The 230,686-nt window shown below is 71.0% G+C and carries 177 protein-coding genes and 8 pseudogenes (1 of these 185 cut by a window edge); 106 read left to right on the plus strand and 79 right to left on the minus strand.

The window, feature by feature from the left end; all coding sequences use genetic code 11:
* Nucleotides 1-252 precede the first annotated feature (252 nt).
* Complete coding sequence (locus ACZ418_RS08525; RefSeq protein ID WP_468358980.1) at nt 253-927, plus strand: hypothetical protein; 675 nt, start codon at nt 253-255, stop codon at nt 925-927.
* Nucleotides 928-1,023: 96 nt separating this feature from the next.
* Here ACZ418_RS08525 and ACZ418_RS08530 read toward each other — a convergent pair.
* Together ACZ418_RS08530 and ACZ418_RS08535 are read right to left on the minus strand one after the other, a co-directional pair.
* Nucleotides 1,024-1,140 (minus strand): annotated as a pseudogene (locus ACZ418_RS08530) (IS630 family transposase); the annotation flags it as partial.
* Nucleotides 1,141-1,642: 502 nt separating this feature from the next.
* Complete coding sequence (locus tag ACZ418_RS08535; RefSeq protein WP_468358983.1) at nt 1,643-2,104, minus strand: MarR family winged helix-turn-helix transcriptional regulator; 462 nt, start codon at nt 2,102-2,104, stop codon at nt 1,643-1,645.
* Between the two features lie 52 nt (nt 2,105-2,156).
* On the opposite strand from ACZ418_RS08535, the gene ACZ418_RS08540 reads away from it, so the two are divergent.
* Complete coding sequence (locus ACZ418_RS08540) at nt 2,157-2,966, plus strand: SAM-dependent methyltransferase (RefSeq protein WP_468358986.1); 810 nt, start codon at nt 2,157-2,159, stop codon at nt 2,964-2,966.
* A 505-nt stretch (nt 2,967-3,471) separates the two neighbouring features.
* On the opposite strand, the gene ACZ418_RS08545 is transcribed toward ACZ418_RS08540, so the two are convergent.
* Nucleotides 3,472-4,005 carry a hypothetical protein gene (locus ACZ418_RS08545; RefSeq protein WP_468358989.1) on the minus strand — a complete coding sequence of 178 codons (534 nt, stop codon included), beginning with the start codon at nt 4,003-4,005 and terminating at the stop codon, nt 3,472-3,474.
* 881 nt (nt 4,006-4,886) lie between these two features.
* Here ACZ418_RS08545 and ACZ418_RS08550 point away from each other — a divergent pair.
* From ACZ418_RS08550 to ACZ418_RS08560, 3 genes are all read left to right on the plus strand, one after another.
* Entirely contained in the window at nt 4,887-5,333 is a 447-nt protein-coding gene (locus tag ACZ418_RS08550; protein WP_468358992.1) for a hypothetical protein, read from the plus strand.
* Between the two features lie 141 nt (nt 5,334-5,474).
* Nucleotides 5,475-6,110, plus strand: a complete 636-nt coding sequence (locus tag ACZ418_RS08555) for a nucleotide-binding protein (RefSeq protein WP_468358995.1) — start codon at nt 5,475-5,477, stop codon at nt 6,108-6,110.
* Nucleotides 6,107-6,331 carry a hypothetical protein gene (locus ACZ418_RS08560; RefSeq protein ID WP_468358998.1) on the plus strand — a complete coding sequence of 75 codons (225 nt, stop codon included), beginning with the start codon at nt 6,107-6,109 and terminating at the stop codon, nt 6,329-6,331. Before ACZ418_RS08555 ends, ACZ418_RS08560 begins: the two co-directional genes overlap by 4 nt.
* A gap of 361 nt (nt 6,332-6,692) precedes the next feature.
* Here ACZ418_RS08560 and ACZ418_RS08565 read toward each other — a convergent pair whose 3' ends face one another.
* Complete coding sequence (locus tag ACZ418_RS08565) at nt 6,693-6,914, minus strand: hypothetical protein (protein ID WP_468359000.1); 222 nt, start codon at nt 6,912-6,914, stop codon at nt 6,693-6,695.
* Nucleotides 6,915-7,109: 195 nt separating this feature from the next.
* Here ACZ418_RS08565 and ACZ418_RS08570 point away from each other — a divergent pair, with 195 nt between their 5' ends.
* The 3 genes from ACZ418_RS08570 to ACZ418_RS08580 all read left to right on the plus strand — a co-directional run bounded on the left by ACZ418_RS08570 (nt 7,110) and on the right by ACZ418_RS08580 (nt 8,638).
* A complete protein-coding gene (locus ACZ418_RS08570; protein ID WP_468359003.1) occupies nt 7,110-8,126 on the plus strand; it encodes a DNA-directed RNA polymerase subunit alpha in 1,017 nt (338 codons plus the stop codon).
* 47 nt (nt 8,127-8,173) lie between these two features.
* The gene (locus ACZ418_RS08575; RefSeq protein ID WP_468359006.1) at nt 8,174-8,365 is read left to right on the plus strand and encodes a hypothetical protein; all 192 of its coding nucleotides are present in this window, start codon (nt 8,174-8,176) and stop codon (nt 8,363-8,365) included.
* Between the two features lie 126 nt (nt 8,366-8,491).
* Nucleotides 8,492-8,638 (plus strand): hypothetical protein, encoded by a 147-nt coding sequence (locus ACZ418_RS08580; RefSeq protein ID WP_468359008.1) that lies wholly within the window; start codon nt 8,492-8,494, stop codon nt 8,636-8,638.
* A 35-nt stretch (nt 8,639-8,673) separates the two neighbouring features.
* Here the strand turns inward: ACZ418_RS08580 and ACZ418_RS08585 are convergent, their stop codons facing one another.
* Genes ACZ418_RS08585 through ACZ418_RS08595 form a run of 3 tightly spaced genes read right to left on the minus strand, consistent with a single transcriptional unit; the run spans nt 8,674 to nt 11,445 of the window.
* Complete coding sequence (locus ACZ418_RS08585) at nt 8,674-10,104, minus strand: DHA2 family efflux MFS transporter permease subunit (RefSeq protein WP_468359011.1); 1,431 nt, start codon at nt 10,102-10,104, stop codon at nt 8,674-8,676.
* Between the two features lie 14 nt (nt 10,105-10,118).
* Nucleotides 10,119-10,937 (minus strand): alpha/beta fold hydrolase, encoded by an 819-nt coding sequence (locus ACZ418_RS08590; RefSeq protein WP_468359014.1) that lies wholly within the window; start codon nt 10,935-10,937, stop codon nt 10,119-10,121.
* A gap of 49 nt (nt 10,938-10,986) precedes the next feature.
* Nucleotides 10,987-11,445: a cupin domain-containing protein gene (locus ACZ418_RS08595; RefSeq protein ID WP_468359017.1), complete on the minus strand. Its 459-nt coding sequence runs from the start codon at nt 11,443-11,445 to the stop codon at nt 10,987-10,989.
* 137 nt (nt 11,446-11,582) lie between these two features.
* Here ACZ418_RS08595 and ACZ418_RS08600 point away from each other — a divergent pair, with 137 nt between their 5' ends.
* Nucleotides 11,583-12,197 carry a TetR/AcrR family transcriptional regulator gene (locus ACZ418_RS08600; protein WP_468359021.1) on the plus strand — a complete coding sequence of 205 codons (615 nt, stop codon included), beginning with the start codon at nt 11,583-11,585 and terminating at the stop codon, nt 12,195-12,197.
* Between the two features lie 259 nt (nt 12,198-12,456).
* On the plus strand, nt 12,457-12,783 hold the full coding sequence (locus tag ACZ418_RS08605) for a putative quinol monooxygenase (protein WP_468359024.1): 327 nt from the start codon (nt 12,457-12,459) through the stop codon (nt 12,781-12,783).
* Between the two features lie 180 nt (nt 12,784-12,963).
* On the opposite strand, the gene ACZ418_RS08610 is transcribed toward ACZ418_RS08605, so the two are convergent.
* From ACZ418_RS08610 to ACZ418_RS08620, 3 genes are all read right to left on the minus strand, one after another.
* On the minus strand, nt 12,964-13,170 hold the full coding sequence (locus tag ACZ418_RS08610; RefSeq protein WP_468359027.1) for a hypothetical protein: 207 nt from the start codon (nt 13,168-13,170) through the stop codon (nt 12,964-12,966).
* Nucleotides 13,171-13,249: 79 nt separating this feature from the next.
* Nucleotides 13,250-14,152, minus strand: a complete 903-nt coding sequence (locus ACZ418_RS08615) for an RNA repair domain-containing protein (RefSeq protein ID WP_468359031.1) — start codon at nt 14,150-14,152, stop codon at nt 13,250-13,252.
* Between the two features lie 194 nt (nt 14,153-14,346).
* Complete coding sequence (locus ACZ418_RS08620; RefSeq protein WP_468359034.1) at nt 14,347-15,234, minus strand: squalene/phytoene synthase family protein; 888 nt, start codon at nt 15,232-15,234, stop codon at nt 14,347-14,349.
* 889 nt (nt 15,235-16,123) lie between these two features.
* On the opposite strand from ACZ418_RS08620, the gene ACZ418_RS08625 reads away from it, so the two are divergent.
* Nucleotides 16,124-16,993 (plus strand): pyridoxamine 5'-phosphate oxidase family protein, encoded by an 870-nt coding sequence (locus tag ACZ418_RS08625; RefSeq protein ID WP_468359037.1) that lies wholly within the window; start codon nt 16,124-16,126, stop codon nt 16,991-16,993.
* 187 nt (nt 16,994-17,180) lie between these two features.
* Here ACZ418_RS08625 and ACZ418_RS08630 read toward each other — a convergent pair whose 3' ends face one another.
* Complete coding sequence (locus ACZ418_RS08630) at nt 17,181-19,001, minus strand: phospholipase C (RefSeq protein ID WP_468359039.1); 1,821 nt, start codon at nt 18,999-19,001, stop codon at nt 17,181-17,183.
* A 197-nt stretch (nt 19,002-19,198) separates the two neighbouring features.
* Between ACZ418_RS08630 and ACZ418_RS08635 the strand changes: the two genes are divergently transcribed.
* From ACZ418_RS08635 to ACZ418_RS08665, 7 genes are all read left to right on the plus strand, one after another.
* A complete protein-coding gene (locus ACZ418_RS08635; protein WP_468359042.1) occupies nt 19,199-19,843 on the plus strand; it encodes a class I SAM-dependent methyltransferase in 645 nt (214 codons plus the stop codon).
* 510 nt (nt 19,844-20,353) lie between these two features.
* On the plus strand, nt 20,354-21,334 hold the full coding sequence (locus ACZ418_RS08640; protein WP_468359044.1) for an ABC transporter ATP-binding protein: 981 nt from the start codon (nt 20,354-20,356) through the stop codon (nt 21,332-21,334).
* Nucleotides 21,335-21,336: 2 nt separating this feature from the next.
* The gene (locus tag ACZ418_RS08645) at nt 21,337-22,104 is read left to right on the plus strand and encodes an ABC transporter permease (protein ID WP_468359047.1); all 768 of its coding nucleotides are present in this window, start codon (nt 21,337-21,339) and stop codon (nt 22,102-22,104) included.
* A gap of 23 nt (nt 22,105-22,127) precedes the next feature.
* Nucleotides 22,128-22,901 carry an ABC transporter permease gene (locus ACZ418_RS08650; protein ID WP_468359050.1) on the plus strand — a complete coding sequence of 258 codons (774 nt, stop codon included), beginning with the start codon at nt 22,128-22,130 and terminating at the stop codon, nt 22,899-22,901.
* 99 nt (nt 22,902-23,000) lie between these two features.
* Entirely contained in the window at nt 23,001-28,541 is a 5,541-nt protein-coding gene (locus ACZ418_RS08655) for an SDR family NAD(P)-dependent oxidoreductase (protein ID WP_468359053.1), read from the plus strand.
* Complete coding sequence (locus tag ACZ418_RS08660) at nt 28,538-29,362, plus strand: SDR family oxidoreductase (protein ID WP_468359056.1); 825 nt, start codon at nt 28,538-28,540, stop codon at nt 29,360-29,362. The genes ACZ418_RS08655 and ACZ418_RS08660 overlap by 4 nt, the downstream gene beginning before the upstream one ends.
* A complete protein-coding gene (locus ACZ418_RS08665) occupies nt 29,359-30,573 on the plus strand; it encodes a GNAT family N-acetyltransferase (RefSeq protein WP_468359059.1) in 1,215 nt (404 codons plus the stop codon). Before ACZ418_RS08660 ends, ACZ418_RS08665 begins: the two co-directional genes overlap by 4 nt.
* 97 nt (nt 30,574-30,670) lie before the next feature.
* Here ACZ418_RS08665 and ACZ418_RS08670 read toward each other — a convergent pair whose 3' ends face one another.
* On the minus strand, nt 30,671-31,315 hold the full coding sequence (locus ACZ418_RS08670) for a hypothetical protein (protein ID WP_468359062.1): 645 nt from the start codon (nt 31,313-31,315) through the stop codon (nt 30,671-30,673).
* A 201-nt stretch (nt 31,316-31,516) separates the two neighbouring features.
* Between ACZ418_RS08670 and ACZ418_RS08675 the strand changes: the two genes are divergently transcribed.
* The 9 genes from ACZ418_RS08675 to ACZ418_RS08715 all read left to right on the plus strand — a co-directional run bounded on the left by ACZ418_RS08675 (nt 31,517) and on the right by ACZ418_RS08715 (nt 43,035).
* Nucleotides 31,517-34,666, plus strand: coding sequence for a non-ribosomal peptide synthetase (locus ACZ418_RS08675; protein ID WP_468359065.1), 3,150 nt, complete (start codon nt 31,517-31,519; stop codon nt 34,664-34,666).
* Nucleotides 34,667-34,694: 28 nt separating this feature from the next.
* Nucleotides 34,695-36,068, plus strand: a complete 1,374-nt coding sequence (locus ACZ418_RS08680; RefSeq protein WP_468359070.1) for a glycosyltransferase family 4 protein — start codon at nt 34,695-34,697, stop codon at nt 36,066-36,068.
* Nucleotides 36,065-36,760, plus strand: coding sequence for a PIG-L deacetylase family protein (locus ACZ418_RS08685; protein WP_468359073.1), 696 nt, complete (start codon nt 36,065-36,067; stop codon nt 36,758-36,760). Before ACZ418_RS08680 ends, ACZ418_RS08685 begins: the two co-directional genes overlap by 4 nt.
* Nucleotides 36,757-37,737 carry a UDP-glucose 4-epimerase GalE gene (galE, locus tag ACZ418_RS08690; protein ID WP_468359076.1) on the plus strand — a complete coding sequence of 327 codons (981 nt, stop codon included), beginning with the start codon at nt 36,757-36,759 and terminating at the stop codon, nt 37,735-37,737. The genes ACZ418_RS08685 and galE overlap by 4 nt, the downstream gene beginning before the upstream one ends.
* Nucleotide 37,738: 1 nt before the next feature.
* Nucleotides 37,739-38,344 carry a histidine phosphatase family protein gene (locus tag ACZ418_RS08695; protein WP_468359079.1) on the plus strand — a complete coding sequence of 202 codons (606 nt, stop codon included), beginning with the start codon at nt 37,739-37,741 and terminating at the stop codon, nt 38,342-38,344.
* A complete protein-coding gene (locus tag ACZ418_RS08700; protein WP_468359082.1) occupies nt 38,335-39,891 on the plus strand; it encodes an alkaline phosphatase family protein in 1,557 nt (518 codons plus the stop codon). Before ACZ418_RS08695 ends, ACZ418_RS08700 begins: the two co-directional genes overlap by 10 nt.
* Before the next feature lie 127 nt (nt 39,892-40,018).
* Nucleotides 40,019-40,984 (plus strand): NAD-dependent epimerase/dehydratase family protein, encoded by a 966-nt coding sequence (locus ACZ418_RS08705; RefSeq protein ID WP_468359085.1) that lies wholly within the window; start codon nt 40,019-40,021, stop codon nt 40,982-40,984.
* On the plus strand, nt 40,981-42,003 hold the full coding sequence (locus tag ACZ418_RS08710) for a radical SAM protein (RefSeq protein WP_388624548.1): 1,023 nt from the start codon (nt 40,981-40,983) through the stop codon (nt 42,001-42,003). The genes ACZ418_RS08705 and ACZ418_RS08710 overlap by 4 nt, the downstream gene beginning before the upstream one ends.
* Nucleotides 42,004-42,036: 33 nt before the next feature.
* Nucleotides 42,037-43,035: a biotin synthase BioB gene (locus ACZ418_RS08715; RefSeq protein ID WP_468359089.1), complete on the plus strand. Its 999-nt coding sequence runs from the start codon at nt 42,037-42,039 to the stop codon at nt 43,033-43,035.
* A 104-nt stretch (nt 43,036-43,139) separates the two neighbouring features.
* On the opposite strand, the gene ACZ418_RS08720 is transcribed toward ACZ418_RS08715, so the two are convergent.
* The gene (locus ACZ418_RS08720; RefSeq protein WP_468359092.1) at nt 43,140-43,694 is read right to left on the minus strand and encodes a response regulator transcription factor; all 555 of its coding nucleotides are present in this window, start codon (nt 43,692-43,694) and stop codon (nt 43,140-43,142) included.
* Nucleotides 43,695-44,191: 497 nt separating this feature from the next.
* Between ACZ418_RS08720 and ACZ418_RS08725 the strand changes: the two genes are divergently transcribed.
* Nucleotides 44,192-44,461, plus strand: coding sequence for a phosphopantetheine-binding protein (locus ACZ418_RS08725; RefSeq protein WP_388624541.1), 270 nt, complete (start codon nt 44,192-44,194; stop codon nt 44,459-44,461).
* 326 nt (nt 44,462-44,787) lie between these two features.
* Nucleotides 44,788-46,491 carry a S9 family peptidase gene (locus ACZ418_RS08730; protein ID WP_468359095.1) on the plus strand — a complete coding sequence of 568 codons (1,704 nt, stop codon included), beginning with the start codon at nt 44,788-44,790 and terminating at the stop codon, nt 46,489-46,491.
* Between the two features lies 1 nt (nt 46,492).
* Here ACZ418_RS08730 and ACZ418_RS08735 read toward each other — a convergent pair.
* The 7 genes and pseudogenes from ACZ418_RS08735 to ACZ418_RS08765 all read right to left on the minus strand — a co-directional run.
* Nucleotides 46,493-46,693, minus strand: a pseudogene (locus ACZ418_RS08735) (GNAT family N-acetyltransferase); the annotation flags it as partial.
* A 185-nt stretch (nt 46,694-46,878) separates the two neighbouring features.
* Complete coding sequence (locus ACZ418_RS08740) at nt 46,879-47,778, minus strand: aminoglycoside phosphotransferase family protein (RefSeq protein ID WP_468359098.1); 900 nt, start codon at nt 47,776-47,778, stop codon at nt 46,879-46,881.
* Nucleotides 47,775-49,448, minus strand: a complete 1,674-nt coding sequence (locus ACZ418_RS08745; protein ID WP_468359101.1) for an AMP-binding protein — start codon at nt 49,446-49,448, stop codon at nt 47,775-47,777. The genes ACZ418_RS08740 and ACZ418_RS08745 overlap by 4 nt, the downstream gene beginning before the upstream one ends.
* Complete coding sequence (locus ACZ418_RS08750; RefSeq protein ID WP_468360726.1) at nt 49,445-50,620, minus strand: serine hydrolase domain-containing protein; 1,176 nt, start codon at nt 50,618-50,620, stop codon at nt 49,445-49,447. The genes ACZ418_RS08745 and ACZ418_RS08750 overlap by 4 nt, the downstream gene beginning before the upstream one ends.
* A 75-nt stretch (nt 50,621-50,695) precedes the next feature.
* Complete coding sequence (locus tag ACZ418_RS08755; RefSeq protein WP_468359104.1) at nt 50,696-51,184, minus strand: NUDIX hydrolase; 489 nt, start codon at nt 51,182-51,184, stop codon at nt 50,696-50,698.
* Entirely contained in the window at nt 51,181-53,697 is a 2,517-nt protein-coding gene (gene pepN / locus ACZ418_RS08760) for an aminopeptidase N (RefSeq protein ID WP_468359107.1), read from the minus strand. The genes ACZ418_RS08755 and pepN overlap by 4 nt, the downstream gene beginning before the upstream one ends.
* Nucleotides 53,694-54,068 carry a hypothetical protein gene (locus tag ACZ418_RS08765; protein ID WP_468359110.1) on the minus strand — a complete coding sequence of 125 codons (375 nt, stop codon included), beginning with the start codon at nt 54,066-54,068 and terminating at the stop codon, nt 53,694-53,696. Before ACZ418_RS08765 ends, pepN begins: the two co-directional genes overlap by 4 nt.
* A gap of 130 nt (nt 54,069-54,198) precedes the next feature.
* On the opposite strand from ACZ418_RS08765, the gene ACZ418_RS08770 reads away from it, so the two are divergent.
* The 9 genes from ACZ418_RS08770 (at nt 54,199) to ACZ418_RS08810 (ending at nt 81,302) form a co-directional block, all read left to right on the plus strand.
* Nucleotides 54,199-55,038: a metallophosphoesterase family protein gene (locus ACZ418_RS08770; protein WP_468359113.1), complete on the plus strand. Its 840-nt coding sequence runs from the start codon at nt 54,199-54,201 to the stop codon at nt 55,036-55,038.
* 206 nt (nt 55,039-55,244) lie between these two features.
* Nucleotides 55,245-57,617, plus strand: coding sequence for a lantibiotic dehydratase (locus ACZ418_RS08775; RefSeq protein WP_468359118.1), 2,373 nt, complete (start codon nt 55,245-55,247; stop codon nt 57,615-57,617).
* A complete protein-coding gene (locus ACZ418_RS08780) occupies nt 57,604-62,598 on the plus strand; it encodes an amino acid adenylation domain-containing protein (RefSeq protein WP_468359121.1) in 4,995 nt (1,664 codons plus the stop codon). Before ACZ418_RS08775 ends, ACZ418_RS08780 begins: the two co-directional genes overlap by 14 nt.
* The gene (locus tag ACZ418_RS08785; RefSeq protein WP_468359124.1) at nt 62,595-67,952 is read left to right on the plus strand and encodes an SDR family NAD(P)-dependent oxidoreductase; all 5,358 of its coding nucleotides are present in this window, start codon (nt 62,595-62,597) and stop codon (nt 67,950-67,952) included. Before ACZ418_RS08780 ends, ACZ418_RS08785 begins: the two co-directional genes overlap by 4 nt.
* A 1-nt stretch (nt 67,953) precedes the next feature.
* Nucleotides 67,954-71,040 (plus strand): non-ribosomal peptide synthetase, encoded by a 3,087-nt coding sequence (locus ACZ418_RS08790; RefSeq protein ID WP_468359127.1) that lies wholly within the window; start codon nt 67,954-67,956, stop codon nt 71,038-71,040.
* Entirely contained in the window at nt 71,037-71,807 is a 771-nt protein-coding gene (locus ACZ418_RS08795) for a thioesterase II family protein (protein WP_468359130.1), read from the plus strand. The genes ACZ418_RS08790 and ACZ418_RS08795 overlap by 4 nt, the downstream gene beginning before the upstream one ends.
* Nucleotides 71,804-75,103 carry a non-ribosomal peptide synthetase gene (locus ACZ418_RS08800; RefSeq protein ID WP_468359133.1) on the plus strand — a complete coding sequence of 1,100 codons (3,300 nt, stop codon included), beginning with the start codon at nt 71,804-71,806 and terminating at the stop codon, nt 75,101-75,103. Before ACZ418_RS08795 ends, ACZ418_RS08800 begins: the two co-directional genes overlap by 4 nt.
* A gap of 50 nt (nt 75,104-75,153) precedes the next feature.
* The gene (locus ACZ418_RS08805; RefSeq protein ID WP_468359136.1) at nt 75,154-80,535 is read left to right on the plus strand and encodes a type I polyketide synthase; all 5,382 of its coding nucleotides are present in this window, start codon (nt 75,154-75,156) and stop codon (nt 80,533-80,535) included.
* The gene (locus tag ACZ418_RS08810; protein ID WP_468359139.1) at nt 80,532-81,302 is read left to right on the plus strand and encodes a thioesterase II family protein; all 771 of its coding nucleotides are present in this window, start codon (nt 80,532-80,534) and stop codon (nt 81,300-81,302) included. The genes ACZ418_RS08805 and ACZ418_RS08810 overlap by 4 nt, the downstream gene beginning before the upstream one ends.
* Before the next feature lie 9 nt (nt 81,303-81,311).
* On the opposite strand, the gene ACZ418_RS08815 is transcribed toward ACZ418_RS08810, so the two are convergent.
* The 3 genes from ACZ418_RS08815 to ACZ418_RS08825 form a co-directional block, all read right to left on the minus strand.
* On the minus strand, nt 81,312-81,599 hold the full coding sequence (locus ACZ418_RS08815; protein WP_468359142.1) for an acyl carrier protein: 288 nt from the start codon (nt 81,597-81,599) through the stop codon (nt 81,312-81,314).
* On the minus strand, nt 81,578-82,324 hold the full coding sequence (locus tag ACZ418_RS08820) for a thioesterase II family protein (protein ID WP_468359145.1): 747 nt from the start codon (nt 82,322-82,324) through the stop codon (nt 81,578-81,580). The genes ACZ418_RS08815 and ACZ418_RS08820 overlap by 22 nt, the downstream gene beginning before the upstream one ends.
* Nucleotides 82,325-82,428: 104 nt before the next feature.
* Entirely contained in the window at nt 82,429-84,612 is a 2,184-nt protein-coding gene (locus ACZ418_RS08825; protein WP_468359148.1) for a lantibiotic dehydratase, read from the minus strand.
* 463 nt (nt 84,613-85,075) lie between these two features.
* Here ACZ418_RS08825 and ACZ418_RS08830 point away from each other — a divergent pair, with 463 nt between their 5' ends.
* Both ACZ418_RS08830 and ACZ418_RS08835 read left to right on the plus strand, forming a co-directional pair.
* Entirely contained in the window at nt 85,076-85,510 is a 435-nt protein-coding gene (locus tag ACZ418_RS08830; RefSeq protein WP_468359151.1) for a TIGR03618 family F420-dependent PPOX class oxidoreductase, read from the plus strand.
* A gap of 85 nt (nt 85,511-85,595) precedes the next feature.
* Nucleotides 85,596-86,390 (plus strand): phytanoyl-CoA dioxygenase family protein, encoded by a 795-nt coding sequence (locus ACZ418_RS08835; protein WP_468359155.1) that lies wholly within the window; start codon nt 85,596-85,598, stop codon nt 86,388-86,390.
* A gap of 118 nt (nt 86,391-86,508) precedes the next feature.
* Here the strand turns inward: ACZ418_RS08835 and ACZ418_RS08840 are convergent, their stop codons facing one another.
* Nucleotides 86,509-87,273 (minus strand): DeoR/GlpR family DNA-binding transcription regulator, encoded by a 765-nt coding sequence (locus ACZ418_RS08840; protein ID WP_468359158.1) that lies wholly within the window; start codon nt 87,271-87,273, stop codon nt 86,509-86,511.
* A 158-nt stretch (nt 87,274-87,431) separates the two neighbouring features.
* On the opposite strand from ACZ418_RS08840, the gene ACZ418_RS08845 reads away from it, so the two are divergent.
* The 21 genes and pseudogenes from ACZ418_RS08845 to ACZ418_RS08945 form a co-directional block, all read left to right on the plus strand.
* Nucleotides 87,432-88,664: an MFS transporter gene (locus ACZ418_RS08845; protein ID WP_468359161.1), complete on the plus strand. Its 1,233-nt coding sequence runs from the start codon at nt 87,432-87,434 to the stop codon at nt 88,662-88,664.
* A complete protein-coding gene (locus ACZ418_RS08850; RefSeq protein WP_468359164.1) occupies nt 88,661-89,266 on the plus strand; it encodes an HAD family hydrolase in 606 nt (201 codons plus the stop codon). The genes ACZ418_RS08845 and ACZ418_RS08850 overlap by 4 nt, the downstream gene beginning before the upstream one ends.
* On the plus strand, nt 89,263-89,874 hold the full coding sequence (locus tag ACZ418_RS08855) for a GPP34 family phosphoprotein (RefSeq protein WP_468359169.1): 612 nt from the start codon (nt 89,263-89,265) through the stop codon (nt 89,872-89,874). Before ACZ418_RS08850 ends, ACZ418_RS08855 begins: the two co-directional genes overlap by 4 nt.
* A gap of 165 nt (nt 89,875-90,039) precedes the next feature.
* Complete coding sequence (locus ACZ418_RS08860) at nt 90,040-91,395, plus strand: aspartate aminotransferase family protein (protein ID WP_468359172.1); 1,356 nt, start codon at nt 90,040-90,042, stop codon at nt 91,393-91,395.
* Nucleotides 91,392-92,345 carry an inositol monophosphatase family protein gene (locus ACZ418_RS08865; protein ID WP_468359177.1) on the plus strand — a complete coding sequence of 318 codons (954 nt, stop codon included), beginning with the start codon at nt 91,392-91,394 and terminating at the stop codon, nt 92,343-92,345. The genes ACZ418_RS08860 and ACZ418_RS08865 overlap by 4 nt, the downstream gene beginning before the upstream one ends.
* Nucleotides 92,342-93,379, plus strand: a complete 1,038-nt coding sequence (locus ACZ418_RS08870; RefSeq protein ID WP_468359180.1) for a zinc-dependent alcohol dehydrogenase — start codon at nt 92,342-92,344, stop codon at nt 93,377-93,379. Before ACZ418_RS08865 ends, ACZ418_RS08870 begins: the two co-directional genes overlap by 4 nt.
* Nucleotides 93,376-95,259 (plus strand): beta-galactosidase, encoded by a 1,884-nt coding sequence (locus tag ACZ418_RS08875; protein ID WP_468359183.1) that lies wholly within the window; start codon nt 93,376-93,378, stop codon nt 95,257-95,259. Before ACZ418_RS08870 ends, ACZ418_RS08875 begins: the two co-directional genes overlap by 4 nt.
* 99 nt (nt 95,260-95,358) lie before the next feature.
* On the plus strand, nt 95,359-97,542 hold the full coding sequence (locus ACZ418_RS08880) for an aminotransferase class III-fold pyridoxal phosphate-dependent enzyme (protein ID WP_468359186.1): 2,184 nt from the start codon (nt 95,359-95,361) through the stop codon (nt 97,540-97,542).
* A complete protein-coding gene (locus ACZ418_RS08885) occupies nt 97,539-97,943 on the plus strand; it encodes a nuclear transport factor 2 family protein (RefSeq protein WP_468359189.1) in 405 nt (134 codons plus the stop codon). Before ACZ418_RS08880 ends, ACZ418_RS08885 begins: the two co-directional genes overlap by 4 nt.
* Nucleotides 97,944-97,953: 10 nt before the next feature.
* Nucleotides 97,954-104,097, plus strand: a complete 6,144-nt coding sequence (locus ACZ418_RS08890) for a non-ribosomal peptide synthetase (protein ID WP_468359192.1) — start codon at nt 97,954-97,956, stop codon at nt 104,095-104,097.
* Nucleotides 104,094-105,290, plus strand: coding sequence for a cytochrome P450 (locus ACZ418_RS08895; RefSeq protein ID WP_468359195.1), 1,197 nt, complete (start codon nt 104,094-104,096; stop codon nt 105,288-105,290). Before ACZ418_RS08890 ends, ACZ418_RS08895 begins: the two co-directional genes overlap by 4 nt.
* 55 nt (nt 105,291-105,345) lie before the next feature.
* Nucleotides 105,346-105,555 (plus strand): ferredoxin, encoded by a 210-nt coding sequence (locus ACZ418_RS08900; protein WP_388624456.1) that lies wholly within the window; start codon nt 105,346-105,348, stop codon nt 105,553-105,555.
* Entirely contained in the window at nt 105,552-106,952 is a 1,401-nt protein-coding gene (locus tag ACZ418_RS08905) for an FAD-binding oxidoreductase (protein ID WP_468359199.1), read from the plus strand. Before ACZ418_RS08900 ends, ACZ418_RS08905 begins: the two co-directional genes overlap by 4 nt.
* Entirely contained in the window at nt 106,949-108,172 is a 1,224-nt protein-coding gene (locus ACZ418_RS08910) for an MFS transporter (RefSeq protein ID WP_468359202.1), read from the plus strand. The genes ACZ418_RS08905 and ACZ418_RS08910 overlap by 4 nt, the downstream gene beginning before the upstream one ends.
* Entirely contained in the window at nt 108,154-108,993 is an 840-nt protein-coding gene (locus tag ACZ418_RS08915; RefSeq protein WP_388624449.1) for a TauD/TfdA dioxygenase family protein, read from the plus strand. The genes ACZ418_RS08910 and ACZ418_RS08915 overlap by 19 nt, the downstream gene beginning before the upstream one ends.
* A 30-nt stretch (nt 108,994-109,023) precedes the next feature.
* Nucleotides 109,024-110,316, plus strand: a complete 1,293-nt coding sequence (locus ACZ418_RS08920; RefSeq protein WP_468359206.1) for an ATP-grasp domain-containing protein — start codon at nt 109,024-109,026, stop codon at nt 110,314-110,316.
* A gap of 47 nt (nt 110,317-110,363) precedes the next feature.
* The gene (hisC, locus tag ACZ418_RS08925; protein ID WP_468359209.1) at nt 110,364-111,452 is read left to right on the plus strand and encodes a histidinol-phosphate transaminase; all 1,089 of its coding nucleotides are present in this window, start codon (nt 110,364-110,366) and stop codon (nt 111,450-111,452) included.
* Between the two features lie 156 nt (nt 111,453-111,608).
* Nucleotides 111,609-112,595 (plus strand): hypothetical protein, encoded by a 987-nt coding sequence (locus tag ACZ418_RS08930; RefSeq protein WP_468359212.1) that lies wholly within the window; start codon nt 111,609-111,611, stop codon nt 112,593-112,595.
* Between the two features lie 50 nt (nt 112,596-112,645).
* Nucleotides 112,646-114,493, plus strand: coding sequence for an HSP90 family protein (locus ACZ418_RS08935; RefSeq protein WP_468359217.1), 1,848 nt, complete (start codon nt 112,646-112,648; stop codon nt 114,491-114,493).
* A gap of 2 nt (nt 114,494-114,495) precedes the next feature.
* Entirely contained in the window at nt 114,496-117,417 is a 2,922-nt protein-coding gene (locus tag ACZ418_RS08940; protein ID WP_468359220.1) for a hypothetical protein, read from the plus strand.
* A gap of 1 nt (nt 117,418) precedes the next feature.
* Nucleotides 117,419-117,637, plus strand: a pseudogene (locus ACZ418_RS08945) (NAD(P)/FAD-dependent oxidoreductase); the annotation flags it as partial.
* 93 nt (nt 117,638-117,730) lie between these two features.
* Here the strand turns inward: ACZ418_RS08945 and ACZ418_RS08950 are convergent.
* Entirely contained in the window at nt 117,731-118,807 is a 1,077-nt protein-coding gene (locus ACZ418_RS08950) for a LacI family DNA-binding transcriptional regulator (RefSeq protein ID WP_468359223.1), read from the minus strand.
* A 487-nt stretch (nt 118,808-119,294) separates the two neighbouring features.
* On the opposite strand from ACZ418_RS08950, the gene ACZ418_RS08955 reads away from it, so the two are divergent.
* From ACZ418_RS08955 to fusA, 5 genes are all read left to right on the plus strand, one after another.
* On the plus strand, nt 119,295-120,884 hold the full coding sequence (locus ACZ418_RS08955; protein ID WP_468359225.1) for a sugar ABC transporter ATP-binding protein: 1,590 nt from the start codon (nt 119,295-119,297) through the stop codon (nt 120,882-120,884).
* Entirely contained in the window at nt 120,881-121,972 is a 1,092-nt protein-coding gene (locus ACZ418_RS08960) for an ABC transporter permease (RefSeq protein ID WP_468359228.1), read from the plus strand. The genes ACZ418_RS08955 and ACZ418_RS08960 overlap by 4 nt, the downstream gene beginning before the upstream one ends.
* Before the next feature lie 57 nt (nt 121,973-122,029).
* Nucleotides 122,030-123,034, plus strand: a complete 1,005-nt coding sequence (locus tag ACZ418_RS08965) for a substrate-binding domain-containing protein (RefSeq protein WP_468359231.1) — start codon at nt 122,030-122,032, stop codon at nt 123,032-123,034.
* Nucleotides 123,035-123,134: 100 nt separating this feature from the next.
* Nucleotides 123,135-124,082 (plus strand): nucleotidyl transferase AbiEii/AbiGii toxin family protein, encoded by a 948-nt coding sequence (locus ACZ418_RS08970; RefSeq protein ID WP_468359234.1) that lies wholly within the window; start codon nt 123,135-123,137, stop codon nt 124,080-124,082.
* 318 nt (nt 124,083-124,400) lie between these two features.
* Nucleotides 124,401-126,458: an elongation factor G gene (gene fusA / locus ACZ418_RS08975; protein WP_468359237.1), complete on the plus strand. Its 2,058-nt coding sequence runs from the start codon at nt 124,401-124,403 to the stop codon at nt 126,456-126,458.
* A gap of 274 nt (nt 126,459-126,732) precedes the next feature.
* On the opposite strand, the pseudogene ACZ418_RS08980 reads toward fusA, so the two are convergent.
* A pseudogene (locus tag ACZ418_RS08980) lies at nt 126,733-127,079 on the minus strand (sugar kinase); the annotation flags it as partial.
* A 181-nt stretch (nt 127,080-127,260) separates the two neighbouring features.
* On the opposite strand from ACZ418_RS08980, the gene ACZ418_RS08985 reads away from it, so the two are divergent.
* The 4 genes from ACZ418_RS08985 to ACZ418_RS09000 are packed head-to-tail and all read left to right on the plus strand — an operon-like array spanning nt 127,261 to nt 131,852.
* On the plus strand, nt 127,261-128,577 hold the full coding sequence (locus ACZ418_RS08985; RefSeq protein WP_468359239.1) for an ABC transporter substrate-binding protein: 1,317 nt from the start codon (nt 127,261-127,263) through the stop codon (nt 128,575-128,577).
* An 8-nt stretch (nt 128,578-128,585) separates the two neighbouring features.
* Nucleotides 128,586-129,575 (plus strand): carbohydrate ABC transporter permease, encoded by a 990-nt coding sequence (locus ACZ418_RS08990; protein ID WP_468360729.1) that lies wholly within the window; start codon nt 128,586-128,588, stop codon nt 129,573-129,575.
* Nucleotides 129,576-129,609: 34 nt separating this feature from the next.
* A complete protein-coding gene (locus tag ACZ418_RS08995) occupies nt 129,610-130,449 on the plus strand; it encodes a carbohydrate ABC transporter permease (RefSeq protein WP_468360732.1) in 840 nt (279 codons plus the stop codon).
* A gap of 38 nt (nt 130,450-130,487) precedes the next feature.
* On the plus strand, nt 130,488-131,852 hold the full coding sequence (locus ACZ418_RS09000; RefSeq protein WP_468359242.1) for a GH1 family beta-glucosidase: 1,365 nt from the start codon (nt 130,488-130,490) through the stop codon (nt 131,850-131,852).
* Nucleotides 131,853-132,037: 185 nt separating this feature from the next.
* Here the strand turns inward: ACZ418_RS09000 and ACZ418_RS09005 are convergent, their stop codons facing one another.
* Both ACZ418_RS09005 and ACZ418_RS09010 read right to left on the minus strand, forming a co-directional pair.
* The gene (locus ACZ418_RS09005) at nt 132,038-133,582 is read right to left on the minus strand and encodes a serine/threonine-protein kinase (protein ID WP_468360734.1); all 1,545 of its coding nucleotides are present in this window, start codon (nt 133,580-133,582) and stop codon (nt 132,038-132,040) included.
* A gap of 159 nt (nt 133,583-133,741) precedes the next feature.
* A complete protein-coding gene (locus ACZ418_RS09010) occupies nt 133,742-134,218 on the minus strand; it encodes an ATP-binding protein (protein WP_468359245.1) in 477 nt (158 codons plus the stop codon).
* A 181-nt stretch (nt 134,219-134,399) separates the two neighbouring features.
* Here ACZ418_RS09010 and ACZ418_RS09015 point away from each other — a divergent pair, with 181 nt between their 5' ends.
* Nucleotides 134,400-135,191 carry a helix-turn-helix domain-containing protein gene (locus ACZ418_RS09015; RefSeq protein ID WP_468360737.1) on the plus strand — a complete coding sequence of 264 codons (792 nt, stop codon included), beginning with the start codon at nt 134,400-134,402 and terminating at the stop codon, nt 135,189-135,191.
* Nucleotides 135,188-135,370 carry a DUF397 domain-containing protein gene (locus ACZ418_RS09020; protein WP_468359248.1) on the plus strand — a complete coding sequence of 61 codons (183 nt, stop codon included), beginning with the start codon at nt 135,188-135,190 and terminating at the stop codon, nt 135,368-135,370. Before ACZ418_RS09015 ends, ACZ418_RS09020 begins: the two co-directional genes overlap by 4 nt.
* Nucleotides 135,371-135,425: 55 nt before the next feature.
* On the opposite strand, the gene ACZ418_RS09025 is transcribed toward ACZ418_RS09020, so the two are convergent.
* From ACZ418_RS09025 to ACZ418_RS09040, 4 genes are all read right to left on the minus strand, one after another.
* The gene (locus ACZ418_RS09025) at nt 135,426-138,608 is read right to left on the minus strand and encodes a type I restriction endonuclease subunit R (protein ID WP_468359251.1); all 3,183 of its coding nucleotides are present in this window, start codon (nt 138,606-138,608) and stop codon (nt 135,426-135,428) included.
* A complete protein-coding gene (locus ACZ418_RS09030; protein ID WP_468359254.1) occupies nt 138,605-139,579 on the minus strand; it encodes a restriction endonuclease subunit S in 975 nt (324 codons plus the stop codon). The genes ACZ418_RS09025 and ACZ418_RS09030 overlap by 4 nt, the downstream gene beginning before the upstream one ends.
* A gap of 245 nt (nt 139,580-139,824) precedes the next feature.
* Entirely contained in the window at nt 139,825-141,816 is a 1,992-nt protein-coding gene (locus ACZ418_RS09035; protein WP_468359257.1) for a type I restriction-modification system subunit M, read from the minus strand.
* Between the two features lie 106 nt (nt 141,817-141,922).
* Nucleotides 141,923-144,094, minus strand: coding sequence for an N-6 DNA methylase (locus tag ACZ418_RS09040; RefSeq protein ID WP_468359260.1), 2,172 nt, complete (start codon nt 144,092-144,094; stop codon nt 141,923-141,925).
* A 164-nt stretch (nt 144,095-144,258) separates the two neighbouring features.
* Here ACZ418_RS09040 and ACZ418_RS09045 point away from each other — a divergent pair, with 164 nt between their 5' ends.
* The 3 genes from ACZ418_RS09045 to ACZ418_RS09055 all read left to right on the plus strand — a co-directional run bounded on the left by ACZ418_RS09045 (nt 144,259) and on the right by ACZ418_RS09055 (nt 146,073).
* Complete coding sequence (locus tag ACZ418_RS09045; RefSeq protein WP_468359263.1) at nt 144,259-144,576, plus strand: hypothetical protein; 318 nt, start codon at nt 144,259-144,261, stop codon at nt 144,574-144,576.
* Nucleotides 144,577-144,692: 116 nt separating this feature from the next.
* Complete coding sequence (locus tag ACZ418_RS09050; RefSeq protein WP_468359266.1) at nt 144,693-145,310, plus strand: hypothetical protein; 618 nt, start codon at nt 144,693-144,695, stop codon at nt 145,308-145,310.
* 46 nt (nt 145,311-145,356) lie between these two features.
* Entirely contained in the window at nt 145,357-146,073 is a 717-nt protein-coding gene (locus ACZ418_RS09055; protein WP_468359269.1) for a YcnI family copper-binding membrane protein, read from the plus strand.
* Between the two features lie 71 nt (nt 146,074-146,144).
* Here ACZ418_RS09055 and ACZ418_RS09060 read toward each other — a convergent pair whose 3' ends face one another.
* Nucleotides 146,145-146,906 (minus strand): CDP-alcohol phosphatidyltransferase family protein, encoded by a 762-nt coding sequence (locus tag ACZ418_RS09060; protein ID WP_468359272.1) that lies wholly within the window; start codon nt 146,904-146,906, stop codon nt 146,145-146,147.
* Nucleotides 146,907-147,013: 107 nt separating this feature from the next.
* On the opposite strand from ACZ418_RS09060, the gene ACZ418_RS09065 reads away from it, so the two are divergent.
* The 5 genes and pseudogenes from ACZ418_RS09065 to ACZ418_RS09085 all read left to right on the plus strand — a co-directional run.
* Nucleotides 147,014-148,003, plus strand: a complete 990-nt coding sequence (locus ACZ418_RS09065; protein ID WP_468359275.1) for a zinc-dependent alcohol dehydrogenase — start codon at nt 147,014-147,016, stop codon at nt 148,001-148,003.
* 111 nt (nt 148,004-148,114) lie between these two features.
* Complete coding sequence (locus ACZ418_RS09070; RefSeq protein WP_388627085.1) at nt 148,115-148,513, plus strand: 6-pyruvoyl trahydropterin synthase family protein; 399 nt, start codon at nt 148,115-148,117, stop codon at nt 148,511-148,513.
* Entirely contained in the window at nt 148,510-149,697 is a 1,188-nt protein-coding gene (locus tag ACZ418_RS09075; protein ID WP_468359279.1) for a glycosyltransferase family 4 protein, read from the plus strand. The genes ACZ418_RS09070 and ACZ418_RS09075 overlap by 4 nt, the downstream gene beginning before the upstream one ends.
* Nucleotides 149,698-150,029: 332 nt before the next feature.
* Nucleotides 150,030-151,055, plus strand: a complete 1,026-nt coding sequence (locus tag ACZ418_RS09080) for a class I SAM-dependent methyltransferase (RefSeq protein ID WP_468360740.1) — start codon at nt 150,030-150,032, stop codon at nt 151,053-151,055.
* Nucleotides 151,052-152,182: pseudogene (locus ACZ418_RS09085) on the plus strand (lysylphosphatidylglycerol synthase transmembrane domain-containing protein); the annotation flags it as partial. The gene ACZ418_RS09080 and the pseudogene ACZ418_RS09085, both read left to right, overlap by 4 nt.
* Before the next feature lie 305 nt (nt 152,183-152,487).
* On the opposite strand, the gene ACZ418_RS09090 reads toward ACZ418_RS09085, so the two are convergent.
* Nucleotides 152,488-153,276, minus strand: coding sequence for a creatininase family protein (locus ACZ418_RS09090; protein ID WP_468360741.1), 789 nt, complete (start codon nt 153,274-153,276; stop codon nt 152,488-152,490).
* A gap of 38 nt (nt 153,277-153,314) precedes the next feature.
* On the opposite strand from ACZ418_RS09090, the gene ribA reads away from it, so the two are divergent.
* The gene (gene ribA / locus ACZ418_RS09095; RefSeq protein WP_468359282.1) at nt 153,315-153,986 is read left to right on the plus strand and encodes a GTP cyclohydrolase II; all 672 of its coding nucleotides are present in this window, start codon (nt 153,315-153,317) and stop codon (nt 153,984-153,986) included.
* Nucleotides 153,987-154,040: 54 nt separating this feature from the next.
* Here the strand turns inward: ribA and ACZ418_RS09100 are convergent, their stop codons facing one another.
* From ACZ418_RS09100 to ACZ418_RS09110, 3 genes are all read right to left on the minus strand, one after another.
* Complete coding sequence (locus ACZ418_RS09100; RefSeq protein ID WP_468359285.1) at nt 154,041-155,264, minus strand: serine hydrolase domain-containing protein; 1,224 nt, start codon at nt 155,262-155,264, stop codon at nt 154,041-154,043.
* Nucleotides 155,265-155,326: 62 nt separating this feature from the next.
* Nucleotides 155,327-156,703, minus strand: a complete 1,377-nt coding sequence (locus ACZ418_RS09105) for an MFS transporter (protein WP_468359288.1) — start codon at nt 156,701-156,703, stop codon at nt 155,327-155,329.
* Entirely contained in the window at nt 156,700-157,281 is a 582-nt protein-coding gene (locus ACZ418_RS09110) for a TetR/AcrR family transcriptional regulator (protein ID WP_468359291.1), read from the minus strand. Before ACZ418_RS09110 ends, ACZ418_RS09105 begins: the two co-directional genes overlap by 4 nt.
* 89 nt (nt 157,282-157,370) lie before the next feature.
* Between ACZ418_RS09110 and ACZ418_RS09115 the strand changes: the two genes are divergently transcribed.
* On the plus strand, nt 157,371-157,820 hold the full coding sequence (locus ACZ418_RS09115; protein ID WP_468359294.1) for a PPOX class F420-dependent oxidoreductase: 450 nt from the start codon (nt 157,371-157,373) through the stop codon (nt 157,818-157,820).
* 16 nt (nt 157,821-157,836) lie between these two features.
* Here the strand turns inward: ACZ418_RS09115 and ACZ418_RS09120 are convergent, their stop codons facing one another.
* Complete coding sequence (locus tag ACZ418_RS09120) at nt 157,837-158,925, minus strand: NAD(P)-dependent oxidoreductase (RefSeq protein ID WP_468359297.1); 1,089 nt, start codon at nt 158,923-158,925, stop codon at nt 157,837-157,839.
* Here ACZ418_RS09120 and ACZ418_RS09125 point away from each other — a divergent pair.
* From ACZ418_RS09125 to ACZ418_RS09135, 3 genes are all read left to right on the plus strand, one after another.
* On the plus strand, nt 158,818-159,414 hold the full coding sequence (locus ACZ418_RS09125) for a TetR/AcrR family transcriptional regulator (protein ID WP_468359299.1): 597 nt from the start codon (nt 158,818-158,820) through the stop codon (nt 159,412-159,414). The genes ACZ418_RS09120 and ACZ418_RS09125 overlap by 108 nt on opposite strands.
* A 287-nt stretch (nt 159,415-159,701) precedes the next feature.
* A complete protein-coding gene (locus ACZ418_RS09130; protein ID WP_468359302.1) occupies nt 159,702-160,238 on the plus strand; it encodes a hypothetical protein in 537 nt (178 codons plus the stop codon).
* Between the two features lie 172 nt (nt 160,239-160,410).
* A complete protein-coding gene (locus ACZ418_RS09135; protein ID WP_468359305.1) occupies nt 160,411-160,752 on the plus strand; it encodes a VOC family protein in 342 nt (113 codons plus the stop codon).
* A 33-nt stretch (nt 160,753-160,785) separates the two neighbouring features.
* On the opposite strand, the gene ACZ418_RS09140 is transcribed toward ACZ418_RS09135, so the two are convergent.
* Together ACZ418_RS09140 and ACZ418_RS09145 are read right to left on the minus strand one after the other, a co-directional pair.
* Entirely contained in the window at nt 160,786-162,147 is a 1,362-nt protein-coding gene (locus tag ACZ418_RS09140; protein ID WP_468359308.1) for an MFS transporter, read from the minus strand.
* A gap of 195 nt (nt 162,148-162,342) precedes the next feature.
* Nucleotides 162,343-163,008: a TetR/AcrR family transcriptional regulator gene (locus ACZ418_RS09145; protein WP_468359311.1), complete on the minus strand. Its 666-nt coding sequence runs from the start codon at nt 163,006-163,008 to the stop codon at nt 162,343-162,345.
* 164 nt (nt 163,009-163,172) lie between these two features.
* Between ACZ418_RS09145 and ACZ418_RS09150 the strand changes: the two genes are divergently transcribed.
* The 3 genes from ACZ418_RS09150 (at nt 163,173) to ACZ418_RS09160 (ending at nt 168,037) form a co-directional block, all read left to right on the plus strand.
* Entirely contained in the window at nt 163,173-164,066 is an 894-nt protein-coding gene (locus ACZ418_RS09150) for a shikimate dehydrogenase (RefSeq protein WP_468359314.1), read from the plus strand.
* A gap of 14 nt (nt 164,067-164,080) precedes the next feature.
* Nucleotides 164,081-165,862, plus strand: a complete 1,782-nt coding sequence (locus ACZ418_RS09155; RefSeq protein ID WP_468360744.1) for a bifunctional sugar phosphate isomerase/epimerase/4-hydroxyphenylpyruvate dioxygenase family protein — start codon at nt 164,081-164,083, stop codon at nt 165,860-165,862.
* Between the two features lie 222 nt (nt 165,863-166,084).
* Nucleotides 166,085-168,037 carry an ArnT family glycosyltransferase gene (locus tag ACZ418_RS09160; protein WP_468359319.1) on the plus strand — a complete coding sequence of 651 codons (1,953 nt, stop codon included), beginning with the start codon at nt 166,085-166,087 and terminating at the stop codon, nt 168,035-168,037.
* 39 nt (nt 168,038-168,076) lie between these two features.
* Here the strand turns inward: ACZ418_RS09160 and ACZ418_RS09165 are convergent, their stop codons facing one another.
* From ACZ418_RS09165 to tkt, 7 genes are read right to left on the minus strand one after another with little or no spacing between them, the layout of a single operon-like run.
* Nucleotides 168,077-168,664: a histidine phosphatase family protein gene (locus ACZ418_RS09165; RefSeq protein WP_468359323.1), complete on the minus strand. Its 588-nt coding sequence runs from the start codon at nt 168,662-168,664 to the stop codon at nt 168,077-168,079.
* A 5-nt stretch (nt 168,665-168,669) separates the two neighbouring features.
* Nucleotides 168,670-169,548 carry a phosphogluconate dehydrogenase (NAD(+)-dependent, decarboxylating) gene (gnd, locus tag ACZ418_RS09170; protein WP_468359326.1) on the minus strand — a complete coding sequence of 293 codons (879 nt, stop codon included), beginning with the start codon at nt 169,546-169,548 and terminating at the stop codon, nt 168,670-168,672.
* Nucleotide 169,549: 1 nt separating this feature from the next.
* Complete coding sequence (gene pgi / locus ACZ418_RS09175; protein WP_468359329.1) at nt 169,550-171,211, minus strand: glucose-6-phosphate isomerase; 1,662 nt, start codon at nt 171,209-171,211, stop codon at nt 169,550-169,552.
* Between the two features lies 1 nt (nt 171,212).
* Entirely contained in the window at nt 171,213-172,139 is a 927-nt protein-coding gene (gene opcA, locus ACZ418_RS09180; RefSeq protein WP_468359333.1) for a glucose-6-phosphate dehydrogenase assembly protein OpcA, read from the minus strand.
* Nucleotides 172,136-173,743, minus strand: coding sequence for a glucose-6-phosphate dehydrogenase (gene zwf, locus ACZ418_RS09185; protein WP_468359336.1), 1,608 nt, complete (start codon nt 173,741-173,743; stop codon nt 172,136-172,138). Before zwf ends, opcA begins: the two co-directional genes overlap by 4 nt.
* Nucleotides 173,740-174,885 (minus strand): transaldolase, encoded by a 1,146-nt coding sequence (gene tal, locus ACZ418_RS09190; protein WP_468359339.1) that lies wholly within the window; start codon nt 174,883-174,885, stop codon nt 173,740-173,742. Before tal ends, zwf begins: the two co-directional genes overlap by 4 nt.
* A 30-nt stretch (nt 174,886-174,915) precedes the next feature.
* The gene (gene tkt, locus ACZ418_RS09195) at nt 174,916-176,991 is read right to left on the minus strand and encodes a transketolase (protein ID WP_468359342.1); all 2,076 of its coding nucleotides are present in this window, start codon (nt 176,989-176,991) and stop codon (nt 174,916-174,918) included.
* A 146-nt stretch (nt 176,992-177,137) separates the two neighbouring features.
* Here tkt and ACZ418_RS09200 point away from each other — a divergent pair, with 146 nt between their 5' ends.
* Both ACZ418_RS09200 and ACZ418_RS09205 read left to right on the plus strand, forming a co-directional pair.
* Complete coding sequence (locus ACZ418_RS09200; protein WP_468359345.1) at nt 177,138-178,049, plus strand: helix-turn-helix domain-containing protein; 912 nt, start codon at nt 177,138-177,140, stop codon at nt 178,047-178,049.
* 174 nt (nt 178,050-178,223) lie between these two features.
* Nucleotides 178,224-178,790 (plus strand): hypothetical protein, encoded by a 567-nt coding sequence (locus ACZ418_RS09205; protein WP_468359348.1) that lies wholly within the window; start codon nt 178,224-178,226, stop codon nt 178,788-178,790.
* A gap of 54 nt (nt 178,791-178,844) precedes the next feature.
* Here the strand turns inward: ACZ418_RS09205 and ACZ418_RS09210 are convergent, their stop codons facing one another.
* The 6 genes and pseudogenes from ACZ418_RS09210 to ACZ418_RS09235 all read right to left on the minus strand — a co-directional run bounded on the left by ACZ418_RS09210 (nt 178,845) and on the right by ACZ418_RS09235 (nt 184,801).
* Nucleotides 178,845-180,245 carry a glycoside hydrolase family 16 protein gene (locus ACZ418_RS09210; RefSeq protein WP_468359351.1) on the minus strand — a complete coding sequence of 467 codons (1,401 nt, stop codon included), beginning with the start codon at nt 180,243-180,245 and terminating at the stop codon, nt 178,845-178,847.
* Nucleotides 180,246-180,428: 183 nt separating this feature from the next.
* A pseudogene (locus ACZ418_RS09215) lies at nt 180,429-180,659 on the minus strand (hypothetical protein); the annotation flags it as partial.
* Between the two features lie 167 nt (nt 180,660-180,826).
* A complete protein-coding gene (locus ACZ418_RS09220) occupies nt 180,827-181,585 on the minus strand; it encodes an IclR family transcriptional regulator (protein WP_468359354.1) in 759 nt (252 codons plus the stop codon).
* 264 nt (nt 181,586-181,849) lie between these two features.
* Nucleotides 181,850-182,596, minus strand: a pseudogene (locus tag ACZ418_RS09225) (DUF4981 domain-containing protein); the annotation flags it as partial.
* A 27-nt stretch (nt 182,597-182,623) separates the two neighbouring features.
* On the minus strand, nt 182,624-183,583 hold the full coding sequence (locus ACZ418_RS09230) for a sigma-70 family RNA polymerase sigma factor (protein ID WP_468359357.1): 960 nt from the start codon (nt 183,581-183,583) through the stop codon (nt 182,624-182,626).
* A gap of 18 nt (nt 183,584-183,601) precedes the next feature.
* Complete coding sequence (locus tag ACZ418_RS09235) at nt 183,602-184,801, minus strand: NAD(P)/FAD-dependent oxidoreductase (RefSeq protein WP_468359360.1); 1,200 nt, start codon at nt 184,799-184,801, stop codon at nt 183,602-183,604.
* A 261-nt stretch (nt 184,802-185,062) separates the two neighbouring features.
* Here ACZ418_RS09235 and ACZ418_RS09240 point away from each other — a divergent pair, with 261 nt between their 5' ends.
* Together ACZ418_RS09240 and ACZ418_RS09245 are read left to right on the plus strand one after the other, a co-directional pair.
* Entirely contained in the window at nt 185,063-186,400 is a 1,338-nt protein-coding gene (locus tag ACZ418_RS09240; RefSeq protein ID WP_468359363.1) for a 6-phospho-beta-glucosidase, read from the plus strand.
* A 55-nt stretch (nt 186,401-186,455) separates the two neighbouring features.
* Nucleotides 186,456-189,515 (plus strand): alpha-mannosidase, encoded by a 3,060-nt coding sequence (locus tag ACZ418_RS09245; RefSeq protein ID WP_468359366.1) that lies wholly within the window; start codon nt 186,456-186,458, stop codon nt 189,513-189,515.
* 273 nt (nt 189,516-189,788) lie between these two features.
* Here ACZ418_RS09245 and ACZ418_RS09250 read toward each other — a convergent pair whose 3' ends face one another.
* Complete coding sequence (locus ACZ418_RS09250) at nt 189,789-191,474, minus strand: carbohydrate binding domain-containing protein (RefSeq protein WP_468359369.1); 1,686 nt, start codon at nt 191,472-191,474, stop codon at nt 189,789-189,791.
* A gap of 122 nt (nt 191,475-191,596) precedes the next feature.
* Nucleotides 191,597-192,712, minus strand: coding sequence for an ATP-grasp domain-containing protein (locus ACZ418_RS09255; protein ID WP_468359372.1), 1,116 nt, complete (start codon nt 192,710-192,712; stop codon nt 191,597-191,599).
* A gap of 319 nt (nt 192,713-193,031) precedes the next feature.
* Between ACZ418_RS09255 and ACZ418_RS09260 the strand changes: the two genes are divergently transcribed.
* Entirely contained in the window at nt 193,032-193,937 is a 906-nt protein-coding gene (locus ACZ418_RS09260; protein ID WP_468359375.1) for a metallophosphoesterase family protein, read from the plus strand.
* Nucleotides 193,885-194,565 carry a 4'-phosphopantetheinyl transferase family protein gene (locus tag ACZ418_RS09265; RefSeq protein WP_468359378.1) on the plus strand — a complete coding sequence of 227 codons (681 nt, stop codon included), beginning with the start codon at nt 193,885-193,887 and terminating at the stop codon, nt 194,563-194,565. Before ACZ418_RS09260 ends, ACZ418_RS09265 begins: the two co-directional genes overlap by 53 nt.
* 33 nt (nt 194,566-194,598) lie before the next feature.
* Here the strand turns inward: ACZ418_RS09265 and ACZ418_RS09270 are convergent, their stop codons facing one another.
* From ACZ418_RS09270 to ACZ418_RS09280, 3 genes are all read right to left on the minus strand, one after another.
* Complete coding sequence (locus tag ACZ418_RS09270; protein ID WP_468359384.1) at nt 194,599-194,826, minus strand: hypothetical protein; 228 nt, start codon at nt 194,824-194,826, stop codon at nt 194,599-194,601.
* A 194-nt stretch (nt 194,827-195,020) separates the two neighbouring features.
* Nucleotides 195,021-195,578: a toxin-antitoxin system, toxin component gene (locus tag ACZ418_RS09275; protein ID WP_468359387.1), complete on the minus strand. Its 558-nt coding sequence runs from the start codon at nt 195,576-195,578 to the stop codon at nt 195,021-195,023.
* A 14-nt stretch (nt 195,579-195,592) separates the two neighbouring features.
* A complete protein-coding gene (locus ACZ418_RS09280; RefSeq protein ID WP_468359390.1) occupies nt 195,593-196,249 on the minus strand; it encodes a helix-turn-helix domain-containing protein in 657 nt (218 codons plus the stop codon).
* 254 nt (nt 196,250-196,503) lie between these two features.
* Between ACZ418_RS09280 and ACZ418_RS09285 the strand changes: the two genes are divergently transcribed.
* A complete protein-coding gene (locus ACZ418_RS09285) occupies nt 196,504-197,175 on the plus strand; it encodes an MmyB family transcriptional regulator (RefSeq protein WP_468359393.1) in 672 nt (223 codons plus the stop codon).
* Between the two features lie 82 nt (nt 197,176-197,257).
* Here ACZ418_RS09285 and ACZ418_RS09290 read toward each other — a convergent pair whose 3' ends face one another.
* From ACZ418_RS09290 to ACZ418_RS09300, 3 genes are read right to left on the minus strand one after another with little or no spacing between them, the layout of a single operon-like run.
* Nucleotides 197,258-198,187, minus strand: coding sequence for a PDR/VanB family oxidoreductase (locus ACZ418_RS09290; RefSeq protein ID WP_468359396.1), 930 nt, complete (start codon nt 198,185-198,187; stop codon nt 197,258-197,260).
* Entirely contained in the window at nt 198,184-198,354 is a 171-nt protein-coding gene (locus ACZ418_RS09295) for a hypothetical protein (protein WP_468359399.1), read from the minus strand. The genes ACZ418_RS09290 and ACZ418_RS09295 overlap by 4 nt, the downstream gene beginning before the upstream one ends.
* Nucleotides 198,351-199,415: a Rieske 2Fe-2S domain-containing protein gene (locus ACZ418_RS09300; protein WP_468359402.1), complete on the minus strand. Its 1,065-nt coding sequence runs from the start codon at nt 199,413-199,415 to the stop codon at nt 198,351-198,353. Before ACZ418_RS09300 ends, ACZ418_RS09295 begins: the two co-directional genes overlap by 4 nt.
* A 244-nt stretch (nt 199,416-199,659) precedes the next feature.
* Between ACZ418_RS09300 and ACZ418_RS09305 the strand changes: the two genes are divergently transcribed.
* Nucleotides 199,660-201,708 (plus strand): phosphocholine-specific phospholipase C, encoded by a 2,049-nt coding sequence (locus tag ACZ418_RS09305; RefSeq protein ID WP_468359406.1) that lies wholly within the window; start codon nt 199,660-199,662, stop codon nt 201,706-201,708.
* A gap of 66 nt (nt 201,709-201,774) precedes the next feature.
* Entirely contained in the window at nt 201,775-202,641 is an 867-nt protein-coding gene (locus tag ACZ418_RS09310) for an LURP-one-related family protein (RefSeq protein WP_468359411.1), read from the plus strand.
* A gap of 439 nt (nt 202,642-203,080) precedes the next feature.
* On the opposite strand, the gene ACZ418_RS09315 is transcribed toward ACZ418_RS09310, so the two are convergent.
* The gene (locus ACZ418_RS09315) at nt 203,081-204,043 is read right to left on the minus strand and encodes an SDR family NAD(P)-dependent oxidoreductase (protein ID WP_468359417.1); all 963 of its coding nucleotides are present in this window, start codon (nt 204,041-204,043) and stop codon (nt 203,081-203,083) included.
* A gap of 150 nt (nt 204,044-204,193) precedes the next feature.
* Here ACZ418_RS09315 and ACZ418_RS09320 point away from each other — a divergent pair, with 150 nt between their 5' ends.
* Nucleotides 204,194-204,529, plus strand: a complete 336-nt coding sequence (locus ACZ418_RS09320; protein ID WP_468359420.1) for a hypothetical protein — start codon at nt 204,194-204,196, stop codon at nt 204,527-204,529.
* A gap of 27 nt (nt 204,530-204,556) precedes the next feature.
* Here the strand turns inward: ACZ418_RS09320 and ACZ418_RS09325 are convergent, their stop codons facing one another.
* Nucleotides 204,557-205,504: a DMT family protein gene (locus tag ACZ418_RS09325; RefSeq protein WP_468359423.1), complete on the minus strand. Its 948-nt coding sequence runs from the start codon at nt 205,502-205,504 to the stop codon at nt 204,557-204,559.
* Nucleotides 205,501-206,304 (minus strand): phosphatase PAP2 family protein, encoded by an 804-nt coding sequence (locus ACZ418_RS09330; protein WP_468359425.1) that lies wholly within the window; start codon nt 206,302-206,304, stop codon nt 205,501-205,503. Before ACZ418_RS09330 ends, ACZ418_RS09325 begins: the two co-directional genes overlap by 4 nt.
* A 244-nt stretch (nt 206,305-206,548) precedes the next feature.
* On the opposite strand from ACZ418_RS09330, the gene ACZ418_RS09335 reads away from it, so the two are divergent.
* Nucleotides 206,549-207,175 (plus strand): TetR/AcrR family transcriptional regulator, encoded by a 627-nt coding sequence (locus ACZ418_RS09335; protein WP_468359428.1) that lies wholly within the window; start codon nt 206,549-206,551, stop codon nt 207,173-207,175.
* Nucleotides 207,176-207,326: 151 nt separating this feature from the next.
* Here the strand turns inward: ACZ418_RS09335 and ACZ418_RS09340 are convergent, their stop codons facing one another.
* On the minus strand, nt 207,327-208,376 hold the full coding sequence (locus ACZ418_RS09340) for a DUF2510 domain-containing protein (RefSeq protein ID WP_468359431.1): 1,050 nt from the start codon (nt 208,374-208,376) through the stop codon (nt 207,327-207,329).
* 638 nt (nt 208,377-209,014) lie between these two features.
* Here ACZ418_RS09340 and ACZ418_RS09345 point away from each other — a divergent pair.
* A complete protein-coding gene (locus ACZ418_RS09345) occupies nt 209,015-211,699 on the plus strand; it encodes an ATP-binding protein (RefSeq protein WP_468359434.1) in 2,685 nt (894 codons plus the stop codon).
* Between the two features lie 16 nt (nt 211,700-211,715).
* On the opposite strand, the gene ACZ418_RS09350 is transcribed toward ACZ418_RS09345, so the two are convergent.
* The 8 genes from ACZ418_RS09350 to ACZ418_RS09385 all read right to left on the minus strand — a co-directional run bounded on the left by ACZ418_RS09350 (nt 211,716) and on the right by ACZ418_RS09385 (nt 219,044).
* Entirely contained in the window at nt 211,716-212,507 is a 792-nt protein-coding gene (locus ACZ418_RS09350; protein ID WP_468359437.1) for an SDR family NAD(P)-dependent oxidoreductase, read from the minus strand.
* Nucleotides 212,508-212,576: 69 nt separating this feature from the next.
* Nucleotides 212,577-213,707, minus strand: coding sequence for a bifunctional 3-oxoadipate enol-lactonase/4-carboxymuconolactone decarboxylase PcaDC (pcaDC, locus tag ACZ418_RS09355; protein WP_468359440.1), 1,131 nt, complete (start codon nt 213,705-213,707; stop codon nt 212,577-212,579).
* Entirely contained in the window at nt 213,704-215,044 is a 1,341-nt protein-coding gene (pcaB, locus tag ACZ418_RS09360) for a 3-carboxy-cis,cis-muconate cycloisomerase (protein ID WP_468359443.1), read from the minus strand. Before pcaB ends, pcaDC begins: the two co-directional genes overlap by 4 nt.
* Nucleotides 215,041-215,643, minus strand: coding sequence for a protocatechuate 3,4-dioxygenase subunit alpha (gene pcaG / locus ACZ418_RS09365; RefSeq protein WP_468359447.1), 603 nt, complete (start codon nt 215,641-215,643; stop codon nt 215,041-215,043). Before pcaG ends, pcaB begins: the two co-directional genes overlap by 4 nt.
* A gap of 5 nt (nt 215,644-215,648) precedes the next feature.
* Complete coding sequence (pcaH, locus tag ACZ418_RS09370) at nt 215,649-216,422, minus strand: protocatechuate 3,4-dioxygenase subunit beta (RefSeq protein ID WP_468359450.1); 774 nt, start codon at nt 216,420-216,422, stop codon at nt 215,649-215,651.
* 14 nt (nt 216,423-216,436) lie between these two features.
* Nucleotides 216,437-217,648, minus strand: a complete 1,212-nt coding sequence (locus ACZ418_RS09375) for a thiolase family protein (RefSeq protein WP_468359453.1) — start codon at nt 217,646-217,648, stop codon at nt 216,437-216,439.
* Nucleotides 217,645-218,289 carry a CoA transferase subunit B gene (locus ACZ418_RS09380; RefSeq protein ID WP_468359456.1) on the minus strand — a complete coding sequence of 215 codons (645 nt, stop codon included), beginning with the start codon at nt 218,287-218,289 and terminating at the stop codon, nt 217,645-217,647. Before ACZ418_RS09380 ends, ACZ418_RS09375 begins: the two co-directional genes overlap by 4 nt.
* Nucleotides 218,289-219,044, minus strand: a complete 756-nt coding sequence (locus ACZ418_RS09385; protein WP_468359459.1) for a CoA transferase subunit A — start codon at nt 219,042-219,044, stop codon at nt 218,289-218,291. The genes ACZ418_RS09380 and ACZ418_RS09385 overlap by 1 nt, the downstream gene beginning before the upstream one ends.
* Nucleotides 219,045-219,225: 181 nt before the next feature.
* On the opposite strand from ACZ418_RS09385, the gene ACZ418_RS09390 reads away from it, so the two are divergent.
* Nucleotides 219,226-219,690 carry a MarR family winged helix-turn-helix transcriptional regulator gene (locus ACZ418_RS09390; protein WP_450984557.1) on the plus strand — a complete coding sequence of 155 codons (465 nt, stop codon included), beginning with the start codon at nt 219,226-219,228 and terminating at the stop codon, nt 219,688-219,690.
* Nucleotides 219,691-219,729: 39 nt separating this feature from the next.
* On the opposite strand, the gene ACZ418_RS09395 is transcribed toward ACZ418_RS09390, so the two are convergent.
* Nucleotides 219,730-220,719, minus strand: coding sequence for a DUF3048 domain-containing protein (locus ACZ418_RS09395; RefSeq protein WP_468359462.1), 990 nt, complete (start codon nt 220,717-220,719; stop codon nt 219,730-219,732).
* Nucleotides 220,720-220,909: 190 nt separating this feature from the next.
* On the opposite strand from ACZ418_RS09395, the gene ACZ418_RS09400 reads away from it, so the two are divergent.
* Nucleotides 220,910-222,100 carry a zinc-dependent alcohol dehydrogenase gene (locus ACZ418_RS09400; RefSeq protein WP_468359465.1) on the plus strand — a complete coding sequence of 397 codons (1,191 nt, stop codon included), beginning with the start codon at nt 220,910-220,912 and terminating at the stop codon, nt 222,098-222,100.
* Between the two features lie 45 nt (nt 222,101-222,145).
* Here the strand turns inward: ACZ418_RS09400 and ACZ418_RS09405 are convergent, their stop codons facing one another.
* Complete coding sequence (locus ACZ418_RS09405) at nt 222,146-223,222, minus strand: ATP-dependent DNA ligase (protein WP_468359470.1); 1,077 nt, start codon at nt 223,220-223,222, stop codon at nt 222,146-222,148.
* A gap of 74 nt (nt 223,223-223,296) precedes the next feature.
* Between ACZ418_RS09405 and ligD the strand changes: the two genes are divergently transcribed.
* The 3 genes and pseudogenes from ligD to ACZ418_RS09420 form a co-directional block, all read left to right on the plus strand.
* Entirely contained in the window at nt 223,297-224,316 is a 1,020-nt protein-coding gene (gene ligD / locus ACZ418_RS09410) for a non-homologous end-joining DNA ligase (protein WP_468359472.1), read from the plus strand.
* A gap of 52 nt (nt 224,317-224,368) precedes the next feature.
* Entirely contained in the window at nt 224,369-225,307 is a 939-nt protein-coding gene (locus tag ACZ418_RS09415) for an ornithine cyclodeaminase family protein (protein WP_468359475.1), read from the plus strand.
* Between the two features lie 134 nt (nt 225,308-225,441).
* Nucleotides 225,442-226,470, plus strand: a pseudogene (locus tag ACZ418_RS09420) (LacI family DNA-binding transcriptional regulator); the annotation flags it as partial.
* Nucleotides 226,471-226,945: 475 nt separating this feature from the next.
* Here ACZ418_RS09420 and ACZ418_RS09425 read toward each other — a convergent pair.
* Complete coding sequence (locus tag ACZ418_RS09425; protein WP_468359478.1) at nt 226,946-227,737, minus strand: VOC family protein; 792 nt, start codon at nt 227,735-227,737, stop codon at nt 226,946-226,948.
* Between the two features lie 271 nt (nt 227,738-228,008).
* Here ACZ418_RS09425 and ACZ418_RS09430 point away from each other — a divergent pair, with 271 nt between their 5' ends.
* Nucleotides 228,009-228,254, plus strand: a complete 246-nt coding sequence (locus tag ACZ418_RS09430) for a WhiB family transcriptional regulator (RefSeq protein WP_468359481.1) — start codon at nt 228,009-228,011, stop codon at nt 228,252-228,254.
* 76 nt (nt 228,255-228,330) lie between these two features.
* Here the strand turns inward: ACZ418_RS09430 and ACZ418_RS09435 are convergent, their stop codons facing one another.
* From ACZ418_RS09435 to ACZ418_RS09445, 3 genes are all read right to left on the minus strand, one after another.
* Nucleotides 228,331-229,305: an acyl-ACP desaturase gene (locus tag ACZ418_RS09435; RefSeq protein WP_468359484.1), complete on the minus strand. Its 975-nt coding sequence runs from the start codon at nt 229,303-229,305 to the stop codon at nt 228,331-228,333.
* 261 nt (nt 229,306-229,566) lie between these two features.
* Complete coding sequence (gene ddaH, locus ACZ418_RS09440) at nt 229,567-230,343, minus strand: dimethylargininase (RefSeq protein WP_468359487.1); 777 nt, start codon at nt 230,341-230,343, stop codon at nt 229,567-229,569.
* Between the two features lie 131 nt (nt 230,344-230,474).
* Nucleotides 230,475-230,686 carry the 3' end of an ABC-F family ATP-binding cassette domain-containing protein gene (locus tag ACZ418_RS09445; protein ID WP_468359490.1) on the minus strand. It continues 1,414 nt past the right edge of the window, so 212 of the gene's 1,626 nt are visible here — the last part of the coding sequence; the start codon falls outside the window, past its right edge; the stop codon is at nt 230,475-230,477.

The raw sequence follows: 230,686 nt of genomic DNA on the forward strand, positions 1-230,686 counted from the left end.
GCTACGAGCGCAAGGCCGAACACTTCCTCGCCTTCGCCGGCATCGCCGCAGCCCTCATCAGCTACCGCCGACTCACCAACTGAAACGACGTCTTACAGGCAGAAGGTCGCCCGCGGTTGGGATTTCTTCAACTAGTGGTGTAGATACGTCAGTTGTTGCATCTCCTAGATCGCAGCAGGCGGTGATCACGGGAACTTCAGTCGCTCTTCACGCGATCGCCGACCCCCCTCATGCACAGCGAAAGGCACATGTATGGCGAACAACCGCAGGATGCGCTACGGCGGACAGATGCTGGCCCTCGCAGCGGCTGCCCTGGGCATCGTCGCGGCGACAGCCGTTCCGGCCTCGGCCGATGACCAGCCCACCCGGGCACAACTCATAGCCGACTGCGACTCGGGTGAAGGTAAGTGCACCTTCAACGACCCGCAGTTGGGCCAGGCGTATCTCGGAGGCTTCCACCGGGTCTCCGACTCGCTCTACAACTGCAGCACGTCGCCTGCCACCCAGTCGATGACCTGGTCCGACACGGTCGGTTCCACGGACTCGGCGGGCGTATCCGTGACCGCCGGCGGCAAGATAGCGGGAATCATCGACCTGAGCGTGACGGCGACTTACAGCCACACCTGGTCGAGCACGCACTCGGAGACCAGCTCCGTCAACATGACGGTGAAACCCGGTGAAGTCGGCTGGATCTCCCGTGCGCAGGTGATGCAGACCGTCTCCGGCACATGGCAGACCCATTACGACGACCGGAAGTGGGGTCACTACTTCTGGTTCGTCCCCGACGTCATCACCGGGCCTGCCCCGAACGGGACGGACGGTCAGAGCAACGCGGTGGTCGTCAAGTCCAGGAAGATGACCGCCGAGGAGAAGCGGTCCTGCTCCAGCCGCTCCGGTAAGGCCAAGACGTTCGTCGTCCAAGGCTGATCCGCCGATCGCGCGCCTGGCTGCCTCGCAGTCCGTATAACCGCGAGGCAGTCCGGGGCAGCGCAGCAGGGCGGTCAGCGCGAGTAGCCGTGGCCCGTGCCCGAGATCACGGGTTCGTTCGAGGCGTTCGTCGTCGGTGGAGGCGGTGATGGCCAGTGGGTCGCGCCGTAACAGCGACCAGATGCCGTCGACCGGGTTCAAGTCAGGGGCGTGAGGGCAGCCCACGGTCCACCAGGCGATGCCGCCCTGGTACTTGTCGACGGCCCAGGCCACTTTGCGGTCGTCCGTGACCGGTCCGCCGGGTAGGCCGGCCAAGTCGGTGGTGGAGGCCGTGCCGGTGTGCACGTCGGTGAGGGGCAGCTTGCCCGCCGCCGTGTCGTGCTCGACGAAGAATCCGTCGCCCGGCTGGGCGAGACCGGCGGGCAGGGGACACCTTCCCGGTGGCCCGGTCCCACACGCCTGCGGGGCCCGAGTTCCCGCACGACTACTACACCCAGTCCCGGGCGGCCGCCTGCAACTCACCGGCCGTGCACGGCGCGCTGGTCGCGACGGTCCGGAGGGTGCGCCGGGTGGTGAGGTCGATCTGGGGCAGTGGCTCCGCGGTGGAGCCGGGGACACACACCGTGGAGCCCGACAGCGCGGCGGCGGAGACAGGGCCGGGTGCCGCCGGTGGTGCCGGGCGTGACCAGAACCTGGGTGTCGTGTTCCGGGCTGGTCAAGCGTCACCGTGCCCAGAGGGGCGGCTCCTCGGACTGCCGGTCGTCGGTGGCAGCAGCAGGGGCACGAGCTCGTCGAGCAGCGCGATGATCCGCTCGGCACGGCCGGGGTCGGCGATGGCCCTGGTGATCGCCTCGTCGGCGGGGTGCTCGGCGCGAGAGCGCACGGCTCTGCGTGCCCGGTCGGTCAGGCGCACGAGGGTCCGGCGGCCGTCGGCGGGATCGGGAACCGTCTTCAGCAGACCGCGCTCACGCAGGCGAGCGACCGATGCGGAGACGTGGCTCTGAGCGAAGCCGGTGCGCGCGACGATCTCCCGGACAGAGCAGTCGGGGTTCCGGAAGGCATCCGCGATCACGGCCACCTCGGCCGGCGTGAGCGAGGTCGGGCCGGCCTGATCAATGGCGTCACGGCCCAACTCGGTCAGACGTTTGCCGAGTCGGAGCAGCTGCATCCCGTCCATGGCTCAAATATATCGTCGCAGATGCATCGCTGCCGATGTAATGTCGGGCGTCATGACGCACTGGCAACCGTTGAGCGCCGTGTCGAAGACGGCGCTGGCCGTGGCCCGGGTCCGTGCTCACGAGAGCGCGGCCGGCAACGCCTTGTTCGATGATCCGTACGCTGCGGCCTTCCTGGCCGCCTCCGGAGAGCCGGTGCGACCGCGGCAACGTTTCGGTCCGCTGGCGGCCGCGCTGAGGTTCCAGACGGTGATCCGCACCCGCTTCTACGACGACCATCTCCTCCAGTCCGGCTGCGATCAGGTGGTCCTACTCGCAGCCGGACTGGACACCCGCGCCTACCGGCTCCCCTGGCCGCCTGGGACCCGCCTGTACGAGCTCGACCTGCCGCCGGTCCTCGACTTCAAGCACCGCGTGCTGGCAACGGAGTCCGCCGCCCCACGCTGCGACCGCACCGCCGTGCCCGCGGACCTGCTGAGCACCACCTGGGCCGACCGGCTGGTCGATGCCGGCTTCAACCCCGACCGACCGACCGCCTGGCTTGTGGAAGGCCTGCTGGTCTACCTCACCGCAGACGAGGCAGCCGCGCTGCTCCGCACCGTCGGCGAACTGTCGGCACCCGGCAGCCGACTCGCCCTGGAGCGAGGACGCAGCGGACAAACCGTTCTCGACGACCCGTCCGTCGCCCACATCACCTCGCTGTGGAAGGGCGGCCTGGGCGCCGGCACCGCCGAGTGGCTCGACGACCACTGCTGGAACACGGAGGCCCATCCACTCGACACCGTCGCGGCGCACTACGGCCGGCCAACAGCCAACCCGTCCGGCACCGGCTTCATCACAGCCGTGCGCACCACGCGCAGCTAGCCGGTGCTCGAACGTCAGCGAGCGCAGCCATCGCTCGTGTTCCTGGGTCCAGGCCGTGCCTGCCACCGCAGGTGCTGCCGCAACAGTCCCGGGGGGCCTCCTGGGCCGGGCTGGGCACCCGCACCTCTGGCAGTTCGCCGATGCGTAACAGCCGAGCCAGGGCGTCCCGGCGGTCGGTCTTGACCCGGTCGTCGGGCGGCCGTTCGATCTTCGAGGGGGCCACCACCACACACCGAATGCCCGCTGCCGCCGGCGCCCGGGCCGGCCCGAACCCGGCCGGTCCAGCCTTATAGACCACGGCCACCGACCGGGCATGCACATCCGGTCCGGCACACTACGCTCGAACATCACCGGCCCACCGCAACCGTATCGTCGGCCGTCATACCCAGGCCGCCCTCGCGCTCGCACGCCCCCCGCGTCAACGTCCTCTGGGCTCTACGCGACGACCGGTGCTACGAACTGTCGCCGCCCAGTGCCCTCGCCGCCTGACAGACCGCATGGGGAATCAGTGAGTGAAGGTGTGGCCATTCCAGTGCCAGGTCAGCGTGCGGTGGATTGAGGGGCCGCTCGCGTGGGAGTCGGTCGGGGCGTAGTACTTCATGCCGGTTACCAAGGCGCCGTCGCGGATCGAGAAGTGGCTCGGGTCGTACTGAGGCGGGAGCGGTTGTTTGGGCTCGGCCGGCACCTGCGGGAGTACGCTCACGGCCTTTCCGTCAGCGCCGAAGACTTGGACTTCTTCGACGTGGAAGTTGCTGGGCTGTGGTGTGCAGGACAGGAGCACAGCCGATTCGTCGGTGCCGTCCCCGGTCAGATCGCCGGTGGCGAGAGTCTCCACGGCTACCTGGAAGCTCTCGTAGTCGCTGATGCCGGTGCCCGGGGCCTCGCCCTTGCCGTTCTTGAGGTTCACGGTGAACGGGCTGCGGGACAGACCGGCGCAGGTGGTGGTGTACGGCCGGTTGCGCCAGTCGATCGTGTTGACCAGGGTGGCGACAGGCTTGGCGGTGCGGACCTGCAGCGCATAGGAACCGCCGGTTGTCACCCGCGCTTGCTTGGCCGGCGGCCACGGGACGGCTGGATTTCCGCCGGGCAAGGTCACCGTCCCGCCCGATCGACCGATGGTGGCGCTGCTGGCCGGAGCCAGGGGTTTGGCCCCCAGGGAGCCCTCGGTGTGTCCGGATCCGGCGGCCACCGGGCACAGCGCGACTGTGGCGACCAAGGCGGCGCCTAGCCGGAAGCAGCCGATGACGGCTGGTGCGCCTGCCGGTGTCTTCCCGCTCCTTCGGCCTCTCGCTTGCATGCTGGACCTCCTGGTCGAGCACCCACACCCCCGTCGGTGACAAGCAGTACCATCTCGGAAGGGCTTTGGACGGTTGTCGCGATGACGTACGACCATTGATGATGACGCTCTTGGACACGGTGACGGCGCGTACGACAGGGCTGACGATCAAGGCCGATCGCCATCCGGCCTAATCTTCAGTCCGGTACCAGTACGTGTAGGTGTCGTCGCCGTTGTCGATGCACCACCAATGCCGGTACACCAACCCATAGGCGTACCCGTAGGCGTAGCAGAGGGATTCCGATGAGAAAGTTGGCCCCTCAACCCAAGTCATAGGCAGACGAGGCGTAGTTGGACGCGTCTGGGTGGTGATGTGGTGGCTGACGGGGGGAGGCGGCCCCGACAGTTCGGTGGCCACGGCGGTGGGCGTGACCAGGGCTGAGGCCGCGACTGCCGCCGCAACTGCCGGGACGATGAGTCTGCGCATGATGTCACTCCCTCGGATTACGAGGCATTTCCGCCGCGTTCTGGGAATGTTTGCAGCGCGCCGATGTGCACAATGCTGGGGCGGGCTGCTGACCTCGGCTATGCGGCCGGATCGAAGGCGCCGTCGGGAGCTGCGCTCTGCGCGCATCGTGCCGCAGATGAGCGGCGGCACGTACTCGATCTCGTTTTTCGACCGTAGTTCTCGTCGGCGGAGGCCGCAAGCCAGCCTCGTGTTTCGGGCACGGCGCGTACCGCTTCATCCCAGTCGCACAGCCCTCACCTGGGACGATGCACCGCACGGCCGACCGTGGCTGGTTCTGCTGTCCGGAACCCCCGCGGTCAAGGAGGCCGAGATACTGATCTTGCGGCGCGAGGTTGCGGTCCTGTGGCGGCAAGTCGCCGCTCCCAAGCCCACCTGGCCCGACCGGGCGCTGCTCGAGGAGATGCGCGACCTGATCATCCGGCTCGGCACCGAGAACCCACGGAGACTTCCAGCGCGTCCACGGCGAACTCCGTCGGCTGGCCCTTGCACCGGCAAGGTCTACGCTCACGCCTCCAACTGGGGACCGCAGGAAGCCAAGATTGCGATCCGGTCGGGCGGCTGACGTCCCACTCCAGGCCTCCGCGGGCATTGCGACTTCCGTACTGGCCCATACGAATGATTCACCGGCGCCGCAGGGTGAACGACGGCACTGTGTGCCCCGAGTCGACGGCCGGCAGCCGCTCGCGACCATACGTTGACTCGTGTGTCGCTGAGCTACGCCTTTGTGAACCTGAAGCCCGGGGTGGGAAAGACGACCAGCGCGGTCTGGTTGGCCCACGCACTTCACGAGTCGGGTATCCCACCGCTACTGGTCGACGGTGACCCCGCTTCCTCCGCGCTGCGCTGGAGCGAATTGGCAGGTGGCTTCCCGTTTCCTGTGGTCGCTCTTCCAGTGGGCGATGTGCACCGGCGCGTGAACGACTTCTTGGGCGACCGGAAGGCCGTCGTGTTCGACGCTCCGCAGCTGGAGGACCACGCGCACATCGCCCGCAGCATCATGAGGTACGCAAGCGAATGGATCGTGCCGGTGACTCCAGCCCCCATCGAGCTGGATCGCATGGCGCCCATCGGTGGCGAGATGGGCGACGTACAGTCCCTGCGCGTCCAGCCGGCCCGTGCCGCCGTTCTGCTGAACCGAACGAATCGGGCGGACGCCACGCGTACGGGTCCCGACGCCGACGCCCGCGAAGCTCTCACCGAGCGGGGGTTCGACGTGTTGTCCACCCACATTCCGCGGCTCGACTTGTACGCCCAGTCATTCGGAAGTCCGGTGGAGGTCAAAGGCTCGGCGTACATGGACCTCGCAGACGAACTCATCAAGCGACAGGACAAGGCATGAATCAGCGCAAGGACACCTACCGAGCCGCATTGCAGCGCGGACCGGACGCCGTCGTACCGCGTCCCGTCAAAGTCACTCAGATGCACACCCGATACGTGCGGGTGACCATCGAGCTCGACACCGGCCTGCCGCGTGACCTCGTGCAGTGGGCAGGGGCATCGGTGTCCGCGATGGTGCGGGCCGGCGCCGCTGTCCTGCGACCCCTGAGAAGCGCCCCGTAAGCGAGCGCGTCAGCCCGTCGCGGATCTGGACCATGTCCGCTCCGATGGCGTTGACCTGATCCAGCTCCAGGCCCGCTAGCAGCGCGTCGTCCAGGAACCGGAGCCGACCCACGCGTGTTCCTCCGGAACGGTCGCCAGGTCTCCAGCCTGCAGGCGGCGTTCGCAGCCACCTGTCAACTCCCGCGCATCGGCTCCATCGCCGGGGCACCGACGTACCGACCCATGTGGGCGAGCTCGTCGGCGTCCTGTCCGGCGCAGTCGAGGGGAGCGGACCGGCCAGGACCACCGGATGCTCCATCGGGACATCGGCTTGCCGTCCCGACTCTCGAAGCCGCGCTTGCCGTGACCGGGCACAGCGGTGCTACAGCTTGGTCATCTTGGCGTACGGGCTCAAGATCCGCATTTGCTCCGAGCCGAAATCCACGAGTGCCGCGATTCCATCCTCGACGCCGATCACCCGGCCGAGGCCGTACACGTCGTGTGTGACCTGGTCGCCCACGGCGAAGTGCTTGGGAGTCGGCGTGATCGGGGCCTTGAAGGGGCTGGTGGGCAGATGACGCTTCGGTGCAGCAGGCTTAGTCATTGCCCCCAGTATGCGCCTAAGAACTGCGCTGGTGGCTACCTCGTCGATCGGTGAACTTCACTCCAGCAAGAGCTGAGCCTGCCGACGAGCCGGCCTGCAGACGGGCGGGTCTCCTTCGCAGGAGGCCGCACCGCCCGTACTCTTCGGGGACCACGGCGTCAGATAGCGGGCGCCAAACACTGGAGGCAATACCTCGTGCTGATCGCTCAGCGTCCGTCACTGACCGAAGAGGTCGTCGACGAGTTCCGCTCCCGGTTCCTGATCGAGCCGCTGGAGCCGGGCTTCGGCTACACCCTCGGCAACTCCCTCCGCCGTACCCTCCTGTCGTCGATCCCCGGTGCTGCTGTCACCAGCATCCGCATCGACGGCGTCCTGCACGAGTTCACCACCGTGCCGGGCGTCAAGGAGGACGTCACCGACCTGATCCTCAACATCAAGCAGCTGGTCGTCTCCTCGGAGCACGACGAGCCGGTCGTGATGTACCTGCGCAAGCAGGGCCCGGGTCTGGTCACCGCCGCCGACATCGCGCCCCCGGCCGGTGTCGAGGTGCACAACCCCGACCTCGTCCTCGCCACGCTCAACGGCAAGGGCAAGCTGGAGATGGAGCTGACGGTCGAGCGCGGCCGCGGCTATGTCTCCGCCGTGCAGAACAAGCAGGTGGGCCAGGAGATCGGCCGTGTCCCGGTCGACTCGATCTACTCGCCGGTGCTCAAGGTCACGTACAAGGTCGAGGCCACGCGTGTCGAGCAGCGCACCGACTTCGACAAGCTGATCGTCGACGTCGAGACCAAGCAGGCGATGCGTCCGCGTGACGCCATGGCGTCGGCCGGTAAGACCCTGGTCGAGCTGTTCGGTCTCGCCCGCGAGCTGAACATCGACGCCGAGGGCATCGACATGGGCCCGTCCCCCACGGACGCCGCCCTGGCCGCCGACCTCGCGCTGCCGATCGAGGAGCTGGAGCTCACGGTCCGCTCCTACAACTGCCTCAAGCGTGAGGGCGTCCACTCGGTGGGTGAGCTGGTCGCGCGCTCCGAGGCCGACCTCCTCGACATCCGCAATTTCGGTGCGAAGTCGATCGACGAGGTCAAGGCGAAGCTGGCCGGCCTGGGCCTGGCCCTGAAGGACAGTCCGCCCGGATTCGACCCGACCGCCGCTGCCTTCGACGCGGACGACAACGGGAACACGGGTTTCATGGAGACCGAGCAGTACTGAACGTCGCGCCGGGTCGTGGGGGAGCCAGGAAGACGGAGGAGCCGGCGATGAGCACCGGCCGACTGCATCCGGCTCCCCGAGGGCCCACCGGTGGAGACGCCGAACAGGCTCATGCCGGTCGCGGCCACGCCGTCGGCCCGCATGAGCTGCTCATCGGCGGTCCCCGGTGCGACCGCGGCGACGACACCGAAGGCCCGCTTCCGGTGCAGGAGACGCACGGCGTCCACCGTGAGCAGTGATCGCCCTGCCGCGAGTTCCCTCGACCACCCCATGCCCACCTTGGGGTGGCCAGGTCCGCTGCACATCCGCACGGCGCCGGTCACACACCGCCCTTCCGAGCATCGTCTCGGCTGGCGTCGGCGAAGGTGGCTGTCGCGCTGGTGATGCCCCTGGCCGGCGCCGCCCCGGCCCACGCGGTCACCCGTGAGGTCTGCGCCAGCTGCACCAGCAAGGACGGGTGGGGGAACTTCACGTACGACGTTCGCCTCAACGGCACGGCCGTTGTGACGTGAACCTCGACAGCCGGCGGATCAGGATCCGCCGGCGGTCACCCCGCCGTGTCCGCGGTGTCCGCCGTGGCGTGCGGCGGGCTGGGCTTGAGCGGGGCGGCGACGCGTTCGGCGGTGGCGGTGGCCCAGCGGCCGGTGGTGATGGTGCCCAGTGCCAGGATGGCCGTCCCGCAGCCGGTGATGATCCACCAGGCCCTAGGCCGCGCGCCGGAGGCGACTGCGGCGCCGATCACCGCGATGCCGAGCGAGGAACCGACCTGACGGCTCGTCGCCGCGACCGCGGCGGCGACCCCGGCCTGGGCGCGCGGCATGCCGGACACCGCCGTGTGGGTGATCGGGGCGTTGACGAAGCCGAAGCCGAGACCGAACAGTGCGTACGTGACGTACAGCAGGAAGTCCGAGGGGTGGGCGGAGCGGGTGGCGGCGACGGCCAGTACACCGCTGGCGGCGATGCCGGCCCCCGCGAGCAACAGCGGAATCCGCGGACCGCGGCTGCCGACGATCCGCCCGGACAGCGGCGGGCACACCAGGGACAGCACTGCCATCGGCAGCAGGTGCAGCCCGGTGCCCAGGGCGCTCAGTCCCACCACCCGTTGCAGATAGAGGGTGTTGGCGAACAGGAAGCCGCCGAGCGCGCCGAAGGCGAGGACCGCTGTCGCGGTGGCCCCGCTGAAAGGTGCGCTGCGGAAGAGCCTCGGCTCGATCAGCGGTTCGGCGCGCCGGTTCTCGTACGGTACGAAGGCGGCCAGCGTGCCCGCCGCCACGATCAGGCAGGCCGCGATCGGCGGTGCGGTCCAGCCCTCGCCGGGCGCCTCGATGATGGCGTACGTCAGCGTGCCGAGCAGAACGATCACCAGCAACTGGCCCACGGGGTCGGTGCGTCGGGCCGTTGGCGCGCGGGACTCCGGAACGAACAGTGCGGCGAGCGCCAGCGCGGCCAGCCCGATCGGCACGTTCAGCCAGAACACCGACCGCCATCCGGCCGACTCCACCAGAACCCCGCCGAGAACCGGCCCGGCCGCCATGCTCAGGCCGACCACCGCGCCCCAGACACCGATGGCCCGTGCCCGCTCCCGTGGTGCGGTGAAAGTGTTGGCGAGGATGGCCATGGCGACGGGGGTGAGCATGCTGCCGCCCACCGCCTGCACCATCCGGAAGACCACCAGCCAGCCCGTCGTGGGCGCCAGACTGCACAGGGCCGACCCACCGGTGAACAGCACGAGACCGAGCTGGAAGACCCGCCGCCGTCCGACGCGGTCGGCGGTGGCACCGGCCAGGGTCAGCAGTGAGGCCAGGACGATGGTGTACGCGTCGAGCGTCCACTGCAGACCGGATACGGACGACTCCAGGGACCGCTGCATCGAGGGGAGTGCGACGTTGAGGATGGTGACGTCGAGACTGACCAGCAGCACGCTCAGGCAGCAGACGGCCAGGACGGGGGCGCGCCGCCGCTGTACGGGATCGGGCACGTGGGCTCCCGTGTTCAGTCGGTGGGCCGATGGGTGGCGTGAGCGGCGGCGAAGTCCCAGACCACGGGAAGGAGTTGCTCGGGGGACTCGATCTGCGGCATGTGACCGGTGCGGGGCAGGAGTTCGAACCCGGCGCCGGGAATGGCGGCGGCGTACGCACGTCCGTACTCGGTGTCGACCACCTGGTCGCTCTTGCCCCACGCGACGAGGACCGGGGCCGTGACCTTGGCCAGGCGCTCGCGCAGGGTGGGGTCGGCCATGGCGTGCGGGCCCGAATAGACCTGCAGCGCGGCCCGGTTGGCGGCGGCGACGGCGCGCTGCTCGTCGGAGAACGTGCTGGGGTCGATGCGGAACTTCTCGACGTCATGGAAGGAGAGAGCGGACAGTTCGGCGGGCGTCAGGGTGAAGGGGTCGGCTACCGGGTGGCCGGGGACCTGGATGCCGGCGGCGTTGACGAGGACGACGCTGCCGATCCGGTCACTGCCGAGCAGGGCGATTTCGGCGGCGATCCAGCCACCTATGGAGTTGCCGACGACGGTGACGTCCTCCAGGCCCAGTTCGTCCAGCAGTCGTACGTAGATCTGGGCGAGGGTGGGCACATCGGTCAGCCAGTCGGGCCGGGCGGTGCCGCCGAAGCCGGGGTGGACGGGGGTGATGACCCGCGCCGGCCGCTGCTCGGCGAGGAGAGCGGCGAACGCCGTGACGGTCTGCGGACCGCCGCCGCCGTGCAGGAGCAGGAAGGGGTGACCCTTGCCCCGCTCGTCGACGGTGAAGCTCAGGTGGACGTCGCCGGAGTCGAGGGCGAGGGTGATCGTGCGGGCGGTGCTGGTCATGGAAGTCTCCAAGTCACTTTCCGGTAAGGGGGGTTACTGACGTGGGCCGTCACGCGTAGTCGGTCGCCGGCACGGTGGCGTACTGGCTCATCACCTGCACGGTCGCCTGCGGGGTCAGCTCCCGGCCGCCGGCGATCATGTCCCTCAGGTCGCGGAAGTACTGCACGTACAGGTCGGGGGTGAAGGTGTTGAGCATCACCGCCGGCTCGTCCCCGAGGTTGGCGAAGGTGTGCGGGGCGCCGGGCGGGATCATCGCGAGGGTGCCGGCCGGTGCGACATGGGTCGTCTCCCCGACGGTGAAATGCACGGTGCCGGAGACCACGTAGAAGCCTTCGTCGTGCCGGGCGTGGCGGTGCTGCGGGGGCCCTTCGGTGTGCGGGGCGAGGGTGATCTCGCCGATGCCGAGACGGTGCCCGGTGGTGCTGCCGTCCTCAAGGATGCGGATCTGTGCCGGCCCCAGACGGATCGTCTCGCCGTCGTCCGGGCCGACCACGGAAACCTCGGTCATCGCCATCTCCTTCGTGAGAGTCAGCTCTCACGAAGGAGATTAGAGGGTGGTATCTCGTTATGCAAGTGGACTCTCACGACGAGAGTAGCCAGTGATAAGGTGACGGCGGATGGACGGACGGGAAAGGGGACGTACCGGTGGCGACGACGCAGACGGACACCGGCCGCAGCAACCAGAAGAAGCGCACACGTACGGCGATCGTCGAAGCCGCCCGCGAACTCATCGACAAGGGCGGCGAGGTGACCATGCCCGCGATCGCGCGCGCGGCCCTGGTCTCCGAGGCCACCGCCTACCGTTACTTCCCCGACCTCCCCTCGCTGATCAGCGAGGCCCTGGTCGGCGCCTGGCCGCCCCCCGCCGAGGCGCTCGCGCCGGTCGCGGACTCCACCGACCCCGTGGAACGGGTCGCCTTCGCCTGCGAGTTCCTGTTGCGCGGCGTACTCCTCCGGCAGGGAGCGGTGCGCGCCATGATCGCGGCCACCATCACCCGCCCCGAGGCGGCGACCGCCAGGCCAGGTGTCCGATTCGGTCTGATCGACCTCGCGCTCCTGCCCCTGGAGGAGACGCTGGGGGTGACGGATCCGGAAGCCCTCGCCCAGCTCAAGCGGGACCTCGCCGTGGTCGTCAGCGCAGAAGCCCTCTTCTCCCTCACCGACCTGTGCGGCCTCGGTCCCGACGACGCCGTCGCCAGCGCGGTGCACACGGCGACCACGCTGACCGAAGCCGCTCAGCGGACGATTGCGCGAGGGTGAGCCGAGCGTAGGTCTCGGCCCGCGTTTCGACGGCCGTCATCGAGACGCCGAGCGACGGCGGCGGGGCTGCGGCGTGTTCCCACGGCACCCCTTTTCCGAAGGGAACGGCCGCGACCGCTGCGACCGCCGCAACGGCTGCGACGGCGCGGCGGGCTGCGCAGGAGGGGGCGCGGAGGACCTCAGACGCCTCACGCCGGCGCGCGGTGGCCGCCCGTCGTCCTACGATGGGTCAAGATCAAATGCGATCAGGGAGCCTGAAATGATCTTTATTACGGCCAAGTTCCGGATCAAGCCCGAGTACGCGGAAAGCTGGCCCGAGATCTCGCGCGAGTTCACGGAGGCCACTCGCAGTGAGCCCGGCTGTCTGTGGTTCGATTGGTCGCGCAGCCTCGACGATCCGACCGAGTATGTGCTCGTCGAGGCGTTCCGCGACGGTGACGCCGGTGCCGCGCATGTCCAGTCCGACCACTTCAGGTCGGCGCAGCAGACCCTGCCACCCCACCTGGTCGAGACGCCGCGCATCGTCAACGCGGTCCTGGAGCAGGATGACTGGTCCCTGCTCGGGGAAATGGCCGTCCAGGGCTGACGGAGCCACGGCGGAGCGGGGAAACGCGACTGCCCTATTCTCCTGGGCCGGAACATGCCACTCACCGCCACCATGTGCGTGCGGTGTACGGACCGACCGGACCACGATGGAGGCGTTCGCCGACATCGTCCACCCCGGCAAGGCGCACTACATCGGTGTTTCCGAGTGGCCCGCGCGGGGCTACTCCGCCCAGTGTTCGGTGACTGCTCGTGCCTCCGCCGAAGCCCGTACGCCCGCGATCCCGGCCGCCATGGCGCCGATGAGGACCACACCGCCGAACACCGCGCTCTGGTCCGCCCGGTCCAGGTGGCCATCGAGGACCAGCGCGGTGGCCACCGCACCGGCCACGGCGACCACGCCCGGCGGCAGCAGGGACGACAGAACCACGGTGATGCGCGCGGTGCACGGTACACCGGCTGGGACGACCCGAATCCCCGGCGGCGCATTGCCCCACCTGGCTATGGCCTCACCTGTCGCTGATCGCGGAGAGCCATGCCGTGTCCTCCGGGTCAGGCGCTTCGAGGCCGGGTGCGGTCAGCCGGCGGACCTCGCCCGTGCGCAGGGCGACCGTCGCCCGTGGCTGCATCGGCCCGTGACCCCTGCGCGAGAGCAGGACGAGTTCCCAGACTGTCGCCGTCATGGGGTCGAGCCGGGTGGCGCAGTCGGCGCTGACTCGCCGCGGATCCCGGGTCCGCCCCAGGGGCAGATGCGGGGTGAAGTTCTCGGCGAGGCCATGGCAGCGCGGGAAGCGTTGCCGCAGTACGCGGTGCAGGTCCGCCCACGGAGCAGCGCCGGCGGCCGTCGGGTCGAGCCACACGGTGAAGTGGGTCCCCTGCTGGAAGGTCCGTACCCCGTCCAGCCGGGCGGTGAAGACCGGCGTCTCGGCCGTCGCCGCGGTGAGCAGCGGGGCGGCCCGCTCGAAGTCGGACTCCGGCACGAAGCCGAAGAGGACATTGACGTGCGGCGGCCAGCGGTGGATCTGCGGATCGTAATCCCGGCGGATGTCCTGGATCGGCGGCCACAGCTCCGCCGGCGGGATCCAGGCCACCGCCGTGCGAGCCGTCGGGGACAAGCCGAGGACGCCGGCGGGTTCTGCCCTGCCGAAGCTCGGGTCCGCTTGCGGGTTCCGCACCCGGCCGGCCCCCGACGCGTCGATGCGGTCCACCCCCGTGGCCCGGTCCCAGATCACCTCGCCGTCCGCCTCGATGAACATCACCCGGTGCCACGGGATGTCGCCCCCGGGCACGAAGGAAGGCAGCGCGATGCGTTTGAGGGCACCCCCACGCTGGCTGATCCCCAGCACGAACCGGGCCGGGTCGAACCGCGGGTCCCAGCGGACCCGGTGATAGATCTCGTCGCTGGTTCGCATCGCGCCTCCTCTCCCGCCGTCACACCTCCTCCTCCAGGGTGCCGCCCACCCTGTCCTCGCCGTCACTCCTCGCTCACCGCGACCTGTCAGGTGCGTTCCGTGAGGGAGCCGGCGTGCGCCGAGGCTGGTCGTCCGGACGGCGACGAGCGTCGGGTTCACCACGCGAGCGGCACGTCACCGGCGCCCGACACCGGTCAGTATGGGCGCGCGAGAACGCGTAGCGTCCTGCCCAGCGGCGGGTTCGCGGAACCGCGCAGTACCCCGGCGCCCCGTGCGAGCACGGCTTGCGCCGTGAGCAGTTCGATCTCCACCAGCGCACCTGCGAGCCTTCGGCCGTCGGCCGGGGTCACCGCCGGGAGCTCCCTTGCGGCCAGCAAGGCGGCGCGTGCGGTGGTGACCTGATCGGCTATCAGCTCTTCCAGGGCCGCGCCGCCGGCACCGGCGGCCATGCCGTCCACGGTGACCCCGAACCGTTCCATCGTGTCGACCGGGATGCCCACGCGTCCCTCCCGCGCGTCCTCGGCGAGGTCGTTGACGAAGTCGAGCCGCTGACTGCCCTCGATGAAAGTCCGGCATGCGGCCCGGTACCGCAGATCGTCGCCTCCCGGCGTGAGCAGTCCCGCGACGAGCATGAAGGCGGGGTACGAGTAGGCGTCCACATATGCCTGGTAGTCGGCCTCGGTGGCGAAGCCCGCGAAATGCAGTTCGGCCGTGGCGGTGTCCAGGTACGTCTCCACGATCCCGCGCAGCTGCGGATGGGCGGCCACGGTGTGCACGAGTGCACGGAGCAGCGGGTTGTCACTCGTCCCCGTCCGCAACGCCTCACGCACCTGCCGCTCCCAGGTCGCCCACGCCGTCTCGCGCTGCGGAAGGGGTCCGGTGTCCAGGAGGTTGTCCCCGTGGTGCATCACGGCGGTTGCCGCCACCACGTGCGGCAGCAACGGCCGGGGCAGCAGCAGCCTGGCGGCCAGGTAGGCGGTGCGCCGGAAGCGTCGCACCAGCTGCCGCTGACGGTTGTAGTCCTCACGCAACCCCGGCTCTCGGACACCAGCCGCGTCCAGGCTCTTCGTCCACCCTCGCATGGGCCGATCGTAGGGCGCGGACGCGGCACCTCGGCAGCGGCCTCGGCCGTTGCGGCTTTCGGCCGCGCGTCCCCTTGCTCCCAAAGGCGTTACGGGTTCTGTACGACGGGTTCCTGCTGCGCAGCGAGCCACGACCCGCGTCACGTTCACCGCGTTGGCGCGGGCGCGGTCGAGTGCACGGTGTTGTGGTCGAGTGCACGGTGTTGTGGGGGACGGGCCCGGCAGCACCCGGGCAGTCCTCCCCGACCTCCGGTACGGCGATTACGGCGATTCGTGACCGACCGCAGGGAACCGGGATGTTCCCGGCTGCGGACAGTGCCGCATGAACCGGGGGTTTGCGGGTGCGCCGGGGAGCGGCCCCTTGTGCATCCATCCTCGCCGGGTATGGTCTGAGACCGGCTCGGCCAGGCGGTCGTGCGCCGTCGAACCGTGAGGATGTGTCAGCCCGGGGCGGAATCTCGGCCCGTGTGACTCGGACTTTCCGGCTGTCTGCCCGCGGAGGGGGCATGGAGCGACTGGCGGTCTTTGACGGCTTGGCGAGGGGGCGGACGGTGAACTGCCCGGTGCCGTGGGACGGTTCGGCCCGTGGCATCGCCGTGACTCTGTCCGTCCGGACCCTGGGCCCTGATCCACAGCGGGGCCGGCACCCTTGCGCGGGTCGGTATCCCTCGCGGAGGTCACAGCCCGACTCCGTCGTAGGACTGGTCGCGGCCACGCCCGGCCACGGCACCGGCGCCTGAAGGAGACACAGAGGAACGTGGACGGTCAACTGAACCTGGACGGGCACTCCGGCCGGGGCCGGAACGAGGACCTGGGCCGAGAGCCTGTCCCGGGACCTGCCCCGGGGCGGCGTGGTGGGACGGAGTCAGGTCCACAGGGGAGGGCCGCGGTGCGTCCGGGAGTGGGCACCGGGCCGCCGCAGGCCGGGCAGGACGGCGAAGGGGCGGCCCCGTCCGGGGCCGACGGCGCCGGCCTGGTCCGTGACGGCGACGGCGCTCCGATCCAGCACCAGCGGGTCCACGTACCGGACGCCCGCCGTATCCGGCCCTCCTCCCACCCCGACCGCCCGGGCAGTGACGGCGAGCACGGGCTTCAGGAGCGCATGGGTACCACGGACCGTGCCGCCAAGTTCTACGACGAGCAGGTGCTCGACCGGCTCAATCCGCGGATGCGGGAGTTCGCAACGCGGCAGGAGATGTTCTTCCTTGCCACCTCCGACCGCCACGGGGAGTGCGACAGCACCTTCCGGGCCGGCCCTCCCGGCTTCGTCCAGGTCTTCGACGACAGGACGCTGGCCTACCCCGAGTACCGCGGCAATGGCGTCCTCGCCAGCCTCGGCAACATCCAGGAGAATCCGCACGTCGGCATTCTCATGATCGATTTCCTTCGGGACCGGATCGGCCTCCACGTCAACGGCAGGGCCCGTGTCCTCTCCGACGAAGAGATGCGCCGCGAACGCCCGGACCTGCCGGTCGACCCCGCTCCCGGCCGCCGGGCCCGGCTGTGGGTGGAGGTCACGGTGGAGGAGGCGTACATCCACTGCGCCAAGCACATCCCGCATCTTCGGAAGGTGCCGGCGCGTGGGGACCGCGCGTGGGGCACGGACGACTCCAAGCGCAAGGGCGGTGACTTCTTCGGCGCGGCGGCCGAGGCAGCCGACCGCGCTTTGGACGAGCGCCCGCGCCGCGAGGCCGGCGACCCCCCGTCAAGGGCATCGGCCCCGCCGCACGCCGCCCGGCCGGCCGGAAGGGCCTGGTGACCGCAGTCGCCTGTGCGCGATCACGCACATGTCGTCGGATACCCTCGGAGACGGAGTTGCCCCACGGCGCCCCGTTTCACAGGCGTTGGGGGTGCGGCGGGGACTGACGACTTCAGGTCTGCGGGGCGAGGGGGCTCGGCTCGGTGCTGTCCGGATGGACCGCACCGAGCCGATGACGCCGGTGACCTCAAATGGTGCGGCGCTGCCTGCGGCGCAAGGTGAGGTAGGTGCCTGTGGCGCCAGCGGCGAGCAGGGCGCCCGCAGCCAGGCCCACCGGAAGGGTGGGAGACGACGAGGCGTCGGAGGTTGCGGCGGCGTTCGGCATCGCCGGGCCCGGGATGATGTGCGTGGACACGGGTGCCACGTGGTGGATGGGGCCAACGGATTTGACGGAGCCATCGGCGTTCAACAGCACCTGCCTGTTGTTGGGGTGCCGGAAGTCGAACATGCCCGCGAGGGAGCCGGCCGTGGCGTCGAAGGAGTGGTCGCCGATGCGGCCCGTCTTCCAGTTGTCCTCGATGAACCGGGTGATGGACGCCTGGTCGGTCAGCGTGTGGTCGACCTTGTCGACCTTGCTGTACGGCGAGATGGCGAGCAGCGGCTGGCGGGTGCCCGGGCCGCAGCGGTCGGCGTAACCGCCGGACGCCTTCGGGCCCTTCTGGCAGGCCGGGCTGTCGGTGGCCTTGCCGTTGGAGCCGAGCGAGGTGTCCGTCGAGCCGTTCCGCGGGGCGACGTAGGTGTGGTCGTACCAGCCGTCGGAGTCGTCGTAGGCGACCACGACGGCCGTCGACCTCCACTGCGGCGAGCTCTGGATCGCGTTGATCTGGTTCACCAGGAAGTGCTGCTCGTCGATCGGGTCGGAGTAGCCGGCGTGGCCGTCCTGGTACGCGGGGGCTTTGACGAAGCTGACGGCCGGCAGTTTGCCCGCCTTCAGGGCGGCGGAGAAGTCGGTCAGGTCGTAGTTGTGGTTGGCCTGACCGTCGTGGCCGATCTCCGAGACGCTCTTCGGCGCGAGGTGGTGCGGGTTCGACGTCGACTTGTAGTACGCGAACGGGTTGTGGTGCGGGCTGTAGTCGACCACCGAGGCGCCGCCCAGGTTGGTGTGGGCGGTGTCGCACTTGGCGTACGAGCCGGAGCTGCCGTCCCAGGCGGCCGAGGGACGGAAGCCGCCCTGGAACCAGCCCCAGGTGACATGCCCGGCGTCAAGGACGTCACCGATGTTCTTGCCCCGCATCGCCGCCAGGGCGTTGCCGCTGGTGTGGTCCTTACCGGAGCAGTCGTCGTAGGCCGGATCCGGGTCGTTGACGAGTGTGCCCACGCCGTTCGCGTCGGGCGACTTCACCGCGTAGGCGTCAGGGGTCGAGGTCTGCTTCGGGTTCTCGGTGCCGCTGGACGGGTCCACGGAGATCACGCCGTGTGTCTGGCCGGAGACCAGGTTGATGGCACCAGGTGTGGAGGGGCCGTAGGTCAGGCTGTAGGAGCGGTCACTCATCGCGTACCGCTGGGCGTAGTTCCACAGGGCGGTGACGGTGTTGCCGTCGTAGTAGTCCATCACCAGGCCCGGCTCGCCGAACAGGCCGCCGGAGCACTTGCCGACCTCGGTGTTCTGCACGTACTGGTCGGCCTTGCCGCCGTTCGCCGCGTACTGCTCCGGGCCGTAGTTGTGGTTCTGGTCGCATGTCGTCGCCTGGGCGGGAGCGAGCCGCTTCGGCGGGTACTGGTTGGGGTTCTTCGTCAGAAGCCCGGCGTGCGCGAGGGTGTCGATGTCCTTCGGGGTGTTCTTCGACGCGGTGAACTTCGTGCCGTCGGTGTTGGCGGCCTTCGGGTAGGTCGCGAAGTAGTGGTCGAAGGAGACGTTCTCGTCGAAAAGGACGACCAGGTGCTTGATCGGTGTGGCCGTCGCGGAGTGACCGCGGTCGCCGGCAGGCACGGTGGCCCATGACGGCGCGCTGCCGGCCATGACCGTGAGGACGGCCGCGCCCGCGAGTGCCCCCAGACTCCGGATCATTGCTCGCCTGCTGCTGTCGGCCATGCGGCCTCGCCCTCCGAACACAGTTGCTTGCGCGTACAGTTCGGGATCGTAACTCCTGCTCGCCGAGCGAGAGCCGGCCCCCGACCGCCACAGCACGACTCAACCACCGCCGCATGCGCGCAGATCGCGGCGGTTACGCCTGACGTTTCGTTGCACTGTGGCAGGGTGAGGTCATGCCCTTCAACCACAACGACTTCTACCACCGCGTGCTCTTGCGCCGTGTGCCACGCGGTTGCCGTACCGCCCTGGACGTCGGATGCGGAACCGGTCGGTTCGCCCGTCGGCTCGCACACTTGGGGATCGAGGTCGATGCCGTAGACCCCTCGGCGGAGGTCATCGAGGCGGCCCTCATGGCGTCACGGGTGAATCCGGCGCGGCGAGAGCCCCGCTTCCGGCAAGCGGACGTCACTCGGCTCGAACTGCCCAAGGGCAGGTACGACTTCATCTCCTGTCTGGCGAGCATTCACCATATGCCGTTCAGCACCGTCGCTGCCTTGCGGGACGCCCTGGCCCCGGGCGGTGTGCTGGTCGTTCTGGGCTGCTATCCGGAGCGGTCGCGCATGGACTGGGCCTGGAGCCTCGCCGCCGTTCCGGTCAATGCCGGAGCCCGGATCGCCGTCGCGGTCCGGGACCGTGCACGCTCGGTCTCCGGGGGCCGGGCCGACGCGTCAGCTACCGTTCAGGCACCTGTCATGCGTCCCGAGATGCCGTTGTCGGAGATCCGAAGAGAGGCGGCGAACCTGCTCCCGGGGTGCACCATCCGTAGGCTGCTGTTCTGGCGGTACCTGCTCGTCTTCCGCAAGAGCCAAAGCACCTGATCCCGCGACGGGAGGCCGCTCGGCCCCCGATGACATGGGCCGGCTCCCGGACCCGAAAGCCGTCGGGCAGCGCTGTGACCCTTCGCAGAAGCCGGCCCCGCCCCATGCCGGGCCGGGCGCACTCGAGGAGAACCCCGGCAACCGCACGGACACGACTCAACCGGTTTCGCCGGGCGCTTGAGGACGAAGCGCCGGAAGACCGTCCGGCCGGATCGACCATCGGAGGCGGTGGCTGTCGCCGCCAGGCGCAGCCGGACGCGGTCGGCAACACGTTCGCCGGCGGCAGCACCCGCCCGAACATCTTCACAGCTCGTACGGCACCGGATGCCCGCCGGCCCGGGCGGCGGAATCGCTTCCATCGAGGACTCGGCGATCGGTTGCCCCCGGGAACGTCCCGTGAAGCGGGGACATGCTCCAAAAGTCGTCCGTCCGGTAAGAAGTAGCGTGTAAACAGCCGACTCGCCTCCACGAGAGCTCTCGGCTTCGACTGCGACACAAAAGGGGTTGCCGGTGGACTCTCGAAACAGCCGACCCCTCGCTGTCGACGTCCGCAGGCTTCACCGCGTCTATCAGGACAGCGGTCGAAAGTTCCGGAAGGTTCCGGCGAAGGTCGCCCTGGAATCAGTCGATCTCGGTGTCGAGCAGGGAGAGGTCCACGGCCTTCTCGGGCCCAATGGCGCCGGCAAGACGACCCTGGTGAGGATCCTTTGCACGGTCCTGCTCCCCACCTCGGGCGAAGCTCGTGTCATGGGTCACGACGTGGTGCGGGAGACTGCACGGGTGCGCTCGCTGCTGGGGGTGACATTCGGCGGCGACCGCGGGCTGCACACGATGCTGACGGCTCGGCAGACAATGGAATTCTGGGGCGCATTGCACGGCCTGGACAAGAAGGTCACCGCTGCGCGGACCGAGGAGCTGCTCGGTCGATTCGGTATCCTCGACCGCGCCGACTCGCGGGTGGAGACCTATTCCCGCGGCATGCGACAACGCCTTCACCTGGCCCGCGCATTGCTGCCCGACCCGCAAATCCTGTTCCTCGACGAGCCGACCATCGGCATGGACCCGGTGGGCGCACAGGACTTCCGCAAGGTGGTCCTCTCCCTCAAGGCCGACGGCAAGACGATCATCCTGACCACGCACGACATGGCTGAGGCGGAGGCCGTCTGCGACCGGGTGAGCCTCATCGACAAGGGCCGGGTGCTTGCGACCGAGCAGCCCACACAACTCTCGCGCTGGCTTTCGGAATACGAGAACGTCGAAGTCGAGGACGCGGACGCGGAAGTGCTCGCCCGGGTGGCCGAGCTGCCGGGTGTCCTGGCGGTCGGTCAACTGCCCACCGGGGCTTTCCGCATTCAGCTGGGGGAGGACGGTGTGTGCAGCCGAGTGCTCAGAGAACTCGTTGACGCCGGCTGTACTCAGGTCCGCACGACACGACCCGATCTGAGCGAGGTCTATGTCGCTCTGCTGGAAGACCGGAAGATCGGGGGCTGACCGTGCACGCAGTCAGGGCGGGTGCGTGGTTCCAATGGATGCTCTTCCGCAGACGGATGGGAAGCGTCACCATTTTGCTGGCGATCCCGTTCCATGTGCTCAACTTCCTCTCGGTCGTGCACCTTTCCGGCCGCACCGACCTGTACGGCGCCGTCGTCCTGGCGCCCGCGCTTTCCGGCATCTGGTCGGTGGCCCTCGCTCTGGGGTCCACGACCATCACGGCTGAGCGCTCACAGGGCACATTGGAATTGCTCATCAGTTCGCCGGTCTCGGTTGCGGCATACCTGTGGGGAAGAATGCTGGCCTCCACCGCGGTCGGTCTCATCGCGTTCCTTGAGTCCTGGGTCTTCGCGTTGGCCGTCGTGGATCTCCGGCCGGTGATCTGGCACCCGGGCTGGTTCGCCGCCGTGCTGGTGGCCACCGCCCTTGCGACGGTCGCCTCTTCCGCCGTGCTCGCCGCGGTGGCCGCACTCTCCAGGACGCCGGAGGCCCACCAGAACTTCCTCAACTACCCCATGTTCGTGTTGGCCGGCATCTTTACTCCGGTGGCGTTCCTCCCGATCTGGTTGAAGCCGGTTTCCCGGTTGATCTTTCTGTCCTGGGGCGCCGACCTCTTCCGCGGAACGATGAGCCCGGAGCAGTTGCCCCATCCCTGGCTCCAGATCGGCGCCGTGGTCTTCCTCGGTGGCGCGGCCTTCGTGGGGGGCGGCTATCTCATCTCAAAGATCATGTCCCGGCTTCGGAGCACCGGAAGACTGGCGGTCGGCTGATGGCACGAGTCAGGAACTGGCCAGTGATCCGCGAGGCCGCGGTGGCCGGCTACCACGAGTTCCGGGTGTTCTTCACGCTCCGGATGTGGCTCGGTGGCTGGGTGGTCCGGCTTTTCTTCCAGGTACTCTTCTTCGCGCTGGTCGGCGTGTACGTCGCCCAGGCGCAGCGGACCTCGTTCATCCTTGTGGGAAATGCGCTGGCTGTCATCGCTCTCGAGGGCGCCGTTGTGGCACATGCGGCAGCGTTCGAGCGTAATCAGGGCACACTCGCCGGGCTGATCGTCAGCCCGGGGAACCACGTGGTGAGCCTTTTCTCCCGCAATCTGATCCGGATTCCTCTGGGTGTGGCGAGTTCGACGATCGTCATGGTGTCCGTGCTCGGCGTGATGCGGATCCAGTTTCCTTGGTCGCGCATTCCGTGGATCGCTCTGATTCTCGTCGTCGTGTCCTATTCGTGCTATGGCTATGGCTGGTTCTTCGGTGCACTGGTATACAAGTTCCGAAAGTTTCAGCAGGCCTCCACCAATATCGCGTACCTGGGCGTCACGGTGATCTGTGGCGTCAACGTGCCGACGAGCTACTGGCCGGTGCCGGTCCAGAAGCTCGCGCAAATACTGCCACTCACCCATGGCCTGCTCGCGGTGCGCGGCATCGTCGGACAGGTGCCTTCCGTGAATATCCCGCTCGAAATCCTGACGGAAGGCGTGATCGGCAGCTGCTGGCTGGTCGTGGCGGGCTGCCTCCTTCATGCATTCGTCGAAGCGGACCGGGCGAACGGGCGGCTGGAGCTCGCATGAGCCGGACAGGCACGGTTCAAGTCGTCTCGGAAAAGCACTCGTAAACCGCCGTCATGCCCAGGGTCGGGGCCCACCTTGAACGAATCTAGGAGTCGAAGCATGCAAGCGCTGGAGCCGATCGCCATCATCGGCATGGCAGGAAGATTTCCTGGGGCCAGCGATCTCGATGAGTTCTGGGAAAACCTCGTAGCGGGCCGGGACTGCATATCCGAGCTCACCGACGAGGCCATACTCGAGTCCGGAGAGAGTCCCGAGCGGCTCGCTCACCCCGGTTACGTCAGGAGGCGTCCGGTCATCTCCGACGTCGAGTCGTTCGACACGACCGCCTTCGGGATGACGCCGCGCGAGGCGGAGATCAGGGATCCCCAGCACAGACTTCTCCTCGAGTACTCCCACGCCGTGCTGGAGCACGGTGGGTACGACCCGGCCACGTACTCCGGACGCATCGGTGTCTACGCGGGGACGAACACCAACCGCTACCGGATCGACCACGTCGAGGACTCGGACGTCACCCAGAACGTGGGCTGGACGACGATGGAGATCGCCAACGCGTCGGACTACCTCACGACCTTCATCTCCTACAAGCTGGGCCTTCGCGGGCCCAGCATGACGATCCAGACGGCCTGCTCCACGTCTCTGGTCGCCGTTCACATGGCCTGCTCGGCGCTGCGCCTGGGTGAGTGCGACATGGCGATCGCGGGCAGCGCCAGCCTGGAGATGCCGCTCAACCGCGGCTATCAGTACCTGGAGGGGGATTTCATCGCCCCCGACGGCTTCCCGAAGCCCTTCGACGCGAGCGCCAACGGCACCAACTTCGGCAACGGAGTCGGAACGGTCCTGCTGAAGCGACTTTCGGACGCCCTGGCCGACCGGGACACCGTCTATGCCGTCATCCGTGGCTCGGCCATCAACAACGACGGCGATCGCAAGGCCGGCTTCACCGCTCCGAGCCCGATGGGCCAGACGGCCTGCATCGTCGAGGCACTGACCAAGTCCGGCACGGCACCGGAGACCATCTCCTACGTCGAGGCGCACGGGACCGGCACCGCGCTGGGCGACCCCATCGAGCTGGCTGCACTGACCGAGGCCTTCCACCAGGTGGCCGGAAAGAAGCTGCCGGCGCACTCCTGTGGCGTCGGCTCGGTGAAGTCGAACGTCGGCCACCTCAGCCAGGCTGCCGGAGTCTCGAGCCTCATCAAGGCCGTTCTCTCACTGGTCAACGAGCAGATCCCGCCGAGCATCCACTTCTCGGAGCCCAACCCGAAGCTGGAGCTCGGCCGTACGCCGTTCTATGTCAATTCCGAGCTCAGGCCGTGGCCCAGGGTGGCCGGCAGGCCGCGACGCGCCGGTGTGAGTTCGTTCGGCATCGGCGGCACCAACGCCCACCTGATCCTGGAGGAAGCCCCTGAGCGGCCCGCCCGGGGCGGCCCGAGCAAGCCGGAACTGATCGTATGGTCCGCAGCGGAGGACGCCGCCGAATCGGCTCTCAGGGATCGGCTGGCAGCTCACTTCGCGACGGCTGACGAGCGGTCGTTCGCCGACGCCGCACACACCCTGCGGGTGGGGCGTTCTGCCCGGCGCGTCCGCGGTGCCGTCGTGGCGCACAACGCGGCCGAGGCAGCCGAACTCCTGCGGGACGGAAGCCGGGTGATCCGGCCGGACGGTGTCAAACGTGGTCTCACCTTCCTCTTTCCCGGTCAGGGTGCTCAGCACCCGGGAATGGCACGGTGGTTGTACGAGACCGAGCCGCTCTTCAGGCAGGGCTGCGACCGTGCGTTCGCCGAGCTCGAGCCGCTGCTCGACCGGGACCTGAAATCGCTCTGGCTGTCCGACGCGCAGGCGGACGAGCTCGCCGAGACGGCTCTGGCGCAGCCGCTGCTCTACGTGCTCAGCTACACCTGGGCGCACTGCCTGATGCGCTGGGGTGTCCGCCCCGACCGGCTGCTCGGACACAGCGTGGGCGAACTGGCGGCGGCGGCGGTCTCCGGGGTCTTCGGCTTCACCGAGGGTCTCCAGGCGGTGGCGGCCCGGGCCACTCTCATGCAGGGGATGCCGCGGGGCTCCATGCTGGCGGTGGCGGCGCCGCACGAGGCGGTCCTGCCATATGTGGGCGGCGAGGTGTCACTCGCCGCGCTGAACGGGCCGCGGCAGTGTGTCCTTGCGGGTCCGGAAGCGGCCGTCGCGGAGGTGGCGGAGCGGCTGAGGGACACCCGGATCGCCAGCCGCCTGCTGCACACCTCGCACGCCTTCCACTCTGCGATGATGGCGACGGCCGCCGAGGACTTCGAGAAGGTCCTGGGCACGCTGACCCTCAACGAGCCGAAAATACCCGTGGTCTCCTGCGCCACAGGCGCCGAGATCACCTCGGAGCAGGCCACCTCGCCGGCGTTCTGGGCCCGCCAGTTGGTCGATCCGGTCGACTTCGCGCACGCGGCTGCCACGGTGCTGGGCCACGGACCCTCCTTCCTGGTCGAGACGGGGCCGGGCCACACCCTTTCCGCGCTGCTCACATCCCATCCGGAGGTCCGCTCCGGCGCCTCCGCGGTGCTGCCCACCATGCCGTCGCCCGACGCCGACGAGGGCGCCGAGCACCGGGACCTGGAGGAGGCGCTCGGCCGGCTCTGGGTGGCCGGCGTCCCCGTGGACTTCACCCGTCGGGAAAAGGACACCGACCTCTCTCGAGTGGCCGTACCGGGCTATCCGTACCAGCGCAAGCGCCACTGGATCGAGCGGCCGGACCTCCCGGCCGCGCAGCACACCGACACGGCATCGCCCCCCGCGCCGTCGGCCGTGGCCGAGGCGGCACTCGGCTCCTCGGCCGAGCCCGCCGCTGCCGCCGGGGACGAAGAGGCCGCCGTGCAGGTGCCGGCACACGATGAGACCAGATGGAGCCTGGGCGCGGTCGACTGGGTCCGCCGTACGTCGGGCCGCGGTCCCGTCCCGCTGCCCGAGGTGGGCGGTGAGACGGCGGTCGCGCTGCTGCCCGCGAGCCGGCCCGATGCCGTCCTGCTCCGCACCGCCCTGCAGCGGGCCGGATACCGGACCGTCCGGGCGCACGCCGCGGTCCCCGGGACGACGGCCGCCACCGACGGCTTCGATCCCCTGTCCGAGGACGAGTGGGAGCAGCTGCTCCGGTCCGCGGAGGAGTCGCGGGCACCGGCTGTCGTCGCCTACGGAGCGATGCTGGACGCTCCCGACACCGTCACCCTTGCCAGCCTCGACCAGCAGCTGGATCAGGGCTTCTTCGGTGTCCTGGCGTGTGCCAGGGCGGTGGCACGTGCCCAGCGGAGGGCCCGTCAGCCGATCACCCTCGTGGTACTCGTGCGGCATGCCGTGGACGTGAGCGGTGCCGACCGGCTGAATCCAGCGAGCGCGATGATCGCCGGCCTCACCCGCACCATCGAGCAGGAGTACCCGGACGTCCGCTGCGTGATGCTGGACGTCTCCGGCGAAACCGGCGTCGAGGCGCTCGGCGAGCAACTCGCCCGGCTGGACGAGCCGCTGGTCGCCCTGCGCGGCAACAGCAGCTGGACCCCGGTGCTGAAGCCGTTGTCCCGCACCGCGGCCCCCGGCCGTCTGCGGCTGCGCCAGCGGGGCGTCTACCTCGTCACCGGAGGACTCGGAGGCATCGGTCTGGTCGTGGCGAACGCCCTCGCCGACACCGGGTTCCAGCCGCGGATCGCGCTGCTCGGCCGGTCCGGAATGCCGGCCGCCGACACACCCCGCGGTCGGCGGATCGCCGCGGCCGTGCACGAGATGGAGGACGCGGGCGCGGAGGTCATCGTCGTGCGGGGCGACGCGAGTGCCCCCCAGTCGCTGCTGGCTGCGGTCGAGGAGGTCGAGCGGACCTTCGGCACGGTGCACGGTGTGGTGCACTCGGCAGGACTGCCTGGCGGCGGGCTGATCGAGCGCCGGTCGCGCGAGGACGCCGACGCCGTCATCGGCGTCAAGGCCCGCGGGGCTCTGGCGATCGAGGAAGTGTTCCGCAGCCGGCCCGAACTCGACTTCCTGGCCCTCTTCTCCAGCCAGGCCGGGGTGGCAGGTCTTTACGGCAGTGCGGACTACGCCGCGGCCAACGCCTTCCTGGACGCGCACGCCCAGCAGCACGGCCGCGGCAGCCGGTGGACCGTCGCCGTCGACTGGCCGGGCTGGGCGGAGGTGGGGATGGCGGCCGACTCCGATGTCTCGCTCACCCTGCTGACCGGTGGCGAAGACGCGCGCAAGGCTGCCTCGGAGGAATCCGTTGACAGCCTCGAGTTCCGCCGGACCCTGGTTCCGGGACGGGACTGGGAACTCGACGAGCACCAGTTCGACGATCAGCCGGTCGCACCGGGCACCGCGCTGCTCGAGCTCGTCGTCACCGCCGCGCTCGCCCTGGAACTCCACCCCGCAGGGACGGTGCTCGAGCTTCGGGAGAGCGTCTTCCTTGCGCCGGCCGCCGCCTTCGGTCCGACCGAGTTCGCAGTGGTGTTCTCGCCCATGGCCGGTATGCACCGGTTCCGGGTGCAGACCCGGCCGGCGGGCAGCGAAGGCCCGTGGACGCTGAACGCCAATGGCGTCCTGGCCGTCCCCGAGACCGCCACGGCGACGGTCCGTCCAGACCTCGGCGAGCTCAGGGAGGGTCTCGAGCCGGCCGAGCACCTCGGCTTCGGCTCGTGGATCACCTTCGGACCGCGGTGGGACAGCGTCGGCCCGGTCCAAGGCACCGCCACCGAACGCGTCGCCGAGCTGCGCCTCCCGGAGGAGTTCCACGGCGACCTCGAGCACCACCCGATGCACGCGGCGATTCTGGACGTCGCAACCTCGCTCCTGCCCTTCTTCAGCCAGGACGTCCGGTATCTGCCGTTCCTGTACCGCCGACTCACCTTCTTCGGCCCTCTGCCCGCCCATGTCCTGGTACACGCCCGGCTCGGTGACGGGGAGAAGGGCGTGCGCGTCATGGATCTGGACCTGTACGACCTCGAAAGCGGTGAACTCCGGCTGAGCGTCGGATCCTTCACCCTTCGCGAGGTGAAGGGCGACCAGTTCGTCGGCCGCCTGGCGGCCGCGTCCCGTACGGTGGCGGCGGGACAGGCGCCTGGGAAGGCCGCCCCTTCCGCTCCGGCTGCCCGGACCGCGGATGCGGCCCCCGACCGACCCGGGCTGCTCACGCCGGTCCAAGGCGCCGAGGTCTTCCTGGAGCTCGTCAACGGCTCCTACCCGCAGGCGGTCATCGTCGATGCGCCGGGCGCGCGGATGCGGGCGCGCGGGCTGGACTGGGCCGATTCCGTGCCGTCGGTGCCCAGGCCGGCACCGGCGCCCGCGCCGCAGGTCGCGCCCCGGCACAGCGCCCTCCCGCCGGTTGCCGCCGCAGCCCCGAAGGCCGCCGCCGTGCCCATGACCCCGCCGACGAGGACCGCCGTCTCCGGTGGATCGGATGACGTCATGGCGAGTCTGATGGAGCTGTGGTCCGAGGCTCTGGGGCACACGCGGATCGACTATGACGAGGACTTCTTCGACGTCGGCGGCAACTCCCTGGCGGCGGTGCAGCTCACCGCCCGGATCAAGGAGCGGTTCGGCATCGAACTGAGCGCGGGCAGCATGTTCGAGTTCAACACGATTCGGCTGCTGGCGGCAGAGATCGTCCGGGTGGGTGCGTGAATATCCGGCGCATCTTCGCACCCGATCTCCTCGCGGGGGAGGTGGCGGTGGTCACCGGTGGCGGATCCGGACTGGGTCTGGCCATCGCCCGCGATCTTGTGGCCTGCGGCGCCGATGTGGTCATCACCTCGCGATCCGCGGCTCGGCTCGAAGCGGCCGAGCTGCGGATCGCCGAGGAGACCGGCCGGCTCTGTGCCAGTTTCCCGTGCGATGTCCGCCACGACGAAGAGGTGGAGCAGCTGCGGGATTACGTGCTGAGCAGGTTCGGCACGGCCACCATCGTGGTGAACAATGCCGCGGCCAACTTCCATGTGCCTGCCGAGCGGATGACCCGGCGTGCCATGGAGACGGTGGTGGACATCGACCTGCTCGGCACGTTCGCCATCACACGGGCCTTCGTGCCCGGCATGATCGAAATGCGCCGGGGCACCATTCTCAGCATCACGGTGCCCGGTGTCGACCGTGGCTTCCCCGGCTTCTCGCACGCCGGGGCCGCCAAGGCGGGGATCGTCTCGCTCACCGCGTCGTGGGCCCGGGAATGGGGCCGCTACGGCATTCGCGTCAACTCGCTTGCGCCCGGCCCGGTTCAGACGGAGGGCGTCACGACGAACATGCTCGGCATGCACGCGGGCGAGACCAACCAGGCATTCCTGCCCCAGGTCGAAGGGGTCGCGCTGCAGCGGCTCGGCACTCCCGAGGACATCTCCAGCGCCGCGGTCTTCCTCTGTTCACCCGCTGCGAGTTGGGTCACCGGCGTCGACCTGGCCGTTGACGGCGGTGTCATGCTCTGCCATCCCGTGTTCGGGGCGGTGACCCCATGACCACACAGCCGCGCGTCCACCTGACCGGCATCGCGCACCTGGCCGACCAGATGCCCTCGATCCGCTCGCTCATCGACGACGACAGCGTCGGCTTCTACGCCTCGCAGCCCTGGTTGGCGGCCACGGAGGCGCTGGACGAGGGCACGGATCACGGCTACCTGCTGGCGGAGGACGGCGAAGGCCACCCGGTCGGGCTCATGCCGGTGGCGCTGCCGGACGGAGAGGTCAGCCCCGGGTACCGGCCGGATCGGCTCTTCCCCTACCGGGAGGAGGAGCCCTATCTGCTGTGCGGGCCCCGGCGCGGTTACCGGACCGAGCTGGCCGTCCGGGGCCCCGACGTGACGGCGAGTGTGGCGGGCCTTCTCGACGGTGCGGTCGAATTCGCCGACGACCATGGCCGGGAGTGGGTGTACGCGCTCCATCTGACCACCGCTGCGGCTCGTGCGCTCGCGGAGACCGAACGCGTCGTGCCGATCCTGTCGCCGCTGGCCGACTGCTGGCTCCCGGCACCCGGCACCTCGATGGACGACTACCTCGCCTCGCTCGGCGGCCACCGCCGGCACAGCATCCGCACCGACCGGCGCCGCGCGGCCCGGAGCGACGCGAGGATCGAGCGCGCGTCATTGGCCGACTGCCTCGACGAAATCATCCCGCTGGTGCGACAGTCCCGGGCGCGCAAGGGCGTGATGTGGACCCTCGACAGCCTACGGCGGGAGTACGAGGGGATGGCACGGTCGGCGGCTCGACAGGAGATCCTGCTCACCGTTCGCCACGACGGCGAACTCAAGGGCTACGCCCTGTGGTTCGCCTGGGGAGACCTGCTCTGGGGGCGCAGCCTCGCGTTGACCGACGACCTGCGCACCAACGCGGCACCTGTGCTCTTCGAGCTGCTCTTCTATCGGCCGCTGGAGATCTGCTACGAGCTGGGACTGCGGGGGCTGCACCTGGGCGCCACGAACTACTCGGCCAAGCTGATGCGCGGAGCGCGGCTGGAACCCATGTGGCAGGTCGGTCTTCACCGAGGGCGTGAGGTCTTCCCCCGGGAAGCCGTGCTGCCCTGGACCGAGCACGTGCTCGGCCTGCTGCGCGAAGAGTGTGGCCGGCGGCTGCCGGAGTCGCGGCTGGAGGAGTTCCGGGCGGAGGCCCTCGGCTTCGCCGACGGGCGGTCGGTGGGACGGCGCGAGCAGGGGGTGCACCGAGGTGTCCGATAAAGCTCAGGCGGCACCGAGTTGCCCGCACGGCGGACGGGATCAGGGAGGCCCCGCGGCCGCTGCGGGACGCCGGGCCTCCCGGTGGCGTGAGGGCCGATCAGAGCCGCGACGGCATGCAGTCGGCGATGGCACGCCGCACCTGGGGCTGGTCGAGCAGCGCCGCCCGGCTGCAGTCGACCCTCACCACCCGGGTGCTCCGGGCTCCCGGCCAGGGACCTTCGAAGGGCTGGTCCCTGGAGGACACCAGGACAACGTCTCCGTCCCACTGGGGGAACGAGGCGTTGTGCGCGGCGACCAGATGCGTCAGCCAGTCAACCGTGTGGTGGACCAGATCCTCGACCATGTCCTGGATCAGGTCCTCCTCGAGCTCCTCTTCCCTCAGGCTGCGGGCCGCGAGGTCCGTCAGTTCCCGTTCCATGGCGGCCAGGACATCCTTGGGCCGCTCGATCAGGTCGTTCTCCGTGGGTTGCAGCAAGTGCACGGCGTCGTCCTCGGCGAACCGCACGGCTGCCTCGCGGTAGGCGCTCAGCACGGACTCGGCCGGACACGGCGAACCGTCCAGTGCCACGAGCACCGGCGCAGAGCCCTGCCGGGAGGTCACTTGCCGGGCGACCTCGTAGCCGATGGAAGAGGCCAGGCAGTAGGACACCACGAGGCCGACCGGGCGGGTGCACCCGGAGGCCGCAAGGAGTCGTGCCGCGTATTCCTCGGCGTAGAACTCCTGAGGAAGCGGAGACTTCATCAGCGGAAGCATTTCGAATGCAAGGCTCCCGTCGGCCAGATCGCCGATCCGCCGCCTTTCCTGATGTCCAGGGTAATCGAGCGTCATTGCTATGGGATCCACGGAATTCCTATCTCGAAGTGAGGAGTGCGCCGGAAGCCTAGCCCACATCATTGAGCCGACTCAATGACAGTTCTCCATCGTCACCGAGGAAAGAGGGAAATGCACATCCGCACTGCCGCCGAATCGGCGTCCGAACAGTGGCCGATAGGCCCCAGGGAGCGGGCGCTCTGGCTGCTGCAGCAGATGGTCCCCGATCTCGGGATCTCGAACGTGGTATTCGGCGTGGAATGCGCTCACCCGGTCGACACTGTCGTGCTGGGCGAAGCGGTGAACTGGGCGGTCCGACGTCATCCTGCGCTGCGGTCCTTCTTCTCGGACGTGGACGGCGTACCGATGCGGGGCTTCCGGCCGCCCGAGGTGACCTCGCTGGAACTGGGCGTGGCGCCCGCAGACCCCGAGGGGCTGGCTGAGCAGATCAAGGCGTTCGGCGCGCCGGCCTTCGACCTGACCTCCGACCTGCTGATCAGGGGCTGCCAGTTCGTGCTTCCCACCGGCGGCAGCGTCATCGCGTTCGCGGCACACCACCTTGTCTTCGACGGTGGCTCCGTGCGGTTGTTCCTCCAGGATGTCGATGCCGCTTTCGAGAGCCTGATGACCAGCGGAGGCTTTCCCGATCTCCCGCCGGTGGCGCCGCCGCCTGCGGACGAGGAGCCTTCCGCGGAAAGCCTTGCCTACTGGCGCGAGCGACTCGGCGGGATCGGGCCGACCACCATGGAGCTCGCCTGCGCCCGGCCGATGCCGCAGGCGCCCACCTTCGCGGGCGCGCGGCTGGTCATGCCGGCTTCGCCCTCCGCTCTTCGCGCCCTGACCAGCCTGCGCAAGGTCCTCCGGGTCACCGACAACGCAATCCTGCTGAGTCTGTACTACCTGCTGCTCGCCAAGCACGGTGCCACCGGACCGGACCTGGTCGTCGGCGTACCGCTCACCCTGCGGTCCCCGCAGTCCGGCGCGGTCGGCTACTTCGTCACCACGGTCGCTCTGCCCGTGCGCTTGGACGAGGGGCTGTCGTTCGCGGAGTTCGCGCACCGCGTCCAGGACTCGTTCATGGCCGGGGTCCAGTACCTCGATGCCCCCTTCGAGGTGCTGGACCTCAACGGTGCCACCGACGCGGCGTGGCATCGGCTCGTGTTCCGGCACATGTTCAACTTCATCGATCAGGCCGAAACCGACATGTGGTTCGCAGGTGGCCCCGCACGCCGGTTGCGGCCGGCGGAACCTGACACAGGGCTCAGCCGGCTGGACATGGAGGTGGTGGCCGAACGGTCCGAGCAGGGGCTGGTCCTCCAGGCCGTATACAGCACCGAGGTCCACGACGAGGACCAGATCCGTGCCCTGCTGGAGAGGTTCGAGAACCTGCTCGCCCAGGTGGCCGCCGATCCGGAGTGCGGCGTCGACGCGCTGTCGTACTGGACGCCCGCGGACCGCCGGCTCGTGGATCGCGCCAACGACACCTCCAGGCAGTGGTCCGGGCCGACCACTGTGCTCGACGTCGTGCGCGCGCAGGTGCTGCGAACGCCTGAGGCGGTCGCTCTCATCGAGGGGGAACAGCGGTTCACTTACCGGGCGTTGGCCGCCGCCGCGACCCGGATGCGGGACGACCTGGCCGCTGCGGGGGTGCGCCCGGGGGACGCGGTGGCCCTGGCCTGTCCGCGGGGCGCCCGAGCGGCCGCCGCCGTGCTCGGGATCTGGGCGGCCGGGGCGCACTACCTGCCGCTCGACGCGTCGCACCCGGCTGACCGTCTCGCCGGCCAGCTGGCCGACGCGAACGTCGCCTGCGTGGTCCACGACGGGGATCTTGCGCCTTCCTGCCTGGTCGGCCGGACGGCCGTGCCGACACGCGCGCTCGGCGAGACCGACGCACTGCCCGCCGACATGCTGCGGGGGCCGGTGCCTTCGCGGGCGGACGATCCGGCCTACGTGATTTTCACCTCGGGTTCCACCGGCCGCCCCAAAGGGGTGAAGGTCTCCCACGGAAACCTGCGGAATGTCACCGCATGCTTCGCCGACCTGCTGGAGGCAGGGCCGGGCGAAACCATGATGTGGCTGACGACCTTCGCGTTCGACGTGTCCGCGCTGGAACTGTTCCTGCCGCTGACGGTGGGTGGATCGGTGCTGGTGGCGCCGGACGAGGCGCGCTCGGACGCCGAGGTGTTCGGCGAACTCGTGCGACGCCATCGCCCGGAGATCCTCCAGGCCACGCCGACGACCTGGCGCCTCGCCGTCACCGAGTTGCCCGAGAAGTCGCTGGCCGATACCCGGGTGCTCTGCGGTGGCGAGCCGCTCTCTGCCGCACTGGCCCAGAGGCTTTCCGCAACCGGCTGCCGACTCTTCAACGTCTACGGCCCCACGGAGACGACCATCTGGTCGGCCGCAGGTGAGGTGGACGGCAGCGGCGTGATCACCGTCGGCCGGCCGATCGCCAATACCCGGGTCCACATTCTCGACGGCACCGGCGCCGACATGCCGCCGGGCATGCCGGGGGAGCTCTGCATCGCCGGGGCGGGGGTCGCCCTGGGCTATCTGGACCGGCCCGAACTCACCGCCGAAAGGTTCGTCCATCACCCCACGCTCGGTTCTCTCTACCGGACGGGGGACATAGCCCACTGGACGCACTCGGGTGAACTCCGCCTGGTCGGCCGTGCGGACCGGCAGGTGAAGATCCGCGGGAACCGTCTGGAGCTGGGCGAGGTCGAGGCCGTCCTGGAGCGCCATGCGTCGGTCGAGGAGGCGGCGGCCGTGGTGGTGGGCGCCGACGACGACGTCCGCCTGCTCGCCTTCGTACGAGGCAGCGCCGAGGGGGAGTCCGCAGGTACCGACCTGTGGCAGCACATCCAGGATGCGCTGCCGCCCTATGCGCGTCCGTCCGGCCTCGTGCCCGTCGAGACCATGCCCCGAACCGCCAACGACAAGGTCGACTACCGAGCGCTCGCCGCGCTCGGGGAGGTTCGGGCCGCGCAGGGTGATTTCACCGTACAAACGGCGACTTCAAATCCGGAGGACGTCAGCGAAGAGCTTCTCGAGCAGCTGGTCGACCTCTGGCGGACATTGCTCAAGAATCCCGATCTGGGGCCGTCAAGCCACTTCTTCCGCAATGGCGGGCATTCCCTCCTGGCCACTCGGCTCGCGGCCAGACTGCACCGGTTGGTCGCGCTGCGACTGGCCATTCGGGAGATATACGACGCACCGACCCCCCTGGAACTGGCCAGGTACATCGAAACCATTCAGTCCGACGTGGATCACGACAAGTAGAAAGGCTGCCAATCGGATGCGAATCCTGGTGACGATTTCCGACCAGGTCTGGGGCGGAAAGCACCGGTACATGTTCGACACCGTGCTCGGCCTGCACCGAGCCGGACACACGGTGATCACGATGGCCGAGCGGAACAGCCCGATGCTCGCGGCCGTCCGGGCCGCCGGACTACCGACCGTTACGGCCCCCGTGTTCGCGGACTCCCGTGAGGAGGCCGCCGCGGTACTCGAAAGCACCCTCCGCGCCGAGGGAGTGGACATCGTCTGCGTCAGCGGACGCCATGACTCGGCCGCCTGGCTCCAAGTGGATGCCGACCTCGCCGACGGCCCTGCGCTGGTGCTCTACCGTCATTCGGCCTTCCCCCTGCCGGACGCGCCCGACACCGACAGACTCCTGGAGCGCACGGACCTGGTCATCGCCACATCCCGTGAGCAGGCCGACGCCCAGTTCGGTGGCAGAGCGGCCCGAGTTGCCGGCCTGACGGAGCGGGTCGAGGTCATCACCAGCGGCGTCGGAACCGAGTTCCTGGAGCGCACGGCCGCTGCCGACCGCTCCGCGATGCGAAGGAGCCTGGGGCTGGATGCCGAGGACTTCGTCTTCGCCGTGGTTGCCCGGCTCTCCTGGGAGAAGAACATCGAGCAGGCCATCGAGGCGTTCGCCAAGGCGGCCCTCACCGAGGGCGAGGCATCCGCCAGCTTGCTGGTGGTGGGCGACGGACCGATGCTCGACGAGCTACGCCGGCTGTCGCGCGAACGGGGTGTCGCCGACCAGATCCATTTCCTCGGCCACCGGGAGGACGTCCCCGAGATACTCGCGGCGGTCGACGCCGTCATGCTCACCAGCAGCGTCCCGGAGACGGGACCGCTCGCGCTCAAGGAGGCCATGGCGGCAGGCCGCCCGGTGATCGCGGCGGCGGTCGGCGGCATTCCGGAATTCGTCGAGGACGAAGTCAGCGGACTGCTCGTCAAGGACACCGATCAGCTGATCCGCGCGATGCAGCGCCTGATCCTTGACGAGGCGTTCGCGGCGGAGCTGGGGCGGCAGGGCCGCGAGGCCATCCTGACCGGCCACCTCCTGGAGCGCCGGATCGAGTTCCTGGTGTGGCGGCTCGACCTGATGGCGATCACGGCGGGCCCGTTGCGAACCGTTCTCGACGAGATCGAGTGGGACGACATCAAACTGCGGGCCGAGGCGGAGGGCGGCTTCGTGTTCGTCCCTCGTACGTCGCAGATCCTCCCGGTCGACGGCCCTGCGTACGAGTCGGTCCAGCGCGCTGTGGCAGCGGGTGACCCGCGGCTGCTGATCACGGACGACGAAGCGGAATCGAGGAAGTTCATCGGGACGCTCTTCCGGATGGGGGCGCTCGTTCGGCGCGGACGGTTCTCGGAGCGGGACCGATGAGGGCGCTGGTGATCGCCGCGCACCCGGACGACGAGGTGCTGGGGGCCGGCGGCACGATCGCGGCCATGTCGGCGGCCGGTGTCGACACCACGGTGTTGATCGTGGCCGAAGGAGTCTCGCTGCGGCACACCGAGGTGTCCCTCGACCGGGCGCGCGCGACCTGCCGCGCCGCGGGGCGGGTGCTCGGTGTGGACGACATCAGGTTCGGCGGTCTCGCCACGGACGGGACCCTGATCGGCGACGGCCCGCAGAGTGCGGTCGTGTCGCTGGTGCGTGAGGTCGTTGACGACGTCCAGCCTGCGCTCGTCCTCACCCACCACGCCGGTGACATCCATGTGGATCACCGGGTCGTGGCCCGGTCGGTGGAGTACGTCACGCGCGTCATGGGCGGCGGGCCGGTGCGCAAGGTCCTCCACTTCGAGGTGCTCTCCTCGTCCGAGCAGCAAACCGGTCAGACCACACCGTTCGTGCCGAACGTCTTCCATGACATCGCGGCCTTCGTCGAGCGCAAGTGCGAGGCGCTGGCGGTCTACGACTACGAGATCTTCGACGGGCCGCATCCCCGCTCTGCGCACGGCGTCCGTGCCCTCGCCGGCTATCGCGGAGTCACGCTCGGAGTGACTGCGGCCGAGGCGTTCGTGCTCGGGCGGGAGTTCCGGGACGCCGCGGCGTGGACGGGAGGTGCGCTGTGAAAGTACTGCTCACCGGCGGGGCCGGGTACATCGGGTCATTTGTGGCGCGCGAGCTGACCGCACGTGGTCACGCCGTGCTCGTACTCGACAACCTCTCGACCGGTCGTCGCGAGGCGATTGCGGACACCGCGCTCGACGTCGCCGACATCCGGGACGGGGATGCCGTGATGCGCTCCTTCGCGAGGTTCCGTCCCGACAGTCTCATCCACTTCGCCGCGCTCAAGTCGCCCGAGGAGTCGATGAGTGATCCAGCGCGCTACTTCGAGGTCAACGTCTCCGGCACCGTCAACCTGCTCGCGGCCGCGGCTCGGTACGGCGTGGAGCGGTTCGTCTTCTCGTCGTCGGCAGCCGTCTACGGCACCCCGCAGGTCTGTCCGGTCGACGAGACGGCTCCGGCCGGCCCGCAGAGTCCGTACGGTGAGTCCAAGTACCTGGGTGAGCGGATGATCGAGAGCCAGTCCGCCACGACCGGGATGAGGTTCGCCTGCCTGCGCTACTTCAACGCCGCCGGCGCCGCGACGGACGGCTCGCTGGGCGAGTTCGCTCATCAGGGTTCCCGCCAGTTGGTGCCTCAGGCCGTCGCGGTCGCCCGTGGCCTGCTGCCACGGCTGCAGATATTCGGCGCCGACTACCCCACTTCGGACGGGACGGCCGTCCGGGACTACATCCATGTGGAAGACCTCGCCGAGGCCCATGTCCGCGTCACCGAGGGACTTGACCGCCCCGAGCGTTCCGGGACCTACAACCTCGGTCAGGGCCGGGGCACCAGTGTCCTGGAAGTGATCGAGGAATTGCGGAGGATCAGCGGCGCCGAGATACCGATGGAGTTCGCAGCCCGCCGCGCCGGAGACCCCGCGGTCTCCTGGGCGGACGTCGGACTGGTGCAGCGCACCTTCGGCTGGGCGGCGCGTCGTGACCTCCAGGACATTCTCAGCTCGGCCTGGGCCTGGCACACCGGCGTGACCGCGGAGGCCTGACGTGCACATCTTTCTGGTCCGGCACGGCCGTGACAGCCGTGTTCCCGGTTCCCGGTCGCTATCGCCCGAGGGACTGCGGCAGGCGTGCTCGGTCGGGGCCCGGCTCTCCGGCGAGGGCGTGACGGAGCTGTGGACCTCGTCCCTGGAGCGCGCTCGGGCCACCGCGCAGGCGATCTCCTGGGCGGTCGGCCTGGATCCCGTCGTCGACCGGCGTCTGGACGAGATCCGAGCGGGAGCGGCGGGCATCCCGGACCTGCCACCGCCCCGGGAACGCCGCCGCGGACCGGCGCCGGACGGCGTCGAGAGCTGGGGGGAGTTCCTCGAACGGGTCGGCTGCTTCCTCTCGAGCCTCTGCGGCGTCCCCGACCCGAGGCGTCGGATTGTCCTGGTGACGCACAGCGGGGTGTTCGACGCCGTCTTCGAGATCCTGTGCGGCACCGGAGCCCGGGTGGAACTCGCCGTCGAGAACTGCGCGGTGACGCGATGGGAGTACCGCCCGGGCTCCCCGGCCGGCGCCTGGCTGCTGCACGGCCACAACGACACCGCCCACCTCGCGAACACATCTGGGCGTTCCGAGAGACCGAGGGAGACCGCGTCATGCCAGTGACCAAGGCCGGCACCCGGCGCAAGCTGCTCATCTTCTGCGTCGACGGCGGCGTGCCGGGACTCGTGGCCGAGCACGACTTCTTCGCCCTCGACCGTAGGCTGCCCGCGTTCCGGAGCAGCGCGGTCTCGGCGCTCCCCTCCGTCTACCCGTCCTCGACCGCTCCCGCGCACGCCTCCTTCCTCACCGGCCGGCACCCGGTTGGCCACGGCATCGTCGGCAACCGGTTCTTCGGGACGGAGACGGTGGCGGAGATCAGGGAGCGGGCGAGCAACCCGTTCGCTTCGGTGCACCCGTACGAGACCACCTCGCTGACCTGTCGCTCCCTCATCGACCGACTCGCCGAGCGCGGTCTGTCGACCGCCGCGGTCCACTTCCCGCAGACCTTCTCCCGGACAGCCGGGGACGCGGGCATACCCAGCGTCTACTGCCTCTACGCCCCCGCGGCGGACGGGGCGGCTGTTCCCGGCATCCCGGGCGAACAGCCGGGCTCGGCCGTCGAACTCACCTACTTCCAAAGAAAGGTGGCACTCACCTTCTCCTTGACCGAACAGGGCGGCATCACGGTCACCGGCGCTCCGGGCGCACCGCCGGTGCCGCTGGAGCGGGGCCGGACGCGGCGACTGGAACTGAAGCTCGACGGTGTCGGGAGGCTGTCCGTGCCCCTGACCGTGCACCGGGCCGACCGGAAGCAGGTGGTCTTCTCCGCGGGAACCGCTGTGCTGACAATGGCGTTCGGCGCAATGGCCGACGTCGTGGAAGCGGCGGACACGGGAGGCGGCCCGTCCTCTCTCACGGTCGACTACACCGCCAACCCCGAGCACCGGTTCCACGAATCACCGCGGGCCCCCTGGGTGAAGAGCGTGGCGCTCGGCGCTTTGGAGCGGCTCGACCCGGACGTACTCCTGATCCGTTTCAACCAGGCGGACCACGCACAGGAGTTCCTGTACTGGCATGCGGTGCGGGGGGATCCGGCCGAGCGCGCGCAGGCCGGCGAGCAGATCCTGGACGCCTACCGGCTGATCGACCGCCAGATCGGCGACATCGTGGCGACCGTCGGAGACGCGGCCGACTACCTGTTCTTCTCGGACCACGGCATCGACTACGTCGACACGCACATCGCCCTGAACACGGTGCTGGCGGAGCTGGGTTGGGACGACCGAATGGTATTCCAGGGGGACAGCAACATCGCCTACCTCTACGCGGACACCGGGCTCTCCGAGGGCGAGCGGCTCGAACTCACGGAGACGCTGGCGGCGCTGGACTCCACGACGGAGGTTCTCACGAGGGAGACGGCGGACGTCTGGAAGCTTCCCTGGGGCGATCCGCGGCTCGGAAAGCTGGCGGTGACCTGCGGGCCGCACCGGGAGTTCCAGTACGGCGGGGGAGCGCCTCGCCAGACCGTCCGCTCGGCGTCGCACGGATACTTCCCGACCGCACCCAGCATGAACGGCTTCTTCCGGATGTACGCCCGCGACTCCGCAGCGATCTCCCGCCCGCACCATCTGGTGGACGTGGCGGCTGCGATCGAAAAGCTGTTGGTCGGGTGAATTCAGCTCTCCATGTATTTCTCTTGCCATGATGTTTTCGCCTGTGCCAGGGTATCCGCCCGATCAGGTGAATTCTTTTCCGACGCCGTCGTAAACCGTCGGCGAACCCAGTTGGGAATCAACTCAGATGCCGTTCGAGTCACCGGTGGTCAGCCGGGTTCTCACGACAGGTGGTGCCGGATTCATAGGCAGTCATCTGGCCGATTGGTGGGAGGCCCAGAATGTCCAGGTGGTTACTGTCGACGATCTCCGGGCAAAGCCCCTCGTATCCGTCCGGGGATCGTTCAAGGAAAAGTCCGTCCTGGACATGGAGCCAGAGGACCTGGACGGCGTCGACGTCGTCTACCACCTGGCATCGCACAAGAGCGTGCCTGAATCCTTCAGCCAGCCGATCGAGTATCTGGAAAACGTCGAATCGGTGAGCCATCTGCTTCGCCTGGTCGCTGAGGCGGGGACACCTCGTGTGATCATCGCGAGTACGTGCGAGGTCTACGGCCAGGCCACCGCGCTGCCCTCCGAGGAGGGGGCGCCGCTTGCGCCGCGCTCCCCGTACGCGGCGACGAAGGTCGCGCTGGAGATGATTGCACGGGCTTATCAGCAGGCAGCGGACGTCGGGGTCGACATCACTCTCGTCCGCTTCTTCAACGTCTACGGTCCCAGGGAACGCCCGGACGCACTCGTCCCGTCCTTCTGCAAGAGCGCTCTGGAGGACGGCCGGCTGCTCCTGGAGGGAAGCGGAGACCAGCGCAGGGACTTCACTTACATCTCCGATCTCATCCCGCGGCTGGCCCGACTCGCCTCGGTGCGCTCGGTTCCGACACTCAATCTGGGCAGCGGTGAGTCGCATTCGGTCCGGGATGTGGCGCAAATTCTGCTGGAACTGCATCAGGGTGCGGTTGTCCAGCAGATGCCGGAGAGACAGAACGAAATCCAGGAATTCCGCGCCGACGTCACGCTCGCGCGCAGGCTGCTCGGTGCCGAGCGCACCCGTGTCGGCCTGCGCGAAGGAATCGGCCTGACGTACAAGTGGTGGCAGGACCGGCTCCGCGATGAGGTTTCGCTGCGGCATTCAGAGAGGGAATTTGTGTCATGAGCGGTTACTATGCTCCGGTGCGGGCCAGCCTGGATGTCACCTATGCCTGTGACCTTCGCTGCATTCACTGCCGCACCAACACCGGCGAGATCCCGGTGCACATTCGGCGTCGCATGCTGTCCATCGAGCAGCTTCAGGAGGTCATTCTCGATCTCGACCGGATGAAGACCTTCGAGATCACGCTGACCGGCGGCGAGCCGACCATCCGGAAGGGGTTCTGGGATCTCCTGGACGTCGTCCCCCGGCTCGAGCACTCGACCGTCACGCTGATCACCAACGCGGCCAATCTGACCCGCGACCAGATGGACCGCATCATCGACAGCGGCATCTCGTCCATCAGGGTCAGCATGGACGGAACCAGGGAGACCTTTGCCGCGGTGCGGCTGACAGACCGTTTCGACCAGGTGATCGAGAACTCGATCTACCTGCGCGACCGGGTCGAGAGCTTCAAGGTGCTGACCACGGTGATGAAGACCAATCAGCACAACGTCTTCGCGCTGGCCGACTACCTCCGGCGCCACGGTTTCCGCCGCCAGGATCTCATCCTCGTCCGTTCCCATGGACGCGGAGGGCGCAACGGGCTGCTGCTGACCGAAGCGGAGACCATGGCCATCCACGAGAGGGTCGAGGAGTTTCGCCGGCGAGTCCCGTCGATCGACTTCGACCTCAATCTCAACGCTCCTTACCTCGTGCCCGGCGTCGAACCGACCGAGCATCAGGACGTCGTGATGTTCCCCTACTTGGTGAAGGACACCAGCGTCGCGATCTCGGCCACGGGGGACGTCACGATGAGCCGTCTGTACAGTGCGCATCCGCTCGGAAACACCAAGGACGCGTCCGTTTCCCGGATCTGGGCCGCGGGACAGGAGCAATTGGCGCGTGAACAGGAGGAGTTCAGCGACGAGAAGCTGCGCCAGATCTTCTGGGACTTCGCGGCGGCCGAGAACCCGAACGCCGCTCCGCCGGTGCTGACCTCACTGCTCGACCGGCAGCTCTTCGAGGGCTACGAGGTTCGTTGAGACCCGGTGAAACGAACGGAAGGACGGAAAGCCATGCTTGATCAGCGTGACCTCATAGAGATGCTGAAGCTTCGGGGGAAAGAGCAGGAGCAGCTGTTCGAACAGGCTCGGAAGGCCCGGGAGAGCGTGTTCGGGAACAGGGTCGTCGTGCGGGGCGTGACTGAGATCGGCAACGCCTGCCGGGTGAACTGCGAGTTCTGCCCCATGCGCCGCGAGAACACGCGTATGAACGACCGGTTCCTGGCCGAGAGCGACGATCTGGTCGAAGCTGCGCAATCCATCAAGGAGAGCGGCATCAATGTCGTCTTCTTTCAGGCGGGAGAGGTCCCTCAGACGACGAAGATGGTGGGCGAGGCGATCCCCAGGATCCGGGCTCTCTACAGCGACGACGTGGAGATCCTGCTCAATCTGGGGAACAAGACGAGGAGTGAGCTGGAATACCTTCGGGAACAGGGTGCCGACAGCTACATCCTCAAGCACGAGACGAGCGATCCGGAGCTCAATGCGCGTATGCGGCACGAGTCCCTGGTAAGTCGCCTGAAGTGCATGTCGGACCTTGTCGAGCTCGGCTTCAAGGTAGGAACTGGCGGAATCGTCGGCCTGCCGGGTGACAGCCTTGAGTCAATCGCCAACGACATCATTCTGGCCTATGAGATGGGTGCACACATGTGCAGCTTCTCTCCGTTCGTTCCTGCGCCGAACACCCCGATGTCACATGTCCCGCCAGGAGATGTGGACACCACGCTCAATGCGATAGCGGCAACGCGGCTGTTCAATCCCGAGTGGCTCGTGCCCTCGGTCAGTGCGCTGGCGAAGAACAAAGAGGGGGGTCAGCGCCGCGGGTTCGAGGCAGGGGCCAATGTCCTGACGATCAACTTCACGGGCGAGCGTAATAGTGAGCGTTATCTCATCTACGGAAAGAACCGTTTCGTGGTACGCAGGGACTACGGCACCCGGCTGCTCGATGACCTGGGTCTGACGGCCGGCCCGTCCGTCTTCGTCGGATCCCAGGCGCTCCCGGTGTTCCGGTGATCGAAGGTGGTCCGGATCATCGAGGGCGACCGGAAAAATGGGCGGTCCCGTAGGACCGCCCATGGGACGACTGCCGCGAGGGGTGCCCGGTCAGAGGGCCGTCGTCATACGCTGCTCGCTTGGTGGGAAATCGACAAGGCCGCCCGTGTCAGTTCGGCCTTGTTTCCCAGATCGAGCTTCTGACGAATGCGCTTCACGTACGTGTCCACGGTATGTGAACTGATGCCGAGTTCCCGGGCGATCTGGGAGTGCGTCAGCCCGCGGGAGATGTACAACAGCACCTGCCTTTCCCGCGGGGAGATCGGAGCGCGTTCGTTGGCGGGGGCCTGGGGTGGCCCCGGTGTCTCACCGGCCTCGCCCCAGAACTGCCCGCCGGAAGCCACGGTACAGATCGCCTTTACCAGGGTATTGGGCGGGATTTGACGGTGAACGACACCCTGCACTCCGTATCGGGAGTATTGTTCGAACGACGTGTCCTTGAGGTTCTGGAGGAGCATGACCACCGGCGCAATCCGTGCGGCCTCTGTGATGAACTCGGGCAGCGGCACCTCTTGGACCGCTTCCGGATCGACGACGAACACATCGGCTCGCCAATCCATGTCTTCCGCCGATGACTCCTTGACCGTCGGCTTCAGACCGTTACTGGTGAGCACGGTCATGAGGCCGGTGGTGAATATGGGTGATCGGTCGAAAATCCCTACTCTGAGCAACGAATCCCCCGTTGTGTGATGATTTTGGTGAAGTGAAGTCGCACGGTCGATGTGTGGATTGTGCCAGGACCGGTCTGGTCCTCGGCATCGGCCGGCGACTGATCGTCCTCGAGCATAGCGACGAAGACCTTCAGCGAAGGTAAAATATTGTTTACCTGGGACCGTGCAACGGTGCCGAGGGGGATGACCTCCTCCCTGTAAGGGGTGTCTCGTTGGAGCTTTGACCATGTGTGTCCGATCTGGCGGTTATGGCGTCTTGTGAAATATGAGCTTGCTGTTGGTGAATTATTGTGCTTGTCTGTGTCATCCGCTGCCTCTCGCCCTATTCATGGTGCTGATATTTCCGGCACGGTCTCTCTTGTTCCGTCGCCAGGCATGCGGGCTATTTTTAGTGGGAGCGACTGCCGCCATCGGGCGTGCAGGCCGGTATTCAGTTGGGTGTGCCCGTGAACAACGACAGTAGGAGCGGATCGTCCTCGGCTGCGGTGACGGAGCTGGTGGCGATCTGGCGTGAGGTGCTGCAAGATGATTCGCTCGACGCGTCGAGCCACTTCGAGCCGAACGGCGGGACTTCACTGAAGGCGGTGCGCATCCGGGCCAGGATCCGCAAGAGGCTCAACAAGGACGTCAGCCTCCTCGAGATCTTTTCGCAGTCGACTCCGAAGGCGCTCGCCGCTGCCTTGAACTCGGCGCCCGACTGGTCGGACGAGGAGTGACGAGACCCATGTCATGGGATGTGACCGGCTATCGGCTGCTCGGCGACGTCGAGTTGAGCCCGGATGGTGCTCGGGTCGCCTTCACCCTCAAGGAGCCGGCTCCGGCAAGGGACCGCTGGGTCTCGTCCATCCGTGTCACAGGCACTTCGGCGCCCGGTGCGGCGTCCGAACAGGTGGGCCCGGTCGGCGCCGCATCGCCGCGCTGGTCGCCCTGCGGGCGGGCACTCGCGTATCTTGCGAAACCCGAGGATCCAAGTGACGGGCCCCTGTGGGTTCAGGCGGAAGGCGGTGCGCAGGCCCGCGCGTTGCTGCCCGGGTTCCGTGGCGTGAGCCAGATCTCCTGGTCACCCGACGGGCGGCGGATCGCCTTCGTCGCCCCCGTCACGGCCCCGCGCCAGCCGGTCCCAGGAAGTGCCGCCCCGCCGGCCGTCATTCGCCGCCTCACCTTCAAGGCCGACGGCATCGGCCTGCTCGGCGACAGCCGTCTCCATCTGCATGTCGTGGACGTCGAGACAGGTGAAGTTCGCCAGCTCACCCGCGGCGACTTCGACGTGAGGGTCCCGTCCTGGTCACACGACGGCCGGCGGATCTGCTTCAGCTCTGCCATGCACGACGGCCGGGAGATCGACCGGGTCACGCATCCGTTCATCCTGGATCTCGCCGACGACAGCGTCCGCCAGGCCGCCGATTGGGCAGGGACCGTCAGTTGGACCGGCTGGGACCGTGACGGTCGGTCACTCATCCTGGCCGGTCAGCACCGGCCCGGGCCCAACCGGCTGACCACGCTGTTCCGGGTGGGGCTGGATGATGCGAGCGTGACCGATCTGCTGCCGGGCTTCGACCGCCGCGTCCTCGTGCCGTCCTCGGGCGGCCCTGGGGCCGTCATCCAGACGGACCGGGGAGACCTCGTCTTCTGCGCCCGCGAGCGCGGGTGCACCTGGCTGTACCGGCTGCCGGCTGGGGAGACCGTGCCACAGCCCCTGGTCGCCGGGCCCTCCACAGTGGTCACAGCCGTCAGCCCGGCGCGGAACGGGAAGTTGTTCGCGCTGGCCGTCTCCGACCGGACGAACGCGGGCGACGTGCACCTCCTGGACCCGGCCGACATGTCGCCCCGTCGGCTGACCGACCTCAATCCCGGACAGGACCCCGACAAGATCCATGCAGCGGAGGACTTCGCCTTCCGCTCGCCCTCGGGGACCGTGCTCCACGGCTATCTCATCCGCGGCGTGCCGGCTGCCGACGGAGCACCGCCGCCGTTGCTGGTGGACATCCACGGCGGGCCGGACAACGCGTGGCGGCCCAACTTCTCCCCCTACTACCTGTACCGGCAGGAACTCGCGGACCGCGGATGGACCATCCTCCTGCTGAATCCCCGTGGCAGCGACGGTTACGGCGAGGGCTTCATGCGCAGCGCCATGACGCGTCTCGGGTTCAGCGAGGAGGAGGACTTCCTGGCCGCCATCGATCATCTGGTCGAGCAGGGGTCCGCCGATCCGGAGCGGATCGCGGTCATGGGTTCGAGCCACGGCGGCTTCATGACCAACTGGCTCACCGCGCGCACCGATCGCTTTGCCGCAGCCGTATCCACGGCGTGCGTCTCGAACTGGCTCAGCCTGTACGGCACATCCTCGACCGGGTCGGGCTTCGTGATCGAGCAGATGGGCGGCAGTCCGTACGACGTCCCGGCCCGTTACACCGCGTCTTCGCCGCTCACCTACGCCGACCGGGTGCGGACGCCGACGTTGATCGTCCACGGGGAGCAGGACATGCTCAACCCGATCGGCCAGTCCGAGGAGTGGTACACGGCACTCGTCCGGCAAGGCTGCGAGGTGGAGTTCGTCCGCTACCCCCAGGCCGATCACCTCTTCATGTACAACGGACGCCTCTCGCACCAGGTCGACTACGCGCGCCGCGTGGTCGACTGGCTGCAGGAGCACACGCGGAACGACAAGGGGTGGGCGAGGAACCCGCCAGGGGAGTGCCCACACCCCATCGGCAGTCCGGCGGCCCCTGTCCCAACCCGCCCCTGACACGCGTCCGGACGTGCGAGTGGCCGACGGGAGGGAACGCGGGCGGCGCCGCGGGCAGGAGCGTGGTCGCCCGGTCCGTCAGCGCCCGCAGTCCCCGGGGCGCCCCTCCCCGGCCCCGTGCACGCGCCGCGGTCCAGTAGCCGACCTCGGCGGACGACGCCCGCGGGGTGATGCTCTTGAGGACCACGTGACCTGCCAAGCGAGATCACGGGCGACGGCGACCATGTCCGGGCGCGGTCGGGCGCCCGGCTGCGGCTGCTTGTAGTCGCGGATGACCGTGACGCCGGGCCGCGACCGCGCCGCAGCCGGCCCTCCCCCCAAGGCCGCGGCCGGCACCGTCATGCTGCTGCCCCGCTACCGCCACCCGTGCCGCGAGCTTCTGAGGAGTCAGGTCAGTGCCACGGCTATCTGGTCGCAGATGTCGATGACGGCTGTCGGCTCCGCGTGCCGCCGAGTCCAGAACGCCTCGACCACCGCGCGGGTCTGGGTCCACCGGCGGACGCTCTCCGGATCGAGCCCGGCACCCTCGGCGAAGGCTTGGAGCCGGGTCATCAACGCACGACGGATGCTGGACTCCGAAGCAGCCTCCGCCCACCGGGTGCGGATCAGCGCGATGCCGTCATAGGCGGGGTCGCCGACGAAGCCCTTGGGATCGATGGCGAGCCACCGCTGACGCCGTGCGCGCAGCACATTGCCGAAGTGCAGGTCGCCGTGGACCATCGTCTCCGGTTGGCGCGTGCTCAACTCCCGGGCGGTCGCGACCGCATGGTCGATGACCCGACGGGGCAGCGGTTGCCCGAGGGAGCGGGCTTCCGCAGCGAGCTCCGCGCTCCACCCCGCCAGGACCGCCTCCAGTCTCGGCAGTCCCGACGGTGGTGCAACGGCCATCTGCCGTGCCAGCAGCCCGGCCTCAGTGAATGCTTCGATCGGGTCTTCGACTTCGTGCAGCGAGTCCTCTTCCAACGCCTCGATCAGCATGGCGAAGTTGTCGTCGTCGCGTTCCAACAGGAGGACGGCACCTCGTCCTCGCCAGGCGGCCAGCGCGCTGGGCTCGGAGCGGTTGCCGGGGTGCGGCCAGGAGACCTTGAGGATGGCGTCCGTGCCGTCGGCCCGGCGCACGGGCAGCGCGATCGCCACCATTCCGTGGCGCATGGGCCCGGCCGGGACACAGCCCCAGGTTTCCAGCAACCGGTCCAGGAGCGCCGGTAGTTGCTGGGCCCACAGAGAGCCGTCCCGGCCCTCCCTGGCGACGGTGTTCCGGACAAAAGCCTCAGGGAGACTGATCACGCGATGACCCTCCGACTCGGCTGCTCGTTTGCGGCAGTCGTCAGCGGTTTCAGTCCCCTGGCCCGTTCCCGCAGCACGAACTTCTGCACCTTGCCGGCCGCGTTCCGCGGCAGCTCCGTGATGAACTGCAGCTGTTCGGGCCAGTAGTGCTTGGCGACCCCCGCTTCGTTCAGATGGCGCTGCATCTCCGGGAAGTCCAGCTGCCGGCCCCGCTTCTCGACGACGAACGCGCAGGCTCGTTCACCGAGTCTGTCATCCGGCATCGCCACCACCGCGACATCCTCGACCGCGGGGTGCCGATAGAGGACCTGCTCGATCTCGCTGACCGGGACCTTCTCACCCCCGCGGTTGATCACGTCCTTCACACGTCCGGTGATCCGGAGGTAACCCGACGGCTCGAGCACCGCCAGGTCTCCGGTGCGGTACCAGCCGTCCGTGGTGAAGATCTCCGTGTCCCACTCGGGGCGCTGGAAGTAACCGGTGAACGCGAAGGCACTGCGGACGATGAGGTTCCCCTCGATGCCCCGGGGAAGTTGCCGGTCGAGGCCGTCGACAATCCGAAGCTCGACACCATCCAGCGGCCGCCCGTCGGTCCCCCACACGAGAGCCGGGTCGTCGTCGGGGGCGGACAGGGTGCCCATGCAGGTCTCCGTGCTGCCCCAGGCTGTGCACACACTGGCGCCAAGGACCCGCGAGGCCCGTTCCGCCAGTGCACGTGGGACCGCTGCCCCGGTCACCACGAACATCCGCAACCCGCTCGCCGGCTCGGCACCGCGCTCCACGGCGGTGACCAGATCCATCAGGAACGGTGTCGCGGCCTGGATGAAGGTCCCGCCCCATTCGCGCAGAGCCCGCAGGGCCGTCCGGGCCTCCCATACGGGCTGCAGCACCTGGGTGGTGCCGAGCAGCAAGGAGAGCCACATTCCGTAGAGGAACCCGCTGTGGTGGGCCATCGGCGCGGCCACGTGGACACGGTCGCGCTCGGTCAAACGGAGCCGGGCGGCCGTTGCGGCGGCGGCCCGGCTGAGAGTGTCCGCCCGATGGAGCACGCCCTTGGGTTCTCCCGACGTCCCGGATGTGAACATCAGCTGGGCGAAGCAGTCGTCCGCGGGCCGTCGGTCGTCGAGTATCGAGGCGTCGGCCGGCGGCTCCGCCAGCAGCGTGGTCAGTGAGTGCCAAGCCGGGCCCTGATCCGGCGCGGGGAGCGCGCGGTGCCCGGAGCCTTCAGCAGCTACGACCACGACGTGTTCGAGGGACCCGCCCCGGCCCTGCTCCCCACGACCCGGTTTCCGGACCAGCTCCTCGGTCTCGTCCATGTGGTCACGGCCGCGGAACTCGTCCGGAACGACCAGCACCCGGGGGCGGGCACGCCGCAGCACCTGCTCCATCTCCCGCTCACGGAAGATCGGCATCACCGGGCAACACACAGCGCCGATCCGAAGGATGGCGAGACACAGGACGACGAGCTCCCCGATGTTCGGCAGCTGCAGCATCACGGGCTCGCCGGGGCGGACACCGAGCCGCAGCAGGGCGGAAGCAGCCCGGTCGGTCTGGTCGGCCAGCTCGTGCCAGGTCCAGGTCCGGCTCCTCCCGTCGGTGACATCCACCACCGCGAGGCCGTCGGGGTCTGTCAGGGCCCGCTGCCGCACCAGATCCGTCAGAGCCGTCACCGCGATTCCCCTCCGCCCAGATCGGCAGTGTCCTCGTAGACGGCCTGACAGAGGAGGTTCAACCGGAAGCCCGCCACCGCGGAGCTGACGTAGCTGTTGAAGGAGAAGGTCAGCACCAGCCCGATGGCAGGGTCGGCCAAGGCCATCACCGTCCTCTCGCCCGGCTGACCGAACACCTGGCGGGAAGCCTGAGGACAGTACATGTCCCGGTCGGTCACAAAGCCCCGCGACCAGGTCATGCTGTTGATCGACCAGCCACTCGCCCAGTTGTCCCAGTCCTCGGACGGCTCCGGGATGGGGTGCTGCTGCCGGAGGATGTCCGAGACCCGCGCCCATACGGCCCGGTCCGGTACGTCGCCGCAGCCGAGCAGAGCCTCATAGAGCTTGGCCAGGTCGCGCATGGGGCCCATGCCGCCGATGCCGGGGATGCAGGCCGCCCGCAGCCGGGGATCGCCGGCCACGAACCCGTCGTGGCTGGTGGACGAGCCGGCCTTCCTGGTGCCGCCGTAGGTCATGGCGACGAGGTCGCTCTCGACCCGGGAGTATTCGTCCGGCGTCATCCCGACGAACGTGCGGTCCATGCCCAAGGGGTCGAGCACCCGGGTCCGCAGGAAGTCGCGGTACTCCTGCCCACTGGTACGCGCGATGACCTCGGCGAGCACCTGCGCGTTGATCCACGTGCTGTAGGTGCGGACGGCGCCCACCCCGACCGAGTCGTCGATCTCCGCCAGGCAGGCCGCCCGGAGGTTCTCCCGCCAGTCCAGCGAAGGTACGAACTGGGACGATCCGTCCCGGTAGGGCACCGTGTGGCTGAGCAGATCCCCGATCCGCGCGCCCTCCTTGCCCGCGGCACCGAACTCGGGGACATGTCGGGTGACCGGATCGGACAGGGCGATCGCACCGTCGTCGACCAGGAGTGCGATCGCGACCGAGTTCAGCGGCTTGGTGGCGCACAGCCAGTGCAGGAGGCTGTTCGCGGTCACCTTGTTGCCGAGTACGCGGCCGTAGGCGAAATCCGCGACCGGGCTGCCGTGCACCGAGGCGTAGAGCTGGAAGCCGTGGTGAAGGCCCTCTGCGAAGTCCTTCTCCAGGAACTGCCGTGTCTTCGCAAGCCGTTCGGGTACGGCAGCGGCTATGCCTGGGTCCAACACCGCGTCGAGCGGCTCGGACATTCCATTCACGTGGGTCCTCCGGGATGATCTGTTGCGTTGGCTCCGTGCCAAGACGGACGACGGCACGGCGACCGGTCAGGCGCGGTCACTGGACGGCACGGTGGCCGGCAAGGCCCCGATGATGTCCTTCCCCTCGTGCACCCGGAGCGGAGCGGTACCCGAAGCTCGGAGGGCGTCCTCCAGGCGGGGCCGGTACAGCGGGCTCAGCAGAGTCCGGGCGGTGTCGATGTCGGCCCACCGGACTTCGCTCGCCTCCGCGCTCGGTCGCGGGGCGCCTCCCACGGGCGCGGCGACGAACACAGCCGCGAGGATGCCGTGGCTCGGGTGCTGGTAGACGCCGGCCAGGCCGGACACCTGCACGGTGACCCCGGTCTCCTCCTCGGTCTCCCGGGCAGCGGCCTCGTACAGCGCTTCACCGGGGTCGACGAGCCCACCGGGCAGCTCCCACCGCACGGGGGAGCGCCGCAGCTGGATCAGTACTCGGCCCTGGTCGTCGAGCACGACGCAGGTGGCGCCCAAGCGGTACCAGCCCGCTGCCACGTGCTCTCGCTGCGAGCTGTTCATGGTGTGGTGTCAGCCAATCGTGTGTCGTGGGCACAGGCCAGTTCGAACCGGCAGTCGGTCAGCAGCCTGCGGAGTCCCGGGTGCGGCTCCTTCTCCAGGAGCTCGTCCACCAGCCTGAGCGTAGCGGCGTCCGCGTGGAACCGTGGGAATGCCAGGGTGGACAGCCGAGCGGCCGACCAGGCGTCACACTCCGTCCACAGCCGGGGGAGTGCGGCGAGAGCCGGCTCGACGTAGGGGGCGCAGAGAGCGAGCTGGTCCGCTTGGAACAGACCGGCCGTGTGGGCGGCGAGCAGGGCGGGCGGCATGGATCCGGGGTTGTGCAGCAGGTCCAGGGCGTGTTCCTTGGCCTCGGCCGTCGCACGGGCCGTCATCGCCGTGGCTGCCGCCAGCTCACCCGTGTGTGTCGGGTCCCGCGAGAGTTCGTCCAGGATCTCGTCCCGGCCGTACCGCCCCAGTACCGCAAGCCGTCCGACCGCGCGCCAGCGGAACTTCCGGTCCAGCTGCACACCTGAGGGGACGTCGGCCCCGGACAGCCAGCTCGCCAGCACCTCCACGCTTGCGGGGGTGTCCACGGAGTCGACGAACGCCGCCGCGAAGATCGGCCGCAGAGCGCTCTCGCGGCCGTGGGCGGCGTCCAGGAAACGGCGCGCGGTCAGGCGCTGGCGGGCGGCGCGGAGGTCGGTCCGGCCGAGTATGTCGATGCTCGCTCGGACCCAGTCGACGGCTAGCCGTGCGAGGTTCGGATCGGTCTCCGCCGCGAGGGCGCTCAAGGAAGCGGCCAGGAAGTCGCTGACGGGAAGCTCGGCGTCTTGAGTCAGGTGCCAGAGCGTCCGCCAGGCGACCGCTCTGGCGAGTGGATCCGCCACGTGACCGAGGGAGGTGAGCGAGGTGGTCAGCGAGTGGGGGTCGAGCCGGACCCTTGCCCAGGCATGGTCGCCGTCGTTCAGGAGCAGGAGAGCGGGAGTGCGCCGTCCGGCGAGCTCTGGCACTTCGGTACGGGGACCGGTGAGCCGGACGACAGCGCAGTCGCGTCGCACCAGCCGGGTCCCGTCCCGGTCGAAGAGGCCCACGGCGACGGTGTGCGCGCGCAACAGCGGACGGTCCGCAGGCGCCGTCTGCTCGATCAGCACGCGGTCGATCCTGCCGTCGGTCGTCTCCACCACCGGGCGCAGCACGTTGACGCCCGGTGAGTAGAGCCATTCCTCGGACCAGTTCTCGAGGCTCTGCCCCGACGCGCGCTCCATCGCCGTGATCAGGTCGTCGAGCGTCGCGTTGCCGTACGCGCGCTGCCGCAGATGGTCCCGGAGGCCGTCGAAGAAGTTCTCGCGGCCCACGGTGGCCATCAGCTGCTGGAGCACGCCCGCACCTTTGGCATAGGTGATCGCGTCGAGGTTCAGGACGACCCCGGCCGTGCTGAGGACATCGAAGGCGACGGGGTGCGCGGCCGGCCGCCGATCGGCCCGGTGTCCCCACTCCTTGCGTCCGGCGCAGAAGGCCGCCCAACCGGTCTCGTGGCGGGTCGCCTCCGACACCGCGAGGACGGCCAGGAGCTCGGCGCAACTCTCGTTCAGCCACAGGTCGTCCCACCATCGCGGGGTCACCAGGTTGCCGAACCACATGTGAGCCAGCTCGTGCGCGACGATGACGGTGCGGAGCTGCCGCCTGTCGTCGCTTGCGGTCGGGGCCAACAGGTATTTCTCATTGAGGGTGACCAGCGCCGGGTTTTCCATTCCGCCGTGGTTGAACTCGGGAACGAAGACGTAGTCGAGCTTCGGAAAGGGATAGGGAATACCGAAGAGTCGCTCGAAGTGGTCGAGAAGTTTGCGCGTGGTTTCGAAGAGGTCGGCGGCTTCGGATTCCATGAGCGGCACCGCGGACCGGCGGCAGTGTATTCCCAGTGGCAACCCGTTCCTCGCCCCACTCACCTCATGGAAGTGCCCCGCCGCCAGGGCCGTGAAATATGTGGAGAAAGGCTGTGTCCGAGCGAACTCCCAGCGCCCTTCGGAAACCTTTCGCCCGGCCGCCTGGCCCAGCACGGTCCAGTCGTCGGGAGCGGTCACATGGAGGCGGACCGGTGCCTTGAGGTCCGGCTGGTCGAAGCAGGCGAAGAAACGGTGTGCGGCATAGGGCTGCGCATCCGAGTAGACGTAGACCCCGCCGTCGTCCGGATCCGTGTGGCGCTGCAGCCCGAGGCCGTCGTGGGAGTAGGAGAACACGGCATCCACCTCGAGGGTGTTCTCCGCGGCGAGGTTCTCGAGCCGGATCCTGCCTTCCGTGAAGACCTGACCTGGACTCAGTTCCGTTCCGTTGAACCGGATTCTTCCGATCACGTCGGCGGAGCACTCGACGAAGGAGTCGGCACCGGGCCGCGTGCAGGTGAACGAGATGCGGGTCCGGGACGAGAACGTCTCGCCACTCGACCTCAGATCCAGGTCGATGCCGTACTCCTGCACCCGCAACAGCCGTGCACGGCTACGGGCCTCGGTGTACAGCAGGTCTCGAACCTGCGTCATTGGCCGGTACCGGCGGGTGACGGTGTGGCGGAAGCCCCGGCGCGCACACAGGCGTCGACGAGCGGTTTCGCGTACCGGTCGATGCTGGATTCGGGAAATGTGACGTCACGCCATGACGCCGCAGCCTTGCTGACCCCTTTGTCCGAGGTGTTGACCAGGGCTGCCGCAGCCTGGTTCAGACCGTCCTTGGTCACCGAGGTGCGGTCCGTCTCGTACGAACGGTATGTGGCGATGAATTTCTCGCATGCCGACTTGTCGGCCTTGCTGAATTCCCCTCCGGCGCAACCGCTCAAAGTGGTTGCGGCGACGGCTCCTGTGATCGCCATCATGAAGAACCGGTGACGTCGGTAGTGCGCAGGGTGCTCGATCACCGGGCGACTATAGCAAGCGACCGGGACGGCGGGAGTAGGGGTGTTGTCCCTGAAAGACGGGACCTGAATATTTCCCGAGCTGGTGGAAGTATTAAGGGGTTCGGCTTGAGTTTTCCCGAAAGGTTGAGACGTGGAGGCATCCGCGGGATCGGTCGGCGGCCTCTACGCCATCAGCGACCTGCATGTGGGGTACGAGGAGAACCGGCGGCTGATCGAGCGCATCCACCCCCGCTCGCCCGCGGACTGGCTGATCGTGGCGGGCGACGTGGCCGACACCGTCGCGGATGTCGAGCGGACCCTCGGCCTCTTGCGGGAAAGGTTCGCAAAGGTCATCTGGTGCCCGGGGAACCACGAGCTCTGGACGCCGGCCAGGGACCCGGTCCGGTTGCGTGGCGTGGCACGCTACGAGCACCTGGTCGACATCTGCCGGAAGTTGGGCGTCCTGACACCGGAGGACAGCTACCCGGTCTGGCGTGCGGGCAGCACCGCGCTGCGCATCGCGCCGTTGCTGCTGCTGTACGACTACACCTTTCGGGTGGCCGGGACGGATGACAAGGAGGAGTCGCTCGCCCTGGCGTACGAAGCCGGCGTCGTGTGCACCGATGAGCGCCTCCTCCACCCCGATCCCTACCCGAGCCGTGAGGCATGGTGCCGCGCCCGGGTGGCCTTGACCGAACGGCGGCTGGCGGCCTGCGGTTCCGATGTGCCGCTCGTGCTGGTGAACCACTGGCCGCTGGTTCGCGAGCCGACCGAGGTGCTGCACCACCCGGAGTTCGCGCAGTGGTGCGGAACCGTTCTCACCGCCGACTGGCACCGGCGGTTCAACGTCGCGGCGGCGGTGTACGGGCATCTGCACATCAGACGCTCCACCGTCTATGACGGGGTTCCTTTCGAGGAAGTGTCCCTGGGCTACCCGCGGGAGTGGCAGTCTGCGGGACCGCCCACGCCGCTGCTGCGGCGGATCGGTTAGCGAGGCACACAGCGCCGCCTGAGCGTTCGGTGGATTTCCGGCCAGGACACCTTCCGTGTCGCCCTGTTTCCCTGCACGTCCCCCAAACCTGCGACAGGTTGCGTCTGGCGGCTGTCGTTAGGGTCTTGGTCAAACGACTATCCGGCCGAATCTGTTTCCGTGGCCGCTATTTGAGAATGCGCAAGCTGTACTGGGAAGGATCGTCCATGCTCATCGACGCCGCCAAAGCGGCGACGGGCCGGGTCGCGATAGCCGAAGACTGGCTGCTGTGGAAGCTGGCGGCGCTGCGGTCCGCCGGACTGCCGTTCCAGCGCCTGGACGCCTTCGCCGTGGCGGGGGAGCCGGAACGCCCTTCGGGAACGGAGCGCGACGCCGAGGCCCGGGCCGCGACCAGGGCAGCAGTGAACGCCTTTCTCCTCGACGAGACCTTCGCCTCGGCTTTGACCTGGCAGAACCCCGAGGTCATGGCGAACTGGGCGGCTGACTACGCCGCTTCGGTGCGGGCCGGGCGACCGGCCGAACTGCCGCGGATGGCGCGCCGCGAGACACTGATCGCCCGTTACGCGCAGCGGTACTGCGCGAAGAACGACACGGTCGGCTTCTTCGGGCCAGTCGCCTGGGCCGAGTTGGGCGGCACCGACACGGTGGTGTCCGGCAGCGGCGGGATCATCCGAAGCGCTGTCGGCTTCGAGATCTGGGCGCTGCAGGCGGTCGCGCGCCACTGGAACGCCGACCCCGAGCTGCGCCCCTTCCTGCCCGTGCGGATCGACCCGGCCGTCACCGTCGCCGGTGACGCGGCCCGGCGCCCACGGCGTCCGCTGCTTGCCCTACCCCCCGGCGCTGCCCGTCTGCTGGCGGGTCTGCCCGCATCGGTCGAGGAGCTGACGGACCGCCACGGCGAAGGTGCCGGGGCGCTCATCGACCAGCTCGCCAGGGAGCAGGTGGTCCGGGTCGGCTTCGCCGTACCCATCGACGGCACTCCCGAGCGTCACCTCCGTGAGCAGGTTGAGCAGATCACCCATGCCCCGGTGCGCCGACGCCTGCTGGCCGTACTCGGGGAACTCGAGGCAGCGCGTGCCGCGGTGGCGGCTGCCCGCGGTTCCTCCGCTCTCGCCGAGGCACTCGGCCTCGCGGACACGGCCTTCGGCGGAGCCATCGGCGCCCTGCCGGCGTCCGAGGAGCGGGGAGCCGCCGAACCGACGCCCGTCCGGCGCCGACCGGCTGCCCAAGAACGCGCCGCCCGCTCTTCTGCCTTGGCGGCCGGCGGCCGCACACCTCTCTACACCGACTGCCGCCGTGACCTCGACGCGGTCATCGGGGACGACGCCCTCAACGCGCTCGCCGGGCCGCTCTCCGTCGTTCTCGACGCCGCCCGCTGGCTGGCGGCGGAGATCGGGCAAGCGGCGAACGAGGAGTTCATCCGCCGGTACCGGGAACTGCGCCAGGGACGTGAGGTCGTCACGCTGGCGGAGTTCCAGCTTGCCTGCGCCGATGTCCTCGACCCGGCCGCCGAGCTCTATGCGGAGGTCCGCACCGACTTCCAGCTGCGCTGGGCCGAGATCCTGCCCGAGGGCCCGGATGACGCCGTCGTTCCGGTGGACCGCGCCCGCGAGCTGGCCAAGGTGCTCTTCAAGCCCCGTGGCCGACTGTGGGCGGCGGCCAAGGTTCACAGTCCCGACGTCCTGCCCCGCGTGGCGGAAGACGGCAGCCTGCACTGGGTTCTCGGAGAACTCCACGTTGCCCTCAACACCCTGGAGAGCCGGGTCTTCGCCACCATGGCGGACGACGCCCGGGCACTGACGCAGGCGGTCGCCGACGACGCGGTACCGCATCGTGTGGTGCCCGTCTATCCCGCCTCCGCCGCGGAGATCAGCTCCCGGACGTACCCGCCGCTCGCGCTCGATCCTCCGGGGATGTACCGCTACTGGTCGTACGGGTCCGACGACGGGCATCCGTCCGGTGCCCCCAGTACACCCGCGAGCGACCTCGTCGTCCACGAGGCGGACGACGACCTGCTGGCCACGTCGGCTCAAGACGGGTGGCAGGCCCCGGTGGTGGAGTGTTTCGGCGAATTCCTCACCGCGGTGGTCGTCAACATGTTCAAGATCAGGTCGCCCCGGCGCAGCGCTCCCCGGGTCGCCATCGGTGACCTCACGGTCTGCCGTCGGCAGTGGCGGGTCGATGCCGCGGAGACCGGTCCGCTCCCCGAGCGCAGCAGGGACCCGGTCCAAGGCGCGCTGCGCGAGTGGGCGGCGCGTCGGGGGCTGCCCCGGCATGTGTTCGTGGGCAGTCCGCTGGAGCCCAAGCCCTTCTACGTGGACTTCCAGGCACCCGCGCTTGTCGACAACTTCGCCCGAGCAGTCCGCCGCGTCGCCGCCCTTCCACCGGGCCGGGCGCACCTCGACATCGCCGAGATGCTTCCTGCGCCGTCGGAGCTCTGGCTGAGCGACCCCGAGGGGGGCCGCTACACCTCGGAGCTGCGGATCGTCGCGGTCGACCAGCACATGTACCCGGCGGCGTCCTGGGCGGTGGACGGGGCGCGCCAGCACCAGGAGGGGGTTGGACTTGCCGCCCGTTGACGGCACCGATGAGCTGCTGCTGCACCGGCTCTTTGCCCGGGCCTGCCGCAGATTCCCCGAGCGGACCGCTGTCGTCGCCGGTCGGCAGCGACTGAGCTATGCGCAGCTCGATGCAGCGTCCGACCAGCTGGCACAGCGGCTCATCGCGGCCGGGACCGGTCCCGGCGTGCCGGTCGCCGTACTCGTGGACAAGGAGCGGGTGGAGTCCGCCGTCGCGGTCGTTGCCATCTGGAAGGCGGGCGGTTGCTACCTGCCGATCGACCCGGCGACACCGACCGCCCGGATCCACGCCATGCTCACCGCGGCCGAGCCCGCGGTGCTGATCGGCGGGGCGGAGGACAGCGCCCCGCACGCTGAGCTGGTCGGCCGGGTCGAGCCATGGCTGCCGTGGTGGGAGAGCGGGGAAGCACCGTGCCCCCCGCGGACGCGCGTGTCACCCGACGACCTGGCCTACCTCGTGCACACCTCGGGTTCGACCGGCCTTCCGAAGCCGGTCGCCGTTTCGCACCGTGCACTGGCGACGATCTACCACGCCTGGGCCCACTGCTACCAACTGGCCCCGGAGCCACGCGTCCACCTGCAGGCGGCGGGACCGGCCTTCGACGTCCATGTCGGGGACATCGCCCGTGCGCTGCTTTCCGGCGGCTGTCTGGTGCTCTGTCCCAAGCGCGTCCTGCTGGATCCGCCGTCGCTCGCCGATCTCATAGCCGCGAACGGCGTCGACACCGTCGAGTTCACCCCGGCCGTACTGCGGCTCTTCGCGTCGTGGCTCGCCGCGGAGAAGAGGGCGACGCCGTCACTGCGGCTGCTGATCTCCGGTGGCGAGCGGTGGACCGTCCGCGACTACCAGGCCGTGCGCGCGGCGTTCGGCCCCCGGGTGAGCATCGTCAACTCGTACGGGGTGGCCGAGGCGGCCATCGACAGCACCTGGTGCGAGGTCGACGACGGACTCCTGCGCAGCCTGCCCGACGGATCGGTCCCCATCGGCCGGCCCTTCCCGGGAGTCCACGTCCGAGTGCTCGACCGGACCGGCCGGGACGTCGGCGACGGAGAGACCGGCGAACTGTGGCTCGGCGGTGCCACCCTGGCGGCCGGCTACCACCGCAGACCCGACCTCACCGCGGAGCGGTTCGTCGCCGCCCCCGACGCTCCCGGCGGCCGTCTGTACCGGACGGGCGATCTGGTACGGCGCGTCGGCGGGATGCTCGTCCACGTCGGACGGGCTGACGACGAGGTCAAGGTCCGAGGCGTGCGGGTGCAGCCGGCCGCCGTGGAGGCGACCCTCGCCGCTCACGAGGCGGTCCAGGCGGCCGTCGTCGCCCGTCACGAACAGGCGGGGGAGGCGGTGCTGATCGCGCACGTCGTCGCGCGCAGCGACGAGGAGCCGCAGGCACTGGCCGACCGATTGCGGCGCCACTGCGCCGAGACCCTGCCCGACGCCATGGTGCCGGCCGAGGTCATCCGCCACGACCGACTGCCGCTCACCCCCTCGGGCAAGGTCGACCGCGACGCCCTGCGACGGTCGCGGGGCGGGGACGAGCAGGCGTCCGCCGACGGCACGTCGACCGAGGAACTGCTCGTCGCGGCCTGGACCCGGTTGATCGGCCGCCCGCCGCGCGATCTCGACGAAGACCTGTTCGAGGCGGGCGGCAGCTCCCTCACCGCGGCGCTCCTCGCCGTCGCCGTACGGGAACGGACGGGCGCGTGGATCCCCATGGCGGCGGTCTTCGCCGCACCGACCATCAGAGCACTCGTCAGGGCGGTCCATGACCAGGCCCGTGCCGACACGCCCCTCCCGGCCAGTGACGCCGAGGTCGGACCCCTCGACCCTGAGCAACGGCGGCTGTGGCTGTTGCACCAGATCCGTCCCGACGACCCCACGTACAACCTCCCGACCCTGTTGCACGTCGACGGGCCCCTGAAGACCGACGTCCTTCGTGAGGCGTTCACCTACCTGGTGGCCCGGCATGAGGCCCTGCGCACCGCGTTCGAGAACGGACCGGACGGACCGGTGATGCGGGTGCTGTCGCAGGTCCGCGAAGAATGGGAGGTCGTCGACGCCGCATCGGACACCGCGGCGTCGGTGGTCGAGGAGATCGTCCGGCGGCCCTTCGACCTCGGCCTCGGACAGGTGGTCCGGGCCGCCGTGGTCCGGCATGGCGCGGACCGCTTCGACCTCCTCCTCGTCGTCCACCACATCGCTTTCGACGGTTGGTCGGAGCGCATCCTGGTGGAGGAACTGGGGGCCGTCTACAACGCCCTGCTGGCGGACCGAAAGCCCGACCTGCCGGAGCCCGCGGTGCGCCCGCTCGACCTGAGTGCCCGGCGCAACGCTCGGCTGGCCGGAGAGCCTGGTGACACCCAGCGGGCCTACTGGAGGGAGCGGTTCGCCGATCCGGTACCGACGCTGCCGCTACCGGTCCGCGATCCCGGGCCGGAAACGGCGACGCCCCGGGCCGCGACGCTGCGCCGCGAGCTCGGTCCGGTCGCGGCCCGGGCGGTGTCCGAGACGGCCGCGGCGCGCCGGACCACCGAGCACGTGGTCATGCTGGCCGCGTTCGCCCTGCTGCTGAGCCGGTGGTCGGGCCGCCGGGACCTGGTGGTCGGCGTGCCGTACGGCGACCGGGACCTGCCCGAGACGCAGCGACTGGTCGGTTTCGACGTCGCCACGTTGCCGCTCAGGTTCTCCGTCGCCCCGGAGACGGACTTCGACACGCTGCTGCGTGAGGTGCAGTCCGGATTCACCGACGCCCTCGCCAACTCGGAGATCCCGTACGACGAGATCGTCCAGCAGGCGCGTGGGCCGGAGACGGACCAGGCCCCGCTGTTCCGCGCCTGGTTCAACTGGCTCGGGCGCCCGATGGAGCCGCCGTCCATGGCCGGCCTGCGGGTGACGGTCGGGGAGCCGCCGATTCCCGGCGCCCTGTTCGATCTGTCGATGTACGTGACCCGGTACGACTCGGGTCACCGGATCGATCTCGTCTATGACGCCGACCGCTTCGACGAGGCAATCACCGAGGAGTTCGCGGACCAGTACCTGGCGCTGGTCGCCGCAGTGTGTGCCGCGCCGGGCGAGCCGGTGGGCAGCCACCGCCTTGCCGCGCCGGAGCCCGCCTGGCCCGATCTCCGTGACGACGTGCCCGACCTTCTGGCCGGCCTGACGCGGGTCGCCACGGCGTCTGCCCGGGAGACCGCGGTCGTCGGTCCCGAGCTGGAACTCAGCTATGCCGAGCTGTACGCACGTGCCGGCGCCTTCTGCGCCGCCGTCACCGCTGCCGGGGCCGGGCCGGGAACAACGGTCGGAATCTACGCGGCCCGCACGCTGGAACTGGTGCCCGCGCTCCTCGGAGTGCTCGGCGCCGGTGCCGCCTTCACGATCCTCGACGCGAAGTACCCGGCGGCACGCCTGGCGGCTCAGTGCCGGTCGGCGGACGTGAGCGTCGCCTTGGCGGTCGGAGCCGATGCCCCGACCGAGCTGCGGGCCGCGGTGCCGGACTGGCCCGCCGTCCCGGCGGATGCGCAGATGCCGTGGCCGTTGGCACCGTCGAGTCCGCAAACGCCGGCCTATGTGGCGTTCACCTCCGGTACGACGGGCGAACCCCGTGCCGTCGTCGGCAGCTCGCGCCCGTTGGCGCACTTCCTGCACTGGTACGTGAGTGCCCACGCCATCGGGCCCGCCGACCGGTTCGCCATGCTCTCCGGCCTTGGTCACGATCCGCTGCTGCGGGACGTCTTCACGCCGCTGTGGACGGGTGCGACGCTGTGTGTGCCACCCGCCGGGCTCACCAGGGCGTCCCGTGAGTTGCGGGAGTGGCTCGCCGTACAGCGGGTGACGATCGCGCACGTCACTCCCGCGATGTGCCGGCTCGTCGCACTCGCCCGGCAGGCTCCGGTCCTCACCGATCTGCGGCTGGTGTGTTGCTCCGGTGACGCTCTCACGGCGGCCGACGTCGCGGCGATCCGGGACTGGGCCCCGCGGGCCGTCGTGGTGCACGGATACGGCACGACCGAAACGCCGCAGCTGGTCAGTGCGCGCGTGCTCGATCCCGGAGAGCCGCAGTCGGATCCGGTCACGATCGCTGCCGGGGCTCCCGGTGCCGAGGTGCTGGTCCTGGACCGGTACGGCAGGCGCGCGGCGGTGGGGGAGCTGGGCGCCGTGGTGGTGCGCAGCCCGTACCTGGCCTTGAGCGCCGGTGCGCGAGGCGAGCAGGCCGAGGTGTTCGCGCCCGATCCGGTGCCCGGCCACCGTCGGTTCGCCACCGGGGACTTGGGCCGCTACCACTCGCAGGAGCTGATCGCGCTGGCCGGACGCGGCGACGACCAGGCCAAGATCCTCGGAATCCGCACCGAGCCGGCCGAGATCGACCGTGCGCTGCTCGCCCACCCGGCCGTCCGAGACGCAGCGGCCGCCGTCCGGCGGGGTCCCGACGGAGCGCCGAGACTGATCGCCTACGTCGTGCCTGCGGCGGACGGCCCGGCCCCGAGCGTGGAATCGGTCCGTGCCTTCCTGCGGGTCCGCCTGCCGGAGCACATGCTGCCGGTCGCGGTGGTACCGATCCCCCGTATCCCTCTGACCCCGAACGGCAAGACCGACCGAGCCGCACTGCCGGCGCCGCCCCCGGCAACGCCGACGCCGGCCGCAGGGCCGCAGACCGAACTCGAGCGCCTGGTGGCCGAGGTGTGGGCGCGGCTGCTGGGTGTGGACTCGGTACCCGTCGACCGCACCTTCTTCGCTCTCGGCGCCAGTTCCCTGCTGATCGCCCGAGCCCATCAGGAACTCGAAGAGACACTCGCGCGGGAATTCCCGGTCGCGGCCTTGTTCGAGCACACCGGAGTCCGCGCCCTGGCGGCCTACCTGTCCGGCGCCGTCTCGTCGACCCCGGCCCGCTACCGGCGGGAACCCGTCACCCGCTTCGCCGATCTGCGCTCCCGCCGGCTGGCGGCGCGAGCATCAGCGCGACTGAAGGAGAGCAACGCGTGAACACGTACCCGGACGACAGCATCGCGGTGATCGGGTTGGCAAGCCGCTTTCCGGGTGCCAGCAACACCGCGGACTTCTGGGACAACCTGACCAAGGGTCAGGAAGCAGTGACGTTTCCCGAGGATGCGGAGCTGCTCGCCGCGGGCGTGCGCCCGGAGCTGCTCGCCGACGCCTCATATGTGAAGGCGTACGCCGAGACACCCGACATCGAGGCGTTCGACGCCGAGTTCTTCGGGTTCACCCCGCGGGACGCGGCCGTACTGGACCCGCAGATCCGGATGTTCCTCGAGGTGGCGCACGACGCCGTCGAGAACGCCGGATACGACCCCCAGCGCATCGCGGAGGGGGTGGGCGTCTTCGGCTCCACCGGTGTCAACACCTACCTCGATGTGCATGTCCGTGCCGGCGCGGGCTACCAGCTGCTCTCAGCCAGCGGCCTGGCGTCCAGCACGCTGAGCTACCCGGACTTCCTGGCGACCCATGTCGCCTACCGGTTCGGATTCCGCGGACCGGCGCTCACGATCTCGACCGCGTGCTCCAGCTCGGCCGTGGCCACCCACCTGGCCTGCCAGGCGCTCCGGGCCGGAGAGTGCGACTACGCCATCGCAGGCGGATCCGAGGCCGAGATACCCGTGCACCACGGCTACCAGTGGGACCCGGGCGGCCCGATGTCGTCCGACGGCCACTGCCGGCCGTTCGACAAGCATGCCAGCGGAACGGTCTTCAGTACCGGGGCAGGTGCGATCCTGCTCAAGCGGCTCTCCGACGCCATCGCCGACGGCGACCACATCTGGGCGGTCATCCGCTCCTCCGCGGTGAACAACGATGGCGCCACCAAGGCAGGCTTCTCCGCCCCCAGCGTCGTCGGACAGGTGGGCGCGATGGCCGAGGCGATGGCCCTGGCCGGAGTCACCGCCGCCGACATCGACTTCGTCGAGGCTCACGGCACGGGCACCTCACTCGGCGATCCGATCGAGGTGGCGGCGCTCACCGCCGCTTTCGAAGCCGCCGGGGCGGCTGAGCGCACCAGCCCGGTGGCGCTCTCCTCGGTCAAGGGCAACATCGGCCACCTCGGTCACGCGGCCGGGATCTCGGCACTGGTCAAGGCGGTGCTGTGCCTTGCCCACGAGCAGCGCGTGCCGACGGCCAACTTCACCGAGCCCAACCCACGACTGAAGATCGAGCAGTCTCCGTTCAGGGTGGACGACGCCCTCGTGCCCTGGCCGCGCACGCCGGACCGGCCGCGTTTCGCAGCGGTGAACTCGCTCGGTTTCGGCGGCACCAACGCACACCTGATCCTGCAGGAAGCGCCGGTGCCGACCATCGGCGAACCCCACCAGCGGCCCCAGGTGATCGTCTGGTCCGCGCGCTCCGAGCAGGCTGTCCGCGACTACGAGCCGCAGCTCGTCGAGCACCTGAGCGGCGATGCCGCCGCCCCGCTCGCCGACGTCGCGGGCACCCTCCAGGACGGCCGTACGGAGCACCCCGTCCGAGCGGCGGTGGTGGCCGACGAGGCGGCGGAGGTCGCGGAGGCCGTGGCCCGGGACAAGGTGGTCCGGTCGACCGGCGGACAGCGGCGCCCCATCGTCTTCGCCTTCCCGGGACAGGGATCACAGCATCCGCGGATGGCGGCGGGCCTCCACGGTGCGGACCCCGTCTTCACCCGGACGCTGGACGAGTGCTTCGAGCGGTTCGAGCGTCTCGGCACCTCGGGTACCGCCCTCCGCGAAGCGTGGTCGGCGGGAGACGCCGAGGCGCTGGTGGACACGGCGGTGGCCCAGCCGCTGCTGTTCGCCGTCGAGTACGCGCTGGCCGCCATGTGGCGGTCCTGGGGCGTGGAGCCGGCCGGGGTGGTGGGGCACAGCGTGGGCGAGATCACCGCTGCCGCCGTCGCCGGCGTTCTGGAACCCGATGACGCGGCCCGCCTGGTGCTGGCCCGCGCCACGGCGATGGCGGCGATGGAGCCCGGTGTCATGGCATCCGTCGCGGCGACCCCGAGCGAGGTCGCGGCGTTGCTCCCCGACGGCGTCACCGTCGCAGTCGTCAACGGGCCGCGGCAGACCGTGGTGGCCGGCGCGGCCGACCGAATGACCGAGGCGCTCGCGGTGCTCGACGAAGCCGGCCTCTCCTGCCGCACGTTGGCGACGTCGCATGCCTTCCACAGCCCGTCGATGGCCGCGGCCGTCGACATGTTCGCGGCGGCGTTCGACGGTGTGGTGCTGCGCGAGCCGCAGGTGCCGATGGTGTCGGCGGCCACTGGCGAGCAGGTGTCCACGCAGGCGCTCGATCCGATGTTCTGGGCGCGCCAGCTGGTGGAACCGGTCCGCTTCGATCTGGCGCTCGACCAGGTGCTCGGTGACTCGGGCGCGCTGGTCATCGAGGCCGGGCCCGGACGCGTGCTGACCAGCCTGGTACGGCAGTATCCGGCGGACCGGTCCGTCCTCGCCGTGCCGACGCTCACGCGTACGGGCGAGGGGGACGATCTGCGGGCCGCGCTGTCGGCGGCCGCCACCGTGTGGGTCGAGGGCCACACGGTCGACTGGGAAGCGATCCGCGGCCGGCGACCGGTGCGCCGGGTGCCGCTGCCGGGCTACCAGTACCAGCGCTCCAGGCACTGGCTGGAACTACCGGGCACCGCCGAGACCTCCGCCCCCACCGAGTCCCCGCGTCCGGAACCGAATCCCACGGAGGAGCCCGTGACCTCTGCCGGAGCCGATCCGTTCACGACCTTCACCTGGGTCGAACGCCCCCACCTGGAGCCCTCCGTCCACGGCGAGGATCTGGGGACGGCGCTGGCCCTGCTGCCGGAGGAGCCCGAGGACGCGCTGCGGGTCCTGCTGAGCCTGCGTCAGGCCGGTTACCGGCCCGTCGGGGTGCGGACGGGCAACGTGTTCGAGGCGGCCGACGACGAGTTCCGGGTACGCCTCGCATCCGAGGACGACCTGGACCGCGTTTTCGAGGCTCTGGCGCATCGCGGGGAAGTGCCGCGGTTGCTGGTGCACGCGCTGACGGTGCCCGCCTGGCCGCAGCCGACCGCGGGCAATGCCGCGGGACAGTTGGACGAGGCCTACCACAGTCTCACCGCGCTGGTCCGCTGCGGCACCCGTCATGTCGGGACCGGGGGCGTGCTCGTCATCACCGGCCGCTCGGCGGATGTGACCGGTGCCGAGCCGGTCGACCCCGTGAAGGCCGCACTGCACGGCGCGGTCCGCACCCTGGCGCTCGAGGCACCGGAGCTGACGTGCCGTCTGGTGGACGTCTGCGACTCCTACCGCGAGGAGGACCTGGCGGCCGAGATCGCCTCCCCCGCGCCGGAGCCGGTGGTCGCACTGCGCGGCCGGGGGCGGTGGGTCCGCGCAGAACGGGTGTACCGTCCGGCCGCGTCGCCGGCTCCGGCACTCCGCCGCTGCGGCGTCTACGTGCTCACCGGCGGATTCGGCGGACTCGGCGGCGCTGTCGCCCAGGCCCTCGCCGGCACCGGCATGCGCCCCCACCTGGTGCTCGCCGGACGCAACCTGCCCTCCCCGGAGCGCCTCAAGGCGCAGACCGCGCAGCTGGAACGCCTCGGTGCCACGGTGCAGGCGGAAGCCTGCGACATCGCCGACGGCCGGGCGGTCCGGCGGCTGTTCGACAAGGTCAGGGCACGGCACGGAGCCGTCAACGGCGTCGTGCACCTCGCGGGTATCGCGGGAGACGGCCTGCTGCTCGGCCGGCGCCGAGAGGAGGCCGAAGCGGTACTGCGGCCCAAGGTCCAGGGGACGCTCGCGCTCACCGAGGCCTTGTCCGACCACCCTCCGCTCGACTTCATCGTCCTCTTCTCCAGCCGGGCCGCCCTCAACGGCCTCGTGGGCAGCGCCGACTACTCGGCGGCCAACTGCTTCCTCGACGCCTATGCCAGGTCCTTGACCCGTGAGGGCGTCACGGCGCTGAGCGTCAACTGGCCCTCATGGCGTGACGCCGGCATGGCGGCGCGGGACGACCGCCCCGCGGGCACCCGTGTGTGGACCGGCCGGCTGGACGCGGCCACCGACCCCATGCTCGACGAGCACCGGGTCGGTGCCAAGCCGGTCATGCCGGGCACCGGCCACCTCGACATGGTGGTCCGCGCGTTCCGTGAAGCGATCGGCCCTCGGCGCACCCCCGTGCGCCTGAGCGATGTGGTGTTCCAGCAGGCCCTGGTGGTGGAACGTCCCCGGGACGCCGAGATCGCCTTCGAGCCGGACGGAGCGGGCTGGCACTTCACCCTCTCCTCGCGGACCGCGGAGGGCAGCGGAGCCGCGATCACCCACTCCACCGGGACGATCGCCGTGCTCGACACGCCCCGGCTGGCACCCGGCAGCGACCTCCCGGCTCTGCGGGCCAGGCTCAGCACGCCCGCGGTCTTCGAGGTCGCCACGCAGATGAACGACGCGTTCTTCACCTTCGGGCCGCGCTGGGACAACATCGAGAAGGTCACCGTCGGCACGGACGGGCACCTGGAGAAGCTTGTCGACATGGTGCTGGCGGCGCCCTTTGCGCACGAGGTGGCCGACTACCCGCTCTACCCGACACTGCTGGACAACGCGACCGCCGAGGCCCGGACCTCGGGCATCGACGCAGCTCATCTGCCCTTCGGGTACGACGTGTTCGAAGTCTACGAGGACCTCCCGGCCAGGCTGACGAGCCACATCAGGCGCCGCCCGGCCGGTGACGGGCTGATCGTCGCCGACATCGGTCTCTACGCGGCGGACGACGGCCGGCCCGTCGGCAGGATCGACGGCTACACCATGCGCCGGATCAGCGACGACGGGTTCGTCGCGGGGCCGCCGGCCGGGCAGCGTCCGGCTGACAGCGGCACCACGGCGGCTACCGGTGTCGAGGGCATCGCACCGGCAGCCGGCGGACGGCTGTTCCTGGCGCTTCTCGGGGCCGGCCGACCCTCCCAGGTGGCCGTGCGCCCGTACGTCGACGACAGCCCGGTGCCCCTGGCCGAGGCAGAGCCGGCAGGCGCCGTAGCGGTACCTTCGGTTCCTCTGCCGGTCGCCGTCGTACGACCGGCGGTGCCGGCCGCGGATCAGGCCCCGACCGTCGCGCCGGTGCCGGTGATGGTGCCGGCACAGGCACAGGCACAGGCACCGGCGGCCCAGGGCGGCACGGTCCTCGAGCGGCTCGGCGCGCTCTGGACGAAACTGCTGGGCCGCGAGGTCGCACCCGACGACGACTTCTTCGAGCTCGGCGGGTCCTCGCTGACCGCCGTGGAGCTGATGGCAGGCATCAGGGAGGAGTTCGGAATCCGCGTCGGAATCGTCACCATGTTCGACAATCCGACCCTGCGTGCGTTCGCGGATGTGCTCCAGGCCCAGGGGGCGAGCTGACGTGTCCTCGGCCTTGGCGCACGAGCGCCAACTCCCCGTCACCGCCAAGGAACGAGCCCAGTGGATGCTGCACCGGCTGGCGGCCGGACGCGGCATCTGCAACATCGGCTTCGCCCTGCGCGTTGACGCGCCCCTGCGCTGGTGGCCGCTGCAGGAGGCACTGAACCAGATCGCTCGCCGCCACCCGGCGCTGCGCACCACCTTCCCCGGCAACGGCTCACGGTTGACGAGGCGAGTCCTCGATGCCGGCCGGGCACGCATGGCGCTGGAGACGATCGCCTGCGCCGAGGAGGAACTGGACGAGACGCTCACCGAGCTGATCGCCACACCGCTCGACGTCGAGAACGGGCCGCTGGGCAAGGCCTATGCGGTCATGCTTCCCACCTCGACCGTGGTCTGCTTCGTGCTGCACCACCTGATCGCCGACTGGACCACGGCATGGGTGGTCATGCGCGAGACGAGCCTCCTCTACGACGCCTTCGCATCCGGGGGTGAGCTGCCGCCCGAGTTGGCGGGCGAGGTCCCTGCATCCCCGGAATCCGCCCCCGACCAGGAGGCGCTCGACTACTGGTGTTCTCATCTGGCGGGAGCCGACCCGGCCGAGTCGGTCCTGCCCGGGGCCCGGCAGGTCCCCGCCCGCCCTACCTTCGCGGGCGGGCGGCTCGACCGGTCGCTGAGCCGTGAGGCGGTGGCCGCCGTGTCCCGGCTGCGGGCCCGGACCCGTTCCACCGAGAACATCGTGATGCTCGCCGCGTTCTACCTGCTCCTGGTCCGCCACGGCGCCGGCCCTGACCTCGTCGTGGGCGTCCCGGTCAACACGCGCCGCAGCGGCGCGGGAGAGACGCTCGGCTATCACGTCAGCACCCTGCCGCTGCGGGTACCGGTCGACCTGGACGCTCGGTTCGACGACCTGGTGAAGACCGTGCGTTCCGTGTTCCTCACCGGGCTGGAACACGGCGAGGCGTCCTTCGAGGCCGTGCAGCCGATGCTGGAGAACCGGTCGGGGCACTGGCGCACGCCGCTGTTCCACCACTCCTTCAACTTCCGTCCGGCCATGCCGGACGAGGAGCTCAGCATGACGGGCCTTCCGGTGACGCTGCTCGACGTGGGCCACGGACTGAGCCGTCTCGACCTGGAGTTCATCGTCTTCGCCGGGCCCGACGCCATCGACGTCCGCGCCGTCTTCAGCACCGAAGCGCACGACGCCGACGACATCGCGGCACTGCTGGACCGCTACGAGAGTCTGCTCATCGGTCTGGGCGGCGACGCTGCGGCACCGGTCGGCGCCGTGGACCTCACCAGCGAGGACGACCGGAGAATCGGCACCCGGCTGAATGCCACCGCCTGCGACTGGCCGACCCACTCCCCGGTCACCGTTCCCGAACTCGTCTTCGCACAGGCGCAGCGGAGCCCGGACACGCTCGCCGTGGGTGACTGGAGCTACCGTCGGCTGCTGGAGACGGCGGCCGGGGTCGCCGAGCGTCTGACCGAGGCCGGCGTGGGCCCCGGCGACGTGGTCGGTCTCTTCGCGGACCGCGGGCCGCTTGCGGCAGCCGCGGCGTTGGGCGTCTGGACGGTCGGAGCGGCCTATCTTCCGCTCGACCCCGGCCATGCGGCACAGCGCATGGCGCACCAGATCGCCGATGCCGGGGTGAAGGTGCTCGTCACCGACCGGCCGGCGCCGGCGGACTGTTCGGCCGGCCTCGTCGTCGTGCCCGCCGACACCGTCGGCCGGACGGCTCCGCGCGCGCCCGTCCCGGGCCCGTTGGCCTACGTGATCTACACCTCGGGTTCGACCGGCCGCCCCAAGGGGGTCGAGGTCGATCACCACGCCCTCGCCAATGTGGTCAGGCACTTCGCCGACGCCCTGGCACTGACGGCCGAGGACCGGGTCCTGTGGCTCACCACGTTCTCCTTCGACATCTCGGCACTCGAGCTCTTCATGCCCCTGTGCCGGGGCGCCCGCGTCGTCCCGGTGCCGGACGACGTCAGGCTGGATGCCGCCGCACTGGCCGCCGTCATCGACACGGAGAACGTCACGGTGGCCCAGGCAACCCCCACGACCTGGCGCCACCTGGCAGCGGAACCGACCGTCCGACTGCGCGGCATGCGTGTGCTGTGCGGCGGCGAGCCGCTGACGGCCGCGCTCGCCGACCAGCTTCTGAGCCACGGCTGCCGACTGTTCAACGTCTACGGCCCGACCGAGACGACGATCTGGTCGACCGCCGCGGAACTGCACCGCCCGGTGCCGGAACGCGTGCCCATCGGCACGCCGATCGCCAACACGACGGTGACCGTCCGGGACGTCGCCGGCCGGCCGGTTCCGCCCGGCGTGCCCGGGGAACTCTGCATTTCGGGCGTGGGCCTCGCCCGTGGCTACCGTGGCGACGAGGAACTGACGGCCGCACGGTTCCGGCACGACCCCGACCAGGGCCGCTACTACCGCACCGGCGACATCGTGCGGTTGCGTACGGACGGCGTCCTCGAGTGCCTCGGCCGCGACGACCGGCAGGTGAAGGTCCGCGGCCACCGCATCGAACTCGGCGAGGTCGAGACAGCCCTGGAGGAGCACAGCGAGATCGCCACCGCCGTCGCCCTGACCCTTGCCGGGGCGGACGGCACGGTCATCGCCGCCGCCTGCCTTCCCGCGGCCGGCCCCTTGCCGCCCGAGCAGGCCGACGCGCTCGTCGTAAGGCTCCACGCGCACGCCCGCGGACTGCTGCCGACGGCGGCGGTGCCGGCGCGCTACCTCGTGGTGGACGAGCTCCCGCTGACCGGCAACGGAAAGATCGATCACCGCGCGCTGGCCGAGCGGTTCACCCTGCTCCCGACCGCTGAACCGGCCCAGCTGCCCGATGACCCGACGCTGCGCGTTCTGGTCGAGGCCTGGCGCGAGATCCTCGGTGATCCCCGGCTCGGCGTGTCCTCCCACTTCTTCGCGTCCGGCGGCCACTCCCTGGCAGCCGTCCGGCTGGCTGACCGGATCGGGCGCGAACTCGGCGAGGACATCGGTTTCGATGCCGTCTTCCAAGCACCGACCCCCGCGGACTTCGCCGTCTGGCTCGGCGAGAAGAGACCACAGACATGACCTACACCATTGACGACACGGCGTGGTTCCTGCCGCTCGCGGCCGACAGCGAACGGCGGGTCTTCGGATTCCCGCACGCAGGTGCCGGATGCGCCCAACTGGTGCCACTGGCCCGTGAGCTGGCGGGACACGGCCTGGCACTCTGGTCGGCCAACTTGCCGGGACGCCAGGCCAGGCTGGCCGAGCGGCCACGCACCGACCTCGCGGAACTGGCCGGGGAGCTCGCCGACGCGCTGGCGGACCTCTTGGACGGCAGGCCGTACAGCCTGTTCGGCTACTGCGGTGGCGCGCTGGCCGCCTTCGAAGTGACCCGCATACTCGCCGACCGTCAACTGCCATTGCCCCGCCGGCTGTTCATCGCCTCCTTCGAGGCGCCCGACATCGCCCGCCGCCCCTACCGGCTGCCGACGATGCCGTCGAGCGCGCTCTGGTCGCATCTGGCCGAGGAAGGGGGCGTCTCGGGCGAGGTCGCCACCGACGAGCGGCTGCGTCGGCTCGCGGAACCGGCTGTCCGCGGCGACTTCACCTGGCTGGGGCACTACCGGTACCAGCCGGGGCCGGCCCTGCCCGTACGGATCGTCGTCCTGCACGGCCGACACGACACCGCCACGCCACGGGGCGCACTGCTGGGGTGGCGCAGACACAGCACTTTTCCGGTGCAGCTCCGCCCGTTCGACGCCGGGCACTGGCTCCTGGAGGACACCTGCCCGGGTGTCGCGCAGGCGATTGCGGAGGGTTTCCCCGCGGACGAGAGGAGCTCCCGATGACCGGACCGGTGGACGAGGGCGCGCAGGCCCTCTGGATGCTCCAGCAACTGGTTCCGGACATCGGTGTGTCGAACGCGGCTGTCGCCATCGAGCTGGAGGGACCCGCACGCTGGTGGCCGCTGCAGGAGGCGCTGAACCTGCTGACCGCGCGCCACCGGGCGCTCCGTCGGGAATTCCTGCTCCGGGACGGCACGGTGGTCAGCCGCGAGCTGCCCGTCGACGGCATCGGCCTCGAACTGGACATGCTCGCCAGCGACCCACAGCGGATCGAGGCGGATCTGCGGGCATACGCTGCCCGGCCGTTCCGGCTCGACCAGGCACCGTTGGTGCGGGTCGGTCTGTTCACCGTCACCGCACAGCGGCAGGTCCTGTGCCTCGCCGCTCATCACATCATCGTGGACGCCGCCAGTCTGGGCCGGCTGACGGCGGAACTCGGCCGGGCCTATCTGGAGATCGCGGAGAACGGCGAGCCGTCCCCACTGCCGGAACCGGTCGAGGTGTCCTCCTTTGACGCCGAATCCGCCCGCGAGTACTGGCGCGAGCACGTGGCCGGCTTCGACCCGGTGGCGATGCGCCTGGACGGCGCCCGCGAGCCCGGAGCGGAACCGACCTTCGCAGGGGACCAGCTCGAGCGCGACCTGTCGCCCGAGGCCGCACGAGGTCTGGCGGCGTTGCGCGGCACATGCAAGGCCACCGACGCCATCGTCCTCCTGGCCTGTTACTACCTGCTGCTGCGCCGCCACGGCGCGGCCGCCGACCAGGTCATCGGGGTCATGGCCGACACCCGCGGCGGGCGGGAGGCGGATGCGATCGGTTACCACGTGGCCACCCTGCCGCTGCGCGTGGAGGTTGCCGACGAGCTGCCCTTCGTCGACCTCGTCGCACGAGTGGCCGCCGCCCTCGTCTCGGGCCTGGAACACGGCCGGACCTCCTTCGAGACGGTCACCGCCTCGTCCGCCGGACCGGTCGACGGCCCGGCGTGGTGGCGCTCCCGGCTCGTACGGCATCAGTTCAACTTCAGGCCGGAGCACCCGACGCACCATCCCGCCGGCCAGGGGTCACGGCTGCGTGAGGTGGCCACCGGTCTCAGCCGGTTCGATCTGGAGCTGACCGCCCAGCCGGTGGGTTCCCGGCTCACCGTCAAGCTGCTCTACAGCAGCGAGGCCCACAGCGCGGCATTCGCCGAGGCCTTTCTCGACCGCCTCGACGCGGTCCTCGTCCGGGCCGCGGCCGATCCCGGGTGCAGGGTCGGCGACATGGACCTGCGCACGGAACGGGACCGGCGGCTGGCGGAGGCCGTGAACCGCACCACGGTGCATTGGCCGGGGCCACAGAGCGTGCTCGGCCTGTTCTCCGCGGCTGTGCAGGCCGCACCCGATGCCACGGCGGTCGTCGACGGCGCGCACAGCGCCACCTACCGGGAGCTCGCCGCCGCGGCGGCCGGCTGGCGCGCCCGGGTCGAGGCGGCGGTGAACGGTCCGGACGCGGTCGTCGCCATGGCCTTGCCGAGGGGCATCACGGCGGCGGCGGCCGTCCTGGGAGTGTGGGCCGCCGGAGCCGCCTACCTGCCCTGCGATCCCGGACACCCCGCTGATCGGCTGCTTCACCAGCTTGACGACGCCGGATGCCGGACCGTCATCGGCGCCGAGTACCTGCCACCCGCGTGCCGTGAAGGCCGGGTCCTGCTGGACGCTCCCGAAGGGCCCGAAGACGACGCCGAGCTCGTGGTCGGTTCCCGACCCGGTCATGAGGACTGTGCCTATCTCATCTACACGTCCGGGTCGACCGGTCGGCCCAAGGGCGTTCGCCTGTCCCACGGCAATCTGGCCAACGTGGTACGGCACTTCGCTGCCGATCTCGGCGCCGGACCGGACACCAGCACGCTGTGGCTCACCACGTTCGCCTTCGACATCTCCGCTCTCGAGCTGTGTCTGCCGTTGGCCGTCGGCGGCCGGGTGGTCGTCGCCCCGGACGAAGCCCGGGGCGAGCCACGGGTACTGGCCGAGCTCGTCGAGCGAGAGCGGGTCTCGGTCGTTCAGGCCACACCGACCACATGGCGCCTGGTCGCGCGGCACCTCGAGGGGCGCCTGTCCGGTCGTACGGTCCTGTGCGGCGGTGAGCCCCTGACCAGGGCGCTGGCCGACCAGTTGCTGCGGACCGGCGCGCGGGTCCTCAACGTCTACGGCCCCACGGAGACGACCATCTGGTCGACGACGGCGCCGATCGAGGCGGGGGCACCGGTCACAGTGGGAACACCCCTGGCCAACACCTGGATCCGTGTCCTCGACGAACGCGGCCGAGAGCTGCCGACCGGACTCACCGGGGAACTCTGCATCGGCGGCGCCGGAGTGGCGGCCGGTTACCACGAGCGGCCGGAACTGACCGCTGAATGCTTCCGCGTCGACCCGGAGCTGGGCCGCTACTACCGCACCGGCGACCTTGCGCGCCAGCGGCCCGACGGCACGCTGGAACTCGTGGGGCGGGCCGACCGCCAGGTGAAACTGCGCGGCCATCGCATCGAGCTGGGCGAGGTGGAGAGCGCCCTGCTGCAGCACCCGGAGGTGGACGGGGCGGCCGTTCTCCTGCTGGGCGATCCGAGCGGCACCGGGTCCCTCGTCGGCTATGTGGTGGCGGACGACCGTCCCGGCCTGGTGCAGGACGTCTGGACCCATGCCAGTCGCGTACTGCCCGGCTACAGTGTGCCCGCCCGCCTCGTGATCCTGTCCGAGCTGCCGACCACCGCCAACGGCAAGCTCGACACGGCCGCCCTGGGGCGGTTGGCCGCCGCCGAGCCCGAGCAGCCCGCCTCCGCGGAGGAGCCGGGCGACGAGCTCGAGCACACGCTGCGGGACCTATGGCGGGAAGTCCTGGATCGCCCCGGGACCGGAATGCAGTCCAACTTCTTCCTGTCCGGCGGAAACTCACTGCTCGCGGTCAGGCTCGCCGCCGAGGCGGCGAGCCGCTGTGGCACGCCGGTCACGATGGCGATGGTCTTCCGCGCCCCGACCCCGGCGGCGATGGCCCGGCTCATCCGCGAGTCCGGGCAGCAGCATCAGGCCGACGGCGAGGCCGAACTCGTCTCCCGGGTCGTCCGGGAGACAGTGGGATTCGAGATCCCGGAGCGGGCGAGCTTCTTCACGGTGGGGATGACCTCGGCGCTCGCCGTACAGGTGCACGCGCGTCTCCAACAGGAACTGGGGCGGGACTTCCCCGTGACGGACGTCTTCAAGTACCCCACACGCCGCGCGTTGGCGGGGCACCTCGCCCGACTCGCGGCCGCACACCGCGCCCAGTGAGGCCATCGATGTCAGGAACTGCAGAGAACAACAGGACGGAGAGGCACGCGGTGACGCAATCCCCCGAACCGATCGCGGTGATCGGAATGGCCTGCCGGCTGCCCGGGGCACCGGACCTGGAGCGATTCTGGTTCAACCTCGTCTCGGGCACGGAGTCGATCGCGTTTCCCGATGCCGAGACGCTCACGGCGGCCGGTGTCAGCGAAGCCGAACTCGCCCATCCGGACTATGTCCGGGCCGTGCCGCTCATGCCGGACGCCGACCGCTTCGATGCCGCACTGTTCGGGATGACGGCCGCCGAGGCCGAGGTCTGCGATCCGCAGATCCGGGTGTTCCTCGAAACGAGCCATGCCGCACTGGAGAACGCCGGCTATGACCCGTTCGCCGTCCCGGGCCGGGTGGGCGTCTACGGCACCACCAGCCCGAACAGCTACCTCCGCCATGTCGTCGCCAGCCGGCCGGAGCTGGTCGACGGGACGCCCGGGATGGTCCTGTTCACCCTCAACAACGCCGACTACCTCGCCACGCTCGTCTCCCACAAGCTGGACCTGCGCGGACCGAGCATGACGGTGCTGACCGCATGTTCCAGCTCGCTCGTGGCCGTGCACGTGGCGGCGCAGGCGCTCCAGGCGGGCGACTGCGACGTGGCCGTGGCCGGCGGCTCGACGATCGAGCTGCCGCTGGGACACGGACACCTCTGGACGCCGGGAGGAGTCCTGACCGAAGACGGGCACTGCCGCCCGTTCGACGCCGCGGCCTCCGGCACGATCTTCGGCAGCGGTGCCGGCGCGGTCATTCTCAAGCGGCTGGGCGACGCCCTCGCGGACGGCGACCGGATCGCCGCCGTCATCCGTGCCACCGCGGTGAACAACGACGGGGCCGACAAGGTGTCCTTCAGCGCTCCGAGCGTGACCGGGCAGGCGGCGGCCGTCGCCGCGGCGCTGCGCCGCGCGGACGTGGCCCCGTCCTCGATCGACTACGTGGAAGCCCACGCGACCGGCACCGACCTGGGCGACCCGATCGAGATCGCGGCCCTCACCGAGGCCTACGCGGCGGCCTCTGCCACACCGCTGAGACCGGGCCGGACGGGGATCGGCTCGGTCAAGTCGAACATCGGCCACATGAATCCCGTGGCAGGGGTCGCCGGACTCATCAAGACCGCGTTGATGCTGGACCGGCAGACCATGGTGCCCAGCATCAACATCACCGAACCCAACCCGAAGCTGGAGCTGGACCGGACACCGTTCGAGGTCGTCACCGAAGTGCGGCCCTGGCCGCGGCGGGAGGACCGGCCGAGGCTGGCCGCCGTCAACTCCCTCGGTATCGGGGGGACCAACGCGCATGCCGTGCTGACCGAGGGCCCCGTCCCGCCGCGGCTGCCCGACGACGGCCGGCCCCGCATCGTCGTCTGGTCGGCGCGCGACGACGCCGGTCGGCAGCGGCTCGGGCTGGACCTCGCCGAGTACCTGGCGGGTGTGGACGAGCAAGAGTACGCCGACGCTGTCGCCACCCTGCAGCACGGGCGCACGCCGCATCCGGTCCGCGCGGCGGTGGTGGCTCCCTCGGCCGCCGCGGCCGCCGCTGCGCTGGGGCGTGGCGGGCCGGAGGTGGTCCACGGCCGGGTCCGTGCCGACGCCACGACGGCGTTCCTCTTCCCCGGCCAGGGCACCCAGCACGCCGGTATGGCGGCCGGGCTCTACGGCACCGTGCGACCCTTCAGCGTGGCCATGGACGAGTGCCTGGAGCTGTTCGAGGAGCAGGGCCTGCGACTGGACGAGGTCTGGCTCGACGGCACCGGCCTCGACTCCCCGGAGGTGGCCCAGCCGCTGCTGTTCGCCGTGGAGTACGCCCTCGCCGAGATGTGGCGGGCCTGGGGCGTGCGCCCGCAGGCGGTCCTCGGACACAGCCTCGGCGAACTCGTGGCAGCCACGATCGCCGGCGTCTTCGACCTGCCGGATGCGGTCTCGCTCGTCGCCGCCCGGGGCCGGGCGATGGCCGCCCACCCGTTGTCCGGCGGGATGCTCGCCGTCGCCGCACCGGCCGAGGAGATCACTCGGCTGCTCCCGACGGACATCGCCGTCGCGGCCGTGAACACCGCTGCGCAGACCGTGGTCAGCGGGCCCGCGCAGGCCATCGACGACTTCGCAGCGACACTCGCCGCCGACGGGCGCGCATGCCGCCGCCTGGAGGTCTCGCACGCCTTCCACCACCCCGGCTGGGCTGCAGCGGCCGAGCGGTTCGCCGAGGCCTTCGGCTCCGTCACCGTCCACGAGCCGACGCTCGCGCTGTACTCGGGCCGGACAGGCCGGCGGATCGGCTCGGCCGAGGCGAAGAGCCCCGAGTTCTGGGCGGGACAGCTGACCCTGCCCGTGCAGTTCGGTTCCGCACTCGACACGATGCTGGCCGAAGGCCCCCGGATCCTGGTGGAAGCCGGCCCCGGCGACACACTGGTGACGTTCGCCCGCCGGCACTCCGCGGTCGCCGAGGAGGACGGCCTCGCGGTGGCCAGTCTCGCGGGCTCCGGGGACGACGCGTCCCGTGCGTTGGGAGCTGCCGCGCGCCTGTGGACCGCGGGGGTTCCGCTCGACTGGGAGGCGGCTGACCAGCCCCGGCCGATGAGCCGCAAGCCGGTGCCGGGCTACCCGTACCACCGCGAGAGGTACTGGGTCGACCCCGTACCGGAGAGCCAGGTGGTCCCGCAGCCTCGCCACCGACCCGCGGCGTCGGCCGACGCGGAACAGCAGCGGGAGGGCACGGCGGACGTCGCCGACCTCTCCGGCGCCGTGGCGAGCTTCGTCGTTTGGGAAGCGGGCCACGAGGTGGACACCGCTGCCCCGGAAGCCGGCGGCACGGCCCTCGTCCTGCTGCCGGGCGATCCCGAGCCGGCGCTCGACGTACTGCTCGCCGTGGAGCGCGCGGGCTACCGCACCATCAGGGTGCGACCGGGCGAGTCGGCGATCGAGACAGCGGGCGAGTTCCGCGTGCGGCTCGGGGCGCCGGAGGACCTCACGGCCGTCATCGCCACCCTCGAGCGGCGGGGGATCGAGCCGGAGCTCCTCGTTCACGCGGCAGGGACGGATCCGGTCGCCGAGTTCTCCTCCTCACGACTGCAGGACGGGCTCGACGCCGCATGCCTCAGCCTGATGACGCTCGCCGGTTTGGCGCAGCGGCGGCCGGCGGGACAGGCCCCCGAGCTGACCGTGCTGACCCGGGGGGCGGTGGACGTCTCGGGCAGTGACCCGCTCGACCCCGCGCGCGCGACCGTGCTCGGACTCGTGCGCACCCTGCGGGACGAAGCGCCGGCGCTGCGGGCCCGGGTCATCGACGTCGCCGACCGGGTGAGCGCCGCCCGGCTGGCGGCCGAACTCACCCAGCCGGACGCCCCCGAGCTGGTCGCTCTGCGCGGGCACCGCCGCTGGACGCCGACGGAGCGCTCCCTGCCGGTACCCGCACCACGGCGGGAAGTGCTCCGTGAGGGCGGCGTCTACCTGATCACCGGCGGGTTCGGCGGGCTCGGTCTCGCGCTCGCCCGCCATCTTGCCGCGGCAGGCGTGAGGCCGCGCCTGATCCTCATGGGACGCCGTGACCCGATGGCGCCGGAGGCCGCGGCCGACGATCCCTACGTGCGGCGCGCCCGCGAGGCGGTCGCCGAGCTGCACGCCCTTGGGGCGCAAGTGCTCACCACGGCCGCCGACGTGGCCCGGCCCGGTGCGCTGGAGGACGTGGTCGCTTCGGTACAGGAGCGGTTCGGACCGGTCAACGGGGTGTTCCATCTCGCGGGCGTGGCCGGTGACCGCATGGTCGCGTTCCGCGATCCCGCCGACGCCAAGGCCGTGCTGGCACCGAAGACGGCCGGGACGGCACTGCTCGCGGAGGCCTTCGCCAACCGGCCGATGCTGGACTTCGCGGTGTTCTTCGGCAGTCGAGCGGCGGTGGACGGTCTCGTGGGCGGCGGTGACTACGCAGCAGCCAACGCCTTCATCGACGCCGCGGCGCAGCTGGCGCCGATCCGCGCCGCCCGGGTTCTGAACATCGCCTGGCCGGTCTGGCGGGGCGACGGCATGGCGGACGCCGACGGGCCCGACCTGTCCGGTCTTCCCGACCTGATCAGCGATCTCGCCGCCGGCACCCGCCCCGGCCCGGTCGCTCCACCGGCCCTTGTCTGGGAGGAGGAGTACGGCCCGGCGCACAACTGGGTCCTGGACGAGCACCGGATCGGCCGCGTTCCGCTGCTGCCGGGGGCGGCCTACGTCGATCTGATCGTCACGCTCTTCACGGCCAGGCTCGCCCCGCCCGGCCAGGCCACCGAACTGACCGACGTGCTGTTCAAGGCCCCGTTCTCCGACGAGCGACCGCGCAAGCTGCGCGTGGTCTTCACCGCCTCCGGGAACGGTTACGCGTTCACCGTGTCGTCAACCCCGGCCCAGCAGCCGGACTCGGCTCCCGTGGAACACGTCACCGGTCGGGTCGCCGGCATCACGGCATCGGCGGACCCCGTGGACGTCGACGGACTGCGCCGCCGACTGACGGCGGCGGGCACCGCCCACAACAGGGTCGCCGTCGACGATGCGTTCACGATGGGCCCGCGCTGGCGCAACATCGCGGAAGTGTGGCAGGCCGGCGACGAGAAGCTGCTGCGACTCGCCCTGTTCCCGGGCTTCGTCGGCGACCTGGTCGAGCACCGGCTTCATCCGGCGTTGCTCGACACGGCGACCGCGGGGGTGCGCTCCTCCGGCGAGGGCGCGTACGTGCCGTTCCTCTACCAGCGGCTGGTCTTCCACGCGGACCTGCCGGCGGAGCTGTACAGCCACACCCGCCGCCGGCCCGCGCAGGCCGACACCGCCGTCGGCGACATCGACCTGATCGCCCCGGACGGCACGCTCCTCGCCCGTGTCGAGGGCTTCACCATGCGACGGGTGGAGTTCCGTGAGGGCTGGGACCGGCCGCCTGCCGAGCGGGCCCCGGCCGACCACGCCGGACCGCGGCCCGGTGAGGTCAGGCCCCACCGCCAGGGGATCGATCCCGAAGCCGGGCTCCGGCTCCTGATGGCCCTGCTGGCGAGTGACACGCCACCTTCCGTCCTGGTCCGTCCTCGGGAGGCCGCCGCACCCGCGACCTCTCGTTCGGTACCGACCGCAGAACCGACGGCGGAAGCGGCGGATGCGGCCCCGCTGCCGACGGCGCCCCCCGTGCGCCCGCCCGAGCACCTGCTGGCTCAGCTCTGGCAACAGACGATCGGCACCGCGCCGGGCGGGGACGACGACGACTTCTTCGATGCCGGCGGCAACTCGCTGTCGGCCGTGGAGCTCATCGGGCGGATCCGCACGGTGTTCGGAGTCGAACTCGGGATCGGCCTGCTGCTGGAAGTACGCACCTACGGCGGGCTCAAGAAGCTCGTGCACCTCGAACAAGGAAACAGGGCTGACGCATGACGAGCACAGGGACGACCGAGCAGGGAACCGGCACCTGTCTGCGGCGCAGGACGGCGCACCCCGACCCGTCCGTGCGGCTGTTCTGCCTGCCGCACGCGGGATCGGGGGCGCTCGCCTACAGCGAGTGGCGGTTGCCGGAAACCCTCGGGGTGGAGATCTGGGCGGCCCAGCTTCCGGGCCGCGAGGATCGGCGTGCCGAGCAGCCGCTGCGGAGGATCGAGCCGATGGTCTCCGTTCTGGCGGACGCGGTCCAGCCGCTCCTGGACCGGCCGTTCGCCTTCTTCGGGCACAGCATGGGCGCCTTGCTCGCCTTCGAGGTCACCCGGACGTTGCGCCGGCGTGACGCACCCGCGCCGGCCCACCTGTTCCTCTCGGGATTCAGGTCACCCGATCTGCCGCCGTGGCGCCCCGCGGCCAGCACCCTCGACGAGGAAGCCCTGCTGGAGAGACTGGACGAGATCGCGGGACCGTCCCGGTCGGCGATCCGGGATCGTGACCTGTTGCTCTTCCTCGGGCCGACCATCCGCGCGGACTTCGAGGCCGTGGAGAACTACGAGTACCGGCACGGCGACCTGCTCGATGTGCCGATGACCTGTCTCGGGGCCGTCGACGACGCGGAAGTGCGAACCGACGAGATCAGCCAGTGGTGGCGGCTGACCAACCAGGCCTGCTCGGTACATCTGTTCGAGGGAGGCCACCTCTACCTCCTGGACCACCGCGCCGAGGTGCTGGACCTCATCGGGCAGGAACTGGCACTGCTGGGCTGAGTGCCCCTGTCACGGCTGCTCCCACGGCAACGCGTCTGCCGTGGGAGACGGGTCCGGGACGCCGTGGCGGCGCGCGGCTTCGGCCTGAAGCAGCCGCAGCGTGGGATGACGGAACATGTCGACCAGCGTGAGTTCCACGCCCTTGGTGACCAGGTCGGCGAGTACGGCCGTCAGCAGGACCGACGTGTATCCGGCTTCGAAGAAGTTGGTGTCGTCGCCCAGCTCCGAGCGTCCCTGCGGTCGGTGTGCCCGGAAAGAACGCCTCAGCAGCTCGCTCAGCTCCAACTGGTCCGGCATGTGTCCTCCACTGCGCGCGCGATGTCGTCGGGGGCGGAATCCAGCAGCCAGTGGTCGCCGTCGACCATGTGCACCGTGCAGGTCGCGGTGGTCTGGGCTCCCCAGCCGAGTACGGCCGCCGGATGCAGGCCGTGGTCCTGTTTTCCCACCACGACGGTGATGGGAGTGTCGAGCGGTGGCTCGGGTGTGTACCGGTAGCCGGCGAGCAGCTCATAGTCCGCACGCAGGGCTGGTTCGAAGATCTCCCGGAACTCCGGCTGCGCCGAGAGCTGCTCGGAGAAGCCGCCGGAAGCGACGATGTGCGACCAGAACAGCTCCGACGGCAGAGTGTGCAGGTCGGTGTCGGGCTCGGTGTGCTGCGGAGCCGAGAAGGACAGCGCGACCAGGCCCAGTGGCGTTGGCTGTCCGGCGGCACGCAGTGCGAGAGCGGTCCGGAAGGCCAACGCCGCGCCGGAGCAGTAGCCGAGGAGCACATAGGGCCGGTCCAGGAGCGGGCCCAGGCCGACGACGAGATCGTCGACGAGGGAGTCCAGATCCGTCCTCGGCGGCTCGCCGAACCTCGCCTGACGACCCGGCAGATTGAGTCCGTAGACCGCGATCCGGTCGTTCAGCCGCGACGCGCAGTCGCCGAAGGTGGCGCAGCCGCCGCCGGCCTGGGGAAAAGCGAAGACCCGGACCGGACGATCCGGATCATCGACGAGGGGCACGAACCACGGCTGGAGCATCGCCCTGACACCCGTTCTCGCTCGGTGATACATCCAGGGCCATCATGATCGCTCGCCACCGGACGCTACACGTCCCAGAAAACCGCGACGAGTGGCGGACGGCCTCACTCCACCACGACCCGGTGCGGCATGGTGTCCACGGCCAGGACGCGCAGCTCGGACGTGTACCGGCGGCCCTGCCGGTCGCTGAGCCACAGCTGGTCGAATCCGGGAAGCATCTCCGAGACGGTGACCACCGCGTCCTCGTCCTGAGCGAGGGCCCGGCCGACCGATCGGGTCAGCTGCCGCTGCAGTACCGGATTCGCCTGGTCGCACAGGAACGGCTTCGCTTCCCCGGGCACGAGGACGAAGCTGTGCCGTGGGACACCGAGCTCCGCGAGAGGGGCCGACGTCCCGTCGAGCTCCCGGGCGCGGATCCGCCATGTCTCGCGCTGGACGACGAGACGGCCGAGAGTCACCCGGGGCAGGTGGGCCCACTCCGTGGGCAGCATCCCGAAACGCTCCGCCACGGCCTCGGAGAGGAACTCGCCGAGGACCTCTACGGCGTCGGCGTCGAAGGCCCCGTTCGACGAGACGACCCGCAGAGCGCCGGTGCCGTCCCGGAGCAGCCAGAGGTCCGCACCCGGCGTCCGGGGCTGTTCCGGGGCCAGCGTGTCCTTGTCGCTCCAGCTCCAGTAGCGGTACCGGCCGGGCACGTCCCAGCTCAGCGGTGGGTACACCCGCTGGTTCATCAGGGGCGAACGGCGGGGGAAAGCCGCGAGGACGCGGCCGCCGGCGAAGTCCTCGGCGACCGCGGCGGCAAGCCGGTCCGGATCGGAATAGCCCGTGGTGAAGACACGGTTCTCCAGCGTGCTGATGGCGGTGTGCAACTCGCCGAGCACCCAGTGGAAGTCGGCCGGCTGACCGTCCTTCCAGCGGTCCACGGCGAGCATGAGGTCGGGAGTGTGCTGACGGGCGGCGGCCCAGCCGTAGCCGTCCGTCGCGAACGCCGCCCGCACGCGTTCGGTCAGCAGCCCGAGGTCGGGGCGGACACTGCGAAGCTCCGGACTGGCTCCGAGGAGTTCGGCCCACGTGGTACGCAGCCGGCCGACGAGTTGGTCCAACGGCCCCCCGGGCTCCGGGCTCAGGACCGCTACGATGTCCGGATACGCCGCGAAGAGGGGACTCCTGTCCGAGTCGGCGCGGTCCAGGTGGCCGTGGAGCGCCGATCTGACGAGTTCCGCGACCTCGGCGGTCAGCCAGCGCGCACTGTCGAGGACGAGGCCGAGCGGCTCCGCCAGCGCCTCCCGCAGTCGCGGACCGATGACGACGCGGACGTCTCGTGTCGAGTCCATGTACAGCACCCTCCGGCCGTGCCCGGTCCGACGGCCGGTCGCGCGACGCAGCGGTGGGGCGCCGGTGTGAGCGGTGAAGACGGCATCCATGTGAGAGAGGGCGTCGACCAGCGGCAGGGGGTTCCGCGCCACGGCCGTCACCTCGGCACGCGCCGATTCCAGGGCGTCGAGCGGAGCGAGGAGTTCCGCGCGGACCGCCGGGTCCGCGATCCGTGCCACCTGCTCGCGCAGTGACACCTCCGGCTGGTTATGGAGCGGAACCGTGAAACGCCAGTCGACGATCTTGCGGCTCGCCAGGTCGGACAGCGACTTGACGAACCCGGCGCGGGCCGAGGCGGTCCGCGGGGCCAGCCCGGATGTGACGGCTTCCTCGAACAGCTCTGCGGCGGTCTTCACCCCGTCGGCGCTCCGGTGGATCGCGATTTCCATGCGGTCCAGTTCCACGGGGTAGTTACTGCGGAACAACCGTGTGCCGCGGAGCACGGAACTCGGATCCCGTTCGACGGGCATGTGCCAGCGCAGCCGTTCGTCGGCCGCCCAGCGTTCGACCAGCTTTTCCAACGCCCAGGGCTCGAAGCAGACCCGAGGCTCTCCGGTGACGGAGGCGCCTGGCTCGACGGTGAGGTCACGGTCGGCGTGATCGTCCCATTGCGCCGAACCTGTCGGCCCGGAAAAGCCGATGACGTCGTTCTTCGATGCGTATCGCTGGAGGTAGGAGCCGATGATCCGCTGATGCGACGGCTTCAACGGTCGACGGGGTTCACCGCGCAGTGCCGCCTGATGCCGTGCGCCGAGCCAGTCCCGGACCAGGTCGGGGTTCTGCCAGGCGACCGCCGCGACGAACCACGGATCGCTGATCGCCTGGTGCAGGAGCTCCTCGCCGTCACGGCCCGGCTCCACAAGGACGCGGTCGGCCGGGGTGCCGGCGCTGCGGAGACCAGAGAGGTCCCACATGGACCAGTTACCAGTCAGCCGCAACCTGCGGATGGGCTCACGCGCCTTCATGTCGATCCGCTCTCACCTGGTTGATACAAGTCTTCCGAGGGCGACCGACTCTAGATGGTCCGCCGCCCGCGGACACGACACTTAAACAGGTGACTCGACACCCGACCAGGGCGGCATCAGGCTGTGCTACCAGTGATACACAGCGAATTTCGGAGGCCTCTGGTGCACGACGTGGCCTGTCGGCGCGTGCGAATCCGGCGACTTGCCTCCACCGGATCCGAATTCGCGCCTTAGGTCAGCCGCCCGAATCGGCGCTCCCGGTACCGCATATCGGCGCCGTCACCGTTCCCGGCAGGTCGGTGCGTGGCGGGTACGTCCTTCCCGAACCCTGAGCCCTTGAAGGGCGCGAAGTGGGCTGGCCTCCCGGTCCCGCAGCGTAGCCCTCTGGGTCAAGCGACGAAGAAAGAAGGCCGTGGTGGAGAACCACACTTGGACGCCGCCGGTCCCCAGCGACAACACGGCCCTCCCGAGGGAGGTCGGGCTCTGGCTTGAGGCCAAGGCGTGCGCCACGGTCGCCACGGTCGAACCCGACGGCCGCTCGCAGCTCTCTGTGGTCTGGGCGCACTGCACCGAGCGCGACGTGCTGTTCGCCACCGTCAAGGGCCGCCGCAAGTACGAGAACATTCTGCGTAATCCCTTCGTTACGGTGCTGATCACGCCGCCGAACGATCAGGATCACTATGTGGAGATCCGCGGTACAGCGCAGATCGAGAGCGGCGGCAGGGAACTCATCGATTTCCTCCACGAGCGGCACCGTGGTACGCGGCCCTATCCCTGGGACGGCCCCGACGACGAGCGTGTGGTCGTACGAGTGCGTCCTGACCGCGTGCTCCTCTTCCACGGCTGAGCGGGGTGGCACCGGTGTGGCGTCTCGCGGTCATCCGCATCAAACGACCGCAATTCCTCAATCATGTTCGAAGGGGCACGGCACTGTGATCATCAGTGACTCGGAGAGGGGCGCGGGTCGTCTTTCAAGGGCGCATGTCGAAGAGAGCCTGACCCAGGTACGGGATGCGGGTTACACCGTACTCGAGGGGGCCTTGGCGCCCGACGAGGTCGAGGCGATGAAGCGTCAGTACATGAGTCTCTTCGAGAGTCTCAGGGACTCCGGCGACAGCGAGCGCATCCAGACGAGCCACAGCGGAACCGGGCACTACCAAATTCAGCCTCGATTTTCCGGGCTGCTGGGCGATCCCCATGCTTTTGCTCATCCGCTTGCCCTTGACGCCATGCGAAGGATCCTGGGCGACGAACTCCGTATTGCCTACTACACATCGAACGTGTCCGAACCCGGGTCCGACCATCAGCAGGTTCACCGAGACACCAAACTGCTGTTCGGGGCTGAAACGGATGTGCCCACGCCCCCGTTCATGGTCGTGCTGAACGTCCTGCTGCACGACTTCACGACGGAGAACGGCAGTACAGAGGTGTGGCCTGGCACCCACCTCCTGTCCGACAAGAATTTTGAGCAGTATCCACACGAGCTGGACCGCCGGTCCAGAGCGCTTTCGTCGCTCCGGGTCAACGCTCCGGCCGGATCGATCATCATTCGTGACGTGCGGCTGTGGCATCGGGGTATGCCGAACAAGTCGGCGGAGCCTCGGGCGATGCTCTCCGTGGTGTACAAGAGGAAGTGGTATCGGATGCGGTACGACGCATCCCTTGAAGCACCCGTTGACACTTTCAAGAGCTGGTCCTCCGAGATTCAGGACCTGTTTGTTCCGTGAGCCGGCAGTGATTCGGCGAGCCGAGGTCCATAGCCTCGATCCTGCATGAGGGTCCGTCAGCTTGCTGACGGGCCCTTTCGGCTCGTTCGGGGCGGAGAGGGCAACTGGGCGCCGGAGTTCAGGGCTGCGGATGGACCACCTGAATGCCCCGCTCCCGCATTGTCTCCACCACCGGGTTGTCCGGTGCCGCGTCTGTGACGACGAGGGTGATCTCCTCCAGTGAGCAGATGCGCCCGAGTGCGGTGCGGCCGAGCTTCTCGGCCGTGGCTACCAGGATGACCCGCTGGGCCGAATCGAGGGCGGCCCGTTTCACCCGCACGTCGTCGAGGTTGTAGGCGGTGGCTCCGCGTGCCGGGTCCACCCCGCAGCAGCCCAGCACGAAGGTGTCGAAGCACAGGTCCTTGAAGGTTTCGGCGGGCGTGTGGCCGTAGAAGGAGAGCTCTCCCGAACGGACCTGGCCACCGGGCAGCAGTAGTTGGATGCCTGGATAGGAGGACAGGGCGAAGGCCGCGTGCAGCGACAGCGGGGTGACCGTGAAGTGCCGGTTCTCCATGGCCTTCGCGACGGCCACCAGGGTCGTACCGGTGTCCAGGGCGATCGTCTCGCCGTCCGTCAGCAGCGACAGCACCGTGCGCGCGAGTCGCTCTTTCGTCTCCGCTCCCGACATGGCGCGGATCGCGTACGGCGGCTCGACCCCGCCCGGCACGTTGCTCAACGCGCCGCCGCGCACTCTGCGCAGGGCGCCGCGCGACTCCAGGAGCTCCAGGTCCCGGCGGATGGTCATCTCCGAGGCCCCCGTCGCTCGGGCGAGGTCCGCGACGGTCGCGCGGTTCTCGCGCATGAGCAGCTCGATCACGAAGTTGTGTCTCTCCATCACGTTCATGTCAGCGAGGGTATCGGCTCCGCACACCTGCCGTGTGTTTGTGAACATATAGTCTGTTCGAATCAACATGAATCATGAGAGGATCGGGGGGCGACTCACATGGCCGAGTTATTTGTGCCCACGATCGATGTCCGTTCAACCATCCTTGGAGGATTCCGATGTCCACAGCACACAGACCCGATCCGTCCGGGGTCCCGCAACCGCGGCTCACGACTTTGGCGATCGCCGCGTCCTGCGTGGCGTTCGTGGTCATCGGAGCCCTCCAGGCGCTGTACGGTCCGGCGATCCCCGCGTTGCGCAAGGACTACGGCATCAGCCCCGCCGTCGCCGGACTCAGCCTGAGTGCACACTTCGCCGCCGCGGTGGTCGGCGTGCTCGTCTACCACGTGCTGTGTGCGCGACTGGGCCACCGGGTCCTGCTCGGCGCCTCGTACCTGCTCATGGCGCTGGGAGCCGTGGTCTTCGCCACCGCGCCCGACTGGCCCCTGGCCCTCGTCGGCACCTTCGTCATCGGCCTCGGCTTCGGCGGCGTCGACTACGGCCTCAACCAGTTGTTCGCCGCCGCCTTCGGCCGCCGCAGCACCGCGATGCTCAACCTCCTCAACGGCCACTTCGGCGTGGGCGCGATCGCGGGGCCCGCCCTGGTGGGGTGGCTCGGCGCCGAGCACTACCCGGGCATCTTCGTCGGCGTCGCCGCCGTCTGCGTGCTCATCCTGTTCACTCTCGGCGGCGTGGCCACGCGGGAGCCCGAGCCGGTCACCGAGGCCGCGTCCGGCGGGGGTGCGAGAGTCGCCCCGATCATCGCCGCGTTCATCGGCATCTACGTGCTCCACGTGGCGATCGAGACCGGGGTCGGCGGATGGGAGCCCACCCATCTGGAGACCGTGGGCTATGCCGCCGCGACCGCCGCCACCGCCACGTCGGCGTACTGGGCGGCCATGACCATCGGCCGATTCGTCGTGGTCCCGCTCTGCCTGCGCTTCTCGGCGCCCGCGATCCTCACCGTGTGCTGCGCGGGCATGGCGGGATTCCTGCTGCTCGCGACCGTTCCCTCCGCGGCGCCCTACGCCTACTTCGGAGTGGGACTCGCCATCGCCCCGATCTTCCCCACCTGTCTGCCCTGGCTGAACCGGGCGGTGCCGAGCGTCGCGGCGGCCGGTGCCTATGTGATGGCCGCGTCGATGATCGGCGGCGTCGCCTTCCCGCCGCTGCTCGGCGTGGTCATCGACAGCCTGGCCGTCAAGGCGCTCCCGGTCGTCCTGTTCGCTTTGGCCGGCGTCTGCCTGCTGCTCAGTTTCTGGCTGCGCAGGAACGCCCCGGATCCGAACGGACTGTCCACGTCGAGCCCCGGCTCCGCCGGCGCCACCAGCCCCTCGGAGGTGCAGGCGTGAAGGCCGTCCTCTTCGACATGTTCGGAGTCCTGGCACGCGTGCAGTCCCTGGAGTCCCAAGCCGTGATCGAACGAACAGCCGGTATGAGCGGAGAACGGTTCTGGGACGCCTATTGGTCCCTGCGCCCGCCGTACGACCGCGGCGATGTCCATGGCCCCGCCTACTGGAAGAACGTGGGCGAACGGCTCGGCACGCCGTTCACCGGCCGACAGGTCGACGACCTGATCGCCGCCGACCTGGCAAGCTGGAGCGAGATCGACCAGGAGAGCGTGGACTTCCTGGCCGAGCTGGCCGGCCGGGGGCTGCGGCTCGGACTTCTGTCCAACATCCCGGAGGAGCTCGCCGTCCACTACGAGGCCACCCATGAGTGGCTCGGGCACTTCAGCGTGGTCGGACTGTCCTGCCGGATCGGCAGCGCCAAACCGGAACCGGCGGCCTACGAGTGGTGCAGCCGCGAACTGGGGCTGCCCGCCGAAGAGATCCTCTTCGTGGACGACCGCTCCGACAACGTTCTCGCGGCCCGTGAGGTCGGCATGCGCGGCCATGTGTTCACGGGCGTCGGTGCCCTCGCTGCGGCCCTGGAGGAGGGGAGAGCCGGGTGACGCGGGCCCCTCTCCTGCTGGCCCTGTGCGGTGTGGGAGAAGGCGGGTGCTGGCCCTGGCCGTCCCGGAGCGAAGCCGGACGCGCGGTGGTCGGGGCGGCGCTGTTCGAACTCGCGCTCCAGCGGCGGCTGGAGCTGTCCGACGACCGTGTCGTGCCGTGTGGCGGCGGCGCGACGGGTGACGTGGTCCAGGACCAGGTGCTCCGCCGCGTCGGCACGGCCGGCCGAGCGCGGGCGCCCTCGGTGTGGGTGGAGCGGCTCGGCCCCGATGCGCTGCGGTACGTCGAGCAGGAATGCGCCGGCGCTGCTGCGCTCGGCGTGCTGGGTGAGCGGGTCGGTGAGGCGAGGGCGCGGGTGCGCCGCGCCGCCGAACGGCCCGACGTCTCGGACACCTCGGCCCTGGCGGTCGCGGTGCTGCTGATCGCCGTCCGCCGCGGACACCTGGTGCGGCCCACGGTCCCGCCCGAGGTCATGGTCCGTCAGGCGGCGGACGCGGTGGCCCTGCTGGAACGCCGTACGCCGCATTCCGGCCAAGCGCTGCGCTGCGCCTCGGCCGCGGTGCGCCGATCGATCGCCGCATCCGCCGTCGCTCTGGCTTTTCCGGGTTAGAAATCGCTTCCCCATGGTGAGACATTGCGTGGCCGATTTCCGCCCCTCCTTGCCAGTGAGGGACTCGATATGATCTTCTTGTTGTGGGCACGTTGAGCGAATCCCGAGCGACTCGGATTCCCCTCCGTCCCACCTAATCTTCGCCGCATTCCGTGTGGTGCGGCTGTGTTCAGTAGTCGGATTTCACCGGCACAATTCCTCGGCCGCGCAAATGAACAGACATGTGATTTGTGTCTGCCCGGGAGGGAAACGATGGATAGCAAAACTGTGACCGATCACCTCTATTACCCCGTCAGTGCACTCAAGATGGAGCGGGGTGAAGGCGTCTATCTGTACGACTCCGACGGAAAGCGCTACCTCGACTGCGCCTCGGCGACGTTCAACCTCAGCCTGGGCTACTCCCACCCGGCCGTGATCGCGGCGATGAAGGACCAGCTCGACAAGGTGGTCCATCTCACGTCCTCGTACCAGAGCGATCCGATCAACGGGCTCGTACAGCGGCTCGTGGAGACCTCGCCGGCCAATCTGACCCGCGTCCACCCCAAGGTCTCCGGCGGGTCGTCCGCCAACGAGGGCGCCATCAAGATGGCGCAGCACGCCACCGGGAAGTCCGAGGTCATCACGCTGTTCCGCAGCCACGTGGGACAGACGATGATGATGGCATCGATGTCAGGAAACGCGTTCCGGCGTGAGCCGTTCCCGCTGCTGTACCCGGGCAGTCTGCAGGTTCCCGACCCGTACTGCTTCCGCTGCTTCTACGGGCAGAACAAGGAGACCTGCGGCCTGATGTGCGTCGACCGCATCGACGACTTCATCGAGTACGCGAGCAGCGGCCGGGTCGCGGCCGTACTGATCGAGCCGATTTCCGGAAACGGCGGGAACATCATGCCGCCGGAGGGCTACATGCAGAAGCTGCGGGCCTTCTGCGACGAGCACGACATCGCCCTCATCTTCGACGAGATCCAGACGGGCATCGGCCGTACCGGGCACATGTTCGCGGCCCAGTATTTCGATGTCGAGCCGGACGCCATCACCACGGCGAAGGGCCTCGGTGGTTCCGGTGCGCAGGTCGCAGCCATTCTCACCAACGACCGCCTTTCCGGGCTCCCCGCGCATCACCACTCGTTCACCTACGGCTCGAATCTCCTTGCCGCTGCGGCCGCGAACGTCACCCTCGACATCATCCGGCAGCCGGAATTCCTCGCGAATGTCAGGAATACCGGTGACTACATTCTCGAGCGGCTGCGCGACATGCAGCTGCGCTATTCGGCCATCGGCGATGTCCGCGGCGTCGGTCTGATGATCGGCTTCGAGATGTGCCAGCCCGACGGCGCGCCGGCCGTCAAGCTCACCAACCACCTGGCGAGCGCGGCCATGGACCACGGCCTGATCCTGCGCACCTCGCGCTACGGCTACGGAAACGTCCTGAAGATCCGTCCTCCGCTGATCCTGACGATGGATCAGGCCGAGGAGATATGCGACAAGCTGGAGAATCTGTTCATGGCGGAGCTGGCCCAGTGAAGAATCTACTCAAGGGTCTCGGTGAACACGTCCGCGCCGAGCTGCTGACCTACGGCCAGCGGGGCCTGGCCCGCCAGGTGCACGGTGACTCCCCGGGAGGCGACGCCCAGTTCGACGTCGACGAGGTGGCGGAGAAGGCCGTCCTGGACTACCTGCGCGACCAGGCCGAGGTGCCCGTCGCCGTCTACACCGAGGACGGCGCCTTCGTCGAACTCGCCCCCGACCCGCAGTACTTGCTCGTCGTCGACCCCATCGACGGCACTCGTCCCACGTCGGCCGGCCTCGAGATGGGCATGGTCTCCATCGCGGCCGCCCCCTACGGCGACGGCAAGCCGACCCTCGCCGACGTCACGGCCGCCTGCCTGCTGGAGATCAAGAGCGGCGCCTGGATCTACGGTGACGACACGGAGGGGCTCTCCAGCGGCGGTCACCCCACCGCCGTACCGCGGTTGAGCCGGACCACCGACCTGGCGAAGATGTTCTGGTCCATCGAGTTCAACGGTCACCCCATGCACCTGATGGACGCGGCCTACTCCCACCTCGTGGACCAGTCGGCCAACACCGGCGGCGTGTTCGTCTTCAACAGCGCCAGCTTCTCCATCTCCCGCATCATCACGGGCCAGCTCGACGCCTACGTCGACATCGGCAACCGGATCCTGCGCGACCACCCCGACACCGAGGCCGAGTTCCTGCGCGTCGGACGCGGCTCGATCCTGCACCTGTTCCCGTACGACATCGCCGCGGCGGTCTACCTGGCCCGGCTGGCCGGTGTCGTGATCACGGACGCGTACGGCGACGACCTTGGTCCGACCTCGCTGGTCGACCTCGGGCCGCTGAACCAGAAGTCGTGCATCGCCGCCGCGACGCCCGAACTGCACAAGCAACTGCTCGACTCCATCCGCTGGGAACTGGGCCGTGGCGCCGCCTCGGCCGCCAAGGGGGACGCATGAAGGCGCTGACGCTGACCGGGGACCGCTCTCTGGAACTGGTCGACCGGCCCAGGCCGGAACCGCGCGAGGCGACCGATGTCGTCATCCGCATCGTCCAGAGCGGTATCTGCGGCACCGACCGCAGCGTGCTCGTCGGCAAGTTCCCCGCCGAGCCGGGGGTCGTGATGGGACATGAGGCCGTCGGCGTCGTCGAGACCACCGGCCCCGGCGTGACCCGCTTCGCACCCGGCGACCGGATCATCGTCAACCCCACCCTGTACTGCGGCAGCTGTGCCACCTGCCTCGAAGGGCACTGGAACTTCTGCAGCAACAAGGCCGGAACCGAGGTCGGGCTCGACTACGACGGCTCCTTCGCCGAGTTCATGCGCCTGCCCGAGCTGTTCTGCCACGCGATACCCGACGGGATGAGCTTCGACCGGGCGGTCGTCGTCGAACCGCTCGCCTGCGCCCTCAACAACATCGAGGCCGGCCGGCTGCAGCCCGGCGAGATCGCGGTGATCGTCGGTGGCGGGCCGATGGGCGCCGTCACCGCCATGGCCGCCGCCCGCTACGGCGCCCGGGTCCTGGTCGTCGAGCCCGACCCGGTCCGCCAGTCACTCGACCGGGAGATCTTCGCCGCCCCCGAGTTCGAGGGCCGGATCAGCGTCCACGCCCCGGACGACGTGGAGCTCACCCACCGCGCGCACCTGGTCGTCGACTCCGTGGGCAACCTCCTCGAGCAGAGCCTCGGTTACGCCGCCCAGCGCGGCCGGGTCGTCGTCATGGGCTTCAACAGCAACGCCACCGCGACCGTGCGCCCGCTGGAGATCCTCCAGCGCGGACTGCAGATCATCGGTGCCGGCGACTACAACAGCATGATCTTCCCCAAGGCGGTGGAGCTGGCCCGCTCCATCCCGCTGGAACGGTTGATCACCCACCGCTTCCCGCTGGAAGATCACGCCGAGGCCTTCAAGGCCCTCGCCGCCGTACCTGGCGCCGACTACGCCGCCCTCAAGGTCGTCCTCGTCCCGGACCACGACGGGAGCACCTCGTGAACACCCGGTTGAACACGGCCCTGATACCCGGCACCGACCGCCCCGTCGTCATCGGCGAGTACCCCTACTACCGGGCCGACCCGGGCAACTGGGCCGGCAACCTGAGGGAGTTGCGGTCCCTCGGCGTCGACGTCGTCTCGTTCTACCTGCCCTGGCGGTTCCACGAGACGGGTGACGGCGAACAGCGCGCGTTCGACTTCCACGGCAAGACCGACCCCCAGCGCGACGTCGTCGGGCTGATCGGCCTCGCCGCCGAGGCCGGCCTGGCCGTCCTGGTCAAGCCCGGCCCCTTCATCCACGCGGAAGTACAGCTCGGCGGGCTCCCCGACCGGTTGTGCGGCCCGGGCCACACGCCCTACCGGGGGCTGAACGGCGACCTGCTCACCTCCCAGGCCAAGCCGTTGCCCAGCCTCCACGACCCGGCCGTCAAGGAGGAGGTCGCCACCTGGCTGCGGGCGGTGGCCGACGAGGTCGTGTCCCCCACGGCCGCCCCCCGGGGTCCCGTCGTCGCGCTCCAGCTCGGCAACGAGGGCATGTCCGGCGACGTGCACATCGCCATCGACGCCCAGGACGCCTCCCCGGCGGCCCGCGAGGAGTTCGCCCGCTGGCTGTCCGCCCGCGGACTGGCCGACGAGGCCGCGCGCACCGGCGACGACCTCGCCGACTGGCCCAGTGGACTGCGGCTGCTGTGGGCGCGCTGGTCCGGCGAGGCCATCGCCGGCCTGTGGGACTGGATCTCCGACCTGTTCCCCGCGGGCCCCGCCCGTGTGGCCAACGTACCCCTGGCCCGCGCCACGGGACCGGACGCCACCATCGACGCCTGGGCCGCCCGCCACCGCGCCCTCAAGGGCTCCCGGCACCTGATCGGCCACACCGAATGGGTGGGCAACCCGGCGCAGAGCCCGGAGGCCTTCGCCACGCACCTCGGCGAGATCCTGCTCGGCGACACCGATGTGCTCGAGGCCAACTGGGGCTTCACCTGGGACGACGACACCTTCGCCGGTCCGCGCACGCCTCTGTTCAACGCCCTGCTGGCCCTGACGCTCGGATCCACCACCGTCAGCGTCTACACCGCCTGCGCGGCGGGCACCTGGGGCGAGCTGATCGACATGGACCCGGACGGGCTGCGCGCCGAAGGCGTCGACCCCGCCCTGCACGCCCCGCCGTACTGCCCCGGAGCGCCCCTCACGGAGGCCGGCGACCACAACCCGACCAGCGAGAGCCTGCGACTGCTCGCCCGGTTCCTGGAACGCCATGGCGCCGCCCTGGCCGGCAGCCGGCTCGACCGCGACGCGGACCTGCTCGTCGACCGCGCCCTGGCGGAGGCGGGCGCGTGGCAGCGGGAGGGCAGGACCGTCCTTCGGGAACTCACCGAGGCCGTCCACGAACAGCTACGCGACACCCACCGTCTGGTCGGGCTGCGCTGGCTCGACGAGGTCCCGCAGCGGACCGCCCAGGACGCCGCCGAAACTCTCGGTGTGCTCCGCGCGGGCCACCCCGGCGCGAGCACCGCACCCGGCGAACTCACGGTCGCCGCGGGCGTCGCCGCCCACGGCGCCGTCGCCGGCTTCGTCGCCGGGCTGGTCACGGACGCCCCCCGCTGGACGTCCGCCCACCGGCGGGCCGTTGCCATCACCCGGACGGCCCCCGACGGCACGCGCTTCATCGGCGTCTTCAACCCCACCGGCGCGGACGACCGGGTCACCGGCGCCGACGGGGACTGGGCCGTCGAGCTGCCCGCGGGGACCGCGGCGCTGGCCGTCTCCCAGGGCGACACACTCCTGGGCTGGCTGGCGACGCCCACGGCACCCGCCACCGCCGCCGTCACCCTGAGCTGGGGCGGCGAGCAGGCCGACGCGCTGCGCGTGACGGCCTCCTGAGAACGCGGGCGGCGGGGGAGCGCACCTGACCTCGCTCTCCCGCCGCCCGCCCCTGGATCAACGAACACGCCCGAACCCGCTTCGAGCCCAGGTGTCGCCTTGTCCCAGAACCACGACGTCGCATCCGCCACGGCCACCACCCTGTTCCGCCCAGCGGGCCGCGACACCCTCGCCACCCTCTCCGACCTCATCGAACAGGAGCATCCGATCTTCGCGATGCCCTCCTGGTTCGTGACCGTCGACTCCGCCCACGTGGGCCACCTCGTCAGCGAGTTCCTGCGCGAACTCGGTGAGCCCGAGAAGCCCGCCGCCTACCGCTGCTTCTTCGCCAACTCGCGGTACGAGGCCCTCCACGGAGCGGTCAAACTGCTGCGCCACCGCGCGGCCGGTTCCGCGGCCCGGCACCGCGGACGCGTACTCGTGCTCGACCCCGACGGCACCCTCACCCGCCGCGCCGACCCGCTCGGCGATGGTCCCGAACGAGCGCTCGCCCCCGGGCTCCACAGCCACCCGACCATCGCCGACCTGCGCACGGCGGCCGCCGGTGCCGACCACTGCGCCCTGGTGCTGCGCGGCACGGAGCGACTCGGCGCGGACGACGTGGCCGATCTGGCCGCGCTCGTCCGCGACCTCCGGGGCCGCGGCACGCGCATCGCCCTGGACCTGTCGGACGTCGACCCGCTGGCCCCGCCGTCCGACACCGTTCGCGCCCTGCGGCCCGACCTCTTCGTCCTCGGCGAGTCGCTCACCGGCTACGAGGTGCCCTTCGGCGCCTTCGCGGGCAGCCCCGACCTGTTCGCGCCCTGGTCAACCCCCTCGACCGGATTCCTGCACTCCAACACCTACGGGGGCAACACCGTCGCCATGCGCGCGGTCAAGACCCGGTTGCTGGGGCGCTGGCACGAAGGGCACCCCGTGCACCGCGTCCTGGCGGCCACCGCCCGCGACTGGCAGCGCACCCTCGATCTGTACGCCCGGCACGTCAACCCGATGACCGTCCGGATGCACCGCAAGCTGCGCGGCGCCCTCCACGTCGTACGCGCCAAGGGTTCGCGGCTCACCGTTCAGCTGGACTCGGGCCGCCGCCTGGATCTCGTCGACGGGCTGTGCGGGGCGGGTCTCGGGGTGGGCGGCCACAATCCCGTCGACGCGCTCACCGACGTCGTCCGCAGACACGACACGGAACGCGACTACGTCGCCGAACTCCAGCGCGTCCTGGCCCGGGACACCGGGCTGCCCCATACCTTTCCCGCCGTCAGTGGCGCCTCCGCGGTGGAGAGCGCGCTCATCCTGGCCCGGCTGGCCCGCCCCGAGCGGCGCCGGATCGTGGTCTTCAAGCACAACTACGGCGGCAAGACCCTGGTGTCCCTGCTGGCCACCGCGGCCGAGCGGACCCGGGCCCCGTTCGGGCCGCTGTACGAGGACATCCGCTACATCGACCCGTACACGCCGCACGCCGCCGAGGAGTTCCGCAAGGAGGCCGCGACCGGAGAGGTCGGCCTGGTCTGGATCGAACTTGTCCACGGCAGCTCCGATTCTTACGCGCCCATCCCCTCCCCGCTGCTCGAGGCCGTCTCCGAGGGCCGCGAGCGGCATGGGTACCTGGTCGGCGTCGACGAGGTCCTCACCTCGTACTACCGCTGCGGCACCCGATTCGCGCACCAGGGCAGGCTGGCCGAGATCGACCTGATGAGCCTGTCGAAGGCGCTCAGCTACGGCTGCTTCCCCACCGGGGCCGCCCTCGTGTCCGACGCCGTCCACGAGGCCGCCCGCCGCGCCAACCCGCAGCTCGTCGAGGAGCTGCGCACCGAGCACGCCCACCAGCTCGGCGCTCACTTCTCGCTGCAGGCCGTCGCCCAGGTCGACGCGCTGCACCTGGACCGGCGGGTGGCGGCCCTGTCCGCCCTGGTGGACGAGGGGATCGCCGCCATGGACACCGGCCCCGCCGGCGTCGTCGGGCGCCGCTTCGCCGAGGGCCTGCTGGGCCGCTTCGAGCCCCGCGTGCCCGGACCGCTGCGCCGCATCATCGAGCCCGAGGGCGAGTGGATGACCTTCGCCCTGATGATCTGGTGGATCACCCGGGCCAGGGCCTTCGTCGTCTACGACGTCTTCCTGCTGCCGCTCGTCGCCACCGAGGACGAGATCCGCCAGGTGATGCGCGCGGCCCGGGAACTCTCGCGCACCTCCCCGTTCCGCCTCCTCGCCCAGGTGGGCCTCTTCCACCTCGGAGAGCGGGCACGCGCCTTGGTGCGCACCCCGACCACCGCAAGGAGCACCGCATGAGCCAGCAGAACGTCGACGTCGTCCGCCGTTTCTTCCAGCTCTTCGACGAGGGACGGCTGGCGGACATCGAGGCCCTCCTCACCGACGACTTCGAGTGGGTCTACCACGGCCCCAAGTCCCTGCCCTGGGCGGGCACCTACCGGGGCGTCGAGGGATTCCGGCAGTTCTTCGTCATCGTCCGTGACCTGATCCAGGTGCAGGAGTGCGTGCCGTACGACTACCTGGACGCGGGTGACCGGGTCGTCGTCCTGGGCATCAGCCGCACCCGGGTGCTGGCCAACGACCGACGCTACGAAGCCCAGTGGATGAACGTCTTCACCGTGCGCGACGGTCTGATCTCCCGCTACCTGGACCTCTACGACACCGCCAGCGTGGTCGAGGCCCTCGGCCGGGAGCACTGAGGCAGAGCACATGAACGCAGCCATGGCCCACACCCTCGGCGACGCCTTCGCCGACGTCGTACGCACTCGCCCCGAGCACACCGCGCTCGTCCACGGTGACCTGCGCCTGACGTACCGCCACCTGGCCGGCTGGGCCGCGTCCGTCGCGGCCCGGCTCGGGCGTGCCGGAGCGGCCGGCGAACCGGTCGGCATCCGCGCCCCGCGGTCCGCGGGGACTGTCGCCACGGTCCTCGGCGCGGTCCTCGCCGGATGCGCCTACGTGCCTCTGGACCCGGACGCGCCCGATGCTCGGATGCGCGGCCTGGTGGAGGACTTCGGGCTGCGCACCCTGTGGGTGGCGCACACCGAGGCCGACCGGCTGCGCACGCTGCTGCCGGGGGTGCGGATCCTGACCGTCGACGAGGAGCTGCCCGACCCGGAACCGCTCGCCGTCGCGCCGGGCGGCCCGGACACGCTCGCCTATGTCATCGCCACCTCGGGCACCACGGGGCGGCCCAAGGGCGTGCAGGTGGAACACCGCAGCGTCCTGTCGCTCGCCCGGGCCCCGGAGGCGGGGTTCAGGCCCGACGACACGGTGCTCCAGCTCGCCCCCCTCCATGTGGACCCGTCCGTCTTCGAGATCTGGGGCGCCCTGCTGAACGGGGCCACACTCGTCCTGCCCGAAGCCGCCCGGCCCGGCGTCCACGAGATCGGTCGGGAGGTACGGCGGCACGGGGTGACCGTGCTGCGGCTCGCCGCACCGATGTTCGGACTCGCCATGGAGTACATCACCGACGCACTGCGCGGACTGCGGCTGTGCGTGTCGGGTGGTGACCGGGCCTCGGCCGACGCCGTGCGCACGGCGCTGCGCGAGCTCCCCGGCTGCCGGGTCGTCAACGGCTACGGGCCCACGGAGACCACCGTCTACGCCTGCTGGCTGGTGCTCGACGCGGAACACCCCTACGCCGACGACTGGCCGGACGTGCCGATCGGCCGTCCCTTCGCCGACGCCACCGTCCACGTGGTCGACCGCGACCGGCACCCCGTCGCCCCCGGCGAGGAGGGCGAACTCTGCGTCGGCGGGCCGGGCGTGGCCAGCGGCTACCTCGGCCGGCCCGACCTCACCGCCGACCGCTTCATCCCCGAGCCCGGCCGTCCCGGCCGCACCGCCTACCTCACCGGCGACCGGGTCCGCCTGCTGCCGGACGGCAACCTCGCCTTCCTCGGCCGCACCGACGACCAGGTGAAGATCCGGGGCCACCGGGTGGAACCGGCCGAGACGGAACGGGCTCTGCTGGGCCTTCCCGCGGTCCGCGAGGCCGCCGTGGTGGCCCACGGCACCGGCGAACGGCGCAGGCTCGCGGCGTTCGTCGTCCTGCGGGAACCCGCCGCCGAGGCGGACCTCGTCGCCCACGTGGCGTCACTCCTGCCGTCGCCGCAGGTCCCGGCCACCGTGACGCTGCTCGCACAGCTGCCGGTCACCCCGAACGGCAAGACCGACCGCCCCACCCTCGCTCGACTGGCCGGGCGGACGTACGGCACGGCCGGGCGCGACCTCCCGGACACGCCCGTCGAGCGCCTCGTAGCGGACCTGTGGCAGGACGCGCTCGGCGCCCCGGTCGGCACCGACACCGACTTCCTCGCCGCGGGTGGCGACTCGCTCACCGCCATGGTCGTACTGGCTCGCCTGGAGAGCGCCACCGGCGTGGCCCTGTCGGTCGGGGACCTGTTCCGGGCGGCCACGGTGCGCGGGCTCGCCGCACTCCTCGATGCCGCCGCTGCGGCCGGGACCGGCGCGTCACCCGCCGTGGAGCGGCAACCCGACGGCAACGCAACGGCACCGGCCGCCGAGCCGCGGTCGGGGCCGCCCGCCCGGGTTCCGCTGCTGCCGGGGCAGGAGGGCATCTGGTTCGAGCAGCAGGCCACGCCCGGCAAGCGGTACGTCATCTCCCGCACCTTTCTGGTGCAGGGGCAGGTCGACGTACCCCGGCTGCGTCGCGCGCTCACCCTGCTCGGGCAGCGCCAGACGGTTCTGCGCACCGTCGTCCGACAGGACGCCGACGGCTGGTGGCAGACGCCGGACGCGGATCCCGGTGCCGCCGTGGACCACCACGACATGACCCGGATGCCGCCGGCGGAGCAGCAGCACCGGATTCGCGCGCTCGTCGCCGCCTCGGCAGCGGCCGACGACGCCTCCCCGCTCGTCCGCACCCTGGTGGTCACCCTCGACGGGTCCGCCACCGTCGTGCACTTCGACATCCACCACGTCATCGCCGACGACTGGTCCCTCGACCTCTTCTTCACCGAGCTGTCGGCTCTCTACGACGATCCGGCAGCACCCCTTCCACCGCTGCGGCTGACGTTCGCCGACCATGTGCGCGAGACCCTGGCCCGGCTGCCGGAACGCGAGCACGCCGCGCTGGAGTTCTGGCGGGGCGCCCTGGAGGGCGGCGCGGCCGCCCCCGACCTCGTCACCGATCATCCGCGGCCGGCCGTACTCAGCGGGGCCGGTGACCGGGTCCGGCTGCGGATCGAGGCCGCCGAGGCCACCCGGTACGGCGAGGCCGCACGCCGTCATGGCATCAGCCGCTTCATGTTCTGCCTGGCCGGTGTGTACACCGTCCTCGCGGCGCACGCCGAACGCGACTCCCTGTGCCTCGGCAGCCTGGCGACGGGCCGCGGGCGGGCCGGCACCGAGGACCTCGTCGGCTACTTCGTCAACCTGCTGCCGATCCGGGTCGAGGCCACCGCGGACACACCGGTCGCCACCCTGTTCCGGCGGGTCCGGGAGGCCTGCGCCGCCGCACACGCCCACCACGACGTGCCGTTCCAGACGGTGTGCCGGGAACTGGGCGCCGCGGGTGTCTCCCGCGGGTCCAGCCCCTTCCGCGCGGTCGTCAACCACCAGCAGCGCCCGCCCCGCCCGCTCCGCCTGGGCACCGCCCCGGCCGAGCCCTGGCCGCCCGCCGACGACGACACCGCCAAGTTCGAGCTGACCTTCACCTTCCAGGAGTCGCCGCGGGGGCTCGACCTGGAGGTGGAGTTCAGTACCGACCTCTACCGCCGGGACACCGTCGAGCGACTTGCGGGCCAGCTCGTCGCCGTGCTGGGCCGGCTCGCCGACGCCGAGCGGGACACCGTTCTGCGCGACATCGAACTGCTCGAACCCGGCGAGCAGGGACGGCTCTTGGCCACACCGGTCACCGAGGGGCCGCCGGCCCGTCCGGACGCCACGCTGACCTCGCTGTTCGCCCGCACGGTGGCCGCCCACCCCGGCAGGACCGCCGTGGTGGGGGACGACACCTCCCTCACCTACCGCGAACTCGACCGGCTCTCCGACGACGTCGCCGCCCGGCTCCTCGCGGAGGGGGCACGACCCGGTGAGCGCGTCGCCCTCTGCCTGGAGCGCACGCCCCTGCTGATCGTCGCCGTTCTCGGCGTGCTCAAGACCGGGGCGGCCTATGTCCCGCTCGATCCGGCGTATCCGGCCGAGCGGCTGCGGTACGTTCTCACGGACGCCGGGGCCCGGATCCTCGTGACCGCGAAGGACATCTCCGACCGGCTGTTCCGCCCCGGCCCGGACGCCGACGGCCTGCCACCCGTCCTGGACATCGACCGGCTCGTGCGCCCCTCGGCCGAGACCCCGCCCGCGCGGCAGGCGGCCCGCGCCAGCGACGCCGCCTACATCATCTACACGTCCGGCAGCAGCGGGCGGCCGCGCGGCGTCGTGGTCTCTCATCGCTCGGTCGTCAACACCCTGCACGCCAGTCTGGCCCGCCACCCCTTCACGTCGGACGACGTCTGGCTGCAGCTCACCTCGCCCGGCTTCGACGTGGCGGCCTACGAGCAGTTCATGCCGCTCGTCTCCGGCGGCACCCTGGTGTACTGCGGGGACGCCACCCGCGGTGACGCCGCCGCACTCGGCCGAGCGCTGCGCGACAACGGTGTGACCGTGATGGTCATCGTTCCCTCGCTGCTGCGTGCGCTGGGTCGCCCGGACCTGGCGTCGGTACGGGTTCTGGTCGTGGCCGGCGAACCCGCCGACCCGCACGACACCCGCCACTACGCCCAAGGTCGCGTCGTCATCAACGGCTACGGCCCCACCGAGGCGGCGATCCTCGCCACGACCCACGAGGCCGGTCCCGACGAGGACCGCGGCAGGATCCCGATCGGGCGGGCGCTGCCGGGAACCACCGCGCATGTGATCGACCGGCACGGCCGGCTCGCCGCCACCGGAGTCCCAGGGGAACTCTGGCTCGGCGGCGCGGGGGTCGCCCTCGGCTACTGGAACAACCCCGAACGTACCCGCGATTCGTTCACCACGGTGCCCGTCCTCGGCGACCGGCGCCTGTACCGCACCGGGGACCGGGCACGCCGGCTGCCCGACGGCACCCTGGACTACCTGGGCCGGCTCGACGGGCAGATCAAGCTGCGCGGCTTCCGCATCGAACTCGGCGAGATCGAGGCGACACTGACCCGCCATGAGCGGATCGGTGAAGCCGTCGCCGTGCTGGTCGGCGAGGGACCCGACGCCGATCTCGGCGTCGCCTACGTGGGCACCGCCGACGAGCAGGAGGCGCGCGCCCATCTCGTCCGCCACCTGCCCGGCCACATGGTGCCCCGGCTCATCGTGCCGGTCACGCTCATCCCCACCAGCAGCCACGGCAAGGCCGACCGCACGGCGCTCGCCGACCTCCTCGCGGCCCACGCGCGGGACCACGGCCCCGTCGAGGAGAGCGACTCCGCCGCCAGCCCCCTGGAGCGGGGGCTGTCGGCCCTGTGGCGTCAGGTCCTCGGCACGGGCCCGTCCATCGGGCTGTCGGACGACTTCTTCGCGCTCGGTGGTCACTCGCTGCGCGTCATCCGGCTGCTCGGCGAGATCGAAAGACGGTACGGAGTGCGGATACCCGTCCGGGACTTCCTCGCCGAGCCGACGGTCAGGGCCACCGCGCGCGCACTCGCCCGCCCCGACGTCGGCACCGAGACGGCGACGGTGCTCCCCGAGGACGTCGTGCTCGACCCCGGCATCACCTTCGCCGGCCCCGCCGCAGCCCCGCGCCGCGCGGACTCCGTCCTGCTCACCGGTGCCACAGGGTTCGTCGGCATCCACGTCCTGAGCGAGCTGCTGGACCGTACCGAGGGACCGGTGCTGTGCGTCGTGCGCGCCGCGACGCCCGAAGCGGCCCGCGCCCGGCTGGCGCAGGCGGCCCGCCGCAACGCGCTCGCCCTGGACGCCGCCGATCCCCGGATCGTGCCGCTGCCCGGCGACCTCACCCTGCCCGGCCTCGGACTGACCGGAACTCCCGCGCACGACGCGGCGCGTTCGGCGACCACCGTCCTGCACCTGGGCGCGGAGGTCCACCACCTGTCCGGCTACCAGCACCTGGCCGCGGCCAACGTCGGCGGCACGCAGGAGCTGCTGAGGATCGCCGCCGAGGGCCCGGCCGCCCGCTTCCACCACATCTCCACCCTCGCGGTGCTGCGCGAGCACGCCCCGGACGGCCGCCGACGCACCCTCAGCGAGTCCACGCCGGCCGAGCAGGAACGCCATCCGCGCGGACGCGGCTACGCCGCGGCGAAGTGGGCGGCCGAACACCTCGTCCGCCAGGCCGTCGCGCGCGGGGCCGACGCCCGGACGTACCGGCTGGGCCGGGCCGCAGGCAGCGCGACGACCGGCGCGGTCAGCCGCGACGACATGCTGACCCGGCTGATGGTGAGTTCCGCCGCCCTCGGGTGCTACCCCGACCACCCGGGCCTGGCCTCCGACGCCCTGCCCGTCGACGTCATGGCCCGTGCTCTGGTGGCGCTGGCCTTCGCCGACGCCCCGCCGGGCACCGTCCACCACCTGCACCACCCCCGCCGTACGGGGCTCGGTGTCTTCCTCGCCGGCCACGACCGGCGCTCCGGCTCCCGCACCCGCCCGGTCGGCCTGCGCACCTGGCTCGAGCGGCTGGACGACGCGGTGGCCCGGGGCATCGAACTGCCCGCCCTGGCCTACCGGGAGCACCTGCGCGAGCTGTGCGACACACCCGGCCCGGCGCGACCGGCCCGCTACCGCAACGAAGCCACTCTCACCGCCCTGCACGCCCACGGCATCACCCCGCCCGACTGGGACGACACCGTGATCGACCGCTGGTGGCAGTTCCTCGCACCGACCGGAGAGACCAGCGAATGACGGAAGTGCTGTATCCCATGGCCCGCCAGTGCCCGTTCGCCCCGCCCGAGGAGGTCACCCGGCTGCGCGACGAGCCGGAGGTGCCCCGCGTCCCGATCTGGAACGGGGTGCGTCCCTGGCTGTTCACTCGCTACGAGGACGCGCGGGTGGTGCTGAGCGACCCCCGGTTCAGCGCCGACAAGCGCCGTCCCGGCTATCCGCTCTCCAGCGCCGTCGCGGCCGCCGAGACGGCCGTCGAACCGACGCTGCTCATCATGGACAACCCCGAGCACGACGCGCTGCGCCGTCTGGTGCTCGGCGAGTTCACCGTGCGGCGTGCCGAGTCCTGGCGCCCGGCCGTGCGCGCCGTCGTCGCGGGCTGCCTCGACCGGATGCTGGACGGACCGCGTCGCGCCGACCTCGTGGCCGGTCTCGCGCTGCCCGTCGCGCTCTCGGTGATCTGCGAGTTCCTCGGCGTGCCCCTGGAGGACCGGGAGCTGTTCCGCTCCCTCACCCACACCATGAACGCCGTCTCGGGCACGACCGAGACCGCCGCCGCAGCCCGTCAGGAACTCCAGGACTACCTCGAATCCCTCGTGGCCGTACGGGAGAAGGACCCGGGAGACGACTTCATCGGGCGCATGGTGGTCCGGCATGTGCGCACCGGGGCGATGAACCGCCGCACACTGAGCGCGATGGCCCTGCTGCTGCTCACGGCGGGGCACGACACCACGGCCAACATGATCTCTCTCGGCATCCTCACCCTGCTGCGGCACCCCGGCCGCTTCGCCGCCCTGCGCAGTCACGAGGACCCCCGGCAGCTCGCGGGCACGGTGGAGGAGCTGCTGCGTCACCTCACCATCGTCCAGCGTGGCATTCGCCGGATCGCCACCGAGGACGTCGACGTCAACGGCCGCCTGGTGAAGGCGGGAGAGGGGGTGATCGCGGCAATCAACGTGGCGAACCGCGATCCCTCGCGTTTCCCCTCCGGCGAGGACTTCGACCCCGGCGTACGCGCCCACGGCCACCTCGCCTTCGGTTACGGCCCCCACCAGTGCCTGGGCCAGTCCCTGGCGAAGGTCGAACTCCAGGAGACCTACCACGCCGTCGCCCACCGCCTGCCGGAGCTGCGGGTCGCCGTGCCCGTCGAGGAGATCCGCTTCAAGTCGGACATGGCCGTCTACGGCGTCCATGAACTGCCCGTGACCTGGTGAATCGCCGCTCCCGGAGCACCCGTCCGCCCTCTTGACCGCCAAGGAGCCAACCACCGTGAAGATCACCCTTGAACCCGAGCGATGTGTCGGAGCCGGGCACTGTGTCCTGTCGGCACCCGAGGTCTTCGACCAGGACGAGGCCGACGGCATCGTCGTGCTGCTCGACACCGAGCCGGGCGCCGCGCTCACCGACGCCGTCCACGAGGCGGCGGACCTCTGCCCGGCCCGCGCGATCCTCGTCGATGCCGAGGACGGCACCGCGTGAGCCTGATCGACCGGCTGCGGGACGCGGTGGGCAGTGCTGCCGTGCTCACCGATCCGGACGTGACCGAGGGCTACGCCCGCGACATGATGCCGATGGCCCCGGCGGGCCGCCCGCGCGCCGTGGTGCTGCCCGCCGGCACCGCCGAGGTGCAGGCGTGCGTCCGCGCCTGTGCCGAGGCCGCCGTGCCCGTCGTCCCGCGCGGTGCGGGCAGCGGTCTGACCGGCGGCGCCAACGCGGTGGACGGGTGCGTCGTCCTGGTCACCACCCGGATGGACCGGATCCTCGAACTCGACGCGGACAACCGGCTGGCCGTCGTGCAGCCAGGGGTGATCAACCGGGCGCTCCGAGACGCCGCCGCCGAACACGGCCTCTTCTACCCGCCCGATCCCTCCAGCCTCGAATGGTGCACGCTCGGCGGCAACCTCGCCACGGACGCCGGCGGCCTGTGCTGCGGAAAGTACGGCGTGACCAGCGACGCCGTCCTCGGCCTCGAAGTCGTCCTGGCCGACGGTTCGTTGCTCACCACGGGCCGCAGGACCGTCAAGGGCGTGGCGGGCTACGACCTGACCCGGCTGTTCGTCGGCAGCGAGGGCACGCTCGGCATCATCACCGAGGCGACGCTCAAGCTGCGTCCGCTGCCGGCCGCGCCGGGCACGATCGTCGCCGCCTTCGACTCCGTGGAGCGGGCCGGGGACGCCGTCAACCGTGTGGTCCGGGCCGGTCTGGTGCCCTCCCTGATGGAGATCATGGACGCCACCTCCCTGCGGGCTTCCGCCGAGTACCTGCGGGCGGACCTCGGCGCGGGCGACGGCAGCGCCCTGCTGCTGTGCCAGTCGGACGCCGGCGGAGAGCCGGCCGCCGCCGAACTGGACGCCATGGAAGGGCTGTTCAAGGAGGCGGGCGCCGACTGGACGCACGCCACCCGGGACCCGGCCGAGGGCGGTCTGCTGCTCAAGGCCCGCCGGGTGTCCCTCCCGGCCCTCGAGGCGCGGGGAGCCTGCATGACGGAGGACGTGGCGGTGCCCCGCACCCGGATCGCCGAACTCATGGCCGGATGCGAGGAGATCGGGGTGGAGGCGGGGCTGACCGTGGCCGTCGTCGGCCACGCGGGCGACGGCAATATGCACCCCACCGTCCTGTACGACGGGGCGTCGGCGGCACAGTACGCCCGTGCCCGGGAGGCCTTCGACGCCATCCTCGCCCTGGCCCTGTCCCTCGGCGGCACCGTCACCGGCGAGCACGGCATCGGCAAGCTGAAGACGGAGTGGCTGGAACGGGAGCTGGGCCCCGTCTCGATGCGGGTCCACCGGCAGCTGAAGAACGCCCTCGACCCCGCGGGTCTGTTCAACCCGGGCGCCCTGTTCGCCCGGCGCCCGGCGGGCGGGCGCACCCCGTGACCCGTACCGTCCGCACCGTCGCGGGGCTCCCCGCGCCGCTGCGCACCCTGTTCCTCACCACCCTGATCTTCCGTACGGGCACGATGGCCTATCCGTTCCTCGCCGCCCACCTGCTGGTGCACGAGGGGCTGGGCAAGGGCCCGACCGGCACCGTCCTCGCCTGCTTCGGCGTGGGCGCCCTCGCCGCCGACCTGGCGGCGAGCGTCCTGCTCGGCAGGGTCACCGCCCATGCGCTGATGCTGGGCGGCCTGGGCCTCAGCGCGGCGGTGCCGGCCGTGTTCCCCTTCTTGCACGGCGTGGCGGCGCTGGTCGCCGCCGTCCTGGTGTGGGGGTTCGCGTACGAGATCGTCACGCCGGCCGCGTACTCGGCGACCGTCGCCGCCGCGGACCCCGACGAGCGGAAAGTCGCCTTCTCCTGCTACCGGCTCGCCATCAACCTCGGCATGGCCGCCGGACCCGTCGTCGGCGGGTTGCTCTTCGCCGTCGACGCGCGGCTGGTGTTCTGGGCGAACGCCGGCTGCGCCCTGGCTGCCGCCGGACACCTCGCGCTGCGCTCCCGCGGAGTGCCGGCCGCTCTCCCCTCGGGGCGAAACGCACCGAAGAGCGGCATCGTCCGCCGCACCTCGTACGAACGGGCCCGGTTCTGGACGATTTTCGGCCTCTCGCTGCCCGTCCAGCTCGCCTACTCGCTGCCGTCCGTCTTCCTCTCCACCTACGTCATCGTCGGACGGGGCATGCCCGGGTACTGGGCGGGCGTCGTCTTCTCCGTCAACGCGGTGGGCATCGTCCTGTTCGAGGTCCCCCTCAACGTGCTGATGGCCAGGACCCGACACCTGCCCACCCTGCTCCTCGGCTACGGCCTCGCGGGCACCGGCTTCCTGCTGATGGCGCTGTCCGGATCGGGTCCGTCACTCGTCCTGTCCACGCTCGTGTGGACCGCCGGGGAGATCGTCGTGTTCCCGGCGCTCCTCGGCTACGTCAGCGAGCTGTCCAGCGAGGCCTCGGCGGACCGCAATCTCAGCCTCTACTCCACCGGCGTCAACATCGCCTTCATTCTGGCTCCCCACCTCGCCCTGCTGCTCACCCGGCCTTCCGCCCCCGGTATCCCGTGGGCCGTCGCAGGCGGCGCCCTGTGCGTCGCCTGGGTCCTGCTGACGGTGGCCCGCAGCAGCCCCTACACCTGGTACAAGGAGGAACCCTCATGCACCGACGCGATCTGACCCCGTTCATCGGCGTCGAGTACACCGGAGTCACCCACGAGGACCTGCGGAGCGAGGAGCTCTTCGCGGACGTCGTCGATTCCGTCCACCAGCGGGACCTGGTGGTGCTGCGCGGCATCCGGCTGACACCCGAGCAGCACATCGGGCTCGCCGCCCGCCTCGGCAACCCCGTGCCCTTCCTGCTGAGCGACTGGCGCCACCCGAAGTTCGCCGAGATCCTCGTCTCCTCCAACGAACGCCGGAAGAACAGGCCCGTCGGCGTCCCCCGGGTCGGAAACTTCTGGCACCAGGACTCGTCGTACAACGCGCGTCCCGCCGAGTACACGGTGCTGCACGGGGTGAACGTGCCCGAGGAACACGGCCACACCCTGTTCACCTCCGCCGCCGACGTCTACGACCGGCTGCCCGAGGAATGGAAGACCCGCCTGGAGGGCCTCACCGGACTGCACACCCTGACCAGGCAGCAGCGCATCGAGCCCCGCCACGTGGGCCTGTCCATCGCCGAGATGCGGGCTCTGGTCGCCCACGAGTTCCCGGCGGTCGAGCACCCCGTCGTCCGCCGCGACACCTTCACCGGCCGGCGCTTCCTGTACGCCGCCCGCGAGTACATGGACTCGGTCGTCGGTCTCGACGCCAACGGCAACGAGGAGTTCTTCGACCTCGTCGACTCCCTGGTGCAGGACCCCGCGCACGTCTACGAGCACCGCTGGACGCACGACGACCTGCTGATCTGGAAGACGGCCACCACCTACCACCGGGCGACCGACCTTCCTGAGGGCGTCGGCCGGACCGTGCACCGCATCAGCGTCGCCGCCGCCTGACCGGCAGCGCGCGAAAGGACCAGACCTCCCATGAGCCACCCCGCCCCGAGCCGTCCCGTCGGCGTTGTCGTCGACGGGTACTCGATCGGCAAGTTCCTGCCCGCCGCCTTCCAGCGGCTCGGCGCCGACGTCGTCCACCTGCAGTCCACCCCGGAGTTCCTCGCCTCCGTCCCGCCCCCGGACCTCGAGCCCTACGTCGCGAACGTGGTGCACAGCACCGGCGACTGGGACCGCACCGCCAAGGAGCTCGCCGCCTACGCCCCCGTCGGCGTCCTGCCCGGACAGGAGACCGGCGTTCCCCCGGCCGACGCCGTCGCCGAGCGGCTGGGCCTGCCCGGCAACCCGGCCGCGACCTCCGCCGTGCGCCGCGACAAGTACCGGATGATCGAGGCGCTGCGAGCCTCCGGGCTCCGCTGCGCCCGGCAGCTGAAGTCCGCGGACGCCGCCGAGATCGTCGCCTGGGCGCAGCGCGAGGCCGGCTACCCCGTGGTGGTCAAGCCGCTCAGCTCGGCCTCCACCGACGGCGTCTCCATCTGCCGCAGTGCCGAGGAGATCCGCAGGGCCGTGGCCGCCGTCCTCGGCACGTACGACATCTTCGAGCGCCGGAACACCGAGGTCCTCGCGCAGTCCTTCCTGCTGGGCCCCGAGTACATCGTGGACGTCGTCCGGGGCCCCGGCGGCGGGCGTCACGTGTGCGGGGTATGGCGGTACGAGAAGACGGAGACCGGCACCAAGCGGATTTACGACAAGGACATCCTGCTCGACCCGGACAGCCCCGAGGTGCCCGTCCTCGTCGACTACGTGGACCGCGTCCTCGACGCCCTCGACATCCGCTTCGGCGCCGCCCACGCAGAGGTCGTGCTGACCCCCGAGGGCCCCGCACTGGTCGAGGTCGGCGCCCGGCTCAACGGAGACATGGTGCCCGCCGTGCACGACACCTGCATGGACGGCAACCAGGCGGACCTGCTCGCCCTGGCCTGCGTACGGCCGGAGGAGTTCCAGCGCCGGTACGCGGGGCGCACGATGTACCGCAAGCGTCGAGAAGCCCTCGTCGTGCACGGGCAGACCACCCGGAAGGGGATCGTCGAGGAGATCGACGAGGAGGTCCTGGCCCGGATCGCCGCCCTTCGCACGGTCCGGCTGGCCGTGCCCCGGCTCCGCCCCGGCGACCGGATGCGCCCCACGACCGATCTGCTCTCCAGCCCGCTGCGGGTCTTCCTGGTGGGGGACCGCCACGAGGACCTGCTCGCCGATCACCGGCGGATCCAGGGCCTGCAGGACGCGCTCTTCCGGCTCGCCCCGTCCGACGAAGCCGCGCGCTGACGCGGGCGCCGCTTCCCTCAACGCACGTCCGAAAGGAAAGTTGCCCCATGGGTGTGCCCACGCGGGCCGATCTGGCCGGCATCCCGGACTACATCATCCCGGGTCGCCCGCCCGGCGCGATCCTGCTCAACTCGAACGAGAGCTCTCTTCCTCCGCTGCCCGCGGTCGTCGAGGCGGTCGCCCGGGCGGCCTCCCAGGGGAACCGGTACCCGCAGTGGTTCTCCGAGGACCTGGTGGCACGGCTGGCTGCCGAGATGGAGGTTCCCGAGTCATGGGTCGCGATCGGTTGCGGCTCGGTGAGCCTGTGCCAGCAGCTGATCCAGGCTTACTGCGCACCGGGCGACGAAGTGCTGTGCGCATGGCGTTCGTTCGAGGCGTATCCCGTCTTCGCGCGGGTCGCCGGAGCGCAGTCCCGTACCGTTCCGCTGGACCCCGGGCACCGGCACGACCTGGCCGCCATGGCGGACGCCGTCTCCCCGGCGACCCGCGTGGTCTTCGTCTGCAACCCCAACAACCCGACCGGCACCGCGGTGGGCACCCGGGAACTACGAGACTTCGTGGAGCGCATCCCGGGCGACGTGCTCGTGGTGCTGGACGAGGCGTACCGGGAGTTCGTGACGGACCCGGATGTGCTCGACGGCCTGTTGCTCGCCCGTGAGCGCGAGAACGTGGCTGTCCTCCGCACCTTTTCGAAGGCCTACGGGCTCGCCGGGATCCGGGTCGGCTACTGCGTCGGGTCGCCCGCCGTCGTCTCGGCGGTGAACAAGGTGGCGGTGCCCTTCGCGGTCAGTGGTCCGGCGCAGGCGGCGGCGACGGCCGCGCTGGATCACACCGCGGAGGTGACCGAGCGCTGCCTGGCCGTGGCCGCGGAGCGGGAGCGCGTCCGGCACCGGCTGCTGAAGGCCGGTCTGTCCGTCCCCGCCTCCCAGGCGAACTTCCTCTGGCTTCCGCTGGGCGGTCGGTCGGAGAGCTTCGCCGAGTTCTGCGCGGACCGCGGTGCGCTGGTCCGGCGCTTCGGCGACGAGGGAGTACGGGTCACGGTCGGGGCGCGCGAGCACAACGACGTCTTCCTGCGGGCGGCGGAGGAGTACGCGGCCACCGGATGGCCGAACCTGAGCCAGGCTGCCCGGCGATGACGGTCTTCGGCACCCCTGGGGGCATCCGACACTGAACGGAGGCGCGTCAGTTCCACGACCCCCGTGAACCACCGGTGGGAAACCCTGTGGAAGCGGTGTCGGTGGTGCCGCTTATGCTGCGCCAAACGATCACGCGGAACCCGGGGAGGGCGCGGCATGTTCGGCAGACTGTTCGGCAGGGGCGGGGAGAGACCGGCGGCGGATCCGTACGCCCTTCCCGTCCCGCGCAGGCAGAAGAACGGGATGTACAGGCTGCGCGCGCTCGGGGACGCACGGGTGCTCGCGCTGGTGGAGGCGGCCGGTGCGGGTGACTGGGCGGCGGTCAAGGCGGCGCTGGCCCCCTTCGATCTCGGCCGCGACGATCAGGTCCTCGGTGAGCTGGCCGACCTGGACGGTGTGCAGGACTGGATCGGCCGGGCCGTGGAGGAGGACAAGGAGCACCGGGCGACGGCCCTGCTGATATCCGGGGCGCGCCACATCGCCTGGGGCTGGGAGGCCCGCACCCGCGCGCTTGCCGTGGATGTCACGCAGGAGCAGTGGCGGGTTTTCCACGAGCGGCTCCACATCGCCGAGGAGCAGCTGTTGGAGGCAGCCGAGTTGCGGCCGGAATGGGTCACGCCGTGGCGCCGCCTCCTCACCTCCGGCCGCGGCATGTCGCTGGGCCAAGCCGTCAACGAGGCCCGGCTCGACGCCGCCCTGCGCCGCGAACCGCTGGACCTGGAGACCCACGTCGAGTGGGTTTCGCAGTTGCAGCCGCGTTGGGGCGGCGAGCCGGGCCAGGCCCTGGCGTTCGCCCGTGCCGCGTTCGCCGGGGCGCCCGATGGCCACCGCCTCGGCTGTGTGATCGCCATCGCGCACATAGAGGACTGGGTCGAGTCCGACCGTGAGAACTGCCTCATCACCCCCGAGATCCAGGACGAGTTGCTGGAAACGGCCGAGCGCAGCATCCTCCACCCCGCCTACGTGCGTCGCCCGGGCTGGCAGCAGGACTTCAACGTCTTCGCCATGGCCTTGTCCCTGGCCTCCGCACGCCTCGTGCTGCCGCGCGTCTTCCGCGAGCTGCAGGGCGCCTACACCTCGTGGCCCTGGAGGTACATGGCGAAGCCGGAAGAGATGTACGCCCGCGCCCGGCGCAACGCCTGAACCCGCCACCCCGCCCGCCGTTCGTCGCTCACCTCACCCCGGACTGCCCGATGACTCTGCCCGCAACCCCTTCGAACCCGGCCGGCGCCGACCGCACCTTCCAGGTGGATCTGCGCGGCCTCGTCGATCTCCTCTCCCACCACCTCTACTCCAGCCCCCGCGTCTACCTGCGCGAACTCCTGCAGAACGCGGTGGACGCGCTGACCGCGCGGCACGGCCTCGAACCGGCCGCACCCGCCGACGCCTTCGGTATCCGCCTGTACGCCGACGGTTCGGTGGTACGTGTCGAGGACGACGGCGTCGGTCTCACCGAGGCCGACGTGCACACCTTCCTCGCCACGATCGGCCGCAGCAGCAAGCGCGCCGACCGGATCGCCGAGCAACGCGGTGACTTCATCGGCCAGTTCGGCATCGGCCTGCTCTCCTGCTTCCTGGTCGCGGACGAGATCCATGTCCTGAGCCGCTGCGCCCGCACCCCCGACGCCCCCGTCGTGGAGTGGCGGGGACGCGGTGACGGCAGCTACTCCGTCCGCACCCTGCCCACCTCCGCCCGCCCCCGGCCCGGCACCACTGTCACGCTCACGCCCCGCGCCGACGCGGGCGAGTGGACCCGGCCGGCCCAGGTGCACGCGCTGGCCCGGCACTTCGGCTCCCTGCTGCGCCACCCGGTGACCTTCGACGACGGCACGGGCGGCCCGGGCGCATCCGTCAACCCCGAGCCCGCACCCTGGGCGCGTACGTACCCCACGCCGGGAGCCCGCTCCCGCGCGCTGGCCGCGTACGGCGAGGAGGTCTTCGGATTCGCGCCGCTGGACACCATCGAGCTGGACCTGCCGGCCGTGGGCCTGAAGGGCATCGCGTGCGTGCTGCCCGAGGCGGTGCCGGCCGGGCGCCGCCACGGCCACCGCGTGCACGTCAAGGGCATGCTGCTGTCCGAGCAGGCCCCCGAGATCCTGCCCGAGTGGGCGTTCTTCGTCCGCTGCGTCGTCGACGCCGAAAGCCTGCGCCCGACGGCGTCCCGCGAGTCCCTGTACGAGGACGACACCCTCGCCGCCGTACGCGACGCCCTCGCCGAACGGCTGCGCGAGTGGATCGCCCAGACCGCCGCCAGCGACCCGGACCTCCTCGGCCGCTTCCTCCAGGCCCACCACCTGGCCGTGAAGTCGCTGGCGGTGCACGACGACGAGATCCTGCGGATGCTGCTGCCGTGGCTGCCGTTCGAGACCACCGACGGACACGCCACGCTGGACGAGTTCGCGCGCACCCACCGCACCGTGCTCGTGACATCCAGCGTGGAGGAGTTCCGGCAGGTCGCGGCGATCGCCTCGGCCGCCGGGCTCGGCGTCGTCAACGGCGGCTACACCTACGACCGTGAACTGGTCCACCGGCTGCCGGAGATCAGGCCGGAGGTCAGCGTCGCCGACCTCGATCCGGCCACGCTCACCGCCCACCTCGACCCCGTCGACCGGGAGACGGAACTGGCCGCCGCGGCCTACCTCGCCCTGGCCCGCGACGCCCTCGCCGTCTTCGACTGCGACGTCGCGCTGCGCACCTTCCAGCCCGCCTCCGCCCCCGCCCTCCTCCTCGACAGCCGCGAGGCCCGGCACGAGCGCACCCGTTCCCGGCTCGCCCGCGAGCAGCAGGGAGGCCTGTGGGGCGACATCCTCGGCCACCTGCGTCAGGAGGCTCCGCGGGCCCAGCTGATCCTCAACCAGCTCAATCCGCTGGTCCGTACGGCCGTCACCATCGACGAACCCGAACTGGCCCGCACCAGCGCCGAAGCCCTCTACGGGCAGGCCGCGATGCTGTCCCGGCGCCCGCTCAGGCCCGCCGAATCGAGCCTCATCAACCGCTCCTTCCTCGACCTCCTCGCCCACGCCCTCCGCAAGGACAGCTGACGATGCCGACCGCACCCCAGACCACCGACGAGCTGTACCAGGCGCTCCAGGAGAACGACCGGCGCCCCTACGGCCGTACCCGCACCGTCACGGCCGAGGAACTGGTCGACGCCGCCGAGCAGTTCGCGGAGCCCGTCCCGCTCGTCCACGCGCTCCTCGAACTCCAGGAGGCGTACACCTACGGCTCCGAACCCCGGAAGTCGCCCGTCGTCTTCGCTCGCCTGCTCACCCTCTTCGACGAGCAGCCCGACGTCTTCGACGAGCGCCTGCGCCACATGCTGTTCTGGCGGTTCAAGTGGGTGGCCAACGCCCTGGTCGCCCTGCCCGAGATACCGCTGGCCAGTCTGCGCCAGTGGCTGACCGAGATGCGCGACCGGTACGAGAAGGCCGGTCTCGCGCTCCAGCCCTACTACGGACAGGCCTACCGGCTCGCCGCACATGTCGGCGAGGACACCGACCTGGCCTTCGAACTGTGGGCGGGACGGACCCGCACCCAGCTCAGCGACTGTGAGGCCTGCGAGATCTGCGAGCGCGCTCTGTACCACCTCGCGGCGGGCGACGACGAGCGGGCGCTGCGCACCTGGGAGCCCGTCCTGGCCGGGAAGGAGTCCTGCCAGGAGGAGCCCGCCCGCTCCATCTCGTACGCGCTGCTTCCCCTGCTGCGCACCGGCCGCACCGACCGGGCCCGCGAGCTGCACCTCGCCGGTTACCGCGGCTGCCGCCGCAACCCCTCGATGTCCGGGGAGGTCGGTCGGCACCTGGAGTTCTGCGCGCTGACCGGCAACGAGGCACGCGGCCTGGAACTGCTCGCCGAGAACCGGAGCCTGTTCGACGAGGTCGACTCGCCGCTGGACCTGCTCAGCTTCCTCACCGGCGTGGAGGTCCTCCTCCAGCGCGTCGAACTCCTCGGCCACGGCGAACTGCCTGCCGCCGGATACGCGGGCCGCACCTGGACGGTGGCCGGCCTGCGCGCCGAGGTGCGTGGCCGCGCCGACGACCTCGCCGCCCGTTTCGACGCCCGCAACGGAACCACGGCCCACACCGACCGGCGCAGGGCCCGTCTCGACCGTGCCCCCCTCCTGGACGCACTGGAACTGACCCTGCGCACCCGCGGCCTCGACGACGTGGCCCCGGCCGCGCCGGCTGCCGCGCCCGCCGCCCGCACGGCCGCCGCCGTCCCCGAGTCACTGCCGGAACTCATCGCCCGGGCAAGGACGTTGGACGAGCAGGGGCATCCGGACGCAGCGGCCTGCTGGGCACGGCTGCGCACGCTCGTCGCCGCCCCCGACTACGCCCACCCCGACGACCCGGCCGTGGGACCGCTCGTACTGCTGCGCGCGGACCTGCTGGCCGACGAGGCGGACCGGGCGGGCGAGAAGGACGAGTTCGCCGACGCGGCCGCCCTCCACGAGCAGGCAGCGGCCCTGTACGACGACGCCGGAGAGCCGGGTCACGCGGCGCGCTCCCGAGCCTGGGCCCTGCTTGCCACCGCCCAGGGCGCCGACGGGGCCGAGACGCAGGCCGCCGCGCTGACCGCGGCCCACGCGGGCCTCGTCCGACTGCACGAGGAGACGCCCGGTCTCGCCCCCTTCCAGGAGGCCCGTCTGCTACGGCTGCGGGCGACCGCCCTCGGCCTGCGTCTGCAGACGTCGAGGAACGATGAGCACATCGCGCCGGTCTTCGCCGAGGTGGACCTGCTGCTCGACTTCGCCACCCGGCACGACATCGCCGGACAGGTCTCCGGCGCCCTCATGCTGCGCGCCAGCACGTACGCCCTCTCCGGCGATCTGCCCGCCGCGGCCACGGAGATCGACGCCCTCCTCGACCGGCTGAAGGCGCACGGCCCCGCCTGGCACCTGCCCCGCACGCTCGGACTGCGCGCCCGGATCCAGCTCGGCCTCAGGGACGCGCAGGCCGCGCACGCGGACCTGACCGAGAGCCTGCGCCTGGCCGCCGACTGGCCGTCCGACGCCGTCGACACCGCCCGCCTCCACGGTGACCTGGCCCAGGCCTGCATGCACCTGGGCCGCCCCGACGAGGCACTGCGGCACCTGACGCGCTCCGCGGAGCTGGAACTGCGCCACGGCAGCCGGACGGACGCGTTCTGCACCTACAGCAACGCCGCCCAGCTCAGCCTCGACCTGGGCCGCGTCGAGGACTGCATCGCCCTGCTCGACTCCCTCCTGGCCGAACCGGACGTCGCCGCCGGAGAGCTGGACGACCGGCTCGTCGCCCAGCTGCGCCTGACCCGCGCCCGCGCGCTGCACGCGGGGGAGGACCTCAAGGCCGCCACGGCGGAGTTCGCCGCCCTCGCGGCCGAGTCGGCCGGCTGGGACGACGACCCCGGGAGCCACGCCGTGATCGCCGCGGAGACCGCCGTACTCCTCGCCGAGTCCGGCGACTTCGGCCGGGCCCGCGAGGCCGCGGACCAGGCCCTCGCCGCCCACGTCCGGGTTCCGCGCTACGAGCAGCTCAGCAGCTGCCTGCGCGAACTCGCCCGCCTCCAGGCCCAGCAGCAGGGTCCCGAGGGCCTGGCCGACGCCCTCGCCTTCCTCGCCGACGCGGGCGGGATCGCCGACGAGGCCCGCGCTGCGGGATACGAGGCCCGGGGCCGCGCCCTCGACCCTGCCCTGGCCTACGAACACGGACGGGTCAACGCCTACGGCCGGGAGTACGAGACCGCCCTGGCCGCCCTGGACAAGGCCCTCACCCTGCTCGGCGAACCGGGATCCGACGAGGACCACGTCGGCGAGTGGGCCGAATGCGTCCGCCTCGCGGGCGTCGTGGAGGGCATCTACCTGGAACGCCCCGCCCCCGCCCGCACCCGCCTCGACGCGGCGGTCTCCCGCCTCACCGCCCTGGGCCACACCGAGGAGACCGAGCCGCTGACCTCCCTGGCGGCCCGGCTGCGCGACAAGGGGTGAGCGGGCGGGTGAGGCGCGGGTCACGGTGATCGATCCGCGCCCCTACATGACGTATCAGCCGTTCCTGCCGGAGGTCACCGGCGGGTTGGTCGAGGCCCGGCATGCCGCCGTGTCACTGCGGCGGCATCTGAGCCGCAGCCGGCTGATCGCGGGGAGCGTGACGGAGATCCGGCACGCGGACCACAGGCTCACCGTCCGGTCGCTGCACGGCGCCGAGCGCGACTGCCCGCGCCCACTGCCGGGCTCTTGACTGCGTACGGCCTCCTTGATGTGCGTGACGCAGGCCACTACCGATGGTGCCGCCCGGTACGACTCATGTCCGGCTCCCGGCGACCGCCGGCCCCGCCGTGGTCTGCCTGATCTGGAGGGAACTGCGCAGCACCACGGTGCGCAGCGGCTGCTCCTTCCCTGCGATCCGCTCCAGCAGCAGCCCTGCCGCGGTCCACCCCAGGTCGTACGAGGGCACCTGGACCGTGGTCAGGCCGGGCTGCACCAGTGGGGCCCAGGGCACCTCGCCGAACGACAGCACGCCGATTGCCGGTGGTTCCAGACCCGCCTCGCGCACCGCCTGCAGCGCCCCGACGGCCATCAGGTTGTTGGCCGCGAAGACCGCGTCCGGCGGCTGCGGCAGTGCCAGCAGGTCGGCCATGGCCCTGCGCCCGCCCTCGACCTTGAAGTCGGCGTAGCGGGTGTAGTCGCGCAGCAGGTCCACGTCCACGTTCTCGTCCGGAGCAGCCGGAGCAGCCGGAGCAGCCGGAGCCCCCCGGCCGCCGGCGAGGAACTCCTGGAGCGCCCTGCGGTGGCCGGCGAGCCGTTCCTCGGCGGTGGAGGCGCCCTGTGGACCCGTGATGCAGGCGACCCGCCGGTAGCCGCCGGCCAGCAGGTGTGCGGTGGCGGCCGCGCTGCCCTCCTCGTTGTCCACCAGCACGGCGTCCACTCCGGCCCCGCGGGGGCGGCGGTCCACCGCGACCACGGGGATGCGGCGGCTCAACAGGCCCGACACGTCGGTGCGGCTGCGGGATGCGGCGGCCACGATGACGCCCGCCATCCGCTCGGCGATCGCGATGTCCAGATAGCGCCGTTCCTTGTCGACGTCACCGTCGGTGTTGCACAGCACCACCGAGAAGCTGGTCCGCTGGGCGGCGTCCTCGACGCCGCGGGCCAACGCCGTGAAGAACGGGTTCTCGATGTCCGGGATGAGCAGTCCGATGAGGCTGCTGCGCTGCATCCGCAGCGAACGGGCCACCCGGTTGGGGGCGAAGCCCAGCTCGGCCGCCGCGCGCCGGACCCGTTCGGCGCGCTCGGCCGTGACGCGGCCCCCGTTCAGGACTCGGGAGACCGTGGCGGGGGAGACCCCGGCGGCCCGGGCCACGTCGTTGATCGTCGTCATAGGTCCTCCGACCTCTTGCCCGACCCGTACAGGACTCTTGACACCCTCGGAGATCAAACCCTACGTTCCTTCTGAAAAGGATTTCAAGGGCGCCGTCGAGCTCCCGCCGCTGCAAAGCAGCCTTCCCTGAACCAGCCTGCCTTTGTCGGGGGAGACTGGCGTGCGATCTCTTGAAATCGATTTCTACTCGATTCTTCCTGCACCACCGGAGGCCACTCCATGGCACGCATCGGCCCGCCGTCCCGCTCCGACGGCCGGGACGCCGTACACCGGGCCCACCGGGTCCACGGGACCCGACCGGCGATCCACGAGGCGGCGCACGGGCCGGCGCCCCGTCGGCCCGCGGGCTCCTGACGGACTCGTCGGCCGCCCCGGTCCTCACGCGCGCGTCCCCGGCCTGCCCGGGGACGCCCGAAATCCATTCCTATTACGTCACCTGTGCAACATGGAGGTCCGCAATGGTGCGGATGAACGCGGACGGCGCGGCATGAGCGGCGCACCGCCCGCCCTGCTGCGAATGCGGGGCATCAGCAAGGAGTTCCCGGGCGTCCGGGCGCTCAGCGGCGTCGAACTGACCGTCCACCCCGGCGAGGTGGTGGCACTGCTCGGCGAGAACGGCGCGGGCAAGTCGACGCTGATGAACATCCTCGCCGGGGTGCACGCCGACTACGAGGGCACCATCGAGATCGACGGCGAGCCGGTACGGATCCACTCACCGAAGCACGCCCAGCAGCACGGGATCGCGATGATCCACCAGGAGCTCAACCTGGTGCCCGAGCTGTCCGTGTCCGACAACGTCTTTCTCGGCCGCGAACTGCGCACCGCACGCGGCACGCTGGACCGCTCGGCGATGCACGCCCGCACCGCGGAGCTGCTGGCCGACCTCGGTCTCACCCTGTCCCCGGGGCGGCTGGTCCGCGACTGCCGCATCGCCGAGCAGCAGCTCGTCGAGGTGGCCAAGGCGCTGAACGGCACCCTGCGGATCCTGGTGCTGGACGAGCCGACGTCCGCGCTCGCCGAGGCCGAGGTGGAGCGGTTGTTCTCCGTCATCCGCCGGCTGGCGGCCCGCGGCGTCGGGCTGATCTACATCTCCCACCGGCTGGAGGAGCTGGAGGAGATCGCCGACTCGGCGACCGTGCTGCGCGACGGCACCTTCGCCGGCCACCGCCCGATCGCCGGCACCGACCGCGCCGAGCTGGTGCGGCTGATGGTCGGACGGCCGTTGGGGGAGCTGTTCCCCAGGGCCCCCGAGCAGCGGTCCGACGGCCCGGTACGGCTGCGCGTGCAGGACCTGACGACCACTCCCGCGCCCGCCAGTACCCGTACGCCACTGCACTCGGTGGACTTCGAGGTGCGGGCCGGGGAGATCCTCGGTGTCGCCGGGCTGATGGGCGCCGGGCGCAGCGAGGTGCTGGAGGCCCTCTTCGGGGCCGGCGACCGGGTGCGCGGCGAGATCACGCTGAACGACCGCCCGTACACCCCGCACACCCCTCGTACGGCGATCCGCCGGGGCATCGCCCTGGTCGCCGAGGACCGCAAGGCGCAGAGCCTGGTGATCGGCAATACCGTACGGTTCAACACCACCCTGGCCGCCCTCGACCGCTACCTCAGGCCGTGGCGCACCGTGGACGCCCGCCGGGAGAAGGCGGCCGCGGCCGGCAAGGTCGCGGAGCTGCGCACCAAGACGCACAGCCTGGACGCCGTGGTCGGCACCCTCTCCGGCGGCAACCAGCAGAAGGTGGTGCTGGCCAAGTGCCTGCTCACCGAGCCCTCGGTGCTGCTGCTCGACGAGCCGACGCGGGGCATCGACGTCGGGGCCAAGGCGGAGATCCACGCCCTGATGGACACCCTCGCCGGCCAGGGCACCGCGATCATCGCCGTCTCCTCCGAGCTTCCGGAGCTGATCGGCATGTGCGACCGGATCATCGTCCTCTGCGAGGGGCGGCTGACCGGCGAGTTCCATCGCGATCCGGCCCACGGGCCGGCCGCGACCCAGGAAGCCATCCTCACCGCGGCGATGGCACGGCAGAACGTTGTGGCCGGACCACCGGCGGACGGGAACGAGGCAGAGAAATGAGCAAGACACTCCCACCGGCCGACACGGCCACCGGGACCGGTGAACACCTCCAGACACTGCGCGGGCGTCTGTCCCGGGCCCTGCCGGCCCTCGGCTCGCTGCAGAGCTACATCGGACTGCTGCTGGTGGTCGCCGTCGGCATCGTCACCAAGGGCCAGATCTTCTGGAACCAGGACAACCTGACCAACGCCGTCACCGCCTTCGCCTCCCGCGGCATCCTCGCCGTCGGTGTCACCCTGGTCATCCTCACCGCGGGCATCGACCTGTCCGTGGGGTCGGTGCTCGGCATCGGCTCCATGACCGCGGCGATGCTGCTGGTCCACCACGGCCTGTCGCCCTGGGCGATCGTCCCGCTGTGCGCGCTGGTGGGTGCGTTCTTCGGCTTCCTCAACGGAATCGGCACCACCTGGCTGCGCATCCAGTCCTTCGTGATGACCCTGGCCATGCTCTCGGTGGTGCGCGGCATCGACCGGCAGCTGAGCAACAACGTGGCCGTGGGCGTGCAGTTGGTGGACCCGCACGGCCATCTCACGCCCAAGGCCGCCGCGTTCGCCGCGCTGGGCACTCCGGGCCACACCCTGATCGGGGGCATCGGCTACCCGGTGATCGCGTTCGTCGCGGTCTGTGTCGTGGTCCAACTGCTGCTCTCCAGGACCCGGTTCGGCCGGCACGTGTACGCCGTGGGCGGCAACCCCACCGCCGCCCGGCTCTCAGGGGTCAATGTCAACCTGGTGATCATCGCCGTCTTCACGCTGTGCGGCCTGCTGGCCGGCTTCGCCGGTCCGATCGACGCCGCCTACAGCGCCTCGGCCGACCCGATGGCCGGCACCTCCTACGAGCTGGACGCCATCGCCGCGGCCGTCATCGGCGGCACCAGCCTGGCCGGCGGCAAGGGCACCATCACCGGCACCGCCATCGGCGCCCTGATCCTCACCCTGCTCGACAACATCCTCGGGCTCAACGCGATCAGCGACAACATGCAGATGATCATCAAGGGCCTCATCGTCGTCGCCGCCGTCGTGCTGCAGCGCCCGGGCTTCCTCCAGCCGCTCACCGAGCCGCTGCGCCGCCTGCGTGCCCGCGCCTGACCCTTCCCCGCATCCCCCCGCACCACCGCTCACCCTCACCCACGCAAGGAGTCCCCTGTGTCCGCTGTGTCCCTGAGCCGCACCGCTGTGGCCGTCGCCGGCGCGGTCGCCACCGTCGCCGCCCTCACCTCCTGCGCCGCCCACGCGCCGAAGACCGCCGCCGCCGGCTCGGGCAGCGGCAAGAAGACGTTCGTGGTCGGCTACTCCCAGTCCAACAACGCCGAGCCGTACCGCGCCCAGCTCAACGCGCAGCTCCAGTACTTCGTCAAGAAGTACCCGGACCTGAAGCTGCTGCCCATCACCGACGCGCACCAGGACAGCGCGACCCAGGTGAGCCAGGTGCAGAACTTCATCCAGCAGAAGGTCGACGTCCTGATCCTCTCGCCCAACGAGCCGGCCCCGCTGACCGCCGCGGTGCAGCAGGCCTGCAGCGCGCACATCCCGGTCATCGTCCTGGACCGCACCGTGAACACCGACTGCTACACGTCCTTCATCGGCGGCGACAACTACAAGATCGGCAAGATGGCGGGTGAGGCGGCGGTACAGGCCCTGCCGCACGGCGGCAACGTGGCCGAGCTGCAGGGCACCCTGTCCGACCAGCCGCAGATCGACCGCGACAAGGGCTTCAGAGACGCCATCGCCGGACACGACATCAACATCGTGTACCACCAGGAGGCGAAGTGGCTGAAGGCCAACGCCACCGCGATCACGCAGCGTTGGCTCGACCAGAACAAGAAGATCGACCTCGTCTACGGCGAGAACGACGACATGGCCCTCGGCGCCGTGCTCGCGGCCCGCGGCGCCGGCAAGGCCGACGGCATCAAGTTCGTCGGCATCGACGGCCTCGCCATCCCGACCGGGGGCATCCGCGCCGTACAGCTCGGCCAGATGTACACCACCTTCATCTACCCGACCGGCGCCCAGCAGGCGGCGGCCACCGCCGAGGCCATCGTGCACGGAAAGACCGTCGGCAAGAAGCAGACCCTGCAGACGACCAGGATCACCAAGGACAACGCCGCGGACATCTACAAGCAGTACGACATGTCCGCCAAGCTCGGCTGATCCGGGCCGCCCCGGACACCACCAGGAACCCATGGCCCCCGCCATGGGTTCCTGGTCCGCGACTCCGCCGTTGTCAGTGGCGGGCGCTACGGTCTGCCCCGTGAACGCAGTACGCGCGGCGCTCGATCACGTGCTCGGCCTCATCGCGGACGCTCCCTGGAGCGCGAGCCTGGTCCTGCGCGGCAGCATGGTGATGCCGGCCTGGGTGGGGGACGCGGCGCGCCAACCCGCCGATCTGGACTGGGTGGTGCTGGAGGACGCCGTCGGGGTCGACGGGCTGGACCCGTATCCGTACGTCGACCGGCTCGACGTCGTGCAGCAGTGGCCCGAGGCCGCCGACGGCGCGGCGCGGTACGAGATGTGGACGTACGAGGAGTTCGACACCGGCGGACAGCGGCCGCTGCTCCCGCCCGAAGGCCTGCACTGGCTGCCCCAGGAGGACGCCGTGGAGACCGAACCCCCGTACCTGGACCTGCTCGAACGCGTGGCACGAAACCCGGAGGCCGCCCCCGGGCTCCTCCTCGACGCGGACAAGGCCCGCGTCGACGGCACGTGGACCTATGCCGCCTACGACACACCGGGCGTGCGCCTGCTCATCCCCTGGCACGCCGACGGCCTGTCCTCCGGCGAGGTACGGCTGGACTTCGCCCGCGACGAAACACTGCCCGAACCCCCCGTCTGGACCCTGATACCGCGCGGCGACGGCGGCAGCCCGGTCCCGGTGCGCACGGCGAGCCGGGAGCTGTCCCTGGCCTGGAAGCTGCTGTGGCTGCACAACGACAGCCGGGACGGAGGCCGGGTACAGGGCAAGGACCTGTACGACGCGGTCCTCCTCGCCGAGACGGAAGGCGCCGGGCTGCCACCGCGCCTGTTGCGGAAGGTCTTCGACCGGGCGGCCGGCCCCGCGGACCCGCACACCGCCCTCGATCCGGCCGCGGTGCTGCGCTGGGACGTGGACTGGGCCGCGTTCCGGGACCGGTACCCGGCCGTCCGGGGAAGCGCGGAGGACTGGCTGCGCCGACTCGCCGGGGCGCTGGCTCCCTCCTGAGGCCGCACCGGAAAACCAGGTGCCCCCGGCCGCGTTCCTCCCCTACCGTCATCCCGTACCGAGCGCCGCGACGACCGTACGGCGGCGCCTGTCGTCCGACACAGAGGGGAGCCCGGCCGTGCGCGCACGTACCGCTGTCGTCGCTCCCCGTTCCCGGTACGAGGTGATCCTCGTGTCCCGCACCGTCCGGTGCCCGCTGCGCGGCCGGCACCGGATGCCCGTGACGTCTCGCTGACCTGGGACGCACGGCTGATCGCGCTGCCCTTTTCCTCGATTCAGACCTGGACGTCAGGCTGATCCCCAGAAAGGCCCTGGGCCGTGCGCACGAACCTCACCACCCTCGCCGCCGTCCGCAACCTCGGCATCCTCGCCCACGTCGACGCGGGCAAGACGACCGTCACCGAGCGGATCCTGTACGCGACGGGTACCACCCACAAGCGGGGCGAGGTGCATGACGGCACCACCGTCACCGACTTCGACCCGCAGGAACGCGACCGCGGCATCACCATCTTCGCCGCCGCCGTCACCTGCGCCTGGGACGGGCACCGCATCAACCTCATCGACACCCCCGGCCACGTCGACTTCGCCGACGAGGTCGAGCGCTCACTGCGCGTCCTGGACGGGGCGGTCGCCGTGTTCGACGCCGTCGCCGGGGTCGAGCCGCAGAGCGAGTCGGTCTGGCGGCAGGCGGACCGGCACGGCGTGCCGAGAATCGCGTTCGTCAACAAGATGGACCGGGCGGGAGCCGACCTGGACCGGGCCGTCGAGTCCATCCGGCAGCGGCTGCATCCCGTACCGCTCGTCGTCCAGCTCCCCATCGGCGTGGAGGACGGGTTCACGGGTGTGGTGGACCTCGTACGGATGCGCTCGCTGGTCTGGGCCGACGGCGCGGGTGCGGCCGTGGCGGGGCCCGTGCCCGAGGCGCTGGGGGAGGAGGCGGTACGGCGGCGCCGGGCGTTGGCGGAGACGGTCGCGGAGCTGCACCCGGTCGCGCTGGAGGAGTTCTGCGACCGGGGGACACTCGGCGCCGACACGCTCGCGCTCGCGCTGCGCGACCTCACCCGCACCGGGGACGGCGTGGTCGTCCTGTGCGGCTCCGCCTACCGCAACCGCGGTATCGAGCCGCTGCTGGACGCGGTGGTGGCGTATCTGCCCTCGCCGCTGGACGTCCCCGCCGTGCGTGGTGTGCACGAGGGCGCCGGTCAGGAGCGGGCCGCAGATCCCGAGGTGCCGTTCGCGGGGCTCGTGTTCAAGGTCAGCGCGAGCGCCACCGGGCGGCTGGCGTACGTGCGCGTGTACTCGGGCACGATCGAGAAGGGAGACACCGTGTGGGATCCGGGAACCGGGCGCACCGAGCGCGTGGCGCGCATCCTGCGGGTCATGGCGGACCGGCACGTCCAGCTGGACCGGGCGGTCGCGGGTGACATCGTCGCGCTCGCCGGTGTGAAATCGGCTCGGGTCGGCTCCACGCTGTGCGAGCCCGGCGCCCCGCTGCTCCTGGAACCGCCGGTGGCCGCCGAGCCTGTGGTGTCCGTCGCGGTCGAGGCCCGGCGCGCCACGGACACCGACCGGCTGGCGACGGCGCTGGCACGGCTGGCCGAGGAGGACCCCTCGCTGGTGGTGCGCACCGACGCCGAGACGGGACAGACCGTGCTGTCCGGCATGGGCGAACTCCACCTGGAGGTCGCGGTGGAGAAGATCCGCCGTGCCGGGGGACCGGAGCTGAGTGTGGGCCGGCCGCGGGTCGCCTGTCGCGAGACGGTCGTCGAGGGCGTGACCGGGTTTGTGTTCCGGCACGTCAAACAGGACGGCGGGGCCGGGCAGTTCGCCCATGTCGTGCTCGACGTGGAACCGCTCGGCCCCGAAGTCGGCGCCACCGGCTTCGAGTTCCGCTCCGCGGTGGTCGGCGGAGCGGTGCCGCAGGAGTACGTGCGCGCGGTGGAGGCCGGTTGCCGGGACGCGCTCGCCGAGGGTCCGCTGGCGGGGCACCCGGTGACCGGGCTCCGGGTCACGCTCACCGACGGCTCCACCCATGTGAAGGACTCCTCCGACACGGCCTTCCGCACCGCCGGCCGGCTCGGCCTGCGCGAGGCCCTGCGCGCCTGCGCGACGGCCGTGCTGGAACCGGTCGCCGAGGTCACGGTGACCGTGCCGGAGGACGCCGTCGGCTCGGTCCTCGGCGACCTGGTGTCCCGGCGCGGCCGGATCGGCGGCTCCGAGACCCGTGGCGGCGCGGCCGTACTGACCGCGACCGTGCCACTGGCCGAACTGTTCGGCTACGCCACCCGGTTGCGCAGCCGCACCCAGGGCCGCGGCACCTTCACGACCCGCCCCACCGGCTACGCCCCGGCCCCCCGACCGGTGCCGGTCCGGTAGCGGGGCGGGGCCCGCACCACCGCCCGATGCTGTGGGTGGTGCGGGCCCCTTCGGGAAACACGCCCCGCGCAAGCGGGTGGCGAGCCGGCCCCTCACGCCGCCCCCGGCCCGCGGTTCTCACACCGGCCTCCCCTCCACCGCCGTCCGCCGAGCGGGTCCCGTCGCCCCCTCCGGCGCCGGGCGGGGCGGTGGCCGCCGGCGGCGAAGAACGCGGCGAGGGGTGGACCGCCGCGCCGATGTGGTGACCCCGTCGGGGCCCAGCCGGCCCAGCCGGCCCAGCCGTCCGGCCGTGCACGACCGCACCCTGCCCGGCGTCCTCGACGATGCCGCGCACGCCGACGCCGAGCAGCTCGCCGGGTGCGAGCCCGGCCCTGCGCAGCACGTCCCCGATTCCGACGGCGACATGACGCAGGCGAGTTCGGTGAGGCCCGAGGTCGAGCAGCTCCACCCGGACCCGGGTCTCGCCGACGTCCACCCCGATCAGCCGTCCGCTGTCCGGCCGTATCCGCAGCAGGCGGCCGCGTGCCGGCTTGTCGGCCCGTCGACATACAACCGTTGCAGAACGGCGCTCCGGCTCTCCCGCCGCAGGTCACGCACCGTACGGCCGCCCACCGCTGCCACCTGGCCTCCCCGTTTCCGGACCGTTCGGCCGTTTGCCGCTGCCGGATCTCTTGACGAGCGTTTCTCCCGAGGTTTAACTCACGTCCTAAATTAAGCCATGAGGGGGCTTCGGGGGCGAACGGGTGTCGACCCCCGTGAGCAGCCTCGGGTCCTCGACTCCCGGAAAGGGACACCAGGAGCCATGCGCAGCATCCGAGCCGCGGCCACAGGCGCCGTCACCCTGTCTCTCGTCCTCGCGGCCACGGCCTGCGGAGGCGGCTCGTCCAGCGGCGGCGGGTCCAACGACTCGCCGAAGACGCTGACGTACTGGGCCTCCAACCAGGGCGCCAGCATCGCCGTCGACAAGCAGGTCCTCCAGCCCGAACTCGACAAGTTCCAGAAGCAGACCGGAATCAAGGTGAAGCTGGAGGTCGTGCCCTGGTCCGACCTGCTCAACCGGATCCTCACCGCGACCACCTCGGGTCAGGGCCCGGACGTGCTGAACATCGGCAACACCTGGAGCGCCTCGCTGCAGGCGACCGGCGCGCTGCTGCCGTGGGACGCGAAGAATTTCGCGAAGATCGGCGGCAAGGACCGGTTCGTCGACTCCGCGCTCGGCTCGACCGGCGCGGCGGGCAAGGACCCGGCCGCGGTCCCGCTCTACTCGATGGCGTACGCCCTCTACTACAACAAGAAGATCTTCGCCGACGCCGGGATCAAGCAACCACCCGCCACCTGGTCCGAGTTGATCGCCGACGGCAAGAAGATCCAGGCCAAGGGCAAGTCCGCGCTCGGCGCCGAGGGCTCGAACCCGTCGGAGAACATCCACCACGTCTTCGTCTTCGCCAAGCAGCACGGCGCCGGCTTCTTCACCGCCGACGGCAAGCCCGACTTCACCAACCCCAAGGTGGTCGAGGCGGTCAAGAGTTACGTCGACCTCATGGCGAAGGACAAGGTCATACCGACCGGCGACGCCGAGTACGCGCAGAACCAGTCCGTCAGCGACTTCGCCAAGGGCAAGCAGGCGATGCTGCTGTGGCAGTCCGCCGCGGCCAACCTCAAGTCCCAGGGAATGAGCGAGGACGCCTACGGCATCGCGCCGGTCCCGGTGATCTCCGGCACCCCCGGCACCGGCACCCAGGTCAACTCGATGGTCGCGGGCATCAACCTCGCTGTCTTCAAGAACACCCACAACCTCGACGGCGCCACGAAGTTCGTGAAGTTCATGACCTCCGACGACGAGCAGAAGATCCTCAACACGGCCTACAGCTCCATCCCTCCGGTCAAGTCGGCCCAGTCGGACGCCGCGTTCAGCGCCCCCGCCACCGCCGTGCTGAAGAGCACCCTCGCCACCAGCGCGGCCGCCCTGCCGCAGGTCGCGTCCGAGTCGCAGTTCGAGACGGCGGTCGGAACGGCCGTCAAGGACCTGTTCGCCGACGCCGCCGCCGGACGCGCGGTGACCACCGACTCGGTCAAGGCCGCGCTGCAGAAGGCCCAGCAGCAGATGCCGGCGGCGTGAGCACGAAGATGACGACCACCGCGTACAAGGAGCCGGTGGCGCAGGCACCGTCCGGTGCGGCGAAGCGCGAACCCCGCCGCCGCGCCGGGCGGCTCCGCCGCGTCTCCCTGCCGTATCTGCTGCTCCTGCCCGCCCTGCTGCTCGAACTCCTGGTCCACCTGGTGCCGATGGTCATCGGCATCGTGATGAGCTTCAAGGAACTCACCCAGTTCTACATCCGCGACTGGAGCACCGCCCCCTGGTCCGGCCTCGGCAACTACAAGGTGTCGGTGGACTTCAGCGCGCCCGTCGGGGACGCGCTGCTGCACTCCTTCTTCGTCACCGTCGGCTTCACCCTGCTGTCGGTCGGCCTGTGCTGGCTGATCGGCACCGCCGCCGCGATCTACATGCAGGACACCTTCCGTGGCCGCGGCCTGCTCCGGGCACTGTTCCTGGTGCCGTACGCCCTGCCGGTCTACGCGGCCGTCATCACCTGGGTGTTCATGTTCCAGCACGACAACGGCCTGGTGAACCACGTCCTGCACGACCAGCTGCACCTGACCGGCAAGCCCTCCTTCTGGCTCATCGGCGACAACAGCTTCTACGCGCTGCTGACCGTGTCGGTGTGGAAGGGCTGGCCGTTCGGCTTCCTCATCGTGATGGCCGGACTGCAGAACATCCCCCGGGAGCTGTACGAGGCCGCCGCGCTGGACGGCGCCGGGATGTGGCAGCAGATCCGCCGCATCACCCTGCCCTCGCTGCGCCCGGTCAACCAGGTGCTGATCCTCGTCCTCTTCCTCTGGACCTTCAACGACTTCAACACGCCGTACGTGCTGTTCGGCAAGTCCGCCCCCGAGGCCGCCGACCTCATCTCGGTCCACATCTACCAGGCGTCCTTCGTCACCTGGAACTTCGGCACCGGTTCCGCCATGTCCGTCCTGCTGCTGCTCTTCCTGCTCGTCGTGACGGGCGTCTACCTGCTGTTCACCTCACGCGGACGGAGGGCCGCCGATGTCTAGCCCGCCCCTCGCCCCGTCGACACGCAACTCGCCCATGGCGCCACCGCGTTCGTTCCTCTGGTCCCGCCGGATCTTCCTCACCCTGCTCACCGGTTTCGTGCTGATCCCGGTGTATGTGATGGTCTCCAGCTCGCTCAAGCCGCTCGCGGACGTCACCGGCAAGTTCCGCTGGCTGCCGAGCGGTCTGACCATCCGCCCGTACATCGACATCTGGTCGACGGTCCCGCTCGCGAAGTACTTCATGAACTCGCTGATCGTGGCGGGCGCGGCGACGATCTGCTCGGTCGTCATCGCGGTGTTCGCGGCATACGCGGTCAGCCGCTACGACTTCCGCGGCAAGCGGGTCTTCACGGTGACGGTCCTGTCGACGCAGATGTTCCCCGGCATCCTCTTCCTCCTCCCGCTGTTCCTGATCTACGTCAACATCGGCAACGCCACCGGCATCGCCCTGTTCGGCTCCCGAGGCGGCCTGATCCTGACGTACCTCACCTTCTCCCTCCCCTTCTCCATCTGGATGCTGATCGGCTACTTCGACTCGGTGCCCCGCGACCTGGACGAGGCGGCGCTGGTGGACGGCTGCGGCCCGCTCGGCGCGCTCCTCAGGATCGTCGTACCGGCCGCGATCCCCGGCATCGTCGCGGTCGCCGTCTACGCCTTCATGACCGCCTGGGGCGAGGTGCTCTTCGCGTCCGTCATGACCAACGACACCACCCGCACCCTCGCCGTCGGCCTCCAGGGCTACTCCACCCTCAACGACGTCTACTGGAACCAGATCATGGCCGCCTCGCTGGTCGTCAGCGTGCCGGTGGTCGTCGGATTCCTCCTCCTGCAGCGCTATCTCGTCGCCGGTCTGACGGCAGGCGCCGTCAAGTGACCCGAGCGACCAACACCCCTGATCCCGAAGGGACTTCCGTGTCCGAACGCATCGACCTCGCCGCACTCCCGCACGACTTCCTGTGGGGCACGGCAACAGCGGCGTACCAGATCGAGGGAGCCGTCGCCGAGGACGGCCGTACGCCCTCGATCTGGGACACCTTCTCGCACACCCCGGGGAAGGTCGCGAACGGCGACACCGGCGACATCGCCTGCGACCACTACCACCGCTGGCGCGAGGACATCGGCCTGATGCGGCAACTCGGCGTCAACGCCTACCGGTTGTCGGTGGCCTGGCCGCGCGTGCTCCCCGGCGGCACGGGGGCGGTCAACCCCAAGGGGCTGGCCTTCTACGACGAGTTGGTGGACGCCCTGCTGGAGGCCGGCATCACCCCGGCCGTCACCCTCTACCACTGGGACCTGCCGCAGGTGCTCCAGGACCGCGGCGGCTGGCCCGAGCGGGACACCGCCTTCGCGCTCGCCGAGTACGCCTCGGCCGTCGCCACCCGCCTGGGCGACCGGGTCAAGCTCTGGGCGACCCTCAACGAGCCGAGCTGCTCGGCCTGGATCGGCCACCTGGAGGGCAAGATGGCTCCCGGCTGGACGGACCTGACCGCCGCCGTACGGGCCTCCGTTCACTTGTTGCTGGGCCACGGCCTCGCCACCCAGGCGATCCGCGCCGCAGCGCCCGGCGCCCAGGTCGGCATCGTCAACAACCTCTCCACGGTGCACGCGGCCACCGAGCGCCCCGAGGACATCGCGGCCGCCCGCCGCCACGACGGCCATGTCAACCGCTGGTGGCTCGACGCGGTGCACGGCCGCGGCTTCCCGTCCGACATGGTCGAAACGTACGGCGTCGAACTCCCGCTCCGCACAGGCGACCTGGCGACGATCGCGACCCCGCTGGACTGGCTGGGCCTGAACTACTACTTCCCCGCGTACGTCGCCGACGCCCCGGACGGCCCTGCGCCGTACGTCCGCGCGGTGCGCCGCGAGGGGGTTGCGCGCACCGGCATGGACTGGGAGATCGACGCGAGCGCCATCGAGACGCTGCTGCTGCGGCTCACCGAGGAGTACGGCGCCCGGAAGATCTACGTCACCGAGAACGGTTCCGCCTTCCCGGACGTGGTCCGGCCGGACGGCAGCATCGACGACCCCGAACGCCAGGACTACCTGGAGCGCCATCTCGCCGCCTGCGCCTCCGCAGCCCGCAAGGGCGCCCCCCTCGCCGGCTACTTCGCCTGGTCCCTACTGGACAACTTCGAGTGGGCGTACGGCTACGACAAGCGCTTCGGCCTGGTCCATGTCGACTACCGCACCCAGGTGCGCACGATCAAGGGCAGCGGACACCGGTACGCGGACATCGCCCGCGTCCACCGCGGCCAGGCACGCCGGGCCGCCTGAGCCGGGCCCGGCCGGCCGGTGGGCACGGGAAGGGAGCCCGCGCCCACCGGCCCCTGGAACCGTCCCGCCCCGCACCGTCGCCGCTTCCCCCTCGAGGCCTGGGAGACGCTGCTCTGGAGGCGGGCCTTTGTGCACGTCTCCGGTCGCCCGGCCCTCAGGATCGCTTCATACCGCAGCTTGCCAGGTCAGGACGGGGTGCGAGACCCGCCGCCGTCGAGATCCAGTCGGATCACGGCCAGCGTCTCGGCCACCTCGGCGGTGAACTCGTCGTCCGGGCCGAACACCATGCACAGGTCCGCGTGCAGCGGCTCCAGGATCTCGAACGCCTCCGCCGCGCGCCCCTGCGCGAGCAGCAGCATGCCGATGTCACGGCGTAGTTCGACGGCCTCCTCGCTCATGTCGCCGTCGACCGAGCGGACGACGGCGAAGACGTCCTGCAGCCCGGCCAGTGCCTCGGTCACCTGGCCGAGTTCACCACGGCAGCGGGCCGCCTGGGCCCGGCTGGCCAGCGCCTCCTCGCTGCTCGGGCCGCTGACGCGCGCGTAAGCGTCGGCGAGCGCCTCGAACTCGGGCAACGCGGCCCGGTGGTCGCCCGCCAGCTGGCGGCTCACCGCCCGCCACGTTCGCAGCCGCAGGACCGCCTTGCTCTCCGAGCCGAGGGCGCGCGCGGCCCGCTCGATCATCTCGTCCACCACCTCGGCGGCCTGCGCGTACCGTTCCTCCTCCATCAGGGCGAGGTAGTGCGCGTGGACCTCGTGGATCTGCTCCCGCAGCGCCTCGCGCTCGGCCGCGGGGACGGCGGACGGCGCGGCGGGCGCGGCGGCGGAGGAGGCGGTCCGCGCGCTCGCAGTACCGGCGCGCGAGCGGGGAGCGTAGGGGCGGCGGAAGATCCCCGTCGGATCCGGCGCCCCAGCCGGCCCCGCTTCCTCCGGTGCGGCCTCGTCGCCGGGCGGCGGCAGGAAGGGCCGCAGCCGCTCGTACACCTCCTGCACGTCCGCCGGACGCGCCTCGGGCGCCTTGCGGAGCAGGCGCAGGACGAGCTCCTCCAACTCCTTCGGTACGTCGGCACGCAGCTGCCGCAGGGGGGTCGGCGTCGCATTGACGTGCTGCGTCATCAGCTGCCACTCGCTGTCCCCGCTGAACAGGGGCCGTCCGCAAAGCAGTTCGTGCAGTACGCAGCCGAGGCCGTAGAGGTCCGTGCGCGGCGTGACCCGTCCGCCGCGCACCTGCTCCGGTGCCATGTACTGGTGCGTCCCGATGGGGCTGCCGGTCGCGGTCAGCTTCGTGACGTCCGTCCGGAGGATGGCCGCGACGCCGAAGTCGAGCACCTTCACCGTGCCGTCCCGGGCGACGAGGATGTTGCTCGGCTTGAGGTCACGGTGCACCACCGGAACGTCGTGCGCGTACGACAGCACGGTCGCGACCTGTGCCGCCACGGCCACCGCCCACCTGACGGGGAGGGCCCCGTCCGGGTGCACGTACGCGGTCAGCGGCACGCCGTCGACCAGCTCCATCACGAGGAACAGCTGCTCGTACGACTCGTCGAGCACCGCGTCGTACACCTGCGGCACACCCGGGTGCTGGATACGTGCGGTGATCCGTGCCTCGCGCCGGAACCGCTTCTCGAACTCCTCCGCCAGGTGCGGGGACGTCACGGCCTGCGGACGGATCAGCTTCACGGCGACCGGCCGGTCAAGTACGGCGTCGTAGCCCCGCCACACGTCTCCCATGCCGCCGTGACCGAACTGCTCCAGCAGTTCGTAGCGGCCCGCGATCCGTCGTACGTCCGGCACCTGGTCCCCGCCCCCGTCGAGTGTCCGAAGTGGTCTTCGATGTGGTGGGGATCAGTTTCTCTGGTGAGCGTTTCATGCGTCCAGCCAGGTGGGGGACTACGCCGACGATTCAGGCGGGGCGGCGGCGCACATGGCGGCGCTGCACTCCGCCCAGACCGTTTTGCCCGGTCCGCCCGTGGCGCGGGGTGAGCAGCCCCAGCGGTCCGCCAGCGTGTCGACGAGGAGCAGACCGCGCCCGCCGTCCGGGGGGCAGTCCTTGGGTGCGGCGGAGGGGATGCGGGGGAGGCGTTCACCTCTTGTGTCGCTGACCTCGATCCGTACGGTCCCCGTGGCTCGGTCGGCGGTGAGGAGGACGTGGAAGTCCCGGCCGGCCACCTGCCCGTGCCGTACGGCGTTGGCGCACAGCTCCGCCACGACGAGCGTGATCGCGTCGTGCGTGTCGCCGCCGTACGGGATGCCCCAGGTGTCGAGCCGGTTGCCGCACAGTCGCCTGGCGAGGCGTGCGCCGCGCGGGGTCGAACTGAAGCGCATCGCGAACTGGTGCACCGTGAACGGTGGTTGTGTTGCGGTCATGCACACACGGTCGCGTCCGGTGGCGTAGCGTGACCAGCGGTGACGCGCTGACGCCGACCTTCCGTACGTGGCGGGCGCGGGCCCTGTACGTGGCGGTACGCGGGGAAGAGGCGGTAGTGCGGTGACCGTGAGGGACGTGGAGACGGGGCAGCGGCAGCAGGGGCCGGAGGACGACCCAGGAATGGGCGTCCTGATCGCGTTCGGACGGCAGTTGAAACTGCTGCGGCTGCGGGCGGGGATGGACCGGGCGGAGTTCGGCAGGCGGGTCGGCTACTCGGCGGACATGGTGGCGTCGATCGAGCAGGGGCGGCGGATCCCGCAGGCCCGCTTCATCGAGAAGGCGGATGAGGTGCTGGGGGCGGGTGGGTTGCTCATCGCGCTGAAGGAGGAGGTGGCTCGGGCTCAGTATCCGGCGTTCTTTCGCGATGCGGCCCGTTTGGAGGCGGAGGCACACGAGTTGTTCCTGTACGCGGTGCAAGCCGTTCCAGGACTGCTCCAGACCGAGGAGTACACACGCTCCTTGCTTGCCATGCGGCGTCCGCTGCTGGACGAGGACACGATTGAGCAGCGAGTCACAGCACGACTGTCGCGCCAGGACGTCTTCAACCGCTGGCCGGCGCCGCTCATGAGCTTCGTCATCGAAGAGGCCGTCCTCCGCAAGCCGTTCGGCGGCAAGTCGGTACTTCGTGGAGTGCTGGAAAGCATCCTGCTGATCGGCCACAAACGCAACGTCGAGATCCAGGTCATGCCGAACGACCGTGAGGACAACGCGGGCGTGGACGGGCCGTTCACCTTGATTACGCCGAGGAAGGGCGACCAGATCGCCTACCTGGAAGTGCAGGGCCGCAGCATCCTGCTCACGGACCAGGACGAGGTACGGTCTATCTCAGCACGCTATGGGATCATCCGAAGCCAGGCTCTCACCCCCCGAGAGTCTCTGGGATTCGTAGAGAAGGTGCTGGGAGAGCTATGAACACCGGCGAGTCGTGGCGCAAGAGCAGCTACAGCGGTGCGGAGGGGGGCGAGTGCGTCGAAGTCGCGGAGACGAGCGGAGCCGTGTGGGTCCGGGACTCCAAGCGACCCATGGATGCCAGGCTGTCCTTCGGGGCGGAGGCGTGGGCCGATTTCGTACGGTTGGCCGCCCGGCACTGAGCTCACGGACGTTGTTGGGGCCCGGTGACGCAATGCGCACCGGGCCCCAACCCTGTCAGATGTCCTCCAGCCCCTCCTCCCGGCGGATCATCCGCCAGGCCGCGCGGCGGGCGCTGCGGTCGAGGTTGGACTTGAAGTCGCGGTCCGTACCGAAGTACCGCTTGCCGAGGGTCTCGATCGTGGAGACATGATCCATCATGTTCTCCTCGAACTTCTTGTCGAAGACGATGCCGAAGTTCTCCTCGTCGTTGACGAGGGCGGCGGCCCGGACCTTGGGGTCGTCCTTCGTGGCGTTGAAGGCCGGGAGGACGTCCTCCTCGGTGAACTCCGTGCCGAACTTGGCGTTGAACTTCTCGATCAGCTCGGACAGCAGCGACTTCTCGGCGTCCTTGGCGCCGCCCACGCCGTCGCCGAAGCCCTTGAGCTCGGCGGGCCCCTCGGAGGAGAGGGACACGTCGTGCTCGCCGGTCTTCTCGACGCGCAGGTGACTCAGATCCACCTCGCCTATGTCGACTCCGCCGTCCGCGAGGCGGGGGAGGCGGTTGAGCAGGTAGCGGCCGTAGAGGTACAGGCGCTCCAGCTCGGGGTCGTGGTACGGGACGATCTGTGCCAGGAAGCCGTACTTGCGGACGTAGTCGTTGAGGTTGGCCCGGAAGTCCTCGGCGGTCTCGACGTCGTCCTCCTCCTCGCTCTGCAGAAGGTGAGTGAAGCGGGTGACGGCGGGGGACAGGAGCCGGTACAGCTCGGCGTGCAGCTTCTCCCACTTGGACTGGGAGCCACCCGCCTTCTCCTGCGCCTCGAAGTACGCGGCGACGAACTCGTCCATGTCCTGCTCCGAGACGACCGGGGCGGACATGACGCGGCTCTGAGCCGTGTAGAGGAGGTTGGGGTCGGACGGCAGGGTGTGCGCCTCCTCGAAGTACGGGCGGAAGGCGTCCTGGATGTCCTCGGCCTCGTTGACGAAGTCCAGGACGGCGAGGTCGGCCTGGGACTTGCGTTCGGCGGTGCGGTTGAGGCGGGAGAGGGTCTGCACGGCGGCGATGCCGGTCAGTGTCTTGTTGACGTACATCGTGGTCAGGAGCGGCTGGTCGAAGCCGGTCTGGTACTTCTCGGCGACGACCAGGATGCGGTACTCCTGCTGGCCCTTGCCGCCGGCCTTCGCGGCCTTGTCGTCGGCTCGGGTGTAGCCGAAGGCCTTCGGCAGCGCGCTCTCCGGCAAGCCGCCGTTCTCCTTGCTCTCGGTGGTCTCCTCGCCGTCGATGGTGAGGGACCCGGAGAAGGCGACCAGGACACCGAGGTCCGGGTACTTCGTGTCGTATTCGCGGTCGGCGAGGTAGCTGCGAATGGCACGGGCCATCTGTACGGCGGAGTGGCGGGAGGCCGTGACCACCATGGCCTTGGCACGTCCGCCGAGCCGGCCGCGGGTGTGGGCGACGAAGTGTTCGACGATCACCTGGGCGTGCTGCGACACCGTGTGCTCGTGCATGAGCGCGAACCGGGCGAGCAGGCTGTTCGCCTTGGAGGGGTCGACCTCCTTCTCGTCGCGGTTGAGGTTCGCGAGCTTCCAGTAGGTGTTGTACGTGACGTAGTTGCGCAGCGGGTCGAGGATGAAGCCTTCTTCGATGGCCTGGCGCATGGAGTAGGTGTGGAAGGGGCGGTGGACGGGCTTGCCGTTCTCGACGCCTTCCGTACCGAAGAGTTCGAGCGTCTTGGCCTTCGGCGTGGCGGTGAAGGCGAAGTAGGAGAGGTTGGCGGCGCGGGAGCGTTCCACCGCCTTCGCCTTCAGCTTGTCGTCCACGGTGACCGTGGTCGCGCCGTCGTCGTCCGAGTCGGCGTCCAGGCCGAGGTCGCGCAGGGCGGACTTCACGGCGGTGGCGGCGTCGCCGGACTGGGAGGAGTGCGCCTCGTCCACGATGATCGCGAAGCGGGTCCCCTTGATCTCGGTGGGGTTGCGCTTGATGTAGTCGAGCAGGGCCGGGAACGAGTGCAGCGTGACCGTGACGATCTTTCCGGTGTCCCGCGAGAGGGCCCGGGCCAGCTGCTCGCTCTTCGCCCCGTGCTTCTCGTCGACCTTCACGACCAGGCCGTCCGTCTGGGAGAAGCTACCGACGGTTTCCCGGAGCTGGGCGTCCAGGTTCCGGCGGTCCGTGATGACGATGACCTTGTCGAAGACGGGCTCGCCGGGCTTGATGCGGTTGGCGGCGCGGGCTTCGGGGTCGAGGGCGTTCGGGTCGGTGTCGGCGTGCAGGTCGCTCAGGCGGTGGCTCAGCCAGCCGATGGTGTTCGACTTGCCGGAGCCTGCGGAGGCCATGATCAGGTAGTTGTGGCCGGCGCCGTGCGTGGCCGCGTGGGCGGTGAGCTTCTTGACCACGTCCCACTGGTGGAAGCGAGGGAAGATCGTGGACTTGGTGGTGCCGCCGCCGGGCGTCTTGTGCTTCTGCTGGTGGACGAAACGCTGGAGGAGGTCGAGCCAGTTGTCCCGCTGCCAGACCTGCTCCCAGAGGTAGGAGGTCGCGTACGTGTCGTGGGCGGTGGGTGCCGGATTGCCGGCTCCGCCGGGCTGACCCGGGCCGTTCGAGCCGGTGTTGAAGGGCAGGAACTGGGTGCTCTTGCCGCGCAGTTGCGTGGTGACGAAGACCAGGTCCGGGTCGACGGCGAAGTTCGCGATGACACGGCGCGTGAAGATGAGCTCGGTCGGGTCGCGGTCGGTCCGGTACTGCTCCTTGGCGTGCTCGACGCCCTGACCGGTGAGCGGGTTCTTCAACTCGGCGGTGGCGACCGGGATGCCGTTGAGGAACAGGGTGAGGTCGAGGCGGTGGCCCCAGTCGGCCTGCTTGGTGGCGTAGGGGAGTTCGCGGACGACGGTGAGGCGGTTGGCCCGGTAACCGTCGAGGACGGAGTCGGCGGAGACGAGGTTGGGCTTGAAGTAGGCGACCCGGATACGGACACCGCGGTCCTTCACGCCGTTGCGGAGGACGTGGAGCAGGCCGTCCTCGGCGATGGCCCGGTCGAGACGTTGCGCGAAACCGCGCTGGGCTTCGTCGGGGTCGCCGCCGTAGACGGTGAGCAGTTCGTTCCACTCGTCGGGCTGGGTCTCGCCGATGAAGGTGCGGAGCTCGTCGGTGTCGAGCCCAAGGTCGGCCTGGTAGTCCTCGGCGTTCGCCTCCCGCCAACCGCGCTCGCACAGGGCGGCAACGATGGCGGATCCGAAGGAGGACTCGTCGTGCACGGGACTCATACGGCGACTCCTTCGGTTATGTTGCGGCCGCCGGCGGTGGATACGTCGAACTGACCGGTAACGGCGGCGGTGATCAGAGCTTGGCGGCGCTCGGCGGCGATCGCTGCGGAACGTTCGATTACTTCCCGCAGGGGGCGTACGTCGGCAATCCACTCCCCGATCTCGTACTGCTCGTCAGTCGGTACGACGGGAACGGGAATGCGGCCGAAGAGATCCCAGTTTCGGAAGTCAACTGCGCGTTCGCGCGTGCTTGTTGCGAAGTTTCCCAGGTACCCTTGAAGAGCCAGAACGCGGAGCAGCCTCCCCAGGAATCGAGGATCTCCGGAATTGCTGGGAACGCACACATGGTACACAGGACTGCAGTTTCCGTCCGCTTCTGCTGTCCCAATGGCTCCGGCGAATCCGTCCAGCCCGTGTACGACGACGTCGTTGACCCTGACGTGCTGACCTTGTGGCTGAGTGGAGGCTGAAAGTGTGTACCCGTCAGCGCGTCGGGCCGTTCGGTCGGTGACCTGGCCGTCACGGTAGGCGGTGATGACACCTGCGCCTGGTACGGCGGGCCGCACTACCTTGTTCAGCATTCTCCGAAGAGGGAGCGTAGGGCCGCCGCTCTCCGGGCGTACCAGACGGCTGGCGCCCACGTGTTGCAGTACGCGACTGTCGATGCGTTCGTTCAGCAGGGTGATGAGACGGCGCTTGGTGGTGACAAGATTATCGATTCTGTCGATTTCTGTATCCAGATAGTCGGCGATTCTGCGTTGCTGGTCAGGCGGGGGAAACGGGATGCGCAGGTCGCGAACTTGGCCTTCATTGACGTACGGCAGTACGCCGCCGGCCGCGATCTCCCCCAGGTCGATCGTCGACAGAGCGTAAAGCCAGAAGCGCGGTTCCCCCACCATGGGAACAGCAGCCATCAGGTTGTTGTCCATGGCTGCGGGACGTCCGAGGATACGACGATGGTTCTTCAGCATCGCGGCGCCCACCTTCGGGAAAACGATGGACCCCGCAGGTGCCAGGCGAGCACCAAGTGACGACAAGTCTCCGTGACTGACCCAGTTCTGCGCCGTGAGTACGGGTCGTCCGAAGCTCCCAGAAACGAGATCGGAGACCTTGAGGAAGGGGAAGGTCCCCGAGTCCTTCCCCTGGTACTCGTGGGGGAACCCGACACCACTGATCAGGCGGGCTGCACGCCCAACCTTCATGTCAGGCCAGAAAGTCACTTGGTGACCTCCCTCAGCAGGTTCTGAATCTCCGCCTCCAGCGCCTTCAGCTCCGCATCGATCTCCCTCAAGGGGCGCGGCGGCTGATAGACGTAGAAATGTCGAGTCACTGGGATCTCGTACCCGACCTTCGTCTTGCTGTGGTCGATCCACGCGTCCGGCACATGCGGGTGAACCTCCCGCGCCAGGTACTCCTCGACGTCCTCACCCAACGGCACGTTCTCGTAGTCCCGAAGCTCGGCGTCGGGCTCCGGCTCGCCCTTGACGAGCTGCACCTCGCCCTCCGGGTCCCGCACCCCGATCACGTCCCGCAGCGCCTTGTTGAACGGCGCCCCCGTGGGCCACGTCCCGCCGGCCTGCACCACCGCGTCCTTCAACGCGAGCCAGGCCTCCTGCTTGGTACCCCAGCTCGCGCCCATCAGGGACTTGAAGGCGTCTGCCAGAGGCGAAGCCTGCGGAAGCTTCTGAATCGCCTTGGACGCCTCCAGCGCCGCCAACGCCTCCTCCGTGACCTCGAACCGCAGCTTCAGCGGACGCTCGACCGTGATCCGCTGGTACCCGAAGTCCTCGTTCCAGAAGACCTTCACCTTGCTGTGCAGCGGGTGCTCCGGATCGCCCGCCACGGCCAGGGCCTCGCCGTACAGCTTGACCACCGCGGCGATGTGCTCCTGGCCCAGCTCCTTGCGCTTGTCGCCGAGCGACTTCCGCATCTTCTGCCACTGGTCGCGGGCGTCCAGCAGTACGACCTTGCCCTTGTGGTCCGGGCTCTTGCGGTTGGTCAGGATCCAGAAGTACGTCGAGATGCCGGTGTTGTAGAACAGCTGGTCCGGCAGGGCGACGATGCCCTCCAGCCAGTCGTTCTCCAGGATCCAGCGGCGGATCTCGGACTCGCCCGAGCCGGCCGCGCCCGTGAACAGGGGCGAGCCGTTGAAGACGATCGCGATGCGCGAACCGCCCCCGCCGTTCACGTCCACCGGCTTCATCTTCGAGATCATGTGCTGGAGGAACAGCAGCGACCCGTCGTTGATGCGCGGCAGCCCCGCCCCGAAGCGGCCGGCCTCACCCAGCGACCTGTGCTCGTGCTCGACCTCCTCCTTGACCTTCTTCCACTCCACGCCGAACGGCGGGTTGGCCAGCATGTAGTCGAAGGTCTTGCGGGCGTGCCCGTCGTCGGAGAAGGAGTTGCCGAAGGCGATGTTCTCCGGGTCCTGGCCCTTGATCATGAGGTCGGACCGGCAGATCGCCCACGACTCCGGGTTGAGCTCCTGCCCGTACACCTCCACCGTGGCGTCCGGGTTCAGCTCCGTGATGAGGTCGTCCATCGCGGAGAGCATGCCGCCGGTGCCGCAGGCCGGGTCCAGGACCGTACGCACCACACCCGGCAGGTGCAGCCCGTCGCCGTCCGGAGCGACCAGCAACCGCACCATCAGCCGGATCACCTCACGCGGAGTGAAGTGCTCACCGGCCGTCTCGTTCGACTGCTCCGCGAAGCGGCGGATCAGCTCCTCGAAGATGTAGCCCATGTTGTGGTTGGGCACGATCTCGGGCCGCAGGTCCAGGTCCGTGAACTTGCCGATGACCTTGTAGAGGAGCCCCGCGCTGTCCAGCCGCTTGATCTGCTGGGCGAACTCGAACCGGTCCAGCACGCCCCGCGCGTTGTCCGAGAACGCCCCCACGTAAACCTGGAGGTTCTTCGCCGCGTTCTGCGGGTCCGCCGCGATCTTCTTCAGCGTGAGACGGGACTTGTTGTAGAAGGAGTGGCCGGAGGCCCGGCGCAGGAAGCGGTCCGGGTCGATCCCGCTGTCCTTGTGCTGCTCCGCCACCTCCGCGGCCTTCTCGCGGGTCGGCTCCAGCACGCACTCGAGACGCCGCAGCACCGTGAACGGCAGGATGACCTTGCCGTAGTCGGACTGCTTGTAGTCCCCCCGCAGGAGGTCGGCGACGGACCACGCATGGTTCGCCAACTCCGTGTGCTTACTGCTGTTCAACTGGATCCCCGGATCCCTTCCGAAACGTCCCAAACCCCACCATCCCGGTCAGTTCACCAGCCGGGACGGTCCGCCAATTGTGGTCCATGTGTGAAGGCTCGCGTACCTAACGGGGTGAAACGCCACCCCGGCCGCCACCCGACCCCATCTCCCGTGACGGGAGTAGCTGGCCTCCCGTGAGGCCCCCCGACAGCAGCCGGGCCGTCTCCTCCGCCAGCCGCGTCGCCCGCTGCGCCTCCGCCCGCAGCGCGTGCACCCGCCGGAACGCCTCCCCGTACCGCCGCTGCTCCTCCAGCGGCAGCAGCGGTACGCGCAGCCGGCCCGGGGCGACCGTGAGGACCGTGCTGCCCGTGGACGCGGCCGCGATGTTGTCCTCCGCGCCCAGGAACCCGGCGAGGAACCACGGGTCCAGACGTGCCTGGTCCGGCCGGAAGAGGTGGACGTGGTGACCGAGCAGCGCGCCGGCCTCCACCTCGCCCGCCACCCGGGCCATCGGCCCGCCGCCGCTCGCGACCGCCCGCACGAGCACGTCCCCGACGGCGATCACGGGAGCCGCGTCGGTGCGCAGCTGCGTCGGGTCCCCTGTCGGGCCCGACCCGCTTGCGATGTCCGCGCCGGTGAGGACGGGGCGGTCCGCCGGGCCTTCGCCGCCGGACTCCGCGTGTCCCCGTGATCCCTCCGGGTTCGTACGCAGCAGCGTCAGCGCACCACCCCGAGCAAGGTCCGACGCCGTCGCCGTACGCCACTGCCGGACCGAAGCGCCCGCCGCGCTCCAGTCGTCGTAACCCGCGGCCCTGCCGAGGGACTTGGCGGCTTTCGCGAGGTCCTGGCGGGTCGCGTCGACTTCGGCCGACAGCTGACCCGGGTCCACCTCGGCCCGCGAGGCGCGTACGAGGCGTGCCGGAGCCAGGTCCACCACGTCGTCCAGGAGGTCGACCACTCCCACTGCCCGAGAGGTCCCGGGCTCGCCCTCGAACGCGTCCGGGTCGCTGGTGAACGCCTCCCACGCGCCAAGGACCTGTCTGGTGATCCGGTCCCAGTCCAGCGTGGTGGAGCGAGACCCGGTCCGAGTGCGCGTGCCCGCCGCCCTGCCCCGTGCGGATTCCGTCTCCGCTTCCGCTGCGTCGACGAAGAGCACCGACTTGCGCTCCGGACCGCCCGGTTCGGGCCGCTGCAGGACCCAGATCTGGAGTCCGATGTGCAGCGGCACCGCGGCGCCGGCCGGCAGCGCTATCACCGCGCGCAGCGCGCCGCTGCGTACCAGCTCCGCCCGTACGCGGCGCCCCGAGGCGCGGCCCGCCGTGGCGGGAGGCAGGAGCAGGGCCGCGAAGCCGCCGGGCGTCACATGGGCGAGGGCGTGCTGCACCCAGGCCAGTTCGGACTCGGCGCGGGCCGGAACGCCGTACGCCCAGCGGGGGTCGTACGCCAGCTCGTCGTGGCCCCAGTCCCGGACGCCGTACGGCGGGTTGCTCAGCACCGCGTCCGCGACGAGGTCGGGGAAGGCGTCCGCGCGGAGGCTGTCGCCGGCGCGCACGGTGACCGTGGCGTCCGGTGCCGTCAGCATCAGACTCATCGCGCTCCGCTGGGCCTGTACGGGCAGCACGTCCTGGCCGTACAGCTCGCGCGCACCTCGACGGGCGGCGGCCGCCAGCAGGGAGCCGCTGCCGCAGGCCGGGTCCAGGACGCGGTCCGGGGTGCCGGGGATCAGGCGCGCGAGAAGATCCGCGAGCGCGGTCGGCGTTCGGTAGGCCCCGCTCGCCGCGCTGTCCTCCAGCTCCCGCTCCGCGAGTACGCGCAGGGCGGCTTGGCCGCCCTCCTCTCGTACACACGCGTACAGCGCACGCAGTACCTCCGCGTCGGCCGCCTGGAAGCGGACGGCGTCCACGTCCGGTACGGCTTCGGCGACGGCGGCCGCGTCGCGTTCGGCGCGAGCGGTCAGGTCCGCGTCCGGCAGCCGGGCGGCGGCGGTCAGCTCATCGGGTGTGCGGCCGGCTGCCGCGAGGACGAGGAGCAACAGGTCCGCCGTGCCGCCGCTGGTCGGCGCGTGCAGGCGGAGAGTCGTCCGAAGCTCCTCCGAGGGGGTGGCCGCGGAGGCGTGGCCGCGTGAGGAGAGCCATTCGCGCACGGCCTGGAGGTCGTACAGCGGGCTGGTCTCCGTACCGCCCGAGGGTGCGGGGAAGTCGTCGTGCCGACGGCGCCAGTTGCTGACGGTGGCGCGCGTGACGCCCGCGATGCGGGAGATCTCGGCGGCGGTCACCTGGGCGGATGGCTGGGGCATGACGGACGTCCTGGGCCTCTGGGTGGGGGACACGGTAACAACCTAGGGCACTCGTCAAATCTGTCAACGTGTTTGACGACGCTTTCAGCATTGTGCTTGTCTGGCGTTGCTTCCGGGTGGGGAACGCGTATCCACTACTCGATACCCACATGGGGGAGAACCGCTTGACCGAGACGGACGAGCCCGAACTGACCGTGTACCGCCGCCACCTGGCGCGGCTGCTGCATCGCGACGATCGGGAGAACTTCGGGGCCCTGCTTGTTCAGGCCCGCCACATCACCACGACGTCCTACGAGACCACCCTCTACGACCACCAGCAGACCTTTCGCCTCCTGTGGCGTCATCTGCAGCGCAGCGGCTACCTGGACCACGCCCATCGCGAGGTCCGGGCGCGTCTCGCCTCTGGTCAGGCTTCGCCCGACGAGCGCGCCGACCTGGAGCTGTTCCTCACGGTCCACGCGCAGGTCCGCCCCGGTGCGTGACTGCGCCCTGCGGGCTGACCGCCCTGAAGGCCAGCCTGAACAACGAGCCCCTCCCGCGCCGCTGAACAGGACGTGCGTACCGCACGTATCACCCACCCGTGGGAGGATCCCTCACCATGAGTGCGTCCCCGGCGGTGAGAGGTCTGCGTGCCGCGGTGTTCGCCGCGGTGTGCGTGCTGCTCGCCGCCGCCGGGCACGGGCTGGCCATGGGCGCCTTGCCGCCGTTGTGGGCCGACGCCGCCGGGTTCGCCGCCGTACTCGCGCTCGGCTGGGTGCTCGGCGCACAGGAGCGGTCGTCGGCCGGTGTCGGCATCGCCATGCTGCTCACCCAGGCCGGGCTGCACCTCGGCTTCGACGCCGCTCACCCGGCCACCGGGCGCGCGGCCATGCTCGGCCACACCATGGCCGCGAGGCACGCCCACGCGGCGGCCATGAGTGACGTACACACGACCGTGCACCCGCACCTCACCGCCCACGCCACGGCCGCCCACCTCCTCGCCGCGCTGGCCGCCTCCTGGTGGCTGGGGCGGGGCGAGGCCGCGCTGTGGTCGTTACTGCGCCGGGCCGGAGCGCTCATTCCCGGCCTCCTCGCCTGGTGGCGCGACACCTCGCTGCCCGCCCCCGCCGGTCGCGTCCCGCGCGTCCCGGGCACCCTCGAACCACCCCGGCTGACCCTGCTGCGGCACGCGGTCAGCAGACGCGGACCCCCGACCCCGATCCCGTACTCGCTCTGACCCTGAACAACACGTCATCCGTACGGAGATCGACTCACCCATGTCCATGTCCGCATCACATCTCACCGCGCGCCGCGCCGGCACCGTCGCCGCCCTCGCCGCCACGACCGTCCTGCTCGCCGCCGGTGCCGCCGCCGCGCATGTCACCGTCCATTCCGACAACAACGCCAAGGGAGCCACCGACGGCGTGCTGACCTTCCGCGTCCCCAACGAGGAGGACAGGGCCTTCACCACCAAGGTGCAGGTCTTCCTGCCCACCGACCACCCCGTGCTCGGCGTGCTCGTGCACCCGCAGGACGGCTGGACCGCCAAGGTCACCACCACCAGGCTCAAGACGCCCGTCAAGACCGACGACGGCACCATCACCGAGGCCGCCTCCGAGATCACCTTCAGCGGCGGGAAGATCGGCGCAGGGCAGTACGAGGACTTCAGCGTCGCCTTCGGTCAGCTTCCGGACGACACCGGGCAGTTGGTTTTCAAGACCCTGCAGACCTACTCCGACGGCAAGGTCGCGCGCTGGATCGAGGAGCCGACCGGCGGAGACGAGCCGGAGAACCCGGCGCCGGTGCTGAAGCTGACGGCCGGTGACGCGAGCGGCGCTCCGGCGTCCGCCAAGACCGCCACCGCTGCCACCGGTGCCAAGGCCGCCGACGCGAGCGACTCCACGGCCCGCGGGCTCGGCGTCGCCGGACTGGTCGTCGGTGTCCTCGGCCTCGCGGCCGCCGCGTTCGCGCTCGTACGGAGCCGGAGCGCGCGGTCGTAACCAGCCAGAACACGAGGAAGGGCCCGGACCGGCAACCGGTCCGGGCCCTTCCCGATGCCAGGGGCCGTCGCTCAGCGCCCCACCAGCTCCAACACCTTCCCCCCGGCCGCCGCCTCCACGGAGATGCGCGAGGTGCGCCACAGCCACCGCACGTCCCGGCCGAAGGACCACAGCAGTGAGCCCAAGGCGACGAGTACGACCGCGAGGTTCGCCAGGTGGGGCAGGAGCTCGGCGCCGGCCAGGAGCAGGGCGATGCCCTGGACCGCGGCGACGGTCTTACGGGCGAGGGACGGCGGCAGCGGGGCGTTCAGCCAGGGGGCGATCCGGGCCGCGGCGACGAAGGCGTAGCGCATGCCGCCGATCAGCAGCACCCACGGGCCGAGTTGCGTGGACACGTACACGCTCAGGACCAGGATCAGGAACGCGTCGACCTCCATGTCGAAGCGCGCGCCCAGCGCGGTCGACGTCCCGGTGCGGCGGGCCACCTTGCCGTCGACGCCGTCCAGGAGCAGGGCGACCGCGGTCAGGCCCACCAGCAGAGTGACCGGCGGCGCGCTCTCGAAGGAGTCGGCGACCAGGGCGGTCACTCCGCCCACCAGGGTCGCCCGGCCGAGCGTGACACGGTTGGCGGGGCCGAAGGACCGCAGGCAGGAGCGGTGCAGAGCGCGTGCCAGCACCGCCCAGGTGGCGAACGCGAACGCCAGCCCCGTCAGCCAGCCGACCGGCCCCATGCCTATCGCCGTTCCGAGCAGGGCCAGCAGCAGGAGCTGTATGCCCGCTCCCACCGCCGTCTCCTGCTGGGGCCTGGCGTCATACGTGTTGTTCAGGGCCACCGCACACCCTCCGGCCGAGTGACAGAGTCGATCAACGCCGCGTACTGTGCGCGGCCTGTGCACTTCTCGGTACGTGAACAACTTCCCTACTGTTCAGGAGGATGCCGATGAACCGCTCGGCCCGCGCGTTCTGGCTGCGCTCACCGGGCCACGGCGAGCTGCGCGACATCACCCTCGCGGAGCCCGCCGAGGACGAGGTCGTGGTGCGCGCCCTGTACTCCGGGGTGAGCCGTGGCACGGAGACGCTCGTGTTCCGTGGAGCGGTGCCGGAGAGCCAACACGCGGCGATGCGGGCGCCGTTCCAGGAGGGCGAATTCCCGGGCCCGGTGAAGTACGGCTACCTCAGCGTCGGCGAGGTGGAGGAGGGGCCGGCCGAGTTGATCGGGCGTACGGTCTTCTGCCTGTATCCGCACCAGAGCCGTTACGCCGTTCCGGTGAACGCCGTGACCGTCGTGCCGGAGGGGGTGCCCGCCGAGCGGGCCGTGCTCGCGGGGACCGTGGAGACCGCCGTGAACGCGCTGTGGGACGCGGCGCCGCTGATCGGCGACCGGATCGCGGTGGTCGGCGGCGGCATGGTCGGCTGCTCGGTGGCCGCCCTGCTGGCCCGCTTCCCCGGCGTGCGGCTGCAGCTCGTCGACGCCGACCCGGAACGCGCCAGGACCGCCGAGGCGCTGGGCGTGGACTTCGCGACGCCCGACGGCGCCCTCGGCGACTGCGACCTCGTCGTGCACGCCAGCGCCACCGAGGCCGGCCTCACCCGCGCGCTGCAACTCCTCGCCGCCGAGGGTACGGTGGTGGAACTGAGCTGGTACGGCGACCGGCGCGTCGCGCTGCCGCTCGGCGAGGCCTTCCACTCCCGTCGGCTCACCGTGCGCAGCAGCCAGGTCGGCACCGTCTCCCCGGCCGCCCGCGCCGGCCGCGGTTACGCCGAACGGATGGCGCTCGCCCTCGACCTGCTCACCGACCCGGCGCTGGACGCGCTCATCACCGGGGAGAGCGCTTTTGAACAACTCCCGGACGTCATGCCGAGGCTCGCCTCGGGCGAGATCCCCGCTCTGTGCCACCGGATCCGGTACGCCGAGACGGGCCTGACCTGAGAAAAGAGTGAGAGAGGGCTGAACACGGGGAACCGAAGAGCCGTACTACACGGCATCCCCCGGCGGGTAAGGACAGGGGGGCCAGACGCGTCGTACCTGGAGGGTCGTCCGTTGTTCAGCATCACCGTCCGCGATCACATCATGATCGCCCACAGCTTCCGCGGCGAGGTGTTCGGGCCCGCACAGCGACTGCACGGCGCCACGTTCCTGGTGGACGCCACCTTCCGCCGCGAGCAGCTGGACGAGGACAACATCGTGGTCGACATCGGCCTGGCCACACAGGAACTGCGCCTCATCACCGCCGAGCTGAACTACCGCAACCTCGACGACGAACCCGACTTCGCCGGCGTCAACACCTCCACGGAGTTCCTCGCCAAGGTCATCGCCGACCGGCTCGCCGAACGCGTCCACAAGGGCGCCCTCGGCGAGGGCGCGAAAGGCCTTGCGGGCATCTCCGTCACCCTGCACGAGTCGCACATCGCCTGGGCCAGTTACGAGCGTGGCCTGTGACCGGGGCGACCACGGAGCGGTCACGGCTCTCCTACGTCCCGGCGCAGCTCACCGCCGTTGCCGTCGAGAAGGCCGGAATCATCCCCATGTCCCTGCGCACTGTGCACTTCGTCCTGCCGGGCGGCATCGACGACCCGGCCGCGCCCAGCGGCGGCAACGCCTACGACCGCCGGGTCTGCCTGGACCTGCCCGGCTTCGGCTGGCAGGTCACCCGGCACACCGCGCCCGGCACTTGGCCGCGCCCCGACCAGGGCGCCCGCGACCACCTCGCCCGCACCCTGAAGGACCTGCCGGACGACGCGGTGGTGCTGCTGGACGGGATCGTCGCCTGCGGCGTCCCGGAGATCGTCACCCCGCACGCCGACCGGCTCCGCCTCGCCGTGCTCGTCCACCTCCCGCTCGGCGACGAGACGGGCCTCGCCCCGGCCGTCGCCGCCGACCTCGACGCCCGCGAACGCGCCGTGCTGCGTGCCGCGCCCGCCGTCATCGCCACCAGTGACTGGGCGGTACGGCGGCTCGTCTCCCATCACGGACTCGCCCCCGAACGGGTGCATGTCGCCGCGCCCGGCGCCGACATCGCGCCCCTGGCACCCGGCACCGACGGCGTCTCCCGGCTGCTGTGCGTGGCCGCCGTCACCCCGCGCAAGGGCCAGCACCGGCTCGTGGCGGCCCTCGCGGCGGTACGGGACCTGCCGTGGACCTGCGAGCTGGTCGGCGGACTCGGCCACGACCGCGCGTACGTCGCACAGTTGCGCGAAACCATCGCCAAGTACGGTCTCGCGGACCGGCTGCACCTGACCGGCCCGCGCTCCGGCGCGGACCTCGACGCCAGTTACGCCGCCGCCGACCTGATGGTCCTCACCTCCTACGCCGAGACCTACGGCATGGCGGTCACCGAGGCCCTGGCCCGCGGCATCCCGGTGCTCGCCACCGACGTGGGCGGACTGCCGGAGGCCGTCGGCCGGGCCCCCGACGGCGGCGTACCCGGCATCCTCGTCCCACCGGAGGACCCCGCCGCACTCGCCGCCGAACTGCGCGGCTGGTTCGGCGAGCCCGACGTACGCCGCCGGCTCAAGTCCGCCGCCCGCGGCCGCCGCGCCGCGCTCGACGGCTGGGCCACCACCGCCCGCAGCCTGGCCGGAGTCCTCGCACGGCTGCCCGAAGCTCCGAGGAGGGCGGCATGACCGCGCAGGAGACCACGACGAACGCCATGGCGTCGATCCCGGCCCAGGCCGGACCGAAGGAGGTGGGGCCGGTGCGGAGGGCCGAGGGCGAGGGCAACCCGGCGCGCGAGGCCGGCCACGAGGAGGCCGGCGTCCCGGCCGGCGTGGCGTCGGACGCGTCCGGTACGGGGGAGGGGGGCGGCGCCGGTGCGGCGGACGCCAACGGGGCCCCGGGCCGAGAGGCGTTGTCCGGGGGGCGCCCTGTGCCGCGGGGAACGGCGGCGGGTGGTGCGGGGGCCGGATCCGGGAGGGACGCTGTGGCCACGGGGACGGCAGCGGACGGTGTAGGGGCTCTGGGTCGAGACGCCGGGGCCGGGGCTGGGACGGACCGGGGGTCTCAGAGGGCAGCGGGCGGTGCCGGGCAGTTCGACGGTGCCGCCGAACACGGGGAACGTGGCGCGGACGTCTCGGTCGTCGCCGGGGCCGGGCCCGTCGGCCGGCCCGGTGAACGGGCCACCGTACGGCTGCGGCACGGCGAATCCGAGGAACCGCCCCGGTACGCGCCCGAATGGCTCAGGCTGCGGGAAGGGGCCGACGCGGTCGCCCGCGCACAGGACCTGCTGGACCCCTTGCGGATCCGGCTGGCGAACCTGCCGGGCCGCACCGGCGCGTTCGCCGTGCACGACCTGGGCTGCGGCACCGGCTCCATGAGCCGCTGGCTCGCGCCCCGCCTGGACGGCGCCCAGCACTGGGTCCTGCACGACCGCGACCCCTACCTGTTGCACTTCGCCGCCGTGGGCTCGCCGCGCTCCGCCGCCGACGGCAGCAGCGTCACCGTCGAGACCCGGCGCGGCGACGTCGCCCGGTTGACGCCGGACGCGCTGGCCGGGGCCGCGCTGGTCACCGCCTCCGCGCTGCTCGACGTGCTCACCCGCGAGGAGATCGTCACCCTCGTCGACGCCTGCGCCGGGGCCGGCTGCCCCGCGCTGCTCACCCTGTCGGTCGCCGGGCGCGTCGAACTCACCCCCGCCGACCCACTGGACGCGGAGATCGCCGAGGCGTTCAACGCCCATCAGCGGCGCGCCGGGCTGCTCGGCCCGGACGCGGTCACGGTGGCCTGCGAGGCGTTCGCCGCGCGCGGGGCCGCCGTACGCGTGCACCCGAGCCCTTGGCGACTCGGCCCCGAGGAGTCGTCGCTGACCGAACAGTGGCTGCGCGGCTGGGTGGGTGCGGCCGTGGAACAACGGCCCGAACTGCACGAGAGCGCCGAGCGGTATCTGCGGGACCGGCTCGCCGCCTGCGCGGCCGGTGAGCTGCGGGTGGTGGTCCACCACAGTGACCTGCTGGCCCTGCCCCGGCCGACGGGCGGCGCGTCATGAACTCGCGGTCGGTGACGCCCTCCGGCACGGCGCACGCACGCGTGCACGATCCGGAGTGGGGTCACGCGCGTGGGCAGGACGGCGGTCCGGCCGATGCGTGCGTGTACGGTGCCGGCGCCCTTCACGCGCGCGTGCCGGGTGGGGGCAGGGCGCAGGCTGCCCGCGGGACCCGAACCGGGACCGGGACGGGGATTCCGGAACGGCCGTCCCCGCACCCGGAGTCGCCGTCGTCCTCGCCCTCCGAACCGCCGGCCGCCGAATCCACCCCCGAGCCCTCGCAACCCCCGCAGGCCCCCGCCCCCCGGCGCCCCCGCTTCCGCGCGCTGCGGACGCACTTCGGCACCGCCGCCGGTGCGGTCATCCTCGGGGCCCTGTTGTGGCGGCTGGGTACGGGCGTGCTCGTCGACGGACTGCGGCGGATCGACGCCGTGACGGTGCTGGCCGCGCTGGGCATCGGCGTGGTGACCACCGTGCTCAGTGCCTGGCGCTGGCAGTTGGTGGCCCGAGGTCTGCGCATCCGGCTCCCGCTGGGCCCCGCCGTCGCCGACTACTACCGGGCGCTGTTCCTGAACGCCGCGCTGCCGGGCGGGATCCTCGGCGATGTGCACCGGGCGGTCCGGCACGGACAGAGCGCAGGCGATCTGCGGCGCGGGGTGAAGGCCGTGGTACTGGAACGCGTCGCCGGGCAGATCGCGCTGGCCGTGCTCGCCGCTGCGGTGCTGCCGACGCTGCCGTCCCCGGTGCGCGCCGAGGCCCGCGACTTCGCCCCGCTGGTCGCCCTGGGGTTGGCCGGCGCCCTCGCCGTCGCCCTGGCCGTGCGGATGAACCGCGCGTCCGCCCGCCGGGCCGGTGGTCTGCGCACCGCCCTCGGCGAGGCGCGCCAGGGCCTGTTCTCCCGCCGGGGCGGGCCGGGCATCGCGCTGTCCTCGGCCGTTGTCCTGGCCGGGCACGTGGCGATGTTCGTCGTGGCGGCCCGGGTCGCCGGCTCCGCCGCCTCCGTCGTGCAGCTGGTGCCGCTCGCGGTCCTCGCCCTGGTCGCCATGGGGCTGCCGCTGAACGTCGGCGGTTTCGGGCCCCGCGAGGGCGTCACCGCCTGGGCGTTCGGCGCGGCGGGGCTCGGCGCGAGCACCGGAGTCGCCGTCGCCGTCGTGTACGGCGTGCTGAGCTTCGTGGCGAGCCTGCCCGGTGCCGTCGTCCTCGCCGTGCGCTGGTACGCCGGCCTGCGCGCCGACCCCGCCACGGCGGACCAGGTCACGACGGACCCTGCCAAGACGGACCCCGCCGACACGGACCAGGCCGCACCCGAACCGACGGACCACGCCCCGGTCTCCGCGCCGGACGGTCCGCGGCCCGCGCAGCACCCCGCGCCCGCGCACGACCCTGCGTCCGGACAGGAGACCGCGCCCGGACAGCACACTGCGCCCCCGAGGAACTACCCGCGCCCCGCCCCGGACGTGAGCAATGCGAAATATGACGCGAAGGACTCCGCCAGGCTCGCCAGCAGTTCCTTCCCCTTTTCCGCCGAACCCAGGGAAGGACGGCCGATGACGCCCGATTCGGTATAGGCGGACATTCCCACGGTGAGCAGCTGACGGCGGTCGTCAGCGGTGAAATCGGCGGACTCGTAACCAGGGCGGACGAATTCGGGATGAGCATGCAGCAGAATCGAGGTCTCGATTTCCCCCGCGTGCATGTCGGTGAGCAGCGAGGTGCGGACCCCCGCCCGTTCCCGCGCCGACTCCCAGTCCTCGGCGGCCGGGAACAACGCCATCCGCTCACCGCGCGCGGAGGCCTCCTGTACGACGTTGCCCAGAACGTAGTTGCCGCCGTGCCCATTGACCACGACGAGCGTGTCGACACCCGAGCGGCGCAGCGACGCCGCGATGTCCGAGACCACCGCATGGAGGGTCACGGCGGAGATGCTGACGGTCCCCGGCCAGTCCGCGTGCTCGTGCGAGCAGGAGACCGTCACCGGAGGAAGGAGGTGCACCGGGTACGCGGCGGCGATCTCCCGCGCCACGGCGCAGGCGACGAGCGTGTCGGTCGCCAGCGGAAGGAACGGACCGTGCTGTTCGAAACTGCCCACGGGAAGGACGGCGACCTGTGCTGAAACGCCCGCCCCCCGCGTCCGTACCGTTTCGGTGGTGTCCGTCGGCAGCACGCCGTACGCCACGCCGTTTGTCTCCCCACCTGCCGCCGCACGCGCGCCCGAACCACTCATCATTTCACGGCCTTTCGTCTCTGCTTAGGAATCAGATCATGACAGAAAACTCCGGCGTCAACATGGGCGTACTCGGCAAGAAGTCCCCGCGGCGTTCGGGCGCGGAACGCATCGTGAATGCACCGCTGCCCACCGTGTACGGGAAATTCCAGGCGATCGGCTACCTGGACCACGACCGCGGTGAGGAACAAGTGGCCCTGGTGTACGGGGACATCGGCACCGAGAACGTGCTGACCCGGCTGCACTCCGAATGCCTGACCGGGGACGCGTTCGGCTCCCGGCACTGCGAGTGCGGCGACCAGCTGGCGTCCGCGCTGCGTGCCGTCGTCGCCGAAGGCAGCGGGATCGTCGTCTACTTGAGGGGCCACGAGGGCCGCGGCATCGGACTGCTCGCCAAGCTGCGCGCGATGGCCCTGCAGGCGGAGGGCCTGGACACGGTGGAGGCGAACCTCGCGCTCGGCCTGCCCGTCGACGCCCGCGACTACGGCATCGCGGCTCAGATCCTGCACGACCTCGGGGTGCGCTCGGTCCGTCTGATGTCGAACAACCCGCGCAAGCGGGAGGCGCTGGTCCGGCACGGCATCCAGGTCGCCGAGCAGGTGCCGCTGCTGATCGAGCCGTGCGAGAGCAACATCACGTATCTGCGCACCAAGCGGGAGCGGCTGGACCACATCCTGCCCCATCTGGACGCCGTCGCCCACGGCTCCTGAAGCCGGCCGCTGCGGCGTCCGCCGCCTCCCCCACGGGCGGTGGGCGCCCCGCGGTCAGTCCGTCAGCGCCTCGTGCACCAGCCGCCGCAGCTCCGGGAAGATCTTCAGCGTCTTCGGGCGTACCTGCGTCATGAACTGGACCGTCAACTCATGGGCCGGATCGACCCAGAAGGCGGTCGTGGCGGCGCCGGTCCAGCCGTACGTGCCGAGGCTGGAGGGGGCCAGGGTGCGGGACGGGTCGGTCACCACCGAGACGTTGAAGCCGAAGCCGAGCCCGTCGTTGCCGGGCTCCTGGTGGGCGGGGGCGCCGAAGGAGCGCAACGTCGCGCCGCCGGCCAGCTGGTTGCGGGTCATCATGCCGACGCCGTCCGCGGACAGCAGCCGTACGCCGTCCAGTTCGCCGCCCCGGCGCAGCATCTCCATGAACCGATGGAAGTCGTACGCCGACGAGACCAGGCCGCCGCTGCCGGACAGGAACCTCGGCCGGCCGTGCACCGGCAGCCCCGGCACCGGCTCGATGCCGCCTTCTTCGGTCTCCCCGTACAACTCGGCGAGTCTGACCGCCTGTTCGGGCTCGATGTGGAAGCCGGTGTCGGTCATGCCGAGCGGGCGCAGGATCCGCTCGGCGAAGAACGCGTCCAGCGGCTGCCCGGACACCACCTCCACGACCCGGCCCAGCACGTTCGAAGCGACCGAGTAGTTCCACTGCGTGCCCGGGTCGAACTGCAACGGCATCCGCGCGTACACCTCCACCGTCTCCGGCAGATCGGCACCCGGCGGCACCGAGTACTCCAGGCCGGACTCCCGGTAGAGCGCGTCGACGGGGTGCTTGTAGTAGAAACCGAAGGTCAGGCCGGCGGTGTGGGTGAGCAGATGCCGGATCAGGATCGGGCCGGCGGCCGGGCGGGTGCGCATCTCGGCGCCCGAACCGCCGTCGTACACACGAGGGTTGGCGAACACCGGCAGATGACGTTCCAGCGGGTCGTCCAGGGACAGCCTGCCCTCCTCCACCAGCAGCAGCACCGCGACCGCGGTGACCGGCTTGGTCATGGAGTAGATCCGCCACAGCGTGTCCGCCTCGACCGGCAGCCCGGCCGCGACATCGCGCCGGCCGTACGCGGTGAGGTGGGCGACCCGGCCGCCACGCGAGAGGGCCACCAGAAAGCCGGGCAGCCGCCCCTCGTCGACGTAGCGCGCGACCTGCCGGTCCAGGCGCTCCAGCGCCTTGACGTCCAGCCCCGCCTCGCCCGGGTCGACTTCCTGCCGCAGCCGTGCCATCGCTGTCCTCCCGTCGCCTGCAACGCGATGCACCCGGCTGCCCGCCGGGACGCACCCGGTCCTCATCGTCGCCCAGGAACACCACCATGGACCCGTTCATCAGCGGTGTTTGTGATCGACGCGACGCCATCGGTCCCGAGCCGTGGTCCGTCGCCGTCGGCCCCCGGCAGCGCACGGGTCAAGGGCACGCCGAGCGCCGCGACGCAGGCGAGAGTGAGCAGGGCGGTCGCGGTCCCGGAGCCCATGAGCGCGGTCGCCGTGGCCACTCCGATGGCCGGGCCGACGTTCAGCGCCGTCTGCTGCAGCCCGCCGGCGACTCCGGCCACCGCCACCTCCGCCCGTCGTACGACCACCTGGGTGGCCGCCACCATCACCGTCCCGAAGCCCGCGCCCAGCAGGGCGAACGCACAGCCGAGCGCAGGCGTGGAGCCGGCTTCGGACAGCACGAGGACACCGAGGGCAAGGAGCGCCGTCGCCCCCGCCGTCGTACCGCGCGCCCCGAACCGGCGCAGCAGCAGCGGGCACAGCGCGGCGGACGCCACCATCAGCACCGCGAGCGGCAGACTGCACAGGGAGCTGTCCAACGGGTCGAGGCCCAGGCGGCGTTGCAGCACATAGGTGGCGACGAAGAGGGTGCCGAACACGGCCGCGGACACGACCACCAGCACGCCGAGCGCCGCCCCGACCGCCCGCGAGCCGATGACCGCGGGTGGCAGCAGCGGGCTCGCCGTGCGCCGTTCGTGCCGCACGAGGACGGCGGCGGTGACCGCGGCGACGGCGAGTCCCGCCCCGGAGGCGGGCCGCGCGGTCAGCGAGTGCACCAGACAGCAGAGGGTCACCGCGAGCAGCACGGCACCCGGCACGTCCAGCGGAGTCCCGGAGCCCGCGGCGGGCCGCTGCGGTCGCAGCAGCGCCGGCAGGCCGAAGACGAGCGCGGGCAGCACATTGACGAAGAACACCGCCCGCCAGCCCAGACCGGTCACCAGCGCCCCGCCCACCAGCGGGCCCGCTGCCGCCGCCAGCCCGATCGCGGCGGTACGCACCGCGAGGGGCTGCGCGAGCCGGTCCGGCGGGTACGCGGCCCGCAGCATGCCCAGCGTGGCCGGCTGCAGCAGCGCCCCGAACACCCCCTGCACCGCCCGCAGTCCGATCACCCACCCCACGCCGGGCGCGCCACCGATCGCCGCCGACGCCGCCCCGAACCCCAGCATGCCGAGCGCGAACAGCCGCTGCTGCCCGTACCGGTCACCGAGCCGCCCCGCGAACACCAGCAGACTGGCCACGGCGACGAGGTACGCGGTGCTGGTCCACTGCACCTCGGCGTACGACGCCCCCAACTCCCCTTGCAGACGGGGCTGCGCGACCGTCAGGACCGTACCGTCCAGCGCCACGACCACCGCACCCGCCACACTGCTCGCCAGCGTCCACCGCCGGTTCACCGGCCGTCCTCCGGGCCCAGATGGGCCAGCAGCACCGCATCGAGCAGGGGCCCGAAGTCGTCCTCAGCGATGGCGAGTTGGAGACTGCGCCAGCGCCACAGCTGGGCGATCCCGTGCAGATTGGCCCACAGGGCGCCCGCGACCCGCCGGGCATCGGCCCCGGGCCGGACCTCGCCGACGCGCCCGGCGAGCACGCGGAACAGGGGAAGGCTCGTCTCCCGCAGTCCCAGATGTCCGCTCTCCAGCAGGTCGTGACGGAACATCAGCTCATACATGCCGGGGTTGGCGAGCGCGAACTCCAGATACGTCCGCGCCAGCGCCGCCACCTGTGTGCGCGGGCCGGCGGAGCCGGGTGCGGGCGTCACGCGCACCCGCTCGGCCAGGTCGGCGAAGCCCCGGCGCGCGATGGCCGACAGCAGCTCAAGGTGGGTGGGGAAGTGGCGGCGCGGGGCCCCGTGCGAGACGCCGGCGCGCCGGGCGATCTCCCGCAGGGTCAGCGCCTGCAGCCCCTCGACGGCCAGCAGCTCCACGCCGACGTCGACCAGACGCTCCCGCAACCCCATGTCGGACTCAGTCATGGGCAGTGTCTACCAGGTGCACGTAGACACTGTCTACCGATGGGTCGATCGCGGGAATGCGGGGACCCCTCCGGTGAGTTGACCCTGCCATGAGCGAAGACTCCACCCCGGCCCCCACGCAGGACGCGCTGCTCGAACTGCTCGCCGAAGGCGACGCCGGCGTCCTGGTCACCCTCAAGCGCGACGGCCGCCCCCAGCTGTCCAACGTCAACCACGCCTACTACCCCGACGAGCGCGTCATCCGGATCTCCGTCACCGACGACCGCGCGAAGACCCGCAATCTGCGCCGCGACCCGCGCGCCTCCTACCACGTCACCAGCGCCGACCGCTGGGCGTTCACCGTCGCCGAGGGCACGGCGGAACTCTCCCCGGTCGCCCGGGACCCGCACGACGACACCGTCGAGGAACTGATCCGCCTCTACCGGGACGTGCAGGGCGAACACCCGGACTGGGACGACTACCGGGCGGCGATGGTCCGCGACCGCCGACTGGTGGTGCGGCTGCACGTCGACCGGGCGTACGGTGTCCCGAAGCGCTGACCCGCCCGGTTCCCGGCTACGACGCCGTGGCGGTCCGTGTCTCGATCGCTCGCAGTACGGCGACCATGTCCTCGCCACCGTACCCCTGGGCCACCGTCTCCTCGAACAGGGTGTGGCACACGTCGAGGAGCGGTGAGGCCAGGTGTGCCTTGCGGGCCGCCTCGGCGATGAGCCGGTTGTTCTTCAGGACGTCCAGCGCGGCCGCCTGCACCGCGAAGTCCCGGTCGAACAGCTTCGGCGCCTTCATCCGGGAGACGCCGCTGGCCATGGGGCCCGCGTCCAGGACGTCCAGGAACAGCCGCCGGTCCAGGCCCTGCCGCTCGGCGAAGTGGAACGCCTCGGTCAGCCCGGTCACCTGGGCGATCAGGAACAGGTTCACCGACAGCTTCATCAGCAGCGCGCTCGGCGCCGGGCCGCACACGAACGTCTCCCGGCACAGCGGCGCGAGCAGCGGCCGTACGGCGTCCACGGCGTCCTGCTCCCCGGCGAGCATCGCCACCAGCTGACCCTCCTCCGCCGGTACCCGTGACCCCGACACGGGTGCCTCGACGTACCGGCCGCCGGCGGCCCGGATGTCCGTCTCCAGGGCGTGGGAGTACTCGGGGGACGTGGTGCCCATGTGGACCACGACGCGCCCGGCGACCCGCGCCGCCAGTGCGGCTGTGCCCCGGCCGAGGACCGCGTCGACGGCGGCCTCGTCGGCGAGCATCAGCAGCACCACGTCCGCCTCGGCGAACACCTCGTCGGCGTCCGCGGCGACCGTGGCCCCGGCCGCGCGCAGGGGTGTGGTGCGCTCCGGGGTCCGGTTCCAGACCACCAGGGGAGTGCCGGCGGACACCAGGCGCTGTGCCATGGGCCGGCCCATCACTCCGAGACCGATGAAACCGACGTTCACGGGGACCGTCCTTCGCTGCGGCAGCCGACTATGACCGCTGTCATAGTAGCGGGCGTTATGACGGCGGTCATAGAGTGGGGCGGCGAGGATCGGAGGTCGGCGATGAGCCAGGCACCACACGGGCCGCGGGAGCGGATGGTCTTCAGCGCGGCCCAGCTCATCCGGCGTGACGGTGTCACCGCGACCGGCATGCGGGAGGTCGCCGCGCACGCCGGCGCACCGCGCGGCTCGCTCCAGCACTACTTCCCGGGCGGGAAGGAACAGCTGGTCAACGAGGCGGTCGGCTGGGCCGGCCGGTATGCGGGCAAGCGCATCGCGCGCTTCCTCGCCGGGCTGGAGGAGCCGACGCCGAGCGGACTGTTCGCGGCGATGGTCGCGCAGTGGACCGAGGAGTTCGCGGCGCACGGCTTCGCCACGGGCTGCCCGGTCGCCGCCGCCACCGTCGACTGCGCCTCGGCCGACGGCTCGACCCGTGCGGCCGTGGCCGCCGCGTTCACCACCTGGCGGACCCCGCTCGCCGAGGCCCTGACCGGCATGGGCGTCCCCGCGGCCCGCGCCGAATCCCTGGCCACGCTGATGATCAGCACCCTGGAGGGAGCGATCCTGATGGCCCGCGCCGAACAGGACGCCGGTCCCTTGACCACGGCGGTACGGGAACTCGGGCCGTTGCTCGACGCGGCGGTGTCCCCGCCGGGGTGACGCGACGGGGCCACTGGCTGGAGAGCACGACGGTGGCCATCGGTCCGGGCGAGCGCGGCCGGGGTGGCGGGTCGTGGGCGGTCAGGGTGATGGCGCGGTGGCTGCGGCGGGAAGCTCACGTGGCGGATGCGGCGGGTCGTGCCTGGACGCTGAGCCAGTTGGGGCGGGTGCGGTCGGCGTGGCCGGGCGGCAGTGACGTCGGTGCGTGGGTGGGTCTTCCCGCCGAACGAGATTGCAGGAGCGCTGCTCCACGGGAGGTTGTCAGTGCTCCTTCATACGATCACGGCATGTCTGATGCCTTCACCGTCTTGTGGACCCATGACACGTGCCGTGCCCTGCGCAAAGCGGGTCGCGTGGGAGAGCGGCCGCCGGTCGCCTTCAGCGGCGTCCATTCCTCGCTGCCCGCCTGGTCGGGGGCCCGAGCCGGGGACGCGGTGTACGCACTGCACGTCAACCGGTGCGTCGTGCACGTCGTGAGCCGGATGCGGGTGATCGACATGGAGCGGCGCGACTGCTGCGGCACCGCCCCCGGGACGTGGCAGGACCCGGCGTTTCCCGGGCACGGCGGCTGGTCGATGCTGGGTGCCGGCGGCTGCGGCGCTGCGGCAGTGCACGTGGACGCGACGCCCGTGCGCTTCGACATGCCGATACCTGGTGATCTTTTGATGAGGCTCACCTGGCGTAATCGCCGAGGCCGGACCCGCGGTCTGAAGTACGTGGTCGACGGCCGCCTCGAGCGCTCGGTCAGCCTCCAGGGCTTCTACCGACTGACTTCCGAATCGGCCGACGAATTGGCAGAGCTCGTCGGCAGCACCGCCCCTTGATCCGACGAACGAGGGGGCAACCGGATCGCATCGGCCACGTCCGCCGGTGTGGTTCGTGCGGTCGGTGTGGCAGTACACGGGGTGCGGTCGGCTCGGCGGATGTGGAGGGCGTGCGGCGGGTCGCGGGCTGCCGGTACTTGTCCGGCCCCGCTTGCCGCACTACCCTCCGGCCGTGATCAACGGTGCGCATGTGGTGCTCTACAGCCGGGACGCGGAGGCAGACCGGGCCTTCCTGCGCGACACCCTCGGGTGGACGCACGTCGACGCGGGCCACGGATGGCTGGTCTTCCGGGCGCCGCCCACCGAGGTGGCCTGCCACCCCACCGACGGCGAGCCCGCGCACGAGCTGATGCTGATGTGCGACGACCTCGACGCGACGCAGCGTGAACTCGGCGCGCAGGGAGTGGAGTTCACCCGGCCGGTAGAGGAGGCCCGCTGGGGCCGGGTGACCGCCCTGCGCCTGCCGGGCGGCGGCGAACTCGCCCTGTACGAGCCGCGCCACCCGACACCCTGAGCAGACAGGTCCCCGGCCCCGGACCTGGGCGGACTAGGCCGCCGTGACCCGCTCCGCCCGGGCCGGCTGCCGGCCCGAGCGTTCGCCGAGCAGTTCCGTCGGGACCCTGTGCGTCTCGCGCGCGGTGAGTGCGGCCAGGGTCGGCGGGAGGCACAGGGCGGCCGTGAACAGGGCCACCGCCGACCAGTCGTCGCCGCCGGGACCGGCGATCTCGGCGGCGAAGGTGACCGCGAACCCGGCCACCGCGAAGCCGATCTGCGTGCCGATGGCGATGCCGGACAGCCGCACCCGGGTCGCGAACATCTCGCCGTAGAAGGCGGGCCACACACCGTTCGCGGCGCTGTAGACGAGACCGAAGGCCACGATCCCGAGGAGCAGCGTCAGCGGGCGGGAGCCCGTGGAGATCGCCCACAGATAGCCGGCCATCGCGGCCGCGCTGCCCACCGCCCCGATCAGGAACACCGGCCGGCGCCCGATCCGGTCCGAGAGCGTGGCCCACAGCGGGATCGCGGCCAGCGCGAAGAGGTTGGCCAGGGCGCCCACCCACAGCATGAACGTACGGGACATGCCGACCGCGTCACTCGTGGCGTACGCCAGGGCCCACACCGTGAAGATCGTGCTGACCGAGGCGACGAGCGCGCCCGCGATCACCCGGAGCACATCCGCCCAGTGCTCACGCATCAGCACCGCGAGCGGCAGCCGGACCACGCCCTCGGTCGCCGCCTGCCGCGCGAAGACCGGGGTCTCGCGCAGCCGGCGCCGGATGACGTAACCGGCGACGGCGACCGCCACGCTCAGCCAGAACGGCACCCGCCAGCCCCAGGAGAGCAGCTGGTCCTCGGGAAGCCTGGAGACGGGGATGAAGACCAGCGTGGCGATGAGCTGGCCGCCCTGGGTGCCGCTGAGGGTGAAGCTGGTGAAGAACCCGCGCCGGCCCGGCGGCGCGTGCTCCAGGCTCATCGAACTCGCGCTCGCCTGCTCGCCTGCCGCCGATATGCCCTGCAGCACGCGGCAGAGCACGAGCAGCACCGGGGCGAGCGAGCCGGCCTGCGCGCGGGTGGGCAGACAGCCGATCAGGAACGTCGACAGGCCCATCAGGATCAGTGTGAAGACCATGATCTTCTTGCGGCCGAGCCGGTCGCCGACGTGTCCGAGGACCAGCGCACCGAGCGGCCGGGCGGCGTAGGCGACGCCGAACGTGGCGAGCGACAGCAGGGTCGCCGTCGCCGGATCGGAGGAGTCGAAGAACACCTTCGGGAAGATCAGTGCGGCGGCGCTGCCGTACACGAAGAAGTCGTAGTACTCGAGCGCGCTGCCGATCCAGGCGGCTGTCGCCGCCTTCCAGGGCTGGCCGGGCGGGGCGTCGGCGGCGGGCGCGGGGGTGGGGACGGACACGGCGGTGCTCCTTCGGGGAACTCCACCCTACGGAAGGGCGGGGTGAGCGACGGGGGAGGGAGCGGGCGAGGGCCGGATCTCGGCTGCTAATTAACCCACTGGATAGTTAGTTGTGGTGGGTGGGATGTTGCGCCCGCGTTTCCCCGCTGTCAAGAGTCCGTGCGGCAGTCCGTACGGCGGCGCGCGCCTGCCGGGTCAGCCGGCCGCGCGCTCCGCCGTCAGGTAGGCGATCACCATGTCGCCGAGCATGGTCCGGTAGTGCTCCCGCTGGGCGGGGTCCACCAGGTCCCGGCCGAACAGGGCGCCGAAGGTATGCCGGTTGGCGACCCGGAAGAAGCAGAACGAGCTGATCATCGCGTGCAGGTCGACCGCGTCCACGTCGGCCGTGAACAGCCCCGACTCCTGTCCCGCGGTGAGGATCCGGCGGATCACCTCCAGGGCCGGGGAGCCGATCCTGCCGAGCTTCTCGGAGGCCGCGATGTGCTCGGCGCCGTGGATGTTCTCGATGCTGACCAGGCGGATGAAGTCCGGGTGCTGCTCATGGTGGTCGAAGGTCAGCTCGGCCAGGCGGCGGATCGCGGCGACGGGGTCCAGGTGCTCGACGTCCAGCTCCTGCTCGGCCTCGCGGATCACTCCGTACGCCCGCTCCAGCACGGCCGTGAACAGCTGTTCCTTGCCGCCGAAGTAGTAGTAGATCATCCGCTTGGTGGTGCGGGTGCGGGCCGCTATCTCGTCGACCCGGGCTCCGTCGTAGCCGGCCCGCGCGAACTCCTGCGTGGCCACATCGAGGATCTCGGCCTTGGTGCGGGCCGCGTCGCGCACCCGTCCCCCGGGTCGTACGGGTTCTTCGACGCTGGTCATCGCTGTCCTTCGGGCCGGTGGACGCCTGGGCGGCACGCTCGCTGTGCGTGCCGGTGATTGTAGAAGCAGGACCCCGGACCGTCGCCGAGGTCTTCCTCACGGCGCCCACGACTGATATAGCTAACGTACTAGTTCGTACATTAGCGCCGCCTCGGGAGGCCCACATGGCCAAGGACTCGTATCTCGTCGGGCTGATCGGGGCCGGGATCGGCCCCTCGCTCAGCCCCGCCCTGCACCAGCGGGAGGCGGACCGGCAGGGCCTGCGCTACCTCTACCGGCTCCTCGACATCGACGTCCTCGGCCGCGCGCCGGAGGCGGTCGGTGACCTGGTCCGCGCCGCCCGCGATCTCGGCTACGACGGGCTGAACATCACCCACCCCTGCAAGCAGCTGGTCATGGACCACCTCGACGCGCTCGATCCGCGGGCCGAGGCGCTCGGCGCGGTCAACACCGTGGTCTTCGAGGACGGCCGGGCCGTGGGCCACAACACCGACGTGACCGGTTTCGCCGCCTCCTTCGCCCGCGGCCTGCCGGACGCCCCGCTGGAGCGGGTCGTCCAGCTCGGCGCGGGCGGCGCGGGCGCAGCCGTCGCGCATGCCGTGCTCACCCTGGGCGCCGGGCGGGTCACCGTCGTCGATGCGCTGCCCGAGCGAGCCGCGGCGCTCGCCGAGTCGCTGGTCCGGCACTTCGGCCCCGGCCGGGCGGTGGCGGCCACGGTCGACCGGTTGCCCGGACTGCTCGCCGAGGCCGACGGCGCCGGGGGGCTCGTTCATGCCACGCCCACCGGTATGGCCGCGCACCCCGGGCTGCCCCTGCCTGCCGAGCTTCTGCATCCCGGGCTGTGGGTCGCCGAGGTTGTGTACCGGCCTTTGGAGACGGAGCTGTTGGGGGCGGCCCGCGCGCGTGGTTGTGCCGTTCTGGGCGGCGGTGGGATGGCTGTGTTCCAGGCGGCGGATGCATTTCGGCTGTTCACGGGGAGAGAACCGGACAGCGGGCGGATGCTTGCCGACTTCGAGGAGTGGGTGGGCGTCGAGCGCGCGGGGAGTGCTGTCGGATGACCACGAACACAGGCATGCACACCTCCATCGCCACCGTTTCCCTGAGCGGCACCCTCACCGAGAAGCTCGCCGCTGCCGCGCGTGCCGGGTTCGGCGGGGTGGAGATCTTCGAGAACGATCTCCTCGCCTGCCCGCTCGCTCCCGAGGAGATCCGTGCGCGCTGTGCCGACCTCGGGCTGAGCATCGATCTGTATCAGCCGATGCGGGACATCGAGGGCGTGCCCGACGATGTCTTCGCACGCAATCTGCGGCGCGCCCGGCACAAGTTCGAGCTGATGAACCGGCTCGGCGCCGACACCGTGCTCGTGTGCTCCAGCGTGTCGCCGGACGCGGTGGACGACGACGGACGAGCGGCCGGTCAGCTCGCTCGACTGGCCGGGCTCGCCGAGGAGTTCGGGATCCGGGTGGCCTACGAGGCGCTCGCCTGGGGGCGGCATGTGAACACCTACGAGCACGCGTGGCGGATCGTCGAGGCCGCCGACCACCCGGCGCTCGGCGTCTGTCTGGACAGTTTCCACATCCTCTCCCGCGGCTCCGACCCCAAAGGCATCGAGGACATACCCGGCGAGAAGATCTTCTTCCTGCAGCTGGCCGACGCCCCGCTGCTCGCGATGGACGTCCTGCAGTGGAGCCGCCACTACCGCTGCTTCCCCGGCCAGGGCGGGTTCGACGTCGCCGGGCTGCTGCGGCACGTCCTCGCCGCCGGCTACCGCGGGCCGCTGTCCCTGGAGGTGTTCAACGACGTCTTCCGGCAGGCCGACGCCGGCCCCACCGCCGTCGACGCCCACCGCTCCCTGCTGCTTCTCACGGAGGCCGTCGGCGCCGCCGAGCTGCCGCCGCCCGTCGTGCCCACCGGGGTGGCCTTCGCCGAACTCCTCACCCCGGACGCCGAACCCGTCACCGCGCTGCTGAGCGCGCTCGGCTTCACCCGCGCCGCCCGGCATCGCGGCAAGCCCGTCGACCTGTGGCAGCGGGGTGCGGCCCGGATCCTGGTCAACACCGCCGCCACCGCCCGCCGCGACGGCACCCGGCTGGCCGCGATCGGCCTGGAGTCCCCGGACCCCGCCGCTGCCGCCCGCCGCGCCGAGGCACTCCTCGCCCCCGTGCTGCCCCGCCACCGTGCCCCCGGGGACGCCCCGCTCGACGCCGTCGCGGCCCCCGACGGCACGGAACTGTTCCTCTGCGCCACCGGCGACCCCGAACTCCCCGACTGGCGAGCCGACTTCGCCGACCTGCCGGACACCCCGGCGCCCTCCGAGACCCGCATCGACCACCTCGCCCTCACCCAGCCCTGGCACCACTTCGACGAGGCCACGCTCTTCCACCGCAGCGTCCTCGGCCTGACCGCCCAGGAGAGCGTCGACCTCGCCGACCCCTACGGGCTGATGCGCAGCCGCGCCGTCACCGACGCCGACGGCAGGGTCCGTATCGCTCTCGGCGTCGGCGCGGCACCCACCGACGACACCATGCACGCGGCGCACATCGCGCTGGCCACCGACGACGTGGTGGCCGCGGCCCGCGCCTTCCGCGCCGCGGGCGGCCGGCTGCTGCCGGTGCCGGCCAACTACCACGACGACCTCGCCGCCCGGTACGACCTCGCCGACGACGAGCTGGAGACCTACCGGGAGCTCGGCATCCTCTACGACCGGGACGCGGGCGGCGCCTTCCGGCACTGCTACACCGAGACCGTCGGCCGGGTGTTCTTCGAACTCGTCCAGCGCGACCCCGGCTACCAGGGGTACGGCGCCGCGAACGCCCCGGTCCGGCTGGCGGCCCAGCACGCCGGACGGCGCTGAAAGCAGCGGGCGAAAGCAGCGGGCGAAAGGGGCGGAGAAAGAGGCGGGCGAGAGAGGCGGGTGAAAGAAGAGGTGAAGGAGCCGGTGAGCCCGCGGTGAGACCTCGGTGAGACCCGGCCCCGGCACGCGCCGCCCCCCGGTCCGGCACCCGATACTCGCACGGTCCGGGACATACCCGGTGTCCCGGACCCGAGAGTCCCGGACCGGGTGCCTGGAAGTCCCATGCCCATCCCCGCCGGCCGGCCGCTGCTGCGCCCCGACCAGCCGCCGACCGCAACCGCCCCGTTCCCGGCCGCCCCGCCCCCGGCCGCCCCGCCCCCGGCGGCCCGCGCGGAACGCCACGAGCGTCCGGTGCTCGCCGCCATCGCCGTGCTCGCCGCCGTGCTGTGCCTGTGGGGCCTGGAGCACAGCACCTACCACGCCTTCTATGCGAGCGCGGTGCGCAGCATGACGGACAGCCCGTCCGACTTCTTCTACGGCTCCTTCGACCCGGCCGGCTCCATCACGCTGGACAAGCTGCCCGGTTTCCTGTGGCCGCAGGCGCTCGCCGCGCTGCTGTTCGGCTTCCATCCATGGGCGCTGGTGCTGCCCCAGGCCCTGGAGATGGTGGGCTGTGTCCTGCTGCTGCATCTGCTGGTGCGCCGCTGGGCCGGGGTGCCCGCCGGGCTGCTGGCCGCCGCGTTCCTGACGCTGACCCCGGTGACGGTGGGCCTCGGCCGTTCGGTCACCGAGGACGCCCCGTTCGTGCTGCTCCTGCTGCTGGCAGCCGAGGCCACCTGGCGGGCCACCGAGAAGGCCCGCCCGCGCACCCTGCTGCTCGCGGGCGTGTGGGTGGGCCTCGCCTTCCAGTGCAAGATGCTGGAGGCATGGGCGGTGCTGCCCGCGCTGGCCGCGACCTACCTCGTCGCCGCGCCCGCCGCGCTGCGCCGCCGTGTCCGCCATGTGGTGCTGGCCGGAGCGGTGACCGTGGCGGTGTCGGTGTCGTGGATGCTGGTGGCCGCCCTCACCCCGGCGGGTGCGCGCCCGTACCTCGACGGCACCACCGACGACTCGCCGTTCGCCCTGGTCGTCGGCTACAACTTCCTGACCCGCTTCCACGCCGTCGGCATGGACGCGGCCGGCACCGGCAGCATCGTGGCGAGCCGCGCGGCCCACGCGGGCGCACGCCTGGGACCGGGCATGGGTGACGGCGTGGGGAAGATGTTCAGCCCCGGTCTCGCCACCCAGACCGGCTGGCTGTACCCGCTGGCCGCGCTCGGCCTCGTCGGCGGGCTGCTGGCGCTGCGGCGGCGCCGGGTGCCGCGCACCGACCGGCTGCTCGCCGGGCACGTGCTGTGGGGCGTGTGGTTCGCGACCTTCTTCGCCGTCTTCAGCTTCGGCAGCGTCACCGGCCACACCTACTACATGGGCGTCGTCGCGGTGGCCGTGGCCGCCCTCGCCGCGGCCGGCGCGGTGCAGGCCCGCCGCTCCCGCGCGCTCCCCGCCGTCCTCGCCGTCAACGTCGTCTGGTGCGCGGCCCTGACGCTGTGGTACCCGCGGTTCCAGCCCTGGTCGGTGCCCTTCGCGGTCGCCCTCGGCCTGCTGGCGCTGCTGCTCGCGGACCTGCGCGGGCGCTCCGGAAAGGCCGCCCGCCACATCCGGCCGCAGGCCGCGCTCGCCGTCGGCCTTGCCGCCGTCCTGCTGGTCCCCGCCGTCTGGACGGCGTCCGCGCTGTCCCTGCGCTACAACCAGCCCGGCTCCTTCGGCCGGGTGGGCCCCACCAGCACGCGCGTCGACACCGCGTCGACCACTCTCGGTCCCCGGCACCGGCGGCTGCTCGCCTACCTGACCGCGCACCGCGACGGCGCCCGCTACCTGGCCGCCGTACCCGGCTGGCAGAGTGCCGCGCGGTACGTCATCGCCGCCGACGCGTCCGTGCTGCCGATGGGCGGCTTCACCGGCCGCGTCCCCTACCCGGCGCCGGCCGACTTCCGGAAGCTGGTGAAGACCGGACGGCTGCACTACGTCCTCGTCCCGCGCGCCGATCTGCGTCCCAGCGCCCTCACGGCCGGCAGCCCCGTCGGCGTGCTGCTGCGCTGGACCGCCGCCCACTGCGCGCTCGTCCCGCCGGCCGCCTACGACATCCGCGACCGCACCCGGCTGCTGTACCACTGCGGCCCGGCTCACCAGGGGTGAACCGGGCCGCGTAAGAAGGGAGTTGTGCGCTCGGGGCGGTTACGGCCGTCTGTTCCACTCGGCGATCACGGGCCGCCCGTGCTCGGTGGACAGCCGGCTGACCGTGCCGGTGGCCAGCTGGAACAGCCGGCCCTCCGCGGGCGGCAGACCCAACCGGCGGGCAGTGAGCACCCGCAGGAAGTGGGCGTGGGCGACGAGGATCACGTCTCCCTCCGCGAGGGCCGGGGACAGCCGGGCCAGCACCCGGTCGGCACGGGCGCCGACCTCCTCCGGAGACTCGCCCGGGTGCCCCTGGGGACCCGGCGGCACGCCGTCGGTCCACAGGTCCCAGCCGGGGCGTGTCCGGTGGATGCCGACGGTGGTGACACCCTCGTAGCCGCCGTAGTCCCACTCGTGCAGATCGGGGTCGGGCACGACCCCGACGAGGCCCGCCAGTTCGGCGGTGCGCAGCGCGCGGCCCAGCGGGCTGGCCAGCGCCAGGGCGTAGGTCCGGCCGGTGAGGAGCGGGGCGAGGGACTTGGCCTGGTGCTCGCCGTCCTCGGTCAGGGGCAGGTCGGTGAAGCTGGTGTGCTGTCCCGACCTGCTCCATTCCGTCTCACCGTGGCGTACCAGCAGGAGGTCCCCCACGGCGGTCAGTCCTTCTTCTCGACCGCGTGGCCGCCGAACTGGTTGCGCAGCGCCGCGATCATCTTCATCTGCGGCGAGTCGTCCTGCCGGGAGGCGAACCGGGCGAACAGCGAGGCGGTGATCGCGGGCAGCGGTACGGCGTTGTCGATGGCCGCCTCGACGGTCCAGCGGCCCTCGCCGGAGTCCTCCGCGTAGCCGCGCAGCTTCTCCAGGTGCTCGTCCTCGTCCAGGGCGTTGACCGCGAGGTCGAGCAGCCAGGAGCGGATGACGGTGCCCTCCTGCCAGGAGCGGTACACCTCGCGGACGTTCTCCACCGAGTGCACCTTCTCCAGCAGCTCCCAGCCCTCGGCGTAAGCCTGCATCATGGCGTACTCGATGCCGTTGTGGACCATCTTGGAGAAGTGCCCGGCGCCGACCCGGCCCGCGTGGACATAGCCGTACGGGCCCTCCGGCTTGAGCGCCTCGAAGATCGGCTTCAGCGGCTCCACGTGCTGCTTGTCGCCGCCGACCATGAGCGCGTAGCCGTTCTCCAGGCCCCACACACCGCCGGAGACACCGGCGTCGACGAAGCCGATGCCCTTGATGCCGAGGGCGGCGGCGTGCTTCTCGTCGTCCGTCCAGCGGGAGTTGCCGCCGTCGATCACGGTGTCGCCCGGCTCCAGCAGGTCGCCGAGCTCGTCGACGACGGTCTGCGTGGCGGTGCCGGCCGGGACCATCACCCACACATGGCGGGGCGCGTCCAGCTTCTCGACCAGTTCGGCGAGGGACTTGACGTCGGAGACCTCGGGATTGCGGTCGTAGCCGATGACGGTGTGGCCGGCGCGGCGGATCCGCTCGCGCATGTTGCCGCCCATCTTGCCGAGACCGATGAGACCGAGCTGCATATCAGTTCACTTCCGATGCGTTCTTGAGCGTGCGATAGGCGGCGACGAGCGCCTTGGTGGACGGGTCGAGACCGGGAACGTCCGCGCCCTCGGTGAGCGCGGGCTCGACCCGCTTGGCGAGGACCTTGCCCAGTTCCACGCCCCACTGGTCGAAGGAGTCGATGTTCCACACCGCGCCCTGCACGAACACCTTGTGCTCGTAGAGGGCGATCAGCTGGCCCAGCACGGACGGGGTCAGCGAGCCTGCGAGGATCGTGGTGGTGGGGTGGTCGCCGCGGAAGGTGCGGTGCGTGACCTGCTCCTGGGGCACGCCCTCCGCGCGGACCTCCTCGGCCGTCTTGCCGAAGGCCAGCGCCTGGGTCTGGGCGAAGAAGTTGGCCATCAACAGGTCGTGCTGGGCCTTGAGTTCGCCGCTCAGCTCGCCGACGGGCCGGGCGAAGCCGATGAAGTCCGCCGGGATCAGCTTGGTGCCCTGGTGGATCAACTGGTAGTAGGCGTGCTGCCCGTTGGTGCCCGGCGTGCCCCACACCACCGGCCCGGTCTGCCACTCCACCGGCCGGCCGTCCCGCTGCACCGACTTGCCGTTGGACTCCATGTCCAGCTGCTGGAGATAGGCGGTGAACTTGGACAGGTAGTGGCTGTACGGCAGCACCGCGTGCGACTGGGCGTCGTAGAAGTTGCCGTACCAGACGCCCAGCAGACCGAGGATCAGCGGGGCGTTGGCCTCGGCGGGCGCGGTGCGGAAGTGGTCATCGACCAGCCGGAAGCCGTCGAGCATCTCGCGGAACCGGTCGGGACCGATCGCGATCATCAGGGACAGGCCGATCGCCGAATCGTACGAGTAGCGGCCGCCGACCCAGTCCCAGAACTCGAACATGTTGTCCGGGTCGATGCCGAACTCGGTGACCTTCTCGGCGTTCGTGGACAGCGCCACGAAGTGCCGGGCCACGGCCTTCTCGTCGCCCTCGAAGGCCTTGAGCAGCCAGGAACGCGCCGAGGTCGCGTTGGTGATCGTCTCGATCGTGGTGAACGTCTTGGACGCGACGATGAACAGGGTCTCCGCCGGGTCCAGGTCGCGGGTGGCCTCGTGCAGGTCGGCGCCGTCGACGTTCGACACGAACCGGAACGTCAACTCCCGTGCGGTGTACGGACGCAGCACCTCGTAGGCCATCGCCGGGCCGAGGTCGGAGCCGCCGATGCCGATGTTGACGACGTTCCTGATGCGCCCGCCGGTGTGGCCGGTCCAGGCGCCGGAGCGGACGCGGTCGGCGAAGTCGGCCATCTTGTCGAGGACGGCGTGCACCTTCGGGACGACGTTCTCGCCGTCGACCTCGATCACCGCGTCCCGCGAGGCCCGCAGCGCGGTGTGCAGCACGGCCCGGTTCTCGGTGACGTTGATCTTCTCGCCGCGGAACATGGCGTCGCGCAGCGCGAACACGCCGGTGGCGGTGGCGAGTTCCTGGAGGAGGGCCAGGGTCTCGTCGGTGACCAGGTGCTTCGAGTAGTCGATGTACAGGTCGCCGACCCGTACGACGTACCGCTCGGCGCGGCCGGGGTCCGCCGCGAACAGCTCGCGCAGGTGCGGCTGCCCCTCGGCGCGGTGGTCGGCAAGGGCCGTCCACTCGGGCCGGTTGCTGAGCTTCGGAAACTCGGACTCTGCCATCTCAGGCGTTCTCCTTGGCGGCCTCGCCCTTGAGGGCGATGGCGTACATCTCGTCGGCGTCGAGGCGGCGCAGTTCCTCGGCGATGAGTTCGGAGGTGGGGCGGACCTTCAGGGCCAGGGTGCGCGGCGGCTGGCCGGGCAGGGACAGCGTGGCGAGGGGGCCCTCGGGGCGGTCGATGCGGATCTCGCCGTTCTGGGTGCCCAGCCGTACGGCGGTGACGACCGGCCCGGCGGTGACCACGCGCTCCACGGACACCTGCAGTCGGGCCTCCAGCCAGCGGGCCAGCAGCTCGGCGCTCGGGTTGTTCGCCTCCGCCTCGACGGCCGCCGACGTGATCCGCACCCGGGCCTGGTCCAGGGCGGCGGCCAGCATCGACCGCCACAGGGTGAGCCGGGTCCAGGCGAGGTCGGTGTCGCCGGGGGCGTAGTTGCGGGCGCGGGTCTCCAGGACCTCCATCGGCCGCTCGACCGCGTACAGGTCGGTGATCCGGCGCTGTGCGAGCGCACCGAGCGGGTCCTCGGACGGGGTGTCGGGGGCGTCCACCGGCCACCACACGACGACGGGCGCGTCCGGCAGCAGCAGCGGCAGCACGACCGAGTCGGCGTGGTCGGACACCTCGCCGTAGGTGCGCAGCACGACCGTCTCGCCGGTGCCGGCCTCGGAGCCGACCCGGACCTCGGCGTCCAGCCGGGAGTGGGTGCGGTCGCGCAGGGTGCGGACATGCCGCTTGATGACGACCAGGGTCCGCATGGGGTGCTCGTGCGAGGCGTCCTCGGCGGCCTTGATCGAGTCGTAGGCGTTCTCCTCGTCCGTGACGATGACCATCGTCAGGACCATGCCCACGGCCGGGGTGCCGATGGCGCGGCGGCCCTGCACCAGCGCCTTGTTGATCTTGCTTGCCGTGGTGTCGGTCAGGTCGATCTTCATGGCCTGCGCCAGCTCCGTCCGTCTCGTGCGAGCATCTCGTCCGCTTCCCTCGGTCCCCAGCTGCCCGACGCGTACTGCGCCGGCCGCCCGTGTGCCGCCCAGTACTCCTCGATCGGGTCGAGGATCTTCCAGGACTCTTCCACTTCCTGGTGACGGGGGAACAAATTCGCGTCGCCGAGCAGCACGTCCAGGATGAGCCGCTCGTACGCCTCCGGGCTGGACTCGGTGAACGACTCGCCGTAGGCGAAGTCCATCGACACGTCCCGGATCTCCATCGAGGTGCCGGGCACCTTGGAACCGAACCGCACGGTCATGCCCTCGTCGGGCTGCACGCGGATGACGATCGCGTTCTGCCCGAGCTCCTCGGTGGCGGTGGAGTCGAAGGGGGAGTGCGGGGCCCGCTTGAAGACCACCGCGATCTCGGTGACCCGGCGGCCCAGCCGCTTGCCGGTGCGCAGGTAGAAGGGGACGCCCGCCCAGCGGCGGTTGTCGATGCCCAGCTTGATCGCGGCGAAGGTGTCGGTCTTCGACTGCGGGTCGATGCCCTCCTCCTCGAGGTAGCCGACGACCTTCTCGCCGCCCTGCCAGCCGCCCGCGTACTGTGCCCGCACGGTGTGCCCGCCGAGGTCCTCGGGCAGCCGCACCGACTTCAGCACCTTCAGCTTCTCGGTGAGCAGCGCCTCCGCGTCGAACGCGATCGGCTCCTCCATGGCGGTCAGCGCCATCAGCTGCAGCAGGTGGTTCTGGATGACGTCACGGGCGGCGCCGATGCCGTCGTAGTAGCCGGCCCGGCCGCCGATGCCGATGTCCTCGGCCATCGTGATCTGCACGTGGTCGACGTAACTGCGGTTCCAGATCGGCTCGTACATCTGGTTGGCGAAGCGCAGCGCCAGGATGTTCTGGACGGTCTCCTTGCCGAGGTAGTGGTCGATGCGGAACACCTGGTCCGGTTCGAACACGTCGTGCACGATCGCGTTCAGCTCGCGGGCGCTGTCCAGGTCGTGGCCGAACGGCTTCTCGATGACCGCGCGCCGCCAGGAACCCTCGGGCGGGCCGGCCAGCCCGTGCTTCTTCAGCTGCTGTACGACCTTGGGGAAGAACTTCGGCGGCACCGAGAGGTAGAACGCGAAGTTGCCGCCGGTGCCGCGGGAGGCGTCCAGTTCCTCCACGGCGTCCTTCAGCTGCTTGAACGCGGTGTCGTCGTCGAAGTCGCCGGGGATGAACCGCATGCCCTCGGCGAGCTGCTGCCACACCTCCTCGCGGAACGGGGTGCGGGCGTGCTCCTTCACGGCGTCGTGCACGAGCTGCGCGAAGTCCTGGTCCTCCCACTCGCGGCGGGCGAACCCGACGAGGGAGAAGCCCGGCGGCAGCAGGCCGCGGTTGGCGAGGTCGTACACGGCCGGCATCAGCTTCTTGCGGGACAGGTCGCCGGTCACACCGAAGATGACCAGCCCGGACGGGCCGGCGATGCGGGGGAGCCGGCGGTCGCGGGTGTCCCGCAGCGCGTTCTCCCAGTCGGCGGCCGGGGCCACCGGGACCTGCACCGCCTCGGGTGCGGGCGCCTCCGGTGCGGCCGCCTCGGCGGCGGGGGCGTTCTCGGTCATCGGGCGTCAACTCCCTTGCTGTTCAGGGACGTCGTCACGGCGTCCAGCAGTTCCTGCCAGGCCGCCTCGAACTTGGCGACGCCCTCGTCCTCCAGCTGCTGGACGACCTCGCCGTAGGAGATGCCGAGCCGCTCCACGGCGGCCAGGTCGGCGTGGGCCTGTGCGTAGCCGCCGGTCACCGTGTCGCCGGTGATCTCACCGTGGTCGGCGACCGCGTTCAGGGTGGCCTCCGGCATGGTGTTGACCGTGCCCGGCGCGACCAGCTCGTCCACGTACAGGGTGTCCTTGTAGGCCGGGTCCTTCACACCCGTGGAGGCCCACAGCGGACGCTGCTTGTTGGCCTTGTCCCCGGCGAGCGCGACCCAGCGCGCAGATGCGAAGACCTCCTCGTACGCCTCGTAGGCGAGCCGGGCGTTGGCGAGGGCCGCGCGGCCCTTGAGGGCGAGGGCCTCGTCGGTGCCGAGGGCGGTCAGCCGCTTGTCGATCTCGGTGTCCACGCGGGAGACGAAGAAGGACGCCACCGAGTGGATCGTGGCGAGGTCGATGCCGCGCTCCCGGGCCTTCTCCAGGCCGGCCAGGTAGGCGGCCATGACCTCGCGGTAGCGCTCCAGGGAGAAGATCAGCGTGACGTTGACGCTGATGCCCAGCCCGATGACCTCGGTGATGGCCGGCAGGCCCGCCCTGGTCGCCGGGATCTTGATCATCACGTTGGGGCGGTCGACCAGCCAGAAGAGCTGCTTGGCCTCGGCGACGGTCGCCGCCGTGTCGTGCGCCAGGCGCGGGTCGACCTCGATGGAGACCCGGCCGTCCCGGCCGCCCGAGGCGTCGTACACGTCACGCAGGATGTCGGCGGCGTCGCGCACGTCGGCCGTCGTCATCATCCGCACCGCCTCGTCCACCGTCACACCGCGAACGGCGAGGTCGGTGAGCTGCTCCTCGTAGCCCTCGCCGGAGCCTATGGCGGCCTGGAAGATCGAGGGGTTCGTCGTGACACCGACGGCGCTGCCGCTCGCCACCAGCTCGGCGAGGCTGCCCGAGGTGATCCGCTTCCGCGACAGGTCGTCGAGCCAGATCGACACGCCCTCCTCGGCGAGGCGCTTGAGGGCTCCCGGGGTCGCGATTGCTTCGGTCACAGTGATCATTCTTCTTTCGGGTCGTATCGGGCGTCGGTGTCAGGCGCGCGCGGCGGCGAGCGACTCGCGGGCCGCCGCGGCGACGTTCTCAGGGGTGAAGCCGAACTCGGCGAACAGGGTCTTCGCGTCCGCGGAGGCGCCGAAGTGCTCCAGGGAGACGATCCGTCCCGCGTCGCCCACGTAGCGGTACCAGGTCAGACCGATCCCGGCCTCGACGGCGACCCGGGCCCTGACGGCCGGCGGCAGCACCCGCTCGCGGTACGCGCGCGGCTGCTCCTCGAACCACTCCACGGACGGCATCGACACCACGCGCGTGCCGATGCCCTCGGCCTCCAGTCGCTCACGCGCGGCCACGGCCAGCTGTACCTCGGAGCCCGTCGCGATGATGATCACCTCCGGGACCTGCGTCGAGGACTCGCGCAGCACGTAGCCGCCCTTGGCCGCGTCCTCGTTCGGCGCGTACACCGGCACGCCCTGGCGGGTGAGCGCGAGCCCGTGCGGGGCGGGGTTCACGGCGTGCCTCTTCAGGATCTCGGCCCAGGCCACCGCGGTCTCGTTGGCGTCGGCCGGGCGGACGACGTTCAGGCCCGGGATCGCGCGCAGCGAGGCCAGGTGCTCGACCGGCTGGTGGGTCGGGCCGTCCTCGCCGAGGCCGATGGAGTCGTGCGTCCACACGTACGTCACCGGCAGCTGCATCAGCGCCGACATGCGGACGGCGTTGCGCATGTAGTCGGAGAACACCAGGAAGGTGCCGCCGTAGATCCGGGTGTTGCCGTGCAGGGCGATGCCGTTCATCTCCGCGGCCATCGAGAACTCGCGGATGCCGAAGTGGACGGTACGGCCGTAGGGGTCGGCCTCGGGCAGCGGGTTGCCCTTCGGCAGGAAGGAGCTGGCCTTGTCGATGGTGGTGTTGTTGGAGCCGGCGAGGTCGGCGGAGCCGCCCCACAGCTCGGGGATGACGGGGCCGAGGGCCTGCAGCACCTTGCCGGAGGCGGCGCGGGTCGCGACCGACTTGCCCTCCTCGAAGACCGGGATGCTCTGCTCCCAGCCGCCGGGCAGCTCGCCCTTGGCGATCCGGTCGAAGAGGGCGGCCCGCTCCGGCTGCGCGGCGCGCCATTCGGCGATCCGCTTGTCCCAGGCCGCGTGCGCCTCGGCGCCCCGGTCCAGGGCCCGCCGGGTGTGCTTGAGGACCTCGTCCTCGACCTGGAAGGTCTGCTCCGGGTCGAAGCCGAGGACGCGCTTGGTCGCGGCGATCTCGTCCTCGCCGAGCGCGGAGCCGTGGGAGGCCTCGGTGTTCTGCGCGTTCGGGGCGGGCCAGGCGATGATCGTGCGCATCGCGATGATCGAGGGCCGCTCGGTCTCGGCCTGCGCGGCCTTCAGCGCCGCGTACAGGGCGGGGACGTCGATGTCGCCGTCGGCGGTGGGCTCGATGCGCTGGGTGTGCCAGCCGTAGGCCTCGTACCGCTTCAGCACGTCCTCGGAGAAGGCGGTCGCGGTGTCGCCCTCGATGGAGATGTGGTTGTCGTCGTAGAGGAAGACCAGGTTGCCGAGCTTCTGGTGGCCGGCCAGCGAGGAGGCCTCGGCGGAGACGCCCTCCTCCAGGTCGCCGTCGGAGACGATCGCCCAGACGGTGTGGTCGAAGGGGGAGGTGCCCGCGGGGGCCTCCGGGTCGAACAGGCCGCGCTCGTAGCGGGCCGCCATCGCCATGCCGACCGCGTTGGCGACGCCCTGGCCGAGCGGGCCGGTGGTGGTCTCGACGCCGGCGGTGTGGCCGTACTCGGGGTGACCCGGGGTCTTGGAGCCGTGCGTGCGGAACGCCTTCAGATCGTCCAGCTCCAGCTCGTACCCGGACAGGAACAGCTGGGTGTACAGGGTCAGCGAGGTGTGGCCGGGGGACAGAACGAAACGATCCCGGCCGGTCCACTCGGGGTCGGCGGGATCGTGGCGCATCACCTTCTGAAAGATCGTGTACGCGGCAGGTGCCAGGCTCATCGCCGTGCCCGGGTGCCCGTTCCCCACCTTCTGCACCGCGTCCGCCGCCAGCAGACGGGCGGTGTCCACGGCACGCCGGTCGAGGTCGGTCCACTCGAAGCCATCGGAAGTCTGCGTGGTCATCTTCAAGAAGTCCTCGTTCAGTGCGGGATTGCTGGCCTGACGCGTTCAAACTTAAAAGTCTGACTTTTTCGAGGAAAGGTCGGGGTGTGTCAGCCTGTGGTGAATCTGGGACACTGATCGCGCGACAGGGACGGCACGACAAGGACATGGCTGACAGAACGCCCCAAGATGACAGATCGACCGCGGGCGGCGAGGGCATCAAGACCTTCCCCTTCCCGACCGACCTGGCCGTCGGCGGCGTCGGCATGCAGATCGGCTCCATGGGCGCCGACCGCACCTGGCACGCCGACGCCCCCCTGCACCGCGTCCACCGCATCGACTTCCACGTCATCATGCTGTTCACCGACGGCCCCGTACGGCACATGATCGACTTCGCCGAGTACGAGGCCGGCGCCGGCGACCTGCTGTGGATCCGCCCCGGACAGGTCCACCGCTTCTCCCGAGAGGCCGTGTACCGCGGAACCGTCCTGACCATGCAGCCCGGCTTTCTGCCGCGCGCCACCGTCGAGGCCACCGGCCTGTACCGCTACGACCTCCCGCCGCTGCTGCACCCCGACCCGGACCGGCGCGCCGCCCTCCAGGCGTGCCTCGACCAGCTGCGCCGCGAGTACGAGGACACCGCGACGCTCCCGCTGAGCCTGCACACGGCCGTCCTCCGCCACACCCTCACCGCGTTCCTGCTGCGCCTCGCACACCTCGCGGCCAGCTCCGCCGAGGCCGACCGGCAGCAGACGGACAGTACCTTCACCCGCTTCCGGGACGCCGTGGAGCAGGGCTTCGCCACCAATCACAGCGTCAGCGCCTACGCCGACGCCCTCGGCTACTCCCGCCGCACCCTGGTCCGCGCCGTCCGCGCCGCCACCGGCGAGACGCCCAAGGGCTTCATCGACAAACGGGTCGTCCTGGAGGCCAAGCGCCTCCTCGCCCACACCGACCTGCCGATCGGCCGCGTCGGGGCGGCCGTGGGCTTCCCCGACGCGGCGAACTTCACCAAGTTCTTCCATCTGCACACCGGGCAGACGCCGGTGGCGTTCCGGGCGGAACTGCGTAGTCCATGACGTGGTGACACTTTGGTGGTCCTGTGTCACGTCTGTGACAGGGAACGGGTGAATCCGGCGAAAACGATCAATAAGTTCGATCGGGCAAGACGCCGATTCTCATGGCCCCCGCACACGAGGAAACTGGCGACCTGCGGTTCACACCCCCTACGACTCTTCACCAAGGAGACCCGCATGTCGACATGGAAGACGCCCCGCCGCGCAGTCGTTCGCGCCCTGACCGGCGCTCTTCTGACGGCCGCTCTGGTGGCGCCCGCCGCAACCGCCCTCGCCGCGACACCGGCCGCCCACCGGTCCGAGGTCACGGTGACGGCCGCATCCACGACGGCGTCGCCCTGGCGCACCGTCAAGCTCGCGGACGGCAGCACGGGCGAGATCTACAAGCTCGGAGCCCATCACTACCGCATGAAGGTCGTCTACCGGGGTGAGGTCTACGCCGCTCTGGAGGCGAACCGGCACGACGACGGCGTGGACGAGAACGACTTGTTCGTGGTGCTCACCGCCGACGGGCAGGTCCACTCCTGGATCGGCGGCGCCCACCAGGGCCCGGGCACCTTCCGGCTCCCCGACGGCTCGACCGCCAAGGTCACGTGGACGGGGGACCGCTCCCGTGCGCAGATCGTCCACCGCGGCCGGGTCTACGCCACGCTGGAGGCGAAGCAGCACGACGCCGGCCTGGACGCCAACGGCATGTTCGTGGTGCTCACCTTCGACGGGAAGATCAGCGCGTCCATCCGGTGACGAGGTGGGGGTTGGTCCCATCGACGCGGACCAACCCCCCTTCCGCCGGGTTCGTCAGTGCCCGAAGTCGAACCAGTTGACGTTCACGAAGTCGGCGGGCTGGCCGCTGGTGAAGGTCAGATAGACGTCGTGCGTTCCGGTGACCGAGCTGATGTTGGCCGGAACCGTCTTCCACGTCTGCCAGCCCCCGGTGCTGCCGACGGCGAAGCTGCCGATGGGTGGATTGCCACGGCTGTCCAGGCGCACCTCGACCAGTCCGCTGACGCCGTCGGCCGCGCCGCTCGCCACCCGGGCGTAGAACTGGGTGGCCGCCGCGGAGCCGAAGTTCACGCCCTTGTACAGCGCCCAGTCGCCGTTCGCGATCCAGCCGATGTCCTGGCCGCCGCCGGTGTCGGTCGTGGTCTCGGTGCTGATGCCGGACTGGCCGTCGTAGGACTCGGCCTGGACGGCGCTGTAGGCGTCGCGGTTGCCGGTCGGCGGGGGAGTGGTGCCGCCGCCGCTGCCCGAGGACTGCAGGACCTGCACATAGTCGACGACCATCGGGTGGCCGGGCTCGGTGGCGCCGGTCGGGCCGCCGCCGAAGGCCGCGGGGAAGCCGCCGCCCATCGCCACGTTCAGGATGACGAAGAAGCCGTGGTTCGTGGCGTTGGCCCAGGTGGTGGCGTCCATCTGGTTCGCCGTGACCGTCTGGTAGTCGACCCCGTCGACGTAGAAGCGGATCGCCTCCGGGCTCACCGAGCGGTCCCACTCCATGGTGTAGGTGTGGAAGCCCGACTGGCAGGTGGTGTTCGGGCACGCCGTCGAGTTGCCGAGGCCCGTGGTCTCGTTGCACGGGCCGCCCGGGTTGGTGCCGCAGTGCATGGTGGCCCAGGTCTTGTTCAGGCCCTGGACGTTCTCCATGACGTCCAGCTCACCCACGCTCGGCCAGTTCTGGTAGTTGCCGCGGTAGGGCGCGCCCAGCATCCAGAAGGCGGGCCAGTAGCCGGCGGCCGCGTTCCCGGTCACATTGGGCGTCTGGATGCGGGCCTCCACGCGCAGCTTGCCGCCGGCCGGGGGCTGGAAGTCGGTCCGGGTGGTCTCGATCCGGCCGGAGGTCCAGTTGCCGGAGGCGTCGCGGCGCGGGGTGATGAGCAGGTCGCCGCTGCCGTCCAGGTCCACGTTGTTCGTGCTGGAGGTCATCGTCTCGACCTCACCGGTGCCCCAGTTCGCGGCACCGCCCGGGTACGAAGTCCCGGTGTCGTACTGCCAGTTGGTGGTGTTGACCGCGGAGCCCGCCGCGCCGTTGAAGTCGTCCGCGAAGACCTGGGTCCAGCCCGAGGGAGGGGTGGGGGCGGTGGCGTCGGCGGGCGCGGTGGCGGCCGTGGCGACCGCCACCGCCAGGCCGAGCGTGGCGACGGCGGCGATCAGCGCGCGGCGCAGGGGGCGGGGTCTGGGTATGCCGGAGGAATCGCTCATGGGGGGCCTCTCGGTAGGTACGGGGAGTGTGCGGGGCGATGTGAGAGCGCTCCCACGTCGAAAGCTGAGAGCGCTCTCAAGGTGCCGCCAATGTGCTCCCCGCCCCTGCGGTCGTCAAGATGTGAAACAAAGAAACTCGTTGATCCGCAAGGGAGTTCAGGGGGTGAAGCCGCCCGTACCGGCTCAGACCGCGCTGCCCGCCTTCCAGTCGGCCCAGGACAGATTCCATCCGTTGAGCCCGTTGGCCGGGTCGACGGTCCTCTCGCCGGAGTTCTTCACGATCACCACGTCACCGAGCATCGAGCTCTCGTAGAACTTGCAGTCGGCCACCGAGCTGTCACCCGCCCCCTTGGCGTCGTGCAGCCCGACACAGCCATGGCTGGTGTTCTGGTGCCCGAACACCGCGGTGGACGCGCAGAGGACTCCATCCGGGTGTTGAATCCGGCGAACGTCGTCGAGGCGGCGTTCTTCGAGCGTTGCTTTCCCACCGCGCACCGGTTCGCCGAGCAGCGCCTGCTCCATGTCGTCGCCGTGGACGAGGAAGTGGTGTTCGTCGAACCGGTCACAGGCACGCGGACAGGTCACCGCTCGCGTAGTCCCGGCCGCCAGCCCAGCGCCCGCGAGATCCCCCGGGCCGCCAGCCGTACCGCCGGGGCCAGGGCCGGCACCTGGGCGCCCGCCCTGGGCACCACCACCGACACCGCCGCCACCACGTCCCCGCCCGGCCCGCGCACCGCCGCCGCCAGCGACAGCGCGTCCTCCGTCACCTGACGCTCACTCACCGCCACGCCCGAGCGGCGCACTTCGGCGAGCGTACGGCGCAGCCGCGCCGGATCGGTGATCGTGTACGGCGTGAAGGCGGCCAGCGGCCCGGCGCAGTACTCCTCCTGCAGGTCCGGGTCCGCGTGGGCGAGGAGGGCGAGCCCGACACCGGTGGCGTGCAGCGGCCAGCGCGCGCCGACCCGGATGTGCACGCCCACCGCCGAACGGCCGGACAGCCACTCGATGTAGACGACCTCCGCGCCGTCCCGCACGGCCAACTGCACGTTCTCGTGCGTCGCTTCGTACAGGTCCTCCAGGTACGGCAGCGCCAGCTGCCTGAGGCCCAGGCCGCGCGGCGCGAGCGCGGCCACCTCCCACAACCGCAGCCCCACGTGGTACACCCCGGACGCGTCGCGCTCCAGCGCGCCCCACGCGGTCAGGGCGCCCGCCAGCCGGTGCGCGGTGGTCAGGCTGAGCCCCGCCCGGCGACTGATGTCCGTCAGGGACAGGGCGGGGTGCTCGTGGTCGAACGCGGCGAGCACGGCCAGCAGCCGGTCGGCCGCGGACCGCTCGCTCACGGACACCTCACCCTGTCGCCGTACGTCGTGGCCCGGATCGTAACCGACGCCTCTCTGCGTCGCTCGACCGCGGCCGGGGGCGGGGACACGGTCGACGGCCGCGCCGAGGTGGCCCGTGCCGTGGTGGTTGCGGTCGCTGCCGCGTAGGCGGGCGGGGTGTCCGAATGCACCGGGGCGGGCAGCCTGCCGGTTCCGTCGAAGTTCTGCCCGGCCGGCCGGTTGACACTCGTACGCCCTCTGTCTCGTCCCCCGAGGATGCGCCTACACGACCTTCCGCACCAGGGCGTCCGGCACCGACTCCCGTCGGCGCCGCGCGACCCCGCCCGGCTCATCGTCGGCGGGCGTTCGCCCCAGGGTGAGCACCGGCGCCGCCGACGGCGGCACCGCACGGTCCGGGGCCGCAGCCCGCAGGCGGATCCGCGGCGCGCACATCTCGGTGCCGCGCGGCGCCGAAGGCTCGTCCTCGGCCGTCACCACCCGCAGCGTCAGCCACGCCTCACCGCCGTCCGTCGGCAGCGTGAAGGGCAGCGGTACGGCCGCGGTCTCGCCCGGCCGCAGATCGGGCAGCCGGGCCGGAGCGGTCAGGGTGGGGCCGTCGGCGGGTGTCAGCTCCCAGGTCGCCTTCAGCCCGGAAAGACCCGGGAAGCGCCGGTGGTTGGCAACGACGATCCCCTCGTGCCGGTAGCACCGGATCCGCACCGGCGCCGCCATCTCCCGGCGATGGAGCAGGTCCGGCATCGGGAAGCGGTCGGTGTGGCCGGGGAGGCCCGCCAAGCCCGCTCCGTCGGCTTCTTCCGGGACGAACAAGCCGTCGTACAGCGCGTCGCAGAGGTCACCGCCGTACGCCCAGCGGCTGCCGGGTGCGGTGACACCGTTGCCGTACCGCCCGGCACCCGTGCGCCCGGCCCGTCTTTCCTCGCTCACGCGCCGCAGGATTCCATGGCCCCAGAACTCCCGGATGAAGCCGCCCTGAAGGCCCGGCGTGGACTCGGTGGCCGCCCAGTGGTCCGCGCGCTCGGTAGTGGCTCCGGATCCGGGTCACCACTCGGTGATGAGCGGCGTGTCCGGTTCGTTCGTACGCCACGCTTCGCTGAGGCGGACGAGGCGGGTGGGCGCGGCGATGCCGCGCACGGTTGCGATCCTGCCGCCTGTGATGTCGAACGTCACGGCGCCGACGACCCGGTCCCCGAGCACGAAGAGGATGGCGGGTGCGCCGTTGACGAGCGCGTAGTGGATGGCGGGCGTGCCGCCGGCAAGTCGCCGTTTCGCGGGTGTGGGTTTGAAGCCGGCCCGTGCGATGGCGGCGATGTGCTGCGGAGTGTCGTACTGCAGCAGCGTCTTGGCCAGGCCGGCGCCGTCGGAGATCGCGGTCGCGTCGTCGGTGAGCAGTGCCACCAGCCGTTCGGTGCGGCCCGAGGAGGCGGCGGCGAGGAATTCCTCGACGATCCTGCGGGCGGATGCCGGGTCGGCTTCGCCGCCGCCGCAGCGGCGGCGCGCGGCGGTGATGCGGCTACGGGCCCGGTGGAGGTGCTGCTGGCTTGCGGACTCGGTGATGTCGAGGATCTCGGCGATCTCGGCGTGACTGTAGGAGAACGCTTCGCGCAGCACGTAGACGGCCCGCTCCACGGGTGACAGGCGCTCCATGAGCGTCAGCACGGCCAGGGAGACCGATTCGCGCTGCTCGAAGGTGTCGGCCGGGCCGAGCATCGGGTCGCCGTCGAGGAGCGGTTCGGGCAGCCAGGCGCCGGCGCTGCGTTCGCGGCGGGCCTGTGCCGAGCGGAGCCGGTCGAGGCACAGGTTGGTGACGACCTTGGTCAGCCATGCTTCCGGCACCTTGATCCGCTGCCGGTCGGCGGCCTGCCAGTGCAGGAACGCGTCCTGCACGGCGTCTTCGGCGTCGGTGGCGGAGCCCAGCAGCCGGTACGCCAGCGAGGCCAGCCGGTTCCGGCTGGCCTCGAACCGGCTGGTGTCGAAGCGATCGGTGGCGGTGCTGTCCATGCGGATCACCCTAGGCGGCTACGCAACCGCCTTTTCCGTGGAGGTGCTTGGCGCGGCGGCCAGGCGGCGCCTGCTCTTGGGCACGCCGAGCGTCGGGTGCGAGGTGGCCCACAGCGATATCCTGAGGATGCCCGCCTTGATCCGTGCGGCCTTCCGGCCGCGCAAGTGCTTCGGCTTCGCCTGCCCTTCGTCGTCGACCATCTGGATGAGCCCGTCCCGCCGCCCGAGGCTGATGTGGTTGTACGTGTAGGCCAGCTTGGTGTTCGCGATCTTGCGGCCGGTCAGGCGTCCCACGATCGCCGCGATCGCCTGGTTGCCCGTGTAGCCTGCCGAGGCGCAGGACATCGGCAGCGGCCGGCCGTTGTCGCCGATGGCGTAGGCGCTGTCACCGACGGCGTAGACGTTCGGGTGCGAGACCGACCGCATGATGCGATCGACGACGATCCGACCGTTCTCGGTGACCTCCAGTCCGCCGGCGGAGGCGATGGGGTCGACCGCGAACCCGGCCGTCCACACGGTCGCGTCGGACGCCAGGGCGGTGCCGTCGGCGCACAGCACCCGCGACGCTTCGACGGCTTCGACGCTGGTGCGCTCCAGGACGGTGATGCCCAGCCGGTCGCAGGCCTGGCGCAGATGGCTGCGGGCCCCGGCGGAGAGCCGGGCGCCCAGCTCGCGGCGGGCGACCAGCGTCACCGACAGGCCGGGCCGGGATTCGGCGATCTCGGTGGCGGTCTCGATGCCGGTCAACCCGTCGCCGACGACCACCACGTTCCGGCCCTCGCCCCGCCTGGCCAGACTGTCCAGGCGCTCGCGCAGGCGCAGCGCCGAGGGCCGGGCGGCGACGTCGAAGGCGTGCTCGGCCACGCCGGGGACGCCGTGGTCGGCGCCGTGGCTGCCGAGCGCGTAGACAAGCGTGTCGTAGCCGAGCTCGCCCCCGCCGTCGGCGTCGGCCACGGCGACGACCTGGCGCTCGGGGTCGACGGCGGTGACACGGGCCAGGCGCAGCCGTATCCCCGTGCCCGCGAAGACGTCGGCGAGCTGCGGGGCCTCGATCTCCTGGCCGGCCGCGAGCTGGTGCAGCCGCAGCCGCTGGACGAAGTCCGGCTCGGCGTTGACCACGGTGATCTCGGTGTCCGCCGGGGACAGCCGGCGGGCCAGGTTCCCGGCCACGTAGGCCCCGGCATAGCCGGCGCCGAGGACGACGATGCGGTGCTTCATGTGCTGCTCCTGTCGGTTCGCTTGGTCCCGGTGAGTTGAGCGGAACGGCGCCCCGATTGCTGACAGGAACTGAATGTGGCATGGGTCACAGAGCGGCAGGAGCGCCGCCCGAGGATGCTCGCGACGCCGGGCGGCGCAGATGCAGGCCGGAGTCCGGGGCCGAAATGATGGGATGCAGGGGGACCCGGCCACCGTTCGGTCCGCCCTCCAGGCGGCCGGGGCCGAAGTGGTCGTGGTCGAAGTTCGGGGAAGGACGCAGACGTGAAGCTGACGATTCTGGGCGGCGGCGGGTTCCGGGTGCCGCTCGTCCACGGTGCACTGCTGACCGACCACGCCGAGGGGCGGGTCACCGAGGTCGTCCTGCACGACCTGGACGAGCGTCGACTGTATGCAGTACGCCGGGTACTGGATGAACAGGCCGCCGGCGTGCCCGACGCGCCCCGGGTGACCGCCACCACCGACCTCGACGAGGCGCTCGCCGGCGCCGACTTCGTCTTCTCCGCGATCCGCGTCGGCGGCCTGCAGGGCCGGGCGGACGACGAGCGGGTGGCGCTCGCCGAGGGCGTGCTCGGCCAGGAGACCGTCGGCGCGGGCGGCATCGCCTACGGACTGCGGACCGTGCCCGTCGCCGCCGACATCGCCCGGCGCGTGGCCCGCCTCGCCCCGGACGCCTGGGTCATCAACTTCACCAATCCGGCTGGCCTGGTCACCGAGGCCATGTCCCGGCACCTCGGCGACCGTGTCATCGGCATCTGCGACTCACCCGTCGGCCTCGGCCGCCGTATCGCCCGCGTCCTCGGCGCCGACCCGAAGGAGGCCTTCGTCGACTACGTCGGCCTCAACCACCTCGGCTGGGTGCGCGGCCTGCGCGTCGCCGGACGCGACGAGCTTCCACGCCTGCTCGCCGACCCCGCCCTGCTCGGCTCCTTCGAAGAGGGCAGGCTGTTCGGCGCCGACTGGCTGCAGTCGCTCGGCGCGATCCCCAACGAGTACCTGCACTACTACTACTTCAACCGGGAAGCCGTACGCGCCTACCAGCGGGCCGAGCAGACCCGGGGTGCCTTCCTGCGCGACCAGCAGGCCCGGTTCTACACGCAGGCCCTGCGCCCGGAACGGTCCGCCCTCGAGGTGTGGGACCGCACCCGGGCCGAACGCGAGGCCACCTACATGGCCGAGAACCGGGAGAGCGCCGGCGCGGGCGAGCGCGAGGCCGAGGACCTGTCCGGCGGCTACGAGAAGGTCGCGCTCGCCCTGATGCGGGCCATCGCCCGCGACGAGCGGACCACGCTGATCCTCAACGTGCGCAACGGGAACACGCTGTCCGTGCTCGACGGCGACGCCGTGATCGAGGTCCCCTGCCGGGTCGACGCGGGCGGCGCCCACCCGGTCGCCGTAGCCCCGCTGCCCGACCACGCGACCGGACTGGTCTGCTCGGTCAAGGCCGTCGAGCGGGAGGTGCTCGCCGCCGCCGAGTCCGGCTCCCGGCAGACGGCCGTGAAGGCGTTCGCGCTGCATCCGCTCGTCGACTCGGTCAACGTGGCCCGCAGGCTGGTCGAGGGCTACCTGGAGGTCCATCCTGGCCTGGCGTATCTCAAGTAAGCGTTTCCCCGGCTCGTTTCCCTTCCCGGCCTTCCCGCTTCCTCTGGAGATCTCCATGCACGACGAACGCCGCAGGATCGAGCAGCGCGTCGAACGCCTCCACAGCCAGCGCATCAAGCCCGCGATCCACGCGGCACGCGTCCCCCTGGAGGTGGAGGCCTGGCAGGCCCCCGGGGAACCGGTCTCCTTCGAGGAGGCCGCGGCCGCCCCGTACGCACCGTTCGCGATGGACACCCCCTGGGGCCCGCCCTGGGGGACGACCTGGTTCCGGATGCGCGGCCGGGTGCCCGCCGAGTGGGCGGGCGAGCGGGTGGAGTCGGTGATCGATCTCGGGTTCGTCGGCGACTGGCCCGGCAACCAGGCCGAGGCGCTCGTCCACCGCACCGACGGCACCCCGCTGAAGGCGGTCAACCCGCTCAACCAGTACGTGCCGGTCGCCCACCCGGCGGCCGGCGGTGAAGCGGTCGAGTATCTGGTGGAGGCGGCGTCCAACCCGGACATCCTCGCGAACGGCTTTGCCGGACCGACCCCGCTCGGCGATGTACGGACGGCGGGCGACCGTCCGCTGTACACCTTCCGCCGCGCCGACCTCGCCGTCCTGGACGAGCAGGTCTGGCACCTGGACCTCGACCTCCAGGTGCTGCGCGAACTGATGCTGGAGCTCGGCGAGCACGAACCGCGCCGGCACGAGATCATGCACGCCCTCGACCGGGCCATGGACCTGCTCGACCTGGACGACGTCTCCGCCTCGGCCCCCGCCGTACGGGAATCCCTGCGCCCGGTGCTGGCCAAGCCCGCCCACGCCAGCGCGCACATCGTCTCCGGCGTCGGCCACGCGCACATCGACACCGCCTGGCTGTGGCCGCTCCGCGAGACCAGGCGCAAGACGTCGAGAACGTTTTCCAACGTCACCGCGCTCGCCGACGAGTACGAGGAGTTCGTCTTCGCCTGTTCCCAGGCCCAGCAGTACGCGTGGGTGCGCGACCACTACCCGCACGTGTGGGAGCGGATCGGGAGGTCGGTGGAGAAGGGCCAGTGGGCGCCGGTCGGCGGGATGTGGGTGGAGGCCGACGGCAACCTGCCCGGCGGTGAGGCCCTGGCCCGCCAACTGGTCCACGGCAAACGGTTCTTCATGGACCACTTCGGCATCGAGACCAAGGGCGTCTGGCTGCCGGACTCCTTCGGCTACACCGCGGCCTACCCGCAGCTGGCCAGGCTCGCCGGCAACGAGTGGTTCCTCACCCAGAAGATCTCCTGGAACCAGACCAACACCTTCCCCCACCACACCTTCTGGTGGGAGGGCATCGACGGCACCCGCGTCTTCACCCACTTCCCGCCCATCGACACCTACAACGCCCACTTCAGCGGCGCGGAGCTGGCCCGGGCGGTCCGCAACTACGCCGAGAAGGGCGGCGCCACCCGCTCCCTCGCCCCCTTCGGCTGGGGCGACGGCGGCGGCGGCCCCACCCGCGAGATCATGGAACGCGCCCGCCGGCTGAAGGACCTGGAGGGCTCGGCCAGGGTCGAGATCGAACACCCCGACGCGTTCTTCGCCAAGGCCCGTGAGGAGTACCCGGACGCCCCGGTCTGGGTGGGCGAGCTGTACCTGGAGCTGCACCGGGCCACCTACACCACCCAGGCCCGCACCAAGCAGGGCAACCGCCGCTGTGAACACCTGCTCCGCGAGACCGAGCTGTGGGCCACGACGGCCGCTCTGCACGCGCCCGGGTACGCCTATCCGTACGAGAAGCTGGACCGCCTGTGGAAAACGGTTCTGCTGCACCAGTTCCACGACATCCTGCCCGGCTCCTCCATCGCCTGGGTGCATCGCGAGGCCGAGGCCGAATACGCCCGCGTGGCGGAGGAGTTGACGGCGCTGACGGGCGAGGCGATCGCCGCCCTGGGCGCCGGCGGGCCCCGCGTGTTCAACACCGCCCCCCGCGACCGCGCCGAGGTGGTCCGCACCCCCGGGGGCGCACCGGTGTACGTACAGGTGCCCGCGAACGGCTCCGCGCCACTCACGCCCGCCGAACCCCCGCACCAGGTCACGGTCGAGGGGCGCACGCTGGACAACGGGATCGTGCGGGTACAGGTGGCTCAGGACGGCACACTGTCCTCTGTACTCGATCTGCGGGCCGGCCGCGAAGTCCTCGCCGGCCCGGGCAATCTGCTTCGCCTCCACACGGACCTGCCCAACTACTGGGACGCCTGGGACATCGACAAGCACTACAGGAACCGCTACACCGACCTGCTGGAGCCCGACTCCGTCACCGTGGTCGAGGAGCATCCCCTCGTGGCCGCTATCCAGGTGGTCCGCTCCTTCGGCAAGGGATCCCGCATCACCCAGACGATCACCGTCCGCGCCGGCAGCGCCCGCATCGACGTCGAGACGGACATCGACTGGCACGAGACGGAGAAGATCCTCAAGGCGGGCTTTCCCATCGATCTGCGCGCCCCGCACTCCTCCGCCGAGATCCAGTTCGGCCACGTCCAGCGGCCCACCCACACCAACACCAGCTGGGAGGCGGCCCGCTTCGAGGTCTGCGGCCACCGCTGGGTGCACATCGCCGAAACCGGTTACGGCGTCGCCGTCATCAACGACTCCACCTACGGCCACGACGTCTCCCGCACCGTCCGCGAGGACGGGGGTACGACCACCACGGTCCGCCTCAGCCTGGTCCGTGCCCCACGCGTTCCCGACCCCGAAGCCGACCAGGGCCGGCACCGCTTCACCTACGCCCTGCTGCCCGGCGCCACCATCGAGGACGCGGTCGCCGAGGGTTATGCCCTCAACCTGCCCCTGCGTATCGCCGATTCGGCCGGGGAGCCCGAGCCGGTCGTCTCCGTCGAGGGCGAGGGCGTGACCGTGGAGGCGGTCAAGCCGGCCGACGACGGCTCAGGGGACGTGGTGGTCCGGCTGTACGAGTGCCGGGGCGGTCGGGCCGCCGGGGTGCTGCGCACCGGGTTTCCGCTGGCCGGAGCCGAGGTCACGGACCTGCTGGAACGCCCGCTGGGCGACACGGCGGCGGGCCCCGACGGCTCGGTTCCGCTCACGCTGCGGCCCTTCCAGGTCCTCACCTTGCGTCTGCGGCGAGCAAAAGCGGACCGTTCCTAAGCTGTTGGGGTCCCGCCGGGTGGACGCCGGACAGGCGGTCCCCCGTCGCTGACCGGCCGACCCACCGAGTCGGCCGGTCGCTCCCCGTGACCGCGACCGACCGACCCGTTCCCCCGTGCCCCCGTTCCCCCGTGCCCCCGGATTTCCCCCCCGTAGTACCCCCGTCGGCTTTCCGTTGCTGTCATGGAGAGCCGCGGGGCCGCGCCCTGATACACCCCGGCGGAAAAAAAAATGTCCCCCGGTCCTGGAACCGGGGGACACCGAGGGCCGCGCTCAGCCGGTGAACCCGGCCGTGATCGAGGTGAACTGCCAGTTGTTCTGGCTGATGCCGGAGCAGTTGCTCACCACGCCGCCGCCCGGGCACGGCCGGTCGCGGTTGACGGACCAGAAGGCGAGCCGCGCGATGTGGTGCGAGTTCGCCCAGTCGCGGATCTGGGACCAGATCGCCGGGGTGGTCGTCTCCTGCTGGTCGGACAGGCCGTTCATGCCCGAGATGCCGATGTGCGCGTAGGCGGTCGCGTCGTCCCAGCCGAAGGTCGACTTCAGCTTGGCCTTCAGGCCCTCCGCGGCGTTCACGGTGTTGCCGTACATGTCCGAGCCGCCGCCGAAGTCGAACGGCATGATGGTGAACACGTCGACGTTCGCGCCGAGCGACTGCGCCTGCTCGATCAGCCGGTTGCCGTAGTACGTCGGCCCGGTGGTCGAGGTGCCGAAGGTGACGATGGTCTTCAGGCCGGGGTTGTTCGCCTTGACCGTCTTCAGCGCGGTGAGGATCTTCGCCTGCACGGCCTCGTTCTCGAACTCGTCGGAGTTCTCGATGTCCATGTCGACGGCCTTCAGGCCGTAGGCGTCGATCACCTTCTGGATGGCGCCGGCGAGCGCGGCCGCGGAGGAGCAGTTGGCGCCGAGCTTGCTGCCCTGCCAGCCGCCGAAGGACGGGACGATGTCACCGCCGGCGGACCGGACGGCGTTGATGGCGCTCTGGTCGGCGCCACCGGTGAGCGGCCGGCTGCCGTCCCAGGCCGGCGTGCAGCCGCCGGAGTCCAGCACGAACGCCATCGTGAACCACTTGACCCCGGTCGCGCTCATCACCGTCGTCGGGCTCGGCGGATCGCCCCAGCCCTCGTACAGATACGGCGCGGCCTGCTTGAACCCGGTGCCGCCGCCGCTGCCCGCGTCCGTGGTCACGGAGACGGCGTTGGAGGCGGCCGAGACGTTCCCGGCCGCGTCGTGCGCCTTGACCGTGAAGGTGTACGACGTGCTGGGCGACAGCCCGCTGACCGTGGCGGACGTGCCGGAGACGGTCAGCACCTGGTTGGCGCCGCTGTAGATGTCGTAACCGGTTACGCCCACGTTGTCCGTGGCGGCGTTCCACGACAGCGAAACGCTGGACGAGGTCTTGCCGGTGGAGGTGAGGCCCGTCGGCGCGGTCGGCGCCTGTGTGTCCCCGCCGCCCCCGCCGCCCGGGCCGTCCAGGCTGATGTCGTCGGCCCAGTAGGTGCCCTGGGCGTACCAGCCGTGGACATAGATGGTGGCGGTGGTCTGCGCGGCGCCGGTGGTGAACGAGACACTGAGCCGGCTGTACGCCGTCGGCGAGGTCGTCCAGGTCGAGGCGCCGCCGTTCACGCCCAGGTACACATAACTGCCGCGTACCCAGCCGCTGAGGTTGTACGTCGTGTTCGGCTGCACGGCGACCGTCTGGCTGCACTGCGCGTTGTCGCTGTCGGTCACCGCGCCCTGCAGCGCCTTCGAGCCGCTGTGCACGGGGGAGGAGACGACGGAGCCGAGATTGCCGGTGCAGGTCCAGGGGGACAGGCCGCCGGACTCGAAGCCGGGGTTGGTGAGGATGTTGGCTGCCTGAGCGGTACCGGGAAGGGCGATGGCCCCGCCGACCGCGAGAGCGACGGAGCCGAGGAGAGCGAGAAGCCGACGTCTGTGACGTCCGAGTGGATTGCGCACGCTATCTCCCTGTGGGGATGGGGTGTTCGGGAGTGCACGGCTGTGCGGAGGTGCGCCAATGAATTTGGTATGGACCAATCCTGCTGTCAAGGACGGAAGCAGAATTGGTCCATACCGGCGGACTAGAGCGGCAGGACCTCCACCGCCGAAGCTGCCTGTGCAGGCAACACCGGAAGGGCGATCTCCGCGTCCCTCTGCCGCGGAAGAGCCGCAGGCACGGGCAGAACCGATCGCGGCCCTGCCACCACCGTGTAGTCCTGCCCCAGGAACGGCGGCTCGATCACCCCGGGATCCTCGCCCAGCGCCAACTGCACGGCGGCCCAGGGCATGTTCACCCCGCACAGCGACACCTGGTGAAGGCCCCCGGAGGGCCTCGTGTTGACGTCCAGCAGCACCGGCCGGTCGCCGAGCATGCGGAACTGGATGTTGGACAGGTGGTGCAGCCCGAAGCCCTCCGCGATCAGCCGGGCCGGCTCCAGCCACCGCTCGTCGAGGGTGAAACCCCTGCGGCGGCCGTTCTTGGTGCGGCCCACCGCGAGCCGCAGCCGGTTGTCGGGCCCGGTCAGGCAGTCGACCGACACCTCGGGCTGCTCCAGGCGCGGCATCACCAGCCAGTCCACCGGCTGCTCGGACCGCCGCAGCGCCTCGACGACGAGGTCCAGCTGGACGTAAGGGCTCGGGAACCCCTCAAGGTGGCCGAGCGAGAACGGGGCGCGGGTGATCACCCGGAAACCGACCCCGCCGGCACCCGCGGCCGGCTTGAAGCACGCCTTGTGCCCGGCCGCCTCCAACTCCTCGACCGCGGCGAGGAGTTCGTCGGCCGTGCGCACCCGCCACCACGGCGGCACCGGGACGCCCACCGAGCGGACCGCCTCGTACGCGGTCGCCTTGTCCTCGAACACGGCCACCGCCTCGGGCGTCGGCGCCAGCAGCGCCGTACCGGCCGCCGTGAACTCCGCGCGGTGCCGCACGATCGCCGCCTGGTGCAGCCGCGGCACGAACACGTCGATACCGCGCCGGGCGCACTGGTCGAGCGCGTACTCGACGTAGCCGGCCGGGGACAGGCCCTCCGGCTCCAGGTCGGCGGTGTCGGCGGCGGCCAGCACGGGGGAGTCGGGGTCCCCGTGCGTGGCATGGATCTCCACCGCGCGATCGCTGGGATTTCTGCGCAGCTGATCCATGAAGAAGACGTTCTCCGCGTACGTGCGGTTGAGCCAGACGCGTACGCGAGAGAGCATGCAGGCCGCCTTTCACGGTTTTCGGGCAGGGCTCGGCGGCCCGTGCCCGGGCAGGAGGGAGGAAGGGACGCCAAAGAACCCCTGAGAAAAGGGAGGTTGGGGTGATGGTGTCGGGGCGATCATACGGCTTTCAAGAGCCCGCGCGTGCAACGCGGATGTTACGGATTTCCGGGACTCGTCCAGTAGGCTCGCCGAGGTCCCCGAGGGCGGCGCCGGCCCGCTGCCGCGCCCCGCGACACGGCGGCCGGGGTGCCTCTTGTCGGGGTGTCCGGGAATGTGTTCTCGTGGTCCCGCGGAGGATGATCGGAAGGGGTGCAGGGTGGAGTCTGCGGCCGGGGCCGGGCAGCTGCTGGCCATCAGCGACCTGCACATCACCTATCCGGAGAACCGCGCGCTGGTCGAGGAGATGCGGCCCGCCGGCGACGAGGACTGGCTGATCGTGGCCGGTGACATCGCCGAGACGGTGGCCGACATCCGCTGGACCCTGGAGAAGCTCGCGGGCCGTTTCCGCAAGGTGCTGTGGGCCCCCGGCAACCACGAGCTGTGGACGCACCCGAAGGATCCGGTCACCCTGCGCGGCGTCGCCCGCTACGAGCACCTGGTCGCGCTCTGCCGCGAGCTGGGCGTCGTCACCCCCGAGGACCCCTATCCGGTGTGGCGCGGCCCGGGCGGCCCGGTCGTCGTCGCCCCGCTGTTCCTGCTGTACGACTACTCGTTCCTGCCGCCCGGCTGCGCCACCAAGGCCGAAGGTCTGGCCTACGCGCAGAGCACCGGCGTCGTCTGCAACGACGAGTACCTGCTGCACCCCGATCCCTATCCGACCCGTGACGCCTGGTGCCGGGCGCGGGTCGCCGAGACCGAGCGCAGGCTCGCCGAGCTGCCCGCGGACCTTCCGGTCGTACCGGTCAACCACTATCCGCTGCACCGGCATCCCACCGAGGTGCTGTGGTATCCCGAGTTCGCCATGTGGTGCGGCACCCTGCTGACCGCCGACTGGCACCGCCGGTTCCGCGTCGCGACCATGGTCTACGGCCATCTGCACATCCCCCGCACCACCTGGCACGACGGAGTCCGCTTCGAGGAGGTCTCCGTAGGCTATCCCCGTGAATGGCGCAAGCGCTCGGAGCCGCCGGGAAAGCTGCGCCGCATCCTGCCGATGGAGGTCGAAGCCGGTGATCGAGGAGCTGCTCCCGGAGTCGGTCGTGGCCGTGGAGGCACACGGTGACGACCCGCTGTGGGACGCCCCGTTCCACCCCGGGGAGGCAGCGCTCGTCGAGCGTGCCGTGGCCAAGCGCCGCCGCGAGTTCGCCGCGGTGCGCGGCTGCGCCCGGCGTGCCATGGAGAAGCTCGGCGTGCCCGCCCAGTCCATCCTCAGCGGCGAGCGGGGCGCGCCGCGCTGGCCGGACGGCCTGATCGGCAGCATGACCCACTGCGACGGCTACTGCGCCGCCGCGCTGGCCCGGGCCGGCGACCTGGCCTCCCTCGGCATCGACGCCGAACCGCACGGGCCGCTCCCGGACGGCGTCGGCGCCTCCGTCTTCCTGCCCGCCGAGGCCGAGCGGCTGGACCGGCTCGCCGGGCAGCGACCCGGCGTGCACTGGGACCGGATCCTGTTCAGCGCCAAGGAGTCCGTCTACAAGGCGTGGTTCCCGCTGACCCGCAGCTGGCTGGACTTCTCCGAGGCCGACATCATCCTCGCCCCGAGCCCCGGCGACGAGCCGCACGGCACCCTGCGTGCCGAACTCCTCGTCCCCGGGCCCCGGGTCGGCGACCGCCGGCTCCAGGTCTTCGACGGCAGGTGGGCCGTACGCGACCAAGTGGTCACCACCGCCGTGGTCGTCCCGCATCACTGAACCCCCGGCGGCGGCGCGCAGCGCCCGGCCCGGTCAGGCCTGCGGGCACCAGTCGCGCAGCAGCCGGAAGAACTGCTCCTCGTTGCCCGCGAGGCCCGCACACGCCAGGGCCTGCTCCGCCTCGGCCAGCACGGCGGGCGGCACCACGGCGGGCCGGCCGCCGTCCGGTGGCCCGTCGAAGACGGCGCGCACGGTGTGCATCAGCCGCAGATAGGCCTGTACGGCGGTGCGCTCGCGGTCGGTCAGTACGGCGGTGGGCATCGGTCGGCTCTCCCCGAGTAGGCGTCACGGTCGCGCGCCCTGCGGCGCACCTCTCCAGCTTGCCGCCCACCACTGACAACGCCGTTCGGTCCCGTTCCGGTTCGCCCGCTCAGCCGAGGCCGAATCCTTTCGGTGCGGACTGCTGGGGTGAACGGCATGTCGTCGGCGGATCGCCCCAGCGCCGTACCGCCGGATCAGCCCTGTGACCCCGGATAGCCCAGGGACGCCTCGATGCGCCCGGCCACGCCGTCGCGCTGCACCGGGCCGCGCAGGGCCGAACCGGCCAGCCAGGTACGGCACTTGCTGGCCAGCCGCAGACCGAAGGCCTCGGCCTCCCGCTCCTCGGCGAGGTCGAAACGGGTCCGGGCCGCGACCCGCTGCACCGTGGCCTGGAGCGCCTCCTGGTCGGTGTCGTCGTGCAGCAGCCGCGTGGCGACCCCGACGCCGTCGACGTGGTGTCCGCGGTGGTCGGCATGCATGTGCCACAGCTCGTGGCCGAGAATCACCAACTGGTGGTCGGGCGCGGTGCGTTCCTCCACGACGACGAGGTCGCGGTCGGTCAGGTCCAGCCACAGGCCGCTCGCCGTGCCCGGCGGGAAGGCGGCCGCACGGAAGTGCACCGGGCGGCCCCGGCGGCGGCTCATCGCCTCGCACAGCGCGCCGTACAGCTCCCGCGGCGGCGCCGGCGCGGGCAGCGCAAGCCCGCCCACCAGCTCGCTGCACAGCCGGCGCATGTCCCTGCCGATGCCCACAGTCCTCCCCCGGCTCACGACTCGGGCCGTTTGACGCTCTCCAGGAGCATGTCGAGCCACTCCGCGACCTTGTCCCGGTGCTGGTCGGTGGGCAGCTGCGCGGCCCGCCAGGCTATTCCGCGCACCCCGTGGTCCTGCAGCAGCCGCTCCAGCGGATCCTCCTCGGCCCCGGCGTCGGCCCGCTCCCGGTCGGCGAGCTTCGTCAGCAGCTCCTGCTCGGTGCGCTGCAGGGCGCCCGCCAGCGCCTCGGGGTCCTCCGCGGTCAGGAAGCCGGCGTGCACCCGGAAGAAACGCTGCAGCGCGTCGCAGTGCTCCATGGTCGGCCGCCGGTCGCCGTTGATGAGGGCGCCGGCCTGCTGCCGGGACATGCCCGCGCCGTCGGCGATCTCCTGCTGGGTGTACTTGCGGCCGTTGGGTTTCAGCCGGGTGCGCCGCAGCAGGCCCAGGCGCTGCAGAAAGCGTGCCTGGACATCCGGTTCACCGGCGGGCCGGCCGGCGAGCAGGGCCTTGACCACCGGCTCCGGCACCCCGCAGGCCACGGAGAGCCGCCCGACGTCGAAGACCTCGGCATGCGGCACGCCGAGTCGGTCGGCGAGCGCGGTGACGCGGGCGACGACGGCCGGCAGCTGGGCGGTCGCCGTGGCGCCCGGATCCTCGTAGCCATCCGTCACCGACAGAACTCCTACGTCTCTCGAGGGCTTCAGATGTGTCCGTGTTGCTGAGTCCGTGATGCTCACGAGCGATCGCCGTGAACCTCCCGGAGAGTAGCGGGTGCCTCGAACTCACATCCAGGTGTCGCCACAACTGTGGCGAATTTCGGCCGTCAACGGGCGTGGAATGCCACGATAGTTGACACGGTCTTGTCGCGGGCCGCAGGATCGCAGGGCCGCGTGAAGGCCGCAGAGGCAAGAGGGGTGACCTCCCGATGGCACATCAGGCAGGAGGGCAGCGGCCGGCACCGCGGCCCGTCCCCGAGACCTGCGAGACCCAGGCGTACCTCCAGGACTACGCCGTACTGCTGGAGTCCCACGGCTGCCCGTCCCTGGTCGTCGACCACCGCTGGGACGTGGTCATGGCCAACGGCGCGTTCGAGACACTTTTCCGCGGGGTGCGCCCGCACGCGACGGCCATGCCCGGGGACAACTTCCTGCGGTTCGTCCTGTTCCACCCGGATGCGGGCGAGGTCCTCGGCGAGCACGAGCAGGGCTGGTGCCTGCCGATGCTGGCCCACCTCAGGGCCGCCCTGGAGACCTACCCGCACGACCACGAACTCCAGGCGGTCCGCCGGGACATCGCCCAGGACCCGCTGATGGAGGCCGCCTACCGGCAGGGCCTGTCGCACTGGATGCGTGCCGTCGGCGAGACCGCCAGCCGGCTCGACGGGGCCGTCCGGCTGCTGCTCCACCCCGATCCCAGGCGCGGCCCCACCGGGTGCCGCATCGTCGAGGAGACACCGGAGATCCTGCGCGGCCTCGGCTACCGGCGCCTTTCGATGGTGGTGCGGGAGAACCGCCGGCCCGCCGCACCCGTACGCCGCCCGCGCCGGCCCCGGGGCGCGGCGGCCCATCTGACAGTCGTACCGGCCACCGAGAACTGACCCGGCGCCGCCGGCGTTCAGGTCGCCGGCGGAGCCGGGTCGCAAACTCTTACGCACATCATGTTCGTCGCCCGGGACCGGGTTACAGATCCAGCACCAGACGGACGCCCCGGCACCGGGACACGCAGATCATCATCGTGTCACCCGTCGACCGCTCCTCCTCGGTGAGGACCGAGTCCCGGTGCTCCGGGGCGCCCTCCAGCACGTCGGTCTCGCAGGTGCCGCACGTCCCCTCCGTGCAGGAGTAGAGCACCTCGACCCCGGCGGCGCGCACCGCGTCCAGTACGGACACCTCCGGCGGGACGGTGACGGTACGGCCGCTGCGGGCGAGCACGACCTCGAACCCCTCGTCGCTGCCCGGCTGCTGTTCCTTCGGCTGGAAGCGCTCCACCCGCAGTACCTCGGCCGGGCACCGCTCCTCGACGGCCTCCAGCAGCGGCCCCGGACCGCAGCAGTACACCAGGGTGCCGGCGGGCAGGTCGTCCAGCACCGGGCCCAGGTCGAGCAGGCCGGTCTCGTCCTGCGGGGCGAGGGTGACCCGGTCGCCGTAGCGGGCGAGCTCCCGGGTGAACGCCATGGACGAGCGGGTGCGTCCGCCGTAGAGCAACGTCCAGTCCGCGCCCGCCTGTTCGGCCGCGGCGAGCATCGGGAGGATCGGAGTGATGCCGATGCCGCCCGCGATGAACCGGTAGCGGGGCGCGGGCTCCTGCCGGAAGTGGTTGCGCGGCCCGCGCACCCGGATCTTCCCGCCCTCGTCCAACTGCTCGTGCACATGGGCCGACCCTCCCCGCCCGGCCGGTTCGCGCAGCACCGCGATCCGCCACGCCGACCGGTCCGATGGATCGCCGCACAGCGAGTACTGCCGCTCAAGTCCCGGCCCGAGCAGCAGGTCCACATGGGCGCCGGGCTCCCAGTCGGGCAGCTCACGGCCCAGCGGATCGCGCAGGGTCAGGGCCAGCACACCCTCGGCGGCGAACTCCCGTGCGGCCACCACGAGTTCGAGTTCGGTCACCGTACGGCCTCTTCGCTGTCGTGTCCTTCGGGATGCGCCAGCATCCACTCCCACATCAGCACCGGGTCATCGGCGGTGTGCTCCGCGCCGCAGTGGCAGGTGCCGTGCAGCAGGTCGGTGCCCGGCAGCCAGTCGATCCGGTAGACCTCGCCGGTGCCGGCGCTCACCGGAGCCCCTCGACCGGCTTGTCGCCCTCCTCGATCAGCCGGGCCAGGATCCGGCGCGCGGCCAGGCCGCCGGTGTCGATGTTGATGCTCAGTTCCTGGTAGCCGGTGCGTTCGGTGCCGAGGGTGCGCTGCAGCAGATTGAGCGCGTCCACGTCCTGCATCACCACGGTGTGGTTGTTGGCCCGCAGGAACCCGGTGACCTCGGCGTCCTCGGTCGCCCAGTCCCGGGAGACCGCCCAGAAGTCGTACACCCTGCCGTCGGCCGACGGCGTGATGGCGTAGGTGATCTCGGTGTGGAAACCGTGCGGGTCGCTGCCGTCCGGCTCCGGTACGACGCCCGCCGGCGCGATCCGGCTGTGCAGCAGATACAGGCAGGGTGCGTGGTACTCGATGTCCTGCCAGCGGGTGATCCGGCCCTCGATGCCGGTCGAACGGGCGTAGAACGGCGGGCACTCGGCATCGTCCATGTGCCGGCTGACCCGGACCACGCCCGCGCCCTCGTCCACCTCGGTGGTGATGGGGGTCTCGGCGACCTCGGGGGTGCCGATGTAACCGCCGTGCAGATACGTCTCGTGGGACAGGTCGAGGAGGTTGTCGACGAGCAGGCCGTAGTCGGCGTCGATCGGCTCCATGCCGCGCACGGTGGTCCAGCCGGGGGAGTCCAGGTGCCGGGCCCGCGGGATCGTCTGCGGGTCGGCGAGCGCCGGGTCGCCGATCCACACCCAGACCAGCGAGTCCTGTTCCACCACCGGGTAGGAGGCGACGCGCGCGGTGCGCGGGATGCGTTTCTGGCCCGGTACGTAGACGCAGGCGCCGGTGCGGTCGTAGGTGAAACCGTGGTAACCGCAGACGATCCGGTCGCCGTCCAGGCCGCTGGAGGAGAGCGGGTAGCGGCGGTGGACACACCGGTCGTGCAGGGCGACCGGGCTGCCGTCCTCCTCGGTACGGTAGAAGACGAGCGGTTCCCCGAGGATCGTCCGGCCGAGCAACTCGCGCCCGACCTCCTCGCTGTAGGCGGCGACGTACCACTGATTCCGCGCGAAAGCGGTCATGTGCGGCATGGCTGCGGCTCCCGTCTGTGGGTGGTGGCCACATCGTCGGGACGTGCCGCACGGCGCGCAACGCCGACTTCCGTCTGACGGAAGCCCGTGTGCGAACGACTGCGGCACCGCACGGACCTCCGAGTTTCACACGGGCGCCATCGGACCCTTCCCTGACGTTTGTTGCTCTTGGAACACTCGCTCCGCGCAGATTCCGTCATGTGGACGGCATCGCCTACGTCAGGACGAGAGGACCCGCAGACCCATGCCCGAAGTCAATCGGCGCCGATTCCTCCAACTCGCGGGCGCCACCACGGCGTTCACCGCACTGTCCAGCAGCATCCAGCGTGCCGCCGCACTGCCCGCGAACCATCGCACCGGAACGGTCCGGGACGTCGAGCACATCGTCGTCCTCATGCAGGAGAACCGATCCTTCGACCACTACTTCGGCACGCTCCGAGGCGTCCGCGGCTTCGGCGACCCCCGCTCCGTCACGCAGAACGGCCGCTCGGTCTGGAAGCAGTCCGACGGCACCAAGGACATCCTGCCCTTCCACCCGGACGCCGATGACCTGGGCCTCGCGTTCATCCAGGACCTGCCGCACGGCTGGCAGGACACCCACGCCGCCTTCAACGGGGGCAAGTACGACAAGTGGGTGCCGGCCAAGGGCACCACGACCATGGCGCACCTGACCCGCGAGGACATACCGTTCCACTACGCCCTCGCGGACGCCTTCACCATCTGTGACGCCTACCACTGCTCGTTCATGGGCTCGACCGACCCGAACCGCTACTACATGTGGAGCGGTTACGTCGGCAACGACGGCCAGGGCGGCGGCCCGGTCCTCGGCAACGACGAGAAGGGCTACGGCTGGACGACGTACCCCGAGCGCCTGGAGAAGGCCGGGGTCTCCTGGAAGATCTACCAGGACGTCGGCGACGGCCTCGACGCGAACGGCGGCTGGGGCTGGATCGACGACGCCTACCGCGGCAACTACGGCGACAACGCCCTGCTCTACTTCAACCAGTACCGCGATGCCAAGCCCGGCGACCCGCTGTACGACAAGGCCCGCACCGGCACCGACGCCCGCAAGGGCGAGGGCTTCTTCGACCAGCTGAAGGCCGACGTCAAGGCCGGCAAGCTGCCGCAGGTCTCCTGGATCGTCGCCCCCGAGGCCTTCACCGAGCACCCCAACTGGCCCGCCAACTACGGCGCCTGGTACGTCTCCCAGGTCCTGGACGCGCTCACCTCCAACCCCGAAGTCTGGGGCAGGACGGCGCTGTTCATCACCTACGACGAGAACGACGGCTTCTTCGACCACGTCATCCCGCCGTACCCGCCGGCCTCCGGCGCCCAGGGCAAGTCGACCGTGGACGCCACCCCCGACCTGTACAAGGGCGACGCGAGCCATGTCGCCGGCCCCTACGGGCTCGGCCAGCGGGTGCCGATGCTGGTCGTCTCCCCGTGGAGCAAGGGCGGTTACGTCTGCTCCGAGACCTTCGACCACACCTCGATCATCCGGTTCATCGAGCGCCGCTTCGGCGTGCAGGAGCCGAACATCTCCCCCTGGCGCCGCGCCGTCGTCGGCGACCTGACGGCCGCCTTCGACTTCTCCCGCAAGGACACCAAGTCGGTCACGCTGCCCTCCACGGCCGGGTACGAGCCGCCGGACCACAACCGGCACCCCGACTACGTGCCCAAGCCGCCCGCCCACCCCGCCCTGCCCAAGCAGGAGCGCGGCAGCCGGCCCACCCGTCCGCTGAAGTACGCCCCGGTGGTGGACGGTTCCGCGGACACCGCGGCCGGCACCTTCACGCTCACGTTCGCCTCGGGGGTGCACGCGGGCGCCGCCTTCCTGGTGACCTCCGGCAACCGCACCGACGGCCCCTGGACCTACACGACCGCGGCCGGCAAGTCCCTGACCGACACCTGGAACTCGGCCTACTCCGGCGGTCTGCACGACCTCGCCGTGCACGGCCCCAACGGCTTCCTGCGCGTCTTCAAGGGCAAGGGCAAGACCGCGGGACCGGAGGCGACCGCGCGGCACGTGGGCGACGACCTGGAACTCACCTTCACCAACAAGGGTTCCGGCACGGTGAAGCTGAAGGTCGTGAGCGGCTACGGCGGCGCCCCGGCGACGGTGACCGTACGGCCGGGCGCGACCGTCAAGCACACCGTGGACCTCACGGCGAGCAAGCGCTGGTACGACGTGACGGTCACCTGTGACGCCGACCCGGCCTTCCTGCGCGGCTTCGCCGGCCATGTCGAGAACGGCCACCCCGGCGTCAGCGACCCGGCGATCGCCGCGGAGTGAACGGGCGATGAAGACCGCTCCGTGCGGACTGGTCAGGTACCGGTCACATCAGGGTAGTGTGCCCCGGTGACCACGCAATCGAACACTCCGGCAGGCTGGTACCCGGATCCGCACGGAGCGCCCCAGACGCTCCGCTACTGGGACGGCGCGCAGTGGACCCAGCACACCAACCCGGCGGGGCAGCCCGCCGGTCAGGTTCCGCAGCAGCAGGCCGCTCCCCAACAGCAGGCCGTTCCGCAGCAGTACGGCGCCCCGCAGGCGCAGGCCGTCGACTCCAAGGTGCAGCGCCAGGTGCAGCAGCAGGCCGGGGTCGCGGCCGGCGGCCCCGGCGGCGGCACCCTCTTCACCGAGCCGGTCCTGGTGGTGAACCAGAAGGCCAAGCTGATCGAGGTGACCAACGAGTACAAGGTCATGGATCAGAACGGCCGGGACATCGGCTCGGTCACCGAGGTCGGGCAGGGCGTACTGCGGAAGATCTTCCGCTTCATTTCCAACTGGGACCAGTTCCTGACCCACAAGCTGGAGATCCGCGACGCCTACGGCCAGCCGCAGCTGCTGCTGACCCGGCCCGCGAAGATCTTCAAGTCCCGGGTGATCGTGACGCGCCCGGACGGCTCGCCCGTCGGCGAGATCGTCCAGCAGAACATGATCGGGAAGATCAACTTCGCGATGAACGCGAACGGCCAGCAGGTCGGCGCGATCAAGGCGGAGAACTGGCGGGCGTGGAACTTCGCGATCGTCGACCACGCGGACAACGAGGTCGCCCGGATCACCAAGACCTGGGAGGGCCTCGCCAAGACGCTCTTCACGACCGCGGACAACTACGTCCTGCAGATCCACTACCAGCTGCCCGAGCCGCTGCTGAGCCTCGTGGTGGCGACGGCCCTGACCGTCGACACCGCGCTCAAGCAGGACTCGCGGGGCTGGAACTGAACAGGCCCCGACGGGGGAGAAGAAGGCACGAGGAGCACGGCGACGGCGGCCGGTGCGCGCGGAATGCGTGTGCACCGGCCGCCGCTGTGCGCCGTGGCCGGGCCACCGTCCGGCGCTGACCGGCACCGCTCGTGTACGGTGCCGTTCGCTCAGGACGCCGTTCGCTCAGGACGCCGTTCGCTCAGGACGCTGCTCGCGTACGGTGCCGCTCGTCCAGGACGCTGCTCGCGTACGGTGCCGCTCGTCCAGGACGCCGCTCGTGCACGGTGCCGCTCGTCCAGGACGCCGTTCGCGTACGGTGCCGCTCGTCCAGGACGCCGCTCGTGCACGGTGCCGTTCGCTCAGGACGCCGTTCGCGCACGGTGCCGCTCGCTCACGACGCCGTTCGCGCACGGCGCCGTGCGCCCAGGACAGCGCTCGCCCAGGACAGCACGTACGCCTAGGCGGAGAACGCGTCGACGCCCGTCAGCTCCGCCGACAGTTCCCACAGCCGAGCCGCCTGCTCCGGGTCGATCGCCCAGTCCTTGACGCCGGTGCGCTCCTCGCCCTCCGGCGCGAGCTCGGCGATGTCGCAGTCCTCCAGATAGACGCCACCGAGCCCGTCCAGCTGCGGCGAGGTCGCCGCCCACACCTGGGTGGCCGCACCCTGCTGCGGGGTCTTGAAGCCCTCGGGGTTGAGCACGTTGCCGTCCTCGTCGATCCAGCCGCGCTCGATCATCTCCTCCTTGGGCAGGTGCCGTTGGAGCGGGGTGATGATGCCGCCGGGGTGCAGGGCGAAGGCGCGGACGCCGGCGTCACGGCCGAGCTTGTCGAGCTGGACGGCGAACAGGACGTTGGCGGTCTTGGCCTGGCCGTATGCCTCCCACTTGTCGTAGCCCCGCCGCCAGTGGACGTCGTCCCAGCGGATGCCGGAGAAGTGGTGGCCGCGGGAGGAGACGGAGACGACCCGGGCACCACCCGGTGCGATCGCGGGCCACAGACGGTTGACGAGGGCGAAGTGCCCGAGGTGGTTGGTGGCGAACTGGGCCTCCCAGCCCGGCCCCACCCTGGTCTCCGGGCACGCCATGATCCCGGCGCTGTCGATCACGATGTCGATGGTCCGTCCGGAGGCGAGGAACCGCTCGGAGAAACCGCGCACGCTCTCCAGGTCGCCGAGGTCCAGCTCGTCCAGTTCGACGCCGGGGATGTCGGCCACCGCCTGCTCGGCGGTGGCCGGGCGGCGGGCGGGCACGACCACGTGGGCGCCGGCCTTCACGAGCGAGCGGGTGGTCTCCAGGCCGATGCCCGAGTAACCGCCGGTGACGAGGGCGAGCTTTCCGGTCAGGTCGATGCCCCGCAGGACTTCGTCGGCGGTGCTGGTGGCGCCGAAACCCGATCCGATCTTGTGCTGTGCAGTGCTCATGCCTGGAACGCTATGAGTTCAAGTGCTCTCGAAGTCAAGCGCGACACCGGGCGGCACACGGGGACGGCTCGCACTCGGCATGAGGGCCGATCCTCTGGGATTCCTCAAGTGTGGTGCCGGGCGGAGGGCATGGCGGCCACGATGATCCACATGACAGCTCTCGCAGGATTCAGTAAGAAGCACGACGTCGTGCCGGTCATCCGGGACGCGGACATGGTCGCGGTCGCCCTGCGCCGGGCGCTGGCCGAGGCGTCGCCGGAGGAGCGCCCGGGTCTGGCACGCGCCGCCGCGCTCGTCGAGGCCACCGCGGCCGCCACCGAGTCCCAGGTGCGCGCCCGTTGGGTCCGCTCCCGGCTGGCCGCTGTCGGCTTCGCCGGGGACATCGCCTCGGTCGCGGCGCTGAAGGCACTGCGCCAGGCGGAGCCGAGGCTGAGCCTGCTGGCGGCGGTGCAGCTGCAGAAGGAGGCCGTGGCCCATCCGGAGTGATCCGGTCCACCCGCGGCGGAGTCAGAGTCACAGCGCCGTGAGGTGTCCGGGCTGTTCCGGCTGCCGCGGAATCAGGACCGGTTCGGCGGTCGCGGTGCCCGGCTGCAGAGCCAGTACCGCGGCCACGGGGTGGTCGTCGTCCTCGGGCACCGGCTCGGGCGTGACCCGGGTGAGCAGGATGACGCCCCAGGACGCCAGGCCCGCTCCGGCGAGGGCCAGCAGGACGCCGGCCGGGCCGCCCTGGAGGCCCTGACCGAGCAGGGTGAGACCGATGACCGCGGCGGCCACCGGGTTGGCGAGGGTCACCACGGCCAGCGGTGCGCCGAGGCCGCCGCGGTAGGCGGTCTGCGACAGCAGCAGCCCGCCGACGGCGAACGCGGCGACGAGCACGGCGACCACGACGACCTCGGTGCCCAGACCCGGGCCCGTGCGGTCCGTGGCCGCCACGGTGACCGTCTGGGTCAGCGCCGAGGCGACACCGGAGGCGAAGCCGGACGCCGTCGCGTGTCTGAGGCCGGGCCGGGCGCCGGGCCAGGACAGCATGCCGATCGCGGCGGCGGTCGTACCCGCGACCGCCAGCGCCTCGGTCAGCGACAGCACCCGCGCGGGCGCCGGACCGGAGGCGGTGACGAGCAGTGCGGCGAGCCCGAGCAGCGTCAGCGCCGTACCGCGCCACTCCACCGGGCTGACCCGGCGCCCGGCCGCCCGCGCGCCGAGCGGTACGGCCGCGACCAGGGTGAGCGCGCCCAGCGGCTGGACGAGGGTGAGCGGGCCGTATTTGAGGGCGACGACATGCAGCAGGGCGGCCGCCGCGTTCAGCCCGACCGCCGACCACCAGGCGCCGGTGCCGAGCAGCCGCAGCAGGCCGGTGGCCGTGGTGCGGGAGGCGAGGCGTTCCTGGGCGACGGCGGCCAGCGCGTAGGCGATCGCGGAGACGAGGGAGAGGGCGACGGAGATCAGGGCGGCGGCGCTCATCGGGCCGCTCCCACCAGGACGGGCTCGCGCGGGGTGAGCCGGCCGGCGCCGCGTCCCGCCGGGCCGGCCGTTCGGTGCGGCGGACGGATCACGGCGAGGGCGAGGCCCAGCATGGCCGTCGCGACGATCGCGTCGAGCCAGTAGTGGTTCGCCGTGCCCACGATCACCAGCAGGGTGATCAGCGGGTGCAGCAGCCACAGCGGGCGCCACCGGGACCGGGTGGCCACGATCAGGCCGATCGCCACCATCAGCGCCCAGCCGAAGTGCAGCGACGGCATCGCCGCGAACTGGTTGGACAGATGGTCGCTGGACGGCGGGCCGTACACCGACGGGCCGTAGCGGCGGGCGGTGTCCACCAGGCCGGTGCCGGTCAGCATCCGCGGCGGGGCCAGCGGGAACGTGAACGGAAGCACCAGTGCGGCCGTGGTGACGACGGCGAGGATCCGGCGGGCCCACACGTAGTGCGCGGGCCGCCTCAGGTACAGCCAGACCAGGAAGGCCAGCGTCGCCGGGAAGTGGACGGTGGCGTAGTAGGTGTTCGCCAGGTGGACGAGGGTGTCGCCGTGCAGCAGTGCGGACTGCACGGCGTTCTCGTGGGGGAGATGCAGCGCCCGCTCCAGGTCCCACACGCGGCGGGCGTTGTGCAAGGCGGTGCCGGTGTGTCCGGTGGCCAGTTGCCGGCCGAGCTTGTAGACGAGGAAGAGCCCCGCGACCAGTAGCAGCTCACGTATGAGTGCCGGGTGCGCGGTCGCGTCCGGCGGCTCCGCTTCTGCCTCTGCAGGCTCGGTTCGGGCATTCATCCCCCGGCCCCTTCGCTGACGGTGGTGCGTGTGGTGGTGCGGACGAGCACCGTCCCCGGGGGGCGGAGCTCATCGATACGTCATCGTACCGATACGTCAGTGTACCGATACGGCTGAGTACCGGTACACTTGCGTATCGGTTGATGTGCGACACACTGGAGACAGCGTCGGGAGCCCGGCTTGAGCGATGCTTCAGCGGGCCGTGCAGGAATGACCGCAGCACACGAGTGAGGGGAAACACCGCATGACGTCGCAGGCCGCGGAGGGACCGGAGACGGTCGTCGCCTCGCGCCGCTCCAAGATCACGGCCGAGCGTGAGCGGGAGTTCTTCGACGCCGTGCTGGACCAGATCCGCGAATGCGGTTACGAGTCCGTCACCATGGAGGGCATCGCCGCCAGCACCCGGTGCAGCAAGTCCACGCTCTACCGGCAGTGGAAGACCAAGCCCCAGTTCGTCGCGGCCGCGCTGCGCGCCAACCGCCAGGTGCGGTTCACCGGCATCGACACCGGATCGCTCGCCGAGGACCTGCGCCAGGCGGCGCGGGCCGCCGGGGACTGGTCCGGCAAGGACACGAAGCTGCTGCAGGCGCTCGGGCACGCGGTGACGGCGGACCATGAACTGGCCCAGGCGCTCCGCGAGGCGTTGGTGTATCCCGAGATCGCCGCGCTGCAGGAGATGCTCGCCCGCGGCGTGGCCCGGGGCGAGGTGCGGGCGGACAACCCCGCGCTGGAGTACATCCCCGCCATGATGTTCGGCGTCCTGCGCGTCCGGCCGGTGCTCAGCGGCCAGTACGCCGACAGCGACTATCTCGTCCGGTTCGTGGAGGCCACCGTGCTGCCCGCGCTCGGACTGACGCAGGAACCGACCTGAGACCCAGGCCGCCGTTCGCGGGATGACTGAACGGTGACCTGACCGCGCCGCACCGTGGGGACGGGGGCGGCGCGAACCCCCCGGCCGGGTGGGGCTCCTCTTGAGCGGAGGGGAGCCCCACCCGGCCGCATCATGTCCCGGCCGCCGTCGGTCAGACGTCCTGGCCGTTCCCGCCGCCGGACGACACCTTGATCCCCTTGAGGATGTCGTCGATGACCGACGTCTTCTGCCCGACGTCGATGCCGAAGCGCACCACCACGATCTGCTTGGCGTCGTCGGGCGAGGGGAAGGCGACCGACTCCACATAGCCGTCGGCGCCCTTGCTGGTGACCGCCTTCCAGCGCACCATGTAGCCCTTCTGCCCGGCCACCGTCACCGCCCCGGAGCCCAGCACCTGGTGCGAGGTGATGCTGCCGTACGTGGTGCCGCCGTAGGACTCCTTGGCGTTGGCCGCGATGTCCGCCTCGGCGACCTTCTCGGCCGTGTCGCCCTTGATGCCCAGCGCCTGGGCCGGGGCCGAGTAGGCGCCGCCCGAGGTGCAGGTCTGGGCGGAGTTGCCCGGGCACTTGTAGGAGTCGTCGGAGGTCACCTGCGCACCGACGCTGATCGTCTGCCCGGTCCAGCCCTCGGGCACCGGCAGGCTGATGCCGTTGACCGGGTCCGGCACCGTGCCGCCGCCCTTGACCTTGGGCGCCCCGGACTGGCCCGGCGACGGCGAGGCCCCGCCGGGACCGCCGGAGCCCCCCGAGCCCCCGGACCCACCCTGGCCGCCGAAGCCGCCGCCCGGCCCGCCGTTCTGCCCGCCCGCTGCGCCCTGCCGAGACCCGGCCTGGTCGGAGCCGCCGCCGGGGTCCTTGGTGAGGGCCCACACGCCGACGGCGATGCTCGCCAGGACCGCGGTCGCCACCGCGACGGCTATACCCGTGCGCACACCCCGCCGGGGCCCGGCCGGCGGCGGGGCGGGGTAGATCGGATACGCCGGATACCCGGCCTGAGCGCCGTAGGCGGGGGGAGCCGCGGGAGCGGCCGGGTGCGGGCCGCCGAACGGCGGCGGCTGCGTCGGGGGACCCCACGTGGCGGCCGTCCCGGCGGGGCGGGTCTGGTCCGTCCAGGCCTTGCCGTCCCACCAGCGCTCGGTGGGCGGACCGTCGTTCGTCTGCCCGGGGTCGGGGTACCACCCGGGAGGAGTCACCTGCGTCATGACCCCACCGTATGAGGCGACAGTGAAAGTGTGATGAGAGGATCCGGCGCCAATCGACCAGACCAGACATTTCGCCGCCGGGATTTTTCCCACTGCACTGTTCCGACTGCCGGTCACTGACTTTCGCACGCTCGGATGCCGGGCGCCCGTACCGCGCGGATCCGTTCCCGACAGGCCGTGGACGGCCGCCTGCCCGCGCGAGGCCGCCAACTCGGCGGATGCGCCGCGCAGGCCGCAGCCCCGCTCCGCGAAACCGGCGTTGGCCGGCACCGCGAACAACAGCAGGTGCAGGAGACCTGGAGACAGCCCCGCGCGGCCAGTTGGTGTCCGCTCATCAGCGTGGCTGTCAGCGCCGCCAGGCCCCGTCCCCGAAAGCAACCCCGGCACCACCGTGAACGACTGCCACGCCTCGTACAGCCCGGCCACCCCGCCGCGCGGACCCCGGAAACCGTTTCGTGCCGGGCATGGTTGACGCCCCGTCCGCTGCCGACCGGCCGTTCGGACCGGGCGTGCGTCGCCTGCCCGCGTCCACTTTCACCCGCCGGGGCAACTGCTGCCCCGACCGGCCGCCACACGCCCCACCGGAGGGCTACGCTCAGGGCCTGTACGTCATTCGGGCGACCTGGGGAGGTAACGGGATGACGGAGGGACGGCCGCCGACGGCCGCCTCGGCTTCCCTGTGGGAGCGGGACGCGGAGATCGCCACCGTCGCACAGGCACTCGACCTCCTGTGCGCCGACCAGTCGTCCGCGGGCAGTCTGCTGGTCTTCCGCGGCGAGGCGGGATTCGGCAAGACCGCGCTGCTGGCCGAGACGCGCCGCATCGCCGAACGCCGCGGCTGCGCCGTGTGGTCCGCGCGCGGCGCGGAGACCCTGAAGTCCGTCCCGTTCAACGTGGTACGGCAGCTGCTCCAGCCCGCCCTGCTGTCGTTACTGCCCGAGGAGGCCCGCGAGTACCTCGGCGACTGGTACGACATCGCCGGACCCGCCCTCGGCATAACGGACCCGCAGGAGGGCAGCGCCGACCCGCAGTACGTGTGCGACGGACTCGTCGCCGCGGTGCGCCGGCTCGCCCGCCGCGAGTGGCCGCTGGTGCTGCTGATCGACGACGCGCACTGGGCCGACCAGGAGACCCTGCGCTGGCTCGCCGCGTTCGCCGAGCGCCTCGACGACCTCTCCGTCCTCGTCGTGGTCGCCCGCCGCCCCGGCGAGGTCAGCGGCGACAGCGCCCGCCACCTCGACGCGGTGGCCGCCGCCGCGGGCCGCCCCGTCAACAACCTCAGCGCCCTCACGCCCGACGCGGCGGCGGGGCTCACCCGTGCCACCCTCGGCCGCCACGCGGACGACGCGTTCTGCCGCGAGGTCTGGGCCGTCACCGCCGGCAACCCCTACGAGACCACCGAACTCCTCGCCAAGGTGCAGGACAGCGAACTGCAGCCGGTCGAGGCCCGGGCCGGTGAACTGCGTGCCCTCAACCGCGCCGCCCGCGGCGGCGGACTGGTCGACCGGCTCAAGGGGCTCGGCCTGGAGGCCACCCGGTTCGCCTGGGCGGCCGCCATCCTCGGCACCGGCATCACCGTCGACCTGGTCGCCCGCCTCGCCACCATGGACGAGGCCATCGCCCGGCACTGTGCCGAACTGCTCTGCACCGCCCGCATCCTCACCGAACCCGAGCCCGTGGCCGGCACCGAACGCGAGGAGGGCGAGCTGGAGTTCGTCCACCCGCTCATCGCCAGCGCCGTCTACAACTCCATCCCGTCCGGGGTGTGCACCGCCATGCACGGCGTCGCCGCCCAGATCATCACCGAGCTGGGACGCGGCGCCTCCCAGGCCGCCCGGCACCTGCTGAAGGTGCACCCGGACGGCGACGAGGAACTCGTCGAGCAGCTGCGCGAGGCCGCCCGCGAACACCTCGCCGTCGGCGCGCCCGACGCGGCCCGCACCTGCCTCGAACGAGCCCTGCAGGAGCCGCCGCTCCCCGAGGTTCACGCCCACGTCCTGTACGAACTGGGCTGCGCCAGCCTGCTCACGGCACCCTCCGTCACCATCGACCACCTCCAGTTCGCCCTCGGTCTGCCCGGCCTCGACGGCGAGCGGCGGGTCGACGCGGTGGTCCGGCTCTCCCAGGCGCTGATCCACAACGACCAGCTGGAGGAGGCCGTCCGCACGGTCGAGGCCGAGGCCGCGCGGCACGAACCCGGCCCCGTGCGGATGCGGCTGCAGGCCGTGCAGTTCATGTGGGAGGGCATCCACGGCGAGACCGTCTCCTCGGCCCGCTCCCGGCGCCTCGCGGAACTCGCGAGCACCTGCACCGGCCGCGACAACGCCGAACGCGCCCTGCTCATCCTGCGCGGCTTCGACGCCATGACCCACGGCGAGAGCGCCGACGAGGTGCTCCAACTGTGCGACCGCGCCCTCGTCAACGGCCGGCTCGCCCCCGGCCTCGGCTGGACCGACCCCGAGTGGGGCATCGAGCTGCTGATGATGCTCGGCAGCGCGTACGCCTACACCGACCGGCTCGACCGCGCCGAGAGCCTCTTCGCCGAGGCCCTGCGCGTCTACACCGGTGCCGGCTGGCGCGGCGGCCACCTCTCCCTCGCCAACGCCTTCCTCGGGCTCGCCTACCGCAGGCAGGGCCGGCTGCGCGACGCCGAGGCCACCCTGCGCGAGGCCCTGTTCCTCGCCGAACGCGTCGGCCGCCGCCTGCCGCTGTACTGGTCGGCGACCTGTGGGCTGGTCGACACCCTGCTGGCCCGCGGCCGCGTCGACGAGGCCTGGTCGATCGCCGAGCAGTACGGCTTCGCGCCGCCCTATCCCTCCACGATCGTGCTGCCCGACATCCGCTGCGTACGCGGCCGGCTGCTGCTCGCCGTCGGCCGCACCGAGGAGGGCATCCACGAGCTGGAGGCCGCCGAGAAGACGGCCGCCTCGCGCGGTGGTCACAACCCGGTCCTCTCGCCCTGGTCGATCGACCTCGCCAAGGCCCTCGCCGACCGGAACCCGGAGCGTGCCGCACAGCTCGCCGCCGACGCCCGCCGGCAGGCCGAACGCTTCGGCACGGACACCGCCATCGGCGAGGCCCTGCGCTGCGCCGCCGCCCTGGAGACCGGTGGACGCGCGGTCCAGCTCGCCGCCCAGGCCGTCACCTACCTGGAGGCCTCCCCCTGCCAGTACGAACACGCGGCGGCCCGCGTCGAGTACGGCATCGCCGCCCGCTCCGTCGCGGAACTGGGCCGGGGCCTGGACCTCGCCCGGGCCTGCGGTGCGGAGGGGCTGGCGGCCCAGGCGAGGGAGGTGCTGGAGACGGGACGGGGGTTGCGCTAGCGCCCCGCGGCGGACCTCACACCGTGAGCAACTGCTCCGTGACCGCCGCCAGACGCTTGCGTACCTCCGGGTCGTACGTCTCCTCGTGCGCCCGGGCCCGCCGGGTGCCGTCGAAGTAGCCGCCGCTGCCCAACTCCTCGGTGGCCAGGGCCAGGACACCCGGTGCACCGTCGGCGACCGAGTTCCACGGGGCGATGGCGCTCTCGCGGACCATCGCCGTGTCCATGAAGGTGGCGGGGTGCAGGACGTTCACCGACACCCCGCTGTCCCCGAGTTCCTCCGCGAGCGTGAAGGTGTGCGCGGCGAGGGCGAACTTGCTGCGGCAGTACGCCGACATCCCGCTGTAGCCGCGGCTGAGTTCCGGGTCGGTGACGTCGAGGGGCTCCTGGCCGGCCGAGCCGACGTTCACGATCCGGGCCGGCGCGTTGTTCCGCAGGACCGGCAGCAGGGACCGGGTGAGGACGACGGGCGCGAGATAGTTCACGGCGAGCCGCAGCTCGTGCCCGTCGGCGCTCAGCTCCCGCCCGGAGCCGGGCGTGCCGCCGCCCACCCCCGCGTTGTTGATCAGCACATCGAGGTCGGGACGTGCCTGTGCGACCCGGGCGCCCAGCTCGCGGACCTCGGCGAGGCGGGCCAGGTCGGCGACGAAGCCCTCGGCCTCGCCCTCGGTGCGCAGCTCCGCGACCAGCCGCTCGGTGCGGTCCCGGTCCCGGCCGTGGGCGAGGACGACATGGCCGGAGCGGACCAGTTCGAAGGCCACGTAGCGGCCGAGCCCGGAGGTGGCGCCGGTGATCAGAATGGTGGACATGCTTCCACCCTAGGCACGGCCGGGCGTCGCGAGGGGGTGCTGTTGAAGCTACGACCGGCAGGGTCACCCTCAGCCCTCTGGGTCCCACTCCTCCTCGGCCAGGACCCGCTGGGCGGCCGCGAACGCGGAGTTCGCGGCCGGCACCCCGCAGTAGACGGCGGTCTGCAGCAGCACCGCGCCGATCTCCTGAGGCGTCAGCCCGTTGCGGCGCGCCGCACGGACGTGCATCGCCAGCTCGTCGTAGTGGCCGTGGGCGACCAGCGCGGTCAGCGTGATCATGCTGCGCTCGCGCCGGGACAGCGTCGGATCGGTCCAGATCTCGCCCCAGGCGTAGCGGGAGATGAAGTCCTGGAACCGGGCGGTGAACGGGGTCTGCCGGGCCTGCGCACGGTCCACGTGCGTGTCGCCCAGCACCTCCCTGCGTACCGCCGTCCCGCTCGCCGGCGGCCCGTCGAGCTGGGTGCGCAGCGCGGCCAGCACGGCCCGCGGAACCTGTGCGGGCGCCAGATGGGAGGCGTCGGGCAGCTCCACCAGCGTCGAGCCGGGCACCGCGTCGGCGATCTCCCGCAGGTGCGCGGGCGGCGTCGCGGGATCCTGCTTGCCCGCCACCAGCAGCGTCGGTACGGCGATCTCGCCGAGCCGGTCGCGCAGGTCGAACGCGGCGAGCGCGTCGCAGCAGGCGGCGTACGCCTCCGGAGCGGCCTCCCGGTGGTCCTGGACCAGCTTCGGCACGGTGAAGCCGGGGGTGAACCAGCGTGCGTCGGCACTCTCCACCAGCCACTCCATGCCCTCGCGGCGTACCCGTTCCGCCCGTTCCCGCCAGGGCCTCTCGCCGCCGAAGTGGGCGGAGGAACAGATGACCGCCAGGGAGGTCAGCCGGTCGGGGTGGTGCACGGCCAAGTGGAGGCCGACGGCGCCGCCTAGGGAGACGCCCGCGTAGGCGAACCGGTCGAGGCCGAGCGCGTCGGCGAGGGCCAGCACCAGCGCGGCGAGGTCGCCGACGGTCGCGCCCGGCCCGATCAGCTCCGGCGCCGACCCGCCGTGGCCGGGCAGGTCCCAGCGCACCACGCGGTGGGCCGCCGACAGTTCGGGAGCGACCGCGTCCCACAGGGCGTACGAGGTGCCGAGCGACGGCCCGAGCAGCAGCGGGGGCGCCGACGCGGAGCCTTCTGCCAGGTGGTTGAGGAGTTTCTCGGTCAACGTCGCTCCAGGGCACGGTCGGTGAGGGTCCCGGCGAAGCCGGTGTAGCGGGCGGGGGTGCAGAGGTCGTCCAGGTCGATGTCCTTCAACTCCGCCTGCTCCGCCAGGAGATCGTGCAGCGGGCGGTCCTCGGCGTGCGCGCGGCGGGCCAGTTCGGTCAGCAGCTCCTTGGCGCGCGCACGACCGAGGACGGGGCTGAGGGCGGCGGACAGCCGCTCGGACACGATCAGGCCCCGGGTGAGGCCGAGGTTCCGGTGCATCGCGGTGGGGTGCACACGCAGGCCCCCGGCCAGCTCGGCCGCGTGGGCGGCCGCGCCGCCCACCAGCCGGAGCAGGTCGCGCAGCGGCTCCCACTCGGCGTGCCAGGCGCCGGCCGGCCGCTCGTCCTCGGCGGCGACGGAGCCGTACAGCGTGGCCGCGAGCTGCGGGGCACGCCGGGCGGTGGCCAGGAGGAGCGTGGAGCGGACCGGGTTCGCCTTGTGCGGCATGGCCGACGAGCCGCCCCCGCTGCCCTCGCTCACCTCCCCGATCTCGGTGCGCGACAGTGTCAGCACATCCACGGCGAGCTTGCCCAGCGCCCCCGCCGTGAAGGCCAGGCACCCCGCCAGGTCGGCGATCGGGGTGCGCAGCGTGTGCCAGGGCAACGCCGGTGCGGCAAGGCCGACTTCACGGGCGTAGGCCGCCGTCAGCGCGGTGGCGTCCTGGACGCCGTACGCCTGCAAGGCCGCCAGGGTTCCGGCGGCGCCGCCGAGTTGGGCGGGGAGCGAGTCCCGTACCCGGGTGACGTGGTCGCGCGCGTCCAGGACCAGCGCGCGCCACCCGGCCGCCTTCAGCCCGAACGTGGTCGGTACGGCGTGCTGGGTGAGCGTCCGCCCCGGCATCACCGTGTCCCGGTGCTCGGCGGCGAGTCCGGCCAGCGCCCGTGCGGCGCGGCCGAGGTCGGCCAGGACCAGGTCGAGGGTGCGCACGGCGACCAGCATGGTCGCGGTGTCCATGATGTCCTGGCTGGTGGCGCCCCGGTGAACGTAGGGGCCGTACTCCTCGCCGACCGCCCTGGTCAGGTCGGCGACCAGGGGGATGACCGGGTTGCCCCCGGCCGGGCTCCGCGCGGCCAGGTCGCGGAGGTCGAACCGGTCCGGGACGGCCGCCTCGGTCACCGCCGTCGCGGCCTCGGCCGGGGCGAGGCCCAGCGCGGCCTGCGCCCGGGTCAGCGCGGCCTCGGCGTCCAGCAGCGCCCGCAGATACGCGTGGTCACCGCTCTCGGACGCGGCGCCCGACTGGGCCCACTCGGGCGCGAGCAGGCCGGTGTCGGCGTACGGAGGGAACGCAGATGTCACTGGAACTCCAGGAAGACCGTCTCGCCTTCGCCCTGAAGGCGGATGTCGAAACGGTAGGCGCCCGTCCCCTCCTCGGCGGCGATCAGCGTGTCGCGCCGGTCGCCCACCCGGGCGAGCAGCGGATCGGCGGCCAGTGCGGCCCGGTCGCCCGGCAGGTAGATGCGGGTGAACAGGTGGACGAGCAGGCCGCGCGCGAAGACGCAGACGCTCAGATACGGCGCGTTCCCCCCGCGTGCGCCGGGACGCAGCGTGCGCGCGTACCAGTGGCCGTTCGCGTCGGTCTGGATGCGGCCCCAGCCGGTGAACTCCACGCCGTTGCGGCCCAGATACCCGCCGGTGGCCGGGTCGCGCCGGATGGAGCCGTCCACCTGCGGCACCGTGCCGTCGGGGCGCGGCCCCCACAGCTCCACGAGCGCGTCCGGCAGCGGATCGCCCGCGCCGTCGAGGACGTACCCGTGCACGGTGATCGTGTCCGGGTGGCCGAGCGGGGCGATCTCCTCGCCGCCGCGGAAGGGCAGGGCGTAACCGTAGAAGGGGCCGACCGTGTGGGACGGGATGGGCAGCACCTGCTCCGGGCTGCTCGTGTCGATCTTCGTCATGGCGGTCAGCGTCCTTCCTCGGTCCAGGTGGCGGCCGGGCCGTCCAGCACGATGTCCCAGTGGTAGCCGAGCGAGAACTCCGGCACCGACAGGCCGTGGTCGTAGGTGGCGACCAGCCGCTGCCGGGCCGCGTCGTCCGTCACCGACTGCAGGATCGGGTCGTACGGGAACAGCGGGTCGTTCGGGAAGTACATCTGCGTCACCAGCCGCTGGGTGAACGCCGTGCCGAACACCGAGAAGTGGATGTGCGCGGGGCGCCAGGCGTTGACGTGGTTGCGCCACGGGTAGGGGCCGGGCTGGATGGTGGTGAAGTGGTAGCGGCCCTCGGCGTCGGTGAGGGTGCGGCCGAATCCGGTGAAGTTCGGGTCGAGCGGGGCGTCGTGCTGTTCGCGCTGGTGGGCGTAGCGGCCGGCCGAGTTGGCCTGCCAGATCTCGATGAGCTGGCCGCGCACCGGGCGCCCGGCGCGGTCCAGCAGCCGACCGGAGACGGTGATCCGCTCACCGATCGGCTCGCCCCGGTGGTGCCGGGTGAGGTCGTTGTCGATCCCGGTGATGTCGCGCTCCCCGAAGGCGGGGGAGTGCAGCTCCACCAGCTCCGGGTCCTGGGCGGTGTCGATGGCGACCAGGGGCTGCTTGGGGTGGCGCAGCACGGAGGAGCGGTAGGGCGCGTAGTCGCGGCGCGGATGGTGCTCGACGGGGGCGCCGTCGGTGACGCGCTTCTCGTACGCGGCGTGCTCGGTGGCGATTTCGAGGTCGATGTCGGCTTGGGTGAGAGTCATGGGACGTCCTAGGGTCAGCGTTCGAGGACGAGGGCGAGGCCCTGGCCCACGCCGATGCAGAGGGTGGCCACGCCGGTGCCGGAGCCGCGGCGGGCGAGCTGGTGGGCGACGGTGCCGGCGAGCCGGGCGCCGGAGGCGCCGAGGGGGTGGCCGAGCGCGATGGCGCCGCCCTGGGGGTTGAGGATCGTCGGGTCGAACCCGGGCCACTCGGCGAGGCAGCCGAGGACCTGGGCGGCGAAGGCCTCGTTCAGCTCCAGGACCGACAGATCGTCAAATCCCTTGCCCGCCTTGGCGAGGGCACGGTTGACGGCCTCGACGGGGGCGAGCCCGAAGTAGTGCGGGTCGATGGCGGACACCCCGGTCGCGGAGATCCGGGCGAGCGGTTCGCGCCCGGTCGCCTTCAGGCCCTCCTCGTCGGTGAGGAGCAGGGCGGCGGCACCGTCGTTCAGCGGGGAGGCGTTGCCCGCGGTCACGGTGCCGGTGTCCGTGCGGAAGGACGGCTTGAGCTTGGCCATCGCGTCCAGGGAGGCGTCCGGCCGTACGCATTCGTCGGCGGCGAAGGAGACCGGCCCGCCGTTGCGCTGCGGGACGGGGACGGGCGCCAACTCGTCGTCGAACAGGCCCTGTTGCTGGGCGGCGGCCGCCTTGCGGTGGGAGGCCAGCGCGAACTCGTCCTGCTGCTCACGGGTGATCTTGTGCCTGTCGGCGATCAGCTCCGCGCTCTCGCCGAGCGGGACGGCCCACTGCGGGTCCATCTTCGGGTTGACCATGCGCCAGCCGAGAGTCGTGGAGTACAGCTCGGCGTGCCCGGCCGGGAAGGGGCGGTCGGACTTGGGCAGGACGTAGGGGGCGCGGGTCATGGACTCCACGCCGCCCGCGAGGGCGATGTGCGCGTCGCCGAGGGCGATGGCGCGGGCCGCCTGGACGACCGCCTCCAGACCGGAGGCGCACAGCCGGTTGACGGTCACGCCGGGCACGGAGGTGGGCAGGCCCGCCAGCAGCGCGGCCATACGGGCCACGTTCCGGTTCTCCTCGCCGGCGCCGTTGGCGTTGCCGAGGTAGACGTCCTCGATCCGGGCCGGGTCCAGGTCCGGTGTGCGGGCGAGGAGTGCGCGGATGGCGTGGGCGGCGAGGTCGTCCGGGCGTACGGCGGCCAGGGCGCCGTTGTAGCGGCCGATGGGGGTGCGGACGGCGTCGACGAGATAGACCGTGTTGAGCGCGTTCACAGCAGGTTCTCCGTGATGGTGAGTTCGGCGTCGGTCCGGGCGACGACGTCGTGGGCGGTCACCCCGGGCGCGGTCTCCACCAGTGCCAGGCCCTGCTCGGTCACGTCCAACACCGCGAGATCGGTGATGACTCGGTTCACACAGGCCTTGCCGGTGAGCGGCAGCGTGCACTCCTTGAGGATCTTCGGGGAGCCGTCCTTGGCGGTGTGGGTCATCACCACGATCACCTGACGGGCGCCGTGCACCAGGTCCATCGCGCCGCCGATCCCGGTGACCAGCTTGCCCGGCACGGCCCAGTTGGCCAGGTCGCCGCCGGCGGAGACCTGCATCGCGCCGAGCACGGCCACGTCGATGTGCCCGCCGCGGATCATCGCGAAGGACAGCGCCGAGTCGAAGAAGGAGGCGCCCGGCAGGACCGTCACGGTCTCCTTGCCCGCGTTGATCAGATCCGGGTCGACCTGGTCCTCGGTCGGGTAGGGGCCCGTGCCCAGGATGCCGTTCTCCGACTCCAGGACGACCTCGACGCCCGGGGGGAGGTGGTTCGGGATCAGCGTCGGCAGGCCGATGCCGAGGTTGACGTACTGGCCGTCGCACAGCTCGCGTGCCGCGCGGGCGGCGATCTCCTCGCGTGTCCAGGCCATCAGCTGCTCACCGTCCGCTGCTCGATCCGCTTGTCCGCCGCCTGCTCCGGGGTCAGTGCCACCACCCGCTGCACGAAGACGCCCGGCAGGTGCACCGCGTCCGGGTCGATCTCCCCGGGCTCGACCAGCTGCTCCACCTCGGCGATCGTGACCTTCCCCGCCATGGCCGCGAGAGGGTTGAAGTTGCGGGAGGACCTGGCGAAGACCAGGTTTCCGTGCCGGTCGCCCTTCGCGGCCCTGACCAGCGCGAAGTCGGTGCGGATGGCGCGCTCCAGGACGTACTCCGTGCCGTCGAACTCCCGCACCTCCTTCGGCGGCGAGGCCAGCGCGACGCCGCCCTCGCCGTCGTAGCGCCACGGCAGCCCGCCCTCGGCGACCTGGGTACCGACCCCGGCCGGGGTGTAGAAGGCGGGGATGCCGGCGCCGCCCGCGCGCAGCCGCTCGGCCAGCGTGCCCTGCGGGATCAGCTCCAGCTCCAGCTCGCCGCCCAGGTATTGGCGGGCGAACTCCTTGTTGCCGCCGATGTAGGAGCCGGTCACCCGGCTGATCCGCCCGGCGGCCAGCAGTACCGCGAGACCGGACTCCATGGCTCCGCAGTTGTTGGAGACGACCGAAAGACCGCCGACCCCGCGCTCGTACAACGCCTGGATCAGCATGTTCGGCACACCGCTCAGCCCGAACCCGCCGACCGCGAGGGACGCGCCGTCCGGCACATCGGCCACTGCCTGAAGGGCCGTGGCGACCACCTTGTCCATCCGTGAAGCCCCATCTCTCCGCCATTAATCAGCGCACTGAGTATTTCAGCGAGGTGTCCCACACGCTGCCACCGGGAGGCGATGTCCGTCAAGACACGCAGATTCGCAGTTGCCATGGGAGACAGACCGTCTGATCGGTGGGTATTGTTCAGTGCACCAACGAAATGATCAGGGAGCGCACATGGCCGCGGTGGACCTCACCACCCATCCCGGGCACCTGGCCCGGCGGCTGCAGCAGGCGCACTACCTGCTGTGGAACACGATGGTCTCCGAGGAGATCACCTCGCCGCAGTTCGCGGTCATGAACGCGCTCGTCGCCGAGCCGGGCCTCGATCAGCGGACCGTGGGCGAGCGGGTGGGCCTGGACCGGTCGACCATCGCCGAGGTCATCAGCCGGCTCGGCCGCCGGGAGCTGCTGACCAAGGCGCGCGACCCGGAGGACGGCCGGCGCTTCCTGCTCCGTCTGACCGACGAGGGCCGGCGCGTCCACCGCAAGCTGACCGTGCGCACCGCCCGGATGAACCAGGTCTTCCTGGCGCCGCTGTCCGCCGAGGAACAGACCGTGTTCTTCGACCTGATCCGCCGGGTCGCGGACGCGGCCGAGGGTCTGCGCAACCCGGCCGAACCGCTGGCCGCGAGGGGCTGACCGGGCCGGTACGGGCGTTGACCGGTCCGGTCCGGCCGTTCACGGCGCCGGTGCGAACACCACCCACACCTGGCCGGTGGCGAAGTTCATCCGGCCGCCGTCCGCCGCCGTGAACGTCGTACCGTCCGTCGCGGCCGGCCGTGACCAGGAGGCGTCGAAGGACCGGCCGTCGCGCAGCACCTGGGCCTTCCCCGAGCCGACCGTCACGGTGTACGGCGTGTGGTTGCCGAGCACGTCGTGGTAGCGGGAGCTCCGGATCTTCACGTACTGCACGACGACCGTCGCCGGTGCCACCCGCGCGCCGTCCGTCGTCACCGTGGGCGTGCCGTCCATCGCCACCAGCCAGCGGTGCCGCTCGGCGGACCAGGTGAAGGTGAAGCGGGCGGCCGGGTAGCGGACGGTGCGCGTGGCCGTCGGGGTGCCGCCGGACGGGGCCGGGCCGTAGCTGAAGCCGGTCGTCAGCGCGGCCCTGCCCGGGGCGGACGGCAGCAGCTCGGCGGGGTGCAGATAGAGGTTGTGCGGGGCGGCCTTGGCGGTCCCCCGGTAGTAGGCGGCGGGAGCCTCGTCGGGGGACTCCGCCCGCAGCGGCGCCCTGTCGATCAGCGGCAGCAGCTTGTGCTGGGCGCCGGAGAAGGCGAGCGTCGGCCGGTGGAACTGGCGCAGCAGCTCCAGATCGGACTCACGGGCGCTGCGCACCGGTCCGATGGTCTTCGGAAGCCTGGTCGCGTACATCGCCATCAGCCGGCTCAGACCGCCCTCCACCTGCTCGGCGTACACCACGTCCGCCGCGTCGAGCCCGGTCTGCGGGCGGGCCGCGGGCACGTTGTCGATCTTCACGGCGAGTGGTGAGCCGGCCGCTGCGACCGACGGCGCCGCAGTCGGCGGCGCCGTGGATGTCGGACTGTGCTGCGGGGCGCGGCCGTCGTTGCGGCCGTGATGGGTGCAGCCGGCCGTGAGGGAGACGGTCAGGGAGACCGCCAGCACTGCCGTCGTCAGCGCCCCGCGTCGTATGTGCGCTCTGTCTCTCATGCCCGTCATGGCCACCCCGTTCATGCGTCCGATTGTGTGCTCATCGGGTCATCGCTGGCCATACCTGAACGCTTACGGTCATGCGCGTTCCGTGGGCGGCTCGGGCTCCCTCGCGAGGGGTTCGGCGCTGGTGGGCGCGGGTACCCGGGCGCCACCGCCAAACGCCCACGCGATCGAGGGAGCGGGACCCATGAAGGCAGTCACCTGGCAGGGGCGGCGGGACGTCCGGGTCGAGGACGTGCCCGACCCGCGGATAGAAGAGCCCACCGACGCCGTCATCCGTATCACGTCCACCGGACTGTGCGGCTCGGACCTGCACCTGTACGAGGTGCTCACCCCGTTCATGACACCGGGCGACATCCTCGGGCACGAACCGATGGGCATCGTCGAGGAGGTCGGCCCCGGAGTGCCGGACCTCAAGGCCGGAGACCGGGTCGTGGTGCCGTTCCAGATCGCCTGCGGCAATTGCTGGATGTGCCTGACCGGGCTGCCGACCCAGTGCGAGACCACCCAGGTGACCGGCGAGGGAATGGGCGCCGCCCTGTTCGGCTACACCCGCCTGTACGGCGCCGTGCCCGGCGCCCAGGCCGAGTATCTGCGCGTCCCGCAGGCACAGTTCGGGCCGATAAAGGTGCCCGAGGGCCCGCCGGACGACCGTTTCGTCTATCTCTCCGACGTCCTGCCCACCGCCTGGCAGGCCGTCGAGTACGCCGCCGTCCCGCCCGGCGGCACCCTCGCCGTCCTCGGCCTCGGCCCGATCGGCGACATGGCCTGCCGGATCGCCAAGGCACGCGGCGCGGAGCGGGTGTTCGGCATCGACCTGGTGCCGGAACGGCTCGCGCGCGCCGACCGGGACGGCGTGGAGACCTACGACCTGAGGGCCTTCGACGACGAGAAGGCGCTGGTCCACGCGATCCACGACGAGACCGGCGGCCGGGGCCCGGACGCCGTGATCGACGCCGTCGGCACCGAGGCCCACGGCAGCGCCGCCGCCAAGCTCGCCCAGACGGCCACCGGGCTGCTGCCCCGCAAGATCAGCGCGCCCCTCGCGGAACGCTTCAGCGTCGACCGGCTCGGCGCCCTCCACATGGCGATCGACCTGGTACGGCGCGGCGGCACCATCTCGCTGAGCGGGGTGTACGGCGGCACGGCCGATCCGATGCCGATGCTGACTCTGTTCGACAAGCAGATCCAGCTGCGCATGGGCCAGGCCAACGTCCGCCGCTGGAGCGACCGGATCATGCCCTACCTCACCGACGAGGACCCGCTCGGCGTCGACGACTTCGCCACCCACCGGCTGCCCCTCGACGAGGCACCGCAGGCCTACGACATGTTCCAGCACAAGCAGGACGGCGCCATCAAGATCCTCATGCGGCCGTAGGGCTCCAGTTCGCCGGCCCTGCCCGGCCAGGCCCCGTCCGCCGGCTCAGCTCCGGTCCTTCTCGCCCAGGATCTCCGCGAGGTCGTAGCGCACCGGCTCCTCCAGCTGGGCGTAGGTGCAGCTCTCCGGTGTGCGGTCCGGGCGCCACCGGCGGAAGCGGGCCGTGTGCCGGAAGCGCTGCCCGTTCTCCATGTGGTCGTAGGCCACCTCGGCGACCCGCTCCGGCCGCAGCGGCACCCAGGACAGGTCCTTCTTGCCGGACCAGCGGCTCGGCGCGCCCGGCAGCCGGGCCGTCTCATGGGCGGCCTCCTCCGACCAGGCCGCCCACGGGTGCCCGGCCACGTCCTCCATGCGCAGCGGCTCCAGCTCCTCCACCAGTTCGGCCCGCTTCCTCATGGCGAAGGCGGCCGACACCCCCACGTGCTGGAGCTGCCCCCGGTCGTCGTACAGGCCGAGCAGCAGCGAGCCCACCACCGGGCCGCTCTTGTGGAACCGGTACCCGGCCACGACGACATCCGCCGTCCGTTCGTGCTTGACCTTGAACATGACCCGCTCGTCCTGCCGGTAGCGCAGATCGAGCGGTTTCGCGACCACTCCGTCGAGGCCGGCGCCCTCGTAGTGCTCGAACCACTGCCGCGCCACCTCGATGTCGGTCGTCGCGGGTGCCACATGGACCGGCGGTGTCGCGTCGGCGAGCGCCCGTTCCAGCAGGGCCCTGCGGTCGGTCAGCGGGACGTCGAGCAGGGAGTGGTCGTCCAGGGCGAGCAGGTCGAAGGAGACGAAGGACGCCGGTGTCTTCTCCGCCAGCATCCGCACCCGGGAGTCGGCCGGATGGATCCGCTCGGTCAGCGCGTCGAAGTCCAGATGGCCCTCCCGCGCGATCACGATCTCCCCGTCCAGTACGCACCGCTCGGGCACCCGCTCCTTCAGTGCCGCCACCAGCTCGGGAAAGTACCTGGTCAACGGCTTACCGGTACGGCTGCCCAGCTCGACCTCGGCCCCGTCCCGGAACACGATCGAACGGAACCCGTCCCATTTCGCCTCGTAGTGCATCCCCGGCGGGATCTTCGCCACCGACTTGGCGAGCATCGGCTTCACTGGTGGCATGACGGGGAGATCCATGCAACCGATTCTGCTCGCATACGTCCCGTGCCGCCCGGTATGCGAGCCGTGCGGGGTGCGCCTACCGTGGCCGCATGGGTGCTGCGGTGGAACTGGAGGTGGACGGCCGCACCGTACGGCTGTCCAGCCCGGACAAGGTCTTCTTCCCGGAGCGGGGCTTCACCAAGCTGGACCTCGCGCAGTACTACGTCGCCGTCGGCCCCGGCATCCTGCGCGCGCTGCGCAACCGCCCCACCACGCTGGAGCGCTACCCGGACGGCGTGGGCGGCGAGTGGTTCTTCCAGAAACGAGCCCCGAAGGGCATGCCCGACTGGATCCCGACCGCCCACATCACCTTCCCCAGCGGCCGCAGCGCCGACGAGATGTGCCCCACCGAACAGGCCGCCGTGGTGTGGGCCGCCCAGTACGGCACGCTCACCTTCCACCCCTGGCCGGTGCGGGCCACGGACGTCGACCGCCCCGACGAACTGCGCATCGACCTCGACCCGCAGCCCGGCACCGACTACGACGACGCGGCCCGCGCCGCCCATGAACTGCGCGCCTTCCTGGACGAGTTCGGCGGGCTGCGCGGCTGGCCGAAGACCTCCGGCGGCCGGGGGCTGCATGTCTTCGTCCCGATCGAACCGCGCTGGACCTTCACCCAGGTGCGCCGCGCCGCGATCGCCGTAGGCCGGGAGATGGAACGCCGGATGCCCGACCATGTGACGATCAAGTGGTGGAAGGAGGAGCGGGGCCGCCGTATCTTCCTGGACTACAACCAGACGGCCCGGGACCGCACCATCGCCTCCGCCTACTCCGTACGCCCCCGCCCGAACGCCACCGTCTCGGCCCCCCTGCGCTGGGAGGAGGTCGGCGTGGCCCACCCGGCCGACTTCGACCTCGCCACCATGCCGGCCCGCTTCGCCGAACTCGGCGACGTACACGCCGACATGGACGACCATGCCTACTCCCTGGACGCCCTGCTGGAGCTGGCCCGCCGCGACGAACAGGACCACGGCCTGGGCGATCTGCCATACCCGCCGGAGTACCCGAAGATGCCCGGCGAACCCAAACGCGTCCAGCCGAGCCGGGCCCGACGGGAGCCGCTGTCCTGAACTCGGTGCCACACGCTGCCCTCCCCGCCATGGTCCAGGGGATCATGGCGGGGTGACCCGTGTTCTGACCCGAAGTGACCTGGAGGCCGTGCTGGAGCCCGCGGCCTGCCTCGCCGCCCTCCGTGACGGCTTTCGCACGGCCGGCGCCACCGCCGTACCCGGCCAACGGGTCCGTACCGACCTGCCGTTCCCCGGCACCGCCACCGCGCTCATTCCCGGCCTGCTGCCCGGCGTCGAGGCCTACACCGTGAAGGTCAACGCCAAGTTCCCCGGTGCCCGGCCCGCCCTGCGCGGCGTGATCTGCCTGCACGGCGGCGCGGACGGCGAACTGCTCGCCCTGCTGGACTCGGCGACCGTCACGGCCTGGCGGACCGGGCTGGCCGCCGCCCTCGGCACCGCGCTGCTCGCCCCGGCCGACCACGACGTGCTCGGCGTGATCGGAGCCGGTGCACAGGCCGAGTTGACGCTGCGCGGCCTGGCGAGCGAGCGCCCGCCCGGCCGACTCGTCGTGTACGACACCGACTCCGACCGGGCCGCCGCGTTCGCCGCCCGGCACGGCGGACGGGTCCTGGACTCGGCCGGCGCGGTGGCCGGGGCGGCGGACACCGTCCTGCTCGCGACCTGGTCCCGGGCCCCGCTGCTCGCCCTCGCGGACACCCGTGCCGGACAGCACTTCACGAGCCTCGGTACCGACGAGCCCGGCAAGCGGGAACTCGCCCCGGACCTGCTGGACGCCGCGCTCCTCGTCGTGGACGACATCGAACTGGCCGTGCGTATGGGCGCGCTGGCCGCGACCGGGCTCGCCCGGACCACCGCCGACGCCAGCCTCACAGACGTCCTGCGCGGCGCGCATCCCGGCCGCACCTCGCTCCGGCAGCGCACGGTGTACGCCCCTGTCGGGCTGCCCTGGCAGGACCTCGCCCTCGCCTGGCTCGCCTGGCGGGAGGCGGAACGCCGGGGCGTGGGCGCGACGGTCGACCTGCTGGAGTGAGCCGCGGTGCCCACGCCGGGCGACGCCCCGGATTCTCGCCCGGTCGAGAGGACCCGTCGATGCCCCCTCGCGGCACCGACGGGTCTCCACCGCGCGGTTATCCTGACCCGCAACCGCCGATGAGGAGTCCCGAAGTGACCGAGGCAGTGTCGCGTCCCACGCTGGAGGCCGTGGCCGCGCGTGCCGGGGTGTCCCGGGCCACCGTCTCGCGGGTGGTCAACGGCGGCGACGGGGTGCGCGAACCCTTGGCCGAGCGCGTCCGGCAGGCCGTCGCTGAGCTGGGTTACGTCCCCAACCAGGCGGCGCGCAGCCTCGTCACCAAGCGGCACGACGCCGTCGCGGTCGTCATCGCCGAGCCCGAGACCCGGGTCTTCGCCGACCCCTTCTTCGCCCTGCAGCTGCGCGGCATCAGCCAGGAACTGACCGCGCACGACAACCAGTTGGTCCTGCTGCTCACCGAGGGCCGCGACGATCACGCGCGCGTGGCCCGGTATCTCTCCGGGAGCCATGTCGACGGCGCGCTCGTCTTCTCCCTGCACCTCGACGACCCGTTGCCTGGCCTCATCCACGACGCCGGCCTGCCCACCGTGTTCGGCGGACGGCCCGGCTGGGGTGACGACGGCCGCGCCTCCGGCCCCGCTCACTCGCCGGTGAGAGACCCGCGCGTGGTGTACGTCGACTGCGACAACCGGGGCGGGGCACGCGCGGCCGTACGGCATCTGGTGGATCTCGGCCGCAAACGCATCGCGCATCTCACCGGCGTCCTGGACCAGACGTCGGCGGTGGACCGGCTCGACGGCTACCGGGACGTCATGGCCGAGGTACCGGGCGGTGACGATCCCCGGCTGGTGGTGGAGAGCGACTTCACCCCGGCCGGCGGTGAACGCGCCATGCGCGAACTCCTCGACCGCTGCCCGGACGTGGACGCCGTGTTCGCCGCCAACGACCTGACCGCGCTGGGTGCCCTGCGCGTGCTGCGCGCGAGCGGCCGGCGGGTGCCCGAGGACGTGGCGGTGATCGGCTTCGACGACATGCTGCCCATCGCCGAGGAGGCCGACCCGCCGCTGACGACGGTCCGTCAGGACATCGAGGGCATGGGCCGCCTGATGGCCCGCCTGCTGCTGCGCGGTCTCTCCGACGGCCGCGACCGGACGGACGGCCGGGGCCGGGCGGATGCCCGCGGCCGGACGGATGGCCGTGATGGGATGGATGCCCGCGATCGGACGGACGGCCGTGATGGGGCGGCGGATGCCCGTGATCGGACGGATGCCCGCGGCCAGATGGATGCGCGCGATTGGACGGATGCCCGTGATGGGGCGGCGGATGCCCGTGATCGGGCGGATGCCCGCGGCCGGATGGACGGCCGTGATGGGGCGGCGGATGCCCGTGATCGGACGGATGCCCGCGATCGGACGGACGGCCGTGATGGGATGGATGCACGCGATCGGATGGACGCCCGCGGCCGGACGGATGCCCCCGACGGGACGGACGGCCGTGACCGGGCCGGAACCACGGCGGTCGGGGTGCCCGCCGCCGGCGTGATCCTCCCGACCACGCTGATACGACGGGCGTCCGCCTAGCCGCCGCGTGAGGACCAGCCGCCGGGCGTGTGGCTCCGGTCCGGTCGGCCGACCGGATTCAGCCCTGCGGCGCCTGACTCTTGATCACCGCGAAGCGGGCGCCATACGGGTCGGCGAACTTGGCCATGCGGCCGACGCCCTCCAGGGTCGTCGCCGGCATGCGCACCTTTCCGCCGAGCTGCTGCACCTTCTCCACGACCGCGTCGGTGTCCTCCACCTCGAAGTACGGCAGCCAGTACGGGCTGCCCTGGGCCTCGGACGGGTCGTCGGCCAGGGGCACGAGCCCGCCGAACATCGCGTCCTCGCCGCCGTCGGCCGGATTGACGCACGTGTACGTCCCGCCCGGGAAGGGCACGGCGGAGGTTTCGAGGCCCATCACCTGGTGGTAGAAGGCGGCGGCTGCCGCGATGTCCGGGGTGTACAGCTCGACCCAGCACAGGGAGCCCGGCTCGCTCGCCACGTCCACGCCCTTGGTCCGGCCCGGCTGCCAGATCCCGAAGGGCACGCCCGCCTGGTCGGCGAGGACCGCCATGTGTCCCTCGCCCATGACGTCCATCGGCTGGAACAGCACGCTGCCGTGCGCCTGTTCGGCGGCCTTGGCGGTGGCCTGTGCGTCGGCGCTCTGGAAGTACACCGTCCAGGCCGGCGGGCCCTGTTCGGAGCCGGACTGCATGCCGCCCGCGACGGTCCTGCCGCCCAGCTGGAAGAAGCCGTAGCCTCCTGCCTCCGGCCCCGCCGACTGGAACTGCCAGCCGAAGAGACCGCCGTAGAAGGCGACGGCGCCGTCGATGTCGGGGGTGCCGATGTCGATCCAGTTCGGAGCGCCGTTGACGAAACGGGTGGTGAGCATCTTCGCCCTCCTCGAAAGGGGTCCCGTCCTCTGCACTGCCGAGTCTGGCACCCCCCACTGACAATCGCCGCCGCAGCGCCGCGACGCGCCGGAGGGATCCCGCTCTCGTCCTGGGCGGCCGGGTGCGTTCGCCGGTTTTTCGCCGCGCCCCGCGCGCCGCCGTGCGCCGGTGCGGTCCCGGGGAGCATCATCGGGGGCGGCCGGAGGCCCTGCCGACGGCGTTGACCCGGCGTTGATCGAACGTTTTTCGCCGCGCGGAACGATCCTGGGCATGCACTTCGAGACGATCACCCCGGCCGACGACAGCTGGCAGGCGCAGGCCCTGTGCGCGCAGACCGGGCCGGACTTCTTCTTCCCCGAGCCCGGCAGCTCGGTGCGCGAGGCGAAGCGCATCTGCGCCATGTGCGAGCTGCGCCCGGCCTGCCTGGACTACGCGCTGGCCAACGACGAGCGCTTCGGCGTCTGGGGCGGGCTGTCCGAGAAGGAGCGCCTCGCCCTGCGCCGCACGTCCCACTGACGTCGTCCGCCGACGCCCGCCTGCCACCCGTCCTCCCGGAAGGGTCGGCCCGGCGAGCCTCCGGCACCGGCGTGCGTCAGGCCCCCGCCCGGGCCGCCATCCGGGCCTTGCGCGCGGCCAGCTTCTCGTCGAACTTGGCGGCCTCCGTGTCCAGGCCGCCCATGAACAGGCCGAGTTCCTCCTGCGCCTGGCGTCCCTCGGGGCCGAGGCCGTCGATCTCCATGACCTTCAGGAAGCGCAGTACGGGCTGCAGCACGTCGTCGTGGTGGATGCGCAGGTTGTAGACCTCGCCGATGGCCATCTGCGCGGCGGCCCGCTCGAAGCCGGGGATGCCGTGGCCGGGCATACGGAAGTTGACCACGACGTCACGGACGGCCTGCATGGTCAGATCGGGGGCCAGTTCGAAGGCGGCCTTCAGCAGGTTGCGGTAGAAGACCATGTGCAGGTTCTCGTCGGTCGCGATGCGGGCCAGCATGCGGTCGCAGACCGGGTCGCCGGACTGGTGGCCGGTGTTGCGGTGCGAGATCCGGGTGGCCAGCTCCTGGAAGGCGACGTAGGCGATCGAGTGCAGCATCGAGTGCCGGTTGTCGGACTCGAAGCCCTCGCTCATGTGCGCCATACGGAACTGCTCCAGCTTGTCCGGGTCCACCGCGCGCGAGGCGAGCAGATAGTCGCGCATCACGATGCCGTGCCGGCCCTCCTCGGCCGTCCAGCGGTGCACCCAGGTGCCCCAGGCGCCGTCGCGGCCGAAGAGCGTGGCGATCTCGTGGTGGTAGCTCGGCAGGTTGTCCTCGGTGAGCAGGTTGACCACGAGGGCGGTACGGCCGATCTCGGTCACCTTGGACTGGTCCTTGTCCCAGGCCTCCCCGTCCTCGAACAGGCCGGGGAAGTTGCGGCCGTCGCTCCAGGGCACGTACTCGTGCGGCATCCAGTCCTTGGCGACCTGCAGATGCCGGTTCAGCTCCTTCTCGACCACTTCCTCCAGCGCGAACAGCAGCCGGGCGTCGGTCCATGCAGACGGGCTGCCGAGGTGAGGGGAGGTGATCGTCACGGTAACTCCAGGGGGACGCCGAACAGCGGGGGAGAGAAAGGGGACGGTCCGGCGAGCGGTGCCGGAAACCTACGAGATCGTAGGCTACGAATCCGTAGGTTACGAAGCCGTAGGTTAAGGCTGTCGTAAAGATCGCTGATCAGTACCGCCAGACGGGTCCTCCCGCCGGGCTTCAACGCGCCCTCGTCGGCCACTCCTGGACCCGCCGACGGCCCCCGGACCACACGGTTCCCGAGGCCGTCGCCGGAAAGGGACCGCCCGTCAGGCGTACAGCTCCCGCAGCCGCACCGAGAGGCAGGTCACACAACCCTCCAGCTTCTCGAACTCGCTGATGTCCACCGTGACCACCTCGTGGCCGAGATCGGTCAGCAGCTCCGCGGTCTTCGGCGCGCTCGCCGCCATCAGCAGCTTGTGCCCGCCGAGCAGCACCACGTGCGAGCCGGACTCCTCCGGCACCGACAGGAAGCCGGGGAACAGCGACGGCCGGTCGACCTTCGGTATGTGCCCGATCACCGTGCCGTCGGGCAGCGCGGTCACCGCGGACTTCAGATGCAGCACCTTGCTCACCGGAACGGCCACCACGCGCGCGCCCAGCGGTTCGAAGGCGGCCCGCAACTGCTGCACACCAGCCGCGTTGGTGCGCCCGCCGCGGCCTACGTACACCGTGTCGCCGACCTTCAGGACGTCACCGCCGTCCAGCGTGCCCGGGTCCCAGATCCAGTTGACCGAGCAGCCGAGGCGGGCCACCGCCTCCTCCACGCCGACGGTCTCCGGGCGCCGGGACTCCGCGCCGGGCCGGGTGATCATCGCCACGTTCTTGTACATGACGACGGTGTCCTCGACGAACACCGAGTCCGGGCAGTCGTCCTCCGGGTCGACCTCGATCGTCTCCCAGCCGTGGGTACGCAGGGCCTCGACGTAGGCCTCCCACTGCTCGACGGCGAGCCCGACATCGACCTTCTCCCGCTCGATGTGCGTCACCAGGCCTTCGGCGAGGCGGGGGCTTGGGCGGCGGACGAGGGCCTTCTTGCTGGGCACGAGGGGCCTTTCGAATCGATGGTGCGGTTTTCCGGTGCCGGTGAGACGGCACCGGTCCGCCATCATGCAATCCGCCCCGGCCACGACAAAACCCCCGTTGTCAGGCTGTGGCCCTCCTGAGACGTCAGGTCCTAGGCCGAGGCCCCGATGTCGTCCGGCGAGATCTCCCTCAGCACCCCCTCCTCCATCAGCAGCCAGCGGGTGATGCCGATCGACTCGAGGAACGGCAGGTCGTGACTGGCCACGAGCAGCGCGCCCTCATACGACTCCAGGGCCGAGGTCAGCTGCCGCACGCTCGCCATGTCCAGATTGTTGGTCGGCTCGTCGAGCAGCAGCAGCTGGG

It is taken from the genome of Streptomyces sp. NPDC030820 (genome assembly GCF_055572075.1).

Excerpts from the sequence above, each read along its gene's own strand:
- ACZ418_RS09125 (WP_468359299.1), top strand. The coding sequence starts at position 158,818 with ATGAGCCAGGCACCACACGGGCCGCGGGAGCGGATGGTCTTCAGCGCG.
- ACZ418_RS09200 (WP_468359345.1), top strand. The coding sequence starts at position 177,138 with ATGGCTGACAGAACGCCCCAAGATGACAGATCGACCGCGGGCGGCGAG.
- ACZ418_RS08550 (WP_468358992.1), top strand. The coding sequence starts at position 4,887 with ATGAGCGGCGGCACGTACTCGATCTCGTTTTTCGACCGTAGTTCTCGT.
- ACZ418_RS08715 (WP_468359089.1), top strand. The coding sequence starts at position 42,037 with ATGCTTGATCAGCGTGACCTCATAGAGATGCTGAAGCTTCGGGGGAAA.
- ACZ418_RS08705 (WP_468359085.1), top strand. The coding sequence starts at position 40,019 with ATGCCGTTCGAGTCACCGGTGGTCAGCCGGGTTCTCACGACAGGTGGT.
- zwf (WP_468359336.1), bottom strand. The coding sequence starts at position 173,743 with ATGACCGAGAACGCCCCCGCCGCCGAGGCGGCCGCACCGGAGGCGCCC.
- ACZ418_RS09325 (WP_468359423.1), bottom strand. The coding sequence starts at position 205,504 with ATGAGCGCCGCCGCCCTGATCTCCGTCGCCCTCTCCCTCGTCTCCGCG.
- ACZ418_RS09090 (WP_468360741.1), bottom strand. The coding sequence starts at position 153,276 with ATGAGTGGTTCGGGCGCGCGTGCGGCGGCAGGTGGGGAGACAAACGGC.
- ACZ418_RS09285 (WP_468359393.1), top strand. The coding sequence starts at position 196,504 with ATGGCACATCAGGCAGGAGGGCAGCGGCCGGCACCGCGGCCCGTCCCC.
- pgi (WP_468359329.1), bottom strand. The coding sequence starts at position 171,211 with ATGGCAGAGTCCGAGTTTCCGAAGCTCAGCAACCGGCCCGAGTGGACG.
- ACZ418_RS09100 (WP_468359285.1), bottom strand. The coding sequence starts at position 155,264 with ATGGCACGGCTGCGGCAGGAAGTCGACCCGGGCGAGGCGGGGCTGGAC.
- ACZ418_RS08940 (WP_468359220.1), top strand. The coding sequence starts at position 114,496 with ATGCCGACCGCACCCCAGACCACCGACGAGCTGTACCAGGCGCTCCAG.
- ACZ418_RS08675 (WP_468359065.1), top strand. The coding sequence starts at position 31,517 with ATGCACATCCGCACTGCCGCCGAATCGGCGTCCGAACAGTGGCCGATA.
- ACZ418_RS08895 (WP_468359195.1), top strand. The coding sequence starts at position 104,094 with ATGACGGAAGTGCTGTATCCCATGGCCCGCCAGTGCCCGTTCGCCCCG.
- ACZ418_RS09305 (WP_468359406.1), top strand. The coding sequence starts at position 199,660 with ATGCCCGAAGTCAATCGGCGCCGATTCCTCCAACTCGCGGGCGCCACC.
- ACZ418_RS09010 (WP_468359245.1), bottom strand. The coding sequence starts at position 134,218 with ATGACCGCAACACAACCACCGTTCACGGTGCACCAGTTCGCGATGCGC.
- ACZ418_RS08615 (WP_468359031.1), bottom strand. The coding sequence starts at position 14,152 with ATGCGAACCAGCGACGAGATCTATCACCGGGTCCGCTGGGACCCGCGG.
- ACZ418_RS08960 (WP_468359228.1), top strand. The coding sequence starts at position 120,881 with ATGAGCAAGACACTCCCACCGGCCGACACGGCCACCGGGACCGGTGAA.
- ACZ418_RS09150 (WP_468359314.1), top strand. The coding sequence starts at position 163,173 with ATGGCCAAGGACTCGTATCTCGTCGGGCTGATCGGGGCCGGGATCGGC.
- ACZ418_RS09390 (WP_450984557.1), top strand. The coding sequence starts at position 219,226 with ATGGCCGCGGTGGACCTCACCACCCATCCCGGGCACCTGGCCCGGCGG.
- ACZ418_RS09205 (WP_468359348.1), top strand. The coding sequence starts at position 178,224 with ATGTCGACATGGAAGACGCCCCGCCGCGCAGTCGTTCGCGCCCTGACC.
- ACZ418_RS09405 (WP_468359470.1), bottom strand. The coding sequence starts at position 223,222 with ATGGATCTCCCCGTCATGCCACCAGTGAAGCCGATGCTCGCCAAGTCG.
- ACZ418_RS08870 (WP_468359180.1), top strand. The coding sequence starts at position 92,342 with ATGAAGGCGCTGACGCTGACCGGGGACCGCTCTCTGGAACTGGTCGAC.
- ACZ418_RS09040 (WP_468359260.1), bottom strand. The coding sequence starts at position 144,094 with ATGCCCCAGCCATCCGCCCAGGTGACCGCCGCCGAGATCTCCCGCATC.
- ACZ418_RS08885 (WP_468359189.1), top strand. The coding sequence starts at position 97,539 with ATGAGCCAGCAGAACGTCGACGTCGTCCGCCGTTTCTTCCAGCTCTTC.
- ACZ418_RS09030 (WP_468359254.1), bottom strand. The coding sequence starts at position 139,579 with ATGCTGAAGAACCATCGTCGTATCCTCGGACGTCCCGCAGCCATGGAC.
- ACZ418_RS09380 (WP_468359456.1), bottom strand. The coding sequence starts at position 218,289 with ATGGCCTGGACACGCGAGGAGATCGCCGCCCGCGCGGCACGCGAGCTG.
- ACZ418_RS08930 (WP_468359212.1), top strand. The coding sequence starts at position 111,609 with ATGTTCGGCAGACTGTTCGGCAGGGGCGGGGAGAGACCGGCGGCGGAT.
- ACZ418_RS08795 (WP_468359130.1), top strand. The coding sequence starts at position 71,037 with ATGACCTACACCATTGACGACACGGCGTGGTTCCTGCCGCTCGCGGCC.
- ACZ418_RS09425 (WP_468359478.1), bottom strand. The coding sequence starts at position 227,737 with ATGCTCACCACCCGTTTCGTCAACGGCGCTCCGAACTGGATCGACATC.
- ACZ418_RS08840 (WP_468359158.1), bottom strand. The coding sequence starts at position 87,273 with ATGAACGTGATGGAGAGACACAACTTCGTGATCGAGCTGCTCATGCGC.
- ACZ418_RS08565 (WP_468359000.1), bottom strand. The coding sequence starts at position 6,914 with ATGACTAAGCCTGCTGCACCGAAGCGTCATCTGCCCACCAGCCCCTTC.
- ACZ418_RS08720 (WP_468359092.1), bottom strand. The coding sequence starts at position 43,694 with ATGACCGTGCTCACCAGTAACGGTCTGAAGCCGACGGTCAAGGAGTCA.
- hisC (WP_468359209.1), top strand. The coding sequence starts at position 110,364 with ATGGGTGTGCCCACGCGGGCCGATCTGGCCGGCATCCCGGACTACATC.
- ACZ418_RS09115 (WP_468359294.1), top strand. The coding sequence starts at position 157,371 with ATGAGCGAAGACTCCACCCCGGCCCCCACGCAGGACGCGCTGCTCGAA.
- ACZ418_RS09345 (WP_468359434.1), top strand. The coding sequence starts at position 209,015 with ATGACGGAGGGACGGCCGCCGACGGCCGCCTCGGCTTCCCTGTGGGAG.
- ACZ418_RS08700 (WP_468359082.1), top strand. The coding sequence starts at position 38,335 with ATGCCAGTGACCAAGGCCGGCACCCGGCGCAAGCTGCTCATCTTCTGC.
- ACZ418_RS08755 (WP_468359104.1), bottom strand. The coding sequence starts at position 51,184 with ATGAACAGCTCGCAGCGAGAGCACGTGGCAGCGGGCTGGTACCGCTTG.
- ACZ418_RS08560 (WP_468358998.1), top strand. The coding sequence starts at position 6,107 with ATGAATCAGCGCAAGGACACCTACCGAGCCGCATTGCAGCGCGGACCG.
- ACZ418_RS08935 (WP_468359217.1), top strand. The coding sequence starts at position 112,646 with ATGACTCTGCCCGCAACCCCTTCGAACCCGGCCGGCGCCGACCGCACC.
- ACZ418_RS08825 (WP_468359148.1), bottom strand. The coding sequence starts at position 84,612 with ATGTGGGACCTCTCTGGTCTCCGCAGCGCCGGCACCCCGGCCGACCGC.
- opcA (WP_468359333.1), bottom strand. The coding sequence starts at position 172,139 with ATGAAGATCGACCTGACCGACACCACGGCAAGCAAGATCAACAAGGCG.
- tkt (WP_468359342.1), bottom strand. The coding sequence starts at position 176,991 with ATGACCACGCAGACTTCCGATGGCTTCGAGTGGACCGACCTCGACCGG.
- ACZ418_RS09020 (WP_468359248.1), top strand. The coding sequence starts at position 135,188 with ATGAACACCGGCGAGTCGTGGCGCAAGAGCAGCTACAGCGGTGCGGAG.
- ACZ418_RS09320 (WP_468359420.1), top strand. The coding sequence starts at position 204,194 with ATGACAGCTCTCGCAGGATTCAGTAAGAAGCACGACGTCGTGCCGGTC.
- ACZ418_RS08890 (WP_468359192.1), top strand. The coding sequence starts at position 97,954 with ATGAACGCAGCCATGGCCCACACCCTCGGCGACGCCTTCGCCGACGTC.
- ACZ418_RS08985 (WP_468359239.1), top strand. The coding sequence starts at position 127,261 with ATGCGCAGCATCCGAGCCGCGGCCACAGGCGCCGTCACCCTGTCTCTC.
- ACZ418_RS09055 (WP_468359269.1), top strand. The coding sequence starts at position 145,357 with ATGTCCGCATCACATCTCACCGCGCGCCGCGCCGGCACCGTCGCCGCC.
- ACZ418_RS09395 (WP_468359462.1), bottom strand. The coding sequence starts at position 220,719 with ATGAGAGACAGAGCGCACATACGACGCGGGGCGCTGACGACGGCAGTG.
- ACZ418_RS08655 (WP_468359053.1), top strand. The coding sequence starts at position 23,001 with ATGCAAGCGCTGGAGCCGATCGCCATCATCGGCATGGCAGGAAGATTT.
- ACZ418_RS08575 (WP_468359006.1), top strand. The coding sequence starts at position 8,174 with ATGAGCACCGGCCGACTGCATCCGGCTCCCCGAGGGCCCACCGGTGGA.
- ACZ418_RS08815 (WP_468359142.1), bottom strand. The coding sequence starts at position 81,599 with ATGCCGGACCAGTTGGAGCTGAGCGAGCTGCTGAGGCGTTCTTTCCGG.
- ACZ418_RS09270 (WP_468359384.1), bottom strand. The coding sequence starts at position 194,826 with ATGCCCACCGCCGTACTGACCGACCGCGAGCGCACCGCCGTACAGGCC.
- ACZ418_RS08595 (WP_468359017.1), bottom strand. The coding sequence starts at position 11,445 with ATGACCGAGGTTTCCGTGGTCGGCCCGGACGACGGCGAGACGATCCGT.
- ACZ418_RS09335 (WP_468359428.1), top strand. The coding sequence starts at position 206,549 with ATGACGTCGCAGGCCGCGGAGGGACCGGAGACGGTCGTCGCCTCGCGC.
- ACZ418_RS08685 (WP_468359073.1), top strand. The coding sequence starts at position 36,065 with ATGAGGGCGCTGGTGATCGCCGCGCACCCGGACGACGAGGTGCTGGGG.
- ACZ418_RS09025 (WP_468359251.1), bottom strand. The coding sequence starts at position 138,608 with ATGAGTCCCGTGCACGACGAGTCCTCCTTCGGATCCGCCATCGTTGCC.
- ACZ418_RS09235 (WP_468359360.1), bottom strand. The coding sequence starts at position 184,801 with ATGAAGCACCGCATCGTCGTCCTCGGCGCCGGCTATGCCGGGGCCTAC.
- tal (WP_468359339.1), bottom strand. The coding sequence starts at position 174,885 with ATGATCACTGTGACCGAAGCAATCGCGACCCCGGGAGCCCTCAAGCGC.
- ACZ418_RS09245 (WP_468359366.1), top strand. The coding sequence starts at position 186,456 with ATGCACGACGAACGCCGCAGGATCGAGCAGCGCGTCGAACGCCTCCAC.
- ACZ418_RS09350 (WP_468359437.1), bottom strand. The coding sequence starts at position 212,507 with ATGTCCACCATTCTGATCACCGGCGCCACCTCCGGGCTCGGCCGCTAC.
- ACZ418_RS09155 (WP_468360744.1), top strand. The coding sequence starts at position 164,081 with ATGCACACCTCCATCGCCACCGTTTCCCTGAGCGGCACCCTCACCGAG.
- ACZ418_RS08800 (WP_468359133.1), top strand. The coding sequence starts at position 71,804 with ATGACCGGACCGGTGGACGAGGGCGCGCAGGCCCTCTGGATGCTCCAG.
- ACZ418_RS08590 (WP_468359014.1), bottom strand. The coding sequence starts at position 10,937 with ATGACCAGCACCGCCCGCACGATCACCCTCGCCCTCGACTCCGGCGAC.
- ACZ418_RS08540 (WP_468358986.1), top strand. The coding sequence starts at position 2,157 with ATGACGCACTGGCAACCGTTGAGCGCCGTGTCGAAGACGGCGCTGGCC.
- ACZ418_RS09230 (WP_468359357.1), bottom strand. The coding sequence starts at position 183,583 with ATGGACAGCACCGCCACCGATCGCTTCGACACCAGCCGGTTCGAGGCC.
- ACZ418_RS08665 (WP_468359059.1), top strand. The coding sequence starts at position 29,359 with ATGACCACACAGCCGCGCGTCCACCTGACCGGCATCGCGCACCTGGCC.
- ACZ418_RS08605 (WP_468359024.1), top strand. The coding sequence starts at position 12,457 with ATGATCTTTATTACGGCCAAGTTCCGGATCAAGCCCGAGTACGCGGAA.
- pcaH (WP_468359450.1), bottom strand. The coding sequence starts at position 216,422 with ATGACTCTCACCCAAGCCGACATCGACCTCGAAATCGCCACCGAGCAC.
- ACZ418_RS08820 (WP_468359145.1), bottom strand. The coding sequence starts at position 82,324 with ATGCTCCAGCCGTGGTTCGTGCCCCTCGTCGATGATCCGGATCGTCCG.
- ACZ418_RS08630 (WP_468359039.1), bottom strand. The coding sequence starts at position 19,001 with ATGATCCGGAGTCTGGGGGCACTCGCGGGCGCGGCCGTCCTCACGGTC.
- ACZ418_RS09145 (WP_468359311.1), bottom strand. The coding sequence starts at position 163,008 with ATGACCAGCGTCGAAGAACCCGTACGACCCGGGGGACGGGTGCGCGAC.
- ACZ418_RS08950 (WP_468359223.1), bottom strand. The coding sequence starts at position 118,807 with ATGACGACGATCAACGACGTGGCCCGGGCCGCCGGGGTCTCCCCCGCC.
- ACZ418_RS09130 (WP_468359302.1), top strand. The coding sequence starts at position 159,702 with ATGTCTGATGCCTTCACCGTCTTGTGGACCCATGACACGTGCCGTGCC.
- ACZ418_RS09210 (WP_468359351.1), bottom strand. The coding sequence starts at position 180,245 with ATGAGCGATTCCTCCGGCATACCCAGACCCCGCCCCCTGCGCCGCGCG.
- ACZ418_RS09015 (WP_468360737.1), top strand. The coding sequence starts at position 134,400 with ATGGGCGTCCTGATCGCGTTCGGACGGCAGTTGAAACTGCTGCGGCTG.
- ACZ418_RS08750 (WP_468360726.1), bottom strand. The coding sequence starts at position 50,620 with ATGTCCGAGCCGCTCGACGCGGTGTTGGACCCAGGCATAGCCGCTGCC.
- gnd (WP_468359326.1), bottom strand. The coding sequence starts at position 169,548 with ATGCAGCTCGGTCTCATCGGTCTCGGCAAGATGGGCGGCAACATGCGC.
- ACZ418_RS09050 (WP_468359266.1), top strand. The coding sequence starts at position 144,693 with ATGAGTGCGTCCCCGGCGGTGAGAGGTCTGCGTGCCGCGGTGTTCGCC.
- pepN (WP_468359107.1), bottom strand. The coding sequence starts at position 53,697 with ATGACGCAGGTTCGAGACCTGCTGTACACCGAGGCCCGTAGCCGTGCA.
- ACZ418_RS09315 (WP_468359417.1), bottom strand. The coding sequence starts at position 204,043 with ATGAGCACTGCACAGCACAAGATCGGATCGGGTTTCGGCGCCACCAGC.
- ACZ418_RS09255 (WP_468359372.1), bottom strand. The coding sequence starts at position 192,712 with ATGCTCTCTCGCGTACGCGTCTGGCTCAACCGCACGTACGCGGAGAAC.
- ACZ418_RS08810 (WP_468359139.1), top strand. The coding sequence starts at position 80,532 with ATGACGAGCACAGGGACGACCGAGCAGGGAACCGGCACCTGTCTGCGG.
- ribA (WP_468359282.1), top strand. The coding sequence starts at position 153,315 with ATGACAGAAAACTCCGGCGTCAACATGGGCGTACTCGGCAAGAAGTCC.
- ACZ418_RS08775 (WP_468359118.1), top strand. The coding sequence starts at position 55,245 with ATGCTCATCGACGCCGCCAAAGCGGCGACGGGCCGGGTCGCGATAGCC.
- ACZ418_RS08920 (WP_468359206.1), top strand. The coding sequence starts at position 109,024 with ATGAGCCACCCCGCCCCGAGCCGTCCCGTCGGCGTTGTCGTCGACGGG.
- ACZ418_RS08990 (WP_468360729.1), top strand. The coding sequence starts at position 128,586 with ATGACGACCACCGCGTACAAGGAGCCGGTGGCGCAGGCACCGTCCGGT.
- ACZ418_RS09400 (WP_468359465.1), top strand. The coding sequence starts at position 220,910 with ATGAAGGCAGTCACCTGGCAGGGGCGGCGGGACGTCCGGGTCGAGGAC.
- ACZ418_RS09340 (WP_468359431.1), bottom strand. The coding sequence starts at position 208,376 with ATGACGCAGGTGACTCCTCCCGGGTGGTACCCCGACCCCGGGCAGACG.
- ACZ418_RS09330 (WP_468359425.1), bottom strand. The coding sequence starts at position 206,304 with ATGAATGCCCGAACCGAGCCTGCAGAGGCAGAAGCGGAGCCGCCGGAC.
- pcaG (WP_468359447.1), bottom strand. The coding sequence starts at position 215,643 with ATGACGAAGATCGACACGAGCAGCCCGGAGCAGGTGCTGCCCATCCCG.
- ACZ418_RS08525 (WP_468358980.1), top strand. The coding sequence starts at position 253 with ATGGCGAACAACCGCAGGATGCGCTACGGCGGACAGATGCTGGCCCTC.
- ACZ418_RS09300 (WP_468359402.1), bottom strand. The coding sequence starts at position 199,415 with ATGCCGCACATGACCGCTTTCGCGCGGAATCAGTGGTACGTCGCCGCC.
- ACZ418_RS08635 (WP_468359042.1), top strand. The coding sequence starts at position 19,199 with ATGCCCTTCAACCACAACGACTTCTACCACCGCGTGCTCTTGCGCCGT.
- ligD (WP_468359472.1), top strand. The coding sequence starts at position 223,297 with ATGGGTGCTGCGGTGGAACTGGAGGTGGACGGCCGCACCGTACGGCTG.
- ACZ418_RS08845 (WP_468359161.1), top strand. The coding sequence starts at position 87,432 with ATGTCCACAGCACACAGACCCGATCCGTCCGGGGTCCCGCAACCGCGG.
- ACZ418_RS09065 (WP_468359275.1), top strand. The coding sequence starts at position 147,014 with ATGAACCGCTCGGCCCGCGCGTTCTGGCTGCGCTCACCGGGCCACGGC.
- ACZ418_RS08710 (WP_388624548.1), top strand. The coding sequence starts at position 40,981 with ATGAGCGGTTACTATGCTCCGGTGCGGGCCAGCCTGGATGTCACCTAT.
- ACZ418_RS08620 (WP_468359034.1), bottom strand. The coding sequence starts at position 15,234 with ATGCGAGGGTGGACGAAGAGCCTGGACGCGGCTGGTGTCCGAGAGCCG.
- ACZ418_RS08915 (WP_388624449.1), top strand. The coding sequence starts at position 108,154 with ATGCACCGACGCGATCTGACCCCGTTCATCGGCGTCGAGTACACCGGA.
- ACZ418_RS08955 (WP_468359225.1), top strand. The coding sequence starts at position 119,295 with ATGAGCGGCGCACCGCCCGCCCTGCTGCGAATGCGGGGCATCAGCAAG.
- ACZ418_RS09110 (WP_468359291.1), bottom strand. The coding sequence starts at position 157,281 with ATGACTGAGTCCGACATGGGGTTGCGGGAGCGTCTGGTCGACGTCGGC.
- ACZ418_RS08670 (WP_468359062.1), bottom strand. The coding sequence starts at position 31,315 with ATGAAGTCTCCGCTTCCTCAGGAGTTCTACGCCGAGGAATACGCGGCA.
- ACZ418_RS09160 (WP_468359319.1), top strand. The coding sequence starts at position 166,085 with ATGCCCATCCCCGCCGGCCGGCCGCTGCTGCGCCCCGACCAGCCGCCG.
- ACZ418_RS08995 (WP_468360732.1), top strand. The coding sequence starts at position 129,610 with ATGGCGCCACCGCGTTCGTTCCTCTGGTCCCGCCGGATCTTCCTCACC.
- ACZ418_RS09385 (WP_468359459.1), bottom strand. The coding sequence starts at position 219,044 with ATGGACAAGGTGGTCGCCACGGCCCTTCAGGCAGTGGCCGATGTGCCG.
- ACZ418_RS08535 (WP_468358983.1), bottom strand. The coding sequence starts at position 2,104 with ATGGACGGGATGCAGCTGCTCCGACTCGGCAAACGTCTGACCGAGTTG.
- ACZ418_RS09430 (WP_468359481.1), top strand. The coding sequence starts at position 228,009 with ATGCACTTCGAGACGATCACCCCGGCCGACGACAGCTGGCAGGCGCAG.
- ACZ418_RS09005 (WP_468360734.1), bottom strand. The coding sequence starts at position 133,582 with ATGGGAGACGTGTGGCGGGGCTACGACGCCGTACTTGACCGGCCGGTC.